We start from the raw sequence: 230,686 nt of genomic DNA, 5'->3' as shown, positions 1-230,686 counted from the left end.
GAGGACATCCGGTACCTGGTGGACCGCTACCACGTGGCGGCGGACTACCGGGAGGCCATCGCGATGGCCGTCAACGCCGGGGTGGACATGGCGATGGAGCCGTCCAACGCGGCGGAGTTCACCGCCGGGCTGTTGGCCGGTGTGCGCGGCGGCGCGATCAGCGGCAAGCGGATCGACCAGGCCGTGCGGCGCATCCTGAAGCTCAAGTTCGAGCTCGGGCTGTTCGAGAAGCCGTTCGTCGACCCGGAGCGGGCCGACGCGATCGTGAACGGCGCCGACCGCACGCTGGCCCGCCAGGCCGCGGCGGAGAGCGCGGTGCTGCTGCGCAACGACGGCGGTGTGCTGCCGCTGTCTTCGAGCGCGGGCAAGCTCGTCGTGACCGGTGACGCGGCCGACTCGGTGACCAGGCAGCTCGGCGGCTGGACGGTCGGCTGGCAGGGCGTGCCGGACGGGTCACCGTTGCCGCCGACGGTGACGGTGTTGCAGGGCATCCGGGCCGCCGCGCCGTCGACGAACGTGGTGAGCGCACCCACGCAGGCCGACGCCGTCGCGCAGGCCGGTGACGCCGACGCGGTGGTCGTGGTGCTCGGTGAGGACCCCGGCGCGGAGGGCGAGGCGGACACCGAGTCGCCCGCGTTGACCGCCGAACAGCAGGGTCTGGTGGACGCGGTGCGGGCGACCGGCAAGCCGGTCGTGGTGGTGCTGCTGACCGGCCGACCGCAGGTGCTCGGCACGGCGGCGAACGCTCCGGCGCTGGTCGCGGGCTGGTTGCCGGGTTCCGAGGGCGGTAGCGCGATCGCCGACGTGCTGTTCGGCACGGTGAACCCGAGCGGGAAGCTGCCGGTGTCGTGGCCGAAGGAGATCGGCGACCAGCCGTTCTCGTACGACCAGGTGCGCGGCGCGAACGCGGCTCCGGGCTCGGGGTACGACCCGGCGTTCGCGTTCGGGCACGGCCTCTCGTACACCACGTTCACCACGTCGGCGCCGACCGTGAAGTCGGCGGAGGTGCGGCGGGACGAGCAGGTGAAGGTGTCGGTGACCGTGGCCAACACCGGCACGCGGGACGGGACGCTCGTGGTGCCGGTGTACGTGCACCAGCCCGTGAGCCAGGTGCTGACGCCGCCGCAGCGCCTGGTCGGTTTCACCCGCGTCGCGTTGAAGGCGGGCGAGCAGCGGGCGGTCGAGGTGGCGTTCGACGTGAAGCGCCTGGCGGTGACCGCGGGTGACATGGACGGCTCGGGGAAGCCGGAGGTGGCGAAGGGCGCCTACGAGGTCGTGGTCGGCGACGGGAGGGCTCGATTCACAGTGCGGTGAGCTGCCCTGATATCCTTCTTTGCCGTACCCGCGCGGCATTCCGCTGTGGAGGAAAACCGCCCCTTCCGGGGGGCGGAGCCGGTGACAAGCGCGGTACGACTCCCAGACCGAGGAAAAGGTGGCTTTCGCGTGGCGAACATCAAGTCCCAGCTGAAGCGGATCAAGACCAACGAGAAGGCGCGCCTGCGCAACAAGGCCGTCAAGTCGTCGCTCAAGACCGCGATCCGCAAGTTCCGTGAGGCCGCCGAGGCCGGTGACAAGGAGAAGGCCACCTTGCTGGTGCAGGAGGCTTCCCGCAAGCTCGACAAGGCCGTCTCCAAGGGCGTCATCCACGCCAACCAGGCCGCCAACAAGAAGTCGGCGCTCGCCCGGCGCGCCAACCAGATCTGATCTGGTTCTCCGGCACGCGATCTTCAGCACGCAGAAGGGCCGCTCCCCCTCACGGGGTGAGCGGCCCTTTCGCGTGTCACCTCTGCTCAGCGCCACCCGAGCCAACGCCACCTGCGCTCAGCGCCGCCCGAGCCAACGCCGCCCGAGTCAGCGCCGCCCGTGCGCCGCGACGATCTTCAGCACCGCGCGCTCCAGGGCGTAGCCCGAGTCCGCCGCGACACCCTTCACGTCGGCGTTCAGATCGGCGACCACGGTCATCGCCGCCGCGAGCCCCCGATCGTCCCAGCCCCGCGTCTGCCCCTGGGCCTTCCTGATCTTCCACGGCGGCATGCCCAACTCGCCCGCCAGCCGGTTCGGGTCACCCCGGCCCACCGCGGACACCCGCGCGACCGTGCGCACCGCGTCGGCCAGCGCGTCGGCGACCAGCACGTGCGGCACGCCGAGCTGGATCGCCCACCGCAGCGCCTCCAGCGCACCGGCCCGGTCACCCATCACGGCCTTCTCCGCGACCACGAACCCGGTCACCTCGGCCCGGCCGCGGTGGTAGCGGTGGACCGCCGCGGCGTCGACCTTGCCGTCGGTGTCCGCGACGAGCTGCGACGCCGCCGCGGCCAACTCGCGCAGGTCCGACCCGACCGCCTCGATCAGCGCCGCCACGGCCTCCGGATCGGCCTTGCCGCCGCCCGCCGAGCGGATCTCGTTGCGGACGAACGCCTCGCGGTCCGCGGCCTTGGTGATCTTGGGGCACTCGGTCACCCGCGCACCGGCCTTGCGCAGCGCTCCGGGCAGGTCCTTGGCCACCTTGCTGCGCCCGCCACCGGTGTGCACGACCACCAGCGTCACGCCGTCGGCCGGGGCCTTGGCGTAGGCGACGACCGCGTCGGCGATCTCCTTGCCGATCTCCTGCGCCGCCTCCAGCGCGACCACCCGGCCCTCGGCGAACAGCGACGGGCTCACCAGTTCAGCCAGCTCAGGCACGGTGAGATCGGTCACGCGAACGCGGGTCAGGTCGGCCTGCGGATCGGCTTTCCGCGCCGCGTCCAGCGTGCCGCGCACCGCGCGCTCGACCAGCAACTCCTCCTCGCCGACGATCAGGTGCACTGCGTCGGGCGTGTCAGCGTGCGCACTCACGGCGCGATCCTCCCACGGGCGACAGACGTCCGTATGGTGGACGTCTGTGGCCGAGGGTCGGGATCGTGCCGTACTTTGAGGCGACAACAACTGAATACCGCTCATCCAGAGGGGCAGAGGGATCGGCCCGAAGAAGCCCCGGCAACCCGTCGTTCAGCGCGCGTCCACCGTGCGCCGGCGATCACGGTGCCAATTCCGACCCGCGACGCGTGGGAAAGATGAGGAGTTACCTCGCGATGACTGCTGTCAGTGCGCCCCCGGCCACCACCTCCTTCGACCTCGGTCCTGCCCGGGCGCTGTCCTGTCGTGAATGCGGGCACCAGACGCCGCTCGCCCCCGAATACGCCTGTATGGAGTGTTTCGGGCCGCTGGAAGTGGCCTACGACTTCGGCAAGATCCGCCGCGAGGACATCGAGGCCGGCCCCGGGTCGATCTGGCGCTACCGCGGCCTGCTGCCCGTGCCCTCGGACGTCCGGTCGCACCCCAACACCGACCCCGGCATGACCCGCCTGGTCCAGGCCGACAACCTGGCCAAGGCCCTGGGCCTGCGCAAGGTGTGGGTGAAGGACGACACCGGCAACCCCACCCACTCGTTCAAGGACCGCGTGGTCGCCGTCGCCCTGGCCGCCGCCCGCGAACTGGGCTTCAAGGTGCTGGCGTGTCCGTCCACCGGCAACCTGGCCAACGCCGTGGCCGCCGCGGCGGCCCGCGCGGGCTGGCAGTCGGTGGTGCTGGTGCCCTCCTCCCTGGAACAGGCCAAGATCCTCATGACCGCCGTCTACGGCGGCAACCTGATCACCGTCGACGGCAACTACGACGACGTGAACCGGCTGGCCCAGGAACTGGCCGCCGAACACGAGGACTGGGCGTTCGTCAACGTCAACGTCCGCCCCTACTACGCCGAGGGCTCCAAGACCCTGGGCTACGAGGTCGCCGAACAACTCGGCTGGCGCCTGCCCGACCAGATCGTCGTGCCCATCGCGTCGGGCTCCCAGCTGACCAAGGTCGACAAGGCCTTCCGCGAACTCGGCACCCTCGGCCTGGTCGAACAGACCCCCTACCGCGTCTTCGGCGCCCAGGCCACCGGCTGCTCCCCCGTCTCCGCCGCCTACAAGGCCGGCCTCGACGTGGTCACCCCGGTCCGCCCCGACACCATCGCCCGCTCCCTGGCCATCGGCGCCCCCGCCGACGGCCCCTACGTCCTCGACGCCGTCCGCCGCACCCACGGCGCCATCGAGGACGTCACCGACGACGAGGTCGTCGAGGGCATCCGCCTGCTCGCCCGGACCGAGGGCATCTTCGCCGAAACCGCCGGCGGCGTCACCGTCGCCACCGCCAAGAAACTCATCGACACCGGCCAACTCGACCCCGACGCCGAAACCGTCCTGCTCATCACCGGCGACGGCCTCAAAACCCTCGACGCCCTCGGCAACCGGGTCGGCCCGAAGGCCAACGTCCCACCCTCGGCAGACGCCGTGCTCACCGCCCTTTCGGACCTAAGGACAGCGCCATGAGCCAGATGCTCCTGCACAGCGATGCCCAGCACGCGTCCTCGCCCCTGTTCTCGACGACCCTGTCGTTGCCGGGCTGCGACGCGGAGGGGTGGGTCGTGGTCGACAGCATGGTCGACGGTCTGGCCATGGGCGGCACGCGGATGACCGCGACCGTGGACGAGGCCGAGCTAGCGGGGTTGGCCAGGGCCATGACGCACAAGCTCGCCCTTGTCGACCTGCCCATCGGCGGTGCGAAGGCGGGCATCCGCCCGAACGGCCCGGTCCGCGACCGCGCGGCGCTGATGCGCACCTTCGGCCAGGTGACCCGCCCGTTGCTGCACGGCGGCGTGTACCTCGGCTGCGACCAGGGCACGACCCACCCGGACCGGGACGTGTTCTTCGCCGCCGCGGACTACGACATCGCCTCCCGGCCCGGCGCCACCAGGCTCAGCGTCGACTGGGCCGAGTTCTGGCGCACGATGTCGGACATCACCGGGTTCGGCGTGGCCACCGCCGCGTTGAGCACCCTGAGCGCGGCGGGTGCGAAGGCGCCGCAACGCGTGGTGCTGCAAGGGTTCGGCACGGTCGGCCGAGGCGCCGCCCAGCACATGGTGGCGGCGGGCCACCGGCTCGTCGCCGTCGCCGACGTGCACGGCACGATCGAGGACCCGGCGGGCCTGCCGGTGGACAAGCTGATCGAGTGCACCAGCAGCGACGGCACGATCGACCGACGGCAGCTGCCGGCCTCGGTCCGCGTGCACGACGGCGACCGCGCGTGGCTCAAGGTCGACGCGGACGTGCTCGTGCTCGCGGCGGGCGCGGACGCGGTCGACGAGTCGGCCGCGTCGTCGGTCCGCGCGGGCATCGTGGTCGAGGGCGGCAACATGAGCTGCAGCCGGGCGGCGCGGGGCATGCTGCGCCTGGCCGGCCACACCGTGCTGCCCGACGTGGTGGTGAACGTCGGCGCGGCGGCGGTCACCGGCTCGATCATCGCGGGGGTCGTGCCCTCCGGGCTGACCGTGCCGCAGGTGTCGGCGTGGCTGCGCGAATGGATCTCGGCGAAGATCACCAAGAACTGCGAGCTGATCCAGGAGCTCAGCGCGGCAGGCAGTCCCGACCCGGTCGCCGAGCTGCTCGCGGGCCGGAACATCGCGCTGTGACGGCGTCCGCCTGGGAGCGCCCGACCGTGCTGGTCGCGCACTCCAAGATGGCGCCGAAGCTGATTCCCCGGATCGAGGACGAAGTCCCGGTGCTGCGCGCGGAGTCGATCGCCGACCTGCCCGAGGATGTGCGGGCCGGCGTGGACGTGCTGGTTGGCTACCAGTTCACGCCCGGTGTGCTGGCGCAGTTGCCCGCCTTGCGGTGGCTGCACCTCACCGGCACCGGCACCGACCACCTGCGTGCGGCGGGACTCGCGCCGGACGTGCTGGTGACCAACTCGGCGCGAGTGCCGGTGGAGTCCGTGGCCGAGTACGCGGTGTCCGCGTTGCTCATGCTGCTCAAGGACTTCCCGGCGCTGGCCGAGCGTCCGCAGCGCCGGCCGTGGTACTCGTCCACGGCGCTGATGCTGCACGGCGCCACGGTGCTGGTGCTGGGCGCCGGGCGGATCGGTCGGGCGGTCGTGCTGCGGCTCGACGCCCTCGGTGCACGGTGTGTCGCGGTGACCCGGACCGGCGCGACGCCGGTGCCGGGCGCCGAGCGGACGATCGGCGTCGATGGGCTGCTCGCCGCCGCCGCGACCGCCGACCACGTCGTGTGCTGCCTGCCGGGCACCGAGGACACCGCGAACCTGGTCGACAAGGACCTGCTGGGCCTGCTGAAACCGCACGCCGTCCTGGTCAACGTCGGCCGGGCGTCCACTGTGGACGACACCGCGCTGCGCGAGGCGCTGGTGGCCGGTGCGCTGCGCGGCGCTTTCCTCGACGTGCACCGCGTGGAGCCGCTGCCGGCGGACGACCCGGTGTGGGCGGTGCCGAACCTGGTGGTGTCACCGCATTGCGCCTTCGCCTTCCCCGGTGAACCTGCCGAGGTCGGCCGGGCGTTCCTGGACAACCTGTCCGACCTGCGTGCGGGCCGGACACCGCGCGACGCCGTCGTCGCCGATTTGGAGGAGCCGTGACCACAACGTCACCGCCGGACGTGCGGCCGGAGCCCGCGTTCGAGGTCGGCGAGGACCGTTTCCGCAAGGCACTGGCCGCCGAGGCACGGCTGCGCGCGGAGGACGAGCCCGTCGTGCTGGGCTCGGTCGAGGCGAGCCGGAAGGTCGTCTCGGACGTGATCGCGCTGCGCGCCGCCCAGCCGCCCGCCCCGGTCGACGCGCCCGTGGTCGTGATCGGGCTGTTGCGCACCGGGACGACGTTGCTGCACAACCTCCTGGCGCTGCACGAGCGGCTGCACGGCCCGAAGCTGTGGGAGTTGGCGGACCCGGTCGCGGCGGCGGGCGACCCGGTGAACTACGCCGAGGTCCGCGACCGGGCGCAACGGTACGTGGACGAGTACAACGCCAAGGCCCCCGAACTGCCCGGCATCCACCTGCTGCGGGCCGATCGGCCCGACGAGTGCCACCGGCTGCTCATCAACACCTTCCACAGCATGGTCCTGGAGATGCGTTACCGGGTGCCTTCCTACGGGGAGTGGCTGCACCAGCAGGACATGACGATGCCGTACCGGTGGCACCGGGCCCAGCTGGAAGTGCTGATGAGCAAGCGGTCGGCCGACGACGGGGTGCCGTTGACACCGGTGCTCAAGTGCCCGTTCCACACCTGGTTCCTGCCGGAGCTGGTGCGTGCCTACCCGAACGCGCGGTTCGTGCACCTGCACCGCGACCCGGCCGCGGCGATCTCGTCGACGGCGAGCCTGTGCCGGGCGGTGCGCGGCGCCCGCAGCGACGACCTGGACCTGCCGGAGATCGGCGCGTTCTGGCGGGAGCGGATCGTGCCGTTGACCGACCGGCTGGCACAGGCGCGCGACGAGTTGGTGGACCACCGGCCGGTGCTGGACCTGCGTTACGCCGAACTCGTCGGCGATACGGAGGGGACGTTGCGCCGCGTTCTGGGCTTCCTCGACCTGCCCGTCACCGACCGGTTCCTGGCGGAGGTCCGCGAGTACTTAGTCACCAACGGGCAGCGCAGTCACGGCGCGCACCGCTACTCGCCGGCAGAGTTCGGGCTCGACGCCGAGGCGCTGCGCACCGATACCGCCCAGTACCGCAAGCGATTCGACGTCTGAACCCGGGGGAAACGTGATGCTGAGCGAAAACGAGACCAGGGCCCGCGAGCTCGTCAAGGCCTACAACGCCACGGTCACCGGCGCGGCCGTGCCGGTCGGTGTCCTCACGCCGCTGAGCCTGCCCGGTGACCCCGTCGCCGGTGAGCTGGTGGTGCGCGGCGCGGTGCTGGGCGCCCGCTACGTGGCCGAGCACCCCGGTGACTTCTCCGGCCGGTCGGTGCGGCTGTTCCTGGAGAACGACCAGCGGACCGCGGACCAGGAGCACATGTCGCGTTCGGCGGCGGGCGGCATGGCGAAGCTGGTCATGCTGGACGAGGTGAGCGCGGTCGTCGGGCAGTGGCACCTGCGTACCAGCCCGGTGGTCGCGGACCTGGCCGAGCGGTGGGGCGTGCCGACGTTCATCGAGAACGGGCACAACACGATCACGTACGGACGCCGCAACCTGTTCCGCACCTACTTCTCCATCGCCGACCGGGCGCCGCTGATGGCGTCGTTCGCCGCGAAGCAGGGCTGGAAGCGGGTCGCGGTGGTCGCGGCCGACACGGTGTTCGGGCAGATGCTGGCCGACACCGTGTGCGACGCGCTGCGCGAGGCCATCCCGGACCTGGAGCTGTTCCGGGAGGACTTCGCCCAGGATGGCGTGCAGGACCTGAAGGAGCCGCTGCGCCGGGCCACCGAGTTCGGCCCGCAGCTGCTGGTGAACGCGGGTGTGGTGCGCACCAACTACATGATCGTCGAGGCGGCGGCGGAGACCGGTCTGCTGCCGAAGGTGCCGATGATGGCCTGCTTCCCGTTCCCGATGCGCGCGCAGGACTACTGGAAGTTCGCCGGGCCCGCCGGTGCGGGCGTGGTGTGGCCGGCGACCCGGTTCAGCCCGGAGTGGACCGGTCTCACGCCGAGCGGCCGCTGGTTCGTGGACACGTACTACGCCGAGTTCGGCAGCTACCCGCCGGACAACACGCTCAACTCGTTCACCGACGTGGTGATCCTCGCCCAGGCGGCGGCGCTGGCAGGTGCGCACGACCGGGCGTCGCTGCGCAACGCGTTGGAGTCGGGGAGCTTCCGCACATGGCGCGGGACGGTGCGGTTCGGCGACACCGACCACCACCAGCCGCCGGAGATCGTGCTCATGCACTACCAAGAGGTCGGCGACTCGGCGGACAAGGCCGTCGTGGTGTGGCCGGAGGAGTCGGTGACCGGCGAGTTCCGGCACCCGTCGGTCGAGCGCTGATGACGACGGTCGTCGAGCTGCTGTGCCGGTGGATGGCGGTGGACCTCGGTTCCGACGAGCTGTGCACCGTGCCCGGTGAGGCGTTCCTGCCGCTGCTCGCCACGGCGGAGGACTTCGGCATCCGCACGGTCACCACGCGGCACGAGAGTGGCGCCGGCTTCATGGCGATCGCGTCGGCGCGGCTGACCGGCAAGCCCGGCGTGGTCGCGGTGAACCGATCTCCCGGCAGCTGCAACGCCGCCATCGCGGTCGACGCGGCAGCTGCCGACCCGACCCCGCTGTTGGTGCTGGTGGGCGACATCCCGTCCACCGCCGATCGGGCCACCGCGTTCCAGGGCGCCGACCTGGCGGGCATGTTCGGCGCGTTGGCCGAGGTGATCACCCTGTCTGCGGCCGACCTGGCAGCGCAGCTGACCCGCGCGTCCGCCGTGCTGCACGGACCAGTACCGCAGCCGGTGGTGCTCCTGGTACCCGAGGACCTGTGGACCGCCTCCGTCCCCGGCGAGGTGCTGAGCACGGAGGCGAACTCGGTGCAGGCGGGCCGGGAGGAGGGGGACATGCTGGAGGCGGATGTCGCCGACCTGCGGGCCGCGTTGGCATCGGCGCACCGGCCCGTCCTGGTGGCTGGCAGGTTGTTGCGCACGCGGCACACCGACCGTTCGGCCGGTGAGGCGCTCGTGTCTCTGGCGACGGCGGCCGGGCTGCCGGTGCTGGTGGGCAACAAGTTGCAGGACCTGGTGGACAACCGGCACTCGCACTACGCGGGTCACCTGCACCTGGGCACGCCCCGCGAAGTGCGGGCACGGCTGGCCGAGGCCGATCTGGTCGTGCTGCTCGGCGAGGCGCCCGACGAGGTGCACCTGGCGGGCTGGAGCGGGCCGCGGGTCCACGTCGTGTACCCGGAGAAGCCGTCGGCGCACCCGAGGGCGGTGCTGGACGCGCTGGTCACCGCGCACTGGGCGGCACCGACACCGGAACGGCTCGACTGGGTGCGGGGGTGGCGGGAGCTGGCCGACCGGCTCGCCACGCCGAACCCCCGGCCCTTCGACGACGGGCTCGACCTGACCCACGTCGCCGCCGCGTTGGACGCCGAGCTGCCCGACGGCTCGGTGATCACCTTCGACGCGGGCAACTTCTCCAGCTGGGTGCACCGCTACGTGCACGTGGGCCCGGACCGGCTGATGCTCGCGCTGGGCAACGGCGCGATGGGGTTCGGCGTGCCGGCGGCCGTCGCGGCGGCCGACCGGTACCGGGATCGCACGGTGGTGTCCGTTGTCGGCGACGGCGGCCTGCTGATGACCGGCGACGAGCTGGCGACGGCCATGGCGCACGGCCGGTGCCCGATCGTCGTGGTCGCCGACAACGGCGGCTACGGCACCATCGACCAGCACGCCCGCCGCCAGTTCCCGGGCCGCTACTGCGGCACGAACCTCGTCACGCCCGACCTGGTCGCGTGGGCCGCCGCGTTCGGAATACCCGGTGAAACGGTCCGCGACCCGCACGAGGTGCGCGACGCCGTCCGCCGCGCGCTGGCGTCGGGCCGCACCGGATACCTGCTGCACGTGCACGCCAGCCTGCGGGCGGGCCACGCGAACATCGAGCACTAAGGACGAATCCGTGACCAGTGAAGTGATCCTGCGCCACCACGACGAGCTGGCGGCGATCGTCGGTGCGGCGAACGTGCTGACCGGGGACGCGGTGCCCGCCAAGCACGTGCAGGACCTGTGGGGCAGTGACCGCGTCGGCCAGGCGGAGATCGTGGTGCGGCCGCGCACCGCCGCCGAGGTGGCCCAGATCCTCAAGTACTGCCACGAGGACCGGCAGCCGGTGGTGGTGCAGGGCGGCATGACGGGACTGGTCTCCGGCGCCGTGCCGGACGCGGGCGAGATCGTGCTGTCCACCGAACTGCTCGGCGAGATCGAGCCGGTCGACCTCGCCGGCCGCACGGTCACCGCGGGCGCGGGTGCGACGCTCGCCGACGTGCAGGACGCCGCCGCGAGACACGGGCTGCTGCTGCCGATCGACCTGGCGTCCAAGGGCAGTGCCACGATCGGAGGCTGCGTGGCCACCAACGCGGGCGGCGTCAACGTCGTCGGCTTCGGCATGACCCGGCAGCACGTGCGGTCGCTGGAGGTGGCGTTGGCCGACGGGCAGGTGCTGACCCTGTCCACGTCCTTGGTGAAGGACAACGCGGGCATCGACCTCAAGCACCTCTTCATCGGCAGCGAGGGCATTCTCGGCGTGGTCACCCGCGCCACGTTCGGCCTCCAGCCGGGCGCGATCACGCGCAACGGCGCGTTCTGCGCGGTGGCGGACGTGGACTCGGCGCTGCGGCTGCTGGGCACGTTGCAGCGCAAGCTGCCCGGCGCCGTCACCGCGTTCGAGGTGATCTGGGACGACGCGTACCGGGTGCTGGAGCCGACCGGTATCCGGCTGCCGCTGCCCGTGGGCCACCCGATCTACGTGCTGGTGGAGTGCCGGGGCGCCGACCCGGAGGGCGACGCGGTCCGCCTGGCCGAGTGCGTGGCCGAGGTGGAGGACGACCTGCTGGCCGCGGCCGTGGCGTCCAACGCCAAGGAGTTGGCGGTCTTCTGGGCCGCGCGGGAGCGCATCCCCGGCGAGATCCTGCGGATGCAGCCGCTGTTCGGGTTCGACGTGAGCGTGCCCGCCGGGCAGCTCGCCGAGTGCCTGCACCGGATGCGGGCGGAGCTGACCGAGTTGTGGCCGGCGGTGAAGTTGCTGGTGTTCGGCCACCTGGGTGACGACAACGTGCACATCGCCGTCGTGACGGGGGAGACCACGAGGGACCGCAAACCCGAGGTCGAACACATTGTGTATCGTCTGGTCACTAACAGTGGCGGATCAATCTCGGCTGAGCACGGCGTCGGATTCGAGAAGCGGTCCTACCTCGGCTACACCAGATCCGAGGGCGAGATCGACCTGATGGCGCGACTCAAGGCGCTGCTCGACCCGCACGGCATCCTCAACCGGGATCGCATGATCCATTGGCGTGGGGAGCCCTACTAAATGACCGACAGGCAGGTCGACGCGGCCCGGACCGGGCTGAGCAGGCGACAGGCGATTCCGCTGGCGATCGGGTCGGTGGCCGGCTCCGGCATCCTGTTCCTGCCCTCGGCCGTCTACGCCGAGACCGGCAGCAACAGCTTGCTGGTGTGGCTGCTGTCCACCGTCGTGTGCTTACCGATGCTCCTGATGTTCGAGGACATGGTGCGCGCGAACCCGGACGGCGACGGTATCGAGGCGTTCATCCGCACGGGACTGGGCCGGGCGTTCGGGCGCTGCGTCCCGCTGATGTTCTTGTCGCTGGTCATCGTCGGCCTGCCGTCCGGCGCGATGGTCGCCGGGCGTTACGTGGCGCAGGCGGTGGGCGCGGGTGGCCTGGTCGCGGTGCTCGCCGCCGTGGCCGTCCTGGTGGCCGCCGTGGCGTCGAACCTCGCCGGGGTCAAGACCAGCACCAGGGTGCAGAACGCGGGCACCTGGGCGTTGGTGCTCATGGCGGCGGTGCTGATCGTCGCGGCGATCCCGGGCATGCGGACCGGGTTGCCCGCCGTCACGCCGGACCTGACCGAGCTCGGCGTGCTGCTGCCGGGCGTGGTGCTGGCGTTCTGGGCGTTCGCCGGGTTCGAGAACCTCACCTTCCTCAGCAAGGAGTTCCGCGATCCGCGCCGCGACTTCCTGCCGGTGAGCGCGACCGCGCTGGGCGTCTACGGCGTGTTCACCATCCTGCTCACCGTCGCCATCGCGGTGCGCATCCCCCGGTCTGAAGTGGACGAGGTCACCGGGCTGCTCCAGTTGGCGCAGACCATCCAGCCCCGCCAACTCGTCGTGCTCGTGGTGACCGTGATCGCGTTCGGCGCGATGGTGCTCAACGCGGTGGCGTGGGTGTGGGGCGTGTCCCGGCTGGTCCAGGGCGCCGCGACCAGCGGCATCCTCCCGCGCGGCCTGTCCGTCACCACCGCCAACGGCGTGCCGCGGCGGGCGATCTTCCTGCTGTCCGGCCTGTTCGCGCTCGTCGGTGTGGTGCTGGTGACGTGGCCCGACGTGATCGTGGACGCGGTGGCGACCGCCAGCGCGATCTTCATCGTCCTGTACCTGCTCAGCATCATCTCCTACGCGCGCGTGCGTGGATTCACCGTGCGTTCGGTGCTCAACCTGCTGCTGCTCGGCGTGCTCGGCGTGAGCCTGGTGCAGTCGGGGTGGCGCTCGATCTACGCCGTCGTGGTGCTCGCCGTCGCCCTGGTCGTGCAGGTCGTCCAGAGCCGCCGCACATCCGCCTGAAAGGGAGTGACCCGTGGTCTTGGTCGCGGAGTCGATGTTCGTCCGCATCCCGGCGCTCGCCGCCCGGCACGGGGCGGTGAACCTGGCGCAGGGGGTCTTCGACCACGGTCCACCCGCCGCGCTGCTGCGCGCCCTCGTCGCCGCGGGGCAGAACGAGGGCGCGCACCAGTACGCGCCCAGCGCCGGTCTGCCACGGTTGCGGCAGGCGGTCGCGCTCCGCACCGCGAACTCACCCGACCCGGACACCGAGGTCACGATCACGGCGGGCGCCACGGAAGCGTTGCACTGCGCGCTGTTCGCACTGCTCCAGCCCGGTGACGAGGCGATCGTCGTGGAACCGGCCTACGAGCAGTACGCGCCCGCGATCCGGTCGGCCGGCGGGACCGTCGTGCCGATCCGGCTCACCGACGTCGACGGGTCGTTCGCCGACCTGCTCGCGGCGGTGTGCACCGAGCGGACCAAGGTGGTCGTGGTCAACAGCCCGTGGAACCCGCTGGGGCGCGCGCTGACGTCCGACGAGTGGGCCGCGCTCGCGGAACTCGCGCGGCAGCGGGGGATCGTCGTGGTGTCCGACGAGACCTACGAGCACCTGGTCCCCGGAGAACACCGGGGTGTCCTGGACGCCATCCCGGAGCCGGAGCTGCGGGTCAAGGTGTCGTCGGTGTCCAAGTCGTTCGCCGTGACCGGGTGGCGGGTCGGGTGGGCCGTCGCCGGGCCCGAGCTGACCAAGCGGATCAGGGCGGTGCACCAGTACGTCACGTTCTGCCCGGCCGTGCCGCTCCAGCACGCCGTCGCCGACGTGCTGGCCGACGATTTCCAGGTCGTCGGCGAGGTCGCGGACGGCCTGCGGGAGCGCGCGACCTGGTTCGCCGAACGGCTCACTCAGGTCGGTTTGTCCACCAGTGTGGCGGCCTCCCCGTTCTACCTGGTGGCCGACGTCGGTATGGCGGCGGACGCGTGGTGCGACCGGATGGTGGTCGACGAGGGCGTGGCCGCGTTGCCCCTGTCGGTGTTCTACTCGGCCCCGGTGTCCACTGTGGACACGTTAGTGCGGTTCGCCGTGTGCAAGCGGCAGAGCACCCTCGAGACAGCGGCGCGGCGGCTCGCGGAGCGGCTGTCATGAGCCCCGTCGTCCTGGTCACCGGTGGGGGTGGCGGCATCGGGTCCGCGGTCGTGGACACGCTGGCGGCGGCGGGTGCGATCGCCGTGGCCGCCTCGCGCAAGCCCGCGCCGGACGGCATCGCGCTGGACGTGACGAAGGCCGAGGACTGGACCCGCGCGGTCGACGAGGTGCTGGAGCGGCACGGCCGGCTCGACGCGCTGGTGAACGCCGCGGGCGACCTCGGCGGCACCGAGCAGGGCGTGCTGACCGCCCGCCCTGAACAGTTCCTGTCCATCATGGAAACCCATGTCGTCGGCACGTGGCTGGGCTGCCGCGAGGTCGTCGGCCGCGGGTTCGGCCACCCGGTGTCGATCGTCAACCTCGCCTCCACGGCGGGACAGCTCGCCACCCCCGGCATGGTGGCCTACGGCGCGGCCAAGGCGGCCGTGCTGCACCTGACGAAATCCGTCGCCCTGCACTGCGCGCGGACCGGCGTGCCGGTGCGGTGCAACGCCGTCGCGCCGGCCCTCGTGGACGCGGGGCTGCGTGACGAGGTGCTGGCGACGGTGTCGTCCTCACCGGAGGACGCGCTGGCGGCCTACCGCTCCAGGGTGCCGCTGGGCCGGTTGGTCGGCGTGGATGAGGTGGCCGAGACGGTGGCGTTCCTCGTCCTGCGCGCGGGCGACTCGCTGACCGGCGAGGTGATCACCCTCAGCGGCGGCCTGGGCCTGGCCTGACCGAGCTACTGGGTCGGTGCGCCGGCGCGGATGACGGGGCGCACCGAGTCGCGCATGACGATGTGGGTGCCGAGCATGACGTGCTCGGCCATGTCCGACTTGTCCCGCACGCGTTCGAGGGCCATGCGCACCGCGGTGCGGCCCAGCTCCTCGTGCGGCACGTGGACGGTGGTGAGGTCGATGTCGGCGGCCGGGGGCAGGTCGTCGAAGCCGACCAGCGAGATGTCGTCGGGGACGCGCAGCCCGTGCTCCCGCAACGCCTGGCGGGCGCCTGCCGCGAGGAGGTCGTTGCCGGCGAAGACGGCGGTGAAGTCGGGTGGTCCGGCGGCGAGTCGTTCCCGGATCATCCGGTAGCCCTCGCGCCGCTCCATGCTGCCCTCGACCTCCAGACCGGGGTCGTGCGGCACGCGGTAGTCGGCCAGGGCCTTGCGGTAGCCCGCGATGCGGCTTTCCGGAGTGGTGTAGTTGTCGCGGCGGCCGAGGAACAGGATGCGCCGGTGGCCCGTCGACAGCAGGTGGCTGGTGATGGCGTAGGCGCCGCCGATGTTGTCGTACTCGACGACGAGGGCGGGCACGTCGGGGCCCAGCGCCGGGCGCCCGCACAGGACGAGCTGCGAGCCCGCCAGCGCCAGGGCGCGGGCGTAGTCGGCCATGCGTTGGCGGTAGGCGTCGTCCGCCACGACGTTGCCGACGAGGATCACGCACTCGGCGTGCTCCTCGCGCATGAGCTGGACCGTGGCGAACTCGCGCTCGGGGTCGCCGCCGGTGGTGCCGACGATGCAGAGCTTGCCCTCGATCGCGGCCTGGGTCTGCACGCCCTGGGCGACGTGGGCGTAGTGGGGTGAGATGACGGAGTTGACGATGATGGCCACGCTGCGGCTGCTCGCGCCGGCCAGCCCGCGCGCGTTGGCGTTGGCCACGTAGTCCAACTCGCGGACCGCTCGCATGACCTTGCTGCGGGTGGCGGGTGCGCTGGGGTAGGTGCCGGACAGGATGCGGGAGACGGTGGCGACGGACACGCCCGCGTGCGCGGCCACGTCACGGATCGTCGTCGGACGCCGCCCCTCGCTGTCGGACGCCGCACGCCGGACCATCCCACCTCCACCTGGCCGTGAAACCTGCTGGTAAACCGCTTACACGCGATGGTTCCGCCAGGCGAACACGGTGTCAAATCACCACGCTGCACCGGTTCGCCGCGGTCGGCACGCGCCGGCCTGGTGCCACCGAGTCCACGTGTAAACGTATACCACCTGAGACCTCCATGCTTGACAGGCACTGGGTCCCATGCTGCGATTCGACTGTAGTAAACGTTTAAACAACGCCATCTCGTCGGAGTTACGCCCACCTGAGTGGAGCCCCCCATGGCGATGATCTCGCGACGTGACCTGCTCCTCAGCGCGGCGGCGGTCGGCGCAGTCGGACAGCTCGGTCCGGGCAGCGGGTCGGCGCGTGCCGACCCGGCCGTGGTCGCGTTACAGGCGGGCGGCGTGCTCGAAGACGGCGTCCAGCTCAGGTGGCTGGAGGGCGGCACGCCCCGGCAGCAGGCGGCCGGGTGCACGTGGGGCGTCCCGTGGCCGAAGGGTGCGGTGCCCGAGGACCAGCCCTTCGCGTTGCGCACCACCGCAGGGCAGCAGGTGCCCGTGCAGACGTGGGCCACCGCGTACTGGCCGGACGGGTCGCTGAAGTGGACCGCGCACGCCATCGGCACCGAGGTGCCACCGGCCGAGCAGTACGTGCTCGCCGGGGGAGTGCCCGCCGCGCCGGCGGCGGCCGTGACGGTCAAGGACGGCCGCGACGAGATCGAGGTGAACACCGGCGTCATCAGGTGCGTGATCCCGAAGAAGGGAGACCGGCTGGTGCGCGCCATCCTCCGGGGCGACCGCGAGATCGCCCGGAACGGCGAGCTGATCTGCCTGCGCCAGGACGAACCGGGCGACGACGAGACCGGCTCGGCGAAGCCGGAGAGGTTCACCGGCCGCACGGAGAAGGTGACGGTCGAGTCGTCCGGCCCGGTCCGAGCGGTGGTCAAGATCGAGGGCGGGCACCGGCGCGACCGGCGGTCCTGGCTGCCGTTCACCGTGCGCCTGTACTTCTACGCGGGCAGCGACGGCATCCGCGCGGTGCACAGCTTCGTGTTCGACGGCAACGAGAAGAAGGACTTCGTCCGCGGCCTCGGCATCCGGTTCGAGGTGCCGATGCGCGACGAGCCGCACAACCGGCACGTGCGCTTCGCCGGGCCGGACGACGGCGTGCTGTCCGAGGCGGTGCGCGGCATCACCGGACTGCGCCGCGATCCCGGCGCGGCGGTCCGCCGGGCGCAGGTCGCCGGGCAGGCCACCCCACCGGTGGAAACCTGGGACACCCGCGTCAGCTCACGGCTGCACCTCATCCCCACCTTCGGCGACTACTCCCTGCGCCAGCTCACCGCCGACGGCTTCCAGATCCGCAAGCGCACCAAGGCGGGCCACGGCTGGATCCCGGTCGACGCCGGCGGCCGGGCGGGCGGGCTCGGGTACGTCGGCGGCCCCGGCGGGGGGTTCGCCTTCGGCATGCGCAACTTCTGGCAGCTGCACCCCACCCAGCTCGACATCCGCGGCGCGGCGGGCGACAAGGCCGAGGTGACGGTCTGGCTGTGGTCGCCCGACGCCGGGCCGATGGACCTGCGCTTCTACCACGACGGTCTCGGCCAGGACACCTACCCCGAGCAGCTCGAAGGCCTGGAGATCACCTACGAGGACTACGAGCCGGGTTTCGGCACCCCGTACGGGATCGCACGCACGACCGAGCTGATGTTCTGGGCGCTGGACTCGACCCCGGCCGCGGACCGGGTGGCCGAGCTGGCCCAAGCCGTGCGGACGCCGCCACTGATCGTCGCGCCGCCCGCGCACCTGCACGCGGCCGGCGTGTTCGGCGACTGGTCGCCGGTAGACCGCTCGACCCCGGCGAAGGCGCGCATCGAAGACCGGCTGGACTTCCTGTTCGACCACCACAGCGCGCAGGTCGAACAGCGGTCCTGGTACGGCTTCTGGGACTACGGCGACATCATGCACAGCTACGACCCCGACCGGCACGTCTGGCGCTACGACGTCGGCGGCTACGCGTGGGACAACTCCGAGCTGTCCACCGACCTGTGGCTCTGGTACCACTACCTGCGCACCGGCCAGGCCGAGGCGTTCCGCTTCGCCGAGGCGATGACCCGCCACACCGGCGAGGTCGACGTCTACCACCTGGGGAAGTGGCAGGACCTGGGCACGCGGCACGGCGTGCAGCACTGGGCCGACAGCGCCAAGCAGGTCCGCATCAGCAACGCCGGTTACCGGCGCTTCCTCTACTTCCTCACCGCCGACGAGCGCACCGGCGACCTGCTGCGCGATCTCGTGGACGCGGACCGGACGTTCCTGGTCCTGGACCCCATCCGCAAGATCCGCACGGGACCGTACGAGCCCGATCCGCACGCCCTCGGCGTCAGCACCGGCACCGACTGGAGCGGCCTCGCGCTGGCCTGGCTGACCGAGTGGGAGCGCGGCGGCGCGCCGACCGCCCGCGAGAAGCTGCTGAACAGCATGCGCACCATCGCCGCGATGCCCAACGGGTTCGCGCGCGGCAGCGGCCTGTACGACCTCGACGACGGCACGTTCAAGCCCACCGGACCGGCGGTCAGCGTCGGCTCGCTGGGCGCGGTGTTCGGCCTGGTCGAGCTGTGCAGCGAACTGGTCTCCCTGACCGGCGACGAGGCGTTCACCAGGGCGTGGCTCCAGTACTGCCGGCTGTACAACGGCACCGCTGCCGAGCAGCAGGCGGAGACGGGGCAGTCCTGGGGCAACCTCAACCTGCGTCAGGCCCACTCCAGGCTCACCGCCTACGCCGCCGCCAAGCTCGGCGACGCCACCCTGGCCGCGCGGGCGTGGAAGGAGTTCGACACCGGCCACGCGGGATACGCGCGGACCCTGGAGTTCAAGTCCGTGCGGCTGGACGGCCCGCAGGTGCTCAAGCCGGTCGACGAGGCCGTCTTCGCCTCCGCCAACGCATCCGCGCAATACGGCCTGGCCGCCATCCAGTGCCTCGCCCTGGTGGGGGACCGCATCCCCTCCTAGCCCTTGTAACGCCGCCGCCTGCCTCAAGAAGTCAAGGAGGACTTCATGGAAGTCAAGCGCGCCGTACGTCGCGGGGCTGTCATCGCCGCCGCCGTCCTGGCCGTCAGCACGACACCGTTGACCGGCTCCACGTCCGCGAGCACAGCGTCGTCCGACGAGCCGGCGATCGCGGCTTCACGGGTGATGGAGCGTCTGGGCCGCGGGGTTGTGGCCGTGCGCTCCGGCAGCAGCAGCGTCCTGGTCACCTGGCGCCTGCTCGGGCTCGACCCGGACGGCATCGGCTTCAACGTGTACCGGTCCACGGCAGGCGGTGCCGAGGTCAAGCTCAACCCGAACGTGCTGACCGGCGGGACCAACTTCGTGGACTCCACGGCCAACCTGTCGCAGTCCAACAGCTACCGGGTCCGACCGGTGGTCGGCGGCGTGGAGCAGGCGCCGAGCGGGGCGTTCACGTTGACCGCCAACCACGCCACCGAGCCGGTGGTCCGCCTGCCGCTGCGGGCCGGGGGTGCGGTGAAGTTCGTCTGGGTCGGCGACCTCGACGGCGACGGCGAGTACGACTACGTGCTGGACCGCCAGACCTCGCCCCAGAAGCTGGAGGCCTACCGGAGCAACGGGCAGTTCCTCTGGCAGGTCGACATGGGGCCGAACAGCACGAACCAGAACAACATCGAGGGCGGCTCGGCGACGATCAACGTCGGCCACAACGACGGTGTCACCGTCCAGGACCTCGACGGCGACGGCCGCGCCGAGGTCGCCGTGCGGATCGCCAACGGCGTCACCTTCGGCAACGGGACCAGGTACAACGGCCTGAGCGACAACACCCGTCAGGCGATCGCCATCCTCGACGGCATGACCGGCGCGGCCCGCGCCACGGCTCCGGTGCCGACCGACTACCTGTCCGACGGTCCGATGTACGCGCGCTTCGGCGTGGGCTACCTCGACGGCGCCACGCCGAGCCTCGTGGCGTTCATGAAGAACCGCATCGGCAACGGCGGCTTCAACCTCATGTTCGCCGCCTGGCGGTTCACCGGCAACGCGCTGACCATGCAGTGGAAGTTCCTGCGCGGCAACCAGAACCTGCCCGACGGGCACAACACCCGCATCATCGACGTCGACGGCGACGGCAAGGACGAGATCGCCGAGATCGGGTTCGTGCTCAACGGCAACGGCACCCTGCGCTACTCGCTCGCGCCCCAGGGCGTCATCCACGGCGACCGCTTCCACATCGCCGACATGGACCCCAGCCGTCCGGGGCTGGAGGGGTACGGCGTGCAACAGGACAACCCCAGCGGCCTGCGGGACTACTACTACGACGCCGCGACCGGCAGGATGATCTGGAAGCACACCCAGTCCGGCACCGCCGACGTGGGACGCGGCATGGTGGGCGACGTCGACCCGCGCCACCCCGGCATGGAGGCCTGGGCGTTCTCCGGCCTGTACAACGCGCCCACCAACCGGCTCACCCAGTCGAGCACCTCGCTGCAGCCCTGGCCCCAGCTCGGCATGTGGTGGGACGGCGACATCACCATGGAGCTGCTCAACGACGGCAAGATCGAGAAGTGGAACCCGACCAGCCCGACCACCACCAACAGCGTGCCGCGGCTGGTCACCACCTCGAACTACGGCGCGGTCGACGCGAGCCAGAACGTCCAACCCACGTTCTACGGTGACATCCTCGGCGACTGGCGCGAGGAGGCCGTGTACACCAACGCGAACTTCAACCAGCTGATCATCTTCACCACGAACCAGCCGTCCAGCACCAGGCTGTACACGTTGGCGCACAATCCCGCCTACCGCAACGCCATGACCCTCAAGGGGTACATGCAGTCCCACCACGTCGACTACTTCCTCGGCGCCGGCATGTCGACGCCTCCCCGGCCGAACATCACCTACGCGGGCGGCTGAACGCCTACCCGCCGACACCCGCCGTTCCGATAACCGACACGGTCCAGGAGCCGCTCCATGCCGCTGAGCCTGCCATCGCCCGATGAACGACTGTCCGGCCACACCGGCTGGACCCGGGCGCACTGGGAGGCCGTGGCGGATCACCTGCTGGCGTCCGTGGTGCCGTACGCGACGGACGACTTCGCCCAGTTCCGCCTGCCCGGCAGGACCGGTCGGGCGGGGCCGGTGAGCGACGGTCTGGAGGGCTTCGCCCGCACGTTCCTGTTGGCCTCCTTCAGGATCGCCGGCAGCAGGATCGCCGGTGCGGGCGAAGCCGTCCCGACCGCGTTGTTGGAGCGTTATGCGAGCGGCCTGGTCGCGGGGACGGACCCGGCGCACCCGTACGCCTGGCCGGCGCTGACCGACATGTCCCAGCAGCTCGTCGAGGCGGCCTCGGTGGCGCTGGCGCTGCACGAGACCCGGCCCTGGCTGTTCGACCGGCTGCCACCCGCCCAGCAGGAACGGGTGGTGACGTGGCTGGCCGGGTTCATCGGGCGGCGCACACCGGACAACAACTGGGTGCTGTTCCGGGTGGTCGTCGAGCAGTTCCTGGCCGAGGTGGGCGGGCCGCACGACCCCGGCGAGATCGCGGGCGGCCTGGAGCGGGTCGAGGACTGGTACGTCGGCGACGGCTGGTACTCCGACGGCAAGGGCAAGAACTTCGACTACTACTGCGGCTGGGCGATGCACCTGTACACGTCGCTGTGGGCGCGGATGGCCGGCGACACCGGACGTCGGGAGCTCTACGCGGCGCGGCTGAGCCGTTTCCTGGAGCAGTACCAGCACTTCTTCGCCGCCGACGGCGGGCCGGTGCACCAAGGCCGCTCACTGACCTACCGGTTCGCGTCGGTGGCGCCGCTGTGGCTGGGCGCGCTGACCGGTGCGTCACCCCTCCCGCCCGGCCGGACCCGGCGCATCGCGAGTGGCGTCCTGCGCCACTTCGCCGAACGGGGCGTGCCGGACGAGCGCGGGCTGCTCACCCTGGGCTGGTACGACGAGTTCCTGCCCACCACGCAGGACTACTCGGGCCCGGCGTCGCCGTACTGGGCCAGCAAGGCGTTCCTCGGCCTGCTGCTGCCGCCCGACCACCCGGTCTGGACCGACGCGGAGGAGGCGGCGCCGGTCGACCTGGCGGACCAGGTCGTGGCGATGCCCGCGCCCGGCTGGTTGCTGCACGCCACCCGCTCGGACGGCGTCGTGCGGCTGGTCAACCACGGCAGCGACCGCGACCGCGTCCAGGACCCGAACGGTGTGCCCGACCCGCACTACCTCAAGTTCGGCTACACCAGCCACACCGGACCCGAGGTGGGGACCGCGGGCGTGGACAACGACCTGGCCGTCATCGCGCCCGACGGGACGGCCTCCGCCAGGCGCCGCATCGAGCCCCTGAGCGTGTCCGACCGCTTCGCCGCCTCGGCCTACCGCGACGGCCCCGTCCGCGTGGTGACGGCCTCGGTGGTCCACGGCGCGGCGGAGATCAGAATCCACCAGGTCACCGCCCCGGCCGGGCACCAGGTCAGGGACGGAGGCCACGCCCTGGCCGCGCCGGTCCCGCTCGAACTACGTGAAGCGGACGGCGTGGCGCTGGCCCGGCGTGCGGACGGGCTGAGCACTGCCGTGCGCGCCCTGCACGGCTACACCAGCACGGGCCTGGTGACGGCGGAGGGCGCCAACGCTTTCGGCCCGCACTCGGCCACGCCGTACGTGATCGCCGACGCGCATCCCGGTGGCACCGCCGTCTACGTCAGCCTCGTACAACTCGCGGTGACGGGGCCGCCCGCGCCCGGCGTGAGCGTCGAGGACGACGTGGTCGTCCTGGACCTGCCGGGCGCGGAGACGGTGACCGTCTACCTGGGCGAAATCCCCACCTGCGAACGGCGAGATGCCGTCACGGGCTGATTCACTTGTTCGCCGCGTACTCCGTGGCGAGTTCCGTGGCGACCTTGTCACCGCCGGCCTGCTTCCACTGGGTGACGACGTCCTTCCACGCCGACGGCGGCTTGCGGCCGAACGTGATCGCCGCGATGCCGTCCCCGATGATCTGGTTGAGCTGGGCGCCCTTGCTCGCCTCCGTGGCCGAGCGAAGCCCGGTGGCGGGGTTGCGCACGCTCTTGGGCAGGGTCGCCTTCTGCCACTCGTGGACGGACTTGGCCACGTCGGCGTGGCCGGGCAGGTAGAGGACCGACGGGGCCGCGCCGATGAACCTGGTCGGCAGCAGCGAGTTGTTCTCCTGGCTGTACAGCTCGGTGGTCTTGATGCCGTCGGCGTCCTTGGTGAAGTGCTTGCCCTCCACGCCGTAGTTGGCCAGCTCGTACTCCTCGGTGCCGAACGGCGCGCTGAGGTAGTCGCAGATGCGCAGCAGCAGTTTGATCCGGGCGGACTCGGCCTTCTTCATGGCGACGTAGCCGAAGATGCCGAAGCTCTGCCAGGGCGTGGCCTGCGGCCCGTACGGCCGGCCGAGGTCGAGCGCGAACCGTCCGTTGATCTTGGTCAGGGTGGACAGGTTCACCGAGCCGAAGCCGTCGCTGATCGACGCGACCGTGCCGTTGTGGAAGTAGCTCTGCATGTCGGTGGAGCTGACGGTGAGGCTGTCGGGGTAGTGGTTCCCGGCCTCGACCAGTTTGCGCATGACCTCCAAGGCCTGCTCGAACTGCGGCGTGGCGATGGTGTGCGTGAACGTGCCGCCCTCCGCCGACCACGTGTTGGGCGCGCCCAACGAACCGGCGTGGAAGGTGGCGGCGGCCAGCCCGGTGAACAGCGTCTTGAACCAGCCCACGCCCCACTTGCGGTCGCCGGTCAGCCCTTTCATGGCCTCCAGGTACTGCTCGACCGTCCAGTCCTCGGGGATGCCGGCCGCGTCCATGGCCGAGCGGTTGACGAACAGGCTGTTGCCCGGCATCGGCCGTTCCAGCGGGACCCCGTAGATCTTGCCCCCGATCCGGCCCATGCCCTGCCAGGCGTAGGTCGGGATGTTGGCCAGGTTCGGGAACTCCTTGACCGCGTCCCCGCCGAGGAACTCCGACAGGTCGGCGCCGCGGGCCTGGATGAACTCGGCCCCGTGCGGCAGCGCCAGGTTGGTGAACATGATCATGTCCGGCAGGTCGTCGCCGGAGGCCATCAGCGTGGCCATCTTCTGCCCGTACTCCGGATCGGGCACGACGGTGACCTTCAGGTTGACGTTGAGCGCCTTGTTGATCGCCTGCCAGTACTGGTTCTCGCCGACCGGCTTCGGCGGCGCGCCGAACGACACGACCATCACCGTGACGTCCGAGCCGTCCCCCACGGGGTTGTTCACCGACCGCACGAGCTTCTCGGGGTACTTCAGGTAGAGCGGCTGCACGCCGGACGCGTCGCCGGGGGAGTCCGGGGTCGGCCCGCTGAACGGCACGTAGGCGGGCCAGGGGGTGAGGTTCTTGCCGGCGTTGGAGACGCCGTCGCCCGCCGGGCTCCCGCCTCCGCACGCCGTGAGGAGGGGCGCGGCGGCCAGGCCGAGCACGCCGGTACCCGCGAGCCGCAGCAGGGAACGGCGGTCGATGCGGTGGTCCATGAAGAGATTCCTCTCCCGGCGTGGCGCCGAAAGGAGTGGTTCCGGTGGGAGGACTCAGGCCTTCAAGGCCCCGGTGACGACACCCTTGACGAAGTACCGCTGCACGAACGGGTACACGCACACGATGGGCAGCGTCGCGAGCATGACGACGGCCATCTGCACGGATTGCGGCGAGGTCGTCGCCATCTCGCCCGAGGTCTCGGCGAGGGAGGCGCCGCCGGTGACGTACTGCCGCAGGACGGTGCCGATCGGCCACTTGGTCTGGTCGTTGAAGTAGATGATCGCCTCGAAGAAGCGGTTCCAGTACGCGACCGCGTAGAACAGGCCGATCACCGCGATGACCGCCTTGGACAGCGGCAGCACGATCTTGCGCAGGATCGCCGGCTCACCGGCGCCGTCGATCCGCGCGGCGTCGATCAGCTCCGACGGGATGGACTGGAAGAAGCCGCGCATCACGACCAGGTTGAACACGTTGACCAGGAACGGCAGGATCAGCGCGGCGTACTGGTCGAACAGCCCGGCGCTCTGCACCACCAGGAACAGCGGCACCATCCCCGGCGGGAACAGGAACGTGAACAGCACCAGCAGCAGGAGCGGTTTGCCGCCGTAGACCTTCGGCCTGCTCAGCGTGTAGGCCAGACCGATGGTGCAGGTCAGGCTCAGTGCCGTGCCGATGACCGTGACGCCCGCGCTGACCAGCAGCGCGCGGGTGATGATCCCGCCTTGCAGGATCTCGGTGTACGCGCCGAACGAGAAGTCCTCCGGCCAGATCACCCAGCCGCCGTTGGAGATGACGTTCTGCGGGCTGGCCAGGCTCGTCGCCAGGACAGTCCACAGTGGAAAGACCACCAGCAGGACCACCACGGTCAACGCCACCGCCTTGGCGGCGCGCACCGCGGGCGTGGGGCGGCCCATCCAGGCCGGCGTTCCTACCCTGCTCACTTTTGGTAAACCCCCTGCTCGCCGAGCCGGTGCGCGACCTTGTTGGCGGTGTAGATGAGCAGCACGCCGATCACGCCCTTGAACAGTCCGACCGCCGCGGCGTAACCGAAGTCGCCGCTGGCGAAGCCGGTGAAGTAGACGAACGTCTCCAGCACCTCACCGGTCTCCGGCCCCACCGACTGGCGCTGGAGGAAGAACTGCTCGAACCCGATCGACAGGAACTCGCCCAGCCTCAGCACCAGCAGCAACGCGATGACCGGCCTGATCGCGGGCAGCGTCACGTGCCACAGCCGCCGTCCCCAGCCCGCACCGTCCAGGGCCGCGGCCTCGTACTGCTGCTCGTCGACCTGCGACAACGCGGCCAGGAAGATGATCGTGGCCCACCCGCACTCCTTCCAGATCAGCTGCGCGATCACCAGCGGTCCGTACGCGTCGGGGTTGCCGATGATCGAGATGCCGCCCATGCCCAGGTCCGACAGCCACCCGTTCACGACCCCCGCGCCACCCAGCATCTGCTGGAACAGCGCGACGACGATCACCCACGACAGGAAGTGCGGCAGGTAGACCACGCTCTGCACGAACCGCCGGACGGTGTCGCCGACGATGCTGTTGAGCAGCAGTGCGAGGGCCAGCGGTGCGGGGAAGAAGAACACCAGCTGTAACGCGGCGATGAGCAGCGTGTTCTTGACCGCGTTCCAGAACTCCGGATCGCCGAACATGCGCTCGAAGTGCGCCAGGCCCACCCACTCGCTGCCCGAGATGCCGAGGAACGGGACGAAGTCCTGGAAGGCCAGCACGTTCCCGAACAGCGCGCCGTAGTGGAAGAACAGGAAGTACACCAGACCCGGCACCGCGATGATCAGCAGCACCCCGTCGGCCCGGATGCGGCGCAGGCGCCAGGTGCGCGGGCGCTCGTCCCCGGGCTGGGTGGGTGGCTTCTCGGCCGGAGGGCTGGTTCCACCAGCGCCGCCGCGGACCCGCGTCATGCTCACGTCGAACGCCTCTCTCGCGGTGCCGAGCCGAAACAGAATGTTCACCAAGCTAAAACGGTTACATGACGTTCGTCAACCGCTCGCTGGCGGACAACGGCGCTCTAGCGGCACGTCATCACGCTGGCAAGGCCGCGTGAGAACCGTTGTGGGTGTGGAGCGCTTCTGCGTAGAGTGGCCTTGTGTGGAAACGTTTACATCGTCACGGCGATCCGTAGCGGTCTTCGCGCTCGCCCCCTGGGCGTTCGGCGACGTCTTCCCGCCCGACCTCGTCACCCGGTTGCGGCAACTCGTCGACGTCGCCTCGGAGACGACGTTCACCTCGTTCGAAGGACCGGTTGCCGCCGCGGCCTTGGCGGAAGCGGACATCCTGCTCACCGGGTGGGGATGCCCGCGCATCGATGCGGACGTGCTGGCCGCCGCGCCGAGGTTGCGCGCTCTCGTCCACGCAGCCGGCACGGTCAAGGCCCGCCTCGACCCCGTCGTGTTCGAGCACGGTCTGGTCGTGTCCTCCGCCGCCGAGGTCAACGCGGTCCCGGTGGCCGACTACACCATGGCGATGCTCGTCCTGGGCGCGAAGCGGGCGTTCAGTCGCGCCAGGCGGTACGCGACCGCCGTCGAGGGCACGCCGAGGGATTGGTTGCCCGGGGATGACACCGGTCTGCACCGCTGCACGGTCGGGGTCGTCGGCGCCTCCCGGATCGGTCGCCTGGTGCTGCACCGGCTCCGGTCGTTCGACGTCGAGGTCCTGCTCTACGACCCGTACGTGACCGCCGCCGAAGCCGCGCGCCTCGGCGCCGAACCGGTGGGCATGGACGACCTCTGCCGGCGCAGCGATCTCGTCACCGTGCACGCCCCCGCCCTGCCCGAGACCCACCACCTGCTCGACGCCCGCAGGCTGGACCTCCTGCCGGAGGGTGCGGTCGTGGTCAACACCGCCCGCGGATCGCTGATCGACACCGAGGCGCTGACCCGGTTGTGCGTCACCGGTGCGATCTCCACCATCCTCGACGTGACCGACCCGGAGCCGCTGCCGTCCGGGCATCCGCTCTTCGCCTTGCCCAACGTCCTCATCACCCCGCACCTGGCGGGAGCCCAGGGTCGCGAACTGCGTCGTCTCGGCGAGTTCGCCGTGGCCGAAGTGGGTCGGTTCCTCAAGGGCGCGCCGTTGCTCGGACGGGTGGAGCCGGAGCACCTCCCGTACATCGCGTGACGCTCGGTCCGCCCACGGAGACCGGCATTACTGGTGAGTAGGGTGACTGTCCACCCGTCGAAGGTAGCGGGTCCATCCGGTGGACGCGGGAAAGTGGGACGGGTCAGCGACCGGGCCGCCGAACGGACTCATTCTCGGTTACGGTTTTTGTGTTTTGCGTGATAGTTCGATGTCGTCGTTGTGGCGCGTCAGTGTCGTAGCCCGAAGTGATTTCGCATGTGAGCGCGGAACTGCGCAGATGGGCGCGGTTGTGCGAAAAGCAACATCAAATACCCGACAGTCCGTTCACACGACCGGCGAGTCGGGTTCGGGGCGTTGACGCAACCGACCGCTAGCTCTTGACTACCCGATGTCATCGGCTGCTGATTCGTGCCGATTTGGGAGTGGCGGATGCGGATGGATCCCTCCGAACTGGTCGTCGCGGTCAACCCCGTGCACCACCCGGCGCCCCGGCTGACCGCCGCCGTGGCCCGCGCGGGCGCGCTGGGTGTGCTGGAGCTGCCCACAGGCGACGCGCGTGCCGCGGCCGACGTGCTGGACCGTGCCGCGCGGTGGACCACCGGGCGGTTCGGCGTACGGGTGCGGCCCGGCTGCGTGGTCCCCGACCTGCCCGACGCCGTCGACACCGTGCTGCTGGCCGACCCGGCGCGCAGCGCGGCCGAGTTCCCCGGCCGGCGGGTGCTGGTCGAGGTGGTCGACCTCGCCGAAGCCCGCGCGGCAGTGGCTGCCGGCGCGGCGGGCCTGGTCGTGCGCGGTCGGGAGGCGGGCGGCCGGGTCGGCGAGCTGAGCACGTTCGTGCTGCTGCAACAGGTTCTCGCCGCCGTGTCGGTGCCGGTGTGGGCGGCGGGCGGCATCGGCCCGCACACCGCGGCGGCGGCCGTCGCGGGCGGCGCGACGGGCGTCGTGCTGGACACCCAGCTCGCGCTGTTCCCCGACGCCGGGCTGCCGGTGGAGCTGACCGCCACGCTGGACGGCCTCGACGGCTCGGAAACCGTGCTGCACCAAGGGCACCGGGTGCTGCGGCGACGCGGGCGGGTGTGCTCGAACTGCCCGCCGACGGTGTCGCGGACCTCCTGGGCCCCGACTTGCGGACCCAGTTCGCCCCGGTCGGCCAGGACGTGGCGCTCGCCTCCGTGTTCGCCCGCCGTTGGCGCACGGCGGGCGCGGCGGTGCGCGGTGTGCGGGACGCCTTGATCGCTGCGGTGGCCGACGACGCGGCCGTGCGCGTGCTGGGGCCCGGTTCGACCGGCGCGCGGCACCTGGGCACGGCGTTACCGGTGGTGCAAGGGCCGATGACCCGCGTCAGCGACCGGCCCGAGTTCGCCGCGGCCGTTGCCGCCGACGGCGGCCTGCCGTTCCTGGCGCTGGCCCTGTCCGGCTGGGCCAACGTGCTGTCCGGGACCGACAGCGTCACCGAGGTCCCGGCGGAGCGGTGGGACGCGGAGTTGTACTACGACCCCGACGGCACCGGCGAGCGCACCCCGTCGCGCTGGGGCGGGTTCCTGCCGCGCATCCCGTTCGACCCGCTCGCCTACGGCATCCCGCCCGCGTCCCTGGGCGCGATCGAACCCGTGCAACTGCTGGCGTTGGAGACCGCCCGCCGGGCCCTGGAGGACGCGGGCTACCCGCACACGGCCGCCGACCACCGTCGCACGTCCGTGGTGTTCGGCGCGGAGTCCGGCAGCGATCTGTCCAACGCCACCACGCTGCGCACCGCCCTGCCCGCCTACACCGGTGCCCCCGGCGCTGGACGCGCAACTGCCCCGGCTCACCGAGGACTCGTTCCCCGGGATGCTGGCCAACGTCATCGCGGGCCGGGTGGCCAACCGGCTCGACCTCGGCGGCGCGAACTACACCGTGGACGCGGCGTGCGCGTCGTCGCTGACCGCGGTCGACGTGGCGTGCAAGGAGCTTGTCGCCGGCACCAGCGATCTGGTGCTGGCCGGCGGCGCGGACTTGCACAACGGCATCAACGACTACCTGCTGTTCTCGTCCGTGCACGCGCTTTCCCCGAGTGGGCGCTCGGCGACGTTCGACCGGTCCGCCGACGGCATCGCGCTCGGTGAGGGCGTGGCGTGCGTGGTGCTCAAGCGCCTCGACGACGCGGTCCGCGACGGTGACCGGGTGTACGCGGTGATCGACGGCGTCGGCAGTGCCAGCGACGGCCGGGCCCTCGGCCTGACCGCGCCGCGTCCCGAGGGACAGCGCGCTGCGCTCACCCGTGCGTACGGCATGGCCGGTGTGTCGCCCGCCCGCGTGGGGCTGGTCGAGGCGCACGGCACCGGCACGGTGGTCGGTGACCGGACCGAGCTGCGCACCCTGACCGAGGTGTTCACCGAGGCGGGCGCGGAGGTCGGGTCGTGTGCGCTGGGGTCGGTGAAGTCCCAGATCGGGCACACCAAGTGCGCGGCGGGGCTGGCCGGGCTGATCAAGGCGGCACTGGCCGTGCACCACGGGGTGCGGCCGCCGACGCTGCACCTGCGCTCGCCCAACGCGGCGTGGGAGGCCGAGCACAGCCCGTTCGCCTTCCACACCGCCGCCCGGCCTTGGGCCGCGCCGCCCGCTTCGCGGATCGCCGGGGTGAGCGCGTTCGGGTTCGGCGGCACGAACTTCCACGTGGTGCTGCGCACCCACGACCAGGCGCCTGCCGCGCACGCGCTGGACCTTTGGCCCGCCGAGCTGTTCCTGTTCCGCGGTGCGAGTCCGGACGCCGCCGTCCGTGCGGCCTCCGCGCTGCTCGACCAGATCGACGCCACGCCGGCGGCGCGGCTGCGCGACTTCGCCCGTGGTGCGGCGACCAAGGCGGACGTGGCGGCGTTGCGCGGGGACCGGGTGTGGCTTGCGGTGGTGGCCGCCGACGTGGCCCAGCTGCGGGACCGGTTGCGGCTCGCTCTTGCCGGTGGCACCGGCGAGGGCGTGTTCACCGCCGACGTGGAGGAAACCGGCTCGGTCGCGTTCCTCTACCCCGGCCAGGGCAGCCAGCGGCCGGGGATGCTGGCCGATCTGCTGGTGGCCTTCCCCGAGCTGCACCGGTACCTGGAGTTGGGTGCGAAGTGGGCCGACGCGCTCTACCCGCCCGCCGCGTTCGACTCATCTGCCGAGGCCGCGCAGAAGGCCCGGATCACCGACACGGCCGTTGCCCAGCCTGCGCTCGGCGTGGTGGAGCTGGCCGCCACGGACCTGCTCGCGTCGGTCGGCGTGCGGCCGGATGCGGTGGCCGGTCACAGCTACGGCGAGCTGGTGGCGTTGACCGCTGCCGGCGTGTTCGACCCGGCCGACCTGCTCGTGGCCAGCGCCGCCCGTGCGTCGGCGATCCTCGGCGAGGTCCGTGACGGCGACGCCGGCGCGATGGCCGCCGTGTCCGCACCGGCCGAGGAGGTCGAGGCGGTCCTGGCGGACGTGCCCGTGGTGGCGGCCAACCGGAACTCGCCTGCGCAGACCGTCGTGTCCGGGCCGACCGCCGCGGTGGTGTCGGCGGTGGAGGCGCTGCGGGCGGCCGGGTGGTCGGTCAAGCAACTGCCGGTGGCGTGCGCGTTCCACAGTCCGCTGGTGGCGGGCGCGGGCGAGGTGTTCCGGCAGGTGCTAGACGGGATGCCGCTGCGCGCGCCGACCCTGCCGGTCTGGGCCAACCGCACCGCCGGGACCTACCCCGGTTCGGCCGACGCGGTGCGCTTCGAGCTGGCCGCGCAGATCGGCGCACCGGTCCGCTTCGCCGAACAGATCGAGGCCATGCATGCAGCCGGTGTGCGCGTGTTCGTCGAGGTCGGACCCGGCCGCGTGCTCAGCGGCCTGGTGCCGGCGGTGCTGGGCGACAGGCCACACCGGGTGGTCCACCTCGGCGAGGGCCTGCCCGGTTTCCTCACCGCCCTGGCACGGCTGGCGGTCGCCGGCGTGGACGTCCGCACCGGGCCGCTGGTGCGTGGCCGGGACGCCGTGGACCCGTCTGCCGTGCCTGCCGTGCCCGGGTGGACCGTCGACGGCCACTTGGTGCGGCGAGCGGACGGCACCATCCAGCCCGGCGCACTGTGCCCCGCCCAACGGATCACGGAGCCGATCGTGCCCGAACACCAGCCCACACCCGTGTCGTCCGACGCGCTGGTAGCCGACTTCCTGCGCACCAGCCGGGAGATGATCGCCGCACAACGCGACGTGCTGATGACCTACTTCGGCGCCACCGGAGTGCCTTTGCCCGCACCGGCGGCCCCCATAGCGCCGTCCGCGCCCGTGATGCTGGAGGCAATCGCCAGACCGGCAGTAGTGCCCATCCCCACGACCGTTCACACCGCGCCGCCAGAGCCGGTCGCCGTGGACGTCCTGCGGACCGTGGTGGAGGTGGTGGCCGAACGCACCGGCTACCCGGTGGAGATGGTCGAGCCAGACCTGGACCTGGAGGCCGACCTCAGCGTCGACTCGATCAAACGAGCCGAGATCGCCGGCGAGATCGCCACCCGCCTGGGCCTCGACGCCGGCGCGGGCGCAGCCCTCGAAGCCCTCAGCGCCGCCCGAACCGCCGCCGCCATCGCCGACCTCATCGAAGAGCGGAGTGGGAAAGCTCCCGAACACACCTCACCCGAACCGATTGCGGCCACCCCGGAACCGGCCATGGCTACCTCCGAAGCGCCTGCGTCGGCGGGTACAGCGCTGCAACCGGTCGCTGCGTCTGCCGGCGCCGCGCCGCTCGTGATCGCGCCGGAGCGCCTGGTGTTCGAAGAGCATGAGCTCCCCGCGCCAAACCTGGACGCGCGTGGCATGCGGGTCGTGGTCGTTGGCGCGAGGGATGGCGTCGTGGCTGGGGCGTTGCGGGCGGCCGGGGTCGAGGTTGGCGGTGAGGTGACGGGTGCGGTCGTGGTGCATCTGGGTGCGCTTGAGGCCGATGAGTCGTTGCTGCCGGAGGAGTTTCCGCGTATCCAGTCGCTGCTCGCGGCGGGGCCGCGCGGGCTGCTGGCGGTGGATCGGCGTCAAGTCGGGGCCGTGACGGGGCTGCGCGGGTTCTTCCGCACTCTGGCCCGGGAGTCCCGGACTTGGCGGCCACGCTCGTCGAGGTTCCGGCAGACGCCGGGCCGGAGGTTGTGGCCGCTGCCCTGCTTGCCGAACTCGCCACCGCCGACCACGAGCCCGTGGTGCTCGCCGGTCCCGGCACGCGGCGCGGTCTGCGGTTGACCGTGACCGACCTCGGCCGGGTGGCTGCGGCGGGTGCCGGGCCGGCAGGTGACGGCGCGGCTGAGGCCGAGGCCGCGGGGCTGGATCGGGACGCTGTGGTGCTGCTCGTCGGCGGCGCTCGTGGCATCACCGCGCGGTTCGCGCGCACGCTGGCGGCGGCGGGTCGTTGCCGACTGGAACTGCTGGGCCGCACCCCTGCGCCGCTTGGCCCGGAGGACAGAGATCTTGCCGGCGCAGCTGACCGGAGCGCGCTGCGCGCGGCGTTCCTCGCCCGGGGTATGACGCGGCCCGCCGAGGTCGAGCGGGCGGTGTCTGCGGCGTTGGCCGAGCGTGAGGTCCGCACCACTCTCACCGACCTGGGCGACCTGGCCCGCTACCACGCGGTGGACGTGCTCGATGCCGAGGCGGTGCGTGCCACCGTGAAGCAGGTGCACGACGAGCACGGCCGGTTGGACGCGGTGGTGTACGCGGCGGGTGTGATCGAGGACAAGTTGGTCGCGGACAAGTCGGTCGAGTCGTTCCGGCGCGTGTTCGGCACCAAAGTGGACGGTGCGCGAACCCTGCTCGACGCGGTCGACGCGCTGCCCGATGGTCCCCGGTACGCGGTGCTGTTCGGCAGCATCGCGGCCGCCCTGGGGAACCGCGGCCAGTGCGACTACGCCGCGGCCAACGACGCGCTGGAGGAGTTGGGGCGGCGCTGGTCCCGGCCTGGCCGCCGCGGTCTGACCGTCCACTGGGGACCGTGGGCGGGCGGTGGCATGGTCTCGCCAGAGCTGGCCCGCTCCTACGCCGCACGTGGCGTTGCGCTGATCGATCCCGAGGAGGGTCCGCTGAGCCTGCTGCGGGAACTGGCCTGGGGCCCGGCCGACGTGCACGCCGTCGTCAGCTCCGCGTCCGGCTGGTGAACGCGGTGACGCCGGTCGCGATCGTCGGCATGGCGGTGCTGTTCCCCCGGGCGCGCCCGACCTGGGCGCGTTCTGGCGCAACATCGTCGGCGGCGTGGACGCCATCACCGACGTGCCCGCCGACCGCTGGGACGCCGGCTTCCACGACCCCGCCGAGCGCCGTGCGGACCGCGTCTACACCCGGCGCGGCGGGTTCGTCGAGGCGGCGGTGGACGTGACCGCGTTCGGCGTGATGCCCGCGTCCGTGCCCGGCACCGAACCCGACCAGCTGATCGCGTTGCAGGTGGCGGCGGACGCGGTGGCCGACGCGGGCGGTGACGCCGTGCTGCCCGGCGACGGGCCGGGGTGGTCCTCGGCCGGGGCGGCTACCTCACGCCCGGCCTGGTGCGGCTGGACCAGCGCGTCCGCACCGCCAACCAGGTCGTGCGCACGCTGCGCGATCTGGTGCCCGAGTTGGACGACGCCCGGCTGGAACGGGTGCGGACGGCGTTCGCCGAGCAGTTGGGGCCTGAGGCCCCCGAGTCGGCCATCGGCCTGGTGCCCAACCTCGCCGCGTCCCGCGTCGCCAACCGGCTCGACCTGCGCGGCCCCGCCTACACGGTGGACGCGGCGTGCGCCTCGTCGCTGGTGGCCGTGGACCACGCGGTACGCGAGTTGGACAGCGGCCGGTGCGACGTGGTGCTGGCCGGCGGCGTGCACCACTGCCACGACATCACGCTGTGGAGCGTGTTCAGCCAGCTCGGGGCGCTGTCCCGGAGCGGGCGCATCCGGCCGCACAGCCGAGTGATCGACGACGACCTGACCGCCCTCACCCGCCCGCTGCTGGCGATCTTCGGCGACGAGTCCGGCCTGTCCGAGCAGGCCCCCAGCCTGGAGGCCGCACTCGCCGACTGCCGCACGGTCATCCTGCCCAACCAAGGCCACTCGGTGCTGGTGGAACGACCGCACGAGACGCGCGAACTGCTACTGGACTGGGTACGCGCGCACCACGTCGTGGCGGGGTCGGTCCGGTGAGCCGTTTTCTGTTCGTGGCGCCGCCGTTGGTGGGGCACCTCAACCCGCTCGTGGCCGTAGCGACGGATCTGGCCGGGCGCGGTCACGAGGTTGCTTGGGCCGGGCACGCCGAACTGCTGCGCAGGCTGGTCGGGCCGGACGTGCGGGTGGTTGACTGCGCGCTGCCGGACCAGGTGCACCGGCCGCCTGAGTTGACCGGCCCGGCCGCGTTCCGGTTTCTGTGGCGGGACTTCTTCGTGCCGTTGGCCGATGCCATGGCTCCCGGCGTGGCCGCCGCGATCGGGCAGGTGCGGCCGGACCTGGTTGTGGCCGACCAGCACGCGGTGGCCGGGTCGCTGGTGGCGGAACGGCTGGGCGTCCCGTGCGTCACCTCGGCCAGCACGTCCGCCGAACTGGTCGACCCGTTGGCCGGGCTGCCCAAGGTGGCCGCCTGGGTGGCCGACCTGCTCACCGACCTGCGCGGCCGCATCGGTGACCCGACCGCCGTCCACGACCCGCGCTACCCGCCCGCCGGCGTGGTCGCGTTCACCACCAGGGACCTGGTCGGCGACGTGCCGCTGCCGGACGGGGTGCGGCTGGTCGGACCGGCCGTCTCACCCCGGCCCTCGACCGCCTTCCCTTGGGACCGCCTCGACCCGGACCGCCGCGCAGTGCTGGTCAGCCTCGGCACGGCCAACGTGGACGCGGGCGAGCGGTTCCTGCGCGTGACGGTGGAGGCACTGGCCACGCGCCCACAGTTGCAGGGCGTCGTGGTGGACCCCGGCGGTGTGCTGGGGGACGTGCAGGGAACGCTGGTCGTGCCGCACGTGCCGCAGTTGGAACTACTCGCCCGCTGTGCGGCGGTGGTGTGCCACTCCGGGCACAACACCGTGTGCGAATCCCTGTGGCACGGCGTGCCACTCGTCCTCGCGCCGATCCGGGACGACCAGCCAGTGGTAGCGGGCCAGGTCGTCGCGACGGGCGCGGGGGTGCGGGTGCGGTTCGGCCGGGTCACCGCCGAAGGGCTGGGCGCGGCCCTCGACGTGCTCCTCGACCCCGCCTCCGGCTACCGCGACGCGGCACGCGCTGTCGGCCGGTCCTTCCGCACGGCAGGCGGCGCACCCACCGCCGCCGACCACCTGGCCGCGCTGGCCTCGCGCACCCCCGCCACCACTCCCTGACCCCGCATGTGTTGTCCGACATGGGATTGATGCAAGGAGCGAGATCAAATTCGGTTCCGGGGGCTCAGTCGGTGCTGAGCCTCCGGAAGGCGGCCCGGTAGGTGTGCGGGTTGGTGCCGACGATTCGCTTGAAGCGGTCGCGGAAGGCGGTGGGTGAGCCGAATCCGACCTGGCCGGCGATGCGGTCGACCGGGTGGTCGGTGGCTTCGAGCAGGTACTGGGCCTGGCGGACGCCCACGCAGGACATCGACGGCGCCTACTTCGTGCGTGACCGGCCGGCTCCCGGATCGCCATTGCTCGACGACCACGATCTGAGCGGCCGGTTGTGGGATCTCTCCGAGCAGCTGACCACGACGTGAGCGCGCCGAGCGCATGTCAGGCCTCGGTAGCTGCCGACGCCAGGAGTCGGGCGAGTTCGGCCGGTTTGGTGACCATCGGCCAGTGGCCGGAGTCGATGTCGATGAACTCGACGTGCTTGGCCTTGGCGAGCTCGGGCACGTCACCGGCGCTGATCCACTGCTGAGCCTGGGCGGGGGAGAATTCGGGGCAGACGAGCGCGACCGGGACGTCGAACCGGCGTTCGTCCGTCAGCCGGACCACGGCCTTGGTCACCCCTTCGGGGACGGGGATGGCGGCGGCCTCGAAGCTGCGCCTGGCCGTTTCGTCGAGGTCGGCGGAGTCCGGTCCTTCGAACGGGTCCCAGCCGGGGAAGGGCATGACGCCGTTCTCCGGCTCGAAGAAGTCGGCGTAGGGGTGGCCGTCGGCGGCCGGGAAGCCGCCGATGAGGGCGACCTTGGCCACCTTCCCCGGTCGTGCGTCGGCGGCCAGCCAGGCCAGGCCGGCGGCGGCGGAATGGCCTACCACCATGGGTTTTCCGGGTGCCGAGTCCACTGCGGCGAGTACCGCCGCCACCTGGTCGGCAAGAGTGGCGGACGTGGATTCGTCGCCCTGACCGGGGAGTGTCAGCGGTACGGGGCGGTGGCCGAGCGCCTTGAGTTCGGGCACGACATCGTCCCAGGCGGACCCGTCGAGCCAGAGGCCGGCGATGAGCAGGATGTCCATGATCAGTTCTCTTTCTCCAGTGAGGTCAGATCGGGTTCCGGTGCACGGTAGAACCAGTTCCGGACGATCTCCTTCCGGTTCATTCTGATGACCGCCTAATCTGCTCCGGTGCCGACCGACCTCAGCCCCACCGCGCGGGCTCTGCGTGCCATGGAGATCCTCCAGAACCGTCCCGGCGCGACGGCCGGTGAACTCGCCGCCGGGTTGGGCGTCACGGAGCGGGCCGCGCGTCGGTACGTCGGCATCCTCCGGGAGGCGGGCATCCCCGTCGAGTCGGCACGGGGTCCCCACGGGGGCTACCGGCTCGGGCGCGGGACGCGGCTGCCCCCGGTCGTCTTCACCCAGTCCGAGGCACTGGGGCTGGTCATGGCGGTGCTCGACGGCCAGCCGGCCGCCACCGACGTCGACGACCTGGTCGGTTCCGCCCTCAACAAGGTCATCCGGGCACTGCCCGAGAGCGTCGGCAGGCAAGCGGCCGCGCTGCGCGAGCACGCGTCGACCGCGCCCGACCGGTACTCGGCCCGTCCGGATCCCGCCACCACCAGCGCACTCGTCGCTTCCATCGCGGCCCGACGGCGCGTGCTGATCACGTACCGGAGCGAGTCGGGCAACGAGTGGGCGGCCGAAGTGGACCCCTGGTCGGTCGTCGTCCGCTACGGGCGCTGGTACCTCCTGTGCCACTCCCATCGCGCGGCCGCGATCCGCACCTACCGGGTCGATCGAATCCGTGCGGTCCAGCAGACCGCGCACGACTTCGAGCTGCCCCAAGGGCTCGACCCGGTGGCCGCGCTGGAGGAAAACCTCGGCACCGGGTGGGAGTTCCCCACGCGCGTCGTGTTCCACGCGCCACCGGCCGACGTGGCCCCGTGGATCAGGCCTCCCATGGGACGGCTTGAACCATCGGCTGACGGGTGCGTGCTCGTCGGCAGCACGAGCAACCCGGCGATGTACGCCCAGGAGTGGTTGCCGAACGTGCCGTTCCCCTTCCGCGTCGAGGGCGGGCCGGAGCTCCGTGCCGCGATTGCCACGGTCTCGGCGCGTTTCGCCGCCGCCTTGGCGGACCAACCCTGATAGCCATCGGGTGGTCGCAACTGTGTCGGTGTCGCCGCACTCTTAACTACCGCGACATCGCGGCGTCACGACCATGCGCGAATCTCTCCCGAGAACGCGGGAACCAGGACACGGGGGAGGTGGCATGACGAGTCTCGTACGCGGCCGTCTCGCCGACCTCCGGTGCCGTGTCCACCAGTCGGCGTGGACTCGTGGCCGTGTCGCCCACGGTGCGCGATGCACCCGTGTGAGCGCTTGCGCCTGAGCATGTCGCGCGCTGCTCGTGGTCCTTCGACACTCATCCGTTAGTCCACTGTTCCTGAACCCGGCCGATATCCGCCGGTCGTGCATGCGCGCGACAAGGATTCGCCCCGCTGCCCCGCTGCCCCGCTGCCGCTCGCCCGTTCCCGTTCCCGCTCCGTTTCCGGAGGTCTCCGTGTCACAGGCCCTTGCCCAGCCCGAATCCGGCCGGCACCCGGTCGACCAGGTCCTGCCGCCCGGCCGGCTGGGCCTGCTCGGTCTTCAGCACGTGCTGGTCATGTACACCGGCTGCGTCGCCGTCCCCCTGGTGTTCGGGTCCGTCGCCAAACTGGACACCTCCACCATCGGCCTGCTGATCAACGCCGACCTGCTGGTGGCCGGTCTGGTCACGCTGCTCCAGGCGCTGGGCATCGGCAAGGTGCTCGGCGTGCGGTTGCCGGTCGTCGCGGGCGCGACCTTCACGGCCGTGACCCCGATGATCCTCATCGCGGGCGAGTACGGGATGCAGGCGGTCTACGGCTCCATGATCGCCGCCGGTGTCTTCGGGCTGCTGGTCGCGGTTCCCTTCGCGCGGGCGGTGCGGTTCTTCCCGCCGCTGGTCAGCGGCTCGGTCATCACCGTCATCGGGCTCTCGCTGATCGGTGTCGCCGCCGGCCTGATCGCGGGACTGGACCCCACGGCGGAGGACTACGCGGCGCCGAGCAATCTGGCGCTCGCGGGCGGCATCGTGCTGCTGATCGTCATCATCAGCCGTTTCACGAGCGGGTTCCTGTCCCAACTCGGGGTGCTGCTGGGACTGGCGGCTGGCACCCTGGTCGCCATCCCGATGGGGCTGACCGACTTCTCCTCGGTCGGGCAGGCCGACTGGGTGGGTCTGGCCGCGCCGTTCCACTTCGGCGCACCGCAGTTCCCGCTCGCGGCCGTGATCTCGATGTGCGTGGTGATGCTGGTGACGTTCACCGAGTCGACCGCCGACATGCTCGCCGTCGGCGATATGACCGGCCGCCCGCTGACCAAGGCCGATCTGGCGCGTGGCCTGGCCGGCGACGGCGTCTCCGGGATCTTCGGCGGGATCATGAACGGCTTCGTGGACACCGTCTTCGCGCAGAACGTCGGCCTGGTCGGCATGACCAAGGTGCGCAGCCGGTACGTCGCCGCCGTCGCCGGGGGCATCCTCGTCCTGCTCGGCCTCGTGCCCAAGCTCGGTGAAGTCGTCGCCGCGCTGCCCGGTCCGGTGGTCGGCGCGGCCGGCCTGGTCATGTTCGCCACCGTCACCGCCGTCGGCATCAACACCCTGCGCAAGGTCGAGTTCGAGGGCACCAACAACCTGCTGATCGTGGCCGTCTCGATCGGCGTCGGCATGCTGCCGGTCGCGGCGCCGACGATCTACCACGCCTTCCCGACGTGGGTGCAGATCATCGGCGGCAGCGCCATCACCAGCGCCACCCTCACCGCGTTCCTGCTGAACCTCCTGTTCAACCACACACCCGGTCGCCGGAAGCCCGCTGTCGCGGACGAGAGTCCCGCCACCCCGGCGGCGAACACGCCCTGACCAGGAAGGGCCGCGGCGTCCGGACCCGGCGCGGAACATCCTGTGGTCGTCGATCAGGAGCACTCGGATTCGCGGCGGGCTCATCCCGCAACGCGCGGCGATCCTCGCCGGTGCCGACCACCTCGCGGCGGCGAAGCTCTACCTGAACTGGCAGCTCCGCCGCCGTGCAGCAGTGGGTGAGGCCGCATCCGGGTCGACATCGCCGCGTTCCTGCTCGACACCGCCGTCAGCGGCTCGTGGTCCAGGCTCACCACGGTGATCACCACGAGCCGCAGGCCGCCGACGCCGACCGCCTGTCGCCGACCTGAGCGTCGGATTCGGGTGGCCCCGCAGGAGTCCCGGACGGTTCGAACTCGCGCTTGAAATCGGGGCACTCCACGAGCGGCTCGTGCCGGCACGTCGAGGCGTGGCGCAGGCTGTTCCGCATCCGGGTCAGGCGGGCGATGTCGAGCACTCGACCCCGAGCCGCAGCCGCATCCCGTGCTCGACATCGTGCAGACCCGCTCCGAAGTCCACCGCGACCTCCGGCTCGGCACCCAGGCCCGGCTCCGCGAACTCGTCCGCGACCACGGTGACGAGGTCGCCCTCTTCAGCGCCCACGACCCCTGGGAACTGGACCGCTACCGCTGACCCCGCGGGGTCGGCAGCGGTACGCCGCTGCCGACCCCGGAGGCGGTTACCAGAGGTGGTTACTGCCGGGCCGGTGACGTGACGGCGTACCGGACGGTGTCCTGCCCGGTGCCGGTGCGCGATCGCCGGAAACCGGCCTTTTCCAGGACCCGGACCGACGCCGGGTTCGACAGCTCCACGTCGGCGCAGACCGTGTGGACGCCCGGTGCGGTGAGCGCGAACTCGGTCAGGGCACGCGTGGCCTCGGAGGCATAGCCGCGCCCCCGTCGGGACGCCACGATCCCGTACCCGATTTCCAAGGTGCCATCGCTGGGCGGCCAGAACAGGCCGATCGAGCCGACCAGCAGGCCGCCGTCGCGCTCGACGATCAGACGGTGGCCATAACCGCCCAGCCACTGGGGGTGCTCGGCGAACAGGCCGGCGATGACGCGATCACCCTCGGCGGGGAAGTCCCCGGCCCAGTGCGGCAGCCGGGCGCCGTCCAGGACGGCGGTGACGTCGCCGGGGGTCCACGACCGCAGCACAAGCCGGTCGGTGGTCAGCTCATCACCGGTGGGAGAGAAAGATGAAGACACTCGGAACTCCTGGTCATCGGGGTGACCCGGACCGCGGGTTCAGACTCGCGCGGACCGGGCGAAGGCATGCTGATGACGGCTGGTGACAGCCATATTCATCAACCCCCGCGCCAGTGAGTGACCAGGCGATCTTCATCGCCACCGCGACGCTGGCAACCTCACCCGAGACCGGGCAAACCGCTTCCCGTCGCCACATCAGAAGTACGTGGGCAGGCGGGGGACGTAGGGGTCTTCGAGGGAGCGGATCTCGTCGTCGGTGAGGCGCAGGTCGAGCGCGTGCCAGGCCGCCCTGTACGGGGTACCGCTGTTCAGGGGTGCGAGAGGGCCTGTCACGCACCGGACCGGAGCGGCAGGCGCTGCTTGCCGAGCCGCCGCGTTACCCTCCGGCCCATGCCCACAGCCCTGGTCACCGGCGCGACCGCCGGAATCGGCGCGGAGTTCACCCGCCACCTCGCCGGTGACGGCTGCGACCTCGTTCTGGTGGCCCGTGACGAGGAACGACTCGCTCGGACCGCGGCGGCCCTCCGCACTGACCACGGAGTCGCCGTGGAGGTGCTCGTGGCGGACCTGGCGACCGACGACGGGATCGCGGCGGTCGAGCGGCGCGTGGCCCAGGGCGTCGACCTGGTCGTCAACAACGCGGGTTTCGGGCAGCGGGGCGACTTCCTCACCTCGGACGTCGCCGAGGAGTTGGCCATGCTGAAGGTGCATTGCGAAGCGGTGCTGCGGATCACCCGCGCGGCGCTGGGCCCCATGCTCGAACGCGGCAGCGGCGGCGTCATCAACGTCGCCTCGGTGGCCGCGTTCTTCTCTCGCGGCACCTACAGCGCGTCTAAGGGGTGGGTGGTCACTTTCAGCGACAGCGTCCGGCAACAGATCAACGGCAGCGGCGTGCACGTGATGGCGCTGTGCCCCGGCTGGGTGCGCACCGAGTTCCACCAACGTTCCGGTATGGACACCGCGGGCATCCCCGGGTTCCTGTGGCTCGACGCGACCCGACTCGTGACAGGGGCACTGCGCGATCTCCGGCGGGGCGTCGCGGTCAGCGTGCCCGGCCTGCCGTACCGAATCCTCATCGGCCTCGGCAGAGTCCTGCCTCGACGCGCCACGACCAGGCTGGCCGCCCGCGCCGGCAGCAGGCACGCCCACTGACCGTCCCGTGATGCCGCCGTTCGCCTCACGCGGCGTGGCGACCTGCGGCGAGACGGGTGGAGGTGGCCGGGCAGGCGGGTGGGCAAGTAGCGTCTGGATGTGTCGGAACGTGACGAGGTCATTGCCGGGCGGTATCGGCTTGTGGCGTTGGTCGGGAGCGGGGCTGCCGGGGTCGTCTGGCGGGCGCGGGACGAGCGGCTGGGGCGGGCCGTCGCGATCAAGCTCCTCAAGGCGGGCGACTCTCCCGGTGCGGTGGAGCGGATCGTGCGGGAGGGGCGGGTCGCCGCCCGGTTACGGCATCCGCACGCGGTGACCGTGCACGACGTCGTCGAGCACGGCGGAAAGCCGTGCCTGGTGATGGAGTACCTGCCTTCGCGGACGTTGGCCGAGTTGGTCGACGAGCGCGGGCCGCTGCCGGAGGAGCTGGTGGCGGGCGTCGGGTGGCAGGTGGCGTCGGCGTTGGCGGCGGCGCACGCGGCCGGGGTCGTGCACCGGGACGTCACCACGTTCAACATCCTGCTGGCCGACGACGGCACCGCGAAGATCGCCGATTTCGGTATCGCCCGGGCGATCGGCGAGGGCACGGTCACCGACCCGCGGGTCGTCGTCGGCACGCCCGCGTTCCTCGCGCCGGAGGTGGCGGCGGGGGAGGGGGCGGTGTTCGCGTCCGACGTGTACTCCCTCGGCGCGACGCTGTACGCGGCGCTCGAAGGCCACCCGCCGTTCGGGACGACCGACAACCCGTACGCGCTGTTGCGGCGCGTGTCGGAAGCGCAGGTCGCGCCGCTCCGGTTCCCCGGCCCGTTGGGGGAGGTGCTGCTGCGCGTTCTGCGGCGCGACCCGGCGGAACGGCCGACGATGGCCGAGCTGCACGCCCTGCTGGGCGCGGTCGTGGAGGGACGGCCGTTGCCGGGCACGCCGTCGACCGATGAGACCTCAGCGCCGTGTCGCGCGCCCTGGCGGAGCATCGCGCTGGTGGTCGGTGCCGCAGTGCTGGTGGCCGGTGGCGTGGTGATCGCCAACTCGCTGCGGGACGACGAACCGTCCGACACAGCCCTGCCTGCCCCGAACACCACCGCCACTACCACCGCCACTACCACCGCCACCGCCACGACGACGACCACCACCACCACCACCACGACCACCACCATCACCGCTACGCCGGCGACGTCCGATTGCAGCGCACGCTTCGAGATCACCAACTCCTGGCCGGGCGGCTACCAGGCCCAGGTGACCGTGCGCAACGCGGGCGACAGCGCGCTCAGCGCGTGGACCGTGACCTGGCTCCAACCGGCCGGTCACGCGATCAGCAACCTGTGGGACGGCACCCTCACCGTGGACACCGGCTCGGCGAGGGTCACCAACGTCGACTACAACGCCCCGCTCCCCGCGAACGGCTCCACCACCTTCGGTTTCACCGCCAACGGCCCCACGACCCCCCGACCGGACGTCACCTGCACGTCCGGCAGTTGATCAGCGGGCCGAGCCGGGGCCGGGCACGGTTTCGCGTAAATCGGTTTCGAGTAAATCGGTTCCGCGTCCGCACACGAGGCCCTACACTTCGGCCGGACTACGCGCGCTGACGTGATCTCCGCAGCGCGCCCGTGACGGATGAGGGGAGCCGGCCGTGCGCCACCGCACCGCTGTCGTCGTTCCCTCGTCGCGTTACGAGGTGATCCTGGTGTCTCCCGGAGTCCGGTGCCCGCTGCGCGCCCGGCTCCGGAGCCTCTGACGAACGCCTGACCTCCCCGCCTGCACGGCCGTGACTCGGCCGGTCGGTATCCCTTGTGCCGCAACGCGTTCCGCTGGGGATGGGGTTCGTCCCATCGCGCCGACCCGTTCCGCGATCACCTCGAAAGGCGCTGTGCCGTGCGCACCGACCTGCACCGTGACCACCTGCTCCCGCTGACCGGCGTCCGCAACCTCGGCATCCTGGCTCACGTCGACGCGGGCAAGACCACCCTCACCGAACGAATCCTCTACGCCACCGGCACCACCTACAAACGCGGCGAGGTCCACGACGGGACGACCGTCACCGACTTCGACCCCCAGGAACGCGACCGCGGCATCACCATCTTCTCCGCGGCCGTGAGCTGCACGTGGGACGACCACCGGATCAACCTGATCGACACCCCCGGCCACGTCGACTTCTCCGGCGAGGTCGAACGCTCGCTGCGGGTGCTCGACGGCGCGGTCGTGGTGTTCGACGGGGTCGCGGGGGTCGAGCCGCAGAGCGAATCGGTCTGGCGACAGGCAGACCGGCACGGGGTGCCGCGGATCGCGTTCGTCAACAAGCTGGACCGGGCCGGCGCCGACCTCGACACGGCCGTGGCGTCGATCCGCGAACGGCTGCACCCGGTTCCGCTCGTGGTCCAGCTTCCCATCGGCAAGGAGGACGGGTTCACCGGCGTCGTCGATCTGCTGCACATGCGGTCGGTGGTGTGGGCCGACGGTCGCGACGAGTTCGAGCAAGGGCCGGTGCCGGAAGCCTTGTGGGACGAGGCGCACCGGCGTCGCCGCCTGCTGGAGGAAGCGGTCGCGGAACTCCACCCGGCCGTGTTGGAGGAGTTCTGCGCGGAGTCCACGGTCTCCGCGCGGACGTTGATGTCCGCGTTGCGGGACGTGACCCGCACTGGCGACGGGGTGGTGGTGCTGTGCGGATCGGCTTACCGCAACCGCGGGGTCGAACTGCTGCTGGACGCGGTCGTGGCCTACCTGCCTTCGCCCCTGGACGTGCCGCCGGTGCGTGGCGTCCTGGGCGACGAGCGGCAGGCCGACCCGACCGGACCGCTCGCGGCGTTGGTGTTCAAGGTGAACTCGACCACGACGGGCCGGTTGACGTACCTCCGCGTGTACTCGGGGACGCTCAACCAGGGGGAGAAGGTGCTGGACGCCGGAGCCGGACGGGTCGAACGGATCGGCCGAATCCTGCTGGTCCAGGCCGATCGGCACGTGGCGACGCCGGTGGCGGTGGCCGGGGACATCGTCGCGGTGGTCGGGCTGAAGTCGGCCCGCGCCGGGGCGACGCTCTGCGCACCGTTGGCTCCGCTGGTCCTCGAACCACCGGTGGTGGCGGCTCCGGTCGTCTCCGTCGCGGTCGAGCCGCGCACGGGTGCGGAGACCGACCGGTTGACGTCGGCCTTGGCGCAGCTGGTGGAGGAAGACCCGACCCTGGCGGTCAGGACGGACCCCGAGACCGGTCAGACCGTGTTGTCGGGCATGGGAGAGCTGCACTTGGAGGTGGCGGTGGAGAAGGTGCGCCGTGACCACCGGCTCGACCTCGCCGTCGGGCGGCCGAAGGTGGCCTACCGCGAGACCGTCGCGCGCGGTGTCTCCGGATTCGTGTACCGGCATGTCAAACAGGAAGGGGGTGCGGGGCAGTTCGCTCACGTCGTGCTCGACACGGAGCCGATGGAGGTCGTCCCCGGTGCGGTCGAGTTCGTGTTCCGGTCGACCGTGACCGGTGGTCGGGTTCCGCAGGAGTACGTGCGAGCGGTGGAGGCGGGCTGTCGGGACGCGCTGGCCGAGGGACCTCTGGGCGGTCATCCCGTGACCGGAGTGCGGGTCACGCTGACCGATGGGGTCACCCACTCCAAGGACTCCTCGGAGATGGCGTTCCGCACCGCGGGCCGGTTCGCGCTCCGGGAAGCCCTGCGCGCCGGCACGATGGCGCTGCTGGAGCCGGTTGCCGAAGTCACGGTGACCGTCCCCGACGGCAGCGTGGGCGGCGTGCTCGGTGACCTCGCGGCACGACGCGGCCGCATCCTGGGCTCCGCGGGCCGCGCGGGCACGACGGTGATCACGGCGAGCGTGCCGCTGGCCGAACTGTTCGGCTACGCGACCCGACTGCGCAGCCGGACCCAGGGACGGGGAACGTTCACCACCCGTCTCACCGGCTACGCCCCGGCGCCGATGTAGTTCCGACGACGGCCTGCCGGTCCACGTGAGGTCCGCCCGGCCGTGATGCGGCCGGGCGGACCGCCGTGGCCGACAAGAAGCAACCCTTGACGAGAACAACCCTTATGGACAGCGCGGGTCCGCGCGTGCCACTCTCTTCGCTGCCAGACGGACACCGCCCGAGCCGCGACCACGACTACCAGGCGTTCAAGCCCTACGCCGACGGCAGCGCCGCCTACCCGGCCGCCGGACCCAACACCACGTCGATCCGGATCGCCCGCGTGCTTCCCGCTCGCCAACTGATCCACGCCGTTGCACGCGCCGCACACGGCGAACCGGACTGGTCCTCAGCGCCGTGGCCGAACGCGGACGTCGAGGGCGACCTCGTAGCCGCTCACTCAGCCCCTTCCCGCGCGGGCGAAGCTCGGTTCAGGCTCAGCCCGCCAGCCGGCGGTGGTGGAACCGTGCGATGGCCGCGATTCCGGCCAGCGAGACGACGGCGCTGGTCACCAGCGCGATCTCGGTGCCGAGGCCGGCGCCCTGGGTCTCGTCCAGCAGCACCATCCCGATCCACGCCGCGACGATCGGGTTCACCACCGTCTGACCGGCCACCACGAGGTCGGCCGGCCCGCTCGCGTACCCCAGTTGGATCAGCGACGCGCCGACCAGGAAAGCCAGGGCCAGCCCGATGAACGACGCCCACCGTATCTGCGGCAGCGAGGTCGTCATGTCCCGCACCAGCACCGCGACCAGCCCGTACGCGGCGCCCGCGCCGGCGGCGAGCGCGAGGGCACGTGCCGTTCCGGAACGGCACGCCGCGACGATCGCGAACACGCACACCACGCCGGCAACCACCTGACCGGCCTGCAACGCCGCCGCCGGAGGCACGTCCTTCGTCACCGCCGAGTTCGCGGCGATCGCGACGAACGTCGCCACCCCGGCCGTCGCCGCCACCACGGCCACCGTGAACCCGGGCGTGAAACGGGGGACGTCGATGGCCGCGATGATCGGCAGCGACATGACGGCCAGCGGCGCCACGACCGTCACGGGAGCCAGCGTGAGGGCGAGGATCTGCAGCACGGCGGCGACGAACAGCACCGAGAACCCGAGCAGCCACCGCCTGTTGCGCACCAGCCGGGTGAACCGGCGGACGGTGAGATCGCCGACGTCCCGGACGCCGACGTACTGCAACGCCGCACCCACCGCGCTGAACACCGCACCCGTCAGCGCGCACAGGATCGCGATCCCGACCATCCGCCCAGGTTAGGGGGAGTTCCGGCCTGCGGCCTAGGAACCGGTCCGCAGCCGCCCGGACAGTCCGATGTTCGCGCTCACATCAGCTGACCCGTGGCGGGGCGATCGTTCACCTCTCGCGCCCGGACCCGACCCAAGTGAGCGTTCACAAACGGCGCGTTGTCGATCATTGACGGAGCGTGATCGCCTCGCTACATTGACCGAAAGTTAAGTGCGCTTCAGCGAAAGTTAAGGCTCTCGGATCGAGTCGCATCCGATGTCCGCTGCGACTCAACCGTCAACGACGACGTTGGGATCCCCGATGCGCAGATACCTTCCACGCTGGTCTCACGCCCTCGCCACCGCGTTCCTGGCGGCGGCGGTCGTGGTGACCGGTGCACCCGTCATCACCGGCACCGCCCACGCCGAGTCCAACGGCGGGGTGCGCGTGATGCCACTCGGTGACTCCATCACCGAAGGAACCCAGATCCCGGGCGGATACCGGGTCGGGCTCTGGCAACGCTTGGCCAACGGCCGGTACGTGAACGATTTCGTCGGGTCGCAGTTCAACGGCCCGGCCAGCCTCTGGGACCACGACCACGAGGGACACCCCGGCTGGCGCATCGACCAGATCGACGCCAACATCGTCAACTGGCTGCGCGCCACGACACCCCGGACCGTGCTGCTGCACATCGGCACCAACGACGTGCTCCAGAACTACGACTTGAACAACGCGCCCGCCCGACTGTCCCGGCTGATCGACCGCATCACCGCGACGACACCCAACGCGGACGTGTTCGTCGCGACGATCATCCCGCTCTCGTCGTCCACCTCGCAGGCCCGAGCCCGCACCTTCAACGCCGCCATCCCCGGCATCGTCCAGAGCAAGGTCAACGCCGGCAAACGCGTGCGCCTGGTCGACATGCAGAACGCACTGACCACCGCCGACCTGATCGACGGCGTCCACCCCACCGCCGGCGGCTACGACAAGATGGCCGCCCGGTGGTACAGCGCCCTGCGTTCGGTGCCGGGCAGCATCGGAAACCCGCTCCCGTCCGCCGCGTGACCGTCCCTCGACGATGAGAAGAGGACGCTGACGATCAACCCGTGCAACCTGCAGTACGTCTACCAAGGCCTGGACCCCAACGCCGGTGGCGACTACGGCCGCCTCCCGTACCGGATGGGCCTGCTCACGCAAACGAACTCACAGTGCTGACTCCCTGACCCCGCACCAGGCCGACCGCCGTGCACCGGCGGTCGGCCTGGTGCGGGGGAGGGGAGTACGAGCACGTGCTCTCGAACACCACCAAGCGCGGTGGTTGGTCAGGCGGTGGAGCAGGCCATGCCGTTGAGGGTGAAGGAGGCGGGCTTGGCCGTGTTGCCGGTGTGGGTGGCCTGGAACCCGATGCCGACCGAGCCGTTCGGGGCGATGGCGGCGTTGTGGGTGGCATTGCGCGCCGTCACCTGGCCGGACGACGGCGAGTAGGTGGCGTTCCAGCCGGACGTGATGGTCTGGCCGCTGGGCAGGGTGAAGACCAGGGACCAGCCGTTGATCGCGGTGGTGCCCGTGTTCGCGATGGTGAGGTTCTCGGTCAGGCCGGTGTTCCACGCGTTCACCGTGGCCGTGACGCGGCACGAGCCGGACGGCGGCGTCGTGGTCGTGGTCGTGGTGGACGTGGGAGTTGTGGTGGTGGTCGGGTTGCCGGTGCCGTTCAGACCGAAGAACGCGACGGCCTGCGCGGCCATGCCACTGGACGGCAGGCTGTGCCCGGCGCCCTGGATGCTGTACGCCTCCACCTGGGTGGTGCCGGAGGAGTCGGCGTAGCGCCGGCGGTTCCAGTTGGTCTGCGGGGTGTCCGTGGACGTCGGCGTCTGGCTCAGCCCGAACACGTTGGTCCACTGCTCGATCGATTCCTGGAGCAGCGAGTACGGCACGAGTGTGTCACCGGTGCCGTGCCACAGCTGGACCCGCGGGCGGGTGCCGGTGTAGCCGGGGTACGCCTGCCGAACCGCGTCCCCCCACTGCTGCGGGGTCCGATTCATGTTCCCGCCGGTGCACTGGCTGCGGCCGGGCGGGTAGTCGGCAGCACCGGCGAAGCAGTTGAAGGGCACGCCCATGAACGCCGCGCCGGCCTTGAACACGTCCGGGTAGAGGGCGAGCATGTGCTGGGTCATCATCCCGCCGGACGACGATCCGGTGGCGTAGACCCGGTTCGCGTCGCCGCCGTGCCGCTGCTGGGCATACGTCACCATCGACACGATCGACACCGGGTCGCTGCCGCCGCCGCGGCGCTTGGCCGCGTCCGACCAGGTGTCGAAGCACTTGCCGAACCCGGCCTCCTGCTGGGCGCTCGGGTAGATGACGATGAACCCGTGCCGGTCCGCCTGTGCGGCGAACTCGCTGCCCGAGTAGAAGCCGGGACCCGAGCCACCGCAGCCGTGCATGGCCACCACGATCGCGGGGTTGGCCGGACGGGAATCCGGCACGTAGATGTGCATGCGCATCCCGCCCGGGTTGTTGCCGAAGCTGGTGACCTCGGTCAACGACGCCGCGGACGCGGGTGTGGACACCGGGAGGGCGATGCCCACCACGGCCAGTGACGCGGCCGCGGCGAGTAAGAGGTTCCGTCTGATCTTCATGCGCCTGACTCCTTTGCCCCCGTGTGGCCGGGCGACCGGCGCGCACGGGTCGGCTGCGGGCGTGCGTGAGCAGCCCGCGTTGCATCAGATGGGGGACGTACGTCTGCGGTGTGTCTGCCGGATGGCGGACCGGCAGCGCCAGTCGACGACTGTGCCCGCACCCGTCTTGCCTGGTCCGGGCCCACGGTCGTCGCGTGACACTTAGCTTGTCCCTCGGTCATGAAACTGTCAATCAGCCGTCTCGATTGACCGGAACGCACCGGGCGGCGGCGAAACTTTTTACAGTGGGGTGCCCAACGCACACCCGAATCCGGTCGGAGCCGTCGCCGTGACAAGCCCGTACGACATCGAGGAGATCTTCCCGGATGACGCGGCGGGACAGGTCCGACTGCCGCGGCGGCAAGCCGGCAACTCGCCGCAGGGCCTGGCCGTGACGTTGCTGGCCGACTACACCCTGCGCACCCGGGCCTGGCTGCCGTCGGCGGCCATCGTGGCCCTGCTCGCCGAGGCCGGGGTGAGCCAGGCCGGCGCCCGGACCGCCATCAGCCGACTCGCCCGCCGCGGTGTGCTGGAAGGCAGTCGGCAAGGCCGCAACAGCTCCTACCGGCTGACCCGGGCCGCCGCCTCGGACCTGTCCGCCGGTGGCCGGGCGATCCTCGCCGCCGCCGACACCTGGGACCAGCAGTGGACGCTGATCGCCTTCTCACTGCCGCAAGGCGAGGTCACCCAGCGGCGCGGGCTGCGCAACCACCTGCGGTGGCTCGGTTACGCACCCCTGTACGACGGCCTCTGGATCTCGCCGCACGACCTCACCGACAAGGCCAGAACGCAGTTGTCCCGGCTCACCTTCGGCGCCACGACCGTGTTCCGCGCCCGGCACGTCGAACTCGACGCGACAATTCGCCGCAACCCCCTCGACGCCTGGGACACGACGGCCATCACCCGCCACTACGAATCCTTCATCCGACACTGGAGCCCACTGCCACCCCGCATACAGACGTCCCGGATCACCGGCGCCGAGGCGGTACGCGCCCGCACCGAGATCATGGACACCTACCGCCGCCTACCCGTCCTCGACCCCCGGCTACCCCTCCAACTGCTCCCAACGGGATGGCTGCGAGAACCCGCCCGGAACCTGTTCACCGCCGTCTACGACGGCCTGGCCACACCCGCCCAGGACCACGTGTGGGCCGTCGCGAGCCGGTTCACCGCGGACTCACTCGCCGGCATCGAGGCTCACACCGTCGCCGACCTGCTCGGCGGGCTACAGGACACCGACGGGTCCGACGAGACCGTCAGCGAGCCGAACACTGTCTCTCGTGGAGCCGTGACGGCGTCGCCCGATCAAGGCCCGTGACCCGGCCGCACTGTGGGCGCCCTTCGTGCACGTGGGTGAGTGACCACCTGGCGTGACCGCAAGGCTCTCGACCGTCCGATTGACACGATCGGGTGGCAGCGGGTCACTCTTTGTGCTGCTGACGTTCCCGAGCGGGGCTGTCTGTTGTTTCGCCGTCCGGATGCGTGGCATCCGTGGCGTGCAGGAAGCGTCGGAAGCCCGTTGTCCGGCGGCGCAGGAGGAGGTAGGCAATGACCAACGGTGGTTGGGCTTTCGACGGCGAGCCGGTCACGTTGTCACCCGACACGGTGACGCTGGTTCACGGAACCTCGTTCTGCGTGTGCGCCGCCAACGGCGAAGTGGACGGTGCCGCCGCGCAGGGAACGTTCTTCCAGGACACCCGGATCGTGTCCGGTTGGTCACTGCGAGTGGACGGCACGGCCGTGGAACACATCATCACGGTCACGCCGGATCCGTTCCGGATGACGTTCGTCGGTCGTGGACGGTCCCGCAAGCGCGATGCCGAGAGCACCCTGCTCGTGCGGCGCGAGCGGTATGTCGGATCGGGTATGCGCGAGGACATCGTGCTGCGCAACTTCGGCCGGGAAACCGCCGAGCACGTGGTGACGGTCCACGTCGAGGCGGACTTCGCGGACCTCTTCGAGGTCAAGGAAGGCCGGATCCGCAGTCAACGGGGGCAGCACCGCTCGGAGGTCGCCCAGGACGAACTGCTGCTGAGCCGGTTGCTGGAAGGCCAGAGCCGGGGCGTCCGGGTGAGTGCGGACGGTGCCGAGTACTCACCGTCCACACTCACCTTCCGGGCGGTGATTCCCCCGAAGGGGAAGTGGTCGACCTGCGTGACGGTGCAACCGGTCGTGGACGGGCTCTCGACGGAGCCGATGTTCCCGCGCGAGCGCCCCATCGACGAGTCGGTCCCGGTCCTGCGCGCCCGGCGGTGGAGCGAGGAAGTGCCCGTCCTGAGGTACGCGGGCAAGCCGGCGCTGGCCGCGACGCTGCTACGCAGCAGGCAGGACCTGGGTGCGCTGAGGATCTTCGACCCGCAGCGCCCTTCGGACATCGCGGTCGCCGCCGGCGCGCCCTGGTTCATGACGCTGTTCGGCCGCGACTCGATCCTCGCTTCGCTGATGTCGCTGTCCATCGACCCCACCCTGGCCCTCGGGACGGTGCGGACCCTGGCCCACCACCAAGGCGCGCGGGTCGAGCCGAACAGCGAGGAGGAACCCGGGCGCATCCTGCACGAGATGCGCTTCGGCGCCGACATCTCGCTGGCGTTGGGCGGCAGCAACGTCTACTACGGAACCGCGGACGCCACCCCGTTGTTCGTGGTGCTGCTGGGCGAGCTGTCGCGGTGGGGCATCGACCGCGACCAGGTCGCGGCGATGATCCCGCACGTCGACCGCGCGCTGGAGTGGATCGAGCACTACGGCGACCGGGACGGCGACGGGTTCGTGGAGTACCACCGCGCGACCGAGCGCGGACTGGTCAACCAGGGGTGGAAGGACTCCTGGGACGGGGTGAACTTCGCCGACGGCCGGATCGCGCGCGCCCCGATCGCGCTGTGCGAGGTCCAGGGCTACGTCTACGCCGCCTACCTGGCCCGGGCCTGCCTGTGCGACGACTTCGACGACCCGGACGGCGCACGGCGGTGGCGGGAACGCGCGGTGCGGCTCAAGGAACAGTTCAACCAGCGCTTCTGGCTGCCCGATCTCGGCTACTACGCGGTCGCCCTGGACGGTGACAAGCAACCCGTGGACGCCCTCACCTCCAACATCGGCCACTGCCTGTGGAGCGGGATCGTCGACGACGACAAAGCCGATCAGGTCGCCCGGTCCCTGCTCTCGCCGGAGATGTTCACCGGATGGGGCGTGCGGACCCTCGCCGCCGACATGGGCGCGTACAACCCGATGAGCTACCACAACGGATCGGTGTGGCCGCACGACAACGCCCTCGTCGTGGACGGGCTCATGCGGTACGGCTTCGTGGACGAAGCGAAGCGGGTGGCCACCGCCGTCATGGAGGCGGCCGAGGCGTTCGGCGGCCGGCTGCCCGAACTGCTGTGCGGGTTCGACCGGGCCGAGTACCCGGAGCCGATCCCGTACCCGACTTCGTGCTCGCCCCAGGCGTGGGCATCGGCCACCCCCGTGCACCTGCTGCGCGTGCTGCTGCGGGTGCAGCCGTACGCGCCGCACCGCCGGGTGTGGTTGTCGCCGGTGTTGCCCGACTGGTTCGGGCCGCTCGCCCTCGACGGCGTGCCGATGTTGGGCGTGCGGGTCTCCGTGGAGATCAACGGCGACGACGTCCGGGTGAGCGGTCTGCCCGACGACGTCGAGTTGATCCTTGAACCGGCCGGGTTCAGCGCCGGCCCGGAAGGGTGGTGAGTCGGGGTGGATCCGTTGCGCATCGCGATGATCGCACCGCCGTGGTTCGAACTGCCGCCCTCCGCGTACGGCGGTATCGAGTCGATGTGCGCCGACCTTGTGGACCTGTTGGTCGCGCGCGGCCACTGTGTCTTCCTCGTCGGGGTCGGCCGCAACGGCACGAAGGCCCACCAGTTCATCAGGACGTCGGACCGCGCTCAGGCGGACCGGATGGGGCAGGCCCTGCCGGAGTTGGTGCACGCCGTGGCGCTGCCCGGCATCCTGTCCGATCTGGACGTGGACGTCGTGCACGACCACAGTCTCGCCGGACCACTGCTGGCGGCCGGGCGCCTGGAGCCCACCGTGGTCACCGCGCACGGGCCGGTGGTCGGCGAGATGGGCCGCTACTACCGGTGCCTGTCCGGCAGCGTGCACCTCGTGGCCGTCTCGGACTCGCAACGCCGGATCGCCGCGGACCTCGACTGGGCGGGCACCGTGCACAACGCGATTCCGGTCGACCGCTTCCCGTTCCGGCGCGACAAGGAGGACTTCGCGCTGTTCCTCGGGCGGGCCACACCCGACAAGGGAGTAGTCCAGGCGATCGCGGCCGCGGCCGAAGCGGGTATCCGCCTGCGCATCGCGGCCAAGTGCCGTGAGCCGGAGGAACGGGACTACTTCGAGCGCGAGATCGCGCCACTGCTCGGCCCGGGTGTGGAATGGCTCGGTGAGGTCGATCGCGACTGCAAGCTGGAACTGCTGAGCGCGGCACGGTGCCTGCTGTTCCCGATCCGCTGGGACGAGCCGTTCGGGATGGTGATGGTCGAGGCGATGGCGTGCGGCACCCCGGTGGTCGCCTGCCCTCGTGGTTCCGTTCCGGAAGTGGTCACGCACGGCGTGACCGGGTTCGTCTGCGACGACCACGAGTCCTTGGTCGCCGCGTTGCACCGCGTCGACGAGTTGTCCGCCGACCGGTGCCGCGCCGAAGCGGCCAGTCGGTTCGACATCGGCACGATGGCCGCACGCTACGAGCGCGTCTACCGGACGGCCGTCGCCAAGCTCCGGCTGGCGACCAAGTACGACCGCACGGCCGGTTCGACCGCCTGAACGTCGGCTGGCTGATCGTCAGCTGCCTGAACGTCGACTGCCCTGAAGATCCACTGGCCTGAAGATCGGCTGCCTGGACGTCGGCTGGCTGAAGGTCGACTGGCCGAACGTCGGCAAACGGCCTGACGGCCGATTGACAAAGATCGCGCCCATCCCCAGTCTGGGAGCGCTCCCAGTCATCAACGTCGATGAGGACACCGCCCATGAGATCGCGTCTTGTCGCGCTGCCCGCGCTCGTCGCATTAGTCGCCGTCCCGCTCACCATCCCCGCCGCACAGGCCGACCCCGCCGTCACGGTCACCGTCAACGCGCGGGCGGGGCTGGAGACCGTCGACCCGGCCGCGATCGGCGTCAACCACGCCATCTGGGACGCCCAGCTGGGCACCGACGCCGTCGCCGACCTGATGAAGGACGCGGGCGTGCGCGCCATGCGCTACCCCGGCGGCTCCTACTCCGACATCTACCACTGGCGCGACCACACCGCGCCCGGCGGTTACGTCGCGCCGAACACCGACTTCGACCACTTCATGGCCGGTGCGCGGCGGGCGGGCGCGCAGGCCGTCGTCACCGCGAACTACGGCACGGGCACGCCCGAAGAGGCCGCCGAGTGGGTGCGCTACGCCAACGTGGAGAAGGGCTACGGCGTCAAGTACTGGGAGATCGGCAACGAGCTGTACGGCAACGGCCACTACGGCTCCGCCTGGGAGGCCGACGACCACCCGGACAAGAGCCCTGCGGGTTACGCGAACCTGGTCCGGGACTACGCGATCGCGATGAAGGCCGTCGATCCGACGATCAAGATCGGCGCGGTGCTCACCACGCCGGGGGAGTGGCCCGACGGCATCACGGCCTCGGGTGACGCCGGGACGTGGAACCAGGTCGTGCTGTCCGTCGCCGGGCCGGTTGTGGACTACGGGATCGTGCACTGGTACCCCGGTGGCGACACGGCCGCGCAGGTGCTCACCAAGACCGATCGCGTGGCCGACGCGATCCGGCTCGTGCGCGAGCAGTCCCGCCGGCACGCGGGCAAGGACCTCGCCATCGCCATGACGGAGGTCAACACGTCGTTCGGCCGCAACACCCAGCCCGGGGCCCTGTTCGCCGCCGACGCGTACGCGACGCTCCTGGCCAACGGCGTGTTCACGGTGGACTGGTGGAACGTCCACAACGGAATCGGCCGGGTGTCCACAGTGGCCGGTCACACCGACTACGACGACTACGGGCTGCTGTCCAGCGCGAGCTGCACCGCCGACGGCACGACGTGCCAGCCCGCGCTCAACACGCCGTTCGCGCCCTACCACGCGATCTCGATGGTCTCGCGCTTCGCCCGCCCCGGTGACCAGCTCGTGGCGGCCTCGGCCACCGACCCGCTGGTCCGCGCCCACGCCGCGCGCCGTGCCGACGGCGGCTTGGCGGTCATGCTGGTGAACCAGGACCCCGACGCGGTCAAGACGGTGTCGCTGCGTTACGCCGGCTACGCACCGGCCGACGCCGCGCAGGTGCTGACCTTCGCCAACGGCGACACCGGCATCGCGACCGCCGCCGGAACCGCGTCGACCGCCACGCTGCCGCCGTACTCGATCACCACTCTCGTGCTGCGGCCGTCCGGTTCTACGGCCGGTCCGGCAGCGCCGCCGCGTCCCTCTGCGGGTTCCGTCACCGACACCACGGCCACCCTCACCTGGGCCGCTCCGCCCGCAGGCGTGAAGTACGAGGTCCACCGGCACACGGGCGTCGGCGCCGAGCAGTGGGGCGAGACGACCGGCACGTCGTTCACCGCGGCCAACCTCACGCCCGGCACGCGCTACACGGTGAACCTGGTGGCCCGCGACAACGCCGGCCGCGTCTCGTGGTCCTCCCCGCCGCTGACGTTCACCACGGGCACACCCACCACGTCCACGTGCGCGGTCACGTTCCGCGAGACCACCAACTGGGGCAGCGGTTACGTCGCCGACATCGAGATCGCCAACACCGGCACCGAAACCCAGGACGGCTGGACGTTGACCTACACGTGGCCGACCACGTGGCAGCAGGTCTCCAGCGGCTGGAACGCCACGTGGACCCAGACCGGCACCGAGGTGCGGGTGTCGAACACGACCCGTCTCGCGCCGGGCGCCACCACCACGGCCGGTTTCGTCGGCGCCTACCAGGGCCCCAACGTCCGACCGACGACCTACACCCTGAACGGCACCCTCTGCACCACGCGGTGACGTTGCCGGTTCGTGCGCGTCGATCCGTCCACCCATCCATCCGGATGACGACGCGCGCGGACCGCCGTCCTGCCGTGTGGGGCGGGTCGTCAGCGGTTGGTCAGGACGACCTCGTACTGGTCGGCGGTCGGCGGGAGGCCGGTGTCGAACTTGGCGTTCACCACGGCGAGCCGGTGGCCGAACAGGGCGGCGGTGGTCGGTACCTGGTAGTGGGGGCTGGTGATGGTCTTCTCCAGGGTGCCGGATGTCAGGTCGGAGCTCAGCCGCCAGCGGGTGACCTTGTTGTCGAGGTTCTGCACGACCCACAGGTGTCGTCCGGAGCGGATGATCCCGTCGACGTTCGGCACGTTGACGCCCGCCACCACGGCACTCTCGCCGGTCTTCGCGTTCACGGTGTAGATCGCCGCGTTGGCCGAGTGGGCCACGAGCAGCGTGCGGCCGTTGCGGACGGCCTCGATGCCGTTGAGGTTGAACTCGCCGGTGAGGTCGGCCGCCGGGCCGCTCAACGTCAGCGTCTGGGCGGTGCCGAGCTTCCCGCTCGGGTCAACGGGCACGAAGTACAGCTTCGGCTGGGTGGAGTCGGTGAACCACGCGCCGCCCGGCACGAGGATCACGTCGTTGACCACGCCGCCGAGCTGGTAGGTGGCGACGTCGGCGCCGCTGGTGCCGTGGTAGACGTGCGCCTGGCCGCTGAACCCGCCCGCCACGAACAGCAGCTTCGTGATCGGGTCGAACTTCATCCCCAACGCCATCCGGCCGGCGGGGGCGTCGATGAACAACTCGGCGGTGCCGCGCTGGTAGTTGCCCCGGAAGATGTCGCCCGCGAACAGATCGCCGGCGTAGAACGTCGCGCCGTACCCGGTCGCTATGCCCTCGGCGGACGTGGCGCCCGGCAGCACGATCACGTCGGTAGCCGGCACGGCCACCGCGGGCGTCGCCGTCACCGTCGCCGCGACGAACGCCGTGACGAGAGCAACCAGTCGAACGATAGAAGTCATGATCGTCCCCTCGTTGAGGCGTAACCGCCGCCCATCATGAGCGCCGGCCCGGAGCGCCGCGACAGGACAGACGCCTCGGAACCCGAACGGAAACCTGGACGGGGGACAACAAGTGGCCGAACCCCCGGTCGGGTCGCACACTGTGCGGGTGACCGACGGCGGTCCGATCGCGACCCGCAGGCTGGGTCGGACGGACGGCAGACGGGTGCGGAAGGAGGGGTGGCCTTCAAGCCTTCACGAATGAGGGCCACCTCCTCCGGCTGTCTACGGGGTCAGCCGACGACGTCTACGAAGATCGGGTTGGTGTAGCACCAGGTGTCCTGCCACGGGTCGCCGTTGCCTGGCTCGTGGGGGATGGGGCCGTGGGGGTCGATGGTGGCGCCCAGGAGGCCTGGGCCGTTGCGCTTGCCGTCGCTGCCGCGCACTCGGAGGTACAGCGACTCCTCGACGTCGGTGATCGGGATGCGGAGCACGAACGTGCCGGTGCGGTCGGAGACGTCTGTGGTGTGGGTGACGCGGGTGTCGGGGGCGCGCCACTGGTCTCGATCTGTTGCGGGGCCGCGTACGGCGCCGCGGATGACGTCGAGGTGGGCCAGGCGGGGGAGTTCGCCGTGGTCGTTGGGGCGGGACGTGGTGGTGACGGTGATGGTGAGAACAAGCCGTTCGCCGCGCCGGACGCGGAGTCGGCCGCCCAGAGTCACGCCGTGGCCGGTGCCGTTTTGCTTGGTCAGGCGGATGTCGATGCCGTCGACCAGGTGGCCGTGATCGACCCAGACGCGACCGGCTCGCAGGCCCGCCATGACGTCCCGGTAGCCGTACTTGGTGACACCCACGTGGGTGCGGCTGAACTGGCCGGGCCAGAAGTCGCCGCCTGGCTGGGGCTGGGTCGTGTTGACCGGGTCGGGGAGGCGGCCGGTGTTGTCGAAGTTCTGGCCCGGCAGCCAGTCGCCGTTGCGCCAGGTGTCGAACACGACCCGGTGGACGTCGGAGTTCGAGGTGATGGTGAACAGGCGTCCCTCGGCGAGCATGGCGTCCCACAGGCCGCCCACGGTCGCCGTCGCCCAGTCGAAGCCGCCGTGGGTCACGTACGCCTCGCGCGGGTAGCCGGGCCAGGAGTTGGCGGACGGGCTGTTCTCGTACTCGCCGCGGATGCTGGTCGGGCCACGCCAGCCGGGGATCGCCCCGCCCTGCGCGCCGGGGGCGCCCTCCATCCCGATCATGATCTGCGGTGCGGCGTCACGCCAGTTCCGGATCTCGTGCGGGGAGTCGATGCCCAGCCGCATCGGGTGGTTGGCCAGGACCAGGACGTCGTCGACGTAGCCGGTGCGGCGCTGCTCGGCGAGCCACCGGAGGGCCTTGACTGCGTGTGCCTCGTTGCGCGCGGTGTCCGGGTGGTCCGGGCCGCCTGCGGTGTAACCGAGCAGCTTGCCGTCGTAGGCCAGCTCGAACCGGGTGAGCAGGTCGACCTCGTGCCGGCCGGGCGGGGAGAAGACCGTGCAGTGCTCGGCACCGGGGATGTACCACTCCAGGCCCTGGAAGATCAGCATCCGCTCGTTCTCGGCCCGAGCCTTGAGGATCTCCCGGTGCTCGGCCTGGGCGCCGCCCGCGTTGGCGTGCCCGAAGTTGCTGTGCTCGGTGAAGACCAGCCAGTCCAGGCCGAACCGGGCCGCCGCCTGGGCGATCTGCGAGAACGTGTACTTCGCGTCGTGGCTGTAGACCGAGTGCGCGTGGTGATCACCGACCAGGTACACGAGGCGCGGGTCTCCGCCGCCGGGGGCCGACGACGCGGAGCCCTGCCCGAGCGCGGCCCCACCGGCGAACACCGCACCGAACAGGCCCGCACGGCGCAGCAGTCCGCGCCGGGAGATGGCCTGCGCGTCGAGCGACGCCGCGGGCACATCGGGGTCGGCCCACTGCGGCAGCGGCTGAATCACGGGTTGCCTCCATCACCAGGTCGTACGTCATCGGAACTGAACGGGCTGCTCGGTCTAACCGGCCGCGCCCCGGTCATCCAGCGGAAACGTACGGCGGGTCGTCATGGCGCGGGATGCTAGGCACGCTCACCCAACACACGACGAACCGGACGTTAACTCCGGCCACCGGCCACACGTCGACCTGCCGGAACCTGCCGGTCAATCCGCCCGTCGGATTCCGGTAAAGCCGGCGGTGTACGAGAGTGGGTTGTCATCGTTTTTGTTTCGTTACGATGACGATCGTCACCGGTCTGTTGTTTCTGGAATGTGCGCGATCCTGCTACGTTTCGCCGCTATGAGTGTGCTCAACAAGCAAGTGATCGTGGCCGCGCTTCTCGCGGCCGTCTGCGCCGTCCCGGTAGTCGCGCCAGTGGCTATTGCCGCCCCTGTCGCTCCTTCCGTGGTTTCGGCCACCCAAGAGGACGGTAAAGCCCGCTTCGACCCGAGGCTGCTGAGCCGAATCCTCCGGGCGAATGCCTATGCGGAAAGCCGTCCCGGTTTCGCCGGAATCGTGGTGCGGGACCGGAAGACCGGCGCGGTCTGGCGCAACACCGACTCGGACACGCTTGTCTGGGCCTGTTCCACACCGAAACTCGCCATGGTCGTGGACCTGCTGCTGCGCAACGACGCCGGTGTCATCACACTGACGGCCGAGGACCGCGACCTGATGCACCGGATGCTGAACTCCAGCGATGACAACGCGGCGCACGCACTGTGGACCCGCTATGGCGGCGAGCAGGAGTTCGCGGCCCGCTTCCCCTCCTACGGGATGACCGACATGCGGTTCACCGATGAGCACCCGCACCACTGGGGTTGGATTCTCACCACGGCCGACGACCTCGACCGGCTGATGAACTACGTGCTGACCAAACTCCCGGCCGCCCACCGGGACTACATCGTCAACGAGATGCGCTCGGTCGACGTCAACCAGCAATGGGGGGTGTGGGGAGCCGGCCCCGCCGCCCGACCGGGCAACAAGAACGGCTGGTCCGACGACAACGACGACGGTTCGTGGCTGATGAACTCGGTGGGTTTCGTCGGCCCCGACGAGCGCTACACCCTTGCCGTGATGAACAACACCCAGGTGGTCGAGAACGGTTACGACGTGGGCCTGGAAACCACGACCGGTATCAGCAGGATCATGTTCGACGGTTACTTCAGCTGATCGCTTCCCGAACTGGGGGTCGGCCCATCCGACCGTCGACCGGATGGGCCGCCACGTCGAAACGGTGACGACCTCGTCGGGACCGTTCAGGCACGCAGCAGCACGTAACCGGCGATGGCCGACCCGACCAGCGCGCCGCCGTAGCAGAGCAGGATGATCAGGCCGCTGAGCTTCTTGAGCCGCAGACCGTCGTAGAGCGTGTAGCGGAAGCGGTGCGCCCAGTGGAACAGCGCCAGCACGCACAGTCCGAACAGGACCACCTTGGTGATCGGACTGCGCAGCAACGACAGCAGGTGGGCGTGATCGGGGCTGGGCAGCCAGCCGAGCGGGAACGCGACGCCGAACAGGAACAGCAGCACCGGCACCGCCAGCGCCGCGGCCATCCCGCCCGCGCTGAACAGCAGCCACACCAGCGGTTCCGGCGATCGCCTCCTCATCGCAGCACCACCCACGCCACGGCAAGTGACAGTCCCAGCCACAGCAGGTAGTGCAGCACCAGCACCACGACCGGCGGGACGTGCGGCACGACCATCGCCCGCGGCGCCAGGTTGAACCACGTGACGGCGTGCAGCAGGACGAACAGCAGCGCGACCACGTTCAGCACGAGCACCCAGCCCGTGCTCCAGTCCAGGAACCGGTGGTACGCCTCGGGCCCGGACCCGATCGCGGAGACGAGCATCAGCAGGTAGACCACGAACCACGCGACGAAGACACTGCTCAGCTCACGCAGCACGAACCGGAAGTACGAACCGCGCCGCAGCCACCAGAACGTGGAGATCGGCTTCACGTAGGTCATCGCGCGCCTCGCGGCAGGAGGAAGTCCTTCACCGCGTGGGTCGCCGCGGTGAGCTTGTAACGCTGGATCGCCCCCGCCGGGTCGACGCCCTTCGGGCACGCGGTGCTGCACTCGCCGACGAACGTGCACGCCCACACGCCCTCGGCGGAGGACAGCACGTCCCTCCGGTCCTCGGCCCCCTCGTCGCGCGAGTCGAGGTTGTAGCGCTGGGCCAACGCGATCGCCGCCGGCCCGAGGAAAGCCGGATCGAGGGCGTAGACCGGGCACGCCGAGTAGCACAGCATGCAGTTGATGCACATGCTGAACTTCTTGTAGTCGTCCAGCTCTCCCGGGGTCTGCAGGTACTCGCCCTCGGGCTCGGGCTCGTCGTCACGGATCAACCACGGCTTCACCGACGGCAGCTTGGCCATGAAATCGGTGATGTCGACGACCAGGTCCCGCACCACCGGGAAGTTGCGCAGCGGCTCGACGCGCACGGGACCGGGCGCGTAATCGGTCAGGAACGTGGCGCACGACAGCACCGGTGAGCCGTTCACCGTCATCCCGCAGCTGCCGCAGATGCCCATCCGGCACGACCAGCGGTAGGACAGCGTCCCGTCCACGTGGTCCTTGACGTGGTTGAGCCCGTCGAGCACCGCCCACTCCTTGCGCAGCGGCACGTCGTAGGACTGGAAGACGGGCTCCGGCTCCTGCCCCGGCCGGTAGCGCGCCACTTGCAGGGTGATCGTGTCGGCCATGGCTGATACCTCCCTACCTCCCGTACACGCGCTCGCCCGGCGGCCACTGGGTGATCTTCACCGGCAGGTAGCCGACCCGACCGCCGCCGTCGGGCGTGCGGTGGACCAGTGAGTGCTCCAGGAACCGCAGGTCGTCCCGGGCGGGGAAGTCGGTGCGTTGGTGCGCGCCGCGCGATTCCCCGCGGTGCAGCGCGCACGCCACGATGCTCTGGGCGACGTCGAGCATGAAGGACAGTTCGAGCAGGGCGATCACCTCGGTGTTGAACGTCCTGCTGCGGTCGTCCACGGTCGCGTGGTCGAACCGTTCGCGCAGTTCCCGCAGCCGGTCGGCTGCCGTGGCCAGCGACTCGCCGTCGCGGTAGATGCCGGCGCCGTTCTCCATCACGGTCTGCATCTCGGTGCGGATGTCGGCGATGCGCTCGTGGCCCTCGGTGTGCCGGGTGAACTCCCGCTCCAGCAGCCGCTGTGCGTCCCGTGCCTGCGCGTAGACCGCGGCACCGGGCGCCGACCGGGTCGAGCCGACGAACTCGGCCGCCGCCTGCCCGGCCCGCGCCCCGAAGACCAGGCACTCGGGCAGCGAGTTCGAGCCCAGCCGGTTGGCGCCGTTGATGCTCACGCACGCGACCTCGCCCGCCGCGTAGAGCCCGGTCAACGGGGTCGCGCCGTGGATGTCGGTGTGGATGCCGCCCATCATGTAGTGGACCACCGGGCGGACCGGGATGAGTTCCTTGACCGGGTCGATGTGCTCGTACTTCGAGCACAGCTCGCGCACGAACGGCAGCTTGGCGTCGATCACCTCGGCCCCGAGGTGGCGCAGGTCGAGGTGGACGATCGGCCCGTAGGGCGTGTCGATCGTGCGGCCCTTGTCGTGCTCGTGCACGAACGCCTGCGACAGCCGGTCGCGCGGCCCCAGTTCCATGCTGCGCATCGCGGGGTGCGGTGTGGGCGTGCCCAGGTCGTAGTCCTGGAGGTAGCGGTAGCCGTCCTTGTTCAGCAGCCAACCGCCCTCGGCGCGGGCCGCCTCGGTGATCAGGATTCCGGTGAACGGCAACCCGGTCGGGTGATACTGGACGAACTCCATGTCCTTGAGCGGCGCGCCCGCGCGGTAGGCCAGCGCCATGCCGTCACCGGTCTTGATGTTGGCGTTGGTGGTGAACGGGAAGACCCGCCCGCACCCGCCGGTGCACACGATGACGGCGTTGGCGATGATCGTCTCGACCCGGCCGGTGGCCAGTTCGATCGCCACGACGCCGTAGACCTGGCCGTCGTCGACCAGCAGCGAGGTGACGAACCACTCGTCGTACCGGACCACGTCCGGGTGGGACAGGGTGGTCTGGAACAGCGTGTGCAGCATGTGGAAGCCGGTCTTGTCGGCGGCGAACCAGGTGCGCTTCTTCTTCATCCCGCCGAACGCGCGCACGGCGATGCGCCCGTCGGGCTGCCGGCTCCACGGGCAGCCCCAGTGCTCCAGCCGCAGCAGCTCGCTGGGCGCCTCGCGCACGAACGCCTCGGCGGCGTCCTGGTCCACCAGCCAGTCACCACCGGAGATGGTGTCGTAGAGGTGCTCCTCCAGGCTGTCGTCCGCGCCCGCGACCCCGGCGGCGCCACCCTCGGCGGAGACGGTGTGGCTGCGCATCGGGTACACCTTCGACACGATCGCCACGGTCAGCCGGGGATTGGCCTCCGCGATGGCGATGGCGGCACGCAAGCCCGCACCGCCACCACCGACCACCACGACATTGTGAAAGACGCTCATATATCACGCCTCGTGGTCGGCGCTGTGCTCGTCGCTCAGGACCTTCCCGTCGTGCCGGACCACCCTGATCCGGACGCTGCCGTCGTGGAACTCGTGCCGGGAACGACGGCAGCCGCAGGCGTAGTCGACGTGGTCGACGATGAAGCCGTCACCGTCGTCCTCGCGGTGGTGCTCACCATCCCTCAGTCGCCCGCAAGGCGCCTTTTCGCTGGTGAAGTGGGTACTGGTGGCTACCATGCCCACCCCTCTCAAAGTTGTGATTCAGCTCACAAAAAGGATACCTTTCATGGTGTTCCCTCGCGGGAGGAGCGAGCGATGAACGACTGGCTGTTCGGCACGCCTCGCACCCGGAGAGAGGTGCTCCGGGCCGCCGCGATGGCGGCCGTGGCCGCGTCGGTGAGCACAGCGTGTGCACGGGAGGAGAGCGGCGGGCCGGTCCAGCCGCCGTCCACCGAAGCACCCCTGGAGACGTTCAGCGAACCGCGGACCAAGCTGTCGGGCGAGCTGAAGATCCTGCTCTGGAGTCACTTCGTGCCCAGCCACGACGCGTGGTTCGACCAGTTCGCCAAGGACTGGGGCGGCAAGGTCGGCGTCGCGGTGACCGTCGACCACATCGACCAGGCGCAGATCCCGACCCGCATCGCCGCCGAGGTCCAGGCGGGCCAGGGCCACGACGTCATCCAGTACATCGCGACGTTGTCCCAGTACGAGCCCAGCGTGCTCGACCTGAAGGACCTCGTCGACGAGGCCGACAACCGCTGGGGCGCGCAGCTGGACCTGTGCCGCAAGTCCAGCTTCAACCCGGCGACCAACCGGTTCTACGCCTACTCGCCGGGCTGGGTGCCCGATCCGGGCAACTACCGCAAGTCGCTGTGGGAGCCCGTCGGGCTGCCCAACGGCCCCACGACGTGGGACGAACTGCTCGAAGGCGCGGCCCGGATCAAGTCGGACAAAGGCGTCCAGCTCGGACTCGGCATGTCGCAGGAGATCGACTCCAACATGGTGCTGCGCGCCCTGATGTGGTCCTACGGCGCCTCCGAGCAGGACGAGAACGAGAAGGTGGTGATCAACTCCCCGGAGACGGTGGCCGCCGTCGAGTACATGACCAGGCTCTACCAGCAGGCCATGACACCGGAGGTCTTCTCCTGGAACGCGGCCAGCAACAACCAGGGCCTGGTCTCCGGGAAGCTGTCCTACATCGTCAACTCGATCTCGGCGTGGCGCACCGCCCAGGGCTCCAACCCGGCCGTGGCCGACGACGTGTTCTTCGTGCCCGCGCTGCGCGGCCCGAAGACCGCGCTCGCCGCCCAGCACGTGCTCTACAACTGGATCATCCCCAAGCACGTCACGGCGGTCGACGCGGCCAAGGAGTTCCTGCTGCACTACACGGCGAACTTCGCCTCCGCGACCTACCACTCGAAGCTGTACGACTTCTGCGCCTGGGACGGCCTGACCCCGAACCGGAACGCGTGGTTGACCAGCGACCCGTTCGGCGCCCAGCCGGCCGACAAGCTGGCGTTCCTGTCCGACGCGATCCCGTGGAGCGCGAACATCGGGCACCCCGGACCGGCGAGCACCGCGATCGGCGAGGTGTTCAACACGTTCGTGATCCCCAACATGTTCGCCCGGGCGGTCAAGGGGGAGGCGACACCCGAGCAGTCCGTCGCCGACGCCGAGAAGCAGGTCACCGCGATCTTCGACAAGTGGCGGGCCGCCGGACTGGTCGGCGGCTGATGGCCGTCGTCGAGGTGCGCGGACTGGTCAAGCACTACCACGGTGGACGGGTGCACGCGATCGACGGCGTGGACCTGTCCGCCGGTGACGGTGAGTACCTGGTGCTGCTCGGGCCGTCGGGCTGCGGCAAGACCACGCTGTTGCGCACCGTCGCCGGTCTGGAAGAGCCGACGAGCGGCGACGTGCTGATCGGCGGCCGGGTGGTGACCCGACTGCCGCCGCGCGCCCGCCAGGTCGCCATGGTGTTCCAGAGCTACGCGCTCTACCCGCACAAGACGGTGTTCGCGAACATCGTCTTCCCGCTGAGGGCCCAGGGCGTGCCGCCCGAGGAGCGCCACCGCAAGGTGCGGTGGGCGGCCGAGCTGCTGGGCATCGGGCCGCTGCTGGGCCGCAAGCCCAGACAGCTCTCCGGCGGTGAGCGGCAGCGGGTGGCGCTGGCGCGGGCGCTGGTGCGCGAGCCTCAGGTGTTCCTGCTCGACGAACCACTGTCCAACCTGGACGCGAAGCTGCGCGCCAGCGCGCGGGACGAGCTCAAGCGGTTCCAGGGCGAGATCGGGACCACGACGATCTACGTGACCCACGACCAGGTCGAGGCGATGGGACTGGGTGATCGGATCGCCGTGCTGGCCGCCGGGAAGGTGCGCCAGGTCGGGCCGCCGGTGGAGGTCTACGACGACCCGGCCGACACGTTCGTCGCGACGTTCATCGGCTCGCCGCCGATGAACCTCGTGCCCCGGGAAGGCCGGCTCGTCGGGTTCCGGCCCGAACACCTGCTGCCCGTGGAGGACGTGCGCTCGCCGGACCGGGTGAGCGTGCCGCTGGCCGTGGACCGCGTCGAGTACCTGTCCGGTGACCGGCACGTGTACGGCGTGGTGTCCAGGATCGGCGCGCAGACCAGGGTCGTCGCCCGCCTGCCCTCCACAGTGGACACAGCGATCGCGGCGGGGGAGACGCACGACTTCGCGGTGGACGCCCGTCGGCTGCGGTTCTTCGACCGCGACACGGGCCTGCGCGCGGAACCCGTCCGGTTGGGGAGTTGACGTGACGACCCGGATCTCGGACCGGGCGGGGGTGCTCGCCTGGCTCTTCCTGCTGCCCAGCGTGCTCTACATCGTGGCGCTGGTCGCGTCGCCGTTCGTGCTGGCGATCGCGTTCGCGCTGTCCGACGTGAGCGCCGGCGACCCGTCCTACGACTACGTCGGCGGCCGCAACTTCGAACGGGTCTTCGACGACCCCGTGTTCTGGCGCTCGTTGGGCAACACGTTCGTCTTCACCGGGATCTCCATGGTGCTGATCGTGGTGCTGGGCAAGGTGCTGGCGAACATCCTGGTGGCCGACTTCCGCGGCAAGTGGCTGGTGCGGTTCCTGGTCCTGCTGCCGTGGACCACGCCGGTCGCGCTGTCGTCGATCTCCTGGCTGTGGCTGCTGGACTCCATCTACTCGCCGATCGACTGGGTGCTGCGCTTCTTCGGCTTCCTGGGACCCGGCGAGAACCTGTACTGGCTCGGCCAACCGGGGCTGGCGATGACCTCGGTGATCGCCGTGCACGTGTGGCGGCTGACGCCGTTGGCGGCGGTGATCATGATGGCGGGCCTGGTCGCGATCCCCCGTGACATCGAGGAGGCGGCCACGGTCGACGGCGCCGGGTACTGGCGGCGGATGTTCGAGATCAAGATTCCGTTGGTGCTGCCGGTCGCGGCCGTCGCCGCGTTGTTCGGAGCCGTCTTCACGTTCACCGATATGGCGGTGGTGCGGGTGCTGACCAGGGGCGGTCCCAACGACGCCACGCAGGTGCTGGCCAGTTGGGCGTTCTACCGGGGCATCGAGGGCGGCGACGTGGGGCAGGGCGCGGCCGTCGCCCTGTTCCTGTTCCCGCTGCTGTTGGCCGCCGCGATCGCGATCCTCCGCGTGGTGCGCCGAATCGAGGTGTGGTGATGAACAGGTACGCGGTCCGGCGCGTCTGCGCGCGGATCGGCGTGTACGTGGCCGCGATCGTCGCTGCCCTGCTGTGCGCGGGACCGTTCCTGTGGAGCCTGGTCACGGCGTTCAAGCAGAACCGGGACCTCTACGACCCGACGAACAACCCGTTCGTGTTCAACCGCCCGGCCACTCCCGACCACGTGACCTACCTGTTCACCGACACGGCGTTCCTCACCTTCACCTGGAACACGCTGTGGGTGGGCGTCCTGGTCGTGCTGATCACGCTGGTGCTCGCCCTGCCCGCCGCGTACGCGCTCGCGCGCCTGGACCGGCCGTGGTCCGGACCGCTGGCCGTGGCCATCTTCCTGGTGTACCTGGTGCCGCCGAGCCTGCTGTTCCTGTCGTTGTCGCGGATGGTCGTCGCGATCGGCTTGCAGGACTCGACCTGGTCGATGGTGCTGGTGTACCCGACGATCACCACCCCGGTGTCGGTCTGGCTGCTGATGGGGTTCCTCAAGGGGATTCCGCGCGATATCGAGGAGCAGGCGATGGTCGACGGGTACAGCCGCCTGGGCGCGTTCGTCCGAGCGGTGATCCCGCTGGTGTTCCCCGGCATCGTGGCGGTGGTGGTGTTCGCCTTCACGTTGACCGCCAGCGAGTTCATCTACGCGCTGGCGTTCGTGGCGCCGACCGACCAGATGCCGGTGAGCACGGGCGTGCCCACCCAGTTGGTGCGCGGCGACGTGTTCTTCTGGCAGTCGCTCCAGGCGGCCACCGTGGCGGTGGCAGTGCCCATCGCACTGGTGTTCAACCTCTTCCTGGACCGGTTCGTGGCCGGCTTCACCATGGGGTCGGTCAAGGGCTGATCGTCGGGTAACGGGCACGTGTTCGGGGCCGAGCCCGGTCGCCCACCGTGACACCCTGAGTGGTGCTGCCCTGCCATGGGATGACCGGTTGGGTGAAGGTCACTCCTCGGATGGCCCTGCGATATCGCGCAGTGAGGTGACGCATCGGCGCTGTTGTAACAATTCGAGTCAACTTGTGTTCGAACTCTGAACCGGTGCGGTCCATCCAGCCGTTTTTCCTACGACACCGTTTCGCCGCGGGGTCGAATCAGGACGACGAGGGAGGCCGTATGACAGTCGGCGCGCACGACGCCGTCACGATGGGCTGCTATGCCCTCGGAATCCTTGACGCCCACGAGAGACGTGCCGTCGAACAGCACCTGCGGGGTTGTGCGGGCTGCCGTGCCGAGGTCGCCGACGTCCACCGGCTCCGGTTGATCCTCGACGAGCTGCCGCGAGAGGACTTCGTGGCACCCGTCATCGACGAGGAGCTGCCCAGGCCGTCGGAACTCGTGCTGCAACGCGCGTTGCGGCAGATCCGCAGCGAACGCGCGGGTCCCTCGCTCGAAGAGGACTCCGAACTCGGCCCACGGGCCGTGCCGGGGCCGAGGACGGGGGAGCCGCAACCACAACCGCAGCACGCCGGCCGACGTCGGTGGCCGCGATTCGTGGCCGCGGCCGCCGTCGCAACCGTCGTGGCGTTCGGCGCGATGACGATGCTGGAGTCGGGACAGCAGGCGGAGACGGTCACGGCCGCCGGTCGAGCGGCGTCCGCGACCGAGACCGCCACGGGGATCGCGCTGGAGGCCGACGTGCTGCCGGACCAGAGCGCGTCCCTGGTCAAGGCCAAAGTTCGCGGCCTGCCGGTGGGACAGCGGTGCAACCTGGTGGTCGTGGGCGCCGACGGGGAGCGCCAGATCGCCTTCTCGTGGACGACGACGGAGAAGGGCAAGGTCGACGGCTCCGCGGTGCAGGGCCGCACGACGTTCTCCCCCCAGGACGTGAAGTCCGTCGTGGTGGAGACGGCTGCCGGCCAGTCGTTCGTGGTCGCCAACCTGTAGGGACGCTACAGCGGCCCGGCCGCACCCGACTGCGGGCCGGGCCGCACGGCAGGTGCCAGGACGATGTCGAAACGCGCCCGCGACCACGGGCGTGTGCCGAGATCACGCCCGTCCGGGGTGGGTGTTCCCGGTGGCTGGTGGGTGAAGTCCTTGACCAGGGACGGCCGCACGCCGAAAACGGTGTCGCTGTCCAGCAGTTCGTCGCCGCGGACGAAGATGTGCGTGACGAGCGGCCGTTGCCCTGGTGCGGTGACCATGAAGTGCAGGTGCGATGCCCGCATGGGCGAACGGCCGGTGGCCGCCAGGAGCTGTCCGACCGGGCCGTCGTGGGGGATCGGGTACGGCGTGGGCGTGAGGCACCAGAACCGGTACGCGCCGTCGTCGTCCGTGAACAGGTGTGCGCGGCCGGCCACGCGGTCGTCGCCGTACTGGACGTCGTAGAAGCCGTCCGCGTCGGCCTCCCACACCTCGATCCGAACTCCGGGCACGGGCACACGGTCGGCGTCGGTGACGGTGCCGTCGACCCAGCACGGTTCACCGCTCGCGTCACCGGCGATGTCACCGCCCAGCTCGACCCGGGGTGAGTCCTCGACGAAGAACGGCCCGAACACCGTCGCCTCGGTGGCGTCGCCGTAGGCCTCGTTGTTGACCGTGATGGTCTGCATCGACGCACCCAGCACGTCGGAGAGCAGGATGAACTCCTGCCGCTTGGCGTCGGTGATGTGCCCGACGTCGGTCAGGAACCCGATACCGGCGTTCCACTCGTCCTCGGTCAGCCGCACCTCGCGGATGAACGCGTGCAGGTGGGCGGTCAACGAGCTCATCACGGTCTTCAGCCGCTCGTCCGGGGCATTCCGGAAGCTGGCCAGCACGGTGGCGGTGAGCTCCTCCTCGCGCCGGACCTGCTCCTCCTGCCCTCGCGGGGTCGAGCCCGCCCAGGCCGACCGGAGGAGCTCGCGCAGGTCGCTTCGCGTCACCGGACGCGGGTTCGAGGGCGGGACGACCGCCAGGACGAGATCGGTCGCCTCGTCGAGGCTCTCCTCCTCCAGACCCAGGTCCTTCAGCGCGGTGGGTGCCCCGAGACGGGCGTAGAGCCGGTTGAGCGCCTCCGCGGCATCCGTGCCGCCCAAGGCCTGCGCCACGCGTGCGGTCACGTCGGGGACGGCGGCGGCGTTGAACGCCAGCACGTGCGGCAGGACCACGGCGTGGGTCGGGGCGTGCGGCAGGTTGTAGGCGCCGCCCAGGACGTGGCAGATCTTGTGGTGGAGCCCGGCGCCGGCCGAGGCGAACGCGACCGCCGACAGGTAGGCGCCGTAGAGCACCTGTTCCCGGGCCTCGACGTCACGCGGGTCGCCGACGACGGCGGGCAGGCCGGTGGCCAGGGTGCGGATGCCCTCGATGGCCATCGCCGCGTTGATCGGGTCCGCCCGCGGCGCCCACAGCGAGTCCACGCAGTGCGCCAGGGCGTTCAACCCTGACGCCACCGACAGGTCGACCGGCAGCGAGAGGGTGAGTTCGGCGTCGTAGACCACGGTGAACGGCAGCACGCGGTCGTCGGTCCCGGTGGTCTTGCGCGCGTTCTCGGTCAGCCCCCAGACCGCGGTGGCCTCCGATCCGGCGTACGTGGTGGGCACCGCGAGGATCGGCAGCCCGGTGGTCAGCGCGACCGCCTTGGCCAGACCGGTGGTGGACCCGCCGCCGACGCTGATGACGAGGTCGACGTCGTGTTCCGCGGCCACCTGACGGGCCTTGGCCGCCGTGTCCGCGGGGACGTGCTGGACGACGTCGTCGTAGTGGACCGCCACGTCGATACCGGCGGTGACCTGGTCGGCCTGCCCCCGCTCGGACGTCCCGGCGATGACCATGACCGAACGGGCGCCGACCCGGCGCACCTCGGCGGCGACGTGGGCCGCGGCCCGTCCGGTGCCGAACAGGACCCGCTGACCCAGGGTGTGGTGATCGAAGGCGAGAGGCATCGGTGGCTCAGTCCTTCCTGCTCAGGATCGCCGACACGGCGTCCGCCAGGACCGTATCCGGGTCGTCGGCGAGCCGCTGGGACCGCCAGCCGATGTGCTTGTCCGGCCGCACGAGCAGGGCGCCGTCCTCCTCGACCTCCCGCAGCGTGGCCCAGCACGTCGTTCTCCAGCCGCTGCCGGTCGTCCTCCGGACACCCGCGCAGCGCGGAGTGCATCAACTTGGCCAGCGCGTACCCGTGGCTGTTCGCGCCCGGCGCGCCCGCGAGGTCGAACACGCGCGGGACCGGCTGCGACGAGCTCTCGGCCAGACCGTCGAACACGGTCCGCGGCACCCTGCCGACGTCGTCTCCACAGGCCACCTCCGTGCAGCGCAGACCACGCATCCTAGCGAAGACCTGGGCAAACCTCGGAAGTCGAGTTCGGCGGCAGCGCCGTTGGACTGCCCGGTTCCGCGTGCTGCGGGTGGCGGTTGGTCGATTCGCGGAGGCCGTTCGGAGCGGGAACTGTTGCGGTGAACGGGTCATCCCGGCGCGGGTCCGCCGTGGCACTGTCTTGATCGAGAGTTCCACAGGCTGCTCGGGGAGGACGCACAAGCATGACACCCCAAGAGGACCTTTCCCGCCGCGAAGTACTGGCGCGTACCGGTCAGATCGCGGTCGTGTTGGGCGCCACGAGCGCGGCGGCCCCGGGTGTGGCGCACGGCGCGCAGGCGGACGGCGCGCAGGACGGCGAACCGGACGTCGCGTCCGGTGGCACGGTCGTGCTGCGTGAAGGCACCAATACCTCGGTCGCCCTGTCGCCCGACGGCCAGTGGCTCGCGATGGACCTGGTGACCGCGATCTGGGTGCTGCCAGTGGGCGGCGGCACGGCCCGCAGGCTGACCGGTGACCTCCAGGACGCGACGCTGCCGTCGTGGTCTGCGGACGGCCGGTCGATCGTGTTCCAGTCCTACCGCGACGGGAACTTCCACCTCTACGCCGTCGACGTCGCCGGCGGTGAGCCGCGGCAGCTCACCCGTGGCCGGTTCGACCACCGGGAACCGGCGTTCTCCCCGGACGGCAGGCGCATCGCGTTCACCAGCGACCGCGGCGGCTCCTACGGGGTCTGGCTCCTCGACGTCGCGTCCGGCGAGGTCACCGCGCTCACCGGACCGCCGGACGAGGCCGCCGCGCCGCGCTGGTCCCCGGACGGCCAGCGGATCGTCGTCACCGTCAACGAGAACGCCGTGGACGTCGTCACAGTCGCCACCGCCGAGCGCGTCCGCGTGGCGACAGCACCGACGGGCGGCCGCATCCACGGCGCCACCTTCGGACCGGACGGCCGCACCCCGAGCTACACCCTCGTGCGCGGTGGCCGCGCGGACCTCGTCCTCGGCGACCGGCAGCTCACCACCGGTGAGGACGTCTTCGGCTTCGCCGCCACGTGGATCGGCGAGTCCGTCCTCTACACCGCCGACGGCCGAATCCGCCGCCGCGAACCCGACGGCGCGGTCCGGGACATCCCGTTCCGGGCCACCGTGCCGATCGCCCGTCGAGCGCCGCGCCGTCCCGCCCGCGAGGTGGAGGGCGGCCCGGTGCGGGGCATCGCGAGTCCGGTCGTGTCGCCGGACGGGCGGCAGATCGCGTTCCGCGCCCTCAACGCCATCCACGTCGTCCCGATCACGGGCGGCAGGCCGCGCAAGCTCACCGACGGCGCGTTCTTCGACTCCGACCCCGACTTCGCGCCGGACGGCCGGTCCATTGTGTACTCCAGCGACCGGCAGGGCGTTCCCGCGCTGCGGTTGCGCAACCTGGCGACGGGCGAGGACACCGCGCTGAGCGCGTCCCCCGGCGCGCAGACGACACCGCGGTTCTCCCCCGACGGCAAGCAGATCGCTTACGTGGACCAGGACGGCGTGGTGTGGGTCCTCGACGTCGCCGCGGGAAGCCGCAAGCAGGTCACGCCCACCCTCTTCATGCCCGGCAGGCCCACCTGGTCGGCCGACGGCACCGTGCTCGCGCTCGCCGCGGTCAAGCCCTTCTCCCGCCGGTTCCGCGAGGGCACCAGCCAGATCCTCACCGTGCACCTGGCCGGCGGCGAACTCCGCTACACCGAGCCGATGCCGTTCCGCTCGATCGCGACCCGGGGTGACGACGGGCCGGTGTGGTCACCCGACGGGCGGCACCTGGCGTTCGTCGTGGAGAGCGTCGCGTGGGTCGTCGCGGTCGACGCGGCGGGCCGGTTCCTCGGCGACCCGCGCCAGGTGACCCACGAGGTGACCGACTCCTTGGCCTGGTGCGGGTCGGACGCCCTGGTCCACCTCCGCAACGGCGTGCTGCGCCGGGTGCCCCTCGACGGCGGGCCGCCCCGCACCATCCGCCTGGACTTCTCCTGGCGCACACCGAAACCGCCACCGCGCACCGTCATCCACGCCGGCGCGGTGTGGGACGGGGAGAGCGGCGGCCTCCGCCACGACGTCGACATCATCGTGGAACGCGGTCGCGTCCAGGAGATCCGGCCGCACCGCGCGGCGCCGGGGGAGAAGGTGGTGGACGCGCGCGACCTCGTCGCCATGCCCGGACTGGTCGACGCCCACAACCACTGGCACCTGCGCGGCCGCCAGTGGGGTGCGCGGCAGGGCAGGCTGTGGCTCGCCTACGGCATCACGACGACCCGTTCGCCGGGCGACCCGGTGTACCAGATGCTGGAGACCAAGGAGGCGTTGGCGTCGGGCGCCCTGGTGGGACCGCGGTTCGTCGGCACCGGTGAGGCGATCGACGGCTCGCGCGTCTACTACAACTTCATGCGGCCGACGCTGTCGCGCGCGCAGCTCGACCTGGAGCTGAAGCGGGCGCTCGAACTCGACTACGACATGGTGAAGACGTACGTGCGGCTGCCCGTGGAACTCCAGCGGGAGACCGTGCGGGCCGCGCACCGCGCCGGTGTCCCGCTGTCGTCCCACTACCTCTACCCCGCGGCGTCCGTCGGCATGGACGGCATGGAGCACGTCGGGGCCACGAACAGGCTCGGCTACTCGCACACGGTGAGCCGCACCGGCCGGGCGTACCAGGACGTGGTGGAGCTCTTCGTGCGCTCCGGCATGTCGGTGACCCCGACCCTGTTCCAGTCCCGCGCCCTCTACGCCGACGACAAATCCCTGGTGACCGACGAACGCACCCGCGTGCTGTTCCCGCCGTGGGAGTACGGGAGGTACCTCGCCGATGCCGAGGCCGCCGGCAAACCGGAATCCCCGTGGTCGCGCGACATCCTCGCGGGCTGGGTGGACATGGTGCTGCGGATTCACCGCGGCGGCGGCCTGGTGATCTGCGGCACGGACGCCCCGCTGGACGCCGTGGCCACCGCGACACACCAGAACCTGCGAGCGATGGTGACCTTCGGCTTCACCCCGCTGGAAGCACTGACCACGGCAACCCGCAACCCCGCGGCGTGGATGGGGCTGTCCGGCAAGGTGGGCACCCTCCGGCCGGGCGCCTACGCCGATATCGCGCTGGTCGCGGGCAACCCGCTGGCGGACATCCGAGCCGCCGCCGCGGTGCGCAAGGTCGTTGTCGGCGGGGTCGTGCACAACGTCGAGGACCTCCTCACCCCGTTCCGCGGCACACAACCCGTTGCCTTCGGGGCACCGCAGCCGCACGACCACTCCGTGGCGCACGACCCCCGGCACTGGTGGCACGAGCCGGAATGGGCCGCCCACGTGTGCTGCGGGGAGTTCTGACGCAGCCCCGCCCTAGCTCGTCGCTGCCCCGCGCAACTCGTGAAGGACCTGCGCGGCCTGCTCTCGCAGTTGCGCGGGGCAGCCCCAGTAGTCGTAGATCCCGCCTCGGTCGCTGTTCTGGCCGCAGACCACGAAGACGCCGGTCCCGAGCCGAAGCTTGAGCTCGGTGGCCAGCCAGCCGACGAACCCGCTGTTGTCCAGGTCGGCCGGGAAGTGGAAGGAGAACAGGGCGAACCGTTCGGTGGCGGTGCCGTTCGCGGGGGCGAGCCAGGACCAGCGGTCCTCGTCGCGCACGGCCGCCAGCGTGTCGGCGTCGAGGGTGGGCGGATCGGCGAGCGGCGCCTCGAAGAACGACCAGTCCCCGTCGAGCGCGCCGAGTCGGGCGGCCGCGATCACCCGCAGGAGACGCTGTTCGGTTTCTTCGGGTGACTCTTGGCTGATGCTGACCACGGGATCGATCCTGCCCGACGGGAGTCCGGCGCTTTGTCGGTGGTCGCCGGTAACTTGTCAGCCGTGAACGCTGAGGAACGCATCCGGGAACTCGCCGACCAGATCGTCGTGCTGCGCGACGCGTACTACCGCGGCTCGCCGCTGGTGGCAGACGCCGAGTACGACGCGATCGAGGACGAGCTGCGCGGTCTGATCGAGGCGAACCCGGAGCTGGCGCCCGACCCTAACCCGCTGGAGCAGGTGGGCGCGCCGGCGGTGCTGCACGCGCCGGTGCGGCACTCGCGTCCGATGTTGTCGCTGGAGAAGGCGACCCGGCCCGAGCAGGTCGCCGCGTTCTTCGACCGGTTCCCCGGCCAGCCGGTGGTGGTCATGCCGAAACTGGACGGGCTGTCGCTGGCACTGGTCTACGAGGACGGGCGGCTGGCCCGGGCGGTCACGCGCGGTGACGGCACGACCGGCGACGACGTGACCTTCCTGGTCCGTGCGCTGACCGATGGGGTGCCCGACCGGGTGGCCGCGCCGGGCCGGGTCGAGGTGCGCGGCGAGGCCGTGATGCTGCGCTCCACGTTCGCCGACTACAACACGGCCCACCCGGACAAACCGCTGATCAACCCGCGCAACGCCGCCGCCGGCACCCTGCGGGCCAAAGACCCGGCCGTCGTCGCCGAACGGCGCCTGCAGTTCTTCGCCTTCGACCTGGACACCTCCGATCCGCACGGAACCGCGGCCGACCTGGAGCAGGGACTGCGGACGCTCGGGTTCAGCGTCGCCGACATGCGGCACTGCGACGACGCGGACGCGGCACAGGCGGTGATCTCCGAGATCGAGGCGCGGCGCAACGACCTGGACTACGACCTGGACGGCGCCGTGCTGCGGCTGGCGGACCGGGGCGCATTTTCCGCTGCGGGCGTGCGGTCGAGTTCGCCTCGCGGTGCGCTGGCGTTCAAGTTCGCCGCCGAGGAGAAGACCACCGTGTTGTCCGATGTGGTGTGGGACGTCGGCAAGACGGGCAAGATCGCCCCGGTCGCCTGGCTGGAGCCGGTGTTCGTGGGCGGGACGACGGTCACCCGCGCGACGCTGGCCAACCAGGAGGTGATCCGCGCGCGCGGCATCAAAATCGGGGACACCGTGCTGGTGCGCAGAGCCGGGGACGTGATCCCGTTCGTCGCCGGTGTGCTGGACGAGTCCAAGCGGACGGGCGCGGAGCGCGAGATCGTGCCGCCCACCGTCTGCCCGTCGTGCGGGCACGGGTTGACCGAGCAGGGCAACAGCCGGGAGTTGTTCTGCACCAACGTCGCCTGCCCCGCGCAGACCGTGCGCCGGTTGATCCACTGGGCCTCACGCGCGGCGGCGGACATCGACGCCATCGGTCCGGTGTGGATCGAACGCCTCGCCGAGGCCGGCATCCTCGAACACCCGTCCGACTTCTACACCCTGACCAAGGAGCAGTTGCTGGAGTTCGACCGCATCGGCGAGACCTCCGCCACGCGCATGATCGAGTCGATCGCCGCCAGCCGTCAGGTCGGACTGCGCCGCGCGCTGATCGGCCTGGCGATCCCGATGGCGTCAGAGGGCACCGCCACCCGCCTGTGCCGCGCGGGGTTCGGCTCGCTGGAGGAGGTCGCCGACGCCGGCGAGGAACGGCTCGTCGCCGTCGAGGACATCGGCCCGAAGGTGGCGTCCTCGCTGATCGAGCACCTGACCCGGCTGCGGCCCGAGCTGGAACGGCTGCGCGAGCGCGGCGTCTCGTTGGACGTGCGCGAGGAGGACCTGCCGCCCGTCGTCGCCTCCGACGCGCCCCTGGCCGGCAAGACCGTGGTGATCACCGGCGCGATCAACGACCCGCGCTCCGGCGAGAAGGTCCCCCGCCCCACCTTCCAGCGGCTGTGCGAGAAGGCCGGCGCGACCACCGCGTCCTCCGTCTCGGCCAACACCGACTACCTGATCACCGGCGGCGACGTCGGCGCGAGCAAGCTCGCCAAGGCCGAGAAGCTCGGCGTCGAGGTCGTCGACCAAGGGGTGATCTGGCAACAGCTGATCGCCGCCGGCGTTGTCTGATGCTCTACAGCGGGCCGGGCGCAACACATGGCGTTGATCGTCTTCGGTAAGGAAACAAAGCGACAGCCCTCGCGTGCGGGGTTTACCGTCGGCCGCATGTACGAAGAATCGGCCTCCCTCACGTGGCGGCCGCTCACCAGCGGGGACGCCAAGGCGTCGGCCGACCTCCTCAACGTCATCGAGACCGTTGACAAGATCGGCGAGAACTACAACGAGGAGGACACTCTCCAGGAGCTGATCGACCCCTACGCGGACCTGGAGCGCGCGAGCCTCGCCGCTTTCGACGGCGACGTGATGGTCGGCTACATGAAGATCCGCTACAAGCCGTCCGCGGAGGAGGTCCACCGGGTCTTCATGGACGGCGGGGTCCACCCTGACTACCGCCGCCGGGGTGTCGGCACCGTGCTCGTGGAAGCCGGCGTGGCGGCGGCGAAGGTAGTGCACGCACTGCACCACCCGACGCTGAAGCTCGTGGTCGACGTCCACAAGGCCGAGCACATCGCCGGCGTGGCCGAACTCGTCCGCTCCCAGGGCTTCGCGCCGGTCCGCTACTACCAGCGCATGGAGCACCCGCTCGGCGACGCGATCCCCGACGCGGCGATCCCCGACGGGCTGCGGGTCGAGCCGTGGTCGGAGCAGAACGACGAGGATTTCCGGTTGATCCGGAATGAGTCGTTCAAGGACCACTGGGGTTCGGCGCCGATGCCCGTGGACTCCTGGAAGAACAAGATCACCAACCAGACGTTCCGGCCCGAGGTCAGCTTCCTGCTCCGGGATGTGGCGAACGGGGCTCCGGCGGGCATGTTGGTGACCATGTACTGGGAGGCCGATACGCCGGCCACCGGCGTCCGCGACGCGCACTTCATGCTCATCGGAACCCTCCGGGACTACCGGAAGCGGGGCGTCGCCGGCGCGCTGATCGGACACGCGCTGCGAGCCGCCGCCGACCAGGACTACGGCCGCGCCAGCTTGAGCGTGGACTCGGCGAACCCCTTCGGGGCGTTCGGGGTCTTCGAAAGGGCCGGCTTCACGCCGAAGATGCGATACGTGCGCTGGGCGCTCGACGTCTGACGCCCACGCGCTGAAAGGCAACGACCACTGAGGAACCGAGCAGCCGCTACGCTGATGCGTCGAAGACACGTCTTCGACGCATTGCAGTTCAGAGCACACTCAAGGCTTCTGGCCATTGGCTCTGGCGGCCTGAAATGGCCCCAGCTGGGCGTCTCGGGTTCGTGCGATCATCTCTCCATGAGATGGCTCAGGCGCCGGCGCTCTTGGTACGGCGACTGCCCGCAATGCGGACACGACTGGCGCGAGCACATCGCCCCCGATCCATGCTCGGAGTGCCAGTACGAGATCGAGCACGAGGAGCCGAACGCTCCTGGTGCGGCATGCACGGTTCCACCGCCCAAGCAAGTGCTCTTCCGCTTGGTGGGGTGAGACCGCCGTGTCGGATCCCATCCCGCCACGTTTGCACCGCTGCTCAGTCGACGGAGAACTCAACCCCGGCCGCCCTCAGTTCCAACCGGAGTGCCGCCAGCGTGATCTCGCAGTCCGAGCCGCCCTCGACCGGAACGTGGCTCAGATCGTGGAACAGCGCCGCGTCATCGGGGTGATGATCGAGTCGGGCCGCATGGAACCGGGAAACCCCGGTGAACACCAGTGCGAACGCACGCCCACCAGCCGTGTGCGAGAAGCGCAGGCGGACGGTGCGACCAGTGGTGATCACGACCTCCAAGACGTCGGCGTCGTTGTGCAGGTCGACCACGCCGAGAGCTGTTCCCGTGCACTCGATGATCCCCGCGTCCAATGCCCACGGTCGCATACCGTGGAAAACCGCACCTGACAACTCAACGCCTCCAATAAATCTTCTTCGCGGCCCGAGTCGCCGATCTTCAGCGCTCACCTCGGCGGTTTGCGCCAGGTCATGATGTCGGTCGCCGGGAGGTGCTCAGCGAAACGGTTGCCGGGGGACGCTTGCCGCAAGACCGCGCGCAGGTCCCGTTCGAAGTCCGCCAATCGGTCGCCGAACAGGTGCGGGGCGGAGCCGGAGTGGGAGAACACCCACGCCACGATGTCGTCGGGGGTGCGGTCGACCACCTGCCCGGCCGGCACGACATGTCGTTGGAAGTTCTCGAAGCCCGCCCTGGCGATGACGAGGTCCTCCCGGCCCGGCGTGCCGTTGGGGAGTGTTCCCTTGCCCGCGCGGCGCACCGGGCCGAGGTACCGCAGCACCAGTTCGCGGATCTGCGCGTAAGGGGGAGAGGGCAGCGGCAGCGGGGGCTCGGCGGGTGGGTCCTTGAGGCCGCTCATGTGGACGAAGGCGCCGCCCGGCTCCAGCATGTCCAGCACGGTCGCGGCGACTCGATCCCGGTCCGTCCAGTGGAACGACTGGGCGAACACCACGACCCGGAACTCACCCAGGCCGGCGGGCAGATCCTCGGCGCGGGCGGCCACCCAACGCGCGTTCGTCACCTCGCGGCGCACGGCCTGCCGCTCGGCCTCGGCCAGCATGTCCTCGTCCGGGTCGATGCCGACCACCTCGGTGAAGAACGGCGCCAGCGCGAGCGCCACGATCCCCGGGCCGCAGCCGACGTCGAGCAGCCGCCCGCCGCCGTCCAGGCCGAGGACCTTGGCCAGCGTCTCGACAAAGCCCGGCGCGTACGGGAGGCGCCCTCGCTCGTAGTAGGCGGAAGCTCCCTTGAACAGGGAGCTGTCCCACTGCCATCCATCGACCATGTCGGTTCACTCTAGGTGCTCGATCACGGAGTCCGCAGGGCACTGGTGCGGTAGCGACCTTGGGTCGGAGGGCGCACCCTGGTTGACCGAGAGGTGGTCCACTCCGGACGGGAGACGGTCATGAAGTTCATCCAGCTGATCGAGTACGAGACCCACAAGATCGAGGAGATCAACCGCCTGCTGGAACAGTGGCGTGAGGAGGGCGGCGGCGAGCCGACCGTGTTGAGAGCGGTGCAGGCGGCCGACCGCGACCGCCCGAACCACTACGTCGATATCGTCGAGTTCCCCTCCTACGAGGAGGCGATGCGCAACTCCGCCCGGCCCGAGACCGACAGGTTCGCCAAGGAGTTGGCCGCGCTCTGCGACGGCCCGGTGCGGTTCCGCAACCTGGACGTGAACCGGGAGGAAATGATCTAGGTGGTCGGTCCCGATCCGGTCAGGGTGTCGGGGCGACGCGTTTGGGCAGCCGGAAGCACTGACCACAACCCGGGCGGCCGCACACTCGCTCGCGTTAGGACGCTAACCGACGAAGTGTGAGAGAAGCCGGTATTTTCCAACTGTGAAGATCTTTAGAACGTTAGCCGCGGTGGCCGCCGTGGCGTCACTGTCCATGCTGACGTCGACCGTGCCGGCCGGTGCGACTCCCTCTCCCGAGGCCGAAGTCGCGCCGGACGTCACAGCCGCGTTCGCCGTGTTCGACCGCAAGACAGGTCGGACCACACTCAGCTACAACGAGCACAAGCAGTTCCGCTCGGCATCGATCGTCAAGATCCTCATCGCGCTGGACTACCTGGAGACGAGGGGGCCGGACGCCGAGATCCCCGAGGCCGACCTGGTCCGCCTGGTGCCCATGCTGCGTTCGAGCGACGACAACGCCGCGAGCGAGCTGTGGGTGCAGGAGGGCTGGGAGAAGATCGTCGAGCGGATGGTGGTGAAGCTCGGTCTGGACGACACCGAACCGCCGGTCAACGTCGGGTTCTGGGGCTACACGGCGTTGAGCGCGGCGGACGTCGTCAAGATCTACCGCTACGTGCTCGACGAGGCGCACCCGAAGTTCCGCGACTTCATCATGGGGAACCTGCACGAGGCCACGACCTGCGCGACCGACGGTTTCGACCAGTCGTTCGGCATCCCGAGCGCGGTGCCCGGCGAGGTGGCGTTCAAGCAGGGCTGGTCCCGGTTCGGTGACGTCCCGCCGCGGCCGTGCGTCGAGCCGCAGCGGCCGCGCACCGACATCGGGGCGGCCGAGGACGGTCCGGTGACCCGTGCGGAGGCGGCCGACCTCGACCTGACGAGCCCCGCGATGCACACCACCGGCACCTACGGCCCGAGGGACCGCAAGATCATGGTCGTGCTGACGCTGGAGCCCGAGGGCACCACGTGGGACGTCTCCGCGGACCGCATCACCCTGCTCACCAAGCTCGTCTACCTGGCCGACCGCCACATCCGGTCCTGATCCGTCCGGCACGGGGGAGAGCGCGGATGGTTCGGCGTTGAGCGAAACGCAAGCCGACCTCGCGATGGGTCGACCGTCCGCACTCGACCCGTGCCGATCAGGAGCCGTTCATCGCGTTGGCCGCCGCGCAGATCGTCACGCGGCTGCCGGGCTCTCCAGGATCACGCCGCTGTAGTCGTCCTTGCGGATCGCACGGCCGAGTCTGCGCACCGGCAGGCTCCACACGCTCTTGTCGGCGATCAGCTTGGCCAGCTGGGCGGACTCCCAGTCGAGCTTCTGGTGGACCAGGTTGAGCTCTTCCTCGTCCGTGGTGGTCAGGTACGAGACCGCCGACCACCACACCCGCTCCCGGTAGTGCTTCAGGCCGGTGCCGGTGAGCACGATGTCCAGGCCGTGCAGGGTGTTGCGCAGCAGGGTTATCCCGCCGCCGTAGTCGCGGGTGAGCGTCTCGGCGATCTGCGGGATCGAGCGGACCAGGATGTTGTTGACCTGGTCGTGGTCGAACTTGCGGCGGGGGAGCAGCAGGTGCCCGGCGTCGTCCCCGTGCTGCCTGAGGTTGAGGAACGTGCCGTAGGCGAGGTCGTAGTTGATGTGCGCGTTCAGTCCCAGCAGCAGGTCCTGCAGGACGGTGGAGGTCTTCTCCTCCGCCATCCGGTGGGCGAGCTTCCACGCCCGCTCCGACTCCGCGTCCCGCTCGAACGTGGTCAGCGACTTGAAGTACAGCGACGCGAAATGACCGGCCTGGACGCTCACCCAGTCGGCGTCGAAGAAGATGGGGTTCTTGTAGTCGCCGTACCGGTGGATCGCCGAATGCACGTTCAGCGTGATGATGTAGTACGCCCGCAGGAACACGGCCCGGTAGTCGTTGCGTTCGTGGAAATACCGGAGTGCGACCTGCATGCAGGGGATCGCCTCTTCGATGGTGGCGGGACGCTGTGCGGTGATGCTGTCGAAGTCGGTCAAGGGAACTCCCGGATGAGTGCGGCACACGCGGCCCCAGCCCTTGCCGGGTTCCGGTGGTACAGGAGACCCGGCAGGGCCCGCAGATACATCAACCGGTCCGTGATCTGCGACGAGGTTGTTGATCACCGGCGCCGACGCTCACCGATCGGTCGGTGCGGCTGCCCGGCGCCAGGCGATATCGCGCAGCAGGCGGAGTCCGTTGAGTCCGACGATCACCGTCGAGCCTTCGTGCCCGAGCACGCCCAGCGGTAGTGGCAGGGTGCCGATCAGGTCCCACAGGACCAGCCCGGAGATGAACACCCCGGCGATGACCAGGTTCTGCACCACCAGACGGCGGGCCGCGCGCGAGAGTGCGATGACGGTGGGAACGGTGGCGAGTTCGTCGCGGACGATCACCGCGTCGGCGGTCTCCAACGCGAGGTCGGAGCCGGCGCGGCCCATGGCGATGCCGGTGTGGGCGGCGGCCAGGGCGGGGGCGTCGTTGACGCCGTCGCCGATCACGAGCACCTTGCGCCCGGCCCGCTCCTGTTCCCGCACCGCGGCGACCTTGTCCTGGGGCAGCAAGCCGGCGCGGACGTCGGTGATGCCGACCTCGGCGGCGAGCCGGGCGGCGGCACGCGGGTTGTCGCCGGTCAGCAGCATCGGGGGACGACCGGTCAACGCGGTGAGTGCGGCGACGGTGGCTGCCGCGTCCGGGCGCAGCCGGTCGGCGATGCCGAGCACGCCCACCGGAGTTCCGTCGCGCTGGACGAGGACCGCGGTGCGGCCCCCGGTCTCCAGCTCCTCGGCCACCGCCGAGGCTGCGGCACAGAGGTCGTCGAGGCCGTCGAGGCCGTCGAGGCCGTCGAGCAGGCGGGCGGGTGCGCCGACGGCGACCGCGTGGCCGTTGACGGTGGCCGTGACCCCGATTCCGGGGGCAGAGGTGAAGTCCCGCACGTCGGGGACGGCGAGGCCACGGCTGCGAGCGGCATCGACGACGGCGCGGGCCAAGGGGTGTTCGCTGGGGCGTTCAGCGGCGGCGGCCAAGGCCAGCAGGTCGTTCTCGTTCAGATCGCTACCGGCCAGCGGGCGGATGTCGGTGACGCGGGGCGTGCCCTCGGTGAGGGTGCCCGTCTTGTCCAGAGCGACCGCGTCGACCTGTCCGAGGCGTTCCATGACCACGGCGGACTTCACCAGCACACCGTGCCGTCCGGCGTTGGCGATGGCCGACAGCAGCGGCGGCATGGTGGCCAGCACCACCGCGCACGGCGAGGCGACGATCATGAACGTCATCGCGCGCAGCAGCGCGCCGGTCAGGTCGTCCCCGAAGCCCAGCGGGATGAGGAACACGGCCAGGGTCGCGATGACCATCCCGACCGAGTACCGCTGCTCGACCTTCTCGATGAACAGCTGGGTCGGGGCCTTGGTCTCGGAGGCCTCCTCGACCATGGCCACGATCCGGGCGATCACCGAGTCCGACGCGTCGCGCTCCACCCGCACGCGCAGCGCACCGGTGCCGTTGAGGGTGCCGGCGAACACCTCGTCGCCCGGCTCCTTGGGCACGGGCAGGGGTTCGCCGGTGATGGTGGCCTGATCGACTTCACTGGCGCCGTCCAGCACGCGTCCGTCGGCGCCGACGCGTTCGCCGGGCCGGACCAGGATGGTGTCCCCGACCGCGAGTTCGGCGGTGGCGACGGTCTCCTCGTTCCCGTCGTCGGTCAGGCGGGTGGCGGTGGTGGGGGCGAGGTCGAGCAGCCCGCGGACCGCGTCCTGGGTCCGTGCGGTGGCCAGCGCCTCCAGGGCGCCGGAGGTGGCGAAGATGACGATCAGCAGCGCGCCGTCCATCACCTGCCCGATCGCCGCCGCACCGAGCGCGGCGACGATCATCAGCAGGTCCACGTCCAGGGTTTTCTCCCGCAGCGCCCGCAACCCCGCCCATGCCGGCTCCCAGCCGCCGGTGACGTAGGCGATCGCGTACAGCGGACCCCACAGCCAGGCCGAGGTGCCGGTGAGTTGCAGCGGCAACGCGATCAGGAACGCGATCGTGGCCGCGCCCGCCCAGCGGGCCTCGGCGAGCGCGAACACACGGGTCCGCCGTTTGGGCGGGACGGCCGCACGCGCGGCGCGGGCCGGGCGCTCGGTGAGGGTGGCAGACATGGCGACGGGTGATCCTCCGCGTAGACGACGGGACGACGTCGCCACGATACAGGAACACATGAACAGGTCTTCATTCGTTCACGGCCGTAGGATGGGGTCATGGGTCATGGAGCCGTCCCCACCAGCGACAACGCCGTACCGCGCACCCGTCTGGACGCGGCCGGTGCGGCGAAGGTGGCCACCACCCTCCAGGCCCTCGCCACGCCGTCGCGGTTGCTGATCCTGGCGCGGTTGCGGGAAGGGGCGCTGCCGGCCACCGAACTGGCGGCCGAGGTCGGTATGGAGCAGTCGGCCTGCTCCCACCAACTGCGCCTGCTGCGCAACCTCGGCCTGGTCGTGGGCGAACGCCGCGGACGTTCGGTGGTCTACAACCTTTACGACCACCACGTCGCCGAACTGCTCGACCAAGCCGTCTATCACGTCGAACACCTGCGCCTCGGCCTCAGTGACGCCCACCACGAGATTTCCACCGGCGACTGACGCAAAGGGGCGGGCCGAAATCGGAGAACCCGCCGAGCGAGATCACGAGGCTCAAGGGTCTGAAGTGGGGCGCTCGGCAGCGGCTGGATAACGCGCAATGCGAGTGGTTCTCGCAGGAACTGCTGAACGCCAAGTACGGCGACGACGTGTGCAGCAGCATGCAGCGGGCGGACAACGTGTGGCAGGTCAACGGTCGCACGATCAGCCAGTTCTGGGTCAAGTGACCCGTTCCCCACCTCGCAGCCGGGGACCGAGTGGCACCGCGAATCCACTTCCCGCCTGCGGCATCGGACCGTCCAGCTCCCCGTCCGGGAGCTGGACGGTCGGCGTTAGGTCGGGGACCTCACCGGAGCCACGGCACGTGCACGATCGACTCCGGCCGTAGCGGCCACTCCGCGGCGGTGAAGCTGAGTCGGTCGTCGTGGGGGAACCGGTCGTGCTCGTCGTGTGGCAGCGGGCCGCGGACGAAACAGCGGGGCAGCAACAGTTCTCGGCGCTGGTCCAGCGGGTCCTCCTCCTGGTCAAGCCGATCGGGCGGGGACACCGGGGGACCGTCGCCGATGTCCACTTCGCCGTCCCAGTTGAGGTGCAGGCCCTCCTCGTCGGAGTAGAACCGGTGGAAGCTCGTCCGCCACTGCGAGTTGGAACCCCAGCCGTGCGACAGATCACTGGTCGGCCGCGGCTCGCGACGGGAGGCGAAGTACAGCGTCGAGGTGGTGGCCACCGTGGCGTCGATCAGGTAGTCGCTGACCCGGCTGAGCCCGTACAGCTTCATGATCCGCCACGCCTGCTCGTCGTCCCCGGTGTACCCGCCAACGGGTACTCGCTCCCGCTTGCGCAGCGGCTCCAACTCGGCCAGGTGGTCGGCCACCGTCTGCTGCCGACCACTCAGGTACCGCCGGCGCCCACCGACGTCATCATGGTGGTCGTACAGACCCTCGTACACCTGACGGAAGTAACCCCAGTCGAGTTCCACGGCGCGATGATGGTCCAGCCGGCACCCACCGGCAACGACATTCCCGTTCGCGGTTGATCGTGTGCGTTGCGCAGCCGGTGGTAGACCGTCACTCCAGGGCGTTGTAGAGCGTGGCCAGTCGGTGGGTCAACGACGTGTCTGCTGGAGATCCGCAGTTGGCCTGCCACGCGGTGTCGCCGGCCCAGGGGTTGGCGTTGGACCACAACGCCGGAGGTTGCGGAGTTCCCGGCGGTTCGTTGGAGGTCGAGCATCCAGCGCGCATGCACGGCGGCAACGGGTCCGTCCGGTCGCTCGGGGCGGCCTTGGCGGAAACGCGCACGGCTGGCGGTGAGGTGCTGCCGCGGTGGTGCGGGCAGGGCCAGGGTCAACCGGCGCCGTAGCAGACGAAACCGATGGTGGCGACGCGGTTGGCGGGCGGGCCTTGGGTCGACAGGTCGCGTTGGGCTTCGGCCAGTGCCCGGGACGGGCTCAGACCATCGTCCAGCAGGCGGTGGAAGCGGAGCATCAAGGGGCGGCTGGCGTGGTCGGGTACCGGGACGGCGGTGGCGATCAGGGTTGTCGTGCCCAGCGCCAGCAGCACCGAGGCCAGGCCCAGCACCTCGTCTCCCGGGTGGACGGCCGATCGCCCCGAGTCGCACGCGGACAGCACGATCCGGCGTGGCGGTCTGGCGAGGCGTTCCAGGTCGTAGGCGGTCAGCGGGCCGTCGGCCAGGCGCAGTTCGGAGAACAGCGGGTTGTCGGCGCGGAATCGGCCGTGGGCCGCGATGTGGCCCAAGTCCGCGCCGTCCAGGGCGGTGATCACGTCGTCCACCCGCGCGGTCCGGCCGGTGAACCGTCGCGCCTCGGGGTAACGCCGGGCCAACGCCGCCACCTCGGCGGCCGCGTGGGGGAGGTCCGGTCCGGACACGACCACGCGCCTGCCGTCACCGGCGGGCTCGGCGGTCGCCGCGCGGTGCCACAGAGCGGCGGAGGGCGCCACCGACACGGGGCGGCCCAGGCAGCTCGGCAGGATCGGCCACGGCATCTCGTGCAACGGACCCGTCGGCACGATCACCAGCGGCCGATCGCCGACGAACTGCCGTAACGGCTCCAGCAGCTGCGCGTCGAGCCGGTGCGCGGCCCGGTCGACCAGGGCGGTGAACGACGCCGGGGAACCCAGCTCGTAGGCGAGGCGCCGCAGCCCGAACCGCAGCTCGCCCAGCCGGCGCTCGACCTCGGAGACCGCGGTCAGCTCGTGCAACCGGACCCGCCCGGCCACGACCACCACGGCGTACAGGCGGCCGGCCACATCCAGGTACTCCACCTGGCGTTCGCGGACGCCATCGACGCACTGCGCGCGGAGGGCGTCGAACTGATCAACCTGCCGTTCTCGGGCAGCACCTGGGAGGGCAGCCCGCCGAGGGCGATCGAGAACGCCCTGCTCAGGCTCGGCTCCAACGCGGTCGTCGTCTGCGCCGCGGGCAACCTGGGCACGTCAGCCGTGCTGCACCCGGCGGGGACCCGGCTGCGGAAGGAACGGGAGGACGACCCGGACCCGGCACTCGTCATCGCGGTCGGTGCCGTGCACGACACGATCGGGCAGGTCGCGCCCTTCAGCGGCTACGGGCCCTGGGTCACGGCCTGCGCCGGCGGCGTGGACGTGGTCGGTCCGTACTTCGAGGACGGGTACCCGAAGGGTTACCACGGCTGGGCGATCTGGAGCGGCACGTCGTTCTCCGCCGCGACCGTCACCGGGCGGATCGCCGCGCGCATGGCCGCGGACAAGAGCGCGCGTGCCGCCTGGGACGAGCTGCTCACCGATCCGCCGGCCGAGATCGAGGTCTGGGACGTCAACGGGCCCAGGACCCTGCCCTACATCAAGGGTCTCGGGCCTGCCTGACCACTACACCGACGTCCAGCGGGTCACGACCGCCGTCCCGTCGACGGCGGTCACCCGCACGCGGGTGGCGCCACGCGGCAACCCGGTCACGACGAACCAGCCCTCCTCGTCGATCGGCACCGCGTGGCGTTGCCCCGCCACTTCCACCACGGCCTCACCGGACGCCCCGGACACCAAGCCGCGCAAGGACACCAGGCCGCCCGCGTACTCGACCTGCAACTCCACCGACACCCCGGCCGCCTCGAACGACAGCAGCCGCGTGTCGTCGTCCGGCGCCCGGACCCGACCGGGGGCGAGCAGTTCCGAGTCCGCCACCAGCTCCGCCAACTCCTCGTCCACCCGCCGAGTGGACAGGGCGGCCTGCGCGTTCCGCGTGACGAGGTCCGGCACGGGGTCGATCGCGGCCGCGGCACGCCGCAGGCTCTCCATGATGTCGTCGTCGTTCACGACCGGTCCTCCGTCCAGTCGGCACCGAGCAGCTCGTCGTCCCGCACCAGTTCGCGCAACCGTTCCAGGCACCGTTGGCGCGTCGGGCCGATGCTGCCGACCGGCATGTCGAGCGCGTCGGCCACCTCGGCGTACGCCGGCGGCGGCGAGGCCATCAGCACGCGCAGCAGGCGTTGGCAGCGTTCGGACAGCGCCGCCAGCATCCGCCACAACGCGGCGTCCCGCTCCTCGACCAGCAGCGACTCGTCCAGCTCGGGTCCGGTATCGGGCAGCTGCTCCAGCGGCTCGCCGTCCGGGGCGCGTCGCTGCCGGACCGTGCGCCTGATCAGTTGGAGGCACTCCCGGCGGACCGTCGTGGCCAGCCACGAAGCGAGCCGCTCCGGATCCTCGATCCGGTCGATGTGCTCGACCAGCTTGACCCAGGCCGCCTGCACCACGTCCGCGGCGTCGTCCCCGGACAGCCGGTAGCCGCGGGCGATCGACCACACCAGGCCGTTGTACCGCTCGACCAGGGCGTTCCACGCCCGTTGGTCCCCGGCCGCGGCTGCCGCCAGCAATCCTGCCGTGCTGTCCACGTCACCTCCGCTCGACCGGCCCAGGCTAACCCCTTGGCTTGGTGACGACTGGTGAACGACGAGGTCGTCGCGGCCGGCGACAGCGCGCGGCCGGCGTCCGCCCGCGCCTGGTAGAACTCGTAGTCGGCCATGGCCCCGTCCTCCACAAAGGTTTTGACAACTCCGATACTCGATGCCGGACCGCGGACAGGTGATACGTGCGTCAGGCGCGGACGCCACGACCCGCGGGACCCGACGCCGGACCGGCCGTCCTCCGACGTCCGGACCGACGCGTGGTCGGTGGCGGGAGTTCACGTCCGGTTCGTCGCGTGTTGGATGGACGTGCCTAACATCCCGCGCCATGACGACCCGCCGTACGTTTCTGCTGGGTACCGGGGGCGCGGCCGCGGCCGGCCTGGTTTCCTCGCCCGCTGTCGCCGCGCCCGACGTCGAGCGCGGCGGCCGGCCGGACCCCGACAGCGACCGGTTCACCATCGCGGTGATCCCGGACACGCAGTACCTGTTCGACCAGGACCGCGGCGACTCCGAGCCGCTCGACGCGTCGCTGCGCTACCTGCTCGACCACGCGGGGCACGACAACATCGTGTTCATCTCGCACCTCGGCGACCTCACCGAGAACGGCCTCAAGAGCGAGATCGAGGACATCGGCCGGTCGTTCCGGGCGTTGGACCGGCGGCGGGTCGGCTACAGCGTCCTCGCTGGCAACCACGACCTCGACTCGCGCACCGACGACCAGCGCGGCCGCACGCCGTACCTGGACGAGTTCGGCCCGCACCGCTTCCGCGAGTCGCCGACGTTCAGGGGTGCGAGCGCGGACGGCTACAACAGCTTCCACGTGTTCAAGGCCGCGGGCCGGGAATGGCTCGCGCTCGCGCTGGACTGGCGGATGTCGGCGAAGGGCTTCGCGTGGGCGCGCGACGTGCTCGCCAAGCACTCGAAGCTGCCGGTCATCCTCACCACGCACGAACTGGTCTACGCGGACGACGCCGGGGAGGCCGCGTTCTCCGACTACGGCCGCCGCCTGTGGGATGAGCTGATCAAGGACAACGACCAGGTCTTCCTCACGATCAACGGCCACTTCTGGCCGCCCGGCCGCGCCGTCCTGCGCAACACGGCGGGCAACGACGTGCACGTCCACATCACCAACTACCAGGACCGCTACTACGGCGGCAGCGCGATGATCCGGCTGTACCACTTCGACCTGGCGCGCAACGTCATCGACGTGCGCACGTTCTCGCCGTGGCTCCAGGCCAAGAAGTCGCTGAACACGTTGGCGCGCAAGGAGATCGAGCTGACCGGCGACACCGACCGGTTCAGCGTGCCGATCGACTTCGCGCGGAGGTTCGCCGGGTTCGCCCCGGTGCCGGTCCGCCCGGCGCGCCCCGCCCACGAGGTCGTCATCCCCGGCACGGTCGCGTACTGGCGGTCCGACTCCCTCAAGGACCTGTCCGGCAACGGCAACGACCTGCGCCTGGTCGGCACGCTGACGGCCACCGACGACCACCACGCCGATTCGCCGAGCCACGGCAGCAGGGTCTTCGGCAAGAACGGCTACCTGTCCACTGTCGACAACGCCCCGCTGAACCGGATGAACTTCGAGCGCGGCTACACCATCGAGACGTTCGTCAAGCTGCCCAAGGGCTTCGACCACCCGTGGTGCGGCCTGCTGACGAAGCTGGCCCCGGGCGCCGCGGCGGGCAAGACGGGCGACGACCCCAAGGAACCGCTGTGCACGCTCAACCTGGCGGGCGGCGGATCGCTCCAGTGGGCGGTGTTCCCGCGCGACCGGGACGGCCTGTCCACCAACTGGGGGCACGAGATGGACGAGGAGACGTGGTGGCACATCGCCGTCGTCAACGACGGCACGCACACGACGCTGTTCGTCGACGGGTCGGAACTGCTGCGCAATCCCTCCACCCCGGCCACCGGCATCTCGACGGCGGGGGACCCCTGGCTGGTCGGCGCGTACGCCTACGACCGGATCGTCGAGAAGTCCTATCACGGACTGCTGGGCGATATGCGCATCGTGGGCCGGGCCCTGTCGAAGGACCAGTTCCTCACGGCCCGTTAGGCGCAGTACCGCGAATCGGACGAGCGCGGTCTCCTATCAGAAGGGCTTCACCCCGCACCAGACCTGATCGGAGGCCGTGCTCGGCCATTCGTCCTCAATACACGGACTGATTTCCGCAATGATGCACATCCACCGTAAAGCCGTTGTGGCCAACGGGGGTTGCTGCCTATCATCGCGCGGCAAGATCCATAAGTTCGTGCATCGACTTCCTGCTCAAGCCACCTGGTCGGCGTCCGCCCGCCACGTGTGCGGGTGACGGTGCGTTCTGGAGGGGGACGGGCGTGAGCTCATCGGCAAGACGAGTGCCGCCGTGGCGGGTGGTCGCCGCGCTGGGACTCAGCGGGGTCGTGGTCATCGGCCTCGGCTGGTCCACCGCCAACGCGGCGGACAACGTGCTGCGCAGCGACAAGGCCGTCGCGCGCTCGTGCTTCGAGAAGCCGCTGCCGAAGGGTGCCGCGGGGGTCGATCGCCGCGAGGTCACCTCGACGGTCGACGGCCTCGTGCAGGCCAGGCTCCGGCCGCAGGGCAGCGGCTCCGGTGACTGGGACGTCGCCGTGTTCGACAAGGCGACCGGCAAAGTCGTCGCCGCCTCGGCCGCGCTGCGCAGCTCCGAGCTGGCCGAGAGCTTCGTGACGAAGGGGCAGGAGCTCGTCGTCCAGGCCTGCCGTTACACCGGGTCGTCGCGCACGGTCGTGCTGGGCGTGGACTTCCTCGCCGTCGACACGCAGGACGCCGCCACCCAGCGCGCCGAGATCGTGCGCGTGGAGACTCCGACCAAGCAGCACAAGGACCGGCTCTTCGCGCTCGGCCTCGACGTCACCGAGAAGGCCGACGCCACCGGCGTCGAGGTCGTCCTGGCGGGCGACGCCGATCGTGCGACGCTGCGCGAGGCCGGCATGAAGTCGACCGTCGTGCAGGCCGACATCTCGGCGAAGTCGATCGAGAACACCAAGGCCGATCGGGAGTACGCGGACCGGACTGCGGCCTCCGCGCTGCCGTCCGGGCGGACCGCCTACCGCCACCTCTACGAGTACAACTTCGAGATGAAGGAACTGGCCCGGGCGAACCCCCGGCTGGTGAAGGCCTTCACCCTGCCCGAGGCGACTTGGGAAGGCCGCGACGTGGTCGGCGTGGAGATCGCGACCGACGTCGAGAACACCAAGGACGGCAAGCCCGTCGACTTCACCATGGGCGTGCACCACGCGCGTGAGTGGCCCGCGGGCGAGCACGCCATCGAGTGGGCGCACGAGCTGGTCAAGGGCTACCGGGCGGGCGGCGAGCTGAAGTCGCTGGTCGAGAAGACCCGCAACATCGTGGTGCCGATCGTCAACCCGGACGGCTTCAACGTCTCCCGTGAGGCCGAGCCCAAGGGCGACTTCTCCCGCTTCGACTACGAGATGAAGCGCAAGAACTGCAACGTCAACGACTCGCCGGAGGACCTGCGCGCCGGCGCCTGCGCCGCGAACCCGGCGGGCCGGGAGCGCGGCACCGACCCCAACCGCAACTACGCGGGCTTCTGGGGCGGCTCGGGCGCGTCCACGTACTGGGGCAGCGACACCTTCCGCGGTTCGGGCCCGTTCTCCGAGCCGGAGACCCGCAACGTCCGCTCGGTCATCGCCAACCGCCCGGTGACCAACCTGATCACCCTGCACACCTACTCGAACCTGGTGCTGCGGGTGCCCGGCGTCGCCGATGTCCGGCCGCCGCTCGACGAGCCCGCCTACAAGGCGCTCGGCGACAAGATGGCCTCCCGCAACGGTTACACCAGCCAGCCGTCCTGGGCCCTGTACGACACCACCGGGGGTACCGAAGACTGGTCGTACTTCGCCACCGGCGGTTGGGGCTTCACCTTCGAGGTCGGCCCGAACGAGTTCCACCCGCCGTTCGCCGAGGTCGTCGCCGAGTACGCGGGCCTGGCACCGGCCGCGGGCGCGGGCAAGGGCGGCAACCGGCAGGCGTTCATCGACATGCTGACCAACACCGCCGACCCGGCCGCGCACGCCACGCTGGTCGGCTCCGCGCCCAAGGGGTACCAGCTCCAGGTGCGCAAGGCATTCACCACGCCGACCTCGCCGGTGGTCCAGCCGGACGGCTCCACCAAGGAGCCGATCCAGTGGGCGGACGTGATCAAGTCCGACCTGGCGAGCAAGGGCGGCCGGTTCAGCTGGGCGGTCAACCCCTCGACCCGCCCGTACGTCGCGGGCCGCTACGGCCGTGACCCGCAGGGCCCGCCGCAGGCGGGGATCGCCCTGGCGAACCCGGACGGCATCCCCGCGGAGAACACGAACTTCCCCGGCGACGCGACCGCCGAGCGCATCCCGTTCCACGTGGACGGCATGCCCGCGGTGGACAACGGGAAGATGGAGGTGACCGTCGGTTGGGCAACCCCCGAGACCGACTGGGACCTCTACATCTTCGACTCGGCCGGCAACCTGGTCACGTCCTCGGCCAACGGCGGCACGAACACCGAGAAGGCCGTGCTCTTCGACCCGCCCGCGGGCGACTACACCGCCGTGATGGTCAACTACGAGCAGGCCGACCCGGCGACGCCGGACGACTGGTCGAACCTGAACGTCGGCTTCTCCTCGCCGTTGCCGACCACCTACGGCCCGAAGGAGCCGTACACCCTCACGTGCAGCGACCAGCGCGGCAACATCGTCGGCCTGGCGGAGATCTACGCCGACCGCGGCCAGACGGTGGACGTCGGCGACGTCTGCACCCGCTCGGCCCGCACCGCGAAGGAACGTGGCAAGTAGCAGGTATGTGAGTGACTGACGGCGGCCGGTGCTGGGAAGCACCGGCCGCCGTTGTGTGCGGGTAGGCGCACAGGTTTCTCACCAGCGACGGCCTGATCGACAACGGCTTCACGCTCAAGACGTTGACCACGACCGGCCTCGATTAGCTGCTCGGCACGACCAGCGGCGGCGAGCTGCTCTCGTACAAGATCCGCGGCGCCGGCGACTGGACGCGGTATGAGCTGAAGTCCTCGATGTGGCAGGTGTTCACCGACCTCTTCTCGCCTGGCAGCAGTGTCTACTTCGGACACAACGCGGACGGCGGGCGCTACCACTACATCGACGACAACCCCTGCGACGGCAGCGGCGCGGACCTGCGCGGCCCGGACACCGTGGACGCGCAGGGCTGGACCCAGGCCTGCTGTCCGCCCGCCCCCGGCACAGTCGGCTGACCGCTCCCTCAGGCTGCGGGTCGCACCCCCGCGGCCTGAAGGCGTCCGTCGTCACCGCGGTGATAGCGGACCTTTCCGGCGCCGCGACTGGATCTGAACGGCCCGGGCGCGGCAGGATGGGCGATGAAGGGGGTAGTTGACATGACTGAGCAGGACGGTCGTCGGGCGCCTGGGGTCGAGGCGTTGACGGACAAGATCAAGCAGCTCGTGCACGAGGGAAACACGCGCCGGGTGGTCGTGCGCAACGGCAAGGGCGAGCCGGTGCTCGACATCCCGGTAACGGCCGGCGTGGTAGCCGCCGTCGCCGCGCCGATGGTGACGGCCGTGGCCGCGTTCGCCGCGCTCGCAGGGCCGTGGTCGCTGAACGTGGAGCGCACCGAGGACGCCGCGCCGGTCGATGACGAGCCGCAGGACACTGCGGCGGCCGGCGACGAGCCGGAGGACGTCGTGCCGGCCGATGACGAGCCGCAGGACAGCACACCGACCGGCGACGAGCCGCAGGACACGCCGCCGGCGCAGGGGAAGCCGCAAGGCACACCGCCGGCCGGCACCGCGCCCACGGAAGGCTGACGGGGGCGACGACAGGCGGCGTGCGACGCCCGCGACCGGCGCTGAAGCGGGAGCGCCGGTCGGCCGGGGCCGGGCTTGTACTCCGCCTGCCGTCGCACGCCCCGCCACTCGCGTTCGCCTGATGGGTGCTCAGCAGAAATCCGAGGTCAGAACATCGTGTTGTCGTTGGCGGAGGTTGCCGGCACGTCCTGGACCACGTCCCAGTGCTCGACGATCTTTCCGTCCTTGCCGACCCGGAAGATGTCCACGACGGACTGGCCGCGGTCGGAGGGGGTGAGGCGGTAGTGGGCGTGGACGGCGACGAGGTCGCCCTCGGCGATGACGCGCTTGCGCTCCACGGTCAGCTGCGGGAACGCCTGGAAGAACGCGGTGAACTGCTCCCGCAGGCCCGCTGAGCCGCTGGGGATGGCGGGGTTGTGCTGGTGGTACTCCGGCGCCAGGTACTCGACCGCGCCGGGGTCCTTCCGGACCAGGAGCCGGTCGAAGTACTCGGTCGCCACCGCCTTGCTGGACTCCGTCTGGTGGCGCGGGCCCGGTCGGTTGGTCTGCGGTGAGCTGACGGTGGAGAACATGTCGTTGCCGCTGACGGTCGTGGCCGGCACGTCCTGGGCGGCGTCCCAGTGCTCGGCGATCATGTGGTTGCGGTCGAAGCGGAAGATGTCGACGACGGCCGATCCGCGTGCGCCGGGCGTGAAGACCACGTTGGAGTGCACCAGGACCAGGTCACCCTCGGCGACGACGCGCTTGATGTCGTACTTCAGGTCCGGGAACTGCGTGGCCAGGGGGCCGGCGAAGGCTTTGAGCGCCTCCGTTCCGTTGGGCGCCAGCGGGTTGTGCTGGATGTAGTCGGGGCGGATGTGCCGGTCCACGACCGAGAGGTCACTGTCCTCGAACAGGCGCTTGAGCACGTGAACGGTGATGGCCTTGTTCACTTCGAGGCCGAAGTCGAACGCGTACAGGCCCTTCTGCCAGGAGCCGGTAGCGGTCGAGTCCGGTGCGGACGCCGATGCGGCCAGCGGGGCGAGCCCGGTCACGGCGCCGATCGTCGAGGCGACCAGCAAGGCGGTGACGGCCTTCCTGGGCAGGGGAGTGGCCTTGCGCATGTGCGTCTTCTCCGATGCTGTCGGTGGTGCTGACAGCATACGCCCAACTTGTCAGCCGCTGACAAGTCAATCAGTCAGTGTCGTCTCTGACGGCAGCTACAGTGATCTGGTGAGTGCTGAGATGCCCGCGAGGTCGGACCTGCGGGAGCGGACCCGCCAGGCGGTGCGCGCCGAACTGGTGACCGTCGCGTGGGAACTCTTCGTCAGGCAGGGGTACGACGCGACGACGGTGGACGAGATCGCGGCCGCGGTCGGGATGTCGCAACGCAGCTTCTTCCGCTACTTCAGCTCCAAGGAAGACATCGTTCTGGGCAAGTTCCAGGCGTTCGGCGAGATCCTGGCCGACGCGCTGGCCAAGCGACCCGGCGAGGAGGACGCGTGGACGGCGCTGCGTCGCGCGTTGGACTGGTTCGTGGGCGGCAGCGAGCGTGACCCGCGATACGGCCTGGAACTGCTGCGCCTGACCGACCAGACCCCGGCCCTCAAGGCCCGCCGGTTGGAGCAGCAGACGCACTGGCAGGAACTGCTGGCCCCGCACGTCGCCACCCGCCTGGACCCACCGGCCACCGGTGCGAACGACCTGCGCCCGGCCGCTCTCGCCGGCGCCGCTCTAGCCTGCATGAACGTGGCCAACGCGGCCTGGGTGGCCGGCGACGGGAACCAATCCCTGGGCCGGCTCATCGACGAGGCCATGCGCGCGGTGCGCCCCAGCGCCTTCTGACCGCAGGAGCCCGAACGGAACCGCCGACGACTCCACCCGTTCGTGTGACATCGAGCGAGCCGCGACCGGGCTCACTTCCGCAGGTAGCCGCACGGCACGTCGATCAACCAGCCGGGCGGGTCCAAGAGGAACCGGCCGAACGGCTCACCGGCGGCGCATTGCTCGTGGGCCTGGATCACGGTCTGGTCCCACGAGACGCCGGTCAGCACGCCGGCGTCCACCCGGATGTGCTGCACGATGCTCACCAGCAGGACGGCGGCGATGACGATCCGCCCGGCCCACACCGCCGATCGCGCCCAGCGCCACCGGGGCAGCGCGTCCAGCCCCACGGCCACCGCGGTGAACATGAACAGGCACGACAGGAGGCTGTAGCGCTGCGCGGTCATGACCACGCCCGGGAAATCCACCGCCAGCACGTGAATCCAGTTGGACGTCAGCGCCGCCGTGATCACCACCGCGCCGCACCCCACGCTGAACACCACCAGCAGCCGACCCGCGAGGTTCCCCCACCACAGCGCGGCGAGGATCGGCAGGCCCGCCAACAGCAGTGCCACCAACAACGGTAGATGGCCGAACGCCGGGTAGTACCGCTGGACCTGCTCGGAGCCGGTGAACCCGGCCAGCGGCACCCGCAGCAGCGCGGCCAGCACCACCTGGAGCGGCTCGTAGCGGTCGTCCGAGTACCGGAGCCGCACCGTGTTCGCCATGGCCAGGCAGTGCAGCGCCACGCCGAGGAGGAAGACGATCGACACCACTCTGGCCCGGGGCAGCACCAGCCGCACGAGCGCGACCGGCACCAGCAGGAACCCCATCGAGCTGGTCAGGGCGGCCACCACCACGAAGATCGCCACCGGCACGCGGGGCGCCGACCGCCACAGCAGCGCCCAGAAGGCGCCGTAGAGCAGGAACCAGTGCAGGTTCGTGACGTTGTCCAGCGGCTCGCTGTTGCCCACGGGCAGCAGCACCACCAAGGCGGCGTGCGCGATGCGGACCGGCAGTGACCGCAGGTGGGCGCCGGAGGCGGCGAAGACCAGCAGCGCGACCAGGGTCCGCACCACTGCGGCCGACACCGCGAACACCACCGGTGCCCACCCCAGCGGCAGCACCGACGCCAGCTCCGCGACCAGTCGCGGGACGGTGTGCAGGTAGCCGCCGTAGGGCGTGATCAGGTTCGTCGTCAGCGGCTGCGTGATGGCGTCGTAGAGGAAGCGCCCGCCGTCCTCCGCCCAGAGGTGGTCCAGTCGGGACCAGCCCGCCGGGATGAGGAGTTGGAACCCCATGGCGGCGACGAACGCCCCGACGTACGCGCAAGCCAGCGGCCCGCGTGGTACTCGGCTCGGCGGGGCCTCGGGCAGCGCGCGGTCGGCGAACGCGCGCAACCGCGGCCCGCCAACCACCACCGGCGCCTCCACCACCACCGGGCTCTCGTGTACCACCGGGTTCGTGCCCATAACAAGATCTCCACCTGAAAGCAGCGACCGAACACACTGAGTGACAACGTGCGGCGGGCACGTTACATGCAGTGGCTTTATCGCGCACGGTGACCGTGCTATTCCACCTGGTAGCCGAATTTGCGCCCTCGTAGGCCCTGGGAAGAGCTCTTGTCGCTCAGCTGGCCATTCAGCAGGACTTGGTCCAGCTGCATTCCAAGTCGACGCGCAGGTTGCTGCCTTGCTGCGTCCGATCACCCGCCGACTCGGGGACGACGGCGTGCGCGGGCGGAGTCTGCCCGTTCCGGTTGCTCGCCAGCCGGACCACGACCGCGTCCTCGAACGGCTTCGCCGACGTGAGGGTGTTGTTGCTGATCATCGAGAACACCAACGGGGTGCCGTCCGCCGTGGTCACGTAGCCGGACAGGGCGCTGACGCCGGTCAGGCTGCCCGTCTTGGCCCGCGCGTTGCCCTCGGCCGGTGTGCCGCGCATCCGACTGCGCAGTGTGCCGCCGACCATCCGGTCGCTCACCCCGGCGATGGGCAGCGCGTCGTACCAGGCCTGGAACCACGGCTTGGTTTTCGCCGCGAGCAGCAGCGCGGCCATCTGGTCTGGCGTCGCGTTGTCCATTCTGGACAGACCGGAGCCGTCCCTCAGCGACAGCGCCGCCGGATCGATGCCCAGCCCGCCGAGCTTCGCCGAGATCGCCCGCAACCCGGCGCTCCAACTGCCCTCGCCGTACACGGCCCGGCCGGCGGTCTTCACCAGGATCTCGGCGTGCATGTTGTTGCTGAGCTTGAGGAACGGGGCCATCAGCCGTGACAGCGGCATCGACAGGTGTTCGCCGAGAAGCCGGGCGCCCGCCGGGGTCGCGCCGGTGCCCGTGCCGCCGAGCACGTGGACCCCGTGCCGGGCCAGGGCGCCGTGGAACAGGGAGGTGACCAGCCCGGTCGGTTCCCACACCGTGCTCCACCTGGCCTCGGTGGCACCACCTGCGGGGACCGTGCCCCGGACGTTGATCACATTGGTGCCGTGCTGTCGTTCCACGGACACGCTCGGCGCCGAGCCGGGTGGGCCGGTCACGGCCGTGTTGGCGATCGTGACGTAGCTCGTCGGCGGCTCGGTGGTGACCGTCGCCGGCTCACCCGCCGCACCGGGGGTGAGCCGCACGATGATCGATCCGGCGTCGTAGTCGGTGTCCGGTGAGACGGTCAGCGCCGAGATCTGCCCGTTGTAGTAGTACGGCTCGTCGTCCCAGGCCCAGCCGGTGCCCAGTCGCACGGAGTCGAACCAGGTGTCGTCGGCGACGAGTTTGCCGAGGACCAGCCTGATCCCGCTGGCCGCGACCTTGGCGGCCAGCGCGTCGTAGTCGGCGGCGAGCATGGTCGGGTCGCCGGTTCCCCGCAGGTGCACATCACCGGCCAGCACGCCGCCGCGCACGTTGCCCGCCGCGGACACGCTCGTGCTGAACCGGTGCTCGGGACCCAGGATGTCGAGCACCGCGGCGGAGCTGATCAGCTTGCCGTTGGACGCCGGTTGGCTGCGCTTGTCGCTCCTGCTGGTGAACAACACGACGCCGGTATCGGCGTGGCGGACCACGAGCCCGACATCCGCGCCGCTGAGGCCGGGGTTGGTGATGATCGCGCCGAGGTCCCGCCCGAGCGTGTTCTCGACCTGCGCGGACGCGGGGGCCACCAGATCGGGAGTCGGAACCGCGGCGAACACAACGGCGGCCAGCACGAGGGCGAGTGACCGTGGTCTGGGCATCGGAGCTCCTGAGGTGCTGGACGACTGATCGCCAAGGATTCTCCACATAACTGAATGGCATGTGAAGAGTTGACGGCGGCCAACGTCCCGCCGACGCCGGCTCGAAGCCACCCACTACCAGTAGCCGTTGACCACGTCCATCACCACCGATAGCCACGGTTTCGGTCCCCTGGGCGGAGGCTTCGACTGCGGTCAGGTGCCCGCGACGCCCATCGGGACGTCGCGGGCAGCCGATCACTTCACCGGGGGGGACGAGCCAGTCGGCCCGGTCGTTGACGAACGGGGGCGGGAGGTGGCGGACGAAGTCGGCTCCGCCGAGGTCCAGCGCCTCGGCGGCGGCTTGCAGCCTGGCCGGATCGGTGTGGTCGGTCCAGGTTCCGGTGCGGATGCGGGTTTGCAGTGCGAGCAGGCTCGTCACCTGTTCGGCCGGGGTGAAGGCGCAGTGCCCGGGCCGTGCGACGTAGGCCTGGCGCAGCAGGCCCGCGCGGCCGGCGCGGGCGACTTTTCCGGCGTACTCGCGCTGGAACTCGGCGGGCACCAGGTTGTCGGCGACGGTGTGCAGGTCGAGTTCGGGCATCGCCGGCCGACCGGTCGGGGTGGACGTGCGTGCCACCCACCCGACCGCTCCGAGGTCGGGTGTGATCGTCGCGCCCCTGGTCAGGACGCCGAGATCGGTGCCGAGGTCAAGGCCTGCCTGCCGGTACGGGGCGGCACGAGAGTGCCGTTCCAGTCGGCCGGCACGTCGGCGATCCACGTGGCACCGTCGGGCAGTGTCCCGGCGAGGTGACGTGCCGTGGGAGCACTCGCTGCCGAGGTGGCGGATGCGGCGGTGAGTAAGAGCGCCAGCAGGCAGGCCGGAATCGTCTTGAGTCGCATGGCGATCACCTTGCCATCGCGGTCGTGGCTTCGGTCTCCGCCGGGGGAGCCGATCGCCCCCCGGCGGAGCCGGTGGTTCAGCGTTTCGGCTGGCCCAGTGCCATGGGTGGGGTGTTGCCGGCCGTGGCGCCTTGCGCGTACTGGGGAGTGACGACGAAGACGAACTCGTGGACGTGGTCGTCGGCGAGTTCCTCGGTGACGTAGGACTCGCCGATCCGGATGCCGTTGCGCATGAGCAGGTCCTGGTGGACCGGGAACGCGGTGCCGTCGGAGTTGACGGGGTTGCCGAGCACCTCAAGAGCCCAGCTGTCGCTGCCGATCAGGGCCGGGCGGAACTGGGCCAGCCAGCGCGCTTCCCGGAGGTAGATGCCGGGCAGGCCCTTGGCGGCCTCCCAGCGCAGGATGTCGGCGGGGTCGCGACGCCGGAGCAGTTGCGTCCAGCCGGTGCGGAAGAGCACGGCGTCACCCGGACGGATGCTTCGGATTCCGCCGTAGTCCATCGCCTCCCGGATGTCCTCGACGGTGATCCGGTAGTTCTCCCGCAGCAGCGGCTTGCCGTTGGTGGCGGGCTCGGCGAGGTCGGCGGTGGCGCCCTTGGCCAGCTTGACGCCGAGGATGTCGAGCAGCACGCCGCGCGTGGCGACGGGGCCCATGTGCTCGGCGCCGAGGGCGGTCGTGCCGTGGCCTCGGGCGATGTCCGGGCCGCGCGTCCCGTTGTAGAAGAACTCCTGCGCGCCGATGTGGTTGAGGTTGTCCAGCTGTGAGCCGATCTGGTAGGTCATGGTGAGGGGTACGGGGTGCTTGGACGAGAACGACGCCTCGAACCGCTCCTCGTGGATGCTGATTTTGTTGTCGGCCAACGGGTCCAGCGAGATCAGCACACCGCCCTCGGCGGCGAAGCCGGGCGGGGGCTGGTAACCGGAGATGGTGAGTCTCTGCTGGTAGGTGCGGGGAGGATCGGTCTTGAAGGCCGGGAACCCGTTCCACATCAACTCGCCCAGGTTGTAGGTCTTCACCGGGCGGTGCGCCTTGAGCAGGCCGAGCGCGGCGGCCGTCTTGGCCGGTGTCACTTCGTTGAAGCTGCCCCGTTGGTCGCCGGGGCCGTACGGGCCCGGTGCCCAGTCGGACAGGTTGGCCGGGTCGGCGTAGTCGAAGGGCACGTCGTCGAAGCGATCGTGCGGCCCCGACTCCGGCGTGCGGTCGTCGGGCTCCGCGGTCGCGGCACCGGAGCCGAGGCCGCTGACGGCGGCAGCCGCGCCGGCCGCTCCGGCGAGGCGCAGGACGTCGCGCCGGCTGGGAAGGTGGTTGGCGAGGTAGTTGCGCAACAAGTCTGGATTCATCTACGAGGACCTTCCGTGGGCATCAGGACGTGTGTGGGGATGGTGTCAGCTCGCGACGGCGGACGCGTCGCGGTCACCGAACCCAGCCCGAAGCGCCCGGATCGGCATTGGGCTGACCGGCGAGCCGGCTCAGCGCGGCGTAGCGCAGGTGCGCGCTTTCAGCCACGAGAGCGTCCTGCACGGCTTCCCCGGCGTTGCCGAAAGGTGATCTATCGGGATGAACGGTGTAGGGGGTGCTTCCGTACGGCTAGGTACCGCCCCCGCGGCAACCGCTGTTCAACCCGATACAGGAGACTTCCATGGAGTTCGCACGGATCGCCCGCAGAGCACTCGGCCTGTCCGCGGTGACGGTCACCGCGGCAGTGGCCGTGCTGGCGATGACGGCACCGGCGTCAGCGCACGTGCCGGAGCTCAAGGCGGAGTGCAAGGACGACAAGGCCATCCTTTCCGTGAAACTCAGGGCGTACGCGGGCGGCAACTCGAACACGATCAAGATCAAGGACGGCGACGAGACCCTCAAGGACCAGAAGTTCGGCCAGTCCTACGAGGAGAAGTTCACCAGACCGGGCGACGTCGCCCACGTCTTCACCGTCACGGTGAAGGCGGGCGACGGTGACCAGTTCTCGTTCACCAAGAAGCTGAAGACCCCGCCGTGCGTCACGGGGACGACTACCACCACCACGTCCGCGACTACCACCACCACGTCGACCACCACGACCACCACCACCGTCGGCACGACGACCACGACTGAGCCGACGACGACCACCACGACCACCACGACGACGCCGATCGAGACCACGCCGACGACGACCACGACGACCACGACGTCGTCCCTGCCGACCACGACGACCACCGGCATCGTGCCGGTCAGCAACGAGTCGGACTTGGCGAACACCGGCGCCTCGACCGCCGTCCCGCTGGTGATCGGCCTGGTCCTGCTCGGCGCGGGTGGCCTGGCGCTGTTCATGCTGCGCCGCCGTCGCACCGCCGAATAAGCGGAACCCGCACGAAGAAGCCGGTCAGGCCAACGCCCGACCGGCTTCTCGTGTTGGAGTCCTGCGGTTCCCAGGGGTCAACTGTCAAGAACGTCCGCGATCATCGGATCGCCTTCCGGGTGCGGGCTCCCCTAACGTGCGCGACGGCTCTACCGATGCTCACCGCTGGGGGTTCCCGATGCGAGTTCGCCGTCTACTGGTCGCGGTCGGCTCCCTGATGCTGATCTCGCCCCTGCCCGCGCTCGCCGCCGACCCGCCCGGTACCGGGCAACCCGGCGAGTACCGCCCGGTCCGCGGGCCTTCGGCCCCCGCCGAACACCGGTTCCTGCAGAAGGCCCTCCGCGGCGAGACCATCCCGCGCCACGCACATGACCTCGCCGCCGCCCAAGCCGACAGTCTTCCCTCCACCAGCGCGCGGTGGCGTTCGATCGGTCCGACGAACATCGGCGGCCGGATCGTGAGCCTGGCGCTGGACCCGAAGCGGGCCGACACCGTCTACGCGGCCGCGGCGAGCGGCGGGCTGTGGCGGTCCACCGACGCCGGGCGCACCTTCGCGCCGGCCTGGCCGGACAACTCGACGCAGGCCATGGGCGCGGTGGCCGCCGCGGGTGACGGCACGCTGTACGTCGGGACCGGCGAGGCCAACCCGGGCGGCGGCAGCGTGACCTACGAAGGCACCGGCGTCTACCGCTCCACCGACGGCGGCACGACGTGGCGCAACACCGGCCTGCGGGACTCCGGCACCATCGGCGGGATCGCGATCGACAAGACCGACCCCAACCGGCTCTTCGTCGCCGCCAACGGGTCCCTGTACAGCCCGGGTGGCGAGCGGGGCGTGTACCTGTCCACCAACGGTGGCGGCAGCTGGCAGCGCGTGCTCGACGTCGCGAACGAGTTCACCGGCGCGGTCGACGTGCAGATCGACCCGACCGACCCCAAGCGCGTGTACGCCGTTATGTGGGACCACCGGCGGACTCCGGTCCAGCGGATCTACGGCGGCGTGGGCTCCGGCGTGTTCCGGTCCGTCGACGGCGGCCTGACCTGGCAGCGGCTCGCGGGTGGGCTGCCGTCCGCCGGGCCCGACGTCGGCCGGATCGGCATCGGCGTCTCGGCGTCCGAACCGGGCCGGCTGTACGTGATCGTCAACAGCACCGCGGGCCCGTTCGCCGGTTTCTACACCTCGGCTGACGCCGGTGACAGCTGGACGCGGCTGCCCGAGCCGGACGTGCTGAAGTCCTCGCAGTCGAGTTTCGGCTGGTGGTTCGGCAAGGTCTGGGTGGACCCGGACGACTCCGAGCGCGTGCACCTCGCCGGTGTGCCGCTGATGACGACAAAGGACGGTGGCGCGACCTGGACGGCGGACGACGTTTCCATCCACGTCGACCACCACGCCATGGTCTGGGACCCCCGTTACCCGGCGCGGGCCTACCTGGGCAACGACGGCGGCGTGTACCGGTCGGATGCCGACGGCGACGGCGGCTGGGTCAAGGCCGAACACGAACCGTGGACGCAGTTCTACAGCGTGGCGATCACCCCGCAGGACGTCACGCGGGTCTCCGGCGGCACCCAGGACAACGGGTCGCTGCGGTCGTGGGGCGGACCGGCGTTCAACGAGTACCTGGGCGGGGACGGTGAGGAGAACATCATCAACCCGCGGGACAAGGACAACGTCTTCGCCTGCTACCAGTACGGCAACTGCTTCCGGTCGACCGACGGCGGCACGACGATGGACTACTTCACCCCCGGCACCACCGCGGACCGGCGCAACTGGTTCACCCCGGTGCAGTTCGACCCGTCGCACCCGAAGGTCCTGTACTACGGCGGGAACCGGCTCAACCGGTCGGCCGACGGCGGCGTGACCTGGACGCCGATCAGCCCCGACCTGACCGGCGGGCCGGGCCAGGACGCCTACCCGTACGGCACGATCACCACGGTCGCCGCCGCACCGTCGGACCCGCGCACGATCTGGGTCGGCACCGACGACGGCCGGGTGTGGATCACCCGCGACCTGGGCGCCACCTGGACGAAGGTGCTCGACGGCCAGCCGTGGGTGACCCGGATCGCGGTGTCCGAACGTGACGCCGCGACGGCGTACGTGACGCTGTCCGGCTACCGGTCCGGTTCGTCGCAGCCCCACGTGCTGGCGACCCGTTCGGCGGGCGCCAGGTGGACCGACATCTCGGGCAACCTGCCGTCCGCTCCGGTCAACGACGTCGTTCTCGGCCGCGCGGGGCAGGTGTACGTGGCCACGGACCAGGGCGTGTTCGTCGGCGACACGGTCGCGGCCGGGCGCTGGCTCCGCCTGGGCCGGGGCATGCCCCGGGTCGCGGTCGACGACATCGAGTACGACGGCCGTAACCACCGACTCGTGGCGGCGACGTTCGGCCGGGGGATCTACGAGACTTCGGTCCCCTGATCGCCGCCTGACGGGAAACTCGTCGACAGGCGATTAACATCACCGGGTGCAGGAACTGCGGGTCATCAAGGGCGACGCGACGAGCCCTCAGGCGAAGGGGCCGAAGATCGTCGCGCACGTCTGCAACGATCTCGGCGGGTGGGGCAAGGGCTTCGTCCTGGCGGTCTCGAAGCGGTGGCCGGAACCGGAACGGGCCTACCGGGACTGGCATCGAGGGCGAGCCGGCAACGACTTCGGCCTCGGTGCCACCCAACTGGTCCAAGTCCGTGCTGACACGTGGGTCGCCAACATGGTCGCCCAACGGGGCATCCGCACCGGCAGCAACGGGCCACCGATCCGCTACGACGCTGTGGCGCACTGCCTGTCCGCCCTCGCCGACCACGCGCTGCGACTCGATGCCGGTGTGCACATGCCCCGCATCGGTTGCGGCCTCGCCGGCGGCAAGTGGGAGCGCATCGAACCGATCATCGCCGAAACGTTGTTGGCCCGCGACGTGCCCACCACGGTGTACGACTTCGACTGACCGCGCGCCTTCCATCCATAAGGACACCGCACCCGCTCTAAGGTGGGTCCATGGACGCGGATCGCGTGGCACGGGAGGTGGTGGACATGCGGTCCTACTCGCCGGACGGCACCGAGGACGTGCCGGTGCTGGAGCTGTTCCACCGGGTGGCCGCGACGGTGCCCGCGTACCGGAAGTTCCTCACGGAGCACGACATCCGGCCCGGCGACATCAGGACCGTGGACGCCTTCCGGGGCCTTCCGCTGACCGACAAGGAGAACTACCACCGCCGCTACCCGCTGCCCGAGCTGTGCCGCGACGGTCGACTCGACGGGTGCGACATCGTGGCCGTGTCGTCCGGGTCGAGCGGCCGGCCGACCGTGTGGCCGCGTTCCGTGCTCGACGAACGGCAGATCGCCCGCCGCTTCGAACAGGTCTTCCGCGACGCCTTCCGGGCGCACGAACGCAGCACCCTCGCCGTGGTCTGCTTCCCGTTGGGCACGTGGGTGGGCGGCCTGTACACGATGTCGTGCCTGCGCTTCCTCGGGCCGCTGGGCGCGGGCTACCCGATCACGGTGGTCGCGCCGGGCAACAACAAGGCGGAGATCCTGCGGGTGCTGCCGGACCTGGCCGGGCACTTCGAGCAGGTCGTGCTGCTGGGTTACCCGCCGTTCGTCAAGGACGTGGTGGACACCGGTCTGGCCGCCGGGTTCGACTGGTCGCGGCACGCGGTGAAACTGGTGCTGGCGGGCGAGGTCTTCAGCGAGCAGTGGCGTGACCTCGTCGCGCAGCGGCTCGGCATGGCCGATCCCGTGCGGGACACGGCGTCGCTGTACGGGACGGCGGACGGTGGCGTGCTCGGCAACGAAACCCCGCTGTCGGTGTCGATCCGGCGTTTCCTGGCCGCACGGCCGGAGCTCTCGCGTGAGCTGTTCGGCGAGTCACGCCTACCGACCCTGGTCCAGTACGACCCGACGAGCCGGTTCTTCGAGGAGCAGCGGGGAACCCTGCTGTTCTCCGGGGACAACGGCGTGCCCCTGATCCGCTACCACATCGCGGACGAGGGTGGCCTGGTGTCCCATGCGGACATGATGGACTTCTGCGTCAGCAACGGGTTCACGCCGGAGTTCGACAACGACGAGCCGTTCGTCTACGTCTTCGGTCGGTCGCTGTTCACGGTGTCGTTCTTCGGTGCCAACGTCTACCCGGAGAACGTGACGGTCGGCTTGGAGCAGCCGGGCGTGAGCGACTTCGTGACCGGGAAGTTCGTGCTGGAGACCGTTGCGGACGCCGACGAGAACACCTCGCTGCGGGTGACGGTCGAACTGGCTCCCGGGCGGACCGGTGACGCGGACCTGGTGGCGGCCTCGATCCGGGACCAGCTGGTCCGGCTCAACAGCGAGTTCGCGCACTACGTCCCGGCGGAACGCCAACTGCCGCAAGTGGTCCTGCACCCGACCGGAGACCCGGAGTACTTCCCGGTCGGCGTCAAGCACCGCTACACGCGACCGTCGTGACCCAGCCAAGATCACGAACTCTGGCTGGAGTACTAGGCAGAGGTGGTTGTCACAGTGGCGATTTCGTGGGCAACGCGGAAGTTGCTCGACAGGTACGTCAGTGATCCGACGATGGTGACCTGGCGGTTGGAAAAGCTCGTCGAATGGGGTGAGGGTGGTGCATCCACGGATTGCAACGGCGGGCTGATCCTGGGCATCGCATTGCATGGTGACGCGGCACGTGCTGAATTCACTCGACTGTTGTGGAACCCACGCTGGGAGGCATGCGGCGGCGGAGGCGGGTGATCGGCGAGCGCGGCGGCGAGCAGCTACTGCACGGCGAGCCGCACCCGGGCAACGTGCTCACCACGAAGACCGGGCTGCTGTTCATAGACTTCGAGACGTGCTGCCGTGGGCCTGTCGAATTCGACCTCGCCCATGCGCCCGAAGAAGTCGGCGAGCACTATCCGGGTGTCAATCAACGCTTGCTACGCGAGTGCCGGGTCCTCGTGCTGGCGATGATCACAACGTGGCGCTGGGATCGGGGTGACCAATTCCCGAACGGGCGCCGGCTGGGCACAGAGTGGCTCAGCCAGTCGGACGTCGGATGCTGCGGTCCGCCCGGACCGCGGCTGCCGCGTTCGCCCACGGGGGTGACGACCTGGTCATCGACGAGTTGCTGCTGACCCCGGATCTGCTGCCGGAATGGATGGACGCGTTGTCGGGTCTGGAAGTGCTGCTGGTGTGCGTCACGTGCCCGCTCGCGGTTGCTGAACAGCGCGAACGCGACCGGCGCAACCCGATCGGGCTCGCACGAGGCCACTACCGCATGGTTCACGACCACGGCACCACCTACGACATGACCGTCGACAGCACCATGGGAACGCCCGCCGAACTGGCCAGAGCCGTACTGCGCAGGCAACTCCTCCGGTAGGGCCCCGCGGATGGGCGGTAACCTCCGAGACTCCGCTGCGTCATTGCCGGACCGATCAACACCCCTCGGATGGAGCAGTGCTGTCTGTGTGATCCGCGCAACGTCAAGCCACTCCCAGGCGTCAGTAATCAGTGGGCACAAGCTTTCTACTGATGGGGGAGTGCGCGTGAAACGACGAATGCGGCTGCTCGCGGGTGTGGCGGCGTTAGCCGCCGCGATGGCGACGGCGCCGCCGGGAGCGGGCAGTGCGGCAGCGGTCCCGTTATCGCCGGGCGCTGCGACCGCGTCCGGCGGGCAGTGGGTCACCTTGGTCAGTGGGCACCGCGTGTTCGTCTCGCGCAACGCGCAGGGCCGGTGGTCGGTGCTCACCGAGCCCGAGGCAGGTGGCAGGTCCGCCGCGTTCATCCAGTACGCCAAGCGCAACGGCGCCGAGACCGACCTGTACGTGGTGCCGCAGGACGCGGCGGCGCTGGTGCGGTCCGGGACGCTGGACGAGGAGCTGTTCAACGTCTCCGGACTGGTCCGGCAGCGCTACGACGACGCACGCAGCGACACGATGCCGCTGCTGGTCGAGTACGCGGACGTGACGGCGTTCGCCGCACCGGAGGGCGCTCGGATCGAGCGGGAGTTGCCCGACCTGCGCTTGGCGGCCGTCGCGGAGAGCAAGACCGACGCACGCCGGTTCTGGTCGGCCGTCACCGGCGGCCAACAGGGCGCGGCCCAGCTGGCGGGCGGCCCCCGTCGGATCTGGCTGAACTCGCGCATCGAGGCGGCGCTGGACGTCAGCGTCCCGCAGACCGGCGCGCCCGTCGCCTGGGCCGACGGCCTGACCGGCCAGGACGTCACGGTGGCCGTGCTGGACACCGGCTACGACAGCACGCACCCCGACTTGGCGGACAAGGTCACGGTCAGCCAGGACTTCAGCGGCACGGGCAGTGCACGGGACGGCCACGGGCACGGCACGCACGTCGCCTCCACCATCGCGGGCTCCGGCGCGGCGTCGGGCGGCAAGTACAAGGGCGTCGCGCCGGGCGCCAAGCTGGCCATCGGCAAGGTGCTCGACGACGGCGGGTCGGGCCAGCTGGACGACGTCATCGCCGGGATGCGGTGGGCGGCGGCCGAAGCCGGGGCCAAGGTGGTGAACCTGAGCCTGGGCTCGGGCCCCACCGACGGCACCGACCCGGCGTCGCAGGCGGTCAACACCCTGAGCGCCCAGTACGGCACGCTGTTCGTGGTGGCGGCCGGGAACTTCGGCAGTGACGAAGCGGTCTCCAGCCCGGCGTCGGCCGACGCCGCGCTCGCGGTCGGCAGCGTCACCAAGTCCGGCGCGCTGTCGGACTTCTCCAGTCGCGGTCCGCGGCTGACCGACGCCGCGGTCAAGCCGGAGATCGCCGCGCCGGGCTCGGACATCGTCGCGGCCAAGGCCGTGGACGGGCAGATCGGCGAGCCGGTGGACCAGCACTACACCAAGCTGTCCGGCACGTCGATGGCCACGCCGCACACCGCGGGCGCGGCGGCGATCCTGGCCCAGCGGCACCCGGATTGGACCGGTGAACGCCTCAAGGCCGCACTGGTGGGCACGGCGGCGCCGGTGGCGGACGCGGGCGTGTACGCGGTCGGCGGCGGTCTGGTCGACGTGGCCCGGGCGACGAAGCAGGAGGTCCAGGTCGCGCCCGGCACGGTCAACTCCTACCTGAAGTGGCCCGGCACCCAGCCGGACGCGCGTGCGGTGACCTACACCAACCCCACCGCCGCGCCGATCACCCTGGCGCTGGACCTCAAGCTGGCCGACGGCCAGGGGCAGGCTCCGCCGGCCGGGTTGGCCGTGCTGTCCGCGTCCACGGTGACGATCCCGGCCGGGGGCAAGGCGGACGTCACGCTCACCTTGACGCCGCGATCGGGCAAGCCGGGCGTGTACGGCGGCGTGCTCACCGCGATCTCGGCGGACGGCGCGATCCGGCTGCGCACCCCGGTCGGCATCCACGACGAGCCGGAGATGCACGACCTGACCGTGACGGCGAAGAACCGCGACGGCGCCGCGCTGGGACCCCAGGACGGCGCCTTCACGATGGTGGTCAACCTCGACAACGGTGACGTGTGGTTCGGCTCCCCGGGCGAGACGCTCCGGGTGCCTGCGGGGAGGTACTCGGTGGTCGGTGCCGCGAGTACGCCCAGGCCGGGCGCAATGCCCCTGGAGAGCACCTTCGTCGACCCCGACGTGCGGGTGTCGCGCACCACGACGGTGAACTTCGACCTGCGCAAGGGCAAGCGGGTCTCGCACACCACCGACCAACCGGCGGCGCGCGGCGGCGTGTGGACCTCGCAGTTCAGGTTCTCGATCACCGACCGCCCGGAGTACCCGACGGGCTTCACCTACGGGGTCGACCCCCGGTTCACCGAGCTGTACACGCAGTCGGAGGAGCGGCGGTTCGTGCCCTGGTTCGGCTACGCCGACAACCTCCGGCTGGAGGAGCCCGAACTGGAGGTGTACGCCGAGGGGCCGCAGCGGTTCGAGCTGCCCGCGGGCTGGCTCCGCGGCTCGCCGACGCCCAGCGGGACCCAACGACTGGCGACCGTCCACGGTGGACAGGGCAGGCCCGAGGACCTGGCCGGCATCGACGCCAAGGACAAGCTCGTGGTGCTGGAACTGCCCGGTCAGATGACGTACGAGGAGGTCTACGCGCGCATCCGGGCGGTCAAGGACGCGGGCGGCAAGGTGGTGGCTGTCGGCGTCCTGGAGGAGACGGTGGCGGCGGACCGGCTGGACGACGAGTTCCCGGCCGTGCTGCCGACGTTGCGGCTGTACGAGGAGCCGGGCAGGCGGTTCGCCGAGCTGGCCCGGAAGGGCGGGCTGACGACGAGCTTCACCGCCCGGTCCAGCAGCGCCTACCGCTACGAACTGGCCTACCCGTCACCGGGCCAGCTGCCCCGGCAGCTGACCACGGTGGCCAAGACCGCCGACCTCGCCGCGGTGCGCATGGTCTACCACGGCGGCACCGAGCAGGAGCCGCCGACCACCAGCGCCTCGATGGAGGGGCTGAACGGCGAGATCAGCACCCAGTGGAGCATGGCAGCCGTGCCGCACGCCGAACGCGTCGAGTACTTCACGCCGGGTAAGTGGCGCATCGAGGTGGGCGGCTGGTGGGCCGCGTCGGGCAGAGCCTCCGAGCGGGCCACCCTGGAACGCGGTAAGTCCTACCGGATGCAGTGGCACGCGGCGGTGGCCGCGCCGGGGTTCGCCGGCACGACCACCAACGAACTGGGCGAGAACCACCCGTGGGCCTGGCGCACCGGCGACCTGCTGGACATCACGGTGCCGTTCTTCGCCGACGCGGCCGGGCACGCCAGGGCGGCCGAGCCGTTCTTCGGCTACGACACGGGTTCGACCACGTTGTACCGGGACGGCCGGGTCGTCGGCACGCAGGACCAGCCGGGACGCGGTGTGTTCGTGGTGCCCGGTGACGAGGGCACGTACCGGTTGACCGCCGACGTCAGCCGCGAGAACCTGCCGTGGTGGCCGCTGTCCACGAAGGTCAGCGGCAGCTGGACGTTCCGCTCCGGGTTCCGCCAGGGACCGGGTGGGGCACTCCCGCTGCTCTCGGTGGGCTTCGCACCCGCCGTCGACCTGCACAACGTCGCGCCGGGCGGGCGGTTCACCTTCCCGGTCACGGTGAACCGGCAGGACAAGGCGCCCGACGCGAAGTCGCTGGAGCTGGAGATCTCCTTCGACGACGGCACCACCTGGACACCCGTTCCGGTCAGTCGTGACGGCAAGCGGTGGACGGCGACCGTCACCAACCCGGCCGGCGGGTTCGCATCGCTGCGCGCCAAGGCGGCGGACGCGGACGGCAACGCCGTGGAGCAGACCGTGATCCGGGCGTACCGGATCGGCTAGCCGGCGGTCCAAGCGCAGGGCGGGTTGTCCGGACACACCCCGGACAACCCGCCTCGGGCGTTCCGACCTCGGAACAGTCGTGCTCACCGAGCTGGAAGCTCTGGTGGTGGACCGCGCCTTCCCCGGCCCGCAGCCGGGTCGGCTATGGGCCGTTGTTTACAACACTACGTTGTTCAGGTGGCGACGAAATCGTCTGCGTCGCTCTTTGCGGCGCCGAACCGTCCATAGCGGACAGGAAATTGGGAACCGGGTGACGGTGCCGGTCTCAGATGCGGTGACGCAGCATCGCCTCGGCGGTCCGCTCGTCGCCGTACCCCCGCAGGCCCTCCACCACACCGTCCACGTCCTCGGCCGAACGGTTCTGGCTCAGCTTGAACTTCGCCTCGACGCGGCTGATCGCGACCTCGACGCCGACGATCGCCCGCAGTTGACCGGTGATGAACCGCTCCGGAGCGTCGTCCACCGCCCACGGCCGGGGCATCGCGGCCTCGTGGTGGGCGCTCAGCCGCCGCACGAGATCGCCCACCCACTCCGGGTCGTCGTGCACGGTCAGGGTGCCGTAGACGTGCGCGGTGACGTAATTCCACGTCGGCACCACGCGCCCGTGCTCGGCCTTGGACGCGTACCAGGTCGGGCTGACGTAGGCGTCGGGGCCGCGCACGATCACCATCGCCTCGCCGATCACCGGCCGCCGCCACTGCTCGTTGTTGCGCGCCACGTGCCCCGCCAGCACGCGACGGTCCGCGTCGTACACCATCGGCAGGGGAGTGCACAGCAGCCCATCGGCGGTGGCCGTGACGAGATCGGCGACACCGTGGTGGGTCAGCAGGTCGTGGACGGCCTGCTCATCGCCGGCGAAGTGAGCGGGGATGTACATGCCGCCACGCTAACCAGCCCCGCAATGGTTATGTCAACAGTCCAGGTGTCACGGCCGTGTAAGTGTCGCAGTTCGCGAGGTCGAGCCGGCTTTCCTGTTCGGATTCACCGTGTTGTGAAGGTTTCGTCGAGCTTTCCTCCTTCTCCATCTGCACGCGCTGGCGCATCCTTGGTCGGCTCGCGGTACCGCTGATCTTGGAGCAGACGCGCTGAACAGCCGCCGAACGCGCGTTGAATCGCCTGCTCACAGCCGGTATGCATGAGCGGTGGACACGGGTCATCGTCAGGACGGACAGCCGGACGTCGTATTGCGCGTATTGGGCGAGGTGGAGGTCCGTCTGGACGGCAGACCGGTGCCGATAGGTCATGCCCGGCAGCGGTCGGTGTTGGCGGTGCTGCTGCTGGAGGCCAACCGGGTGGTGTCAGTGGATGGCCTGCTGGACCGGGTCTGGGGCGAGCGTCCGCCGAGCCAGGCCCGGTCGGTGTTGCGTACTTACGTGTCGCGCCTGCGTCGTGCCCTCGTGCCGATCGGGGTGACGATTACTCGGCGGGACAGCGGCTACGTGCTGGCCGCCGAACCTGGAACCGTCGACGTGCACCGCTTCCACCGGCTGCTCGCCCTGGCACGGGAGACGGGAGACCCACGACAAGCCCTCGCCCTGGTCGAGAACGCGATGGCGCTGTGGAGGGGCGAGCCATTGGCCGGATTGCAGACCTCATGGGCGCATGCGGTGCGGGAGCGACTACGGCATGAGCGCTTCGCCGCCGAAACCGATCAGATCGACTGGCGGTTACAGCACGGCCTGCACAGCGAACTGCTCCCGGAGCTGACAGTGCGGGCCGCCGTCCACCCGCTGGACGAGCGCGTCGCCGGGCAGTTCATGCTCGCGCTGTACCGCAGCGGACGCCAGGCTGACGCCTTGGAGCACTACCAGCGCGTCCGCACCCGACTGGTCGACGACCTCGGCACCGACCCCGGGCCGCGGCTACAGCGGCTCCACGAGCAGATCCTCCAGGCCGACCCGGAACTGACCGTCCCGGCGGACACGGAGACCGAGTCCGTGGCACCGTCACCCGTGCCACGGCAGTTGCCCATGGCACCACGGTCGTTCACCGGCCGAACGGACGAGCTCGCCGCGTTGACCGCCGCCCTGGACACCGCGCCGGCGGATCAGGGGGCGGCGGTGTTGGTCTCCGCGATCGGCGGAGCGGGCGGCATCGGCAAGACCTGGCTGGCGCTGCACTGGGCGCACCACAACGCCGACCGGTTCCCCGACGGGCAGTTGTTCGTCGACCTGCACGGCTTCAGCCCGACCAACCGTCCGGTGGAGCCGGACGACGCGGTGCGCGGGTTCCTCACGGCCCTGGGCGTCGCCCCCGACCGTATCGCGGACGACCTGGACGCCAAGGCGGCGCTGTACCGCAGCCTCGTCGCGGGGAAACGGATGCTGGTGGTGCTGGACAACGCCGCCACCACCGACCAGGTCGCCCCGCTGCTGCCCGGCACACCCACCTGCACCGTGCTGGTCACCGGCCGCACCAGGCTCGCCTCCCTGATCGACCGGTACGGCGCCCGCCACGTGCAACTGGACGTCCTCACCGCCGACGAGGCCCGCGTCCTGCTGACCGGACGCCTGGGCGCGGAACGGGTGGCCGCCGAACCCGACGCCACCGACGACCTGATCGACCTGTGCGGGCGCTACCCGCTCGCATTGTCGATCGTGACGCGCCACGCCCACACCCGCCCGCACGTACCGCTGGCCGAGTTCGCCGCCGAACTGCGTGAACTGGGCCTGGACATGCTGGACCACCACGACGACCCCGCCGCCAGCCTGCCCACGGTGCTGTCCTGGTCCCTGCACGGCCTGACCGCCGAACAGCGCACGATGTTCGCACTGCTGGGCATCACCCCCGGCTCCGACACGACCCTGCCCGCCGTGGTCTCCCTCACCTGCCTGCCCCCGGCCCGCGCACACAGGGCGTTGTCGGCGTTGGAGGAGGCGTCGCTGATCGAGCGGCGGCCGCACGGTCGCTACGCGATGCACGACCTGGTCCGCGACTACGCCGCCACCACCGCCCACACCACCCTGCCCGACGACGTGCGGGAGGCGGCCCTGGTGCGGGTGATGGACTTCTACCTGCACACCGCCCACACCGCTGACCGCCTCCTGAACTCCCACAGACCGCTCGTGCAACTCGACCCGCCCGCGCCCGGCGTCCACCCGCACCCGCTGCTCGACGCCGCGTCGGCGATGGCCTGGTTGGACGCCGAGCACGCCACCCTCCTGGTCACTCAGCGCGCCGCGGTCGCCCTCGGCCGCCACCACGTCGTCTGGCACCTCGCCTGGACACTGGACGCCTTCTACCGCCGGCGGGGGCACCGGCGCGACGCGCTCGCCGCGTGGCGGGCGGCGCTGGATGCCGCCGCCCACCTGCCCGACCCCACCACCCGCATCCACGCCCACCGAAACCTCGGCCACGCTTGCTCCCGGCTGGGCCTGCACGAGGACGCCACAGGGCACCTGGACCGGGCCCTCGCACTGGCCGTGCGTCACCGCGACGCCACCGAACAGGCATACACCCACCGGACGCTCGCGGCCGCCTGGGGAGAACGGGGGGATGACCGGCGGGCACTGGACCACGCCCGACACGCCCTCGACCTTCACCGCACCCTCGACCTGCCGGTGCGGGAAGCCGACGCGATCAACGCGGTGGGTTGGTTCGCCGCGCGCCTGGGCGAGTTCGACACCGCCCGTGACCACTGCCGCGCCGCCCTCACCATGCACCGACACCACCACAACCTTGACGGCGAGGCACATTCTCTGGGCAACCTGGGGTACATCGCCCACAACACCGGCCGGTATCACCAGGCTCTCGCGTACTACCGCCAGTCCATTGACCTCCTCCGGCGGAGCGGTGACACCTACTACGAGGCGCTGGCCCAGGATTGGACGGGGCAGACGCACGCCGCCCTCGGCCGGCACGCGCAGGCCCGCAAGGTGTGGCGGGAGGCGCTGAAGCTGTACCGGCAGCAGGGGCGCGACACCGATGCCGAACGTATGCAACGGCAGCTCGACGCCTTGGAGGACTCTTGAGCCACAACCTCGCCCGGCGTCCGGCTGGGACGCACTCCAGAAGAGGGTCACACCGCGTCCACAGTGGACAGCCGAAAGTGGGCGTCCCGCCGGACACCTCGACCGAGCCTGGCCCGGCACCGGCCGTACCGCCAGTCCGAAGTAGCCGACAAGCGGGTTTGGGCGCAGCCTTCGGATAGTCTGAAGTCGTGGGTACCGACCGTTTCAGCGTGAGGGCGACGGCCGCTGAGGGTGTGCGGGATGCGCTCGGGATAGAGCCGACAGTGGACGCCCTGCTGGACAGGCTCAGCCGGCAAGTGGGATCCCACGAGGTCGATGTGGTGGTCGCAGCTGTTCGCCGTTCTCCTCTCGACAGGCGGTGCTGTTCGCTGGCCGGGGTTGCGGCCGCGTCGCTGGCCATTGACTACCTCGGCGCCAGTTGGTGGCACGAACCCCGTAGGCGCACGATCACGAGTGGCGCGCCGGGCGATGACCGTTCACCCGCCGTGTTGCTCAGGTCCGAAATCGGCTCGACATCGGTCGGCTCCGGATCGTCATACCCTGGTGCGGAAGTGCTCGGCATGTGGGCGGCAGACGACGTCGCGGATCACCTGTGGGGCGCACCGGTTGCCTACGTGGACATGAATTCGTCGCAACCGGTGGATCGTGTGCCCGCTCCCCGGAACAGTCAGCCTGGTGACCGGCTCCTCTTGGCGTGGGATCCGGGATGCCGGGTCGAGGCCGTGGTCGAGGAGCGGGGCACCGGAACGTTGGGTACCAGGCTCGACGGTGACCTTCGTTACTCACCGACCGCGGACCTCCGGTGGAACTGGGCTACCGCCACGGAACCCGGTCCGCACCGACTACCTGGCGAACCACCGGGCGAGTCCACGGGGTAGGACGGCGTCAAGCACCCTCATCTGCCGCTGATCGGGAGCTATTCGTCCCGTGTGGCTTGCCGTGCCCGGCGGCTCGTGCGGCGGGGCAAGTCGTTGCCAGGGTGGCGAACCGCCGTTCACGCCCAGGGCGTCGTCGTTGTCTCAGTGGCCGGCGGCGAGCCGGAATTCGATCAGGCAGCGTTGATCGGTCAGGCCGGTCACCGTGTCGAGGACCAGGCCGTGCGACGAGGCGAGCGCGCGGAACTCGTCGATCCGGCGCTCGCGGCCGCCGAAGATCACGAGCATGGTGAGGTCGCTCTGGCTGTCGGCCCGCAGCCCTCCGACCCCTTCGATGACCAGAACGCGTCCGGTCGGGTGGGCGGCCTCGACGCAGCGGCTCAGGATGCGGTGGGCGTGCTCGTCATCCCAGTTGTGCAGGATGTCGAACAACAAATAGGCGCCCGCTCCGGCCGGGAGCGGGTCGAAGAAACTCCCCGCCGTCACCTGGGTCCGTTCGTCGAGACCGTGAGCGCTGAAGGTGCGGCGGGCTTCGACGGCGGTCGGTTCGAGATCGACCAAGTGGCCGTGCATCCCAGGATGAGCGGCCAGGATCGCGGCGAGCAAGGTGCCGTGGCCACCACCGACATCGACGATGGTGGAAAACCGGGACCAGTCGAAACCGGCGACGATCCGCGGGAGCTGCTCGTGGAACCGGTGCGTCATCTGCCGGTCGAACGACTCGCGGAGGTGGGGGTGCTCGGCCAGGTCGGCCCAGAAGTCCTGCCCGTAGCGGTGCGGGTAGGCCGCTTGACCGGTGGTGATGCTGTGGGCCAGTTCGACGAAAGCCAGCTCGGCGCGGCCGCCGGCGGTGTCCAGACTCAGGAGGTCGGTCAGGCCATTGCCGGCATCGACACAGAGGTTCGCGCCGAACGCGCTCGTCTTGTATCCGGTGGAGGTGCGTTCGACTACCCCGAGGGTCGCGAGGTGGCTCAGCAGGAGATCGAGCGCGACCGGAGCGACGTCGAGCTCGACCGCGAGTTCATCGGCGGAAGCGCCGTCGCCGAGTAGCCGATCCGGCAGCCCCAGGGTCACCGCGACCCGCAGCGTCATCGGCGTCGCCAGCCCGACCATGCGACGGATCGTGTCGTCGTCGTTGTCGTTGAGTGCCACGGAGATCCACGGTGCCACGGCTGTCAATCGAGAATCGATGGCCGACCTCGGGCCGCGCGGCTAGGTGTCGAGCCCGGTCGGCTGGGTGAGGACGACGATGTCGTCTTCGTGCAGGCTGCCGGCGACCACCGTGCCCTCGTGCTCGGCGACGCTGGTGACGAAGCCGTACGGGACGTCGTCGGCGCGCAGGTCGTGGACGACACGTCCGTCGAGGTCGAAGGCCATGACCCAGGCGACGGGGGTGGCCTTGGGCCGCACGGCCTCGGGCAGGTTCCACAGCAGGACGCGCAGGAACCCCGGCAGGGGCAGCAGCTTGTCCAGCAGCGCGTTGCGGGGCGCGGCGATCGCCACCCAGACCAGCCCGTCGCCGCCCAGGCTCATGTTGTCGGGCAGGCCGGCGAGGTTGTCCACGAACGGCTCGTCGGTGCCGGCCTTCGGGCCGGTGAGCCAGTGGCGGCTGATCCGGTACCCGGCGGTCTCGGCCACGAGCAGGTGGGAGGCGTCCGGGGCGAGGACGAGTCCGTTGGCGAACTTGAGGCCGTCGCGGAGCACGGTGACGGTGCCGTCGGGGTCACGGCGGACGAGCAGGCCGGTGCAGGAGTGCTCGATGATGTCGCCGAGGTAGTGCTCCAGGTCCCAGCGGCGGGTGGACACGGTGAACCAGATGGTGCCGTCCGGGCCTTCGACGACGTTGCTGGCGAAGGTGAGCGGCCGGCCCGCGACGGTGTCCACGAGTACCTCGACCGAGCCGGCGGCGGACATGCGCAGCAGGCCCCGGTGGTGGTCGCAGATCAGGATGCTGCCGTCGGCGGCCGGTTGGAGCCCGAGCGGACGGCCGCCGGTGCTGCCCACCACCGTGCGGGCGCCGGTGGCCGGGGCGATGCGCACGACGGTGCCGTCGGCGAGACCGGCGAGCAGGCCGCCCTGGCTGTCGAAGATCACGTGCTCGGGGCCGTGGCCGCCGGTGGGGATGCGGCGGTCGACGACGAAGCGGCTCGTGGCGGGTGTGCGCCCCTGGTCAGCGGGCGGGGTCCAGCGGCGGGGCGAGATGAGGCGGCGGTTCAGGGGCATGGCGGGCTCCCTACCTGGGGCGTCGGCGATGTCGGGGTGATCCGTCGGGCGGCTACGTCGAGTGTCACCCGGGTGGATCTTGGTCCATCGGTGACGGTCGTGCATCGCCGGCACGAGCAAGTGCCCTGGCCTAGCTGGCCGTCGACGTCAGCGGTTGCGTGGGGTTACCAGGCCGGATTCGTAGGCGAGGACGACGAGTTGGGCGCGGTCACGGGCGTGGAGCTTGGTCATGGCCCGGTTGATGTGGGTCTTGGCGGTCAGCGGGCTGATCACCATGCGGTCGGCGATCTCGTCGTTGGACAGGCCGTGGGCGACCAGGGCGACGGCCTCGCGTTCGCGGTTGGTCAGCCCTTTCAGATCGGCGTCGGCACCCATGTGGAGCGGTTCGGTGACGTACCGGTTGATCAGCTTGCGGGTGATCGACGGTGCGAGCAACGCGTCACCACGCGCGGCGACGCGTACGGCGTGGAGGAAGTCCTCCGGCTCGATGTCTTTGACGAGGAACCCGGCGGCGCCGGCGCGCAGCGCGTTGAACACGTGTTCGTCGAAGCCGTAGTTGGTCAGGATGACGACGTGCACCCCGGCCAGGGTCGGGTCGGCGGCGATGCGCCGGGTGGCCTCGATGCCGTCCATGACCGGCATCTGGATGTCGATGAGCGCGATGTCCGGCAGGTGTTGCCTGGCCAGCGCCAGACCCTCCTGCCCGTCGGCGGCCTCGGCCACCACCTCGATGTCCTCTTCGACGGCGAGGAGCGCGCGGAATCCGCTGCGGAGCAGCGGCTGGTCGTCGACCAGCAGGACGCGGATCACGACGTCCGGTCCACGGGGAGTTCGGCGTGGACGGTGAAGCCGCCCTCGCTGCGTGGTTCCGCGCGCAGGCGACCGCCGAGGGCGGTGACCCGTTCGCGCATCCCGAGCAGGCCGACGCCGGGTATCGCGGCGGTGTCCGGCGTGGCCTTGCCGTCGTCCTCGACCCGGATGGCGAGGGCGTCCGGGCGGTAGTCGATCCGGACCGACGCGGTGGCGGCGGAGGCGTGCCGGGCGATGTTGGTGAGCGACTCCTGAACGATCCGGTAGGCGGTCCGGTCCACCGCGACCGGCACGTCGTGTCGTTGCCCGTCGATCGTCAGCGTCGCGTCCAGGCCGGTCGTGCGGGCCCGTTGCACCAGTTCGGGGACGTGGGCGAGCCCGTGCGGCAGGGTCTTGCCGTCATCGCGCAGCGCTTCCAGGGTCGCGCGCAGTTCCCTGGAGGCTTCACGGCCGGCCTCCTGGATCGCCAGCAGGGCCTCCGGCACCTGTTCACCACGCTTGCGGGCCAGGTGGACGGCGACTCCGGCCTGCACCTTGATGACCGAGATCTGGTGGGTGAGGGAATCGTGCAGCTCCCGCGCGATGTGCAGCCGCTCCTCGTCGGCGCGGCGTCGTGCGGTCTCCTCCCGGGTGCGCTCGGCTTCGTCGGCCCGCCGTTCGGCCTGCCGCAGCGCTTCCCCAGCGGCACCCGCAGCGACCAGCCAAGCCAGTTCGAGGGCTCCCCGCGATTGGGCGAGCGCCTCGCCCACGGACATGTCCTGCGGCAGGGCGAGGGCCGCGAGTGGGAGCGCGGCCAGCATCAGCACGGCCGCCACAACCGTGGTGACGCGGTGGCCAGCCCGCACGGCGGCGTACACCGCGAACAGGAACGCGACGGCGGGCACGTCAAAACCGACCGCCTGGTAACCCACCGCGCACAGCCCGGTGACGGCCAGGACGGGAACCGGAGCCCGACGGCGCGCGGCCAGCGCCAGACCGCCGGCCACCAGCAGCACGTATCCGAGTAGGTCGAGATCCGTGGCGGAGTGGTTTCCGGACAGCCCGGCCACCAGCAGCGTCGCCGCCACGCAAACGGCGATCGCCCAACCCCTGACACCGGCCGGAACGCCGAACCGTCCTGTGCTCATGCGCGCACGTTAGCCCGATCGTGCCGCCGACGACTCCTCCCCGAGGACGACCGTCCGCCTACCGCACACGCAGTACTTTCCCGGCCTTTGCCACGTCCGCAGCAGCCGGATGCGGCCCAGGCGGCAGCGCGAATTGCATCCGCCTGCACAACGACCTGCGGTGCGCCCGGCGACAGGATCAGTGCCATCCGAACCTCGGAAACGAGACGCACGAAAGAGGTAGAGGGACATGAACTCATCACGAGCCCTGATGCCAATCCGACTTGTGCTCGCCGTGGCCGGAGCAGCCCTGATCGGAGGCTTCGGGCTCGCCGCACCCGTGACCGCATACGCCTCGGCCGCACCGACGGAGGTGATCCGGCACGGTGGCGCCCAGGTGGCCTTCCAGGTACCGGGCGAACGGGACAACGCCGACACCGTCCAGTTCGGCGTGCTGCCGGCGGACTCGCACGACAAGAAGATCTCCGAGGTGATCAGCAAGTTCACGTGGACCGCACAGTCGGCCAAGGCAGGCGTGAGTCCCGTGCACGCCGAGCAGTCGGCCGCCGCCGCTACCGGCATCGGCTCCGGACGATTCGTGCCCACCGCCGCCGGGGTAGTGGGTCTGATCGGCGTGGTCCTCGGTGGACTGGCCCTGGCCCGCTCCACTCGTCGTGTCGATGCCGGCAACGGGCGACGCGGAGCCATCGCGGCCGGTGTGGCGGGTCTGATCGGCGTGGTCGTCGGTGCGCTGCACCTGGCCAACTCCGCCGGTGGTTTCGGCACCGGCAACGGACGAGCCGGGGCCATCGTCGCCGTGGTGGTGGGACTGACCAGCATGGTCCTCGGCTGGCTCGCTCTGGCCCGCTCCCGCCGCACCGGCTGACCGGCTGACCGGGCTGATCAAGTGCCGCCGGTGAGTCCGGCCGTCCGGTAGCCGTCGTTGCCGGGGTGCCGGCGTCGGTGTGGTCAGCCCTCGGCGGTGAACCGCAGACCTTTGTCGCCCTTGGTGATGGTCAGCGTGTTGGTGTCGACGGCGTAGGTCGCTTCGCCGTCGAGCACGGCGAGCGTGGTCCGCTCCAAGGACATGATGTCCTCCGCGCACGCCTTGCGGGTCAGTTGGCCGGGTCGGAAGGTGATCGTGGAACCGGCGGTCCGGTACTCGGCCCGGTCGAGGTTGCACAGGCCGGAGATCGTCACCTGGTCGGGGCCGAACACGAGCGTGGCGTTGACTCCGGCAGGGGCCGAGCCCGCCGTCGTGCCCTCGATCACGGTGTCGGCCTTCCACACCGTGCCGACCAGGGGGAGTGCCCGCTCCTGGCTCAGCTCCAGCCCGGAGTCGGACGAGCCGAGCACGAGGGTGTCGCCGTCGAGCCGCCACTGGGGTTGGCCGGCGAACAGGTCGAGCAGGAGCTTGTCCTGTTCGTGTCGCGCCGGGTCGCAGCCCATCTCGGTGACGCTCATGTCGGCGACCTGGAGCGTGCCGCCGTCCACGGTGACCGGCCCGGAGAGGGTGTTGCACCCGGCGTTGACCACCACGCGGCCGTCGTCGGTGAACCGCACCTCGACCCGGGTGCCCGCGACGAGTGCCCGTGGCCGGCCCTGGTCGGTGATGGCCGACGCGGTGAACGTCCGACCGCGCAGGGCGCCCTGGTCCGCCGGGGGCGGGGTGGCGCCGCTGCCGGTGGAGGCCGCCTCACGCCCGCAGGCCGCCGTGAGCAGGACCGCCATCAACACCATGGTGTGCCTCATGACCAAACGACGGGACATCGACCCTCTTCGGTTGCACGGGTGCGGGCACGGGGGTGACCCCGTGCCCGCACCCTCGGACGTTACGGCTGTGAGATCCAGTGGTTGATGAACGACATCACGTCCGGCCGGAACCGGGTGCCGCTGTTGGTCGGGTTGCTGCCCGACACACCGTTGGTGTGGATGGCGGTCACGCACCAGCCGCCGCACAGGCCCGCCGTGGTGGAGTTGTTGTGGTAGACCGGCGAGCCGCTCTGGCCGCTCGCGGTGTCGATCCAGTACCAGAGCTTGTTGGCGGTCTGCGAGTAGGTGCTGTCGCCGTCCCACCACATGGTGCCGAAGGGCTTGTCCCCCGGGTAACCCTCGACGTAGAAGTACTGGTTCACCAGGTTCTCGCCGGTGTTGTACCACCAGCCGAACCAGCCGGTGTTGTTGCCGATGTCGCAGGTCAACTTGATCAGGCCGTAGTCGTGGTCGGACGGGTAGCCGTTGATCCAGTTGGACGTGGTCCAGACGTCGTTGATCCCGCCGCTGCACGTCCCGAACGGCGCGTTGTTCCCGGTGCGGCCGGGCGTGACGGTGTACGAGGTCACCCAGCTGCCGTTCCAGTGCACGCAGTGCCCGGCCGTGACCAGCACGTCACGGCTGAGCATGAAGCCGGTGCAGCCGCCCTGGTTGGTTTGCAGGTGCGCGATCGCGCCCCACGGGTACGCGGTGGGCGCGGATTCCTGCACCCGGCCGTCGGCGCCGATGACCGAGTTGGTGCCGACGGAGCCCGGCTCGTCCTTGGTCGCGGTCGCCTTGGCCGCGACCGTGTTGCCGGACCGCCCCGCCGTGGCGGAGCGGAGTGCCGTCGCCGCGTCCGCGGGTAACGTGACGGTCTTGCCCGCGCCGTTGACCATCGTGACGCCACCGGGCTTGACCTGCGGTGCCGCGACAGCCGTGCTCGTCGCCGACTGCGCCAACGCTGATACCGCGACCACGGCCAGCGCCAGCGTCATGATCTTTCTGGATCTCGTTTTACGTACGGTGGACAAGGTTTCCTCCCCTGATGCGTGGCGTTCGATCGCCGCCACGAAGAGGAGAGCCGGCCGAGCCGGGAGAAATACCTCGACCGGAGAACCGGGCCGTCGCACGGAAAGAATTGCCCCGGTTGGCCGAAGGCGTTACGGCACAAGGAGATCAACGCGCTCGACGCACGTACACAGAGTTTATCGCCTGCGCAAAGTATTCGACTGATCACTCCTTGTGAGTTACGTGGTGTCCGAGATGGTGTGCGACGAAGCCGGCACCGGCCCTGGCTCCAGGACCCGTCCGGCGTCGCGAACGCGCTCACCACGTTCGTCCGCGACCTCGCCGCCTCTGAGCGGACCGGTGGTCCCGGCGAACCCCGACGGGCGCGAAGCCGCGGTCGCTCAGCGCCCGTCGGCGGTGGCGCGCCGTTCCGTCACCCACCTCGCGACCTGCGTGCGCGAGGTGAACCCGAGCTTGGACAGGATGTGGTCCACGTGGGATTCGGCGGTGCGCTGGGCGATGACCAGCGTGGCGGCGATCTCACGGTTGGTCCGTCCTTCCGCGATGAGGCCCGCGATCTCGGCCTCGCGCGGGGTGAGCACGTCCGGGGCGGCCACGGCGGCCTGGCGGTGTCGTTGTTCCGGCATCGCCAGCGCCACCGCTTCCTCGGGTGAGCACCCGGCACCGGCCTCGTAGTGCCGGGCGAAGAGTTCGGGGCCGAGCTGCGCGCGGACCTGGGCCTCGACCTCGTCGTGGGCGAACCGGTGCATCGGGTCGTGCGCGATGGTGGCGCCGCTGCGCTCCACCACCGACATCGCCGCGCCCAGCAGCGTCGCCGCCCGCTCCCACCGGTGGTTGGCCGCCTCGCACCAGGCGATGACCTCGACGCAGAGGGCCAGCCCGGTCTGGTCGTCGACCGGCTGCCGCAACCGGATGCTCTCGTGCAGCAGCGGCAGGGCGCCGTCGGGGTCGCCGCGCCGCCAGAGGAGCACGCCCCGGAGCCACAGCGCGTAGGACTTGGACCAGTCGGCCCCGTGCTCTTCGCAGAACGCGAGGCACCGCCGCACGCGTTCCTCGGTGTGCTCGTCGTCGCGGTGCAGGCTGATCAGGGCCAGCTGGAACATGCAGTCGAACGCGCAGTGGAAATGACCGGGGCCCGCCCGCAGGTGCCATTCGAGTGCCTGCTCGAACAGCCGCTCGGACTCGTCGACGTCACCGTGCAGGAACGCGGCCAGGCCCTGGCACTGCCAGATCTTCGGGTAGAAGATGTTGGTCCGGTCCAGCTGTTCGGCCAGCGCGCGGCACTCGGCGAGCATGCGCTCCGGCGCGTCCTGTTCGCCGAGCAGGATCGCGAGGAAGCTGCGCACCCACAACGCCTTCGCGCGCACCGCGCTCGGCTCCTGGTCGGCCTCCAGCGCCCGGTCCAGCCAGGTCAGGCCCTCGCGCAGGTAGCCGGACGAGACCCAGTGGTAGGTCGGGCCCGCGACTTGCAGCGCGGTGCGGCCCTCGTCCGCGTTGAGGCAGAACTCGATGGCGGTCCGCAGGTTGGCGTGGTCGGCGCGCAACCGCAGCAGCCAGTCGACCTGCTGCGCGCCGAAGCACTCGGCCTCGTACCGCATCGACAGCCGCTGGTAGTGGTCGCGGTGACGGCGGCGGACCTCGTGCTCGCGCCCGGCCTCGGCCAGCTTCGCCAGGCCGTAGGACTGGATGGTCTCCAGCATCCGGAAGCGCGTCCGGGCGTCCGGCGGTTGCGCGAGGCGGGCGATGACCGACTTGTCCAGCAACGCGGCGACCAGGATGAGCACGTCCTCGCGCGGCACCTCGTCGTCGACGCACACGGCCTCCACCGCGTCGAGGTCGAAGCTCCCGGTGAACACGGACAGCCGCGTCCACAGCGCGCGCTCCTGCGGGGAGCACAGCGAGAAGCTCCAGTCGACGGCGGACTGGAGTGTCCGCTGGTTCGGGCGTGCGCCGCGCCGTCCCTCCTTCAGCAGCCGGAACCGGTCCGACAGCTGGTCGAGGATCTGCTCGGGCGTCAAGGCGGCCGTCCACACGGCGGCCAGCTCGATGGCGAGCGGCAGCCCGTCCAGCCGCCGGCAGATGGCCGTCACGGTGTCGCGGTTGGCGTCGGTCAGTTCGAAACGGGGTGCCGTGGCACGGGCCCGCTCGACGAACAGCCGCACGGCCCCCTGGCCGCCCCCGCCGTCGTCCGGTCCGACCGGGAGCGGGTCCACGTTCATGAGCTGCTCGCCGTTGACGCCGAGCCGCTGCCTGCTGGTGGTGAGGACCTTCAGCCCGGGGGCGAGCGGCAGGAGCGTGCCGAGCAGGGACGCGCACGCGTCGGGCAGGTGTTCGCAGTTGTCCAGCACGAGCAGGATCTGCTTGTCGGCCAGGTGCTCGGTCAGGCGCATCGTGGGGGAGGGGGACTCGTCACGCAGCCCGACGGCGCCGGCCACGATCCGCGGGAGCATCGTCGCGTCGGTGAGGGGAGCGAGTTCGACCAGCCACACGCCGTCGTGGAAGGCGCGGCGGACGGAGGCGGCGATCTGCAGCGCGAGCCGCGTCTTGCCCACACCCCCGGTGCCGGTCAGGGTGAGCACCCGGCTGGCGGACAACAGGCCCTTGGCCCCCGCGACTTCCCGGTGCCGATCGATGAAGCTGGTCAACGGCGCGGGCAGGTAGCCCAGCTGCCGTGTCCGATTGATGGTGGTCATGAGATGAACGAACCCTTCGGGAACCGCAAGATGGTTCCGCAAGGTTCAGTATGCGCCTCCGACTGCGCCCCTCGCCGCGCCCCTCAGCCCTGTTCGAACGCCATATCACGGGAGGTCGGCGTGCACGGCGCGGCGGGAGATCTGGCATTCCGACGGCGTTCTGACGGCGGTCGGGTCGGTCGAACGATTGTTCTGGTCATGCGGCTTTGCGCGACACTTCACGGTGCATTTCGTCGCCGCACATCACCCGGGCCCCTACGCTGATCGAGTACCTCGGCAAGAACCGGCCGGACGCGGGGGATTTCCCATGACGAAATCGACCATTCTGATCGCGGTGGAGAAAGCGGCGGTCGACAGCGCCGTGCCCGCGGCGAAGGTTGCCCAGGTGTGCGCGGAACTCCGTGAATGCGGGCACGAGGTGATGGTGGTGCATTCCGCCGTCGACGCGGTCTCGGCGATCACGTCGCAAGCCGACCTCGCCGCCGCCGTGGTCAGCTGGGAACTGGCCGGCGGCACGCTCCAGCCCGCCGACGCCGGCCGGCCGGTCGCCGGCGGGGTGTTGCGGATGCTGCTGGACCGGTTCTCCGCGCGGCTGCCCGTGTTCCTGCTGACCGACGGCGACTACAGCGAAGAGACGCCGCTGTGGGTCTCGGAGGTGATCAACGGCTGGATCTGGCTCCTGGAGGACACCCCGGACTTCATCGCGGGCCGGGTCGACTTCGCCGCGCGTCAGTACCTCGACCAAATCCTGCCGCCGTTCTTCCGCGAATTGCGCCGGTTCGACGACACCCACCCGTATTCCTGGCACACCCCGGCCCACGCGGGCGGTATCGCGTTCCTCAAATCACCGGTCGGCCGGGCGTTCTACGATTATTACGGTGAGCGCCTGTTCCGCACCGACATCTCCGTCTCGGTCGGCGAACTGGGTTCGCTGTTCGAGCACACCGGTCCGGTCGGCGACGCCGAGCGCAATGCCGCGCGGATCTTCGGCGCCGACGAGACGTACTTCGTCCTGCACGGCACGTCGACGTCGAACCGCATGATCATCCACAGCGCGGTGGCCAACGACGAGATCACCCTGCTCGACCGCAACTGCCACAAGGCGATCAACCACGGTGTCATCCTCGCCGGGGCCCGGCCCGTCTACCTGGTGCCCAGCCGCAACGGCTACGGCATCACCGGCCCCATCCCACCGCGGCGGCTGACGCCGGACGCGGTGCGCGCCCAGATCGAGCGGACCCCGCTCGCCGCGCGGGCGGTGAGCGCGGACCCGGTGTACGCCGTCATCACGAACTCGACCTACGACGGGCTGTGCTACGACACCGTCCGGGTCAAGGAACTGCTCGGCGCGTCCACCCGGATTCTGCACTTCGACGAGGCGTGGTTCGCCTACGGGCACTTCAACCCGCTGTACGCGCGGCGTTATGGGATGGCGGCCGACGGCTCCGCGCTACCCGACGCGCAGAGCCCGACCGTGTTCGCCACCCAGTCCTCGCACAAACTGCTGGCCGCGCTGTCCCAGGCGGCGATGATCCACGTGAAGTCGGGCGGCAAGGCGCCGTTCGACCGCGCCCGGTTCGACGAGACGTACATGATGCACGGCACCACGTCCCCGCTGTACCCGATGATCGCGTCGTGCGACGTCGCGGCGGGCATGATGGACGGCCCGGCCGGGCAGTGGCTGACCACCGAGGCGATCACCGAGGCGATCAGGTTCCGCCAGGCGATGATCCGGCTCGGCGGGCGGCTGGCCGACGCGGGGGACCGGCCGCCGTGGTTCTTCGGCGTCTGGCAGCCAGCCGAGGTCACCGACCCGGACACCGGCCGGCGGACCGCTTTCCACCAGGCACCGCTCGCCCTGCTGCGCACCGAGCCCGGTTGCTGGACGCTGGAACCGGACGCCGACTGGCACGGCTTCACCGACCTGGAGCCGGGCTTCTGCATGCTCGACCCGGTCAAGGTGACGATCACCTGTCCCGGTGTCGACGCGCGGGGCGATGTGTCGGGGTTCGGCATCCCCGCCCGCGTCGTGACCGCGTACCTGGAGACCCGGCGGATCGTCGTCGAGAAGACCGACGTCTACACGTTCCTCGTGCTGTTCTCCATGGGCATCACCAAGGGCAAGTGGGGCACGCTGCTCGATGCCCTCACCGACTTCAAGTACTTCTACGACAACGACACCGCGCTCGGCGACGTGCTCCCGGAGCTGGTGCGCGCGCACCCGGAGCGGTACGCCCGCCTGACGTTGCCGCAACTGTGCGCCGAGGTGCACGACTACCTGGCCGAGAGCAAGATCGTCCGACTGCTCAACGAGGCGTTCACCAGCCCGACGCCGCCGCCGGCCGTGATGACGCCCGGCGAGGCGTACCAACACTTCATCCGCGGCGAGACGGAACTCGTCGCGTTGGCCGACCTGGCCGATCGCGTGGTGGCCACCCAGGTCACCACCACCCCGCCCGGCATCCCGGTGTTGATGCCCGGCGAGCGGGTGGGCTCGCCGGAGAGTCCACTGCTGGAATACCTGCGCGTGCTGGAGGCCTTCGACCAGCGCTTCCCCGGATTCGCCAGCGAAACGCACGGCGTGCACCACGAAGACGGGAAGTACTGGATCAGGTGCGTCACCGAACAACGCTGATGACGAACCTGCGACGGCCGACCCGGTAGTCCCGCGCCACGGCCGCACCGGCGGCCGGTCATCCCGGAAGCAGTGGTCGCGGGTGCCTTCCGTCCGCACTGTGCGGAATCTTCTCCGGCCGACTCGGCATTCGCGGCGGTCTGCCGGGCATCCGGACTGCGGGGTGTCAGAATGCCGTGGCCACGCCGCTGCTTCCCTGAGTCGGAAGACGATGACACGACCCACCCGCCGACTGCGTCGCCGGTCCCGAGAGCGTCGAGCGAAGCGGGTCGACCAGGCCCGTCGCGGCGTCCTGTTCCTCAACCCACGCTCCGGCGGTGGCAGAGCCGAGCGTCTCGGTCTCGTCGACAAGGCCGTGGAGCTCGGGATCGGCACGGTCGTGCTCAGTCCCGGCGACGACCTGCGAGCGCTCGCCGAGGAGGCGGTGGCCCGGGGTGCCGACGTGCTCGGCGTCGCCGGTGGTGACGGCTCGCAGGCGCTGGTCGCCGATGTCGCACGGCTGCACGACGTCGCGTTCGTGTGCGTGCCCGCCGGCACCCGCAACCACTTCGCGCTCGACCTGGGCCTGGACCGCGACGACGTGACCGGCGCGCTCGACGCGTTCGGCGACGCGGTGGAGCGGCGCGTCGACCTGGCCATGGTCGGCGAGCGGGTGTTCGTGAACAACGCCTCGCTCGGCGTCTACGGCACGGTCATCCAGTCCGAGGGCTACCGCGACGCCAAGATGGCCACCGCCGCGCAACTGCTCCCGGAACTGCTCGGCCCGGGATCGGAATGGTTCGACCTGCGCTTCGCCCGTCCGGACGGAGCGATCGCGACGACCGCGGACGTTCTCATGGTGTCCAACAACGTCTACCGCCTCAACACCCTCGACGGCTTCGGGACGAGGACCCGCCTCGACGCGGGTGTGCTCGGCATCGTGACGGTGACGGTGAACCGCGTGCGAAGCCTGTCGGCGCTGCTCTCCGCCGACTCCGAGGGGCACGTGGAGCGGTACCCCGGCTACGGTGAGTGGGTGGTGCCGGAGTTCGAGGTCGACTCGGGGCGGAACTGCTCGACATCGGGATCGACGGCGAGGAGGACCAGGGCGCCTACAGCAAGTACGAGGTTCCGCCGGCGGACCGGAGCCCCAACGGCCTCTGCCGGTGGGCGGACTCCAACTACCCCAACGGTGTGAGGGCCTGACCCGAAGGGGCGTCCGGACTGACCGGGCACCCCTTCGACGCTCCAGTCCCTGCGACCTGTGTCCTATTTGGATAGATCTGCCGGCGGCCGGTGGTCCGGCAGTCGCCCGGTCGCGGTCGTCCGCGTCCAGGGAGCCGCCGCCGTCTCGATCACCCGACCGCCGGCCGCGACCTCCGTGCTCGCCCGGACGAACGCGGCCACCGGCCGCGACCGCGTCCGTTCGGGCCACGCCAACAGGATCGAGGTCCGCGGCGCGTCGAGCACCGGCACGCACACCACATCCGACCGCGCCTGGCGCCGCGCCGATTCCGGGATCACAGCGACCACCTGGCCCAGGGCGATCAGTTGCATCAGCTGCCCGCCGTCGCGCACCTCCGGGCCGCTCGCCTCTTCCGGACTCACTCCAGCAGCGCCGGTTCACTTCGAACACGGGTTTCATCACTCACACGAGTGGAATGCGGCACGACCGGTCGTCCCGATCGGACGGACGTCCGCCGTTGTGCTGCACTCAGGTGGAAGTTGTCAGTCGTGTGCTGGCGCTCCCGATTCGAGGAGGCTGTGATGTCTGTGCAGACTGCGGTTCGGTCGGTGGCGACACCGGAACAGCAAGTTGCGTTGGGCAGGTTGATGGCGGAGCCGGAGACTTCCGTCAGCGACGCGCCGCTGTACTCGCCGCAGGCGGCCGGTCTCGCTCTCCTGCTCGCACTCCTGTTGGTGTCCCCCAGTGTCCCCGAGGAGCCGAAGAAGAAGTGAAATTCGCGCCCACAGGCCGACGAACCGCTGCCACGGAGGGCTCCTGGTGACGACGGACGGCCGGATCGCGCAACTGTCCATCGCCGACGCGGCCGCCACGCTGGCCGGTCGCATCCTCGACGCCTTCCACGGTGACGAGTTCACCGGCCTTGCCGACCACGTGGACTCGTGTGCCGACCAGGTGGTCGCACTCGGGGCGGTCCGGCTGGTGGGTGCGGACGTCTTCGCGCCGCACCTGCTGCTGAGCCGCCCCTTGGCCGGGCGTGACGTCGCGGTGGTCGCCGACTCCTTCGCGTACTTCCCGGCGGTCGGCGAACCGGACACGCACGAGCGGCGGGTGACGGCCTGGCGCGACTGGGCGACGGCCACCGTGCTGACCCGCCTGGCCGGCACCGGCCCGGACGAGGCGGTCGTGTTCGCGCCACCGCCCGATACCGCCTCCGCGGTGCTCGGCCCGGCCGACGCCTGGCAGCAGTGGTCGGTGCACGTCGCACAACTGTCCCCGCTGGCGCTGCCCGAGGTCGGCGGCCCGGTCGTCGAGGCGGTCGGCCGTGAAGGGAAGGCGTTGGCGCGCGGCGCGGTCCGGGCCGTGCTGCGCCGGGACTACGTCAACGCCGCCCGGCTGGCCCGCTGGGTGGCACTGCTGAGCCACTCCGGCACCCGCCTGCCCCTGGATCCCGTGCTGTTGGTGGAGCAGATCCGGCTGCACGGCGGCACCGGGCCGCGGCTGCTGTTGGACCTCGCCGTCGCCCGGCACCAGCTGGGAATTGAGCCCGCATGAGCACGGCGGTCGCCCACGCGGCGCACGAGATCAGCAGTCGCGCGATCACGTGGCTGCACGCCAACAGGCACCTGGGCGGCTTCCCGTCCGAGACCACCGCCGACCTGGGCGATCCCGACAGCGTCTACAAACCGCTCAGCGAGACCGTCCTGCTGTCGTCGCTCGTGCTGCGCGAGGGCGTCGCCGGACCGGGTGAAGCGCAGCACGCCCGTGAACTGCTGGACTTCGCCTGGCAGCAGGTTCGCGAGGGCGACCTGCTCTACGAGCGCCAGCTCCGGCACTCCGTGCTGACCGACCCGCTGGAGACCTACGCGCACTTCGCCCGCAGCGGCAAGCGGCACGAGGGCCTGGAGGAACTCCTGGCGCACAGTGCGGCGCTCGGCGCACTGACCGAGGTGATGCCCAACCGGCGGCTGGCCGTGGCCAACGCGCGGCGGATCGTGGGCATCGGCGACGGCGAGGACTGGGCGGAGTTGACCCGGGTGACCTGGCTGGGCGCCACTCCGCAGCCGTGGGCCATCGACTGGATGACCGGCTACTGCCTGACCCACACGGTCTTCCACCTCACCGACTGGGGCGCGCGGCCGGAGGACATGCCCGAGGACCTGGCGGACTACGTCGCCACCTGGCTCCCGGTGTGGATCGACATCTGGTCGGAGGTGGAGCAGTGGGACCTGGTGGCAGAGCTGCTGATCGTCGGTGTCTGCCTGCCCGAGCCGCTGTTCCAGGAGGCGGACTGGAAGCGGCTGGCGGGCGTGCAGCACGCCGACGGATTGGTGCCGCGTGACGGTGCTCCCGTGGACGACGACCCCCTTCAGCGCTTCTCCGACCAGCAGCACCCGACCATCGTCGCGGCTATCGCCGGGACGCTCGCGCTCTCACGCCTGCTGAGCACGTGACGACATCGAACGTCCGGCGACACGTCGCCGAGATCGTCACCCCGCTGCTGTGGGCGGCGCCGGGCGCGAGCGGGGCCGCCGTCGCCGCCCGGTGCGGTGACCACGAACTGCTGCTGGCCTCCGGCGCCACCGCACGCGACGGCACGCGGCCGGTGCGGTCGGACACCCGGTTCGAGATCGGCTCGCTGACCAAGACCTTCACCGGGCTGCTGCTGGCCGAAATGGTCGCCCGCGGCGAGGTGCGCTACGACGACCCGATCGGCCGGTACCTGCCGCTGCGGTCCGACGGGCTCGACCGGATCACGCCGGCGCACCTCGCCACCCACACGTCCGGTCTGCCGCACCTGCCGCCAGGCCTGCTGCTCTCCGCCGTGCCCGCCTGGTTCAGCAACCCCTACCGCGCGTTCGGTCCGGACGAGGTGCTCGCGGCGTTGGGGCGTACCCGGCTGCGGTCGACGCCCGGCGCATGGGTCCGGTACTCGAACTACGGGGTCGGTGTGCTCGGCGTCGTGCTGGCCCGCGCCGGCGGCCGGCCGTTCGAGGAACTGCTCGCCGATCGCGTGCTGCGTCCCCTCGGCCTGGCGGACACCGGGTGTTCGGGGGTGGACCAGGCCACCGGGTACTGGCACGGCAGACCACGGCCACCGTGGCGGATGCCCGGCCTCCAGTCCACCGCCGCGTTGCGCTCGACGGCGGCGGACATGCTGCGCTACCTCACCGCCCACCTCGCCCCGCACACGACGCCGCTGTCCACGGCCCTCGCCGAGGTCGTCCGCCCGCGCGTCGCCGTGCCCGGCTCCGACTACCGCCTCTGCCTGGTGTGGAACCACCGCGCGCGACCCGGCCACGCGCTGCTGTTCCACTCCGGGGGCACCCGCGGGTTCACCTCGTTCGCGGGCTTCAGCCCACAGGCCGGCGTCGCCCTGGTGACGCTGACCAACGCGGGCCCGACCCTGCGCAGCACGTTCGTCCAGCGGTCCTACGAAGCGTTGCGCTCGCTGGCCGGGGAGTGAGGGCCGGGGGACTCAGGTGGTTCGTGCGCCGAGTGACCGGTCATCCCTTCGCTGATCCTTCGTCAGGGTGGTCGGCGTCCGGGCGGGCGACCAACGACCACAGGTAGCTCAACGCCTCGCCGTGCGGCTCGTCGCGCTCGATGAACTCGGCCAGCAACGCGGTCATGCGCTCCCTCAGCTCGGCCTGCGACTCCGCACCCAGCCTCAGCACGCCACGCCCGGTCTCGCGGTTGGCGTCGGGTCCCGCTTCCAGGAGTTCGGCGCGGTGCGCGGCGAGCAGGGCCAGGTCGACCTGGCGGGCCAGGTCCTCGCCGGACTCGTCGGCCAAGCCGAGCCGCCAGGTGCGACCGGTCGCGCGGTACGGGCGTTCCAGGGCTCCTCGCGTGCCGCTGCGGACCGGTTCGGCGGCCAGGAAGTCGGTCCTCACCAGCGCACGGACGTGCCGCAGCACGGTCGCCGGGGCCACGCCCAGCCTCTGCGACAGCTCCTTGTTGGTCAACGACCGGTCCCAGCACAGCCGCAGGATGCGCCAGCGCAACGGGTGTGCGAGCGCCTTCAGTTCGGCGACCGTCGCATCGCGAGGCGACTCGTCCGACACCGACGGCGTCGGCTCACGGGGTTCGGTGGGGCGATCGGGCAGGGCCGGCACCTGCGGAGGTTAACCCACCCGGTGTTGCCGCGCCCAGGAGTGATTTGCTTAACTGCTACCGATTGCAACAAGTGAAATCACTGGGGGAGTCATGGACGATCTCGCCGCACGGGTCGGCGCCCGGGTCCGCGAGTGGGATGCCGAACTGCCGGCCGAACTGGCGTGGGTCGCGCAGCCCAGCGTGAGCCGCACTGGTGCGGGCATGAGGGCGGCGGCGCACGGCGCGGTGCCGCGCGCGATCGCGGAGGTGGGGCGATGAGCTGGACCGACTTCGAGTGGCTGTCCGGCGCGGAACCGAGCCCGGACGGCACATCGGTCGTCTACGTGAGCGACCTGTCCGGCCGGCCCCAGCCGTGGGTGCTGCCCCTGGACGGCGGGTCGGCGCGGCTCGTCGAGGTGCCCGGCTCGGTCCGCCGCTGCCTGTGGCGGCCGGACGGCGCGCGGCTGCTGGTGGTCGTCGACCCGGACGGCGGCGAGGACCACCGGCTCGCCGAGGTCGACCCGGACACCGGCGCGGTGGAGTGGCTGGTGGCCGAGAACGGCGTGCGGTGCGAGGTCGGCCCCCCTTACGGGCACACCGGCCGGCCCTACAGCGCCGACGGCGCGCTCCTGGCCTACGCGAGCAACGCGCGTGATCGCGAGGTGTTCGACGTGTGGGTGCGAGACCTGCGCACGGGCGCCGAGCGGATCGTGCTGCACGGCGACGACCGGTACCTGCCGATGGGCTTCTCCCCAGACTCCCGGTTGCTGCTCGTGCTGCGCCTGCACCAGAACACCGAGCACGACCTGTTCGTGTGCGACCTGGTCGACGGCACGACCCGCCGGGTCACCCCCGACGGCGGCCCGGCGAAGCACCATCCGGTGGCCTGGCTGCCCGACTCGTCGGGCTTCTACCTGTGCACCACGTGGGACCGAGGCTTCCTCGGCTTGGCGGCGCTGAGCCTGGCCGGCGAGCTGACCTGGGTCGACGCGCCGGAGTCCGATGTGGAGGGCGCGGCGCTGTCGCCGGACGGCACGACCCTGGCGTGGGGCGTCAACGAGGACGGGTACACGCGGCTGCGGTGGGCCTCGGTCGGAGGCGTGGCGCGAGACGTCGAGGGGCTGCCGCCCGGTGTCGCGGTGACCGAGTTCGGGTTGGACGGGCACGTCCTGCGGTTCACCCCAGCGGGTGAACTGCTGGTGCAACTCGGCCGGCCGGACGCGGCGACCGACCTGTTCCTGGTCGACCTGCCGCGCGGCGCGGCCCGTCGGCTCACGGACGCGGGCGCGGGTCTTCCCGACGGGATGGTGGTGCCCGAGGTCCTTCGGGTGACGAGCGCGGATGGCGAGACGGTGCCGTTCCTGCTGTACCGGCCGCACGGTGCGAGCGGCGAGCGACCCGTGCCGCTGGTGGTGACCGTGCACGGTGGGCCGGAGGTCCAGTCGCAACCGACGTTCTTCCCCCTGGTGCAGGAGCTGCTGACCCGTGGCATCGCCGTGGCGGCCCCCAACATCCGCGGGTCGTCCGGGTACGGGATGCGCTACCAGCGGTTGATCTACCGCGACTGGGGCGGCGGCGACCTGGAGGACCTGGAGGCAGTCGTGCGGCGCCTCCGGGAACTCGACTGGGTGGCCGGGGACCGGCTCGGCGTGCACGGCGCGTCGTACGGCGGGTTCGCCGTGCTGGCGTGCCTGACGATGCTGCCCGGGCTGTGGCGCGCCGGGGTAAGCGAGTGCGGGTCGTCGGACCTGATCAGCGACATCCGGTCGTTCCCGCCGACCTGGCGCAAGCGGGCCAAGGACTGGATCGGCGACCCCGACGACCCGGCCGACGTCGCCGCGATGACCGCCCGCAGCCCGCTGGAGCACGCCGACCGGGTGGTCGCGCCGGTGCTGATCATGCACGGCGAGAACGACACGCGGGTGAACCCCGAGGAGTCGGAGCGGATGTACCGACGGCTGCGCGAGCTGGGCAAACCAGCCAAGCTGGTGATGCACCCCGGCGTCGGGCACGACATCGACCGGGCCGGGCTGGCTGCGACCGTGGACCTCGTCGCGTCCTGGTTCGCCGACCACCTCCGGTAGGGAGAACCGCTCCTGAGTACCGCAACGGCACTTGTGCGAGTGGGTAGCCGCGTCGTTCGTAGTGGCTGAGGCGGGCTTGGTGTCGGCGTCGTCGGCGCCAACACGACCAGGACCAGACGTGGCCGGCGTCCGACTGTGGCCGACCTGTCCGAAGTGGACCCGCGTCGGCCGGCCGCCACCGGCCTTGCGGCGCGGCGCGGGACAGCCCCTCCCGCGCCGGCAGAGGCGCGGGAGGGTCGTCGCGACGATCAGGCGGCTGCGGGGCCTTGGTAGGTGGCGCTGCCGAAGCCGAGGATCGGGTAGCCGACGATCCCGAACAGCCAGAGGCCGAAGAAGCCGAACGCGCCGCTCTTGCCGAACGACTTCGCCAGGTCGAGCGCGATGATCACCGAGATGACGATGTTGACCAGCGGGATGAGGAGCAGGATCAGCCACCAGCCCGGGCGGCCCACGATCTTGAGCTGCACGTAGATGTTGTAGAACGGGATGATCGCCGCCCAGCCGGGCTTGCCCGCCTTCGTGAAGATCTTCCACGTGGCCGCGATCAGGAAGATACCGATCGCGAGGCCGATGATGCCCGGGATGATGCCGACGGACGAGTCGTTCTGGTCCACTGGGGAGTTTCCTTCCGACAACCAGCGGAGGTGCGGGCGCTGTTCGCCCGCACCGGGGATTCCCACCGGTCACGGCGCGGGACTTTTTCAGCCGGCGGGCCTGGCCGTGGCATGTTGACCATTTCGTAAGCCGTTCGAGACCAGTCTAGTGCCTGGCGGGTGTGCGGCAACTCGCTCGTGCGTTGCCGGGTGACTACGTCGGCTCGCCTTGGAGGTGCGGGGCCGGGGTGACGGCGGCGATCCGGAGGCGGTTCTCGGACACCGCGGTCCACACGCCACCCGCGTGGCCGATCCAGACCCGTCCGCCGTCCCACGACGCCAGCGCCTCGTCGTCCGCGGCGGGCGGGCTGTTACTCCAGCTTCTCGAACAGGAACTCGTGCTTGAGGAACGAGGTGTCGTACTCGTGGCCGGGGTAGGGCGGGATGAGTTGGGAGGCTTGGAAGAGCCGCCAGCCGTCGCGCAGGGCGTCGGTCCCGGTCTCGTACGGCGGGTCGTCGCTGTCTCCGGTCGTCGGGCGGGTACGTCCGGTGCCGTCGTAGGACGACCAGCCGACGACCCGGTCGTCGAGTGACGACGTGGACAGGTAGAGCACCAGTACTCGTTGCTTCACGCGGTCCTCCCGGGACGGTTGCTCACACGGGTCGCCCAGTACTCGATGTCGAAGGTGTCGTCGTCGGTCAGGGCACGCCACAGCGCAACCCTGTTGTAGATCTCCAGGCGTCCGGTCGCCTGCTCGTACCAGGGGAAGGTGGTCGACAGTTCGGCCACGACGGCGGGGTCGTCCAGATCGCTGGTGTCCCAGAGCCGGATCTGGGGCGTGGTGGGGTTGAACCTGATCTTGAACATGTACCGGCGGTGTGCGGAGTCGTTGCGCCTGCCGCCGTGCCAGATGCCGTGGTGCAGCAGCAGTACCGTGCCGGGCGGGCAGGTCAGTCGGATCTGTCCGCGCAGGTTCTGATAGCGCCCGGTGTCGGTTTCGTTGGTGAGGCGCAGGTGGCTGCCGGGGACGAGGAGCGTGCCGCCCATGTCCCGGGTGACTTCGTGCGGGTAGTACATGAGCTGCACGTCGAACGCGTCGCGCCGGGTGTCGATGATCGCGTCGCCGTGGAGGGGTTGGGCGCTGCCTTCGTTCGGCTCGCGCACGTGGACGGCGATGTGGTCGACGGTGGGGTCCGGGCCGACGAGGCTGCGTAGCGCCCCGGCGACGGGTGGCAGATCGACGAGACGGCGGGCGAACGAACCGTCCGGGAACGCCTCTTTCACCGCGGTTCCGTACGGCACTCCGGGGATGCCGTTCTCCATGGCTTCCCTGGCCACGGTGTTGAGGTCGTCGGGCACGACCGAGTCCAGGCGGAGGAAGCCCTGTGCCGCGAACCGTGCCATCAGCACCGAGGAGAGCAGGTGGCTAGTGGTTTCCATGCGTCAGACGGTAGAAGCGGATGGCCTGCGATGTCGTGGGTTGTGCTCACCATTAGTGGTAATTTTTCACCATGGAGCAGGTGACGGTCCGGCTCGACGTGCCACCGGTGGTGGTGAACCTCGGGGTGGGTGTGCACGGCGTCGGCAACCGTCGTGACGAGTTCCTGTTGCCCGAACTGTGGCAGCTGCACCTGTACGGCTACACCGCCGAGCTGACCGTCGGCGGCACGACGCACCCCATCCGCCAGGGGCACGTGAGCCTCGTTCCGCCTGGGGCGCAGGTGTCTTACCGGTACCGGGGCCGGTCCGAGCACCTCTACGCACACCTGCGCCTGCCCGGGAAGGGCGAGGCGCTGACCGTGCCGGTCATGCAGGACGCCGGCGCCGACACACCGCTGCTCGCGGGCCTGTTGCGGCACGCCATCGCCGTCGCCCCCTCGGTGCCGGCCATGGCCGCGGCGGAGGTGTGGACCGTGCTGTGGCGGGTGGCCCGTCTGACGGCGTCCGGGAAACCGCACAGCGCGGTGGGCGCCGCGATCGCACACATCGAGGCGAACGTCTCCGAACCACTGGCCGTCCCCGACATCGCCGCAGCGGCAGGAGTGTCACACAACCACCTGACCCGCCTGTTCCGCGCCGAGACCGGGGACACCGTGGTCGCCTACATCCGACGTCGCCGCCTGGAACGGGCACGCCACCTCCTGCGCGAGTCGACGTTGCCCATCCCCGCTGTCGCGGCGGCGGTGGGCTTCACCGACCTCCAGTCCTTCAACAAAGCCTGCCGCCGCGAACTCGGCGCTCCACCACGCGCCGTACGAGCCGGAGTGCGTCACGTCACGACCGACACGCGGCCATCGCGGAGCCGGTGACCGCCGGCTCCGCGGCTCTCGGGCCATCGACACTGGCGACCTTCGTCACGGAGCGCATGGATCGGTACCACCTACTCCGCGAGTGCCTCCGGACGGGAGTTGCGGCACGTCGAACGTCCGAGTGTGCGCGCAGGCGGCCGGCCGAATCGGAAGAACGCCTGGTCTTGGTGTGGGTCAGCGCCAGCCGAGGGCGGGGGCGACGTGGGTGAGGATGTTGTCGAGCACGTGCGCGTTGTAGTCGACGCCGAGTTGGTTGGGCACTGTCAGCAGCAGCGTGTCGGCCTCGGCGATCGCCTCGTCCTCGGCCAGCTGTTCGGCCAGGGCGTCGGGTTCGGCGGCGTAGGTGCGGCCGAAGATCGCCTTGGTGTCGGCGTCGATGTAGCCGATCTTGTCGGTGCTGTCGCCGTCGTGGCCGAAGTAGGCGCGGTCGAGGTCGGAGGTGAGGGCGAAGATGCTGCGCGAGACGGAGACGCGTGGCTCGCGTTGCCACCCGGCTTCCGACCACGCTTTGCGGAAGGCCCGGATCTGCTCGGCCTGCTGCACGTGGAACGGTGCCCCGCCCTCGTCGTTCTTGAGCGTCGAGCTCATCAGGTGCATGCCCTGCTTGGCCGCCCAGACGGCGGTGGCGTTGGAGCCCGCACCCCACCAGATCCGCTCGCGCAGCCCCGGTGAGTGAGGCTCGACGCGCAGCAGGCCGGGCGGATTGGCGAACATCGGACGCGGGTTGGGCTGGGCGAAGCCCTCGCCCTCCAACACGGTCAGCAACACCTCGGTGTGCTTGCGGGCCATGTCGGCGTCCGTGTCGCCCTCGCCGGGCCGGTAGCCGAAGTAGCGCCACCCGTCGATCACCTGCTCCGGCGACCCCCGGGAGAGGCCGAGTTGGAGCCTGCCGCCGGCGATGAGGTCCGCGGCGCCGGCGTCCTCGGCCATATACATCGGGTTCTCGTAGCGCATGTCGATCACGCCGGTGCCGATCTCGATGCGTTCTGTCTTGGCGCCGATCGCGGCCAGCAAGGGGAACGGAGAGGCCAGCTGCCTCGCGAAGTGGTGCACCCGGAAGTAGGCGCCGTCGACGCCGAGTTCCTCCGCGGCCACGGCGAGGTCGAGGGCCTGCAACACCGCGTCCGATGCCGACCTCGTCCGCGAGTGCGGGCCGTCGGACCAGTGCCCGAAGGACAGGAAACCGATTTTCTTCACGCCCGTGCAACGCCCCCACCGCACTGATTGATTCCTCAACTACCCACCGGTCGACCCTGTGGGGGTCCAACCGGCATGACTGGCTCTGGCGCCCTGGTCGGCGGGGGCGCTGTTGGCGGCGGCGCGGTATTGCGCCTGCGGGACGCCCGGGGATACGTTGCGTAGTGGTGTCGATGCGGTATGGATATGCCTGGGGTTGACGATGGTCATGACGCGCCGCATGGCGGTTTTCGCGGCTCTCGCACTGACAGCGCCGCTCACACCCGCGCTGTCGGCCGTCGCCGATGCGAACGCGTCACCGAACGCGGTCGTCGTGTGGGACATCAACGCGCAGACCGCCATCTGGGACATCGCGCAGCAGGCGCCGCCGCAGGTCGCCGGACGCGGTTTCGCGATGGTCAGCGGCGCGGTCTACGACGCGGTGAACGCGATCGCCGGCACGCCGTACGAGCCCTACCTCGTCGCACCGCGAGCCAACGGACGCGAGTCGACGGACGCCGCCGTCGGCACGGCCGCCTACCGGGTGCTGGACGCCATTTTCCCGGCACAGCAGGAAAGACTGCGCACGCAGTACCACGAGTGGCTCGCCGGCATCCCGGACGGACCGGCGAAGCGCGGCGGCGTCCGGGTCGGCGCCCGGGCAGCCGCCGCGATGATCACGGCACGGCAGGACGACGGCGCCTTCGACCCCCGGCCCTGGACCGTCGGCACCGAGCCAGGTCAGTACCGCCCCACTCCGCCGGGCTTCGAGAACACGGGCGCCTGGGTTGGTTTCCTGAAGCCGTTCGCCATTCCGGACGCGACGATGTTCCGCACCCCCAGGCCGCCGGCGGTCACGAGCCACGCCTACACCCGCGATTTCAACGAGGTCAAGCGCCTGGGCTCGGCGACGAGCACCGTCCGCACCGCGGACCAGACCGATGCGGCGCTCTGGTGGCACGACCGGCGTTCCGTCAGCTGGGGGATGAAGCGCGACCTCGCCGTCACCCAGAGACTCAGCGTGCTGGAGACCGCGCGCTTCTACGCACTGGCGGACTTCACCGGCACGGACGGCGCGATCGCCTGCGCGAACGACAAGGAGTTCTGGCACTTCTGGCGGCCGATCACCGCCATCCGGTCCGCCGACACCGACGGGAACCCCGCCACCACGGCCGACCCCGAATGGACTCCACTGGTGGTCACCCCGCCGAATCCCGACTACCCCTCCGGCCACACCTGCCGCACCGCCGCGCAGATGACGGCGTACAGGCACTTCTTCGGCCGGGACAGTGTCTCCTTCAGCGCGTTCAGCGTCGACAGCGGCACCACGCGACACTTCGACAGCTTTTCTCAGGCGACCGCCGAAGTCGTCGGAGCACGCATCTGGGCCGGCATCCACTTCCGCTCCGCGGACGTCGACGGCACCACACTCGGCACGGCCGTCGGCAACCACATCACGAAGCGCTACTTCCAGCCGCGTCGATAACTTGCCGGACCTGAACTCGACGGCCCGTCGCTCGCGGGCGGCCCACGGACGCGTCCAGGGAGCCCTCGACGGGTCGCGCGGCGTCGGAAGAATTCGAACGCATTTCACGCGGTTATCACACGGGTGATGACTCCCGCACATTCAGAACCCGGAATCGGGATCAGCGGGCACCTGGTGTTAGTCCACCGCGCCGTCTCACTTCGAGCGCGGGAGTGGTCGATCGGCATATTCGCCCTCATCTGGCATGCAGCAAGTCACCCGTCGGCTGTTCCGTCAAGCCACTCGCTTGACCTGTGTGAACAGCGCAGCGTGACGGCCACGGCGGAATTGGTCTGGACGGGTGGTCTCCCGGTGGCGGGTGGAAGCCCGCCGGTCCGTCTGGCAGCATGGCGATTGCCGCAAGCAGGAAATTATCACGGGAAATCGGCTGGTGATGTGGCGCCGACACCCGTGTCGGGATGGGCGCACATAGGGTCGTGTGCGCGTTCGTCCGCGCAGCGGTTTCAAGGGACGCAGCGGTTTCAGGGGGATTTTTTGCGCCAGGAAAACCTGCCGACGGGGCTCATCCACGCGCTGATCGAGCGACAGGTCGGGATATCTCCGGATGCGGAGGCTTTTCACAGCGGAACGACCGCGGTGACGTACCGGGAACTGGAGGCGCGGGCCAACCGGTTGGCGCGTTTCCTGCTGGCGCGCGGTCTGCGTCGCGAGGACCGGGTGGGTGTCTTCCTCGACCGCGGACCCGATCTGGTGGTCACGCTGCTGGCCGTGCTCAAGGCGGGTGGCTGCTACGTCCCGCTCGACCCGGACTACCCCGCCGAACGCGTCGCCTACATGGCCGACGACTCCTCGGCGCGGCTGATCGTGACCGCCGAGCACCTGCGTGGACGGGTGCCGGAGACCGGGGCGGAGGTGGTCTGCCCCACGCCGGGCGACCTGGCCGGGCTCTCCGACGCGCCCCCGGAGGTGGGCGGGGAACCGGGTGACCTCGCCTACCTGATCTACACCTCCGGGTCCACCGGCCGCCCGAAGGGCACGGCCATCGAGCACAGGTCGGCGGTCGCCCTGCTGCACTGGGTGCGGGAAGCCTTCACCGCGCGCGAGTTGGACGGCGTCCTCGCGGCGACTTCCGTGTGCTTCGACCTGTCGGTCTTCGAGATCTTCGGTCCGCTGGCGTGGGGCGGCCGGTTCATCCTCGTCCGCAACGTGCTGGAGCTGGGCGCCACACGCGGTGTGCGGCTGGTGAACACGGTGCCGTCGGCGATGGAGGAGCTGATCGCCGCCGGCGAGGTGCCCGACGGGGTCGAGACCGTCTGCCTCGCCGGCGAGCCGCTGACCGAGGCGCTGGCGAAGCGGGTGTGGCAGCTGCCCTCGACGCGCAGGCTGCTCAACCTGTACGGCCCGTCGGAGGACACCACCTACTCGACGTGGGCCGAGGTGCCCGCGGACCACTCCGGTCCGCCGCCGATCGGCCGCCCGCTGCCGCACACGACCGCGTACGTGCTCGACGAGTCCCGGCGCCCGGTCCCCGAGGGCGAGGTCGGCGAGCTGTACCTGGCCGGGGCCGGGCTGGCGCGCGGCTACCTGGGCCGTCCCGAGGAGACCGAGGCCCGGTTCCTGCCCGATCCGTCCGTCCCCGGCGGGCGCGTGTACCGCACGGGCGACCGGGTGCGGCTGCGGCCCGACGGCCAGTTGGAGTTCCTGGGTCGGCTGGACGACCAGGTGAAGGTCCGCGGCTACCGGATCGAACTGGGCGAGGTCACCGCCGCGCTCGTGGCGTGCGACGGGGTGCGCAACGCGGCCGCTTCCGTCGTGCACGACCCGTCCGGGCACCCGCGGCTGGTCGGCTACGTCCTGGGCGACACCGTCGACGGCGTGCTGGACCGGCTGCGCGAACGGCTCCCCGCACACCTCGTGCCCTCGGTGCTGGTCCGGGTCGACCGGCTGCCCACGACACCGAGTGGCAAGGTCGACCGGGCCGCGCTGCCCCCGCCACCGTGGCACGCGGGTGAGGACGCCGACGCGGGCGGGGATTCCGTGGACGCCGCGGTGACCAGGGTCTGGCGCGAGGTGCTGGGCGACCCCGGCTCCGACTTCTTCACCCTCAACGGCGACTCGCTGCAGGCCACCCGGATCGTCACGCGGCTGCGCGCCGAGCTGGGCGTCACCCTGCCGCTGACCGCGGTGTTCGACCTGCCGAGCGTGGCGGAACTGGCCGCCGCGGTGCGCGGTGCTCCCACCGCCGGCGCGCGGGTCGCACCGGCTCCCGAGGCGGGACCGCACCCGTTGACCTCCGCGCAGCAGCGGCTGTGGTTCCTGCGCCGGCTGCGCCCCGACGACGCCTCCTACCTCGGCGTGTTCCGGATCGGGATCGACGGGCCGCTCGACGTGCCGCTCCTGGTCGAGGCGCTGGGCGACGTGGTCGCGCGGCACGACGCGTTGCGCACCAGCTACCACTTCGAGGACGACGAGCCGGTGCAGCGGGTCCACCACCGCGTGCCGATCTCGTTGCGACCGGCGGGCGCCGGCCCGATCGACCTGACCCTTCCTCCGCCGGCCAGGTTCTCCCTCGACGGTGACGTGCTGGTGGCGGAGGTCGAGCACATCGCCTTCGACGCCTGGTCGTTCGGCGTGTTCGTCCGCGAGCTCGGCCGGTGCTACGAGGCGCGGCTGGCCGGACGGCGGCCCACCGCCCGCCCGCTGCCCTCGTCGGTGGAGATCGCGTCGCGGCAGCGGAGGTGGCTGGACTCCCCGGACGGGCGGGCCGCCCTGGACGAGCTCGCCGGACGGGTCGCCGACGCGCCCCGCCTGCTGCGGTTGCCGACCGACCTGCCCCGCCCCGCCGAGGCGGGCACCGCGGGCGGTCACCTGTTGGAGACGCTCGACGACGACCTGGGTCGACAGGTCGCGGCCTTCGCACGGCAGCACCGGGTGAGCACCTACATGGTGGGGCTCGCCGCGTTCGCCGCGTTGGTGGCCTCGTGGTCGGGGCAGGAGGACCTGGTCATCGGTTCGGCCTTCTCCGGGCGCACCAGCACCGACTCGGAGGACGTGATCGGCTGCTTCGTCAACACGGTGCCGCTGCGCCTGACCGTCACCCCGGGCACGTCGTTCCGCGAGCTGCTGGCGGCGGTGCGGGAGGAGGCGCTGTTCGCCCTGGCCCACCAGGACGTGCCGTTCGAGCGGGTGGTCGAGCGGCTGCGCGTGCCGCGGACGCTGGCGCACAACCCGCTGGTCCAGGTCGCCTTCGGGGTGCAGAACGCGGGGCGGGCCGAGTACCGGGGGGACGTGGTCGCGCTCGACGGCGCGGAGGTCGAGTCCGGCCACGCCCGGCTCGACCTGACGCTGTGGCTGGAGGAGCGCCCCCACGGCCTCACCGCGTTGTGGACCTACCGCACCGACCTGTTCCACCACCACACGGCCACGAGCCTCCACCGGCGCTACGCGGCGCTGCTCCGGCGCGTGGTCACACAACCGGACCGACCGACATCCGATATCCACGGAGAGCTGATGCCTGAGGACAAGCCGACCGCACCGGTCATCCGCCGCAGGTCCGCGAGTCGATCGCTGGTGTCCGTGCGGCAGGACTGGCGGGACACCACCCTGCCCGCGCTGGTCATGGCGAACGCGCCCGGCGCGGACCTCGCCGCGTGGGTCAAGGACAACCGCGACCGCATCGACGAACTGGCGCACCACGGGGCCGCCGTGCTGTTCCGCGGCTTCGAGGTGCGCGAGCCCGCCGATTTCCGGGCCGTCATGAGCGCCCTGTCAGACGACGTGCTGGACTACGGCGAGCGCTCGTCGCCGCGCAGCCGGGTGTCCTCCGGTGTCTACACCTCGACCGAGCACCCGCCCGACCAGCCGATCGTCCTGCACAACGAGCAGTCGTACACGCTGAACTGGCCCGTCCGGATCGTGTTCTTCTGCCAGACGCCGCCGACCTCGGGCGGCCGCACACCGCTGGCGGACAGCCGCCGGGTGCTCGCCGCCCTCACACCGTCCACAGTGGACAAGTTCGAGCAGCTGGGCGTGAGCTACGTGCGCAACTACCTGCCGGGTATCAGCCTGCCCTGGCAGGAGGCGTTCCAGACCGAGCACCGCGAGGGCGTGGAGCGGCACTGCCTCGACAACGACATCGAGTTCGAGTGGATCGACGACGAGCACCTGCGGACCCGGCAGCGCCGTGACGCCGTGCACCGCCACCCGGTGACCGGTGAGCGGACCTGGTTCAACCACGCGTTGTTCTTCCACGTCAGCTCGCTGCCGGGGGAGGTGGCCGAGGGCCTGCGCGCGGCGCTGCCCGACGAGCACCTGCCTTACAACACCTACTACGGCGACGGCAGCCCCATCGAGGAGGACGTCCTCGCCGAGCTGCGCGCCGCCTACCAGGCCGAGACGACGTCGTTCGACTGGGAGCGGGGTGACGTGCTGCTGGTGGAGAACATGCTGGCCGCGCACGCACGCGAGGCGTTCGAAGGTCCGCGGCGCATCCTGGCCGCCATGTCGGACCCGATCAAGAAGGCGGTGCTCGACCGATGACCGGCCCCGGACCCCGCCGCCGCACCGGCGGCCCGTCCCGCACCACCGAACTGGTGAAGCGGCACCCCGTGCACGACGAGCCGTTCCTGCTCCAGATCGACGCCACCGCGCCGGGCATGGACCTCACGGCCTGGGTGAACGGCAACCGCGGGCAACTGCACGACGACCTGGACCGCTACGGCGCGCTGCGCCTGCACGGCTTCGCGGTGGACGACGCCGCCGACTTCAGCCGGGCCGCCCGCGCGTTCTCCGGTGACCTGCTCGGCTACCTCGAACGCGCCGCCCCGCGCACGGAGGTGGCGGAGGGGGTGTTCACCTCCACCGAGTTCAACGCCGAGCAGTGGATCCCCTTCCACCACGAGATGTCGTACTCGCACAACTGGCCCAGCAGGCTGTACTTCTACTGCGAGATCCCGTCCGGCGAGGGCGGCGCGACACCGGTCGCGAGCGAGCGGGCGGTGTTCCCGAAGATTCCCGCCGAGGTCCGGGAGCGGTTCGCCCGCGACGGGGTGCGCTATGTCCGCAACTACGGGCCGCACCTGGACCTGCCGTGGCAGGAGGTGTTCCAGACCTCCGACCGCGCGGAGGTCGAGGCGTACTGCAAGGCCTCGGGCACCGAGTTCACCTGGGTCGGCGAGGACGACCTGCGCACCACCGCCGTGCGCCAGGCCACCGCCGTGCACCCGCGGACCGGGGAGGTGGTGTGGTTCAACCACGCCCACCTGTTCCACGTGTCCAACATGCCCGCCGAGGTGTCCCGGGCGCTCATCGCCGAGTACGGCGTGGAAGGCCTGCCCCGCAACGCCTACTACGGCGACGGGACCCCCATCGAGGACGAGGTCGTCGAGTTGATCAGGAACCTCTACCAGGAGGCGTCGGTGTCGTTCGGCTGGGAGCGCGGCGACGTGCTGGTGGTGGACAACTTCCTCGCCACGCACGCACGTGAGCCCTTCGCCGGTGACCGCAGCATCCTCGTGGCCATGTCCGACCTGCACGTGCACGGGGAGGCGTCGTGACCGAGGTCGACGCGTTCCGCCTCTCTCCCGTCCAGCAGCAGGAGTGGGAACGCGGCCCGGCCGCGTCGACCCTGCGGATCACCCTGGACCACGACGTCGACCCCGGACGGCTCGACACCGCGCTGGCCGCGCTGGTCACCCGGCACGAGGCGCTGCGGTTGCGGCTCGTGGAACACCCGGGCCTGCGCGTTCCCCTGCAGGAGACCGGGGAACCGGGGGTGCCCGGCCCGGACACGTGGCCGATGGGCGTGACCGTGTCCGGGCCCGAGATCACCGTGACCCTGTCCACGCTGGCGGGCGACCACGCCAGCCTCGCCCTGCTGGCCGGGGAACTGGTCACGTCGTACCGGGGCGGCGCGCTGCCCGCGGACGACGAGCGCCTGCAGTTCCTCGACGTCTCCGAGTGGCAGCTGGAGGAAGCACCGGCGCCGCGCCCGGTGCCGGCGGCCGACCGGACCACCGCGACCCGGCTGGAGGTTCCGCTCACCGACAGCGCCCAGGCCGAGTCCACCGACCTGGCACCGCTCGCCGCCCGGCTCGGCTCCACACCGGAGTCGCTGGTGCTGGGCGCGTGGGCGCTGGTGCTGGCCCGGTACGCCGAACCGGCGGTTGAGCACCTCGACCTCGACTTCACCTGGCCGGGACGTGCGGCCGAGGGCACCGCCGAGGTCGTCGGGCCGCTGGCCTCCAGGACGCACCTCAGGCTGCCCGCGGCCGGTCCGCTGCCGGAGTTCTTCCGGTCGGTGCACGAGGCGGTGACCCGGGAACTGGACGCCGCCTGCCCAACCGCACAGGGGTTCGCCTCGGCGGCGTCGTTCACCTCGGTGCGCCTGCCCCGCCTCGGCGGCGTGGCGCGGCTCTCCGTCGACGGCACGCACCCCGACGGCACGCCGCACCTGCACTGCGAGGTGATCGGGGACCTGGTGCGGCTGACCGTCAACTCGGCCCCGCTGCTCGACAGCCTCCAGGCGGTGCTGACCAGCCTGCCGCGGGCGTTGGACGACGAGGCCGAGCTGCGCCTGAGCGGTCCGCTGGAACTGGCGGAGCTGTCCCGGTGGAGCGGCGACCGCGAGGCGGCCGCGCCGACGGGCACGCTCACCGCGCTGCTCGACCAGGGCATCAAGACCGCGTCCGGTGACGCGGTGGCGGTCGTCGCGCCGGACGGCAGCATCACGTTCGGGGAACTGGATCGCGCCGCGGACGCGGTGGCCGCTCACCTCGTCGGGCTCGGCATCGGCGCGGAGGACCGGGTCCTGATCCCCGCCCGCCGGTCGTGGCGCACGGTCGCCGCGTTCGTCGGCGTGCTGCGGGCCGGGGCCACCTACCTGCCGATCGACCCCGAGGAACGACGGGGCGAACTGGTCGAGGCCGCGTCGGCGAAGCTGCTGCTCGACGAGCTGCCGGAACCGGCCGAGGGCGCCTTCACGCCACCGCCGGTGCGGCCGGAGCAGGCCGCGTACGCGATCTTCACCTCCGGCTCGACCGGGAAACCCCGCCCCGTCGTGGTGGAGCAGCGCTCCGCGGCGCACCTGGTGCACGCGCTGGCCCAGCGGGTCTACCACGGCGAGGGCCCCGGCTTGCGCGTCTCGGTCAACGCCCCGCTCACCTTCGACGCCTCGATCAAGCAGCTCGTGCAGCTCGCCTCCGGACACAGCCTGGTGGTGGTCCCGGAGGAGGTCAGGCTCGACGCGCGCGGGTTGCCCGCGTTCCTGGCCGCGCAGCGCGTGGACGTGTTCGACTGCACGCCCTCGCACCTGGCCGCCCTGCTCGCCGACGAGCACGTCCGGCTGCCCCGACTGCTGCTGGTGGGCGGTGAGGCGATCGGCGACGCGTTGTGGAGCCGTGTCGCGGGCCTGCCCGGTACCAGGGCGGTCAACCTCTACGGGCCCACCGAGACCACCGTGGACGTCACCTCGGCGGAGGTCCGCTCCGACGCGGAGCCCTCCATCGGCCGTCCGCTGCCCGGCACGGGGGTGTGGGTGCTGGACGACCGGCTGCGGCCGCGGCCGTTCGGGGTGGCGGGGGAGCTGTGCGTGTCCGGCCCGCAGGTCGCGCGCGGCTACCTCGGCGATCCGGAGGCCACCGCGGAACGCTTCGTGGAGGCGGAGATCGGCGGTGTGCGGACCCGGCTGTACCGCACCGGCGACATCGTCCGCTTCGCCCCGGACGGCACGCTGCGCTACCTGGGGCGCGCGGACGACCAGGTCAAGGTCCGCGGGCACCGGGTGGAACCGGGCCAGGTCGAGCGGGTGCTCGGCGCGCACCCGGCGGTCCGCGACGCCGCGGTGGTGCCCCGGACGGACGCGGACGGCGACACCAGGCTCGTGGGGTACGTCGTCCCCGTCGGCGGCACGTTCGACCTGGGCTCGGTGGAGGGCGTCAACCCGCACGAGACCCGCTACCTGCACGACGAGATCTTCGTCCAGCGCACCTACCTGCGCCACGGGATCACGCTGCGCGAGGACGCGGTCGTGTTCGACGTGGGCGCGAACATCGGCATGTTCTCGCTGTTCGTGAACGCGCTGTGCCCCAGCGCCCGGATCTTCGCCTTCGAGCCGCTGCCGTCGGTGTTCGACAAGCTCAGCCGCAACACGGCCCGGATCGGGGTCGAGCTGTTCGACCACGGCCTGTCCGACGGTGAGCGCGACTCGGTGTTCACCTACTACCCCGGCTACTCGATGATGTCCGGGCAGGCCGAGTACGCCGAGCCCGCCGCCGAGGTCGAGGTGGTCAAGCGCTACCTGACCAACGCGCGCGAGGACGCGCTGCTCGACCGGGCCGACGAACTGCTGGCGGACCGCTTCCGGGAGCAGGCGGTGCCGGTGCGGCTGCGCCGGCTGTCGGACGTGGTCGCGGAGACCGGCGTGCCCCGGATCGACCTGCTCAAGATCGACGTGCAGCGGGCCGAACTGGACGTGCTGCGCGGGGTCGACGCCGAGCACTGGCCGCTGGTGCGTCAGGTCGCGATGGAGGTCCACGATGCCACCGGCACGGCGACCGAGGGCCGGTTGGACGAGATCGTGGACCTGCTGGAGAACCAGGGCTTCCAGGTCTTCGTCGAGCAGGACGACCTGCTCTCGGGCACCGACCGGTACTCGCTGCACGCGTTCCGGCCGGACTACGCCGACGACCCGCGACCGGTCGTGGCGTCGGCGGGCACGTCGGCGCTGGACGACCCCGACCCGGCTCGGCTGCGGGAGTGGCTGGCCCAGCGCCTGCCCGACCACCTCGTCCCCGCCTCGATCACCGTGCTGGACGAGTTCCCGCTGACGCCCAACGGGAAGCTGGACCGGTCGGCGCTGCCGGACGACGGGCCCCGTAGCGGCACGACGTCCGTCGAGCCCGAAGGACCGGTCGAACGGGCACTGCTCGACGCGTTCCGGGAGGTGCTCGGCCGGACCGAGGTGGGTGTAGAGGACAGCTTCTTCGAGTTCGGTGGTGACTCCATCCGCGCGATCCGGGTGCAGGTCGCCGCCGCCAAGCGCGGCCTGTCCTTCGCCCTGCGGGACGTCTTCGCCCACCAGACCGTGCGGGAGATGGTCCGCAGCGGACAGGTGGGGTTCGCCGCGACCGAGGAGCCCGCGGAATCCGTCGACGCGTTCACCGCGCTCTCCGAGGCCGACCGCCGCCTGGTGCCCGCCGGCGTCGAGGACGCCTACCCGATGTCGACCCTGCAACTGGGCATGGCCTACCACAGCACACTCGTGCCCGACAGCTACCACACCAACACCACCCACCCGATCAACGCGCCACTGGACACCGGGCGGCTGCGGACCGTGCTGCGCGAGGTCGTGCGGGCGCACCCGGTGCTGCGCACCTCGTTCGACCTGGGCACCTTCAGCGTGCCGATGCAGCTGGTGCACGAGGACGTCGAGATCCCGTTCGAGTCCGACGACGACTTCCTCACCCGCCCGTTCGCCCTGGACCAGGCGCCGCTGCTGGCGTTGCGGGTGGTCGAGACGGGCCCGGCGTCGTTCGTGGTCCTGCTGCGGCACCACCACGCGCTGCTCGACGGCTGGAGCTTCCGGCTGCTGGTCGGCGAACTGGTGAGCCGCTACCTGGGCCACGACGTCGAGGCCGGGCCCGCCATGCCCTACCGGCGGTTCGTCGAACTGGAACGACAGGCCCTCGCCTCGACCACCACCCGCCGGTTCTGGCTGGACCGGCTCACCGGCGTCACCCCGACGCCCCTGGTCGCGCGCGAGGGCCAGGCCCGGATCAGCGAGTTCCGCCGGACGAGCGTTCCTCGGGAGCTGGGCGCGCGGATGCTGGCTTTCGCGGCACAGCGGTCGGTGCCGTTGAAGAGCTTCCTGCTCGCGGTGCACCTGCGCGCACAGGCCGAGGAGCTGGGGCAGGACCGGGTGGTCACCGGACTCGTGGTCGGCACCCGACCGGGCGAGCCGGGCGCCGACCGCACGCTGGGCCTGTTCCTCAACACCCTGCCCGTGGTCGCCGACACCGGCGGCACCTCGTTGGACGAGCTCGCCGACCGGTTGTGGGCCGACGAGCGCGACCTCATGGGCCACCACCTGCTGCCGCTGGCGGAGATCCAACGCGCCCTGGGCACGGGCCCGCTGTTCGACGTGTTCTTCAACTTCACCCGGTTCCACCGGTTGGAGGCCGAGGAGGCGCTCGGCGTGGAGATCAACGAGGGCCCGGAGGGCGCGGTGGACGTGTCGTTCAGCCTGGCGGTGGACTTCGAGGTCGACCCGGCCGACGATGCCCTCGGGCTGACCTTCCAGTACGACGGCCGGACGTTGTCGCACGAGCGGATCGCGGGCCTGGAGCAGCGCTACCTGCGGCTGCTCGACGAGCTCGTCACCTCGCCCACCGAGGTGCGGCCACCGATCGGCCCGACGCCCCCACCGGCCGTCGACACCGCCGTCGATCGCCTGGTCGACGCCTGGCGCGACGTCCTGGGCGCACCGCCGCGCGACGACTCGGCGGACTTCTTCGCCGCGGGCGGGGATTCACTGCTGGCGCTGCGGCTCGTCGCGGTCCTGCGCCGGCGGCACGGCGTGGCGCTCCGGCTGGACGAGGTCGTCGAGGACGGCCGGTTCAGCACCCTCGTCGAGCGGTGCGGCGCCCATGGCTGACTCTCCCTGGCTGGTCGCCCGGTCACCACGTCCGGGCGCCGGCCTCCGGGTCGTCTGCCTGCCCTTCGCGGGTGGCAACGCGGGCGCGTTCGACGCCTGGGGACCGTTGTTCCCCGAGCACGTGGAGGTGTGCGCGGTCCGCTACCCCGGTCGCCGGGAACGCGTGCACGAGCCGTCGATCCGACGGATGAGCCTGCTCGTCGCGGCGCTGCGGGCCGGTCTGGAGGGGCACTTGGACCGGCCGTACGTGCTGTTCGGGCACAGCCTCGGCGCGAAGGTGGCGTTCGAGCTGGCCCGGCGCGTCAGCCCCGCACCGCGGCGGCTCGTGGTGTCGTCGTCGCCCGCGCCCCACCACGCGGAGCGCCTGCCCGACCTGCCGGCCATGACCGACCACGAGGTCGTGACCGAGCTGGTCGCGCGAGGCACCATGCCCGCGGAGGTCGCGCGGCACCCGGAACTGGTCGAGGTGGCGGTACCGGCGATCCGGGCCGACTACGAGCTGGCGCGCACCTACCGCTTCCGCGACAACGGCCCGGTGGGGGTGCCGATCGACGCGGTCGCCGGCGAGGACGACTCGTTCGTCACGCCCGAGGCGCTGCGCGCGTGGGGCGAGCTGACCACGGGCGCGTTCACCTCGACCTTCGTGCCGGGCGGCCACGACCTGCTGTCCCGACCCGGGCACGTGGTGGACGCGGTGCTGGCGGCGTGTGAGCGGGAGCCGGCATGAGCACATCGGCGACGTCGCGCCGGGAGTTCACCGAAGGGCTGCTCGGCTCGTTCAGCGCCGCGCTCGGCTACCTGCCGGTGGGCATCAGCTTCGGCGCGCTCGCCGCGCACGCGGGCTGGGACCTCGCCTCGTCGATGGCCATGTCGGTGGGCGTCTACGCGGCGGCCGCGCAGGGCGTGGCCGTCGACGGGCTCGGGCACCAGTCGGTGATCGTGGTCATCACGCTGATGCTGCTGATCAACCTGCGGCACTTCCCGATCAGCCTGGCGGCGGCCCGGATCTTCAACCGGTTCTCGTTGGGGCACCGGCTGTTGCTGGCCGCGGGCCTGACCGACGAGGTGTTCGCCCTCGACCACCGGCAACCCGACCGCACCGTCGGCTTCTACCACGGCGTGCACCTGTCGTGCCTGCTCTCGTTCCTGGTCGGCACCCTCCTCGGCGCGTTGGTCGGGCGGGTGCTGCCCACCCAGTGGGTCGTGTTCGCGCTGCCCGCCCTGTTCATCGCGCTGGCCGTGGACAACCTGCGCACCTACCCGCCGTCCAGGCTGCCGGTGCTGATCGGAGTGGGTGTGCTGGTCACGACGCTGTCGCGGATGGCGGGCGTGCTCGCCGCACCGGTCGCCATCGCGCTGCTCATCACGGCCTACGCGCTGCTGTCGCGCGAGAGGGGCACCGGATGACGGCCCTGGTGTGGCTGGCGGTCGTGGTCGTCACCGCGGGCACCTACCTGATGCGGATCGCCGGTTCGCTGCCCGGCTTCCGCCGGCTGGCCGAGGCGGGGTGGGTGCGCCACGTGCCGGCCGGGGTGTTCGTCGTGCTGGCGCTGTACGGCCTGGCACCGGGACCCGGTCTGCTGCCCGACCCGTCCGCGCTCGTGGCGGGTGCCCTGGTCGTGGTGCTGAGCCTGCTCAAGGCCTCGCTGGGGGTGCGGATCATCGCGGGCACCCTGGCCTACGGTGCGTTGAGCACACTGGTGTTCACGTGATCAGGGTCAGGGTCGTGATCAGGGTCAGGATCGGGATCGGATCGGAGGGGGCGGGATGGTGGACGGGCCGTTGACCCGGGCGGTGCACGGTGGTCGGGACGCGAAGGAGCCGGGTCCGCTCACAGCCCCGATCGTCCAGACGTCGACGTTCGCCGTCGAGTCGGAGGAAGCCCTCGCGGCCGGGGCGCTGGAGCCGCTCGGGTCCGCTTTCTACACCCGCTACGGCAACCCCACCCTGGCGCGCGCCGCGGCGGCCGTGGCGGACCTGGAGGGGGCGGAGGCGGGCATCGTGGTCGGGTCCGGCATGGCCGCCGCCACCACGATCGCGTTGGCGTTCCTCCGGGCGGGTGATCACGTGGTGGCGCAGCGCAGCTGCTACGGCGGCACGAGCGCCCTGCTGACCGACCTGTTGCCCCGGTTGGGCGTCACCGCGACCCAGGTCGAGCAGGAGTCGCCGGACGAGTGGCGCGCGGCGATCCGGCCGGAAACCCGGCTCCTGCTGGTCGAGACCCCCAGCAACCCCAAGCTGGAGATCACCGACCTGACCGCGGTGGTGGAACTGGCGGCCGAGCACGGCATCCTCACCGCCGCCGACAACACCTTCGCCTCACCGGTCAACCAGCGGCCGCACGAGTTCGGCATCGACCTGGTGTGGCACAGCGCCACGAAGTACCTGGGCGGCCACAGCGACCTGTCCGCGGGTGTGGTCACCGGGCGGGCGGAGCTGCTGGAACAGGTGTGGCGCACGCTGATCATCACCGGCCCGGTGCTCAGCCCCCACGACGCGTGGCTGCTGCTGCGCGGCATCCGCACCCTGCCGCTGCGGATCCGGCAGCACAACCGCAACGGCGAGGCGGTGGCGCGGATGCTCGCCGCCCACCCGGCGGTCGAGCGGGTGCACCACCCCAGCCTGCCGGGCAACGCGACGGCCGCCCGGCAGATGAGCGGCTACGGCGGCGTGGTCTCCTTCGTGCCGGAGGGCGGCCCCGAGGCGGCCGTCCGGATCATCGACCGCCTGCGCCTGTTCCGCCGGGCCGCGAGCCTGGGCAGCGTGGAAAGCCTCGTGGTCCGCCCGGCCGCGATGTGGGCGGGGATGCTGTCGGAGGAAGAACTCCGCCGGACCGGCATCGACCCCGCCCTGATCCGCTTGGCGATCGGCGTGGAGGACACCGAAGACCTCTTGGCGGACCTGGCACAGGCACTGGGGTGACAATGGAGCCCGCCCCACCGCCTCGGAGCGGCCTACCGCCGACGGCCGGCTCTTCTTCAGCGAACGGGCCGGCTCAGGACGATCGCCCGATCACCCGCGTAGGGCGTGAAGCCGGCTCAGCAGCAGGCCGGTCATGGCGCGGGCGCCGAGGCCGATCGCCCGTTCGTCTTGTCGGTGCTGGACTCAGCCGGTTCGGGAGCCGATGGTCAGGTCGCGGCCGTACTTCTCCAGCGCCTCGTAGGAGACCTCGGGCATGGCGGAGGTGACCCGCTGGTTGCCCCGGATCGCGGTCAACGCCTGGAGGAACCGGTCCCGGGTGAGGCCGTGTTCGTGCAGCACCCGGCCGGCCGCGGTGGTCTTCCCTTCCTCGATCAGGGCGATCACCAGGTGTTCGACGGAGACGTACTCGTCCTTGAGGCGCTTGGCCTCGCGTTCGGCGGTGTCCAGCAGGCGGGCCAGGCGTTGGGTGAGGAAGATCTGGCCGGGTGACGCACCGGGGCCGGAGACCCTCGGCCGACGGCCCAACTCCGCCTCCACCCCCGCGCGCAGCGCGTCCGGACCGACACCGGCCTGGTCGAGCAGCCGGGGCACCAGTCCTTCGGGATCGTCCAGCAGCGCGAGCAGCAGGTGCTCGCCGTCGACCTCGGTGTGCCCGAACCGCAACGCCTTGGTCTGCGCGTCGTGCAACGCCTGTTGGGACTTCTGGGTCAAACGCTCGGTGTCCACGATCAACCTCCGGGAAAGTCTCGGCTCATCTCCAAGGGCGCTGTCGCCCACGGCGCATCGCGCTCTCCAGGTCGGCCACCCGGTCGAGCAGGTCGAGGACCAGACCCAGGGCGGCGTAGTTGACCGAGAAGTCCGCGCGCAGCCGTTGGATGCGGGCCAACCGGACCAGGTGCGCCGGGCCGAACCACAACGCACCGGCCCGGTCGCGGTCCGGTTCGAGCAGGCCGAGGGCGACCAGGCGGGGGACCAGCTCCGGGTGGGCGCCGCCGGCGTGGGCGAACGACTCCAGGTCCAGCAACCCGTGCCGGTCGTGGTGGTAGCGGATCAGGGCGTAGGTCATCACCGACTCCTCGCCGAAGTGGTGGTGCGCGGGTCGAACGCGGAGGCGGCGGCCAGCTCGGCGAACAACCGCCGCTCGGCGTCGGTGAGCTGGGCGGGCACCACGATCCGCGCCTCGGCGTACAGGTCACCGGCCGTGCCGCGCGGGTCGGGCAGGCCCTGACCGCGCAGCCGCAGCCGTCGTCCGCTCGACGTCCCCGGCGGCACCTTGACCTTGGCCTGCCCGCCGGGCGTGTCCACCGCGACGGTGGTGCCCAGGGCCGCCTCCCACGGCGCCAGCGGCAGGTCCACCAGCAGGTCACGGCCCTCGACCCGGTACCGCTCGTGCGGTGCGAGCCGCACCACCAGGAACAGGTCGCCCGGTGCGGCGTTGCCGACACCGCGCCCGCCCTGGCGCGCCAGCCTGATCCGCTGCCCGTCCGTGACACCGCGCGGGATGTTGACCTGGAGCGTGCGCGGCCCGTCGGGCCCGGACAGGGTGAGCGAGCGTTGCCCCCCTCGGTAGGCGTCCTCGACGGTGAGCTCCAGTTCGGCCTCCTGGTCCGCGCCCCGCACCGGCTGCCTGCCGGCCCGGCCGGTGCCCTGGCCGAACATCCCGCCGAACAGGTCCTCGACGCCGCCGAAGCCGAACGGGGAGCCGAACCCCGTGTCGAAGCCCGTGTCGAACCCCGAGCCGAAGCCCGGTCCGGTGCTCACCCAGACCTGGTCGCCGACCGGTCCCGACCGGGCACGGCTCCGGGAGCCCGAGCGGGCCCGCCACGTCTCCGGGTCGATGCCCTCGGGGACCTGCCGGAAGTCCGGCCCGAACGCGTCGTAGCGCCGCCGCAGCTCAGGGTCGGACAGCACCTGGTAGGCCTCGGAGATCTCCCGGAACCGCTCCTCCGCGCCCGGATCGGAGTTCATGTCGGGGTGGTACTTGCGGGCGAGCTTGCGGTAGGCGCGCTGGATCTCGTCCTGGCTCGCCTCGCGGGACACCCCGAGCGCCTCGTAGAAGTCGCGACCGGCCACCGCGGATCACCCCCCGTGCTTCCCGTCGGACGCCTCACCGCCCGCGGCCTCGCCGTGCTCGGGTCGGGCCGCCACGACCACCGCCGCCGCGCGCAGCTGACGTTCGCCCTCGCCGTAGCCCGGCCGCAGCACGGCCACGACCGTGCCCGGTTCGGCCTCGACGTCCGCCGTGGTGGAGACGGCCTCGTGCCTGGCCGGGTCGAACTTCGCGCCCACGTCGTCCCGGCGCGGGAAACCCAGCCCGGCCAGCACCGTCAACGCCTGCTCCCGGACCGCGCGCACGCCCTGCACGACCGAGTCCGGGTCGGCGTCGGCGTGCCGCAACGCCAGATCCAGGTTGTCCACCACGGGCAACCAGGCCGCCGTGACCCGGCCGCGCTCGTCCCACCGCTGCCGTTCGGTATCGCGCGCCACCCGCTTGCGCAGGTTGTCCAGCTCGGCCGCGGTCCGCCGCCACCGGTCCTCCAGCCGCGCCACCCCGGCGGCGGCGGACGCGGTGTGGTCCAGCAGGTCCTCTTCGTACTCGCGATCGTCGTACCGGCGTTCTTCCGGGGACGTGGTGGGATCACCGCGACCGGGTGTCAAACCTCCCTGTTCGGCCATGGCCTCCTCCCGCAGCCACTGGTGAACTCGGCGTCGATGACGTCGTCGTCGGCTTTACCGGGCTGCCCGGCGCCGGCCGTGCCGCCACCGCCGGCCGTACCGCCGGTGGCCGTCCCACCGGCGCTGTCGAGGCCGTAGTAGAGCTGCTGGAGTTCCGACGTCAGCTCCCGCAGCCGGTCCAGTCCGACGCTGTCGTCCTTGACCGCCTGGCGGGCGTCGCCGATCAGCATCTCGGCCCGTGCCCGCTCGTGCGCCGGCGCGGCGTCACCGAGCTGACCGAGGCGCTTCTCGCCCAGGAACTTCGACGCGTCGTCCACCAGTTTGCGCAGCACCGCCGCCGAGATCTCCTCCGGCGCGTACTGCCGGTCCCGGACCTGGAACCGCGCCGCGCCCTGCGGCCCGGACACCACGTCGTAGGACACCGTGTCCTTCTCGCTGCTGACTTCCTCGAACCGGCGGCCGACGAACCGCTTGGCCGACGCGATCGTCGCCTTCGAGTTCAGGATCGCCTGGCGCCGCGCGAGTTGACCCACCAGCCGCTCACCCTGATCGGTGAACGCCACCACCGACGGGGTCGTGCGCGCGCCCTCGTTGTTGGGGATCACCGTCGGCTTACCGCCCTCGGTGGTGGCGATCACCGAGTTGGTCGTCCCCAGATCGATACCGACTGCCTTGGCCATCACAACCTCCCCTGTGCTCGATCGATCCCTTGCGCTCGTTCAGGGCTGGTTCTTCAGGGCTGGTTCACCGTCAACACTTCGCGGGCCCGCTCGTCGTGCGGCGGACCCGCGAAGGGCCGGTGGTCGTGCCCGGCAGGGAACCGGACACGACCACCGGCCCGAACCGGGAGCCCACCTCGCGCCGGTGCGTCCTCAAGACGCCGGGCGGCTCGAACCCGCCGCGGGCGCCGCTACGTGCGGCGCCACGGGCGTCGATGACCGCGCTGTCAGCGGACGCCGAGGTGAGCGCCGGTCATGTCCGCGCAAGCGGCCGGCGGTCAGACGTCGATCGCCTGGCGGTCCCTCGTGCCGGCGTTGACGGCGATCTTGCGCGGTTTGGCCTGCTCGGCGACCGGGATGCGCAGGGTCAGCACGCCGGCGTCGTACTCGGCCTTGATGTTGCCGGTGTCGAGGTTGTCACCCAGGAACAGTTGCCGGCTGAAGTTGCCGGTAGGGCGCTCGCTCGCCACCGTCTCGACGTTGTCGCCGAGGGCCGAGGTGCGCTCCGCCGTCACCGTGAGCACGTTGTTCTGCACGTCCACATCGATGGACTCGGTGCTCACGCCGGGCAGGTCGAACTGAACCACGAACTCGTCGCCCTGGCGGTAGGCGTCCATCGGCATCGCCGCTTGCCGCGTCAGGCCGCTGCCGAACCACTGCTGCGTCAGCCGGTCCAGCGCCTGGAACGGATCGGTGCCCATAAGCATGGCGGTTCTCCTCCTTCCCTCACGGAGTGACACCACCAGCAACGCTTCGTTCCCGCCGCCCTGTTCCGCCGTCACAAAACTTCACCCGAATAGAGTATTGCTAATCTGGATCAAGCCTGAAGCGATCCGGAATCGGGTGCGCCTGCTGGGGCGGAAAGGCACCGGAACGAGAAGGGCGGCGCGTGGGTGGCATGGGGGGATGTCACTCACGCGCCGCCTTCCCGTGGGGCCCGGTGCACTGCGACGTCCAGGCAAGGACGTCGCAGTCGGGGGAGCACCGGGTACGCAGAGGGTGACCGTCATGGGCACCCTGGCAATCGGTCACCGAGCGGGGGACGATCGGTGATCGAGGTCTGGGGCCGAACCGGTTCAGGCTGCGGCCAGTTCGTAGACCGGCGCGACGACGCGGTGGTCGGACAGCATCAAGCCGCCGTCGTCGAACAGGACCACGCCGTTGCACAGCAGGTACCAGCCCTGTTCGGGGTGGGATGCGACGATGCGCGCGTACTGGCCGTTCTCGTCCGTACCGGACGGGCATGCGGGCTGGTGCTGGCACATGATTGACGCTCCTGGCGGCCCATCGGTCGATCCTTCAACCAACCTGTGTGCGCTGGGTCGTATGCGAATAGCCTGCCCTCGCGGCGGCGCCCGTACATCCGGGGAACTACGTACGTGGGTGCGCAACTCCGTAATCCGTAGTCCGTCGTCGTCGTTTGTCCTGTTCACGGCGCAGCGCGCAGGTGGCGGGTGACGTCCACCCGTAGGGAGTCGGCGGCGGAGGTTCCGTGGTGGCGCCGGCCCACTGTAAGCCCGTACCCGCAGTTCACGGGCGACGGCGAGTCCGGCGAAGCCCGCGCCGACTACGCAGACCTCGGTGTCCGCCGTGTCGCGGGCAGCGGTCACCGCGGTGGTGTGGCCACCGCGTCGGGAGTTTCGAAGAACGAGCGGATGTCGCGGTAGTACTCGGTGAGCCGGCGGTACGCGATGGCGGTGTCGGCGAGCACACCGTCCCTGAACATGATCAGGCCTGCTTCCGGCCACACCCGCGGTGTTGGCTGGACGCGACCATTTGTCACTGAGGGTGAAGCAGAACGTACATCCAGGCCGCCGATACCGTAAATAGCATAGAGTAATCATTTCGGTGCAACCTGTGTACGGAGGGTGTTGTGCTCGACGTGGCCGTGGTGGGAGCCGGCGTAGGCGGTTGCTACTGCGCCTACCGACTCGTCGGAACCAGGCCGGGTACCGGGATCGCGCTGTTCGAACAGACCCACCGCGTCGGCGGCAGGCTGTGGTCCGAACCCGTCCGCGCTGCGCCGGACCTCATCGCCGACCTCGGTGCGATGCGACTGCACCACGGGCTGCGGTCGGTGCTCGCGCTGATCCGCCACCTCGGCCTCGCCCCCGAGCTGACCCCGTTCACGATCGGCCGCCGGGAGAACCTCGTGCACCTGCGCGGTGCCGCGACACGCCTACGGGACGTCCGGCGCACCCCCGACGACCTGATCGCCGAGGCGGCCGAGCGACTCGTCCCCGGGTTCGCCGAACTCCGCCGCCTCCAGCACGAAGCCCAAGCCCGCAGGGACCCGCACCGCGCCGACTCGCTGCTGGAGACCTTCCGCGACCGGCGGGACCGGACCCGGCTCGCGCGGCGCCCGTTGGGCGAACTGACCTGGTCACAGGCCCTGGAGTTCGCCCTGGGTGCGACCGCGGTCGCGTTCATCCACGACGCCGGGGGCTACGACGTCCACTACAGCGATGAGAACGCCGCCGCCCGGCTCGACCTGATCTTCCGCACCCCGCCCGATGCCGAGTACCTGACGCTGCGGCGCGGCATGCAAAGCCTGACCGATGCCCTGCACGCAGAGTTCACCGCCGCGGCGGGCGTCACCCACACCGGTCGTCGGCTCGTGCGCGTCGACAAGGAACCCGGTGAAGACCACTATCGGCTGACCTTCGCGGTGCACGTCGACGGGCGCCCCACGGGCGAGCACACCCGGACATGGGCCCGCTCGGTCGTCCTCGCCCTTCCGCCCGAGGCACTGCGCCGTCTCGATCCCGACGGGCTGCCGCTCACCCGCCGGCTGCGACCCGCACTGAACGCGATCGAGCCGGTTCCCGCCTTCAAACTCTTCCTCGTCTACCCGAAGCCGTGGTGGTGGCGCCTGGGCATCACGCAGGGGAGAAGCACCACCGACACCGCGCTACGGCAGCTCTGGTACGGCGGAACGTGCTCACCGACCCGGGCAAGCGGTCCCGCGCTCATCCTGGCCGCCTACCCCAGCGGCGATTCCGTCCGAGCCTGGGCCTCCCGGCAGGACGACCTCCCACACGCCGAAACCGCGTGGGCACCCAGCGAAGCGATGGTGGACCACGCGCACGGCCTCCTCGCCCGGATGCACGGCATGCCGGACCTCGAACGTCCGCTGAGCGCCTGCTGGGCGGACTGGAGCCGGCCACCCCACAGCGCCGCTTGGCACGTCCGGCGTCCCGGGCACGACCTCAGTGACCTCGGACCGCGCGCACGCCAACCCATCCCCGACGAACGGGTTCACGTCGTCAGCGACTGCTGGACCCCGGACCCCGGTTCGATCGAGGGAACGCTCGCCTCGGCGGAGGACGTCCTGTGCGAGTGCTTCGGGCTGCGCCCGCCGCCGTGGTATGCCGGATCACCATCGCCCACCTGAGCCGGGTGTTCCGCGACACCGTGGGGTTCTGCGGAGCGGAGATCATCCGCCGCGTCATCGGGTTCGCCCGCCCGGCCGACTTCACCACGGCGGCCCGGCAAGTCAGACTGCTGCCGAGTCCCGTGGAAATACTCATGCACCCGCGATACCCACGTCGATAACGTGACGGGCATGGTCCCCTTACGGCGTGTCGCAACGGCGGCTTGCGCGGGCTTGGTGCTCGCCTTGTGCGGTGTCCTGGTCAGCAAGTCGGCCACGGGTGACGCGGAGACGGATCGGCAGTCCGCGACCCTGGCCGACGCGATCGGTTACCCGCCGCAGTCGGACGCGATCGGCTTCGCCCGTGCCGCGCTGGACACCCCGCTCGGCAAGACCGGCACCTTCAGCGTGTTGCAGGCCGAGGATCTGGAGCACGAGGACCCCGACGACCCGATGGCGCGCCTGGTCTGGCGAATCCACCGCGACGCGTACGACTCGGGCTGGAAGTCGACCCCGGCGTTCGACGCCTGCTACAGCGTCGACTTCAACTACTACGGTGCCGTTTCGAAGCCGTCGCCGATGACCTGCCCGGACAACGCCACCCCGATCACGCCGCCGCCCCTGCCGAAGCGGAACATCCCGCCGGACTTCTCCCCGGCCCTGGAAGCCACCCTCGGCACGCTGCCCGAGACGCCCGGCGAAGCGGAGGTGCGCGCCGCCCTGGCCGCCGGTCTGCCCACCCCACCGGTGGACCCGGTGACCAACCTCGCGGGCATCCCGCCGCAGGTCCTCATCCGGGTCAGGGGCTCCGACGTCGGCGTGGCGCTGCTCGCGCACACCGGCGGGAGCAAGGACTGCGTGCTGGGCCGTCGTGTCGGCGGCGCGGTCCGGGTGTGGTCGCTCAACTGGCGCGACCTGGGGCCGTTGGAGAAGCCGTGCAGTCCCGAAGCCGCGCTCGGCTCTTGACGCCGGCAAGCTCTTGAGCCCCGGGCCGAACTGTGGCGCGGTACGGCCCGTGCGGCGCTGACCACCAGGGAACGGGAGTTCCTCGACGCGGGCGTGCGTGCCCGCAACGACGAGCAAGCGAAAGGCGTCGCCGCAGCCGACGCCTTCGGCAGTTGATGGCCGCGGTCGTAGTGTTCGCGCTCGCTACCGCTGCGGCAGCAGCGGTAGCCGTCCGAGAGCGGGCGAGGACGACACGATCCGGCTGTGGGATGTGCGGACCCCTGATCGGCCGGAACCGCTGAGCGTTCTGCCCGGCGATCAGCGAGGGTGGGTCAGCGCGGCTGTGTTCAGTCCTCGGGACCACGTGCTCGCCATTGCCGGTGAGTCCGGCGCGGTCCAGTCGTGGAACACGACCGACCCGGCGCACCCGGTCAAGCTGGGGCCCTCGTTGCCCGGAGGGTCTCTACCGGGCCGAGGAAGCCGCGTTCGACGTGCCGCAGCGGACCGAGATCTTCCCGGTGACCAGGCACCTGATCGCGCCCGCGATCGGGATCTGGGGCACGCGGGAACCGAAGCAGCGGTGGCTCAAGCCCATGCTGCGCGCCGACGAACTCGCCTGCCAGCTGTTCTCCGAGACCGAGGCGGGGGCCGACCTGGCGGCGGTGCGGACCCGGGCAGTGCGCCACGGGGACGGCTGGGTCCTCGACGGGCACAAGGTGTGGACGTCGGGCGCGCGGGTGTCGACTTGGGGCGTCGCGGTCTGCCGGACCGATCCGGACGTGCCCAAGCACGCGGGCATCACCGTGTTCCTGGTCCGGATGGACGCCCCCGGCGTCACCGTCCGCCCGATCCGGCAGATGACCGGCGGGGAGAGCTTCAACGAGGTGTACCTGGACGGCGTCGTCGTGCCGGACGCGGATCGTCTCGGTCCGGTCGGCCAGGGCTGGAAGGTAACGCTGTCCGTCCTAGCCGCCGAACGGCTCGACTCCGGCACGCTCGGCCTGGACAACGCCGACCGCGCGCTCGAACTGGCCCGGCGGTGCCCGGCGGGCGAGGTCCAGCGCGACCTGGCCGCCGACCTCTACATCCGCACCCTCGTGCAGCGGATCATCGGCCTGCGGATCACCGCGGCACTCGAAGCGGGCAGCGCACCGGGCGCCGAGGCTTCGGTGGGCAAGCTGTACGCCACCGAGACAATGGCGCGGGGCATGGCGAACGCGACGGTCCTGGAGCGGGTGTAGCCGCAGGCCCCGAAGTGGAACTGAGTTCAAATCAGGTCGACGACTGGACCGTCGATCGCCGAACGGGCCACTACCGGGGGTATGTCGTGACTGCGGCCAGGATTGTCGACCCGGACGAGGGGCCGCGGTCGAAGCGCGCGGCCATCCTGTCGCCAGATCGAGACCAGTTGGGCCGAACTGCTCGAACGCGGCATGGCCGAGGGGCTGTTCATCGAGCGGGACGCGCAGCTGTTGGCGCAGAACCTGCTGGGCATGATCGTGAGCGTCTGGCGCTGGTACCGGCCGACCGGGACGAAGAAGCTCGCCGACGTCGGCGAGCTGGTCGAGGAAACCGGCCTGCGGATGCTCGCGCGGTAACCCGCCGAACACCCTGCGCTGCCGGCACGACGGGGCATCGCCGGCCGCTCACGCTCGCAGGAGTGCTGCGCGCAGTGTCCGGTGGGGCGCCGGGACCGGGGTGAAGCCGGCTTCGCGCAGTTCCCGGGTGATGAGGGCGGGCGACGTCGGCCAGACGGTGAAGTCCTCGTGTTCTTCGCGGATGAGCTGCCCCGCCCGGTGAACGCGGTAGGTGAAGCGCAGCCGCTGCACCTCTTCGTGGGGCGTGCTGACGACCTGGGCGCTGTACTGGTCGGGGCCCACGTGCGCGGAGGGCAGACACCACTGTTCGCGTCGTCGGGTGGGGTGTTCGGGTGGTGGGTCGAACAGCAGCAGACCGCCCGGGACGAGCGCGTCGGCGAGCGCGTGCCAGGTGGCACGTCGGCGGTCCGGCGGCAGGCAGGGGATCATGTTGGCCGCGACGGCCAGGTCGACCGCCCGGTGCAGCGGGCAGTCCTGGACGGTGCACGGGTGGACGGTGACGCGGCCGCGCTCGGCGGTGTGCAGGCGGGCGATGCGCGCGATCAGGGGCGTCCGCATGGCGCGGGACGGCTCGACCGCGTGGACGGGCACGGCCGCGAACCGGACCAGCACCTCGGTGACGATCCCGGTGCCCGCCCCGACGTCGAGGACGCCCAGGACCGCCCGGCGGGCGGCGGCGGTGAAGCGCCGGCGGGCCCGTTCGCGATCCCGATCCCCTTGCAGGAGGTCGTAGAACTCGGCGGAGACGCCGTAGGCGGTGGCTTCTCCGGTGAGAGCCGGTTCCGTGATGTCCATGCGACTCGCCTGGCCGGGGTGGTGGTCGTGCGCGCGGTTGGTGATGGTGGTTCGCCTCGGGTGCCCTGATCACCGGCGGCGATCCGCACCACCCGCGATGTTCACCCCACAGGCGGTCGACCGCGACCCGAACCCGGTCGAGCCACCCGGTGCATCACTCGTCCGTGATGTACCGGGTAGCCGGCGGGTGAGTGGTCCGCAGCGCCACGACGCCGAGCACCGCCACGACGTCGGCGCGGCGGATCAGTCCACGTCCAGGGTCGGGACGCCTGCGGCGAACGAGTCGGCGGTGGCCAGGTCGAACTCGCCGTGGTCACTGCCGAGCCCCTGAGCCACCAGTGCCGCGGCCGCGCAGCCCAGCACGGCGGCATCCCGCAGCGGACGACCGAGGCCGACGCCGCGGAGGAACCCGGCCGAGAACGCGTCGCCGCAGCCGGTGCTGTCGACCACCTCGACGGCGAACGCGGGCACCGTGAGCACCTCGTCCGCCGTCACCACGAGCGCGCCCCGCGCCCCGCGGGTGACCGCGACACACCCGACGCCCCGCTCGACGAGCGCGCGAGCGCCGTCCTCCAGCGTGGCGGCACCGGTGAGTCCGAGGACCTGCTCGTCGTTGGGCAGCAGGTAGTCGAGAGAGGACAGAGCGGGTGCGATCCAGGGGAGTACGCCGGGATCGCCGGGCACGAGCAGGTCGGCCGAGGCCACCACGCCCGCCGCCCGCGCCGGGGCGAGGATCTTCGCCGCGTTCTCGCCGCCCATCAGCTCGGGCGCGCCCAGGTGGAGGTGGGTGGCCCGCGCGATATCGGTGTGCGGGGCGTCGTCCGGCCCGTAGGCGAGGTTCGCGCCGGGAAGGTGGAACGCCGGCCTGCTGCCGTCCGGGCGGATCGGCAGCACCGACGCCGAGGTCTGCACGCCGTCGCGGCGCACCACCAACGAGGTGTCGACCCCGTACCCGGCCAGCATCGACAGCAGCAGGTCGCCGATCGGGTCCGCGCCGACGGCACCCGCCGTGCGCACCGTCGCACCGAGTGAACCGGGGATCACAGTTCCAACCTGAACTGAACTCGGGTTGTAGGAGAGACACGTGCGCCTCCGCCCGACCGTCACAGTCATCGCCGCCACCACTGCCTTCGCGCTCATCGTGAGCGGATGTGGCGGTGGGAGCGCGGGGAGTCAGAACGACCAGGAAATCAAGATCGGCGCCTGGATGCCCTGACCGGCGCCGTCGCGGAGTCGATCTACCGGCAGGACCTGCGCGCCGAACGGGGCCTTGTGCACTGGGGCACCGCGCCTACCGTGCGTCGCCATCCTCAGGGTCGGCGGGAATCGGCGTGAAGTGCTGCGCCACGCTCGTGATGGCCGCGTCCACCGCCAGGTGGAAAAGGTGGCCCATGTCGGTCCCGGGTGCGGCGGGCAGGTCTTCGTCGAGCGCGGTGGGAGTGGGCGGCAGGCTGACCCACCGCTCCAGGGCGCCGTTCAGTTCGGCGAGCAGTAGTCCGTTGAAGACGGCGCAGAGCAGGGCTCGCACTTGCGGGAGGTCGCGCGGCGGCACTCTTGCCGCCTCCAGCGCCTCGGTGAGTCCGACCCAGAAGGGGTCTTCCGGGTGGATGAAGTCGGGCTGGCGGGAGGAATAGGCCATGAGGTTGGGGTGGCGGTGCGCCAGCGTGCGGAAGTCGGTCGCGAGTCGGCGCAGGCGGTCCCGCCAGGGGAGGTCTTCCGCCGTGGTGCGGAACTCGGCGGCGGCCAGTGTCGCCACGCCGTGCAGCAGGGCTTCCTTGTTCGGCACGTGGTGGTACAGCGACATCGGGTTGGCGTCCAGCGCGGCCGCGAGTTTGCGCATGGTCAGCGCATCGACTCCCTCGGCGTCGATGAGCCGGAGAGCCACGGCGCAGATGCCCTCCTTGGTGAGAGGTTGATCTCTCTTCCTCGTCTTCCTGGGAATCGCCCTCGAAGTTTCCATACGGCGTATGGTACCACTGCAGGAAGTTTCATACGTTGTATGGAAATGACCGAGGGGCAACCCAAGGACGACATCCGCCCCATCCCGCTCCCGCGCGGCGTCCCGCTCGTCGGGAACACGCTGCAGATCCCGTCCGGGAGTCCGGTCCGGTTCTTCGCCGAGCTGGGTCGCCGATACCCCGACGGCATCTACAGCCTGAGCATCGCCGGCGCGGAGGAGGTCTTCGTCTAGACCCCGACCTGGTCGCCGAGCTCTGCGACGAAACGCGGTTCGGCAAGCCGACCGGCCCGTCGACGTCGCCGACGACATGACCCGGCTGACCCTGGACACCATCGCCCTGTGCGGATTCGCCACCGGTTCCACTCCTTCCAGCGGGAGGACTTGGACCCTTTCCTCCAGGCGATGTTGCACGCGCTGACCGTGGCCATGGGCCGCGCCACGCAGTTGCCGTTCATCGCCAAGCTCAAGCGAGGAGAGGAAAGGTCCTATCAGGGCAGCATCCGGCAGATGCAGATGCAGATGCAGGCGCTGGTCGACGCCGCCGACGCGATCCGCCGGCTGGAGAACAAGATGGGCGACCCGATCCGTCTCATCCTGCGCATCCGATGGCTGGTTCGAAATGGACCTGAACGTCCCTGCCGGCCAGGCGTTCGTCATCCGCGCGGTCGAGACGTACCACATGGCGCAGCGCAAGACCTACGACGTCCTGATCGACGGCAAGCCCGTGCACCAGCGCCGATTCCAGCGCGGGGACGGCGGCACGGCGACCTACCAGTTCGTGGTGCAACCGTCGGCGGACACCGCGGACGGCAAGGTGCGGATCCGGTTCCAGGACGTCCCGGGCGATTTCGACCCGTCCATCGCGGACCTGTGGTCCGTGCAGTCGAACTGACGAAACCGGATGCGCGGTGGCCAGGGCACGCCCCTGGCCACCGCGCATCGGCCTGTCCGCCGCCGGCACACGAGACGCTTGAGCACCGCGCGATGGGTCAGCCCGTCTGTACCGGAGTGAAGGCGAAGGCGACGGCCAGGTCGGACTCGATGCGGGCGGCGCAGGCACGCGGCGCCGGGAGCACGGTGTTCCGGTGGCCAGCGCTCGGCGGGCAGCAGGTCGCCGACGCGGAAGCCCAGGGGGATCACCCGGCTGAGCGGGACGGCCTTATGATCACGCCGCTGGTCGCCCCGGCCCTCGTCGGCCTCGCCCACCGCGCCCTGCTCACCCGCCGGGCCGTCACCCCCTCGCCCACGTCCACGTCCGCCGGGGCCTGAAGCCCCACTTCCCACCCCCAGGAGCATCGTGTCCATCTCTCGAGGACTGATCATCAACGGCCAGGAGCTCCCGGCCTCCTCCGGCCGCACGACCTCCGACATCAACCCCTGGACCGGCGCCGTCTGCGCGGAGGTCGCCGCGGGTACCCCGGACGACGTGCGCCGTGCCGTGGACGCCGCCGACGCCGCGTTCGAGGCGTGGGCCGCGACCAAGCCGGCCGAACGCCGCCGGATCTTCCTGCGCGCCGCGCAGCTGATGGCCGAGCGCACCGAAGAGGTCGTACGGCTGATGGCCGCGGAGGTCGGCGGCGTCGCGCCCTGGGCCGGCTTCAACGCCAAGCTCGCCGCCGACATCCTGCTGGAGGCGGCGGCCGAGGTCACCCGCCCGACCGGCCAGACCCTCGCCACCAACGCCGACGGCGTCCACTCCACGCAGGTGCGGGTGCCCAAGGGGGTGATCGCCGCGATCTCGCCGTGGAACGCGCCGGTCATCCTCGGCGTCCGCGCGGTCGCGATGCCGATCGCGATGGGCAACACCGTGGTGCTCAAGCCCAGCGAGAACGCGCCGATCGCCTGCGGCCTGCTGATCTCGGACGTCCTGCACGAGGCCGGACTGCCCGCGGGCGTGCTCAACGTCGTCACCAACGACCACGCCGACGCCGCCGAGGTGGTCTCCGCACTGATCGCCGACCCCCGCGTGCGGATGGTCAACTTCACCGGTTCCACGGAGGTCGGCCGCACCATCGGCGTCCAAGCCGCCCAGCAACTCAAGCCCGCCGTGCTCGAACTCGGCGGCAAGAACGCCCTGCTGGTGCTGGAAGACGCGGACGTCGACTACGCGGTGGACGCCGCGGTCTTCGGCTCCTTCATGAACGCCGGGCAGATCTGCATGTGCGTGGACCGGGTCATCGTCCACCGCGCGGTCGCCGACGAATTCACGGCCAAGTTCGCCGCCCGCGTCCAGGCACTGCCGTACGGCGATCCGAGCGACCCGGGCACGGCGGTCGGCCCGGTCGTGAACGCGGCCGCCGCCCACCGGATCTCGGCACTCGTCGCGGACGCGGTCTCGCAGGGCGCCGAACTGGCCGCGGGCACCGGCGAGATCGAGGAGCCGGGCACGCTGATCCGCCCGATCGTCCTCACCGGCATCACCAAGGAGATGAAGATCTACTACGACGAGATCTTCGGCCCGGCGACCGCGGTCCACGTGGTCGACAGTGTCGAGGAGGCCGTCGCGCTCGCCAACGACACTCCGCACGGCCTGACCGCGGGCGTCATCACCGAGAACCTGGCGAAGGGCCTGGAGGTCGCGGGCCGTCTGCGTACCGGCATCGTCCACGTCAACGACCAGTCCATCGCGGACGAACCACAGGCCCCCTTCGGCGGCGTGAAGAGCTCCGGCTACGGCCGCTTCGGCGGGCAGGCGGGCGCCGAGGCCTTCACCGACACCCGCTGGGTCACCGTGCAAGCCGTGGGCCACGCGCACTACCCGATCTGAGGACCGGCGGTCGGCGGCGTAGGCGGACAGGGCGTACAGCGGGCCGCCGTTCCAGGCGTGGTTGTCGGTGCCGTCGGCCTTGATCCACAGCTCCCACAGCGTGTGGCAGGCGGGGTCGGCCACCTGCGCGGCGAAGCGGTTGCGCATCCGCTCCTCGGCGACGGTGGCGGCGCCCATGAGGTAGAGCGCTTCGAGGACGTAGAACTCCATGTACGGGCTGGCGTTGAGGTGGTTGCGCAGCACCTCGGTGACACCCCGGTAGCGGGAGGCGGGAGCCAGGCCGGCGACGACGGCGAGCGCGTTGGCCCGGTCGTCGCTGTCCTTGGTGTAGCCGGGTGAGCGGTACTCGTTCCGCGACGCGTTCCACAGCACACGGTCGAAGTTGGCCTTGATGCTGTCGCGCCGGCTCTGCCAGCCGATGGACTGGATGTCCGTATTTGCGGAAACTTCCCGTGCCGCCCTACTGCCGCCGCTGGGTCGAGGCGCGGACGACCAGTTCGGGTGTGAACAGGATCTGGCTGTGTTCGTGGTTGGGGTTGGTGGCCTCGTCCAGGAGGAGCTTCGCCGCGGTGCGGCCCAAGTCGAGGCGGGGTTGCCGGACCGAGGTCAGGGGCACCGCCGCCGCGGCGGCGAAGTCGATGTCGTCGTAGCCGACGATGGCCAGGTCGGCCGGGACGCGGATGCGCTGGCCGACGCACGTCTGGAGCAGGCCGAGCGCGAGCAGGTCGTTGGCGCAGAACGCCGCGGTCGGGCGGGTCGCGGCGGGAAGGCCGGCCAGGCGTTGGCCCGCGTTGCGGCCTTCCGCCACGCTGAGTGCCGATGTCCTCAGGTCGACCAGGGCTTCCGGGTCCATGCCCGCTTCGGTCATGGCCTTGAGGGCGCCGAGCCGCCGGTCGCGGACCTGGCCGAGGGTGTCCGGCCCGCCGATGTAGGCGATGCGCTCGTGGCCCGCCTCGATGAGGTGCTGGACGGCGAGTGCTCCGCCGAGCACGTCGTCGACCGCGACCGTGCAGTGGGTGTTCCCGCCGCGATTGCGATCGACGATGACCACCGGAGTCCCCCGCTGGGGCAGCTCGTCCAGGATGGCCGCCTCGGGATCGATGGGCGTGATCAGGATGCCCTGGACGCGCTGCTGTTCGAGCCGGTTGAGGTAGGTGACCTCGCGGGCGACCCGGTTGTCGCTGTTGCAGTTGAACAGCGACATGTCGGCCTCGTCGGCGGCCTCCTCGATGCCGCGCGCGACGTCGATGAAGAACGGGTTGGAGGCGTCGAGCATCACGTACGCGAGGGTGCTGCTGCGTCCGCTGCGGAGCTGGCGGGCGAACTCGTTGGGCACGAACCCGAGATCGGCCATCGCGGCCTGGACCCTGGCCTTCGTCCGGGGGTTCACGCGTTCCGGGTGGTTGAGCACGTTGGACACCGTGCCCACCGAGACCCCGGCGTGTTCCGCGACGTCCTTGACGCCCGCGGGCTTCGACTCGCCGCGCTGCCGCCGTGCTCCCGGAGGGTTCGACTTCGCCGTGGCCATGCGCCCGTCCTTGATTGAAACGTGTAACTGAGTGAGTTCAGAGCGTGTGCGAGTGTCCCGAGGTGGGAGCTCGCCGGTCTGCGTCCGGCCAGTGTAGACGGAAGTTGACCAGGCCTTTTTGTGTGACAGCCGTTGACGGTGAATGTTCCGTCGGCGTAACGTTCAGCCACCTGAACTTGAAACCTTTCAATTTGGAGGTTGCGCATGGCGCGGGACGACGCTGTTCCACTGCTGGCAGTACGCGACGTCACCAAGTCGTTCGGCGCCGTGGCCGCGGTCGATGGTGTGTCGTTCGCGCTGCACGGCGGCGAGGCTCACGCGCTGGTCGGTGAGAACGGGGCGGGCAAGTCGACCATCGTCAAGATGCTGGCCGGCGTGCACCGCCCGGACTCCGGTGTGATCGAGATGGACGGCACCCCACTGGCGCTGGGCAGCCCCGCCGACGCGCGTGCCGCGGGCATCGCGATCATCTACCAGGAGCCGACGCTGTTCCCGGACCTGTCGGTCGCGGAGAACATCTTCATGGGCCGTCAGCCGGTCGGGCGGCTGCGCCGGATCGACAAGGCCGTGATGAAGGCGGAGGCCGAGAAGCTGTTCGACCGCCTGGGCGTGCACCTCGATCCCGACCGTCCCGCGCGCGGCCTGTCGATCGCCGACCAGCAGTTGGTCGAGATCGCCAAGGCGCTGTCGGTCGACGCCCGGGTGCTCGTCATGGACGAACCCACCGCGGCGTTGTCGGGCGTCGAGGTCGAGCGGCTGTTCGCCGTCGCTCGCACCCTGTGTGCGCATGGCGCGGCGGTGCTGTTCATTTCGCACCGTTTCAACGAGGTGTTCTCGCTCTGCGAGCGGATCACCGTGATGCGGGACGGTCGCTGGGTCTCCACCGACCCGACCGCCGACCTGACCGTCGACCAGGTGGTGCGGCGGATGGTCGGGCGTGATGTCTCGGCGCTGTTCCCCAAGGAAGAGGTCGAACCGGGGGAGGTCGTGCTCGACGTCCGCGGCTTGACGCGCCACGGCGTGTTCTCCGACGTCACCTTCTCGGTGCGCCGCGGTGAGATCGTCGCGCTCGCCGGCCTCGTGGGCGCCGGGCGCAGCGAAGTGGTCAGGGCGGTCTTCGGCATCGATCGCCTCGACGCGGGCGAGGTGTACGTGGACGGCGTGCGGCTGCACGCCGGGTCGCCGGCCGCGGCGATGGCGGCCGGACTCGCGCTGGTGCCGGAGGACCGCCGCCAGCAGGGCCTGGTGATGGAGCTGTCCATCGAGCGCAACGCCACCCTCACCCGGCTGGGCGCGCTGGCCCGTGCCGGACTGCTGTCCGGGCGGGGCGAGCGGCGTGCCGCGCGCGAGTGGACCAGGAAGTTGCAGGTGAAGTACGGGCTCCTGGCCGATGCGGTCGGCACCCTGTCGGGCGGCAACCAGCAGAAGGTGGTGCTGGCCAAGTGGCTGGCGACCGAGCCGAAAGTGCTGATCGTCGACGAGCCGACCAGGGGCATCGACGTGGGCACGAAGGCGGAGGTGCACCGGCTGATGTCGCAGTTGGCGGGCCAGGGCATGGCCGTGGTGATGGTGTCGTCGGAGCTGCCCGAGGTGCTCGGCATGGCCGACCGCGTGCTGGTCATGCACGAGGGTCGGGTCACCGCCGAACTCGGCCGCGCCGAGGCCAACGAGGAGACGGTGATGTTCGCGGCGACCGGGCAGAACGGAACGGCGGCATGAAGACTTCCGAGAAACACGCCGGCGCGCAACGTGCCGCCGGGTCCGATGTGGACGGGCAACGGCCCAGCCGGCGCACCGGTTTCGGCCGGCGCGTCCTGGCGGCCAGGGAACTGGGCATCATCGTCGCGCTGACTCTGCTGGTCGCGGTGACCACGGTGGTCAACCCGGCGTTCCTGTCCGCGCAGAGCGTCCGCGACGTGTTGTTGGGCGCCTCGATCCTGGTCATCCTGGCGGTCGGGCAGACGGTCGTGATCGTCTCCCGCAACATCGACCTGTCGGTGGGCGCGGTGCTGGGACTCGTGGCGTTCGCGACCGGCAAGCTGTTCGGCGCGGCGCCCGGCACACCGATCATCGTCGCGGTGCTCGTGGGGATCGCGCTCGGCGCGGCGTGCGGTGTGATCAACGGTGTGCTCGTCGCGGCGGCCAGGGTGCCGGCGCTGGTGATCACCCTGGGCACCCTCTACATGTTCCGCGGCATCGACCACTCGTGGGCCAAGGGCGAGCAGATCAACGCCGCCGACATGCCGGCCGGATTCCTGCGCCTGGGCACGTCGACGCTGCTGGGCACCCCCCTGCTGGCGGTCATCGCACTGGCCGTGGTGCTCCTGGTCGGCGCGTACCTGCAGTCCTACCGCTCGGGACGGGAGCTGTACGCGATCGGCTCGGAGCCGAACGCGGCCCGCCTGTCGGGCATCCCGGTGGGGCGGCGGGTGTTCGTCGCCTTCGTGGTCAGCGGCGCGATGGCCGGGTTGGCGGGCGTGCTGTACGCGGCGCGGTTCGGCACCATCGACGCCACGGTCGGCACCGGGATCGAGTTGCAGGTCGTCGCGGCGGCCGTGGTCGGCGGCGTGGCGATCTTCGGGGGCAGCGGCAGCGTGTACGGCGCCGCGGTCGGCGCGGTGCTGCTGACCACGATCGGCAGCTCGCTGGCCGTGCTGCGGATCAACCCGTTCTGGCAGCAGGCCGTCGTGGGCGGTCTCATCCTCGCCGCCATCGGGCTGGAGCGGCTGCTGGCCGTACGAGCGGCGAACCGTTTGCGAGGGAGGACGTCCCATGGCGCATGACACGCTGTACGCACACCCGGAAGCACCCGCTCCGGAGCCTGGAGCACGCCGGGCCGGCGCGCTGGGGCGGGCCTTGTTCACCCGGTGGGACACCTGGGTCGTCATCGTCCTGGCGCTCGTCGTAGTGGGTGCCGGAGCGTCCGTGGACGGGTTCGCCGGTCCGCGCAACACCCAGTTCCTGTTGATGGACATCGTGGCGATCGCGCTGATCGCGCTGCCGATGACGCTCATCGTGATCACCGGCGAGATCGACCTGTCGGTCGCGAGCACGCTGGGCCTGTGCAGCGCCGTGATGGGCCAGCTGTGGGTGGCGGGACTGCCCTTGGAGCTCATCGTCGTGCTCGTGATCCTGCTGGGCGCGGTCCTGGGCATGGTGAACGGCCTGTTCGTGACGAAGTTCGGCCTGCCCTCGCTCGCCGTCACCATCGGCACGCTCGCCGCGTACCGGGGCCTGTCGTTCGTCGTGCTGGGGGACCAGGCGGTCGCCGACTTCCCCCGGCAGTGGACGGATGCCGCGTCGAGCACCATCGGCGGCAGCCCGGTGCCCTGGTCGGTGTTGATCGCCGTGGTGTTGGCCGTGGCCTTCGCCGTGGTGCTGCACTGGACGCCGTTCGGCCGGTCGCTGTTCGCCATGGGCAACAACGCCGAGGCGGCGACGTTCGCCGGTGTCTCGGTGAACAGGGCCAAGTTCTGGCTGTTCGTGGCCTCCGGTGCGGTCGCGGGACTGGCGGGCGTCTACTGGACGCTGCGCTACGCCAGCGCCCGTGCGGACAACGGTTCCGGGCTCGAACTGGCGGTCGTCGCCGCCGTCCTGCTCGGCGGTGTGTCCATCTTCGGTGGACGCGGGACGTTGCTCGGCGTACTCGCCGGTGTGCTGCTGCTGGGCAGCCTGCGCAACGCCCTGCAACTGGCCGACGTTCCGGCCGACACCCTGAACGTCGTGACCGGTGCTCTTCTGATCACCTCGGTGGTCGTGCCCAACGTCGTGGGAATGGCCCGCTCGTGGCTCCGTCAACGACGACATCAACGGGGATGACCAAGCCCCGCACATTCCACGCGTGCCGCACCTGTTCCAGGACGGCCGGTCAGGAAGGAAATCCCATGTCACTGCGCAATTCCCCGTTCCGGCGCAGCCTTCGCATCGGTGTCATCGCCACAGCGCTCACCGCGGTGCTGGCCACTGCCGCGTGCGGTGGCACCACTCGCGGCGGTGAGGACAGCGCCGGTGACGCGACCGGTCAGGCGACCGGCCAGGCGAACCCGAACGCTGCGATCAAGGAAGGCCTCAAGATCGCCTTCCTGCCCAAGCAGGTCAACAACCCGTACTTCACCGTCTCCGACAACGGCGGCAAGTCCGCAGTGGAGGAGCTCAAGGGCGAGTACAAGGAAGTCGGCCCGTCGGAGGCCAACGCCTCCTCGCAGGTGAGCTACATCAACACGCTGTCGCAGCAGGGCACCGACGTGATCGTGACGTCGGCCAACGACCCGAACGCCATCTGCGGTGCGCTCAACGACGCCCGCAAGGCGGGGGCGAAGGTGGTCACCTTCGACTCCGACACCAAGCCGGAGTGCCGCGACGCGTTCGTCAACCAGGCGACCGCCGAGGGCATCGCCGAGAACCAGGTCAAGCTGATCTCCGAGCAGATCGGTGGCGAGGGCAAGATCGCCGTCCTCTCCGCGACCCCCAACGCGACGAACCAGAACGCCTGGATCGAGCTGATGAAGAAGGAGCTGACCAAGCCCGAGTACAGCAAGATCGAGCTGGTGACCACCGCCTACGGCAACGACGACGACCAGAAGTCGTTCCAGGAGACCCAGGGCCTGCTGCGCTCCTACCCGGACCTGAAGGGCATCATCTCGCCCACCACGGTCGGTGTCGCCGCCGCCGCCCGGTACCTGTCCGGCTCGGAGTTCAAGGGCAAGGTCGCGCTGACCGGCCTCGGCACGCCGAACCAGATGCGGGCGTTCGTCAAGGACGGCACGGTCAAGGCGTTCGCGCTGTGGAACCCGGCCGACCTCGGCTACCTGGCGGCCCACGTGGGCGCGTCCCTGGCGTCGGGCCGGATCACCGGCGCCGAGGGTGAGAGGTTCACCGCGGGCAAGCTCGGCGACTACACCATCGGCAAGGACGGCGTGATCGTGCTCGGCCCGCCGACGGTGTTCGACTCGGGCAACATCGACCAGTTCGATTTCTGACCCGAGACCGGGTCGCCTGTCGTACCCCGGTGCCGTGCGCGTGACGCCGGCACCGGGGTGCCCGCCCCCGAAAAGGGCCAGCTGAGGAGATGTGATCGACGTGCCTGACGTGAAGGCCGTGAAGCAAGCTCTGCGCAACCAGCGGATCGAGACGCCTTCGTGGGGGTACGGCAACTCCGGTACCCGCTTCAAGGTGTTCGCCCAAGCCGGTGTTCCGCGCACCCCCGAGGAGAAGATCGCGGACGCCGCGACGGTCCACCGGTTCACCGGCGTGGCGCCGACGGTCTCGCTGCACATCCCGTGGGACAAGGTGGACGACTACGCCGCCCTGTCGCGCCACGCCGCCGACCTCGGGGTCGGGCTCGGCGCGATCAACACCAACGTCTTCCAGGACGACGACTACAAGCTCGGTTCGGTGACGAACCCGGACCCCGGCGTCCGCCGCAAGGCGACCGACCACCTGCTCGAAGCGATCGGCATCATGGACGCCACCGGGTCGCGCGACCTCAAGCTGTGGTTCGCCGACGGGCTCAACTACCCCGGCCAGGACGACCTGCGCGACCGGCAGGACCGGCTCGCCGAGGCGTTGCGCGAGACCTACGCGCGGTTGGGCGAGGGCCAGCGGATGCTGTTGGAGTACAAGCTGTTCGAACCGGCTTTCTACGCCACCGACGTCCCGGACTGGGGCACCGCCTACGCGCACTGCCTGGAACTGGGGCCGCGGGCGACCGTGGTCATCGACACCGGGCACCACGCCCCCGGCACCAACATCGAGTTCATCGTCGCGTTCCTGTTGCGGCAGGACAAGCTGGGCGCGTTCGACTTCAACTCCCGCTTCTACGCCGACGACGACCTGATGGCGGGCGCGGCCGACCCGTTCCAGCTGTTCCGGATCATGAACGAGATCGTCCGGGCGGACGCGTTGGACCCGGCGTACGGCATCAACTTCATGCTCGACCAGTGCCACAACATCGAGGCGAAGATCCCGGCGGTCATCCGCTCGGTGATGAACGTCCAGGAGGCCACCGCCAAGGCGCTCCTGGTGGACCGCGAGGCACTGCGGACCGCACAGCAGGAGGGTGACGTCCTGGGTGCCAACGCGGTGCTGATGGACGCCTTCAACACCGACGTGCGGCCGCTGCTGGCCGAGGTCCGGGAAGAGGCGGGGCTGGACCCCGACCCGGTCGCCGCGTACCGCCGCAGCGGGTACCAGAAGCAGATCGAGGCCGAGCGGGCACACGGGCCGCAGGCCGGCTGGGGCGCCTGAGCGTTGGCGCCGAAGAACGAACCGAGGGACACCACGGAGATGACCATCGATACCGTCGCCGACCTCATCGCGCGCAGCAACGCGCTCGGCGCGGACCCGCGCAACACCAACTACGCCGGGGGCAACACCTCCGCCAAGGCCGCCGCGCTGGACCCGGTGACGGGGGAGGAGACCGACCTGCTGTGGGTCAAGGGCTCCGGGGGAGACCTCGGCACCCTGACCGAGGCGGGCCTGGCCGTGCTGCGGCTGGACCGCCTCCGGGCGCTCGTCGACGTCTACCCCGGCGTGGACCGCGAGGACGAGATGGTGGCCGCGTTCGACTACTGCCTGCACGGCAGGGGCGGTGCGGCGCCGTCCATCGACACCGCCATGCACGGCCTGGTCGACGCCGCGCACGTCGACCACCTGCACCCCGACTCCGGTATCGCCCTGGCCACCGCCGCGGACGGCCAGGCGCTGACGAAGGAGTGCTTCGGCGACCGGGTGGCCTGGGTGGACTGGCGCCGGCCCGGCTTCCAGCTCGGCCTGGACATCGCCGCGGTGAAGCAGGCCAACCCGCAGGCCATCGGCGTGATCCTGGGCGGGCACGGCATCACCGCGTGGGGCGCGACGTCCGAGGAGTGCGAGCGCAACTCGCTCGACATCATCCGCACGGCCGAGCGGTTCATCGCCGAACGCGGCAAGGCCGACCCGTTCGGTGCGGTCGTGCCCGGTTACGAGCCGCTGCCGGTCGAGGAGCGGCGCGCCAGGGCCGCCGCGCTGGCACCGGTCGTCCGCGGCCTGGCGTCCACCGACCACCGGCAGGTCGGCCACTACACCGACACCGGCGTGGTGCTCGACTTCTGCGCGAGCGAGAAGCTGCTGCCGCTGGCGGCGCTGGGCACCTCGTGCCCGGACCACTTCCTGCGCACCAAGGTCCGCCCGCTCGTGGTGGACCTGCCCCCGTCGACGCCGATCGAGGAGGTCGTGGCCAGGCTCAAGGAACTGCACCAGGCCTACCGGACCGAGTACGCCGCCTACTACGAGCGGCACGCCACCCCGGACAGCCCGCCGATGCGCGGCGCCGACCCGGCGATCGTGCTGGTGCCGGGCGTGGGCATGTTCTCGTTCGGCAAGGACAAGCAGACCGCGCGGGTGGCGGGCGAGTTCTACGTCAACGCCATCAACGTGATGCGTGGCGCCGAAGCGGTCTCGACCTACGCGCCCATCGCGGAGAGCGAGAAGTTCCGCATCGAGTACTGGGCGCTGGAAGAGGCCAAGCTCCAGCGGATGCCCAAGCCCAAGCCGCTGGCCGGCCGCGTCGCGCTGGTCACCGGCGCCGGTTCGGGTATCGGCAAGGCCATCGCGGAGCGGTTGGGCGCGGAAGGCGCCTGCGTGGTGGTCGCGGACCTCGACACGACCGCCGCGACGGCGGTGGCCGAGGGGATCGGCGGCAGCGACCGGGCGATCGCGGTCACCTCCGACGTCACCGACGCCGACGCCGTCCAAGCCGCGGTGGACGCGGCGGCGCTCGCCTTCGGCGGGGTCGACCTGGTGGTGAACAACGCCGGCCTGTCGATCTCCAAGTCGCTGTTGGAGACGACCGAGCGCGACTGGGACCTGCAGCACGACGTGATGGCCAAGGGCTCCTTCCTGGTCTCGCGGGCCGCCGCGAAGGCGATGATCGACCAGGGCTTCGGCGGTGACATCGTCTACATCTCGTCGAAGAACTCGGTGTTCGCCGGGCCCAACAACGTCGCCTACGGCGCGGCCAAGGCCGACCAGGCGCACCAGGTGCGGTTGCTGGCCGCGGAACTCGGCGAGCACGGCATCCGGGTCAACGGCGTCAACCCCGACGGCGTGGTCCGCGGCTCCGGCATCTTCGCCAAGGGCTGGGGCGCGCAGCGGGCCGCCGTCTACGGCGTGCCGGAGTCCGAACTCGGCAAGTTCTACGCGCAGCGCACCCTGCTCAAGCGGGAGGTGCTGCCCGAGAACGTGGCCGCCGCGGTGTTCGTCCTCACCACGGACGAACTCAGCCACACGACCGGCGTGCACATCCCCGTCGACGCAGGCGTCGCCGCGGGATTCCTCCGGTGAGTGCCGACCTGCGTGTGGCCGCTGTCGACCTGGGTGCCACCAGCGGCCGGGTGATGGTCGGCACGGTGGGAGCCGGGCACCTCGCGCTGGACGAGGTGCACCGGTTTCCCAACGGTCCGGTCCGCGTCGCGCGCCCCGGCGGGTCGACGCTGCACTGGGACATCCTGGGCATCTACCGGGAAACCCTGGCCGGGATCGGGGCGGCCGACCGGGCCGCCCCGATCGCGGGGATCGGCATCGACTCCTGGGCCGTCGACTACGGATTGCTCGACGGGGACGGCGCGTTGCTGGGAAACCCCGTGCACTACCGCGACGCGCGCACGGCCGACGCGATCCAGCGGGTGCGCGCGATCGTGCCGGATGACGAGCTGTACAACGTGACCGGTCTCCAGCAGTTGCCGTTCAACACCCTGTACCAGCTCGCGACCGAGGTGGGTGGTCCCCGGCTGGGCTGCGCCGAGACCGCGCTGCTGATCCCCGACCTGATCGCCTACTGGCTCACCGGCGTCGTCGGCGCCGAGCACACCAACGCGTCCACCACCCAGCTCTACGACGTGTGCGCCCGCACGTGGGCCACCGACCTCGCCGGCAAGGTCGGCATCCCGGCCCGCCTGCTGCCGCCGCTGCGGTCGCCGGGACAGGTCATCGGCACGTTGGTGCCCGAAGTCGCGGACGACCTGTCGGTACCGCGGTTGCCGGTGGTCGCGGTCGGCTCGCACGACACCGCGTCGGCCGTCGTCGGCGTGCCTGCGGAGCCGGGGACCAACTTCGCCTACATCTCGTCGGGCACGTGGTCGCTCGTGGGGGTGGAGCTGGACGAGCCGGTGCTGTCCGCCGACGCGATGGCGGCCAACTTCACCAACGAAGGCGGTGTCGACGGCGGCATCCGCTTCCTCCGCAACGTGATGGGGCTGTGGGTGCTGTCGGAGACGCTGCGCACGTGGAAGGCCCGCGGGGCGCCGGCGGATCTGGCGAGCCTGCTCGCCCAGGCGGCCGCGATGCCTCGGCTGCGCGCCGTGGTGGACATCGACGCGCCGGTGTTCCTCCCGCCCGGAGACATGGTCGCCCGCATCGAGAACGCCTGCCGTGACACCGGGCAGCACCCTCCCGCCACACCGGCGGAGATCGTTCGCTGCATCCTGGACAGCCTCGCCCTGGCGTACCGCCGCACCGTCCGGCAGGCCGCGGTGCTGTCGGGACGACCGGTCGACGTGGTGCACGTCGTCGGCGGCGGCGCGCGCAACGACCTGCTGTGCCAGCTGACCGCCGACGCCTGCGGCGTCCCGGTCCTGGCCGGGCCGGTCGAGGCGGCCGCTCTCGGCAACGTGCTCGTCCAGGCCCGCACGCTGGGTGCGGACCTGCCCGACATCGCCGCCATGCGGGCACTGATCCACTCCACCCACGAGCCCCGCCGGTTCACGCCGTCGGGTGACGGCGGCGAATGGTCCGCAGCCGAGGCCCGCAGCATGTCCGGCTCAGCCGACTCCAGGGGGCGGTAGAACGACGAACCGGCGTTAACGCGGCCATCAGCGTGCGCGGTCGTAGACCAGGGCGATCTCGCCGAGCTTGCCGGTCTCCTGGTGCGTGAGCGTCCACTTCGTAGCCGGCAGGCCGTCGTCGAACAGCCGCTGCCCGCCCCCGGCGATCTCGGGGCAGCTCATGAGGTACAGCCGGTCGAGCAGGTCCGCCGACAGCAGCGCCTTGATGATGCCGGCGCTGCTGTTGACCAGGATGTCGCCCTCGCCGGTGGTCTTGAGGTCGGCGACGACGTCGGCGGCGGGGGCGTTCACCACGCGGGTGTGTTCCCACGGCGCCTCGGTCAAGGTGGTCGAGAGGACCACCTTTTCCGTGTCGATCAGCCACTTCGCGTAGCCGCGATCACGTGGATCGGCGTTCCCGGTCCGCGACCGCGGATTCCGCTTCGATGGCAGCGCGGTACCGCGCGATGACGTCTCGCTCGCCGTCGTGCGCCTCGGCGGTCTCGACCAGTTCCCGCAACCGGTCCACGAGAGCCGCCAGCGGCGCGGTTTCGACCGCGTAGACGCGACGTTGGCCGAGTGGGAAGACGGTGACGAGGCCGGCGCGGGCGAGGGCCTGGAGGTGTTTGGTGGTCTGCGGCTGCCGCAGCCCGGTCAGCTCGGCCAGTTCACCGACAGGCCGGGGCCGCTCGGCGAGGAGCTCCACGATGCGCCACCGTGCGGCGTCACCCAGTGCTGATGCGATCCGGTCCACGGATCGAAGTATTCACCCATCAGAATATTCGCGTCAAGGAATACCTTGCGGTGGTTCACCGGATGCCCGCGGCGTGGAGCCGCCGAGTGGCGTCGACGTCGATGCTGGTCCTGGCGGGCGAACCGCTCGGTGAACTCCCGACACCACCGAGCGCGCCTACCACCACCGCGATGAGCAGCAACGGGAGGAGCAGAGTTCTGACCAGCATGGCCCAGCACGCCTTGCCGCCGACTCGACCACCGTCCTTGATCCGTACGAGCCGCGTGCCGGTGAGGACCGCGCCGAGTGCGCGGCCGTTGCCGTAGCACAGGCCGTACAGCAACGGCACCGTGAACAACCACGAGAGCATCAGCAGGGTGAGGGTTCCGTCGGAGAATCCTGTTTGGACGTACACGACCGACATGACGACGAAACCCAGCCCGACACCCAGCATGAACACCACGAAGTCGACCAGCCACGTCAGGAACTGCGCTCCGTCACCGGCCTGGACGTACAGGGTCCCGTTGTCGAACGCCGCGAGCCGTTGGGCGGTTCGCCGTCCGAGCACGTGCTCCGCGTGCTCCTTGGCGATCTCCAGCCGGGTCGACGGTCGGTCCGTCCTGGGGACTGTCACAGCACTCTCCTGTTGTGTTGTCGGCATGGTCCAGCTCCGGCGCGTGGTCGGGCGACGGTCCTTCAGGGACACACTGTCAGGCTTTGGCCGACCGGCGGCGACGCACGATCACGACGGCGCCGGCGGCCAGGGCCAGGACCAGGAGGATCAGCGGCACCGCGGGCATCGGCCACGGCGAGCGGACGTACTCCTTGACGATCACGACCGCGCGGTGCGGCTCGTCGGTCGCGGAACGGGTGAAGCGGATGTCGTCGGTGATCTGCGCCGGCCTGAACTCCCCGTCGTAACGGGTCAGGAAACGCGGGCCGCTCAACGCCGCCGACAGCGTCGGGTATTGCGGGTCCGGCTTCACCTGGCCCGCGAACGTCAGGTCGGGCGCGCTGCCGTCGGGCGCCGGGTTGCTGATGTCCATCCGGTGGTCGGCCAGCACGTACAGGCGCAGCGGCTGCCTGCCCTCGGCCGTGGCCGACAGGCGCATGGGGTAGACCGGCGTGTCGGTCTCGAACGCCAGCCGCATCGGCGGCAGCCCGGCGGAGAGGCTGCCGGAGGTCGGGGCCAGGCGCACCGCGACGACGAGCCAGCCCTCCGCGAGGTACGGTCCGAGCGCGCCTTCGAGAGCGGTGGGCAGGGTGAAGTCGTTGTCGCCCAACCAGTGCGTCACGGCGGTGGCGTCGGTGCCGGCGAGTTGGGCGACCTCGTAGGGTCCGATCTCGACGTGGTCGACGACGGTGGCGCCGCGATCGGACTGCGGGGGAGCGCCCGCGCCGTCACCGTCCACCGTCACGCGCCGCACCTCGACGTCCGGGCGGCTGATCCGGTCCAGTTCGGTGAACAGTTCCCCCTCGGCCACCTCGAACCGGGCGCGCGCGGGAACCGGCATCAGGAACGCCGCCTGGGTCGCCTCGGAACGCGCCTGCACCGAGAGGGTGATCGACTCGGTGCGGCCGGTCAACTCCACCAGCGCGGTCTCCTGCTGCGCGCGCAGCTTGTCGTTGGCGACGAACGCCCCGCAGGCGCAGGCGCCGGACATCGCGGGATCGACCGCCACCACCGTGACGACGAGCGCGACCACGACCGCGATGCGGGTTGCCATACGACCGGTTGTCATGACCGGTCGGACGCGCTCGCCGGTGATCAGGTTCCGCGATCCGGCCCGGCCGTCGCGTCCGAGGGTTGGCAGGACGGGGGCGTGGACAGATGCCCCGCGATCGTCAGGCAGGGGATGGGTGAGCGACGTCGTGTCCGGGCGGCGCCACTGGCGTCCGCCGCCGGAACGGTTAGCCCGGTGGCAGTCGGTTGACGGCGGAGGTGGCCAGTTCGAGGGCGAGGGGGCAGCTCGACTCGTCCGGGGCGTCGGCGGTGACCTGCACCGATACTTCCTCGATCGTCTGCACGCCACCGGGGTCGTCCAGTGGCCGGTGCCGTTGGTCAGCCCGATGGTGGCGTCACAGGTGGTGAACTGGGTGCCCATGTCGATGGTGGCCCTGCCGTACTTCGCCAGTGCCTCGGTGTTCAGCAGCGCGCAGGGATCGCTGTCGCGCAGGTGGTCGGCTGTGATCGCGATGCCGTTGCTGCGCGGCGCGCCGGCGGTGGGAATCGACGGCGTGGGGGATGGCGGCTCGGCCGGTGCCGGTCCCGTCGAACAGGCAGACGCGGCCAGGAGCGTTGTGACGACAAGTGTTGCCGTGCGACGCGCCGTGCGACGAACGCTAGCCAGGCCGTCAGTCGTTGCCGGTCACGTGTCACCAACATGCCGGCGAAGCCAACCGCCCCCGCCCCGGGCGTGATCGTCTCGCGCTTGTCGGTCTGCCCGCCGTTGTGACGTTAAAGATCTGAATAACTTCAGTGTTGACCGAAATTCCCCAGAGGGGACCGTCGGCGTCCAGGCGTTCGCACAACGCGGCGACCAGTCGGGCGGCGTCGAACCGAGTCGATGTTTGCGCTCACAACACGACTCGGCTTGCCTGGCAGGCACGTTGGGCTGAACGGAGTAGGTTGCGTCTACAAGCGAAGTCAGCTGCGCAAGGCTGACGTTGTCGAACATTCTTCGACAAGATCAAGCCTGCGGCACCATCGAAGTTAGCGCTCACATTATGGCTTCACTGAGCGTTGACGGTTCGGTCGCGCGCCGGCTACATTGCCACGAAAGTATTGGTCGCTGAACCGAAAAGTTTCGCCCAGGTCGGTCGTCATGCCACCACCACGGCCGCCCGTCAACGATGACGATGGGGACTCCTATGCGACGAACGCATCGGCACGGCATGCAGGCACTGGTCTTCACGGTGGTAGCCATCGCGGGCCTGGTGGGCAGCGGGTTGGTGGCGAGCCCGCCGGCGGGCGCCGCGGCCGGCTGCGCGGTGACCTATACGAAGTCCTCGGAGTGGCAGGGCGGGTTCGGCGCCACCGTCGCCGTCACCAATCTCGGCGACCCGGTCAACGGCTGGGCGCTGGAGTGGTCGTTCGCCGCGGGTCAGCAGGTCGGCCAGCACTGGAACGCGGTGATCACCCAGAGCGGCGCCCAGGTCAGTGCCAGGAACGTCTCCCACAACGGCTCGATCGCCACGGGTGGCAAGGTCGAGTTCGGTTTCAACGGCACCTGGACCTCCGCCAACCCCAGCCCCACGTCGTTCCGCCTCAACGGGACCACCTGCACCGGGAGCGTGAGTCCCACGACGACGACCACGACCACGACCACCACCGCGACGCCCAGGCCGACGTCGTACACCAACCCGGTGCTGTGGCAGGACTTCGCGGACATCGACATCCTGCGTGTCGACGACACCTACTACTACTCGGCGTCCACCATGCACTACTCGCCCGGCGCGCCGATCCTGCGGTCCTACGACCTGGTGAACTGGGAGTTCGCGGGCCACTCCGTGCCGCGGCTGGACTTCGGCGCCAAGTACGACATGAGCGGCGGGCGCGGGTACGTGCGGGGGATCTGGGCGTCGTTCCTCAACTACCGCAAGAGCAACAAGACATTCTACTGGGGTGGCTGCGTCGACTTCGGTCAGACCCACATCTACACCGCCGCCGCGGTGGACGGTCAGTGGAGCAAGCACACGACGATCGACAAGTGCTACTACGACGCCGGAATGCTCGTGGACGACAACGACACCATGTACGTCGCCTACGGCAACACGAACATCAGCGTCGCGCAGCTGTCCGCCGACGGGAAGACCGAGGTCCGGTCGCAGCAGGTGTTCACCACGCCGTCGAACATCGGCACGCTGGAGGGCGCGCGGTTCTACAAGCGCAACGGCAACTACTACATCTTCCTCACCCGCCCGGCCAACGGCCAGTACATCCTCAAGGCCGGCAACCCGTTCGGCCCCTACACCGTGCAACAGCTCCTGCTGGACCTGCCTGGCCCCATCCCCGGAGGCGGTGTCCCGCACCAGGGCGGTCTGGTGCAGACGCAGAACGGCGACTGGCACTACCTGGCGTTCGTCGACTCCTACCCCGGTGGCCGGGTGCCGGTGCTCGCGCCGATCACCTGGACCTCGGACGGCTGGCCCCGGCTGCAAACCGTCAACAACGCCTGGGGCACCACCTACCCGATGCCGAACCTCCCCGCGCCGCCACGCCAGGTGAAACCGATGACCGGCGTGGACACGTTCAGCGGCACCACCCTCGGCCCGCAGTGGGAGTGGAACCACAATCCCGACACCGGTCGGTACTCCGTCAACAACGGCCTGCGCATGCAGACGGCCACCGTCACCAACGACTTGTACTCGGCGCGCAACACCCTGACCCACCGCATCCAAGGACCGACCTCCACGGCGACGATCACGCTCGACCTTGCCGGTATGCGTGACGGCGACCGCACCGGCCTGGCGATGCTGCGCGACTCGTCGGCGTGGATCGGCGTCAAGCGCGACAACGGCCGCAACCGCGTCGTCATGGTCAACGGCCTGACCATGGACGACAACTGGAACACCACCGGCACCGGGACCGAAGTCGCCGGAACGGACTTCACCGGCACCCGGATCTGGTTGCGCGCCAACGCCGACATCCGTCCCGGCTCCGGCCGTCAGGCACGCTTCTCCTACAGCACCGACGGCGTGAACTTCACGTCCCTGGGCGCCGCGTTCACCCTCAAGAACGACTGGCGGTTCTTCATGGGCTACCGATTCGGCATCTTCAACCACGCCACCACCTCCCTCGGCGGCGCGGTGACGTTGGAACGCTTCGCACTCACCACCCCCTGAGGTCCCCGGCATCGGCCGCCTCCCGTCGGAGGTGGCCGGTGTATGTCTCATGTGGACTGTCCTCGGCTACCGCTGCCTCGGATCGCCCCGGGGCGAGTGACTTCGCACTCAGATCAAGGAGACATTCGTGGATCGACAACGTCCGCAGCGGCCGGGTCGGCGGAGAACCGCCGTCCTCGTCACCGTCTTACTCGTCGGCGGCCTTGTGGCCACCCCGTCGGCGATGGCTGCCGGGCCGAACCTCATCACCAACCCGGGCTTCGAGGACGGCCTCTCGGCGTGGGCGGTCAACACGGGGAACCCGACTGACGGCGCCACCCTGTCGACGACCGGCGACGCCTATTCGGGCTCTGGCGCGGTGCAGGTGACGAATCGGAAGACGACCGGTTCGGGACCGGTGCAGGACCTGGCCGGGAAGGTCCTGGCCGGGAAGACCTACACGGTCGCCGCCCGGGTGAAGTACGAGAACCCGGAGAGCCCGGCCACCAAGCAGTTCTTCGTGACCATGCACTACGGCGGCTCGACCTACACCAACCTGGGCACCGGGACGGTGTCGCGCGGCCAGTGGGGACTGCTCCAGGGCACGTTCACCATCCCGGCAGGGCAGGCCGTCACCACGCCGCGGGTCTTCGTCGAGACCCCGTGGACGGCCGACCCGGCAGCCGCACCGGCGACCCACCTGATGGACTTCAAGGTCGACGACGTCGTGCTGAACGAGTTCACCCCGTCGACCACCATCGAGGTCCTCGGCAAGAACCCCGGCGAGGGCAACCCGCTGATCTCCCACAAGTTCGGTGCCGACGGCAACGCCTTCGTGCACGGCGGCCGGGTCTACGTCTACCTGACCAACGACACCCAGATGTACAACCCGGGCCCCGACGGGACCTCGCCGACCAACACCTACGGCGGGATCAACACGATCACCGTGATCTCGTCCGACGACCTGGTCAACTGGACCGACCACGGCGAGATCCCGGTGGCCGGACCGAACGGCCTGGCGAAGTACGCCTCGCAGTCCTGGGCGCCCGCGGTCGAGAGCCGGGTCGTCGACGGCAAGGAGCAGTTCTTCCTCTACTTCGCCAACAACGGCGCGGCGACCGGCGTCCTGGTCGGCGACTCGCCGCTGGGCCCGTGGCGTGACGAGCGGGGCAGCCTGCTCATCACCGGCCAGACCCCCGGCGCGTCGGACGGCCGCAACTGGCTGTTCGACCCGGGCGTGTTCATCGACGACGACGGCCAGGGCTACCTCTACTTCGGCGGTGGCGGCAACGACGGCTCCAACTCCTACGAGAACACCAACCACCCGAAGTCGACCCGCGTCATCAAGCTCGGCGACGACATGATCAGCACCGAGGGCGCGGCCGAGACCATCGACGCCCCGCTGATGTTCGAGGCGGGCCACGTCTTCAAGCGCGGGGACAAGTACTACTACTCCTACTCGTCCAACTTCGGCTTCGGCGGCCCGATCGACCCGAACGGCCCGCCGACCGGCGCCATCGCCTACCTCGTGGCCGACAACCCGATGGGCCCGTGGACGCCCGAGAAGTACGCGGGGGTCATCTTCAAGAACCCGGGCGTCTACTTCGGCGCCGGCGGCAACAACCACCAGTCGGTGTTCGAGCTGAACGGCGAGCACTACTTCACCTACCACGCGCAGACGCTGAACCGCCGCATCACCGGCGGCGCGACGCAGGGGTTCCGCAGCCCGCACATCGCGAAGCTGGAGTTCAACCCCGACGGCACCATCAAGGAGGTCCTCGGCACCTTCGACGGCGCCGAGCAGATCCGCCACCTCGACCCCTACCGGGTGATCGAGGCGGAGACCATCGCCTGGCAGCAGGGACTCGCCACCAAGCGGCTCACCGCGCCGAACGACGTGCCGAACCTGGCCCTGCACGACGTCGACGACGGCGACTGGACGTCACTCTCGTCGGTGGACTTCGGGACCGGCGCCACCGGTGTGGCGGCACGCGTCAAGCCACTCACGGCGGGCACGAGCGTCCAGGTGCGCCTGGACGACCGCGCGGGGCCGGTACTGGCCACCATCCCGGTCGCCGGGCCGACGGGGGAGTGGACCGAGGTCGGCGCGGAGCTCGACGGTGTCTCCGGCGTGCACGACGTGTACCTCACGTTCGTCGGACCCGATGGCCGTGACCTCCTCGAAGTCGACAGCTGGCGGTTCACCAAGCCGTCGCTGAAGGTCGCGGGCACCGCCGACACGCGGTGCGCCGGGCCGAACGTCAAGCTCACCGTGCACGTGACCAACAACGAGTCCGTGCCGGTCGACTTCGTTGTCGAAACGCCGTACGGCACCAAGTCGTTCGACGACGTCAAGGCGGGAAAGACCCGCTTCCACCCGTTCATGACGCGGCAGTCGAGCGTCACCGCCGGCACGGTGACGGTCACCGCCACAGCGACGGTCGACGGACACGAGGTGTCGACCCGGATCCCTGTTCCGCACGAGGCGCGCACCTGTCGTTGACCTCCGGGCCGGGGCGGCCCGGGACCTCCGGGCCGCCCCGACCTGCGACACATCGGCCGCCGTGCCCGCGCCTGAAGCCGCCCGTCCGCCGCCGGGTCCGTACCGAGAATGACTCCGACAACGCACAGGAGCACCTCATGTCCTCTCCATTGAGTCGGCGCAGACTGTTCCAGGCCGCCGGTGTCGCCGCTGTCGCGACCGGTGCGCCGTCGCTGTTCACCGGGTCGGCTTCGGCCGCGGCGGTGCCACCGGTCCGCGGTGACATCGGTGTGTCGGCCGCCGGGTTCGACCTCAGCGAGGTCCGCCTCACGTCGGGCCGTTGGCTGGACAACCAGAACCGCACGCTGTCCTACCTGCGGTTCGTCGATGTCGACCGGTTGCTGTACAACTTCCGCGCCAACCACCGCCTGTCCACGCAGGGTGCGGCGGCGTTGGGCGGCTGGGAGGCGCCGAACTTCCCGTTCCGCACCCACAGCCAGGGGCATTTCCTGAGCGCGTGGGCGCAGGCGTGGGCGGTGCTGGGTGACACGGCGTGCCGTGATCGGGCGAATTACATGGTCGCGGAGTTGGCCAGGTGTCAGGCGAACAACTCGGCGGCGGGGTTCAACTCCGGTTATCTGTCGGGGTTCCCGGAGTCGGACTTCGACGCGATGGAGGCGGGTTCGCCGAAGTCGGTGTCGTACTACTCGCTGCACAAGACGCTGGCGGGTCTGTTGGACGTGTGGCGGTACGTGGGCAGCACGCAGGCGCGTGACGTGCTGCTGCGGTTCGCGGGCTGGGTGGACTGGCGGACCGGCAGGCTGTCCTACAGCCAGATGCAGAACGTGCTGCGCACCGAGTTCGGCGGCATGAACGCGGTGCTGGCCGATCTGTACCAGCAGACCGGCGACCAGCGCTGGCTCACCACCGCCCAGCGGTTCGACCACGCCGCCGTGTTCGATCCGCTGGCCGCGGGCCAGGACCGGCTCAACGGGTTGCACGCCAACACGCAGGTGCCGAAGTGGATCGGGGCGGCCCGGGAGTACAAGGCCACCGGTACCACCCGCTACCGCGACATCGCGTCCAACGCGTGGGACATCACCGTGGGCGCGCACACCTACGTGATCGGCGGCAACAGCCAGGCCGAGCACTTCCGCGCGCCCAACGCCATCGCCGCCTACCTCAACACCGACACGGCCGAGGCGTGCAACACCTACAACATGCTCAAGCTGACCCGCGAGCTGTGGCTGCTGGACCCGAACCGGGCCTCCTACTTCGACTTCTACGAACGCGCGCTGCTCAACCACCTGATCGGGCAGCAGAACACGGCCGACCCGCGCGGCCACATCTGCTACTTCACCGGTCTCAACCCCGGGCACCGGCGCGGCAACACCGGACCGGCCTGGGGCGGCGGCAACTGGAGCACCGACTACGGCACGTTCTGGTGCTGCCAGGGCACCGCGCTGGAGGTCAACACCTCCCTGGCCGGCTCGATCTACTTCCGCAGCGGCACCACGCTGACGGTGAACCTCTACACCCCGTCGGTGCTGACCTGGGCGGAACGCAACATCACCGTCACCCAGACCACGACCTACCCCAGCAGCGACACCACCACGCTCACCGTCACCGGCAACGCGGGCGGGTCGTGGACCATGCGCCTGCGCATCCCGGCCTGGACCAGCGGCGCGACCGTCAGCGTCAACGGCGTCGCCCAGAACGTCACCGCGACGCCGGGCAGCTACGCGAGCCTCACCCGTTCGTGGACCTCCGGTGACGTGGTGACGCTGCGCGTGCCCATGCGCGTGATCGTGGAGCCCGCCAAGGACAACTCCGGCATCGCCGCCATCACCTACGGTCCGGCCGTCCTGGCCGGCAACTACGGCAACCGGACGCTGTCCGCGCTCCCGTCGCTCAACGTCGGCTCCATCACCCGCACGAGCACCTCGGCGTTGGCGTTCACCGCGACCGCGAACGGCGAGACGGTCAACCTCGGCCCGTTCCACGACGCCCACGGCTACAACTACACCGTCTACTGGAACACCGGCGGCAGCAACGGTTCGGGCAGTCACCGGCTGGTCAACGTCGGCACCGGCATGGTCCTGGGCGTCAAGGACATGTCCACTTCGGACGGCGGGCTGGCCGTGCAGTGGCACGACAACGGCACCGCCGACCACAACTGGCAGCTGGTCACCGACGGCGGCAACGTGAGGCTGCGCAACGTCCACAGCGGCAAGGTGCTCGGCGTGGAGAACATGTCCACCGCCGACAACGCCCGCGTCCTGCAGTGGTCCGACACCGGCACCGCGGACCACAAGTGGACCCTGGTCGACAACGGCGACGGCACGCACAAGATCCGCAACGTCAACAGCGGCAAGCTGCTCGGCATCCTCAACGGCTCCACCAGCGCGGGCGCCCAGGTCGTGCAGGACTCCGACAACGGCTCCGCCGACAACCGCTGGCGCCTGGTGCCCAACGGCGCGTAGAGCATTGCCGGTGCCCGTCGCCCCGCGCGGCACAGGCACCGGCAGCGTGTCAGCGGCTAATGATCCCCGGATCAGCACAAAGTGTGCGACGAAGGGCGGTTCCATGGAGCCCAACGGAGACGACTTACCCGACTTGGACAACATGCTCGCCGACATGGGGTGAAGCCGACTGCCACCGCGCGGGCGGGAGTCCGCCAACAGGCGCAGTCACTGCTCGACGCCATCGAGCACGGGGCGACGGCGGATCGGGGGTCCGCTGTGCCTGCCGAAAATCCCATCCCCGCAGGTGACGGGGAGCGCTCCCATATCGGACGGTGCTTTCAACGACGAAGGAGAATCATGCCCCTGCAGATCCATTCCGCCCGATGGTGACGCCGTCTGCTGCTCCGTTCGGCCGGTACTCCAGCGCCGTTGTGGCCGCCTTCAAGCTGGGCGATTCGAACGGCAGCGGAGCACAGAACTGGACCACCGGCACGAACGGTCCACTGGTCAACCCTCAGTCGAGCAAGTGCCTGGACGCCAACAGAGCGAGCACCGCCGACGGCACCAGCTGATCATCTGGACCTGCCACGGCAGCTCGACCAACGCTGGACCCTGCCCTGAACCCCAGCAGACAGGAGCACACCCATGAAACAAACGCACCACCTCGGCCGGTGGTGGACGCCGATCGCCGCCGTCGCACTGGTTTTCGCCAGTGTCGGTGTGGCCGACGCCCGGCCTGTACCCACCCCCACGGATACCGGCACGCTCGCCGCGTCCCCCGGCTGCGGCAAGACCCCGACACTGGCCAGCGGTACGCACACGATTCAGAGCAGCGGCCAGAACCGCTCTTTCATCCTGAGGATTCCCAACAACTACGACAACACCCGCCAGTACCGGTTGATCTTCGGGTTCCACTGGTATGGCGGCACCGCCAACGACGTCGACTCAGGCGGATCCGACGGCTACAACTGGTCCTACTACGGCCTGCGGCGACTGGCGGACAGCGCGAACAACAGCGCGATCTTCGTGGCGCCCCAGGGCAACGGCAACGGCTGGGCCAACCCCGGCGGCCAGGACGTAACCTTCGTCGACGACATGATCAGGCGGATCGAGAACGACCTGTGTGTCGACACGGCACAGCGCTTCGCACTGGGCTTCAGCTACGGAGGCGCCATGAGCTACGCACTCGCATGTGCCAGGGCCACGACCTTCCGTGCGGTCGCGGTCTACTCCGGCGCAGGTATCAGCGGTTGCAGCGGCGGCACTCAACCGGTCGCATACATGGGGATTCACGGCATCAGCGACAACATCGGAGGTGGACGGGGCCTTCGGGACACATTCGTCAGGAACAACGGCTGTACCCCGCAAAACGCGCCCGAGCCCGCGGCGGGCAGCCGCACCCACATCACCACCACCTATTCAGGGTGCCGCACCGGATATCCAGTGGTGTGGGCCGCCTTCGACGGAGGACACACCCCCGGCCCCATCGACGGCGGTGGCGATGGCTGGAGAAGCTGGACTTCGCCAGAGGTATGGTGGTTCTTCACCGGAGACACGACACCCACTCCACCACCGTTCCGGCTGCGCAGCGAATCCTCAAGCCGATGCCTGGACGTCAACGGCGCCAACTCGACCAACGGCACCCAAATGATCGTCTGGGACTGCCACGCCAACGCCAACCAGCAGTTCACCCAGAACAACAAAGCCCTGCAGGTGTTGGGCAAATGCCTGGAGGTGCCCGCCAACGCAGGCCCCGGCACCCGCACACGCATCTGGGACTGCAACGGCGGCGCCAGCCAACAGTGGAACGTCAACGACAACGGCACCATCACAAGCGTCCAAACCGGACTGTGCCTTGACGTCAACGGCACCGCCAACAGCTCAGCCGTCAACGTGGCGACCTGCAACAACGCCGTCAACCAACGCTGGGCCAAAGCCTGACCGGACCGGGTGAGGACAGCCGCCACCGCCGCGCGGCTGTCCTCACCCCTGTGCTTGCCGAAAATATCGTCTGTGCAGGTCAGGCGGCGTGGTGGTACTCGTTGAGGATGTCGCCCAGTCGTTGCCGTCGGCGGCGGCGCCGGTCATGACGATGACGTTGTCACTCACGGGTGAGGTCGGCGAGGTCGTCCGGGGTGAGGGTGATGGCACGGGCGGCCATGTTCTCCTCCAGGTGGGCGAGGGAGCCGGTGCCCGGGATGGCCAGCGCGACGGGGGAGAGGGCCAGCAACCAGGCCAGGGCGATCTGCGAGACGGTGGCCCCATGCCGGTCCGCGACCTTGACCAGGTGGTCGTCGGTGAGGTCGGTCCGGCCGCCGCCCAACGGGAAGAACGGGACGAACGCGGTGCCGTCGGCGGCGCAGGCGTCCAGGACGGCGGTCTCCTCCCGATGAGCGATGTGGAAGTTGTTCTGCACGGCCGCCACCGGGGCGATCGTGCGGGAGGCCCCGGCGGCGTTCGTCGCCTATGTCTCCGCCAAGGGCGCCATCAACGGCTTCACCCATGCGTTGGCGACGGACTTGGCCCCTTACGACGTCACGGTCAACGCCCTGGCCCCAAGCGTCGTCCCGCACTCCCACGACTCTGCGCGAACTCTCCGAGGAGGTTTTCGAGCACTACACCCAGACCCAGAACCTGAAGCGACAGCAGACCCCCGAGGACGTGGCCAACCTCGTGGCGTTCCTCGCCTCGGACGAGGCCTCGTTCATCACCGGCCAGGTCCACCTCGTCGACGGTGGCCTCCGACGGCGTTGACGCCGGATTCGGTCGCGCTGTTTGGCCGGGGGGCATCGCATGATCGGCGGGCGATAGCCCCTGTTGGTCGGCGACGGCGCCGGTCTCGAGAGCCGTGCTGTCCGTCGCCTGCCGAGCATTCGCGGTCACGAGTAGAAGGGCGCTTTCCCTGTCGTCAGTGAGCCCTACGCCTGCGACGAGACTTCGCGGGCGGTCGGAGTAGGCGGCGGCCATGTGGTGCACTCGGTGCCGTTGACCCTGCCGTTGGTCGGGCCGGGATCGTAGGTGCCGCCGGCCAGGTAGCCGAATGTCACGGTTTGCCCGTGTCGATGTGCGACGCCCACGAGGGGCCGACGGGACTTCACCCCAGGTGCGACGCAAGTTCTGCGCGTGGGTCAGCAGCAACGTGTCGGGGTGGTTGGAGACGGCATCGTCGATGGCAGTCCTGATGAAGTGGATCGAGTCCTCTCGCGTGAACTCGTAGTCGTGCTCGGTCAGTCGCAACCTTGGGTCCAGCAGTGCTGGCGCCAGGGGCTGCCAGCTGGTGGCGGGCGTGCGGATGAAGATGTGTCGACCGTCCGGGGTGGTGCGGACTGCGATGGGTACAGGGCGTCGTGGATGGTTTGCACTCCGCCGGCCGGGGCGCATCATCCAGATCGCCATGAGCGCAGGCGGGCGTGTCACCGTGCTGCGGACCGGGGCCGGCAGGGGTGTGGGTCGTAGTCCGAGTTGCCGCAGCAGGTCGTCGACCGCGTTGGAGAAGCGTGCGCGAGTGGCAGCACTGTCCTGGTCCTGGGTCGTGCGTGCCCACCAGCACGCCGCGGGTGCCCGTGAAAGGGGCTGACCCCGGAGGAATCGCGGGCAGCGCAGGGCCTGGGCCGGACGTGCCGCCGGGCGAGCACGTGTTGCGGCTGTCGTTCACCGAACCGGGGCTGCGGATCGGCGCGTGGGCCGTCGTCCTGGGCATCGCGGCGACGCTGGGGCACACCGCGGTGTGGTGGTGGCTGCGGCGCCGGCGCGGCGTCCGGGACGCCTGGTGATGCGGTCGTGACCACCAACGGCACCTGTGCGTCGTCGCCCACCCGGACGACGACCTGCTGTTCGTGAACCCCGACACCGCGCTGGCGATCCGGAGGGGCGCACCGACCCGCGTGGTGGTCGTGAGCGCGGGTGAGTTCAACGGCAACGGCGGTCGCCGGGAGGACTACGCCGAATCACGCCGCCTGGGCGCCTGCGCCGCCTACGCCCGCATCGCCGGCGTGCGCGACCGCTGGGACCACCGGTGGCTCGTGGTCGGGGCCGCCGGGTCGAGCGGGACGTGCTGGTGGACCGGCCGACCGTGGACCTGGTGCTGCTCGCCCTGCCCGACGGCGGCGACGACCTCCAGCCCAACGCCCTGATGCGCATGTGGACCGATCCGGACGCCGTCGCGCACACCCTGGTGTACCCCGGCTCACCGGTGCGGCGCGGCTACGAGTACCGCGCCGAGGACCTGCGCACTGCCCTGGCGACGCTGGCGCATGTCGCCGACCGTGGTCTGCACGCTGGACGGCGACCCCGACCCCCACCTGCGCGGCGACCACGACGATCACGTGGCCGTGGTCCGCTTCACCCGCCAGGCGCTGGAGGGCCGCGCGCACGCCCCACTGGTGGAGCACCGCTGCTACAACACCGCCGACTGCGCGGTGAACCTGTCCGTCCGCCGTCGTGCGGGACAAGGCCGAGGCGTTCGACACCTATGCTCGGTTCGATCTGGTGGCCGTCGGCCAACCCGGCTGGAGCAGTCGCACCTACCGCCGCTGGGACCCGGGCGACGCGTGGGCGGGCACCGACGGCGACGGGCGGTCGCACGCCTTCTGCGTCCGCGGCGGACCGGTGCTCGGGTGGCGGCAGCGTGCACCGGGCGGGTCGTGGCGTGCGCCGGTCGACATCGGGGGCGCTGCCCTCGCGGCCACCCTCGCGGTGGGCGCCAACGCCGACGGCAGGCTGGAGGTGTTCGCCAAGAACTCCGGCGGCGGGATCAGCACCGCGTACCAGACCGAGCCGAACGGGGCCTTCTCGCCGTGGGTGGACTTCGGCGGCGGCCCGGACGTCCAGGGCGTGCCGGCCGTGGTCACCCGGCCCGATGGCCGGATGGCCCTGTTCGCCACCACCAGTACCGGCGTGCTGTGGTGGTCGCAGGACGCCCTGAACGCGGGCTGGTCCGGCCCGGTCGCCCTGGTGGACGCGGCGGTGACCGGCCCACCCACCGCCGCGCTGAACGACGACGGTCGCGCCGAGGTCTTCTACCGCGCCGACGAGGGCGCGGCGAGCACTGTCTACGTCACCCGGTCGGGAACGTGGAGCGCACCGCCCACCGGGCTGGGCGGTGACGGCACCGGCCCGGTGGCCGCGCCGCTCGCCCGCGGGCTCATCCTCCTGCTCGGCCGCGACGCCGGTGGCCGCGTCACCGCCTGCCGGCAGCGGGCGCGCCCGATTCGGGGTTCACCGGCTGGACCGACACCGGGCTGTTCACCACGGGGACACCGGCGCTGACCACCGGCCCCGACGGCTGCCCGGTGGCGGTGGTGCACTGCCCGGACGGCCGCCTCCGCACGAGCACGGTCCTCGACGGACCGGAGGTCGCCTCGGCCCCTGGTGCACGCTCCCGATGACGCCCGACCGCTGACCCGAATTGCGCCTGACGGCTCCCGATAACGTTTTTCCGGGCCGGGCGGCGGGGCGGATCTCACGCGTTGGTAATCGTGTTCGGCAAATGCCGTTTCCCGGCGATGAGCAGACGGTGGAATGGTGTGGATAACGGCGCGGCGACTTGCGGACCGTATTCAGCCGAATTTACCGGGCCTGGTCCCGTCGAGGATTCGAGGAGATGACCTTATGGATGACCGTGGTGTGAACCGGGCCGTTGTGCTCGGCGGCAGCCTGGCCGGGCTGTTCGCCGCCCGCGTGCTGAGCGACGTCTACGACCAGGTCACCGTGGTCGATCGCGACCACCTGACCGGTCCCAACCTCCTGCGGCGCGGTCTGCCGCAGGGGCACCACCTGCACGGGCTGCTCTCGCGCGGCCAGCAGATCGTGGAGGAGCACTTCCCCGGCATCACCGAGGCGATGGTCGCGGAAGGCGCGCAGATCGGCGACGTCGCCGACGACGTCCGGTGGATCATCAACGGCAGGCGCCTCGCGCAGGTCGAGTCCGGGCTGGTCGCGCTGTGCGCCAGCCGGCCGTTCCTGGAGCGCCACGTGCGCGACCGGGTCCTGCTGCTGCCGAACGTCACGTTCGTGCAGCAGACGGACATCCTCCGGCTGGACCTGGCCGAGACCGGCAAGCGCGTGACCGGCGTGTGGATCATGCCCGACGGCGCCAACGAGACCCTGCTGCCCGCCGACCTGGTGATCGACACGTCCGGGCGCGGTTCGCGGACGCCGGTGTGGCTGGAGGAGTGGGGCTACGGCCGCGTCGAGGAGGAGAAGCACAAGATCGGGATGGGGTACACCACCCGGCACTGGCGCGTCCGGGACGAGGCGTTCGAGGGCAACATCTCCATCAACACGGTGGCGTCCGCCGGCGTGCCGCGCGGCGCGATCCTGCAGAAGATCGACGGCGACCGCGCGATCCTCACCGCCTACGGCATCCTGGGCGACCACCCCGGCATCGACCCGGACGGCGTGATGGCGTTCGTCAAGTCGCTGGCCGCGCCGGACATCCACGAAGTCCTGCAGACCGCCGAGCCGCTCGACGATCCGGTGGCCTACCGGTTCCCGACCAACCTGCGCCGGCACTACCAGCGGATGACAGACTTCCCGGCCGGCCTGCTGGTCATGGGCGACGCGGTGTGCAGCTTCAACCCCAGCTACGCGCAGGGCATGACGGTCTCGGCGATGGAGTCGCTGGTCCTCGGGCGGCACGTCGCCGTCGCCGGCGAGATCGACACCGCCGCCTACTTCGACGATCTAGCGACCGAGGCCGTCGACGGCTGCTGGGACATGGCCGTCGGCGCCGACCTCTCGTTCCCCGAGGTGGAGGGGGAGCGCACGCCGGAACTGGAGCACATCCACGAGTACGTCGCGCGGGTGCAGCACGCGGCCAGCTTCGACGACGAGGTCTCGCGCGTCTACGCGCGGGTCATCGGCGTGGTCGACCCGTTCGACGTGCTGCACGAGCCGGCCTTCGAAGCGCGCGTCCTCGAACTGACCGAGCAGGGGCGAGCGTGAAGATCAAGGCGAACGACCTGGTGTTCGACGTCGACGTGGCGGGCGCGGAGGACGGCGAGGCCGTGCTGCTGCTGCACGGTTTCCCGCACAACCGGCAGTCCTGGGCCGACGTCGTGCCGATCCTGCACGGGGCGGGGCTGCGCACGATCGCACCCGACCAGCGCGGCTACTCCGACGGCGCGCGGCCGACCGGGGTCGCCGCCTACGCGTTGCCGCACCTCGCCGCGGACGCCCTCGGCGTCCTCGACGCCCTGGGTGTGGCGAAGGCGCACGTCGTGGGGCACGACTGGGGCGCGGCGGTGGCTTGGTACCTGGGCGCCCGGCACCCCGACCGGGTGCACACGCTCACCGCGGTGGCCATCCCGCACCTGGACGCCTACCAGCACGCCTTCGAGGTGGACGAGGAGCAGCGGCACAGCTCGCAGTACGTCGACTTCCTGATGGCCGAGGACACCGCCGCGCACTTCCTGGCCGACGACGCCGCGGAGCTGTGGGCGTGGTTCCGGCAGGCGGGCGACGACGTGCTCACGCCCGAGCAGATCAGGCGTGACGTCGACACGCACCGCAGGCCGGGCGTGCTCCACGCCGCGCTGAACTGGTACCGGGCCAACAACCTGGTGGGCGAGCCGTTCCGCTTCGGCCCGGTGCCGGTGCCGACGACGCTGATCTGGAGCGTGCGGGACGTCGCCGTGAGCACCCTGGCCGCCGAGGACACCGCGAAGCACGTCACCGGGCCCTACAAGCTGGTGACGCTCCGGGAGACCTCGCACTGGCAACCGCAGCAGGCGCCGGACGTGGTCGCGGCGGAGATCATCGAACGCGTGGCCGGCCACCGCTACACCGTGACGGGAGTGTCATGACCGCCGAACGAGAACTGGCCGAGCCGTACCTGCTGGGCGTGCTCGCCACCGCGGGCCTCGACGTCGAGTACACCCGCGGCGAGGGCGACACCCTGTACTACGAACGGGACGGGCAGGAGGTCGCCGCGCTGGACTTCGTCGGCGGCTACGGGTCGACGTTGCTCGGGCACGGCAACACCGAGGTCGTCGAGCACGCCAGGGCGCTGCTCGCCGCGGGGACGCCGATCCACGCCCAGTTCTCCCGGCACTCCTACGCCAACGACGTGGCCGCCGAGCTGAACCGGATCGTCAAGCGCGAACTGGACGACGACGAGTCGTACTACGCGATCTTCGCCAACAGCGGCGCGGAGGCGATCGAGGCGGCCATGAAGCACGCCGAGTTCGAGCGGTTCGTCCGGGTGGGCACGCTGCGCGCCGAGGTCGAGGCGAACATCGCCGCGGCCACGGCGGCGGTGGACCGCGGCGAGGTCTCCGCGCCCGACCTCGCCGGGCAGGTCGCCGGCGTGGTCCGGCACAACGAGGAGCTGGCCGGCCGCTCGCCGGTGTACCTGGCGCCGATCGGCTCGTTCCACGGCAAGCTCGCGGGCAGCGTGCAGCTGACGTTCAACCCGGACTACCGCGCGGTGTTCCGGGCGATGGCCGCCCAGGCGCGGTTCGTGCCAGTGGACGTGCCGGGCGCGCTGCGCAAGGCGGTCGACGAGGAGCGGGTCGCCGCGCTGGACCTGGTCGTGGTCGACGGCGCGGTGCGGGTCGTCGAGCGGGACTTCCCGCTGTTCGTCGCCGCGGTCCTGGAGCCCATCCAGGGCGAGGGCGGCATCCACGAGCTGCCGCGCGAGTTCGTCGCCGACGTCCAGGCCGTCAGCGCCGAGCTGGGCATCCCGGTGATCGTCGACGAGATCCAGAGCGGCATGGGCCGGACCGGCAGGTTCCTGTCCAGCGCGCACCTGGGCCTGCGCGGCGACTACTTCGCCCTGGCCAAGAGCCTGGGCGGCGGTGTCGCCAAGGCCGCCGTGCTGCTCATCCGCGAGTCCCGCTACCTGCGGGACTTCGAGATGATGCACAGCTCGACGTTCGCCAAGGACAGCTTCTCCTGCCTGATCGCCAGGAAGACGCTGGAGATCCTGGAGCGCGACGACGGCGCGGTGTACCGGCTCGCCGCCGAGCGCGGCGGGAAGCTGCTGGACGTGCTGCGCGACGTGCGGGCGCGGTTCCCCGACGTGGTGAAGGACGTGCGCGGTCGGGGCCTCATGGCGGGCCTGGAGTTCCACGACCAGTCCGCGTCCGGGTCGCCCGAGCTGCGCGGCGTCGCGGGATCCGGGTTCTTCGGCTACTTCGTGGCCGGGTACCTGCTCCGCGAGCACGGCATCCGGCTGTTCCCGACCTCCAGCGCGGTCGACACGCTGCGATTCGAACCGTCGGTGTACGTGACCGACGAAGAACTGGAAAGGCTGCGGACCGCCCTGCTGGACACGTGCCGGTCCATTCACGAACTGGACGGCGCGAAGTTCGCTCCGATCGCCTGACACCGCAGGCCGCAGGGGGTGGGACCGCTTCGGCGGCCCACCCCCTGTTTTGTGCCGATGCGTGACTGATCGACTACGCTGCACGCGCGAGCCATCCTCGGTTAACACGCTGCGTGCCTTTCCGGTCACCGTCCACAACGGATTAGGGCGCAATTACCTGTCGATGATAATTGCCGTTGTAGCCTTCGGGTGCTCTCGGGTGAATCCTCTCCCCGAATTCGAATCCACGAAGGAAGAATGCCGCCATGACGGAGTTATCGCGTCGATTTTTCATGAAGGGTGTGGTGGCCGGTGGTGCGGCGCTCGCGGTTCCGGTGGTCGGCTGGGGCGCGGTCCCCGCGTCGGCCGCCGGCGACCTCGCCGCCAAGTCCGGCCTCGTCACCGTGCTGCCCGGCGACCCGCTGTACGCGAGCCTGACCGCGAGCGCGAACGGGCGCTGGGCGGGCACACCGGACTACGTGCTGCTCGCCGACCGCGCCGAGGAGGTGGTGCACGCGGTCAGCGAGGCCGTCGCGAGCGGCAAGAAGTTCGCCCCCCGCAGCGCCGGTCACTGCTACGAGGACTTCCACACCGCCGCCCCGGTCCGCGTCAACGTCAACACCTCGGCCATGAAGGCGATCCACCACGACTCGTCGATGCGCGCGATCGCGGTCGAGCCGGGCGTCACGGTGGGGGAGGTGTTCAAGGCGCTGTACGAGCGGTGGGGCACCACCATCCCGGCCGGCACCTGCCCGACGGTGACGATGGGCGGCCACATCGCCGGTGGCGGGTACGGCCCGCTGTCCCGCCTGCACGGCGCGACGGTCGACCACCTCTACGCCGTCGAGGTCGTCGTGGTCGACGCCGATGACACGGTGCGCAGGATCGTCGCCACCCGCGAGGCCCGCGACGCCAACCGCGACCTGTGGTGGGCGCACACCGGTGGCGGCGGCGGCAACTTCGGCGTGGTCACCAAGTACTGGTTCCGCTCGCCGAACGCGATCGGCAACGACCCCACCACCATGCTCCCGCGCGCACCCCGCGAACTGATCCTCTCCGAGGTCGCGTTCTCCTGGAACGGCATGACCGAGGCGGCGTTCTCCCTGCTGATCAAGAACTTCAGCCTGTGGCACGAGCAGCACTCGGCGGCGGGCACGCCGCACGCCAACCTGTTCGCGGCCATCAAGCCGCGGCACCGCTCGGCGGGCGAGTTCCTGCTGAGCAGCCAGGTCGTTGCGTCGGTCGCCGGCGCGGACCGGTTGCTGGACGACTTCCTCGCCGCGGTGGTCGCGGGCACCGGCCTGACCTACCGGGTCGACGTCCGCCGGCGGGTCGACTGGCTGCCGCACGTGCTCAGCTGGGCGGGCCTGGGCGGCTCCGGTTTCGAGGGCAAGGGGCGGTTCAAGGCCAAGTCGTCCTACGTCCGCCGGGCGCTCCCGGACGCCCAGCTCCAGGCGATGTGGCGCAACCTGACCGACCCGGCGTTCGACAACCCGGCCGGCATGGCCGAGATCGCCGGGTACGGCGGCGCGGCCAACCTGCCGAGCTCCGACGCGACGGCCCTGCCGCAGCGGGACTCCGTCATGAAGACGCTCTACCTCTCGCTCTGGGCCACGCCCCAAGAGGACGCGAAGAACCTCGCGTGGGTCCGGCGTTGGTACTCCGAGATGCACGCCTCGACGGGCGGTGTCCCCGGGCTGGGCGGCGTGAACGACGGCATGTTCATCAACTACCAGGACGCCGACCCGGTCGACCCGGCGCTGAACACGTCCGGTGTCGCCTGGCACAAGCTGTACTTCAAGGGCAACTACCCGCGGCTCCAGCAGGCCAAGAAGCGGTACGACCCGAACGACCACTTCACCCACCGGTTGGGCATCCGGCTGCCGTGACGCCGTGGCGGCGTGCCGCGGGCGATGTCAGGCCGCGGTGATCCGACGCCGCGGTGATCCGACGCCGGTGTGACCGGGACCTCGGGAGTGCCCAGGGCGACCCTGGCACTCCCGAGGTCCTCGTCACGCCGGTCGGTCCGTCCGTCAGAGGATGCTGAGGCCCGAGCCGCCGGAGGCGTCGATGTTCTGGCCGGTCACCCAGCGCGAGTCGTCCGAGGCGAGGAACGCGACCACTCCGGCCACGTCGTCCGGCTGGCCCACCCGGTTGAAGACCGAGTACGCAGCGGCGCCCTTCTTCAGCTCCGGGTCGGCGAGCCACGGGTGGATGTCGGTCTCGATGGTGCCGGGGGAGACCGTGTTGACCGTGATGCCGCGCGAACCGAGCGTCTGGGCCAGGGTCAGCGACAGCACCTCGATCGCGCCCTTGGACGCCGCGTACGCCGTCATCATCGGGAAGGCCACCTTGGTGACGCCCGAGGACATGAAGACGATGCGACCGCCGTCGCGCATCCGCTCCAGGCCGAGCTGGGTGACGAACAGCTGGGCCTTGACGTTGATGGCGAAGACCCGGTCGTACGCCTCCTCCGTCACCTCGTGGATGAGGCCGGCGCCCGCGATGCCCGCGCTGTTGACGATGATGTCCACGCCCGGCTCGCCGAACGCGGTCACCTGCTGGTCGAACGCCTCCCACAGGGCCGCCGCGTCACCGGGCTGCCCGAACTCGGCGCGGAAGGCGAACGCCCTGCCGCCGTCCCGCTCGATCGAGTCCACCGTCTCCTTCGCCGCGGCCTCGTTGCTGCCGTAGTGAACCGCGACCAGCGCTCCGTCCCTGCCGAACCGCTGGGCGATGGCCCGCCCGATGCCGCGGCTGCCTCCGGTCACCAGGGCCGTCTTACCGTTGAGCGCTCCCATGAAGGGATCTCCGATCTCTGATCTCGGGTGTTTCGACTACTCGCCAATAAATCTAGTCGCAGTTGTCGGGGGTCATACCATTCGATGGTAATCGGCTGCTAATCGGCTCGGGTAACCGAAACGCCCGGTGTCGGCCGGGCGGATGCCGGGGTCGGTATTCCCGGTTCGATCACCTGGGTTCCACCGCCGGGTAACGAACCGGAACGAGTAGTGGTGGATGCGGTTGTCGGCCGATGAGTGCGGACTGAGCCGGGTTCCGGTCCGGCACGGTTATGGTCGATTCATGTGGTCGCCCCAGGGGTGGCGGCCAGCGGTTTCCGGCAGCTTCCATATTGTGCAGAAAGGGTGACCGAACGCGATGACGACAAAGCGCGACAGGGTTGCGGACGAGCCGATCGCCGTCGTTGGACTATCCTGCCGACTCCCGTCGGCGGCAGATCCGGCAGCTTTGTGGCGGATGCTCTCCGGCGGTTCGAGCGCCATTGCGGACGCGCCCGGGGGCAGGTGGGACGAGAGTCGCGGCGACGGCGGACGCGGAATTCGGCGCGGCGCGTTCCTGGCCGAACCCGACGCGTTCGACGCGGATTTCTTCGGCATCTCGCCGCGCGAGGCCGCGGCGATGGACCCGCGGCAGCGGCTGGTGCTGGAGCTGGCCTGGGAGGCGCTGGAGGACGCGGGCATCCGCCCGGGAACGCTGCACGGCAGCCGCACGTCGGTGTTCGTCGGCACGCTCCGCGACGACTACGCCGGGCTCCTCGGCGACCGGGCGATCACGCAGCACACGATGACCGGCGTCAACCGCGGCGTCATCGCCAACCGGGTCTCCTACTTCCTCGGGCTGCGCGGCCCCAGTCTCACCGTCGACTCGGCGCAGTCGTCATCGCTGGTCGCGGTGCACCTCGCGGTCCAAAGCCTCCGGTCCGGCGAGTCCGACGCGGCCCTCGTCGCGGGCGTGCACCTCAACCTGTCCACCGAGGGCGCCCTCGCCACCGAGCGGTTCGGCGGGCTGTCCCCGGACGGCACCGCGTACGCCTTCGACGCCCGCGCCAACGGTTTCGTGCGCGGTGAGGGCGGCGGCGTGGTCCTGCTCAAGCCGCTGGCCGAGGCACTGGCGGCCGGCGATCGCGTGCACGGCGTCATCCTCGGCAGCGCGGTGAACAACGACGGCGCCACCGCCGGCCTCACCGTGCCCGGCCGGAACGGCCAGGAGCAGGTGTTGCGGGAGGCCCGCCTGCGGGCCGGCGTGAGCGTCGACGACGTCCAGTACGTGGAGGCGCACGGCACCGGCACCCCGGTCGGCGACCCCGTCGAGGCCGCCGCCCTGGGCGCGGCGCTCGGCGAGGGCCGGACCACGCCCCTGCGCATCGGGTCGGCCAAGACCAACGTCGGCCACCTGGAGGGCGCGGCCGGTCTGGTCGGCCTGCTCAAGGTGCTGCTCGCGCTGCGCCACCGGCGGTTGCCGCCGAGCCTGAACTTCGAGACGCCGAACCCGGCGATCGACTTCGCCGCGCTGAACCTCGCCGTGCAGCGGGACCTCACGCCGTGGCCGCACCCGGAGCGCCGGCTCGTCGCCGGCGTCAGCTCGTTCGGCATGGGCGGCACGAACGCGCACGTCGTGGTCGCCGAGGGCCCTATCACCGCCGAGCCCTCGCGCAAGCACCACAAGTCCGCGCTGCCGTGGGTCGTGTCGGCCAAGTCGGCGGAGGCGCTGCGCGCCCAGGCCGGACGACTGCGTGCCGCCGCCGCGGACCTCCACCCGCTCGACGTCGCCTACACGTTGGCCACCACCCGCACCGCGTTCGAGCACCGCGCGGTCGTGGTCGGAGAGGACCGTGCCGCGCTCCTGGCGGGCCTGGACAAGGTCGCCGCGGGACTGCCGTCCGCCGACGTGGTCACCGGGGAGGCCCGGAGCGGCCCCCTGGCCGTGGTCTTCACCGGCCAGGGCTCCCAACGCGCGGGCATGGGCCTGGAGCTGCACGCGGAGTTCCCGCGGTTCGCCGCCGCCTTCGACGAGGTCTGCTCGTACGTCGACCCGCTGCTGGACCGGCCGCTGCGCGAGGTGATCGCCACCGGCGACGGGCTGGACCGCACCGGGTACGCGCAGCCCGCCCTGTTCGCCGTCGAGGTCGCGCTCCACCGGCTGGTCGAGTCGTGGGGCGTGCGCCCCGACGTGGTCGCCGGCCACTCGATCGGCGAGGTGGCCGCCGCGCACGTCGCCGGGGTGCTGTCGCTGCCCGACGCGGCCACGCTCATCGCCACCCGCGGCCGGCTGATGCAGGCGCTGCCCGCGGGCTGCGCGATGGTGGCGATCCGCGCGACCGAGGCCGAGGTGCTGCCGGAGCTGGTCGACGACGCCTCCGTCGCCGCGGTCAACGGCCCGGACGCCGTCGTGATCGCGGGCGACGAGGACGCCGTGCTCGCCGTCGCCGCCGTGTTCGCCGCCCGGGGCAGGCCGACCAAGCGCTTGGCGGTCGGCCACGCGTTCCACACGTCGCGCATGGAGCCCGTGCTCGACGAGTTCCGCGCCGCGGTGTCCGGGCTGACCTTCCACGAACCCGCCGTCGACGCCGTCTCCACGGTCACCGGCGGCGTCACCACCGCCTGGGCCACCCCGGAGTACTGGGTGGAGCAGGTGCGCCGCCCGGTGCGGTTCCTCGAGGCCGCCCGGACGCTGGAGTCGCTCGGTGTGCGCACCGTGCTGGAGCTCGGGCCGGACGGCGTGTGCGCGACGATGGTCGCCGACTCGGTGCTCGACCCGGCCGCGGTGCGCGCGGTGCCCGCACTGCGCAAGGGCCGCCCCGAGGTGAAGTCGCTGCTGACCGCGCTCGCCGCCGTGCACGTGCGCGGCGGGCCGGTCGAGTGGGGCGCGGCGCACGTCGACGCCGGAGCCGAGCGGGTGGACCTGCCGACCTACGCGTTCCAGCGGGAGCGGTACCGGCCGTCCTCCGCCGAGCCGGCCACGCCGCCGTTCCGCGCGCCGCCGGTGCCTGCCGTGCCCGCGACGCCCGCGCCCCGGACGCCCGCCGACCGCGACCTCGCCGGACTCGTCGTCACGCACATCGCCACCGTCCTGGGCCACGACGACCACCGGAAGGTCGACCTGCGGCGCACGTTCGGCGACCTCGGGTTCGACTCGCTGATGGGCGTGGAGCTGCGGGACGCGCTGGCCGCCGCCACCGCCCGGCGGCTGCCCGGCGGCCTGCTGTTCGACCACCCGACCCCGGCGGCGTTGATCGGGTTCCTGGCCGGCTCCGACCCGGACGACGAGGACGACGTGGCGGTCGCCGCCGCCGACGAGCCGATCGCCGTCGTGGGCGTGGCCTGCCGCTACCCCGGCGGTGTGACCGGGCCCGACGACCTGTGGCGGCTCGTCGAGTCGGGCGGCGACGCGATCACCGGGTTCCCCACCGACCGCGCGTGGGACGAGGACCTGTTCGACGCCGACGCGAGCCGCAGCGGCCGGAGCTACGTCCGGCACGGCGGCTTCCTGCACGACGCGGCCGAGTTCGACGCCGCCTTCTTCGGCATTACGCCGCGCGAGGCGCTCGGCATGGACCCGCAGCAGCGACTGCTGCTGGAGACCGCCTGGGAGGGCCTGGAGCGCGCCGGGCTGGACCCGACGTCGTTGCGCGGCACCCGCACCGGCGTGTTCGTCGGCAGCACCGCGATGGACTACGGCCCCCGCATGCACGAGGCCGCCGAAGGCGTGGCCGGCTACCTGCTCACCGGCACCACGCCGAGCGTGATGTCCGGTCGCATCGCCTACCAGCTCGGTCTGGTCGGCCCGGCGCTCAGCGTGGACACCGCGTGCTCGTCGTCGCTGGTGGCGCTGCACCTGGCGGTGCGGTCGCTGCGCTCGGGCGAGTCGACGCTGGCGATCGCGGGCGGTGCGACGGTCATGGCGAACCCCGGCATGTTCGTGGAGTTCTCCCGGCAGCGCGGCCTGTCGACCGACGGCCGGTGCAAGTCCTTCGCCGCCGCCGCCGACGGCACGGCGTGGGCCGAGGGCGTCGGCCTGCTGGTCGTCGAACGGCTGTCCGACGCCCGCCGCAACGGGCACGAGGTGCTGGCCGTCGTCCGCGGCACGGCGGTCAACCAGGACGGCGCGTCCAACGGCCTCACCGCGCCGAACGGTCCGTCGCAGCGCCGGGTCATCAGGCAGGCGCTGGCCGACGCCGGCCTGCGTCCGGCCGACGTGGACGCCGTGGAGGCGCACGGGACCGGCACACCGCTCGGCGACCCGATCGAGGCGGAGGCGCTGCTGGCGACCTACGGCCAGGATCGCGGGTCGCCGCTGTACCTGGGTTCGCTGAAGTCCAACATCGGGCACGCGCAGGCCGCGGCCGGCGTCGGCGGGCTGATCAAGATGATCGAGGCGATGCGGCACGGCGTGCTGCCCAGGACGCTGCACGTGGACGAGCCGACGCCGCAGGTGGACTGGTTGGCGGGCGCGGTGGAACTGCTCACCGAGGCCCGCGCGTGGCCGGAGACGGGCCGTCCCCGCCGTGCCGCCGTGTCGGCGTTCGGCATCAGCGGCACGAACGCGCACGTGGTCATCGAGCAGGCGCCCGCCGGGACCGGACCGGCGACGCCGCACCGGCCGGTGGCCGAACCCGTGCCGTGGGTCGTGTCCGGTCGGGACGGCGTGGCGCTGCGCGCCCAGGCCGAGCGGCTGAGGTCGTTCGTCGTCGGGCGACCGGAGCTGTCCCCGGCCGAGGTCGGCCGTTCCCTGGCCGCCCGCACGGCCTTCCCCGCACGGGCCGTGGTGTTCGGCCGCGACGCGGCCGACTTCGCGACCGGGCTGGCCGCCGTGCGGGACGCCGCCGAGGCGCCCGGCGTCGCGGTGGCCACGGCGGCGGCACCGGGCAGGACGGCGTTCCTGTTCACCGGCCAGGGCGCGCAGCGCGTAGGCATGGGCCGCGAGCTGTACGAGACCTCGCCGGTGTTCGCCGCCGCGCTGGACGAGGTGTTCGGCGCGTTCGACGCGCACCTCGACCGACCGCTGCGCGACGTCGTCTTCGGCGAGGGCGACGCGCTCCACGAGACCCGCTTCACCCAGCCGGCCCTGTTCGCCGTCGAGGTGGCGCTGTACCGGCTGGCCGGGCACCACGGCCTCACCCCGGACCTGGTGGCGGGTCACTCGATCGGTGAACTGGTTGCCGCCCACGTCGCCGGTGTCCTCTCCCTGGCCGACGCCGCCACCCTGGTCGCCGCACGCGGGCGGCTGATGCAGCAGGCGCGGCCCGGCGGTGTGATGGTCGCCGTCGAGGCGACCGCCGAGGAGGCTTCGGAGTCGCTGGCCGGGCACGAGGACCGGGCCTCCGTCGCCGCGGTGAACGGCCCCACCTCCGTGGTGCTCGCCGGCGACGCCGACGTGGTCGGGGCGATCGCCGCCACCTGGGCGGAACGCGGCCGGCGCACGCGCGCGCTCCGCGTCAGCCACGCGTTCCACTCTCCGCACATGGACGGGGTGCTGGCCGAGTTCCGCGCGGTCGCCGAGACCGTCGAGTACCGCGAGCCGGTCGTCCCCATCGTCTCCACGCTCACCGGCGACCTCGCCAACGTGCGCTCGGCCGACCACTGGGGCCGCCACGTCCGCGGCACGGTGCGCTTCCTGGACGCCGTCCGCTTCCTGGAGGCCGAGGGCGCGACGGTGTTCGTCGAGATCGGCCCCGACCCGGTGCTGACCGCGATGGCACGCGATTCGCTGACCGACGCGGCGGTCGTCGTGCCGCTGCTGCGCTCGGGCCGACCCGAGGCCGCGACGTTCCACACGGGCCTGGCCACCGCGTTCGCGCACGGCTCCGCAGCGCACCTCCGGACCTTCTTCGGGACGGGGCCGCGGGTGGCGCTGCCGACCTACGCCTTCCAGCGCAGCCGCTTCTGGCTCGCCGCGCCCCCGCGCCGCGCCGACCCCGGTCACCCGCTGCTCACCGCGTCCGTGGCACTCGCCGACCGCGATGAGGTCGTGCTCACCGGCCGGATCTCGGCCCGCGAGCACCCGTGGCTAGCCAACCACCGCATCGGCGGGTCGGTGCTGCTGCCCGGCACCGCGTTCCTGGAGCTGGCGCTGGCCGCCGGCGAGCGGGTCGGCGCGGACCTGGTCGAGGAGTTGGTGCTGGAGTCACCGCTGGTGCTCGACGAACCGGTGACCGTCCAGGTCGCGCTGGGCGAGTCGACCGGCGCCGGCCGGCCGTTCGCGGTGCACTCGCGCGGCGACGCCGCGACCGGGTGGACGCGGCACGCGTCCGGTCACCTCGGCTCGGGCACGACGGCGGGGGAGGACCTCGTCGAGTGGCCGCCCGCCGGCGCCGTGGAGCAGCCGCTGGACGACGTCTACGACCGGCTCGCCGACCTGGGCTACGAGTACGGCCCGGCGTTCCAGGGCCTGACCGCGTGCTGGCGCGCCGGTGACGACCTGCTGGCCGAGGTGGTGCTGCCCGCCGAGGAGTCGGCGTTCGGCCTGCACCCGGCCCTGCTGGACGCCGTGCTGCACCCGCTGGTGCTCGCGGCGGCGGAGCACGGCGCGGCCGACGAGATCCGGCTGCCCTACTCGTGGAGCCGGGTCGCCCTGCACACCGGCGGCGCCACCGCGTTGCGGGCCAGGCTGTCGCCGACCGGTCCGGACACCGTCGCGATCACCCTCGCCGACCGGGACGGCGCGGCCGTCGCGACGATCGGCGAACTGACCCTGCGGCCGGTGGCCAGGGACCGGCTGGGAGCGGGAGACCCGCTGTTCACCCTGCGCTGGCCGAAGGTCGGGCATCCCGTGCCGGGGTCCCTCGACGACTTGGACGTCGTCGTCTTCCCCACGGTCGGCACCGACGCCGCCGCCGCGCACACCGCCACCCACCGCGCCGCCGAGGCCGTGCGGGAGTGGCTGGAGCGGGCCGACGCGCGCGACCGGCTGGTCCTGGTCACCCGCGGCGCGGTCGCGGTGCTGCCCGACGAGGGCGTCGCCGACCTGGCGAACGCCCCGGTGTGGGGCTTCGGCCGGGTCGCGCAGGCCGAGCACCCCGGCCGGGTCGTGCTGCTGGACGTCCCCACCGACGACCACCCCGACCGCTGGCTGCCGCTCGTGGCGGGCTCCACCGAACCGCAACTGGCCGTGCGCGGCGACGACCTGCACACCCCGCGCCTGACCAGGATCCCGCCCGGCCGGCCGGGCACCCTCGACCCGGCGGGCACCGTCCTGGTCACCGGCGGCACCAGCGGGCTCGGCGCGCTGTTCGCCCGGCACCTGGTGACCCGGCACGGCGCCCGCAGGCTCGTGCTCGCGGGCCGGCGGGGCCCGCGGACACCCGGCATCGCCACGCTCGTCGCCGAACTCACCGCGCTCGGCGCGAGCGTGCGCGTGGTGGCGGCCGACGCGGCGGACCCCGCCGCGCTCGGCGCGCTGCTGGCCGACATCCCACCGGCCCACCCGCTCACCGCCGTGGTGCACACCGCGGGCGTGCTGGCCGACGCCACCGTGCGGTCCCTCACCGCCGAGCAGATCGACCGGGTGCTCACGCCCAAGGTGGACGCCGCCCGGCTGCTGCACGAGCTGACGAAGGACCTGCCGCTCGCCGCGTTCGTGCTGTTCTCGTCCATCTCCGGTGTGATCGGCACGGCCGGTCAGGCGAACTACGCCGCGGCCAACACCTACCTCGACGCGCTCGCCGCGCACCGCCGCTCCCTCGGCCTGCCCGCCACCTCGCTGGCGTGGGGCCTGTGGGACGGCACGACCGGCATGGGCGGCGCGCTCACCGAGGCCGACGTGGCCCGGTGGGCCCGGCTGGGCGTCGTGCCGCTGACGCCCGCGCGGGGCACCGCCCTGTTCGACGCGGCGCTGGGCACCGACGAGGCACTGCTGGTGCCCGCCCGGCTCGACCTCGCCGCGCTGCGGGCCGACCCGCCCGCCGTCGCCCGCGACCTGGTGCCCGCCCGACCGGGGCGTGCGGCGCGGCCGGAGTCCTCCTGGGCGCGGCGGATCGCCGCGCTGCCCGAGGCCGAACGGCCGGACGTGGTGCTGGACCTGGTCCGCACCCTCGGCGCGGCGGCCGTCGGCCACTCCGACGCCGCCGGGATCGACCCGGCCAAGGCGTTCCGCGAGCAGGGCTTCGACTCGCTGGCCGGGGTGGAGCTGCGCAACCGGCTCATCGCCGCGACCGGGGTGCGGCTGTCCGCCACGGTGGTGTTCGACCACCCGTCGCCCGCCGCGCTGGCCGCGCACGTGCACCGGCAGGTGTCCGGCGCGGATCGGCCCACCGCCGGGGCGACCGCGGAGGTCCGCGCCGACGAACCGATCGCCGTCGTCGGCATGGCCTGCCGCTACCCCGGCGACGTCCGGTCGCCGGAAGACCTGTGGCGGCTGGTGGCGGACGGCGTCGACGGCATCACCGGTTTCCCGACCAACCGCGGCTGGGACCTCGACGGGCTCTACGACCCCGACCCCGGGCACACCGGCACCAGCTACGCCCGGCACGGCGGCTTCCTGCACGACGCGGACCTGTTCGACCGCGAGTTCTTCGGGATGTCGCCGCGCGACGCCACGGCCACCGACCCGCAGCAGCGAATGCTGCTGGAGACCGCCTGGGAGACCTTCGAGTCCGCCGCCATCGACCCGGCGACGCTGCGCGGCTCCCGCACCGGTGTGTTCGCCGGCGTGATGTACGACGACTACGCCTCACGGCTGTCCACCGTGCCCGCCGAGTACGAAGGCCTCCTGCTGGCCGGCAACCTGTCCAGCGTCGTGTCGGGCCGGCTGTCCTACTTCTACGGCCTGGAAGGGCCCGCCGTCACCGTGGACACCGCGTGCTCGTCGTCCCTGGTGGCGCTGCACCTGGCGGCACAGGCGCTGCGCCAGGGCGAGTGCGACCTGGCGCTGGCGGGCGGCGTCACCGTGATGGCCGGGCCGAACACGTTCGTCGAGTTCTCGCGGCAGCGCGGCCTGTCCGCCGACGGCCGGTGCAAGTCGTTCGCCGCCGACGCGGACGGCACCGGCTGGTCCGAGGGCGTGGGCCTGCTGCTGGTCGAACGGCTGTCCGACGCCCGCCGCAACGGCCACCGCGTGCTTGCCGTCGTGCGGGGGAGTGCGGTCAACCAGGACGGTGCGTCCAACGGTTTGACCGCGCCGAATGGTCCGTCGCAGGAGCGGGTGATCCGTGCGGCGTTGGCCGTCGCCGGTCTGCGTCCGTCGGAGGTGGACGCGGTGGAGGCACACGGCACGGGCACGGTGCTCGGTGATCCGATCGAGGCGCAGGCGTTGTTGGCGACCTACGGCCAAGACCGTGAGGTCCCGCTGTATCTGGGGTCGTTGAAGTCGAACATCGGTCATGCACAGGCTGCGGCCGGTGTGGGTGGCGTGATCAAGATGATCGAGGCCATGCGGCACGGCGTCCTGCCCATGACCCTCCACGCCGAGCAGCGCTCGCCGCACGTCGACTGGGCTTCCGGAGCCGTGGAGCTGCTGACGGAGTCGCGCGAGTGGCCGATGGCGGACCGCCCACGACGGGCGGGCGTGTCGTCGTTCGGCATCAGCGGCACCAACGCGCACGTCATCATCGAGCAGCCACCGGTCGAGCGCCCGCCCGACCGCGAGCCGGTCGACGCGCCGGTGGCGTGGCTGCTGTCGGCCAAGGACGGGGCGAGCCTGCGGGCGCAAGCCGCGCGGCTGCGCCGGATGGCCTCGGCCGATCCCGCACCGGAACCGGTGGACGTCGGTTTCTCGCTGGCCACCGGTCGGGCGGTGCTCGACCACCGGGCCGCGGTCGTCGGCGACCGGGACGGGCTGCTGCACGCCTTGGACGTGCTCGCCGAGGGCGGGTCGACGCCGGCGGTGCTGCGCGGCGACGGGCCGCGGCCGGGCAAGGTCGCGTTCCTGTTCACCGGCCAGGGCAGCCAGCGGCTCGGCATGGGCCGCGAGCTGTACGAGACCTCGCCGGTGTTCGCCGCCGCGCTGGACGAGGTGTGCGGGCACCTGGACCCGGTCCTGGACCGCCCGCTGAAGGACGTGCTGTTCGCGCCGCCGGGCTCGGCGGACTCGGCGCTGCTGGACCAGACGTCGTTCGCGCAGGCCGCGTTGTTCGCCGTGGAGACCGCGCTGTACCGGCTTGTCGAGTGGTACGGCGTGCGGCCGGACCACCTGCTCGGCCACTCGATCGGCGAGGTCGTCGCCGCACACGTGGCGGGCGTGTTCGACCTGGCGGACGCCGCCGGGCTCGTCGCGGCCCGCGGCCGGCTCATGCAGGCCGCCCGGGACGGCGGCGCGATGGCCGCGATCGAGGCCGACGAGGACGAGGTGACCGCCTCCCTGGCCGGACGTGGCGACACGGTCGTGATCTCGGGCGTGAACGGCCCGACGTCCACGGTCGTCTCCGGCGACGAGGACGCCGTCGAGGAGGTCTCGGCGGGCTGGCGGGCCGCGGGGCGCAAGGTCAAGCGCCTGGCGGTGAGCCACGCGTTCCACTCCCCGCACATGGACGGCGTGCTGGACGACTTCCGCGCCGCCCTCGCCGGGACGACCTTCCACGAGCCGCGAATCCCGGTCGTGTCCAACGTGACCGGCGAGCAGGCCAAACCCGAGCAGCTCATGTCACCCGACTACTGGGTCGGGCACGTGCGGGCGGCCGTGCGGTTCCTGGACGGCGTGCGGTTCCTGGAATCCCAGGGCGTCACCGACTACCTGGAGATCGGGCCGGACGGCGTGCTGTCCGCGCTGACCCGTCAGGCCGCCACCCGGCTGGTGGGCGCCGTCGCGCCCGTGCTGCGCTCGCGCCGCCCGGAGGCGTCGACCGTGTTGGCCGCGATCACCGCCTTGCACGTGCGCGGCCACCCGGCCGACCCGGTGCGGCTGTTCCCCGGCGGTCGACGGGTCGACCTGCCCAGCTACCCGTTCCGCGGCGAGCGCCACTGGCTGGACGCGCCCGCCACTCCGGCTGACGCGACCGGCCTCGGCCTGACCCGCGCCGAGCACCCGCTGCTCGGCGCGGTGATCGACCTGGTCGACCGGGACGAGCTGGTGTTCACCGCGCGGCTGTCCCAGCGCACCCACCCGTGGTTGGCGGACCACGCGGTGCGCGGCTCGGTCCTCCTACCCGGCACGGGGTTCGTGGAGATGGTGCTCCGGGCGGGCGAGCAGACCGGGTGCGCGGAGGTGGTGGAGTTGACCCTCACCGCGCCGCTGGTGCTGCCCGAACGCGGTGGCGTCCAGGTGCAGCTGACGGTCGGCGCGCCCGACGCCGCCGGTCGCCGGGAGGCCCGGGTCCACTCGCGGGTGGACGAGGACGAACCCTGGACCTCGCACGCGACCGCCGTGCTGGCGCCGACCGGCGGCCCGGCCGCCGAGGGCCTCGCGCAGTGGCCGCCCTCCGCGTCCGAAGTGGACATCGACGGCGCCTACGACCGACTGCGGGAGCACGGCTACGACTACGGCCCCGCGTTCCGGTGCCTGCGCCGGGTGTGGCGGGCTGCGGACGTGCTGTTCGCCGAGGTCGAGCTGCCCGAGGACCGCGGCGGTGACGCGTTCGTCCTGCACCCGGCCCTGCTGGACGGCGCGCTGCACGCCCTGCTGCCCGGTGTCGCGGTCGAGGGCGGACCCGCCTGGCTGCCGTTCGCCTGGAGCGGCGTGCGGGTGACCGCCCCCGGCGCCGCGGCGCTGCGGGTCCGGCTGTCGATCACCGCGTCGGACGAGGACTCGCAGACCGTGTCGCTAGTGGTGGCGGACGGGCTCGGCGCACCGGTCGCGGCTGTCGACTCGTTGGTGCTGCGCCCGGTCTCGGCGACCGCGCGGGCCTTGGACGGTCTCTTCGCGCCCGGCTGGGCGGCCCCGGCGGACCTGTCGGTGTCCGGTGCGGAGGTGACCGTCGAACGGGTCCCGTCGGGGACACCGGGCGAGGTCGTGCACGCCGTGCTCGGCACGCTCCGGCGGTGGCTGGCCGAGGAGTCCGGGCAACTCGCCGTGGTGCTGCGCTCCGCCGACCTCGCGCACGCCGGCGTGCGCGGCCTGGTGCGGACCGCGCAGACCGAGAACCCCGGCCGCTTCGTGCTGGCCGAGACCGACGACGACCCCCGCTCGGCGGCGCTGCTGGACGCGGCGCTGCGCCTCGGCGAGCCGCAGGTGGCCGTCCGCGGTGGGGAAGTGCTCGTGCCGCGACTGGCGCGCGCCGGCGGCGAGCCGGGCGAGGTGCCGGACTGGAACCGCGGCACGGTGCTGATCACCGGCGGCACCGGCGCGTTGGGCGCGGTGCTGGCCCGGCACCTCGTGGTGGAGCACGGCGCCACCGACCTGCTGCTCATCAGCAGGCGCGGCGCGGCTGCGCCGGGCGCGGCGGAACTCACCGCCGAGTTGACCGCGTTGGGCGCGGCGGTCGACGTGGTCGCCTGCGACGTCACCGACCGGGACGCGCTGAGCGCCGCGATCGGTGACCGCAGGCTCGGCGCGGTCGTGCACACCGCCGGCGTCACCGACGACGGCGTGTTCACCGCGCTGGACGCCGAGCAGGTCGACCGGGTGCTGCGGCCCAAGGTGGACGCTGCTTGGAACCTGCACGAGCTCACGGCGGACCTCGACCTGTCCGCGTTCGTCCTGTACTCGTCGGTCGCGGGTCTGCTCGGCACCGCCGGTCAGGCCAACTACGCCGCCGCCAACACCTGGCTGGACGGCCTGGCCGTGCACCGGCGGGCGCTGGGCCTGCCCGGCACGTCGTTGGCCTGGGGCCTGTGGGCGCAGGCGAGTGGGCTGAGCGGTCACCTGGCCGACGTGGACCTGCGCCGACTGGCCCGGTCCGGGCTCGAACCGCTGGCGACCGCGGAGGCGATGGCGCTGTTCGACGCGGCGCTCGCGCTGCCCGAGCCGGTGGTGGCGGTGACCAGGTTGGACCCGGCGGCGCTGCGCGCCCTGGGCGACGAGCAGCCGGTGCTGCTGCGCGGCCTGGTGCGGGTGCGGGCACCGGCGGCCGGCACGGAAGCCACCGGGACCGAACCCGCGCTGCGCCTGGCGGGCCTGGACCGGGGCGGGCGGCAGCGGGTGTTGACCGATCTGGTGCGCTCGGAGGTCGCCGCGGTGCTCGGGCACACCGCCGCGGGCGCGGTCGACACCGAGCGGGCGTTCCAGGAGCTGGGGTTCGACTCGCTGACCGCCGTGGAGCTGCGCAACCGGCTCGCTGCGGCGACCGGGCTGCGGCTGCCGACCACGTTGGTGTTCGACCACCCGTCGCCCGCCGCGCTGGCCGTGCACCTGCACGACCTGCTCGCCGTGGCCGACGAGCCCGACGTGCTGGCCGACCTGGACCGGCTGCGCACCACCATCCGCTCCACCACCGACGACGCGGAGCGCTCCGGCGCCATCGCCGACCGGCTGCGCGAACTGCTCGACCTCGTCACGGGCGACACCCGCGACGACGGGGACGACCTCGAACTGGCCAGCGACGACGACTTGTTCGCGCTGGTCGACGAGCTCGACTGATCGTGGCCCGACCGCACACTACTGGGGAGCGAGAGACAAGTGGCCGACGAAGCGAAGCTTCGCGATTACCTCAAGCGGGCGATCGCGGACGCCAGGGACGCGCGCCGGAAGTTGCGCGAGCTGGAGGACAAGGACAGCGAGCCCGTCGCCGTCGTGGGCATGGCCTGCCGGTATCCGGGCGGCGTGCGGTCGCCGGGGGACCTGTGGCGGCTCGTGGACGACGGCGTCGACGCCGTCGCCGGGTTCCCGGTCGACCGGGGCTGGGACCTGGACCGGCTGTTCGGCGCCGATCCGGACGCGGTCGGCACGTCACACACCCGGGAGGGCGGTTTCCTCTACGACGCGGACCTGTTCGACGCCGGGTTCTTCGGCATGTCGCCGCGGGAGGCGCTGGCGACGGACCCGCAGCAGCGACTGCTGCTGGAGACCGCGTGGGAGGCCGTGGAAACGGCGGGTGTGCGGCCGGCGTCGCTGCGCGGTTCGCGCACCGGCGTGTTCACCGGCGTGATGTACCACGACTACGGCTCTCGACCCGGACTGGCCACACCGGACATCGAGGGCTACCTGTACAGCGGCAGCGCGGGCAGCATCGCGGCGGGTCGGCTGGCCTACACGTTCGGTCTGGAGGGCCCGGCCGTCGCGATCGACACGGCGTGTTCGTCGTCGTTGGTGTCGCTGCACCTGGCCGCGCAGGCGTTGCGGGTGGGTGAGTGTGATCTGGCGTTGGCGGGCGGTGTGACGGTGATGTCGACGCCGACCGCGTTCGTCGAGTTCTCCCGGTTGCGCGGGCTGGCACCGGACGGGCGCTGCCGGTCGTTCGCCGCCGACGCGAGTGGCACCGGGTGGTCGGAGGGGATCGGCCTGCTGATGCTGGAGCGATTATCGGATGCTCAGCGCAACGGTCACCGTGTGCTCGCTGTCGTGCGGGGTAGTGCGGTCAATCAGGATGGTGCGTCGAATGGTTTGACCGCGCCGAATGGTCCGTCGCAGGAGCGGGTGATCCGTGCGGCGTTGGGGGCTGCGGGCCTGGGTCCGTCGGATGTGGATGTGGTGGAGGCGCACGGTACGGGCACGGTGTTGGGTGATCCGATCGAGGCGCAGGCGTTGTTGGCGACCTACGGTCAGGATCGTGAGACGCCGTTGTACCTGGGGTCGTTGAAGTCGAACATCGGTCATGCGCAGGCTGCGGCCGGTGTTGGTGGCGTGATCAAGATGATCGAGGCCATGCGGCACGGTGTCCTGCCCAAGACGCTCCACGCCGAGCACCCCACGTCGCACGTCGACTGGGCGTCCGGCTCGGTCGAACTGCTCGCCGAGGCCCGGCCCTGGCCGGAGACCGGTCGGCCGCGCCGTGCGGGGGTGTCGTCGTTCGGCTTCGGGGGCACCAACGCGCACGTGATCGTCGAGCAGGGCCCGGAACCCGGGCAGGGCGAAGCGGAGCCCGTGTCGGTCGTGCTGCCGGCGGTGCCGTTCCTGGCGTCGGGCAAGACGGAGCACGCCGCCCGCGCCCACGCCGCACAGCTGTCCACTGTGGATGGTACCGACCTGGACGTGGCGTACTCGCTGGCCACCGGCCGGTCGGCGTTCGGCTGGCGGACCGCTGGCACCGACCGCGTCCTCGGCGAACCGACGCCGGTCACCGAGGGCGGCACGGCGTTCCTGTTCACCGGGCAGGGTTCGCAGCGGACGGGGATGGGGCTGGAACTGGCCCGGACGTTCCCGGTGTTCGCCGCGGCACTGGACGAGGTGCTGGCGCGGTTCGACCTCCCGCTGCGTGAGGTGATCGCTTCGGGTGAGGGTTTGGAGCGGACGGGGTGGGCGCAGCCGGCGTTGTTCGCGGTCGAGGTGGCGTTGTTCCGGTTGGTGGAGTCGTGGGGTGTGCGGCCGGATTTCGTGGCGGGGCATTCGATCGGTGAGATCGTCGCGGCTCATGTCGCCGGGGTGTTGTCGTTGGAGGATGCGGCGACGTTGGTGGCGGCGCGTGGTCGGTTGATGCAGGACCTGCCCGGTGGTGGCGCGATGGTCGCCGTGCGGGCCACTGAGGACGAAGTCCGGCCGCTGTTGACGCCGGGCGTGGACATCGCGGCGGTCAACGGCCCCGAGTCGGTGGTGCTCTCCGGTGGCGAGGACGCCGTGCTGAGGGTCGTCGGGGTGCTCGGTGCCCGTTCCCGGCGGCTCGCCGTCGGTCACGCGTTCCACTCCGCGCGCATGGACCCCATGCTGGTCCCGTTCGCCGCCGTGGCCGAGTCGCTGACCTACCACGAGCCCGCCGTCCCGGTCGTCTCCACCCTGACCGGCGAAACCGACGGGAAGCTGACCAGCCCGGACCACTGGGTGGAGCAGGTGCGCCGCCCGGTCAGGTTCGGCGACGCGGTGCGCACCCTGGTGCGGCGAGGCGTCACGACGCTGGTCGAGCTCGGTCCGGACGCGGTGCTGTCGGCGATGGTGCCCGCCGTGACCGACGCGGCGGTCGCGGTGCCGTTGCTGCGCCGCGCCAGGCCGGAGGCCGAGACGGCCGCCGCGGCACTGGGCGTGCTGCACGGTCGCGGCGTGGCCGTGGACTGGCCGGCGTTCTTCCGCGGCGCGGGCGCACGGCGAGTGGACCTGCCGACCTACCCGTTCCAGCATGAGCGGTACTGGCTGGAGTCCGCGCCCGCCGCGGCGCGGGCGTCCGGACACCCTCTGCTCGGCCCGGCCACCGCCGTCGCCGGCTCGGGACGGGTGCTGTTCACCAGCACGATCGAGGCCCGGTCCTGGCTGGCCGACCACTTGGCCGTGCCGCCCGCTGCCTTCGTGGAGATGGCGATCCACGCCGGTGACCAGGTCGGCACGCCGGTGCTGGCGGAACTGGACACCGACCGTCCGCTGACCCTCCCGGCGCAGGTGCAGGTGTCGGTGGACGCGCCCGCCCCCGACGGCAGGCGGACCTTCACCGTCTACGCGCGGCCGGACGACGACGCGGCGTGGACCGCCCACGCCACCGGTGTGCTCGCCGCCCGCGGTGGCGACGAGCCAGTGATCACGGCTGACGGCACCCCGGTGCGCCTGCCCGAGGCGATCACGGGCGAAGCCGCCGCGTACGGCCTGCACCCGGCGCTCCTCGACCTGGCGGTGCCGACCACTGCCACCGGCGCGACGGTCCGGGTGCCCGGCAGCTGGCGCGGGGTGCGGCTGCACGCCGCGCACGCCGAGGCCGTCGAGGTGCGCGTGCGGCAGGTCGCCGACGACACCGTGACCCTCGTGCTCACCGACGCCGCCGGTCGGCCGGTGCTCACCGCCGAGGCGGTCGGGTTCCGCGACATCCCGGTCGAGCGGTTCGCCGCCGGGTCGCCGTTGCGGACTCTGACGTGGACCCACGTCCCGGCCGAACCGGCCACCGGGGGAGAGGTCGTCCACCTGGAGATCGGGACGGGTGACCCGGTGGCCGCCGCCCACGCCGCCGTGCTGCGGGCGTTGGAGCTGGTGCGGGAACGGTCCGAACCGCTGGTCGTGGTGACCGCGGGTGGTGTCGCGGTGGCCGACGAGGACGTGGACCTCGCCGCTGCCGCCGCGTGGGGCCTGTTGCGTTCGGCGCAGTCGGAGTTGCCCGAGGGCCGCCTGGTCCTCGTGGACACCGACGGCGACGTGGTCCTGTCCGGCGAGCCGCAGGTCGCGGTGCGCGGCGGGCGGGTGTTCGCACCCCGGTTGACCGCCGTCGAACCGGTCGAACCGGTCACGGGTGAGGTTGCCTGGGGCGGGACGGCGCTGGTCACGGGTGGCCTGGGCGTACTAGTCGCCCGCCACCTGGTCAGCGTGCACGGCGTGCGGAAGGTCGTGCTGGTCGACGTGGGCGCAGCGGACTCCGACACTTGGAACGCCGAGACCGTGCACGCCACCTGGGGCGAGCTGGCCGAGGTGGTGGCCGAGCACCGGCCGACCGCGGTCGTGCACACCGGGGGAGTGCCGGACGACGGCCCGCTGGCGGACATCACGCCCGAGCGGTTGGCCGCGGCGCTCAAGCCGAACGTGGACGACGCCTGGCGGCTGCACGAACTGCTGCCCGACGCCGGGCTGTTCGTGGTGTTCTCCTCGACGGCGGGCGTGCTCGGGGCTCCGGGCCGGGCCGGTTTCGCCGCCGCCGCCTCGTTCGCCGACGCGCTGGCCCGGCACCGCGCGGCCCGCGGGCTCCCAGCGGTCTCGATCGCGTTCGGCCCGCGGGAAGGCGCGGTGGGCTTCCCGCCGGTCGCCGACGGGGAACTGCTCGGCCTGCTCGACGCGGCGGTGGACGCCGGACACCCGGTGGTCGTGGCCGCGCCGGTCGACGTCGTCGCCCTGCGGGCGGCGGACCGTGCGCCGGTCCCGTTGCGCGGAGTCGTGGCGCCGCGGCGGCGCGAAGCGGGCGACGAGCGGGCCGGGACGCTGGCCGCGCGCCTGGCCGGGCTGGCCGGCGACGAGCGCCGTGCCGCCGTGCTGGACCTGGTCCGCCGCGAGGTGGCGGCCGTCCTCGGGCAGCAGGACCCGGCGGCGATCGGGGAGCACCGACCGTTCCGGGACCTGGGGTTCGACTCGCTCACCTCGGTCGAACTGCGCAACCGGCTGACCACCGCCACCGGCGTGGCGCTCCAGGCGACGCTGGTCTTCGACCACCCGACGCCCGCGGAGCTCACCGGGCACGTCCTCGGCGTCCTCGCACCGGAGGCGGCCGAGCCGGTGCTGTCCGGGCTGGACCGGCTGGAGGCGTTGCTCGACGGCGTCGCCAGGGAGGACGACCGGCGCGGGGAGATCACCCGGCGGCTGCGCACGATCCTGTCGCGCTGGACCTCCGAGTGGGGCCGGCCGCCGGCGGACGCTCCCTCGATCGAGCTCGAATCGGCCTCCGCCGGCGAGCTGTTCGACTTCATCGACAACGAGCTCGGTCGCGGCGCCGACCGGTCCGCCTGATCGGCACCTGGAGATAGCAGCGATGTCCAACGAAGAGAAGATGGTCGAGTACCTGAAGTGGGTGACGGCCGACCTGAAGAAGGCGCGTCAGCGGATCGCGGAGCTGGAGTCCGGCGGCACGGAGCCGATCGCGATCGTCGCGATGGCCTGCCGCTACCCCGGTGGCGTGTCCTCGCCCGAGGACCTGTGGCAGCTGGTGCTGGACGGTCGGGACGGGACCACCGACTGGCCGGAGGACCGCGGGTGGGACGTGGCCGGGCTCTACGACCCCGACCCGGCGCACCTCGGCACCTCGTACACCAGGCGGGGCGGCTTCATCGCCGACGCCACGGCGTTCGACGCGGGGTTCTTCGGCATCTCGCCCCGCGAGGCGCTGTCGATGGACCCGCAGCAGCGGGTGCTGCTGGAGACCGCGTGGGAGCTGTTCGAGCGGGCCGGCCTCGACCCGACGGCCCTGCGCGGCAGCTCCACCGGCGTGTTCGTCGGGATGGGCGAGCAGACCTATCTCGGCCTGGACGGCCCGCAGGAGCTGGAGGGCTACCTGATGACGGGCAAGCTTGGCAGCGTCGCGTCCGGTCGGCTGTCCTACACGTTCGGGTTCGAGGGACCGGCGATCACCGTGGACACGGCGTGCTCGTCGTCGCTGGTGGCGCTGCACCTGGCGGCGCAGTCCCTGCGGCGGGGCGAATCCGCCTTCGCGGTGGCCGGCGGCGCCACCGTCTACGGCCACCCCGGCGGCTACGTCGACTTCTCGCGCCAGCGCGGGCTGGCCGCGGACGGCCGCTGTCGGTCGTTCTCGGCCGATGCGAGTGGCACGGGGTGGTCCGAGGGCGTCGGTCTGCTGTTGCTGGAGCGGTTGTCGGATGCTCAGCGCAACGGCCATCGCGTGCTCGCCGTCGTGCGGGGTAGTGCGGTCAACCAGGACGGCGCGTCGAACGGCTTGACGGCACCGAACGGTCCGTCGCAGGAACGGGTGATCAACGCCGCCCTGGCCGACGCGCGACTGTCCACAGTGGACGTGGACTTGGTCGAGGCGCACGGCACGGCGACCCGACTGGGCGACCCGATCGAGGCCACCGCGCTGGTGAACACCTACGGCCGGGACCGGCCGACCCCGCTCTACCTGGGTTCGCTGAAGTCGAACATCGGCCACTCGGTGGCGGCGGCGGGCGTCGGCGGCGTGATCAAGGCGGTGATGGCCGTCCGCGACGCCACCCTGCCCAGGACCCTGCACGTCAGCGAGCCGACGCCGTTCGTGGACTGGTCCGCGGGGTCGGTCGAGTTGCTGACCGGGAACCGGCCGTGGCCGCCGACCGACCGCCCGCGCCGGGCGGGTGTGTCGGCGTTCGGTGTGAGCGGCACCAACGCGCACGTCATCGTCGAGCAGGCCCCGCCGACCGTCCCGGAGCCCGTCGTCGCGCGGGCCGGCCTCCCGGTGCTGCCGTGGGTGCTGTCGGCCCCCACGCCACCGGCGTTGCGCGCCCAGGCCGAACGGCTGCGCGACTTCGTCGTCGCCCGACCGGACCTGAGCCCGCTGGACGTGGCGTTCTCCCTGGCCACCACGCGCGCCGCGCAGGACAGCCGAGCTTCCGTCGTCGTTGCCGCCGGCCGGGACACCCCGCTCGCGGGCCTCGACGCGGTCACCCCGGCCACCCGCGTCACCGGCCGGACCGCGTTCGTGTTCACGGGTCAGGGTTCGCAGCGGGCGGGCATGGGTGTGGGGTTGGCTGAGGTGTTCCCGGTGTTCGGGGTTGCGTTGGACGAGGTGTGCGCGGTGTTGGACCCGTTGGTGGGTGGGTCGTTGCGTGAGGTGATTGCTTCGGGTGAGGGTTTGGAGCGGACGGGGTGGGCGCAGCCGGCGTTGTTCGCGGTCGAGGTGGCGTTGTTCCGGTTGGTGGAGTCGTGGGGTGTGCGGCCGGATTTCGTGGCGGGGCATTCGATCGGTGAGATCGTCGCGGCTCATGTCGCGGGGGTGTTGTCGTTGGAGGATGCGGCGACGTTGGTGGCGGCGCGTGGTCGGTTGATGCAGGACCTGCCCGGTGGTGGCGCGATGGTCGCCGTGCGGGCCACTGAGGACGAAGTCCGGCCGCTGCTGGGCGACCGGGTCTCCATCGCTGCGGTCAACGGCCCCGAAGCGGTCGTGCTCTCCGGTGACGAGGACGCCGTGCTCGCTGCCGTGGCGACGTTCGAGCAGCAGGGCCGTCGCACCAAGCGGCTCGCCGTCGGTCACGCGTTCCACTCCGCTCACATGGACCCGATGCTCGGGGAGTTCCGGCGGGTCGCGGAGGGCCTGACCTACCACCGGCCAGCGGTGCCGGTGGTCTCCACGGTCACCGGTGCGCTCGCCGACCGGCTGACCGAGCCCGGCTACTGGGTCGAGCAGGTCCGCCGCGAGGTCCGCTTCGCCGATGCCGTGGACACCCTGCGCGCGCGGGGCGTGACCACGTTGGTCGAGCTGGGGCCGGACGGCGTGCTGTCGGCGATGGCGGGGGACGGCGTGCCGCTGCTGCGCGCGGGCCGTCCCGAGGCGGAGACCGCCGTCGCGGCCGTCGGCGCGCTGCACGCCCGTGGCGTGGACGTCGACTGGGAGGCGTTCTTCGCGGGCACCGGTGCCAAGCGCGTGCCGCTGCCCACCTACCCGTTCCAGCGCGACAGCTACTGGCTGCGCCCCACCACCGGCGCCGGCGACGTCGCGGCGGCCGGTCTCGACGCGGCGGACCACCCGTTGCTCGGCGCGGTGGTCGAGGTCGTGGCCGGCGGCCCGGTCGTGCTCACCGGTCGGCTGACCACCGAAGGCTGGCTCGGCGAGCACCGGATCGCGGGCGCGGTCGTCGTGCCCGGCACGGCGTTGCTGGAACTGGCGCTGGCCGCCGCCGCCGAGGTCGACCTCGACCGGGTCGAGGAGCTGACCGTCACCGCGCCGCTCGTGCTGCCCGAGGGCGGCGGGGTGCAGGTCCAGGTGCTCGTGGGCGAGGCCGACGAGCAGGGCAGGCGCTCGCTGGACCTGCACGCGCGCCCGGCGGGCCACGCGTGGCGGCACCACGCGACCGGCGTGCTGGCCGCGGCCGACGCGCCCGTCACCGCGGACCTGGTGGTGTGGCCGCCCGAGGGAGCGGCCGAGGTCGACCTGCGTGACGTCTACGAACGCGTCGCCGAGGATGGCTACGAGTACGGGCCGGTGTTCCGCGGCCTGCGCCGGCTGTGGCGGCGCGACGACGAGCTGTTCGCCGAGGTGGCGCTGCCCGAGTCGGCCCGCGCCGAGGCCGCGCTGTTCGCGGTGCACCCGGCGCTGCTCGACGCCGCCGCCCACCCGTTGCTGCCCGGTGTGGCCGACCCGGACCGGCCCGCGCTGCTGCCGTTCTCGTGGTCGGGCGTGACCGTGGTGACGCCCGGTGCGACCGCCCTGCGGGCCAGGATCACCCCGACCGGACCGGAGTCGGTGGCGATGGTGTTCGCCGACGGACTCGGCACGCCGGTGGCGGCCGTGGAGTCGCTGGCGCTGCGACCGTTCGAGTCCGGTCGCGACACCCTGTTCGAGCTGGGCTGGACCCCGATCACCGGCGGCACGCCGACGGGCGCAGTGTTCGACGTCGTGCCGATCGGCCTGCCCACTACGGACGACGTCGTCGCGGCGACCCACACCGCCACCCGGGAGGCCCTGGCACTGGTGCGCGACCGGCTCGCCGAGGACCGTGACGGGCAGTTGGTCGTGGTGACCCGCGCGGACGTGTTGGCGCACGCGGCGGTGCACGGCCTGGTGCGCACGGCGCAGACCGAGCAGCCGGGCCGGGTCGTGGTCGTGGAGACCGACGACACCGCCGCGTCCCGGGACGTCCTGGAGTCGGCGCTCGCGTCCGGTGAGCCCCAGTTGTCGTTGCGCGACGGCCGGATCCGGGTGCCCCGGCTGAGTCGGCTACGGCCCGCCGGGCGGGCCGCGGGCACACCGTTCGCCGACGGCACGGTGCTGATCACCGGCGGCACCGGCGCGTTGGGCGCGGGGCTGGCGCGGCACCTGGTGGCCGAGCACGGCGCCACCGACCTGCTGCTGGTCGGCAGGCGTGGCGCGGCGGCGCCGGGAGCGGCCGGGCTGGAGAGCGAGCTGACCGGTCTCGGCTCGACCGTCACCTTCGCCGCCTGCGACGTCGCCGACCGCGCCGCGCTCGTCGCGCTCGTGGCGCGGCACCCGGTCAAGGCCGTCGTGCACACGGCGGGCGTGCTCGCGGACGGCGTGCTCGGGTCGCTGACCGACGAGCAGGTCGAGGCGGTGCTCCGGCCCAAGGTGGACGCGGCCTGGAACCTGCACGAGGCCACGGCGGACCTCGACCTGTCCGCGTTCGTGCTGTACTCCTCGCTCGCGGGCCAACTGGGGAACGCCGGGCAGGCCAACTACGCGGCGGCCAACACGTTCCTCGACGGGCTGGCCGTGCACCGGCGGGCACTGGGCCTGCCCGCCACCTCGCTGGCGTGGGGCCTGTGGGCGCAGACCAGCGACATCACCGACCAACTGGCCGACGTGGACGTCAAGCGGATCGGGAAGGCAGGCCTGCTCGCGCTGTCCACCGCGGACGCCCTGGCCTCGTTCGATGCCGCACTCGCCGTGGACGCGCCGGTGGTCACCATCACCGGCGTCGACCTGGCGACGGTGCGCGGGCTGGGTGAGGCCACCCCGGTCATCCTGCGCGGCCTGGCACCGGTGACCCGCCGTGCGCGTCGGACCGCGAGTTCCCTCGCCGACCGGCTAGCCGGGCTCGCGCCCGCCGAGCGCGACCGGGTCCTGGTGGACCTGGTCCGCGGCCAGGTGGCCGCCGTGCTCGGCCACGCCGACGCGGCCTCGGTCCCGGCCGGGCGGGCGTTCCAGGAGCTGGGGTTCGACTCGCTGACCGCCGTGGAGCTGCGCAACCAGCTCAACGCCGCCGCGGGCCTGCGGTTGCCGACCACCCTGGTGTTCGACCACCCGTCGCCCGCCGCGCTGGCCAGGCACCTGTCCGACGAGCTGTTCGGCGGTGCGCGCGAAGTGGTCGCCGGCTCCGTGGCCGCGAAGGACGACGACCCGGTCGTCATCGTCGGCATGGCGTGCCGCTATCCCGGCGGCGTGCGGTCGCCGCGTGGGCTGTGGGACCTCGTCGCAGGCGGTGTGGACGCGATCTCGCCGTTCCCGACCAACCGCGGCTGGCCCGACCTGTACGACCCGGACCCGGACCACGTCGGCACGTCCTACTCGCGCGAGGGCGGTTTCCTGCACGACGCGGACCTGTTCGACGCCGGGTTCTTCGGCATGTCGCCGCGGGAGGCGCTGGCGACGGACCCGCAGCAGCGACTGCTGCTGGAGACGGCCTGGGAGAGCCTGGAGAACGCGGGGGTGGACCCGGCCGGGCTGCGCGGTTCGCGCACCGGCGTGTTCGCCGGCGTGATGTACCACGACTACGGCTCCAACCTGGCCGGGATCCCCGAGGACCTGGAGGGGTACCTGGCGAGCGGCACGCTCGGCAGCGTCGCCTCCGGCCGGGTGTCCTACGCGTTCGGGTTCGAGGGACCGGCCGTCACGGTGGACACGGCGTGCTCGTCGTCGTTGGTGTCGCTGCACCTGGCCGCGCAGGCGTTGCGGGTGGGTGAGTGTGATCTGGCGTTGGCGGGCGGTGTGACGGTGATGTCGACGCCGACCGCGTTCGTCGAGTTCTCCCGGTTGCGCGGGCTGGCCGCGGACGGGCGCTGTCGGTCGTTCTCGGCCGATGCGAGTGGCACGGGGTGGTCCGAGGGCGTCGGTCTGTTGTTGTTGGAGCGTTTGTCGGATGCCCGGCGCAACGGCCATCGTGTGTTGGCGGTGTTGCGTGGCAGTGCGGTCAATCAGGATGGTGCGTCCAACGGTTTGACCGCGCCGAATGGTCCGTCGCAGGAGCGGGTGATCCGTGCGGCGTTGGCCGTCGCCGGTCTGCGTCCGTCGGAGGTGGACGCGGTGGAGGCACACGGCACGGGCACGGTGCTCGGTGATCCGATCGAGGCGCAGGCGTTGTTGGCGACCTACGGTCAGGATCGTGAGACGCCGTTGTACCTGGGGTCGTTGAAGTCGAACATCGGTCATGCCCAGGCGTCCGCGGGAGTGGGCGGCGTGATCAAGATGATCGAGGCCATGCGGCACGGTGTGCTCCCCAAGACCTTGCACCTGGACCGGCCGTCCGAGCACGTCGACTGGGACGCGGGCGCGGTGGAACTGCTCACCGAGGCCCGCGAGTGGCCGGCGGTGGACCGCCCGCGCCGAGCCGCCGTGTCGTCGTTCGGCATCAGCGGCACCAACGCGCACGTCATCATCGAGCAGTTCCCGGCCGAGCGGGAAGCGGCCGCCGAGGTCACGTTGCCGGTCGCGCCGTGGGTGCTGTCGGGCAAGACCCCGGAGGCCGTGCGGGAGCTGGCGGACCGGCTGGCCGAGGTGGACGAGTCCGATGTGGACGTCGCCTTCACCCTGGCCACCAAGCGGTCCGCTCTGCCCTACCGCGCCTCGGTGGTCCGGCGCGACGAACTGGCCGCGATCGAGCCCGCCCTCGCCCCGGACGGCCGGACCGGGTTCCTGTTCACGGGTCAGGGTTCGCAGCGGGCGGGCATGGGTGTGGGGTTGGCTGAGGTGTTCCCGGTGTTCGGGGTTGCGTTGGACGAGGTGTGCGCGGTGTTGGACCCGTTGGTGGGTGGGTCGTTGCGTGAGGTGATTGCTTCGGGTGAGGGTTTGGAGCGGACGGGGTGGGCGCAGCCGGCGTTGTTCGCGGTCGAGGTGGCGTTGTTCCGGTTGGTGGAGTCGTGGGGTGTGCGGCCGGATTTCGTGGCGGGGCATTCGATCGGTGAGATCGTCGCGGCTCATGTCGC

At 71.1% G+C, this 230,686-nt stretch carries 164 protein-coding genes, 8 pseudogenes and 1 riboswitch (1 of these 173 cut by a window edge); of the genes and pseudogenes, 106 read left to right on the top strand and 66 right to left on the bottom strand.

The window, feature by feature from the left end; all coding sequences use genetic code 11:
• Both ALI22I_RS21520 and rpsT read left to right on the top strand, forming a co-directional pair.
• Positions 1-1,314 carry the 3' portion of a glycoside hydrolase family 3 N-terminal domain-containing protein gene (locus ALI22I_RS21520; RefSeq protein WP_077007317.1) on the top strand. The gene continues 969 nt to the left of window position 1, outside the view, so the window shows 1,314 of its 2,283 coding nt (coding positions 970-2,283); the start codon falls outside the window, past its left edge; it ends in the stop codon at positions 1,312-1,314.
• A 129-nt stretch (positions 1,315-1,443) separates the two neighbouring features.
• Entirely contained in the window at positions 1,444-1,704 is a 261-nt protein-coding gene (gene rpsT, locus ALI22I_RS21515) for a 30S ribosomal protein S20 (protein WP_077007316.1), read from the top strand.
• A 147-nt stretch (positions 1,705-1,851) separates the two neighbouring features.
• On the opposite strand, the gene holA is transcribed toward rpsT, so the two are convergent.
• Positions 1,852-2,835, bottom strand: coding sequence for a DNA polymerase III subunit delta (gene holA / locus ALI22I_RS21510; protein ID WP_077007315.1), 984 nt, complete (start codon positions 2,833-2,835; stop codon positions 1,852-1,854).
• A gap of 98 nt (positions 2,836-2,933) precedes the next feature.
• Positions 2,934-3,060: riboswitch (SAM riboswitch) on the top strand.
• Positions 3,061-3,071: 11 nt separating this feature from the next.
• Between holA and thrC the strand changes: the two genes are divergently transcribed.
• Genes thrC through ALI22I_RS21460 form a run of 10 tightly spaced genes read left to right on the top strand, consistent with a single transcriptional unit; the run spans position 3,072 to position 14,925 of the window.
• The gene (gene thrC, locus ALI22I_RS21505; RefSeq protein ID WP_077007314.1) at positions 3,072-4,349 is read left to right on the top strand and encodes a threonine synthase; all 1,278 of its coding nucleotides are present in this window, start codon (positions 3,072-3,074) and stop codon (positions 4,347-4,349) included.
• A complete protein-coding gene (locus ALI22I_RS21500; RefSeq protein WP_077007313.1) occupies positions 4,346-5,488 on the top strand; it encodes a Glu/Leu/Phe/Val dehydrogenase dimerization domain-containing protein in 1,143 nt (380 codons plus the stop codon). The genes thrC and ALI22I_RS21500 overlap by 4 nt, the downstream gene beginning before the upstream one ends.
• Positions 5,485-6,447, top strand: coding sequence for a D-2-hydroxyacid dehydrogenase (locus ALI22I_RS21495; protein ID WP_077007312.1), 963 nt, complete (start codon positions 5,485-5,487; stop codon positions 6,445-6,447). Before ALI22I_RS21500 ends, ALI22I_RS21495 begins: the two co-directional genes overlap by 4 nt.
• Positions 6,444-7,556 carry a sulfotransferase family protein gene (locus ALI22I_RS21490; protein ID WP_077007311.1) on the top strand — a complete coding sequence of 371 codons (1,113 nt, stop codon included), beginning with the start codon at positions 6,444-6,446 and terminating at the stop codon, positions 7,554-7,556. Before ALI22I_RS21495 ends, ALI22I_RS21490 begins: the two co-directional genes overlap by 4 nt.
• A 16-nt stretch (positions 7,557-7,572) precedes the next feature.
• Positions 7,573-8,787 carry an ABC transporter substrate-binding protein gene (locus ALI22I_RS21485; RefSeq protein WP_077007310.1) on the top strand — a complete coding sequence of 405 codons (1,215 nt, stop codon included), beginning with the start codon at positions 7,573-7,575 and terminating at the stop codon, positions 8,785-8,787.
• Positions 8,787-10,394 (top strand): thiamine pyrophosphate-dependent enzyme, encoded by a 1,608-nt coding sequence (locus tag ALI22I_RS21480; RefSeq protein WP_077007309.1) that lies wholly within the window; start codon positions 8,787-8,789, stop codon positions 10,392-10,394. The genes ALI22I_RS21485 and ALI22I_RS21480 overlap by 1 nt, the downstream gene beginning before the upstream one ends.
• 10 nt (positions 10,395-10,404) lie before the next feature.
• Positions 10,405-11,814 (top strand): FAD-binding oxidoreductase, encoded by a 1,410-nt coding sequence (locus tag ALI22I_RS21475; RefSeq protein WP_077007308.1) that lies wholly within the window; start codon positions 10,405-10,407, stop codon positions 11,812-11,814.
• Positions 11,815-13,086 carry an APC family permease gene (locus ALI22I_RS21470; RefSeq protein WP_077007307.1) on the top strand — a complete coding sequence of 424 codons (1,272 nt, stop codon included), beginning with the start codon at positions 11,815-11,817 and terminating at the stop codon, positions 13,084-13,086.
• 13 nt (positions 13,087-13,099) lie between these two features.
• Positions 13,100-14,209 (top strand): aminotransferase class I/II-fold pyridoxal phosphate-dependent enzyme, encoded by a 1,110-nt coding sequence (locus tag ALI22I_RS21465; RefSeq protein WP_083751906.1) that lies wholly within the window; start codon positions 13,100-13,102, stop codon positions 14,207-14,209.
• Positions 14,206-14,925, top strand: a complete 720-nt coding sequence (locus ALI22I_RS21460; RefSeq protein WP_077007306.1) for an SDR family NAD(P)-dependent oxidoreductase — start codon at positions 14,206-14,208, stop codon at positions 14,923-14,925. Before ALI22I_RS21465 ends, ALI22I_RS21460 begins: the two co-directional genes overlap by 4 nt.
• Positions 14,926-14,930: 5 nt before the next feature.
• Here the strand turns inward: ALI22I_RS21460 and ALI22I_RS21455 are convergent, their stop codons facing one another.
• Entirely contained in the window at positions 14,931-16,019 is a 1,089-nt protein-coding gene (locus ALI22I_RS21455) for a LacI family DNA-binding transcriptional regulator (protein WP_077007305.1), read from the bottom strand.
• Between the two features lie 267 nt (positions 16,020-16,286).
• On the opposite strand from ALI22I_RS21455, the gene ALI22I_RS21450 reads away from it, so the two are divergent.
• Genes ALI22I_RS21450 through ALI22I_RS21440 form a run of 3 tightly spaced genes read left to right on the top strand, consistent with a single transcriptional unit; the run spans position 16,287 to position 22,865 of the window.
• Positions 16,287-19,019 (top strand): exo-rhamnogalacturonan lyase family protein, encoded by a 2,733-nt coding sequence (locus ALI22I_RS21450; protein ID WP_077007304.1) that lies wholly within the window; start codon positions 16,287-16,289, stop codon positions 19,017-19,019.
• A 45-nt stretch (positions 19,020-19,064) separates the two neighbouring features.
• The gene (locus tag ALI22I_RS21445; protein WP_077007303.1) at positions 19,065-20,927 is read left to right on the top strand and encodes a rhamnogalacturonan lyase family protein; all 1,863 of its coding nucleotides are present in this window, start codon (positions 19,065-19,067) and stop codon (positions 20,925-20,927) included.
• A 57-nt stretch (positions 20,928-20,984) separates the two neighbouring features.
• A complete protein-coding gene (locus tag ALI22I_RS21440; RefSeq protein WP_077007302.1) occupies positions 20,985-22,865 on the top strand; it encodes a DUF2264 domain-containing protein in 1,881 nt (626 codons plus the stop codon).
• 1 nt (position 22,866) lies between these two features.
• On the opposite strand, the gene ALI22I_RS21435 is transcribed toward ALI22I_RS21440, so the two are convergent.
• From ALI22I_RS21435 to ALI22I_RS21425, 3 genes are read right to left on the bottom strand one after another with little or no spacing between them, the layout of a single operon-like run.
• Complete coding sequence (locus ALI22I_RS21435; RefSeq protein WP_077007301.1) at positions 22,867-24,513, bottom strand: extracellular solute-binding protein; 1,647 nt, start codon at positions 24,511-24,513, stop codon at positions 22,867-22,869.
• A gap of 54 nt (positions 24,514-24,567) precedes the next feature.
• Positions 24,568-25,455, bottom strand: a complete 888-nt coding sequence (locus ALI22I_RS21430; protein ID WP_202971036.1) for a carbohydrate ABC transporter permease — start codon at positions 25,453-25,455, stop codon at positions 24,568-24,570.
• Positions 25,452-26,492, bottom strand: coding sequence for an ABC transporter permease (locus ALI22I_RS21425; protein ID WP_202971035.1), 1,041 nt, complete (start codon positions 26,490-26,492; stop codon positions 25,452-25,454). The genes ALI22I_RS21430 and ALI22I_RS21425 overlap by 4 nt, the downstream gene beginning before the upstream one ends.
• A gap of 136 nt (positions 26,493-26,628) precedes the next feature.
• Here ALI22I_RS21425 and ALI22I_RS21420 point away from each other — a divergent pair, with 136 nt between their 5' ends.
• From ALI22I_RS21420 to ALI22I_RS21405, 4 genes and pseudogenes are all read left to right on the top strand, one after another.
• The gene (locus ALI22I_RS21420; protein ID WP_202971034.1) at positions 26,629-27,657 is read left to right on the top strand and encodes a hydroxyacid dehydrogenase; all 1,029 of its coding nucleotides are present in this window, start codon (positions 26,629-26,631) and stop codon (positions 27,655-27,657) included.
• Positions 27,658-28,335: 678 nt separating this feature from the next.
• Positions 28,336-33,722, top strand: a pseudogene (locus ALI22I_RS55630) (SDR family NAD(P)-dependent oxidoreductase).
• A 29-nt stretch (positions 33,723-33,751) separates the two neighbouring features.
• Positions 33,752-34,514 (top strand): annotated as a pseudogene (locus ALI22I_RS21410) (beta-ketoacyl synthase N-terminal-like domain-containing protein); the annotation flags it as partial.
• Positions 34,515-34,732: 218 nt separating this feature from the next.
• The gene (locus ALI22I_RS21405; RefSeq protein WP_077007299.1) at positions 34,733-35,896 is read left to right on the top strand and encodes a glycosyltransferase; all 1,164 of its coding nucleotides are present in this window, start codon (positions 34,733-34,735) and stop codon (positions 35,894-35,896) included.
• Positions 35,897-35,960: 64 nt separating this feature from the next.
• On the opposite strand, the pseudogene ALI22I_RS21400 reads toward ALI22I_RS21405, so the two are convergent.
• Positions 35,961-36,128: pseudogene (locus tag ALI22I_RS21400) on the bottom strand (helix-turn-helix domain-containing protein); the annotation flags it as partial.
• Between the two features lie 143 nt (positions 36,129-36,271).
• Positions 36,272-36,958: an alpha/beta fold hydrolase gene (locus ALI22I_RS21395; RefSeq protein WP_077007298.1), complete on the bottom strand. Its 687-nt coding sequence runs from the start codon at positions 36,956-36,958 to the stop codon at positions 36,272-36,274.
• A gap of 108 nt (positions 36,959-37,066) precedes the next feature.
• Between ALI22I_RS21395 and ALI22I_RS21390 the strand changes: the two genes are divergently transcribed.
• Both ALI22I_RS21390 and ALI22I_RS21385 read left to right on the top strand, forming a co-directional pair.
• Positions 37,067-38,029, top strand: a complete 963-nt coding sequence (locus ALI22I_RS21390; RefSeq protein ID WP_077007297.1) for a helix-turn-helix transcriptional regulator — start codon at positions 37,067-37,069, stop codon at positions 38,027-38,029.
• Positions 38,030-38,444: 415 nt separating this feature from the next.
• Positions 38,445-39,821, top strand: coding sequence for a nucleobase:cation symporter-2 family protein (locus ALI22I_RS21385; protein ID WP_238598496.1), 1,377 nt, complete (start codon positions 38,445-38,447; stop codon positions 39,819-39,821).
• Positions 39,822-40,253: 432 nt separating this feature from the next.
• On the opposite strand, the gene ALI22I_RS51035 is transcribed toward ALI22I_RS21385, so the two are convergent.
• The 3 genes from ALI22I_RS51035 to ALI22I_RS51030 form a co-directional block, all read right to left on the bottom strand.
• Positions 40,254-40,421 carry a hypothetical protein gene (locus ALI22I_RS51035; protein ID WP_179118304.1) on the bottom strand — a complete coding sequence of 56 codons (168 nt, stop codon included), beginning with the start codon at positions 40,419-40,421 and terminating at the stop codon, positions 40,254-40,256.
• 89 nt (positions 40,422-40,510) lie between these two features.
• Positions 40,511-41,026 carry a GNAT family N-acetyltransferase gene (locus tag ALI22I_RS21370; protein WP_077007295.1) on the bottom strand — a complete coding sequence of 172 codons (516 nt, stop codon included), beginning with the start codon at positions 41,024-41,026 and terminating at the stop codon, positions 40,511-40,513.
• A gap of 195 nt (positions 41,027-41,221) precedes the next feature.
• On the bottom strand, positions 41,222-41,359 hold the full coding sequence (locus tag ALI22I_RS51030; protein ID WP_179118296.1) for a hypothetical protein: 138 nt from the start codon (positions 41,357-41,359) through the stop codon (positions 41,222-41,224).
• A gap of 57 nt (positions 41,360-41,416) precedes the next feature.
• On the opposite strand from ALI22I_RS51030, the gene ALI22I_RS21365 reads away from it, so the two are divergent.
• The 3 genes from ALI22I_RS21365 to fusA all read left to right on the top strand — a co-directional run bounded on the left by ALI22I_RS21365 (position 41,417) and on the right by fusA (position 46,096).
• Positions 41,417-42,178, top strand: coding sequence for an SDR family NAD(P)-dependent oxidoreductase (locus ALI22I_RS21365; RefSeq protein ID WP_077007294.1), 762 nt, complete (start codon positions 41,417-41,419; stop codon positions 42,176-42,178).
• Positions 42,179-42,277: 99 nt separating this feature from the next.
• Positions 42,278-43,651, top strand: coding sequence for a protein kinase domain-containing protein (locus tag ALI22I_RS21360; RefSeq protein WP_077007293.1), 1,374 nt, complete (start codon positions 42,278-42,280; stop codon positions 43,649-43,651).
• A gap of 408 nt (positions 43,652-44,059) precedes the next feature.
• On the top strand, positions 44,060-46,096 hold the full coding sequence (fusA, locus tag ALI22I_RS21355) for an elongation factor G (protein WP_443216954.1): 2,037 nt from the start codon (positions 44,060-44,062) through the stop codon (positions 46,094-46,096).
• Between the two features lie 414 nt (positions 46,097-46,510).
• Here fusA and ALI22I_RS21350 read toward each other — a convergent pair whose 3' ends face one another.
• Positions 46,511-47,329, bottom strand: a complete 819-nt coding sequence (locus ALI22I_RS21350; protein WP_077007291.1) for a DMT family transporter — start codon at positions 47,327-47,329, stop codon at positions 46,511-46,513.
• Between the two features lie 301 nt (positions 47,330-47,630).
• Between ALI22I_RS21350 and ALI22I_RS21345 the strand changes: the two genes are divergently transcribed.
• Positions 47,631-48,374 (top strand): SGNH/GDSL hydrolase family protein, encoded by a 744-nt coding sequence (locus tag ALI22I_RS21345; RefSeq protein ID WP_083751903.1) that lies wholly within the window; start codon positions 47,631-47,633, stop codon positions 48,372-48,374.
• A gap of 257 nt (positions 48,375-48,631) precedes the next feature.
• Here the strand turns inward: ALI22I_RS21345 and ALI22I_RS21340 are convergent, their stop codons facing one another.
• Complete coding sequence (locus ALI22I_RS21340; RefSeq protein ID WP_077007290.1) at positions 48,632-49,948, bottom strand: extracellular catalytic domain type 1 short-chain-length polyhydroxyalkanoate depolymerase; 1,317 nt, start codon at positions 49,946-49,948, stop codon at positions 48,632-48,634.
• 328 nt (positions 49,949-50,276) lie between these two features.
• Between ALI22I_RS21340 and ALI22I_RS21335 the strand changes: the two genes are divergently transcribed.
• From ALI22I_RS21335 to ALI22I_RS21320, 4 genes are all read left to right on the top strand, one after another.
• Positions 50,277-51,305: a PaaX family transcriptional regulator gene (locus ALI22I_RS21335; RefSeq protein ID WP_083751914.1), complete on the top strand. Its 1,029-nt coding sequence runs from the start codon at positions 50,277-50,279 to the stop codon at positions 51,303-51,305.
• A 230-nt stretch (positions 51,306-51,535) separates the two neighbouring features.
• Positions 51,536-53,683 carry an amylo-alpha-1,6-glucosidase gene (locus ALI22I_RS21330; RefSeq protein ID WP_077007289.1) on the top strand — a complete coding sequence of 716 codons (2,148 nt, stop codon included), beginning with the start codon at positions 51,536-51,538 and terminating at the stop codon, positions 53,681-53,683.
• A 6-nt stretch (positions 53,684-53,689) separates the two neighbouring features.
• Positions 53,690-54,766, top strand: coding sequence for a glycosyltransferase family 4 protein (locus ALI22I_RS21325; RefSeq protein ID WP_077007288.1), 1,077 nt, complete (start codon positions 53,690-53,692; stop codon positions 54,764-54,766).
• Between the two features lie 203 nt (positions 54,767-54,969).
• A complete protein-coding gene (locus tag ALI22I_RS21320; RefSeq protein WP_077007287.1) occupies positions 54,970-56,976 on the top strand; it encodes a cellulose binding domain-containing protein in 2,007 nt (668 codons plus the stop codon).
• Positions 56,977-57,065: 89 nt separating this feature from the next.
• On the opposite strand, the gene ALI22I_RS21315 is transcribed toward ALI22I_RS21320, so the two are convergent.
• Both ALI22I_RS21315 and ALI22I_RS21310 read right to left on the bottom strand, forming a co-directional pair.
• Entirely contained in the window at positions 57,066-57,974 is a 909-nt protein-coding gene (locus ALI22I_RS21315) for a hypothetical protein (RefSeq protein ID WP_077007286.1), read from the bottom strand.
• A 272-nt stretch (positions 57,975-58,246) separates the two neighbouring features.
• A complete protein-coding gene (locus ALI22I_RS21310) occupies positions 58,247-59,908 on the bottom strand; it encodes a PHP domain-containing protein (RefSeq protein ID WP_077007285.1) in 1,662 nt (553 codons plus the stop codon).
• 247 nt (positions 59,909-60,155) lie between these two features.
• On the opposite strand from ALI22I_RS21310, the gene ALI22I_RS21305 reads away from it, so the two are divergent.
• Positions 60,156-61,112, top strand: a complete 957-nt coding sequence (locus ALI22I_RS21305) for a serine hydrolase (RefSeq protein WP_238598495.1) — start codon at positions 60,156-60,158, stop codon at positions 61,110-61,112.
• A gap of 86 nt (positions 61,113-61,198) precedes the next feature.
• On the opposite strand, the gene frdD is transcribed toward ALI22I_RS21305, so the two are convergent.
• From frdD to ALI22I_RS21280, 5 genes are read right to left on the bottom strand one after another with little or no spacing between them, the layout of a single operon-like run.
• Positions 61,199-61,549: a fumarate reductase subunit FrdD gene (gene frdD / locus ALI22I_RS21300; RefSeq protein WP_077007284.1), complete on the bottom strand. Its 351-nt coding sequence runs from the start codon at positions 61,547-61,549 to the stop codon at positions 61,199-61,201.
• Entirely contained in the window at positions 61,546-61,908 is a 363-nt protein-coding gene (locus ALI22I_RS21295; RefSeq protein WP_077007283.1) for a fumarate reductase subunit C, read from the bottom strand. The genes frdD and ALI22I_RS21295 overlap by 4 nt, the downstream gene beginning before the upstream one ends.
• A complete protein-coding gene (gene sdhB, locus ALI22I_RS21290) occupies positions 61,905-62,645 on the bottom strand; it encodes a succinate dehydrogenase iron-sulfur subunit (RefSeq protein WP_077007282.1) in 741 nt (246 codons plus the stop codon). Before sdhB ends, ALI22I_RS21295 begins: the two co-directional genes overlap by 4 nt.
• A 13-nt stretch (positions 62,646-62,658) precedes the next feature.
• Entirely contained in the window at positions 62,659-64,401 is a 1,743-nt protein-coding gene (gene frdA, locus ALI22I_RS21285; protein ID WP_077007281.1) for a fumarate reductase (quinol) flavoprotein subunit, read from the bottom strand.
• A gap of 3 nt (positions 64,402-64,404) precedes the next feature.
• Positions 64,405-64,638 (bottom strand): hypothetical protein, encoded by a 234-nt coding sequence (locus ALI22I_RS21280; RefSeq protein ID WP_077007371.1) that lies wholly within the window; start codon positions 64,636-64,638, stop codon positions 64,405-64,407.
• Positions 64,639-64,716: 78 nt separating this feature from the next.
• Here ALI22I_RS21280 and ALI22I_RS21275 point away from each other — a divergent pair, with 78 nt between their 5' ends.
• The 5 genes from ALI22I_RS21275 (at position 64,717) to ALI22I_RS21255 (ending at position 69,961) form a co-directional block, all read left to right on the top strand.
• A complete protein-coding gene (locus ALI22I_RS21275) occupies positions 64,717-66,135 on the top strand; it encodes an ABC transporter substrate-binding protein (RefSeq protein WP_083751901.1) in 1,419 nt (472 codons plus the stop codon).
• Positions 66,135-67,175 (top strand): ABC transporter ATP-binding protein, encoded by a 1,041-nt coding sequence (locus ALI22I_RS21270; RefSeq protein WP_077007369.1) that lies wholly within the window; start codon positions 66,135-66,137, stop codon positions 67,173-67,175. The genes ALI22I_RS21275 and ALI22I_RS21270 overlap by 1 nt, the downstream gene beginning before the upstream one ends.
• Before the next feature lies 1 nt (position 67,176).
• Positions 67,177-68,070, top strand: coding sequence for a carbohydrate ABC transporter permease (locus tag ALI22I_RS21265; protein WP_077007280.1), 894 nt, complete (start codon positions 67,177-67,179; stop codon positions 68,068-68,070).
• Positions 68,070-68,921, top strand: coding sequence for a carbohydrate ABC transporter permease (locus ALI22I_RS21260; RefSeq protein ID WP_077007279.1), 852 nt, complete (start codon positions 68,070-68,072; stop codon positions 68,919-68,921). Before ALI22I_RS21265 ends, ALI22I_RS21260 begins: the two co-directional genes overlap by 1 nt.
• Positions 68,922-69,190: 269 nt before the next feature.
• Positions 69,191-69,961 carry an anti-sigma factor family protein gene (locus tag ALI22I_RS21255; RefSeq protein ID WP_077007278.1) on the top strand — a complete coding sequence of 257 codons (771 nt, stop codon included), beginning with the start codon at positions 69,191-69,193 and terminating at the stop codon, positions 69,959-69,961.
• Positions 69,962-69,966: 5 nt separating this feature from the next.
• Here the strand turns inward: ALI22I_RS21255 and ALI22I_RS53840 are convergent, their stop codons facing one another.
• Both ALI22I_RS53840 and ALI22I_RS55140 read right to left on the bottom strand, forming a co-directional pair.
• Positions 69,967-71,937 (bottom strand): maleylacetate reductase and hydroxyquinol 1,2-dioxygenase domain-containing protein, encoded by a 1,971-nt coding sequence (locus ALI22I_RS53840; protein WP_077007277.1) that lies wholly within the window; start codon positions 71,935-71,937, stop codon positions 69,967-69,969.
• Between the two features lie 7 nt (positions 71,938-71,944).
• A complete protein-coding gene (locus ALI22I_RS55140) occupies positions 71,945-72,082 on the bottom strand; it encodes an aromatic-ring hydroxylase C-terminal domain-containing protein (protein ID WP_338013507.1) in 138 nt (45 codons plus the stop codon).
• 450 nt (positions 72,083-72,532) lie between these two features.
• Between ALI22I_RS55140 and ALI22I_RS21245 the strand changes: the two genes are divergently transcribed.
• The gene (locus ALI22I_RS21245) at positions 72,533-75,652 is read left to right on the top strand and encodes an amidohydrolase family protein (RefSeq protein WP_083751900.1); all 3,120 of its coding nucleotides are present in this window, start codon (positions 72,533-72,535) and stop codon (positions 75,650-75,652) included.
• Positions 75,653-75,664: 12 nt separating this feature from the next.
• On the opposite strand, the gene ALI22I_RS21240 is transcribed toward ALI22I_RS21245, so the two are convergent.
• Positions 75,665-76,102 (bottom strand): DUF6196 family protein, encoded by a 438-nt coding sequence (locus ALI22I_RS21240; protein ID WP_077007276.1) that lies wholly within the window; start codon positions 76,100-76,102, stop codon positions 75,665-75,667.
• 63 nt (positions 76,103-76,165) lie between these two features.
• Here ALI22I_RS21240 and ligA point away from each other — a divergent pair, with 63 nt between their 5' ends.
• Positions 76,166-78,160, top strand: a complete 1,995-nt coding sequence (ligA, locus tag ALI22I_RS21235) for an NAD-dependent DNA ligase LigA (protein ID WP_077007367.1) — start codon at positions 76,166-76,168, stop codon at positions 78,158-78,160.
• Positions 78,161-78,256: 96 nt separating this feature from the next.
• A complete protein-coding gene (locus ALI22I_RS21230; RefSeq protein WP_077007275.1) occupies positions 78,257-79,231 on the top strand; it encodes a GNAT family N-acetyltransferase in 975 nt (324 codons plus the stop codon).
• A gap of 412 nt (positions 79,232-79,643) precedes the next feature.
• Here the strand turns inward: ALI22I_RS21230 and ALI22I_RS21225 are convergent, their stop codons facing one another.
• Positions 79,644-79,985 (bottom strand): hypothetical protein, encoded by a 342-nt coding sequence (locus ALI22I_RS21225; RefSeq protein WP_143532351.1) that lies wholly within the window; start codon positions 79,983-79,985, stop codon positions 79,644-79,646.
• A gap of 77 nt (positions 79,986-80,062) precedes the next feature.
• Positions 80,063-80,899 (bottom strand): class I SAM-dependent methyltransferase, encoded by an 837-nt coding sequence (locus tag ALI22I_RS21220; RefSeq protein WP_077007273.1) that lies wholly within the window; start codon positions 80,897-80,899, stop codon positions 80,063-80,065.
• 120 nt (positions 80,900-81,019) lie between these two features.
• Between ALI22I_RS21220 and ALI22I_RS21215 the strand changes: the two genes are divergently transcribed.
• Together ALI22I_RS21215 and ALI22I_RS21210 are read left to right on the top strand one after the other, a co-directional pair.
• Positions 81,020-81,316, top strand: coding sequence for a hypothetical protein (locus tag ALI22I_RS21215; RefSeq protein ID WP_077007366.1), 297 nt, complete (start codon positions 81,020-81,022; stop codon positions 81,314-81,316).
• 142 nt (positions 81,317-81,458) lie between these two features.
• Complete coding sequence (locus ALI22I_RS21210; RefSeq protein WP_238598494.1) at positions 81,459-82,355, top strand: class A beta-lactamase-related serine hydrolase; 897 nt, start codon at positions 81,459-81,461, stop codon at positions 82,353-82,355.
• Positions 82,356-82,490: 135 nt separating this feature from the next.
• Here ALI22I_RS21210 and ALI22I_RS21205 read toward each other — a convergent pair whose 3' ends face one another.
• Entirely contained in the window at positions 82,491-83,318 is an 828-nt protein-coding gene (locus ALI22I_RS21205; RefSeq protein WP_077007272.1) for a DUF5995 family protein, read from the bottom strand.
• Positions 83,319-83,456: 138 nt separating this feature from the next.
• Complete coding sequence (locus ALI22I_RS21200; protein ID WP_077007271.1) at positions 83,457-85,454, bottom strand: heavy metal translocating P-type ATPase; 1,998 nt, start codon at positions 85,452-85,454, stop codon at positions 83,457-83,459.
• Positions 85,455-85,553: 99 nt separating this feature from the next.
• Here ALI22I_RS21200 and ALI22I_RS21195 point away from each other — a divergent pair, with 99 nt between their 5' ends.
• The gene (locus ALI22I_RS21195; protein ID WP_077007270.1) at positions 85,554-85,934 is read left to right on the top strand and encodes an ArsR/SmtB family transcription factor; all 381 of its coding nucleotides are present in this window, start codon (positions 85,554-85,556) and stop codon (positions 85,932-85,934) included.
• A gap of 343 nt (positions 85,935-86,277) precedes the next feature.
• Here ALI22I_RS21195 and ALI22I_RS21190 read toward each other — a convergent pair whose 3' ends face one another.
• Together ALI22I_RS21190 and ALI22I_RS21185 are read right to left on the bottom strand one after the other, a co-directional pair.
• Positions 86,278-86,910, bottom strand: a complete 633-nt coding sequence (locus ALI22I_RS21190; RefSeq protein WP_077007269.1) for a hypothetical protein — start codon at positions 86,908-86,910, stop codon at positions 86,278-86,280.
• Between the two features lie 364 nt (positions 86,911-87,274).
• Positions 87,275-88,198, bottom strand: a complete 924-nt coding sequence (locus tag ALI22I_RS21185; RefSeq protein ID WP_238598493.1) for a CHAT domain-containing protein — start codon at positions 88,196-88,198, stop codon at positions 87,275-87,277.
• Here ALI22I_RS21185 and ALI22I_RS21180 point away from each other — a divergent pair.
• Positions 88,145-88,789, top strand: coding sequence for a S8/S53 family peptidase (locus tag ALI22I_RS21180; protein WP_077007267.1), 645 nt, complete (start codon positions 88,145-88,147; stop codon positions 88,787-88,789). The genes ALI22I_RS21185 and ALI22I_RS21180 overlap by 54 nt on opposite strands.
• 3 nt (positions 88,790-88,792) lie before the next feature.
• On the opposite strand, the gene ALI22I_RS21175 is transcribed toward ALI22I_RS21180, so the two are convergent.
• Positions 88,793-89,236 (bottom strand): hypothetical protein, encoded by a 444-nt coding sequence (locus tag ALI22I_RS21175; RefSeq protein WP_238598492.1) that lies wholly within the window; start codon positions 89,234-89,236, stop codon positions 88,793-88,795.
• On the bottom strand, positions 89,233-89,811 hold the full coding sequence (locus ALI22I_RS21170; protein ID WP_077007266.1) for an RNA polymerase sigma factor: 579 nt from the start codon (positions 89,809-89,811) through the stop codon (positions 89,233-89,235). Before ALI22I_RS21170 ends, ALI22I_RS21175 begins: the two co-directional genes overlap by 4 nt.
• Positions 89,812-90,151: 340 nt before the next feature.
• Here ALI22I_RS21170 and ALI22I_RS21165 point away from each other — a divergent pair, with 340 nt between their 5' ends.
• The 4 genes from ALI22I_RS21165 (at position 90,152) to ALI22I_RS49450 (ending at position 95,639) form a co-directional block, all read left to right on the top strand.
• Entirely contained in the window at positions 90,152-91,882 is a 1,731-nt protein-coding gene (locus ALI22I_RS21165; RefSeq protein WP_077007265.1) for a LamG-like jellyroll fold domain-containing protein, read from the top strand.
• Between the two features lie 317 nt (positions 91,883-92,199).
• Positions 92,200-94,638, top strand: a complete 2,439-nt coding sequence (locus ALI22I_RS21160; RefSeq protein WP_077007363.1) for a M14 family zinc carboxypeptidase — start codon at positions 92,200-92,202, stop codon at positions 94,636-94,638.
• A 242-nt stretch (positions 94,639-94,880) separates the two neighbouring features.
• Positions 94,881-95,069, top strand: coding sequence for a hypothetical protein (locus tag ALI22I_RS21155; RefSeq protein WP_077007264.1), 189 nt, complete (start codon positions 94,881-94,883; stop codon positions 95,067-95,069).
• 141 nt (positions 95,070-95,210) lie between these two features.
• On the top strand, positions 95,211-95,639 hold the full coding sequence (locus ALI22I_RS49450) for a DUF4342 domain-containing protein (RefSeq protein WP_077007263.1): 429 nt from the start codon (positions 95,211-95,213) through the stop codon (positions 95,637-95,639).
• Between the two features lie 146 nt (positions 95,640-95,785).
• Here the strand turns inward: ALI22I_RS49450 and ALI22I_RS21145 are convergent, their stop codons facing one another.
• The gene (locus ALI22I_RS21145; RefSeq protein WP_077007262.1) at positions 95,786-96,742 is read right to left on the bottom strand and encodes a nuclear transport factor 2 family protein; all 957 of its coding nucleotides are present in this window, start codon (positions 96,740-96,742) and stop codon (positions 95,786-95,788) included.
• Between the two features lie 109 nt (positions 96,743-96,851).
• Between ALI22I_RS21145 and ALI22I_RS21140 the strand changes: the two genes are divergently transcribed.
• Positions 96,852-97,463, top strand: a complete 612-nt coding sequence (locus ALI22I_RS21140; RefSeq protein WP_202971033.1) for a TetR/AcrR family transcriptional regulator — start codon at positions 96,852-96,854, stop codon at positions 97,461-97,463.
• A gap of 71 nt (positions 97,464-97,534) precedes the next feature.
• On the opposite strand, the gene ALI22I_RS21135 is transcribed toward ALI22I_RS21140, so the two are convergent.
• Together ALI22I_RS21135 and dacB are read right to left on the bottom strand one after the other, a co-directional pair.
• A complete protein-coding gene (locus ALI22I_RS21135; protein ID WP_077007260.1) occupies positions 97,535-98,914 on the bottom strand; it encodes a hypothetical protein in 1,380 nt (459 codons plus the stop codon).
• Between the two features lie 169 nt (positions 98,915-99,083).
• Positions 99,084-100,661 (bottom strand): D-alanyl-D-alanine carboxypeptidase/D-alanyl-D-alanine endopeptidase, encoded by a 1,578-nt coding sequence (gene dacB, locus ALI22I_RS21130; protein WP_077007259.1) that lies wholly within the window; start codon positions 100,659-100,661, stop codon positions 99,084-99,086.
• 292 nt (positions 100,662-100,953) lie between these two features.
• Here dacB and ALI22I_RS21125 point away from each other — a divergent pair, with 292 nt between their 5' ends.
• Positions 100,954-101,448 carry a hypothetical protein gene (locus tag ALI22I_RS21125; protein WP_143532350.1) on the top strand — a complete coding sequence of 165 codons (495 nt, stop codon included), beginning with the start codon at positions 100,954-100,956 and terminating at the stop codon, positions 101,446-101,448.
• A gap of 166 nt (positions 101,449-101,614) precedes the next feature.
• Here the strand turns inward: ALI22I_RS21125 and ALI22I_RS21120 are convergent, their stop codons facing one another.
• Positions 101,615-102,877, bottom strand: coding sequence for a cyclase family protein (locus tag ALI22I_RS21120; protein WP_077007257.1), 1,263 nt, complete (start codon positions 102,875-102,877; stop codon positions 101,615-101,617).
• A 299-nt stretch (positions 102,878-103,176) separates the two neighbouring features.
• Between ALI22I_RS21120 and ALI22I_RS47875 the strand changes: the two genes are divergently transcribed.
• The 7 genes from ALI22I_RS47875 to ALI22I_RS21085 all read left to right on the top strand — a co-directional run bounded on the left by ALI22I_RS47875 (position 103,177) and on the right by ALI22I_RS21085 (position 113,115).
• The gene (locus ALI22I_RS47875) at positions 103,177-103,872 is read left to right on the top strand and encodes an LPXTG cell wall anchor domain-containing protein (RefSeq protein ID WP_083751898.1); all 696 of its coding nucleotides are present in this window, start codon (positions 103,177-103,179) and stop codon (positions 103,870-103,872) included.
• A 178-nt stretch (positions 103,873-104,050) separates the two neighbouring features.
• The gene (locus ALI22I_RS21110; protein ID WP_077007256.1) at positions 104,051-106,288 is read left to right on the top strand and encodes a WD40/YVTN/BNR-like repeat-containing protein; all 2,238 of its coding nucleotides are present in this window, start codon (positions 104,051-104,053) and stop codon (positions 106,286-106,288) included.
• A 46-nt stretch (positions 106,289-106,334) separates the two neighbouring features.
• Positions 106,335-106,811: a macro domain-containing protein gene (locus tag ALI22I_RS21105; protein ID WP_077007255.1), complete on the top strand. Its 477-nt coding sequence runs from the start codon at positions 106,335-106,337 to the stop codon at positions 106,809-106,811.
• Positions 106,812-106,861: 50 nt separating this feature from the next.
• Entirely contained in the window at positions 106,862-108,307 is a 1,446-nt protein-coding gene (locus ALI22I_RS21100; protein ID WP_238598491.1) for a phenylacetate--CoA ligase family protein, read from the top strand.
• A gap of 263 nt (positions 108,308-108,570) precedes the next feature.
• Complete coding sequence (locus ALI22I_RS21095) at positions 108,571-108,972, top strand: phosphotransferase family protein (RefSeq protein WP_202971039.1); 402 nt, start codon at positions 108,571-108,573, stop codon at positions 108,970-108,972.
• The gene (locus ALI22I_RS21090) at positions 108,870-109,220 is read left to right on the top strand and encodes a phosphotransferase-like protein (RefSeq protein ID WP_274522988.1); all 351 of its coding nucleotides are present in this window, start codon (positions 108,870-108,872) and stop codon (positions 109,218-109,220) included. Before ALI22I_RS21095 ends, ALI22I_RS21090 begins: the two co-directional genes overlap by 103 nt.
• Before the next feature lie 166 nt (positions 109,221-109,386).
• A complete protein-coding gene (locus ALI22I_RS21085; protein ID WP_179118303.1) occupies positions 109,387-113,115 on the top strand; it encodes a S8 family peptidase in 3,729 nt (1,242 codons plus the stop codon).
• 265 nt (positions 113,116-113,380) lie between these two features.
• Here the strand turns inward: ALI22I_RS21085 and ALI22I_RS21080 are convergent, their stop codons facing one another.
• Positions 113,381-113,992 (bottom strand): FMN-binding negative transcriptional regulator, encoded by a 612-nt coding sequence (locus tag ALI22I_RS21080; RefSeq protein ID WP_077007253.1) that lies wholly within the window; start codon positions 113,990-113,992, stop codon positions 113,381-113,383.
• A 352-nt stretch (positions 113,993-114,344) separates the two neighbouring features.
• Here ALI22I_RS21080 and ALI22I_RS21075 point away from each other — a divergent pair, with 352 nt between their 5' ends.
• A complete protein-coding gene (locus tag ALI22I_RS21075; RefSeq protein WP_238598489.1) occupies positions 114,345-117,086 on the top strand; it encodes an AfsR/SARP family transcriptional regulator in 2,742 nt (913 codons plus the stop codon).
• Positions 117,087-118,105: 1,019 nt separating this feature from the next.
• Here ALI22I_RS21075 and ALI22I_RS21070 read toward each other — a convergent pair.
• The 4 genes from ALI22I_RS21070 to ALI22I_RS21055 all read right to left on the bottom strand — a co-directional run bounded on the left by ALI22I_RS21070 (position 118,106) and on the right by ALI22I_RS21055 (position 122,121).
• Entirely contained in the window at positions 118,106-119,113 is a 1,008-nt protein-coding gene (locus tag ALI22I_RS21070) for a methyltransferase (RefSeq protein ID WP_443216951.1), read from the bottom strand.
• Positions 119,114-119,173: 60 nt separating this feature from the next.
• Positions 119,174-120,184 (bottom strand): SMP-30/gluconolactonase/LRE family protein, encoded by a 1,011-nt coding sequence (locus ALI22I_RS21065; protein ID WP_077007251.1) that lies wholly within the window; start codon positions 120,182-120,184, stop codon positions 119,174-119,176.
• Between the two features lie 147 nt (positions 120,185-120,331).
• Positions 120,332-120,994 (bottom strand): response regulator, encoded by a 663-nt coding sequence (locus ALI22I_RS21060; RefSeq protein WP_077007250.1) that lies wholly within the window; start codon positions 120,992-120,994, stop codon positions 120,332-120,334.
• The gene (locus tag ALI22I_RS21055) at positions 120,991-122,121 is read right to left on the bottom strand and encodes a sensor histidine kinase (RefSeq protein WP_077007249.1); all 1,131 of its coding nucleotides are present in this window, start codon (positions 122,119-122,121) and stop codon (positions 120,991-120,993) included. The genes ALI22I_RS21060 and ALI22I_RS21055 overlap by 4 nt, the downstream gene beginning before the upstream one ends.
• A 250-nt stretch (positions 122,122-122,371) precedes the next feature.
• Between ALI22I_RS21055 and ALI22I_RS53835 the strand changes: the two genes are divergently transcribed.
• Positions 122,372-122,986, top strand: coding sequence for a DUF6223 family protein (locus ALI22I_RS53835; RefSeq protein ID WP_238598488.1), 615 nt, complete (start codon positions 122,372-122,374; stop codon positions 122,984-122,986).
• A gap of 83 nt (positions 122,987-123,069) precedes the next feature.
• Here the strand turns inward: ALI22I_RS53835 and ALI22I_RS21045 are convergent, their stop codons facing one another.
• From ALI22I_RS21045 to ALI22I_RS21035, 3 genes are all read right to left on the bottom strand, one after another.
• Positions 123,070-123,831 carry an META domain-containing protein gene (locus tag ALI22I_RS21045; protein ID WP_179118302.1) on the bottom strand — a complete coding sequence of 254 codons (762 nt, stop codon included), beginning with the start codon at positions 123,829-123,831 and terminating at the stop codon, positions 123,070-123,072.
• A 101-nt stretch (positions 123,832-123,932) separates the two neighbouring features.
• Positions 123,933-124,850: a trypsin-like serine peptidase gene (locus ALI22I_RS21040; protein WP_077007247.1), complete on the bottom strand. Its 918-nt coding sequence runs from the start codon at positions 124,848-124,850 to the stop codon at positions 123,933-123,935.
• A gap of 414 nt (positions 124,851-125,264) precedes the next feature.
• A complete protein-coding gene (locus ALI22I_RS21035; RefSeq protein WP_077007246.1) occupies positions 125,265-127,577 on the bottom strand; it encodes an ATP-binding protein in 2,313 nt (770 codons plus the stop codon).
• A 307-nt stretch (positions 127,578-127,884) separates the two neighbouring features.
• Here ALI22I_RS21035 and ALI22I_RS21030 point away from each other — a divergent pair, with 307 nt between their 5' ends.
• Both ALI22I_RS21030 and ALI22I_RS21025 read left to right on the top strand, forming a co-directional pair.
• Positions 127,885-130,212 (top strand): Orn/Lys/Arg decarboxylase N-terminal domain-containing protein, encoded by a 2,328-nt coding sequence (locus ALI22I_RS21030; protein ID WP_077007245.1) that lies wholly within the window; start codon positions 127,885-127,887, stop codon positions 130,210-130,212.
• Positions 130,213-130,423: 211 nt separating this feature from the next.
• Positions 130,424-131,389 (top strand): diacylglycerol/lipid kinase family protein, encoded by a 966-nt coding sequence (locus ALI22I_RS21025; protein ID WP_077007244.1) that lies wholly within the window; start codon positions 130,424-130,426, stop codon positions 131,387-131,389.
• A gap of 71 nt (positions 131,390-131,460) precedes the next feature.
• On the opposite strand, the gene ALI22I_RS21020 is transcribed toward ALI22I_RS21025, so the two are convergent.
• The gene (locus ALI22I_RS21020; RefSeq protein WP_077007243.1) at positions 131,461-131,799 is read right to left on the bottom strand and encodes a LysR substrate-binding domain-containing protein; all 339 of its coding nucleotides are present in this window, start codon (positions 131,797-131,799) and stop codon (positions 131,461-131,463) included.
• A 159-nt stretch (positions 131,800-131,958) separates the two neighbouring features.
• Between ALI22I_RS21020 and ALI22I_RS21015 the strand changes: the two genes are divergently transcribed.
• Genes ALI22I_RS21015 through ALI22I_RS21000 form a run of 4 tightly spaced genes read left to right on the top strand, consistent with a single transcriptional unit; the run spans position 131,959 to position 134,843 of the window.
• Positions 131,959-132,150 carry a hypothetical protein gene (locus tag ALI22I_RS21015; RefSeq protein ID WP_077007359.1) on the top strand — a complete coding sequence of 64 codons (192 nt, stop codon included), beginning with the start codon at positions 131,959-131,961 and terminating at the stop codon, positions 132,148-132,150.
• A 46-nt stretch (positions 132,151-132,196) separates the two neighbouring features.
• Entirely contained in the window at positions 132,197-132,931 is a 735-nt protein-coding gene (locus ALI22I_RS21010; RefSeq protein WP_179118301.1) for a hypothetical protein, read from the top strand.
• On the top strand, positions 132,928-133,830 hold the full coding sequence (locus ALI22I_RS21005) for a DUF6895 family protein (RefSeq protein ID WP_077007242.1): 903 nt from the start codon (positions 132,928-132,930) through the stop codon (positions 133,828-133,830). The genes ALI22I_RS21010 and ALI22I_RS21005 overlap by 4 nt, the downstream gene beginning before the upstream one ends.
• Positions 133,827-134,843, top strand: a complete 1,017-nt coding sequence (locus ALI22I_RS21000; protein ID WP_077007241.1) for a serine hydrolase domain-containing protein — start codon at positions 133,827-133,829, stop codon at positions 134,841-134,843. Before ALI22I_RS21005 ends, ALI22I_RS21000 begins: the two co-directional genes overlap by 4 nt.
• A 40-nt stretch (positions 134,844-134,883) precedes the next feature.
• Here the strand turns inward: ALI22I_RS21000 and ALI22I_RS20995 are convergent, their stop codons facing one another.
• Positions 134,884-135,492 (bottom strand): ArsR/SmtB family transcription factor, encoded by a 609-nt coding sequence (locus tag ALI22I_RS20995; protein ID WP_238598487.1) that lies wholly within the window; start codon positions 135,490-135,492, stop codon positions 134,884-134,886.
• A 91-nt stretch (positions 135,493-135,583) separates the two neighbouring features.
• Here ALI22I_RS20995 and ALI22I_RS51025 point away from each other — a divergent pair, with 91 nt between their 5' ends.
• Both ALI22I_RS51025 and ALI22I_RS20990 read left to right on the top strand, forming a co-directional pair.
• Entirely contained in the window at positions 135,584-135,751 is a 168-nt protein-coding gene (locus tag ALI22I_RS51025) for a hypothetical protein (protein ID WP_179118300.1), read from the top strand.
• Positions 135,748-137,556 carry a S9 family peptidase gene (locus ALI22I_RS20990; RefSeq protein ID WP_077007240.1) on the top strand — a complete coding sequence of 603 codons (1,809 nt, stop codon included), beginning with the start codon at positions 135,748-135,750 and terminating at the stop codon, positions 137,554-137,556. The genes ALI22I_RS51025 and ALI22I_RS20990 overlap by 4 nt, the downstream gene beginning before the upstream one ends.
• 248 nt (positions 137,557-137,804) lie before the next feature.
• Here the strand turns inward: ALI22I_RS20990 and ALI22I_RS20985 are convergent, their stop codons facing one another.
• The 3 genes from ALI22I_RS20985 to ALI22I_RS20975 form a co-directional block, all read right to left on the bottom strand.
• Positions 137,805-138,170 (bottom strand): DUF5684 domain-containing protein, encoded by a 366-nt coding sequence (locus tag ALI22I_RS20985; protein ID WP_077007239.1) that lies wholly within the window; start codon positions 138,168-138,170, stop codon positions 137,805-137,807.
• Positions 138,171-138,520: 350 nt separating this feature from the next.
• Positions 138,521-138,781, bottom strand: a complete 261-nt coding sequence (locus ALI22I_RS20980) for a hypothetical protein (protein ID WP_077007238.1) — start codon at positions 138,779-138,781, stop codon at positions 138,521-138,523.
• A complete protein-coding gene (locus ALI22I_RS20975; protein ID WP_179118299.1) occupies positions 138,778-139,590 on the bottom strand; it encodes a phytanoyl-CoA dioxygenase family protein in 813 nt (270 codons plus the stop codon). Before ALI22I_RS20975 ends, ALI22I_RS20980 begins: the two co-directional genes overlap by 4 nt.
• 71 nt (positions 139,591-139,661) lie before the next feature.
• Between ALI22I_RS20975 and ALI22I_RS20970 the strand changes: the two genes are divergently transcribed.
• Complete coding sequence (locus tag ALI22I_RS20970; protein WP_077007237.1) at positions 139,662-140,459, top strand: helix-turn-helix domain-containing protein; 798 nt, start codon at positions 139,662-139,664, stop codon at positions 140,457-140,459.
• Positions 140,460-140,633: 174 nt separating this feature from the next.
• On the opposite strand, the gene ALI22I_RS20965 is transcribed toward ALI22I_RS20970, so the two are convergent.
• Positions 140,634-141,656 (bottom strand): LLM class flavin-dependent oxidoreductase, encoded by a 1,023-nt coding sequence (locus ALI22I_RS20965; RefSeq protein ID WP_077007236.1) that lies wholly within the window; start codon positions 141,654-141,656, stop codon positions 140,634-140,636.
• 208 nt (positions 141,657-141,864) lie between these two features.
• Here ALI22I_RS20965 and ALI22I_RS20960 point away from each other — a divergent pair, with 208 nt between their 5' ends.
• From ALI22I_RS20960 to ALI22I_RS20925, 8 genes are all read left to right on the top strand, one after another.
• Positions 141,865-143,121, top strand: a complete 1,257-nt coding sequence (locus tag ALI22I_RS20960; protein ID WP_202971032.1) for a vanadium-dependent haloperoxidase — start codon at positions 141,865-141,867, stop codon at positions 143,119-143,121.
• 126 nt (positions 143,122-143,247) lie between these two features.
• Positions 143,248-147,660, top strand: a complete 4,413-nt coding sequence (locus ALI22I_RS20955) for a non-ribosomal peptide synthetase (RefSeq protein ID WP_083751895.1) — start codon at positions 143,248-143,250, stop codon at positions 147,658-147,660.
• Positions 147,657-148,676, top strand: a complete 1,020-nt coding sequence (locus tag ALI22I_RS20950) for a TauD/TfdA family dioxygenase (RefSeq protein ID WP_083751894.1) — start codon at positions 147,657-147,659, stop codon at positions 148,674-148,676. The genes ALI22I_RS20955 and ALI22I_RS20950 overlap by 4 nt, the downstream gene beginning before the upstream one ends.
• A complete protein-coding gene (locus tag ALI22I_RS20945; protein ID WP_077007233.1) occupies positions 148,673-153,772 on the top strand; it encodes a non-ribosomal peptide synthetase in 5,100 nt (1,699 codons plus the stop codon). Before ALI22I_RS20950 ends, ALI22I_RS20945 begins: the two co-directional genes overlap by 4 nt.
• Positions 153,765-154,499, top strand: coding sequence for a thioesterase II family protein (locus ALI22I_RS20940; protein WP_077007232.1), 735 nt, complete (start codon positions 153,765-153,767; stop codon positions 154,497-154,499). Before ALI22I_RS20945 ends, ALI22I_RS20940 begins: the two co-directional genes overlap by 8 nt.
• A complete protein-coding gene (locus tag ALI22I_RS20935; protein WP_077007231.1) occupies positions 154,496-155,179 on the top strand; it encodes an AzlC family ABC transporter permease in 684 nt (227 codons plus the stop codon). The genes ALI22I_RS20940 and ALI22I_RS20935 overlap by 4 nt, the downstream gene beginning before the upstream one ends.
• Positions 155,176-155,484 (top strand): AzlD domain-containing protein, encoded by a 309-nt coding sequence (locus ALI22I_RS20930; protein WP_077007230.1) that lies wholly within the window; start codon positions 155,176-155,178, stop codon positions 155,482-155,484. Before ALI22I_RS20935 ends, ALI22I_RS20930 begins: the two co-directional genes overlap by 4 nt.
• Positions 155,485-155,539: 55 nt before the next feature.
• Positions 155,540-156,694, top strand: coding sequence for a trans-sulfuration enzyme family protein (locus ALI22I_RS20925; protein ID WP_077007229.1), 1,155 nt, complete (start codon positions 155,540-155,542; stop codon positions 156,692-156,694).
• A gap of 183 nt (positions 156,695-156,877) precedes the next feature.
• Here the strand turns inward: ALI22I_RS20925 and ALI22I_RS20920 are convergent, their stop codons facing one another.
• The 7 genes from ALI22I_RS20920 to ALI22I_RS20890 all read right to left on the bottom strand — a co-directional run bounded on the left by ALI22I_RS20920 (position 156,878) and on the right by ALI22I_RS20890 (position 161,354).
• Positions 156,878-157,420: a Clp protease N-terminal domain-containing protein gene (locus ALI22I_RS20920; protein WP_083751912.1), complete on the bottom strand. Its 543-nt coding sequence runs from the start codon at positions 157,418-157,420 to the stop codon at positions 156,878-156,880.
• Positions 157,421-157,445: 25 nt separating this feature from the next.
• Complete coding sequence (locus ALI22I_RS20915) at positions 157,446-157,760, bottom strand: chaperone modulator CbpM (RefSeq protein WP_077007228.1); 315 nt, start codon at positions 157,758-157,760, stop codon at positions 157,446-157,448.
• Positions 157,760-158,767, bottom strand: coding sequence for a DnaJ C-terminal domain-containing protein (locus tag ALI22I_RS20910; protein WP_077007227.1), 1,008 nt, complete (start codon positions 158,765-158,767; stop codon positions 157,760-157,762). The genes ALI22I_RS20915 and ALI22I_RS20910 overlap by 1 nt, the downstream gene beginning before the upstream one ends.
• A 6-nt stretch (positions 158,768-158,773) precedes the next feature.
• On the bottom strand, positions 158,774-159,370 hold the full coding sequence (locus ALI22I_RS20905) for a nucleotide exchange factor GrpE (RefSeq protein WP_077007226.1): 597 nt from the start codon (positions 159,368-159,370) through the stop codon (positions 158,774-158,776).
• The gene (locus tag ALI22I_RS55625; protein ID WP_077007225.1) at positions 159,349-160,050 is read right to left on the bottom strand and encodes an Hsp70 family protein; all 702 of its coding nucleotides are present in this window, start codon (positions 160,048-160,050) and stop codon (positions 159,349-159,351) included. The genes ALI22I_RS20905 and ALI22I_RS55625 overlap by 22 nt, the downstream gene beginning before the upstream one ends.
• Positions 160,051-160,367: 317 nt before the next feature.
• Positions 160,368-160,796 (bottom strand): Hsp20/alpha crystallin family protein, encoded by a 429-nt coding sequence (locus ALI22I_RS20895; protein WP_077007224.1) that lies wholly within the window; start codon positions 160,794-160,796, stop codon positions 160,368-160,370.
• A 369-nt stretch (positions 160,797-161,165) separates the two neighbouring features.
• On the bottom strand, positions 161,166-161,354 hold the full coding sequence (locus ALI22I_RS20890) for a DUF5999 family protein (protein ID WP_077007223.1): 189 nt from the start codon (positions 161,352-161,354) through the stop codon (positions 161,166-161,168).
• A 608-nt stretch (positions 161,355-161,962) separates the two neighbouring features.
• Between ALI22I_RS20890 and ALI22I_RS20885 the strand changes: the two genes are divergently transcribed.
• The 4 genes from ALI22I_RS20885 to ALI22I_RS54735 all read left to right on the top strand — a co-directional run bounded on the left by ALI22I_RS20885 (position 161,963) and on the right by ALI22I_RS54735 (position 166,005).
• Positions 161,963-163,483 carry a flavin monoamine oxidase family protein gene (locus ALI22I_RS20885; protein ID WP_077007222.1) on the top strand — a complete coding sequence of 507 codons (1,521 nt, stop codon included), beginning with the start codon at positions 161,963-161,965 and terminating at the stop codon, positions 163,481-163,483.
• A gap of 171 nt (positions 163,484-163,654) precedes the next feature.
• Positions 163,655-164,428, top strand: coding sequence for a hypothetical protein (locus tag ALI22I_RS20880; RefSeq protein ID WP_077007354.1), 774 nt, complete (start codon positions 163,655-163,657; stop codon positions 164,426-164,428).
• Between the two features lie 470 nt (positions 164,429-164,898).
• Entirely contained in the window at positions 164,899-165,648 is a 750-nt protein-coding gene (locus ALI22I_RS20875; RefSeq protein ID WP_238598486.1) for an acyl-CoA dehydrogenase family protein, read from the top strand.
• A 102-nt stretch (positions 165,649-165,750) separates the two neighbouring features.
• Positions 165,751-166,005 carry a hypothetical protein gene (locus ALI22I_RS54735; protein WP_179118297.1) on the top strand — a complete coding sequence of 85 codons (255 nt, stop codon included), beginning with the start codon at positions 165,751-165,753 and terminating at the stop codon, positions 166,003-166,005.
• 48 nt (positions 166,006-166,053) lie between these two features.
• Here the strand turns inward: ALI22I_RS54735 and ALI22I_RS20870 are convergent, their stop codons facing one another.
• The 3 genes from ALI22I_RS20870 to ALI22I_RS20860 all read right to left on the bottom strand — a co-directional run bounded on the left by ALI22I_RS20870 (position 166,054) and on the right by ALI22I_RS20860 (position 168,685).
• Positions 166,054-166,800, bottom strand: a complete 747-nt coding sequence (locus tag ALI22I_RS20870) for a class I SAM-dependent methyltransferase (RefSeq protein ID WP_077007221.1) — start codon at positions 166,798-166,800, stop codon at positions 166,054-166,056.
• Between the two features lie 243 nt (positions 166,801-167,043).
• Complete coding sequence (locus ALI22I_RS20865) at positions 167,044-167,844, bottom strand: carbohydrate kinase family protein (protein WP_274522987.1); 801 nt, start codon at positions 167,842-167,844, stop codon at positions 167,044-167,046.
• A 247-nt stretch (positions 167,845-168,091) separates the two neighbouring features.
• Positions 168,092-168,685: a TetR/AcrR family transcriptional regulator gene (locus ALI22I_RS20860; protein ID WP_202971031.1), complete on the bottom strand. Its 594-nt coding sequence runs from the start codon at positions 168,683-168,685 to the stop codon at positions 168,092-168,094.
• A gap of 120 nt (positions 168,686-168,805) precedes the next feature.
• Between ALI22I_RS20860 and ALI22I_RS20855 the strand changes: the two genes are divergently transcribed.
• From ALI22I_RS20855 to ALI22I_RS20840, 4 genes are all read left to right on the top strand, one after another.
• The gene (locus tag ALI22I_RS20855) at positions 168,806-168,991 is read left to right on the top strand and encodes a hypothetical protein (RefSeq protein WP_077007219.1); all 186 of its coding nucleotides are present in this window, start codon (positions 168,806-168,808) and stop codon (positions 168,989-168,991) included.
• 388 nt (positions 168,992-169,379) lie between these two features.
• Positions 169,380-169,652 (top strand): hypothetical protein, encoded by a 273-nt coding sequence (locus ALI22I_RS20850; RefSeq protein WP_077007218.1) that lies wholly within the window; start codon positions 169,380-169,382, stop codon positions 169,650-169,652.
• A gap of 92 nt (positions 169,653-169,744) precedes the next feature.
• On the top strand, positions 169,745-170,029 hold the full coding sequence (locus ALI22I_RS20845; RefSeq protein WP_143532349.1) for a hypothetical protein: 285 nt from the start codon (positions 169,745-169,747) through the stop codon (positions 170,027-170,029).
• Between the two features lie 28 nt (positions 170,030-170,057).
• Complete coding sequence (locus ALI22I_RS20840; RefSeq protein ID WP_077007216.1) at positions 170,058-171,527, top strand: aldehyde dehydrogenase family protein; 1,470 nt, start codon at positions 170,058-170,060, stop codon at positions 171,525-171,527.
• 460 nt (positions 171,528-171,987) lie between these two features.
• On the opposite strand, the gene ALI22I_RS20830 is transcribed toward ALI22I_RS20840, so the two are convergent.
• Positions 171,988-173,055 carry a LacI family DNA-binding transcriptional regulator gene (locus ALI22I_RS20830; RefSeq protein WP_077007215.1) on the bottom strand — a complete coding sequence of 356 codons (1,068 nt, stop codon included), beginning with the start codon at positions 173,053-173,055 and terminating at the stop codon, positions 171,988-171,990.
• A gap of 204 nt (positions 173,056-173,259) precedes the next feature.
• Here ALI22I_RS20830 and ALI22I_RS20825 point away from each other — a divergent pair, with 204 nt between their 5' ends.
• The 7 genes from ALI22I_RS20825 (at position 173,260) to ALI22I_RS20795 (ending at position 182,876) form a co-directional block, all read left to right on the top strand.
• Positions 173,260-174,774: a sugar ABC transporter ATP-binding protein gene (locus ALI22I_RS20825; protein WP_077007214.1), complete on the top strand. Its 1,515-nt coding sequence runs from the start codon at positions 173,260-173,262 to the stop codon at positions 174,772-174,774.
• Positions 174,771-175,838, top strand: a complete 1,068-nt coding sequence (locus ALI22I_RS20820) for an ABC transporter permease (protein ID WP_083751889.1) — start codon at positions 174,771-174,773, stop codon at positions 175,836-175,838. The genes ALI22I_RS20825 and ALI22I_RS20820 overlap by 4 nt, the downstream gene beginning before the upstream one ends.
• Entirely contained in the window at positions 175,828-176,874 is a 1,047-nt protein-coding gene (locus tag ALI22I_RS20815; RefSeq protein WP_083751888.1) for an ABC transporter permease, read from the top strand. Before ALI22I_RS20820 ends, ALI22I_RS20815 begins: the two co-directional genes overlap by 11 nt.
• Before the next feature lie 65 nt (positions 176,875-176,939).
• Positions 176,940-178,034, top strand: coding sequence for a rhamnose ABC transporter substrate-binding protein (gene rhaS / locus ALI22I_RS20810; protein ID WP_077007213.1), 1,095 nt, complete (start codon positions 176,940-176,942; stop codon positions 178,032-178,034).
• Positions 178,035-178,125: 91 nt separating this feature from the next.
• Positions 178,126-179,301: an L-rhamnose isomerase gene (gene rhaI, locus ALI22I_RS20805; protein WP_077007212.1), complete on the top strand. Its 1,176-nt coding sequence runs from the start codon at positions 178,126-178,128 to the stop codon at positions 179,299-179,301.
• 39 nt (positions 179,302-179,340) lie between these two features.
• Complete coding sequence (locus ALI22I_RS20800; RefSeq protein WP_077007350.1) at positions 179,341-181,377, top strand: bifunctional rhamnulose-1-phosphate aldolase/short-chain dehydrogenase; 2,037 nt, start codon at positions 179,341-179,343, stop codon at positions 181,375-181,377.
• A 53-nt stretch (positions 181,378-181,430) separates the two neighbouring features.
• Positions 181,431-182,876: a rhamnulokinase gene (locus ALI22I_RS20795; RefSeq protein ID WP_238598499.1), complete on the top strand. Its 1,446-nt coding sequence runs from the start codon at positions 181,431-181,433 to the stop codon at positions 182,874-182,876.
• Positions 182,877-182,903: 27 nt separating this feature from the next.
• On the opposite strand, the pseudogene ALI22I_RS20790 reads toward ALI22I_RS20795, so the two are convergent.
• The 4 genes and pseudogenes from ALI22I_RS20790 to ALI22I_RS20775 form a co-directional block, all read right to left on the bottom strand.
• Positions 182,904-183,272 (bottom strand): annotated as a pseudogene (locus tag ALI22I_RS20790) (dihydrofolate reductase family protein); the annotation flags it as partial.
• A pseudogene (locus tag ALI22I_RS20785) lies at positions 183,268-183,609 on the bottom strand (ArsR/SmtB family transcription factor); the annotation flags it as partial. The pseudogenes ALI22I_RS20785 and ALI22I_RS20790, both read right to left, overlap by 5 nt.
• Before the next feature lie 55 nt (positions 183,610-183,664).
• Positions 183,665-184,222, bottom strand: a complete 558-nt coding sequence (locus tag ALI22I_RS20780) for a hypothetical protein (RefSeq protein ID WP_077007211.1) — start codon at positions 184,220-184,222, stop codon at positions 183,665-183,667.
• A gap of 76 nt (positions 184,223-184,298) precedes the next feature.
• Entirely contained in the window at positions 184,299-185,315 is a 1,017-nt protein-coding gene (locus ALI22I_RS20775) for a DUF2330 domain-containing protein (RefSeq protein ID WP_077007210.1), read from the bottom strand.
• A 1,144-nt stretch (positions 185,316-186,459) separates the two neighbouring features.
• On the opposite strand from ALI22I_RS20775, the gene ALI22I_RS20770 reads away from it, so the two are divergent.
• The 4 genes from ALI22I_RS20770 to ALI22I_RS20750 all read left to right on the top strand — a co-directional run bounded on the left by ALI22I_RS20770 (position 186,460) and on the right by ALI22I_RS20750 (position 195,300).
• Positions 186,460-188,433: a family 43 glycosylhydrolase gene (locus tag ALI22I_RS20770; RefSeq protein ID WP_238598484.1), complete on the top strand. Its 1,974-nt coding sequence runs from the start codon at positions 186,460-186,462 to the stop codon at positions 188,431-188,433.
• A 127-nt stretch (positions 188,434-188,560) separates the two neighbouring features.
• The gene (locus ALI22I_RS20765) at positions 188,561-190,915 is read left to right on the top strand and encodes a family 43 glycosylhydrolase (protein ID WP_077007208.1); all 2,355 of its coding nucleotides are present in this window, start codon (positions 188,561-188,563) and stop codon (positions 190,913-190,915) included.
• Between the two features lie 137 nt (positions 190,916-191,052).
• On the top strand, positions 191,053-193,377 hold the full coding sequence (locus ALI22I_RS20760; RefSeq protein ID WP_077007207.1) for a beta-L-arabinofuranosidase domain-containing protein: 2,325 nt from the start codon (positions 191,053-191,055) through the stop codon (positions 193,375-193,377).
• Positions 193,378-194,004: 627 nt separating this feature from the next.
• Complete coding sequence (locus ALI22I_RS20750; RefSeq protein ID WP_077007205.1) at positions 194,005-195,300, top strand: ricin-type beta-trefoil lectin domain protein; 1,296 nt, start codon at positions 194,005-194,007, stop codon at positions 195,298-195,300.
• Between the two features lie 160 nt (positions 195,301-195,460).
• Here ALI22I_RS20750 and ALI22I_RS20745 read toward each other — a convergent pair whose 3' ends face one another.
• A complete protein-coding gene (locus tag ALI22I_RS20745; protein WP_077007204.1) occupies positions 195,461-195,784 on the bottom strand; it encodes an aldo/keto reductase in 324 nt (107 codons plus the stop codon).
• On the opposite strand from ALI22I_RS20745, the pseudogene ALI22I_RS55620 reads away from it, so the two are divergent.
• Positions 195,756-195,920: pseudogene (locus tag ALI22I_RS55620) on the top strand (SDR family NAD(P)-dependent oxidoreductase); the annotation flags it as partial. The gene ALI22I_RS20745 and the pseudogene ALI22I_RS55620 sit on opposite strands and share 29 nt — an antisense overlap.
• A complete protein-coding gene (locus ALI22I_RS20735) occupies positions 195,862-196,113 on the top strand; it encodes an SDR family oxidoreductase (protein ID WP_077007203.1) in 252 nt (83 codons plus the stop codon). The pseudogene ALI22I_RS55620 and the gene ALI22I_RS20735, both read left to right, overlap by 59 nt.
• Before the next feature lie 336 nt (positions 196,114-196,449).
• Here the strand turns inward: ALI22I_RS20735 and ALI22I_RS55615 are convergent.
• Positions 196,450-196,743: pseudogene (locus tag ALI22I_RS55615) on the bottom strand (RNaseH domain-containing protein); the annotation flags it as partial.
• A gap of 179 nt (positions 196,744-196,922) precedes the next feature.
• Between ALI22I_RS55615 and ALI22I_RS49435 the strand changes: the two are divergent.
• The 7 genes from ALI22I_RS49435 (at position 196,923) to ALI22I_RS20705 (ending at position 204,555) form a co-directional block, all read left to right on the top strand.
• A complete protein-coding gene (locus ALI22I_RS49435) occupies positions 196,923-197,132 on the top strand; it encodes a YfhO family protein (protein WP_143532348.1) in 210 nt (69 codons plus the stop codon).
• 24 nt (positions 197,133-197,156) lie between these two features.
• Positions 197,157-197,492 (top strand): PIG-L family deacetylase, encoded by a 336-nt coding sequence (locus ALI22I_RS20730; protein ID WP_083751884.1) that lies wholly within the window; start codon positions 197,157-197,159, stop codon positions 197,490-197,492.
• A gap of 307 nt (positions 197,493-197,799) precedes the next feature.
• The gene (locus ALI22I_RS20725; protein ID WP_077007201.1) at positions 197,800-198,627 is read left to right on the top strand and encodes a hypothetical protein; all 828 of its coding nucleotides are present in this window, start codon (positions 197,800-197,802) and stop codon (positions 198,625-198,627) included.
• A gap of 342 nt (positions 198,628-198,969) precedes the next feature.
• Complete coding sequence (locus tag ALI22I_RS20720) at positions 198,970-200,304, top strand: FAD-dependent oxidoreductase (RefSeq protein ID WP_077007200.1); 1,335 nt, start codon at positions 198,970-198,972, stop codon at positions 200,302-200,304.
• Positions 200,301-201,164, top strand: a complete 864-nt coding sequence (locus tag ALI22I_RS20715; protein ID WP_077007199.1) for an alpha/beta fold hydrolase — start codon at positions 200,301-200,303, stop codon at positions 201,162-201,164. Before ALI22I_RS20720 ends, ALI22I_RS20715 begins: the two co-directional genes overlap by 4 nt.
• A complete protein-coding gene (locus tag ALI22I_RS20710) occupies positions 201,161-202,687 on the top strand; it encodes an aspartate aminotransferase family protein (RefSeq protein WP_077007198.1) in 1,527 nt (508 codons plus the stop codon). The genes ALI22I_RS20715 and ALI22I_RS20710 overlap by 4 nt, the downstream gene beginning before the upstream one ends.
• Positions 202,688-202,932: 245 nt before the next feature.
• A complete protein-coding gene (locus ALI22I_RS20705; RefSeq protein ID WP_077007197.1) occupies positions 202,933-204,555 on the top strand; it encodes an FAD-binding protein in 1,623 nt (540 codons plus the stop codon).
• Between the two features lie 144 nt (positions 204,556-204,699).
• Here ALI22I_RS20705 and ALI22I_RS20700 read toward each other — a convergent pair whose 3' ends face one another.
• Positions 204,700-205,467, bottom strand: a complete 768-nt coding sequence (locus ALI22I_RS20700) for an SDR family oxidoreductase (protein ID WP_077007196.1) — start codon at positions 205,465-205,467, stop codon at positions 204,700-204,702.
• 358 nt (positions 205,468-205,825) lie between these two features.
• Here ALI22I_RS20700 and ALI22I_RS20695 point away from each other — a divergent pair, with 358 nt between their 5' ends.
• The 4 genes and pseudogenes from ALI22I_RS20695 to ALI22I_RS20685 form a co-directional block, all read left to right on the top strand.
• Positions 205,826-218,914 (top strand): type I polyketide synthase, encoded by a 13,089-nt coding sequence (locus ALI22I_RS20695; RefSeq protein WP_077007195.1) that lies wholly within the window; start codon positions 205,826-205,828, stop codon positions 218,912-218,914.
• Positions 218,915-218,953: 39 nt separating this feature from the next.
• Complete coding sequence (locus ALI22I_RS20690) at positions 218,954-223,834, top strand: type I polyketide synthase (RefSeq protein ID WP_238598483.1); 4,881 nt, start codon at positions 218,954-218,956, stop codon at positions 223,832-223,834.
• A 22-nt stretch (positions 223,835-223,856) separates the two neighbouring features.
• A pseudogene (locus ALI22I_RS55610) lies at positions 223,857-223,907 on the top strand (polyketide synthase docking domain-containing protein); the annotation flags it as partial.
• On the top strand, positions 223,908-230,686 hold a 6,779-nt coding region (locus ALI22I_RS20685; protein WP_443216953.1), incomplete at its 3' end, for an SDR family NAD(P)-dependent oxidoreductase.

Source organism: Saccharothrix sp. ALI-22-I, assembly GCF_001984175.1.
Taxonomy (GTDB): domain Bacteria; phylum Actinomycetota; class Actinomycetes; order Mycobacteriales; family Pseudonocardiaceae; genus Actinosynnema.
Note: the sequence above shows the minus strand (reverse complement) of the source record. Positions and strands in the feature narration are given on the sequence as shown.

Coding starts and splice junctions, on each gene's coding strand:
- ALI22I_RS21345 (WP_083751903.1), top strand. CDS start 47,631: ATGCGCAGATACCTTCCACGCTGGTCTCACGCCCTCGCCACCGCGTTC.
- ALI22I_RS49450 (WP_077007263.1), top strand. CDS start 95,211: ATGACTGAGCAGGACGGTCGTCGGGCGCCTGGGGTCGAGGCGTTGACG.
- frdA (WP_077007281.1), bottom strand. CDS start 64,401: ATGAGCGTCTTTCACAATGTCGTGGTGGTCGGTGGTGGCGGTGCGGGC.
- ALI22I_RS20775 (WP_077007210.1), bottom strand. CDS start 185,315: ATGGCAACCCGCATCGCGGTCGTGGTCGCGCTCGTCGTCACGGTGGTG.
- ALI22I_RS20955 (WP_083751895.1), top strand. CDS start 143,248: ATGACTCCCGCACATTCAGAACCCGGAATCGGGATCAGCGGGCACCTG.
- ALI22I_RS21315 (WP_077007286.1), bottom strand. CDS start 57,974: ATGACTTCTATCGTTCGACTGGTTGCTCTCGTCACGGCGTTCGTCGCG.
- ALI22I_RS21245 (WP_083751900.1), top strand. CDS start 72,533: ATGACACCCCAAGAGGACCTTTCCCGCCGCGAAGTACTGGCGCGTACC.
- ALI22I_RS21480 (WP_077007309.1), top strand. CDS start 8,787: ATGACGACGGTCGTCGAGCTGCTGTGCCGGTGGATGGCGGTGGACCTC.
- ALI22I_RS21255 (WP_077007278.1), top strand. CDS start 69,191: ATGACAGTCGGCGCGCACGACGCCGTCACGATGGGCTGCTATGCCCTC.
- ALI22I_RS21045 (WP_179118302.1), bottom strand. CDS start 123,831: ATGGCGGTCCTGCTCACGGCGGCCTGCGGGCGTGAGGCGGCCTCCACC.
- ALI22I_RS21035 (WP_077007246.1), bottom strand. CDS start 127,577: ATGACCACCATCAATCGGACACGGCAGCTGGGCTACCTGCCCGCGCCG.
- ALI22I_RS20770 (WP_238598484.1), top strand. CDS start 186,460: ATGCGACGAACGCATCGGCACGGCATGCAGGCACTGGTCTTCACGGTG.
- ALI22I_RS21470 (WP_077007307.1), top strand. CDS start 11,815: ATGACCGACAGGCAGGTCGACGCGGCCCGGACCGGGCTGAGCAGGCGA.
- ALI22I_RS21460 (WP_077007306.1), top strand. CDS start 14,206: ATGAGCCCCGTCGTCCTGGTCACCGGTGGGGGTGGCGGCATCGGGTCC.
- ALI22I_RS21435 (WP_077007301.1), bottom strand. CDS start 24,513: ATGGACCACCGCATCGACCGCCGTTCCCTGCTGCGGCTCGCGGGTACC.
- ALI22I_RS55625 (WP_077007225.1), bottom strand. CDS start 160,050: ATGGCCAAGGCAGTCGGTATCGATCTGGGGACGACCAACTCGGTGATC.
- ALI22I_RS20890 (WP_077007223.1), bottom strand. CDS start 161,354: ATGTGCCAGCACCAGCCCGCATGCCCGTCCGGTACGGACGAGAACGGC.
- frdD (WP_077007284.1), bottom strand. CDS start 61,549: ATGAGGAGGCGATCGCCGGAACCGCTGGTGTGGCTGCTGTTCAGCGCG.
- ALI22I_RS21200 (WP_077007271.1), bottom strand. CDS start 85,454: ATGTCTGCCACCCTCACCGAGCGCCCGGCCCGCGCCGCGCGTGCGGCC.
- ALI22I_RS21445 (WP_077007303.1), top strand. CDS start 19,065: ATGGAAGTCAAGCGCGCCGTACGTCGCGGGGCTGTCATCGCCGCCGCC.
- ALI22I_RS21215 (WP_077007366.1), top strand. CDS start 81,020: ATGAAGTTCATCCAGCTGATCGAGTACGAGACCCACAAGATCGAGGAG.
- ALI22I_RS53840 (WP_077007277.1), bottom strand. CDS start 71,937: ATGCCTCTCGCCTTCGATCACCACACCCTGGGTCAGCGGGTCCTGTTC.
- ALI22I_RS21230 (WP_077007275.1), top strand. CDS start 78,257: ATGTACGAAGAATCGGCCTCCCTCACGTGGCGGCCGCTCACCAGCGGG.
- ALI22I_RS21260 (WP_077007279.1), top strand. CDS start 68,070: ATGAACAGGTACGCGGTCCGGCGCGTCTGCGCGCGGATCGGCGTGTAC.
- ALI22I_RS20830 (WP_077007215.1), bottom strand. CDS start 173,055: ATGGCCACGGCGAAGTCGAACCCTCCGGGAGCACGGCGGCAGCGCGGC.
- ALI22I_RS21220 (WP_077007273.1), bottom strand. CDS start 80,899: ATGGTCGATGGATGGCAGTGGGACAGCTCCCTGTTCAAGGGAGCTTCC.
- ALI22I_RS20940 (WP_077007232.1), top strand. CDS start 153,765: ATGGCTGACTCTCCCTGGCTGGTCGCCCGGTCACCACGTCCGGGCGCC.
- ALI22I_RS20950 (WP_083751894.1), top strand. CDS start 147,657: ATGACCGGCCCCGGACCCCGCCGCCGCACCGGCGGCCCGTCCCGCACC.
- ALI22I_RS20925 (WP_077007229.1), top strand. CDS start 155,540: ATGGTGGACGGGCCGTTGACCCGGGCGGTGCACGGTGGTCGGGACGCG.
- ALI22I_RS21440 (WP_077007302.1), top strand. CDS start 20,985: ATGCCGCTGAGCCTGCCATCGCCCGATGAACGACTGTCCGGCCACACC.
- ALI22I_RS20760 (WP_077007207.1), top strand. CDS start 191,053: ATGTCCTCTCCATTGAGTCGGCGCAGACTGTTCCAGGCCGCCGGTGTC.
- ALI22I_RS20990 (WP_077007240.1), top strand. CDS start 135,748: ATGAGCTGGACCGACTTCGAGTGGCTGTCCGGCGCGGAACCGAGCCCG.
- ALI22I_RS21030 (WP_077007245.1), top strand. CDS start 127,885: ATGACGAAATCGACCATTCTGATCGCGGTGGAGAAAGCGGCGGTCGAC.
- ALI22I_RS21040 (WP_077007247.1), bottom strand. CDS start 124,850: ATGACGCTGGCGCTGGCCGTGGTCGCGGTATCAGCGTTGGCGCAGTCG.
- ALI22I_RS20870 (WP_077007221.1), bottom strand. CDS start 166,800: ATGGACATCACGGAACCGGCTCTCACCGGAGAAGCCACCGCCTACGGC.
- ALI22I_RS51025 (WP_179118300.1), top strand. CDS start 135,584: ATGGACGATCTCGCCGCACGGGTCGGCGCCCGGGTCCGCGAGTGGGAT.
- ALI22I_RS21450 (WP_077007304.1), top strand. CDS start 16,287: ATGGCGATGATCTCGCGACGTGACCTGCTCCTCAGCGCGGCGGCGGTC.
- ALI22I_RS20930 (WP_077007230.1), top strand. CDS start 155,176: ATGACGGCCCTGGTGTGGCTGGCGGTCGTGGTCGTCACCGCGGGCACC.
- ALI22I_RS21280 (WP_077007371.1), bottom strand. CDS start 64,638: ATGGTAGCCACCAGTACCCACTTCACCAGCGAAAAGGCGCCTTGCGGG.
- ALI22I_RS20750 (WP_077007205.1), top strand. CDS start 194,005: ATGAAACAAACGCACCACCTCGGCCGGTGGTGGACGCCGATCGCCGCC.
- thrC (WP_077007314.1), top strand. CDS start 3,072: ATGACTGCTGTCAGTGCGCCCCCGGCCACCACCTCCTTCGACCTCGGT.
- ALI22I_RS20815 (WP_083751888.1), top strand. CDS start 175,828: ATGGCGCATGACACGCTGTACGCACACCCGGAAGCACCCGCTCCGGAG.
- ALI22I_RS21110 (WP_077007256.1), top strand. CDS start 104,051: ATGCGAGTTCGCCGTCTACTGGTCGCGGTCGGCTCCCTGATGCTGATC.
- ALI22I_RS20935 (WP_077007231.1), top strand. CDS start 154,496: ATGAGCACATCGGCGACGTCGCGCCGGGAGTTCACCGAAGGGCTGCTC.
- ALI22I_RS21095 (WP_202971039.1), top strand. CDS start 108,571: ATGCGGCGGCGGAGGCGGGTGATCGGCGAGCGCGGCGGCGAGCAGCTA.
- ALI22I_RS21275 (WP_083751901.1), top strand. CDS start 64,717: ATGAACGACTGGCTGTTCGGCACGCCTCGCACCCGGAGAGAGGTGCTC.
- ALI22I_RS20975 (WP_179118299.1), bottom strand. CDS start 139,590: ATGGAAACCACTAGCCACCTGCTCTCCTCGGTGCTGATGGCACGGTTC.
- ALI22I_RS21145 (WP_077007262.1), bottom strand. CDS start 96,742: ATGCGCAAGGCCACTCCCCTGCCCAGGAAGGCCGTCACCGCCTTGCTG.
- sdhB (WP_077007282.1), bottom strand. CDS start 62,645: ATGGCCGACACGATCACCCTGCAAGTGGCGCGCTACCGGCCGGGGCAG.
- ALI22I_RS20705 (WP_077007197.1), top strand. CDS start 202,933: ATGACGGAGTTATCGCGTCGATTTTTCATGAAGGGTGTGGTGGCCGGT.
- rhaS (WP_077007213.1), top strand. CDS start 176,940: ATGTCACTGCGCAATTCCCCGTTCCGGCGCAGCCTTCGCATCGGTGTC.
- ALI22I_RS21455 (WP_077007305.1), bottom strand. CDS start 16,019: ATGGTCCGGCGTGCGGCGTCCGACAGCGAGGGGCGGCGTCCGACGACG.
- ALI22I_RS21225 (WP_143532351.1), bottom strand. CDS start 79,985: ATGCGACCGTGGGCATTGGACGCGGGGATCATCGAGTGCACGGGAACA.
- ALI22I_RS20710 (WP_077007198.1), top strand. CDS start 201,161: ATGACCGCCGAACGAGAACTGGCCGAGCCGTACCTGCTGGGCGTGCTC.
- ALI22I_RS21500 (WP_077007313.1), top strand. CDS start 4,346: ATGAGCCAGATGCTCCTGCACAGCGATGCCCAGCACGCGTCCTCGCCC.
- ALI22I_RS20855 (WP_077007219.1), top strand. CDS start 168,806: ATGACCGAGGGGCAACCCAAGGACGACATCCGCCCCATCCCGCTCCCG.
- ALI22I_RS21005 (WP_077007242.1), top strand. CDS start 132,928: ATGAGCACGGCGGTCGCCCACGCGGCGCACGAGATCAGCAGTCGCGCG.
- ALI22I_RS20915 (WP_077007228.1), bottom strand. CDS start 157,760: ATGACCTACGCCCTGATCCGCTACCACCACGACCGGCACGGGTTGCTG.
- ALI22I_RS21320 (WP_077007287.1), top strand. CDS start 54,970: ATGAGATCGCGTCTTGTCGCGCTGCCCGCGCTCGTCGCATTAGTCGCC.
- ALI22I_RS20845 (WP_143532349.1), top strand. CDS start 169,745: ATGGGTCAGCCCGTCTGTACCGGAGTGAAGGCGAAGGCGACGGCCAGG.
- ALI22I_RS20735 (WP_077007203.1), top strand. CDS start 195,862: ATGCGTTGGCGACGGACTTGGCCCCTTACGACGTCACGGTCAACGCCC.
- ALI22I_RS21065 (WP_077007251.1), bottom strand. CDS start 120,184: ATGCCCCTGAACCGCCGCCTCATCTCGCCCCGCCGCTGGACCCCGCCC.
- ALI22I_RS21055 (WP_077007249.1), bottom strand. CDS start 122,121: ATGAGCACAGGACGGTTCGGCGTTCCGGCCGGTGTCAGGGGTTGGGCG.
- ALI22I_RS20695 (WP_077007195.1), top strand. CDS start 205,826: ATGACGACAAAGCGCGACAGGGTTGCGGACGAGCCGATCGCCGTCGTT.
- ALI22I_RS20850 (WP_077007218.1), top strand. CDS start 169,380: ATGGACCTGAACGTCCCTGCCGGCCAGGCGTTCGTCATCCGCGCGGTC.
- ALI22I_RS21195 (WP_077007270.1), top strand. CDS start 85,554: ATGGGTCATGGAGCCGTCCCCACCAGCGACAACGCCGTACCGCGCACC.
- ALI22I_RS47875 (WP_083751898.1), top strand. CDS start 103,177: ATGGAGTTCGCACGGATCGCCCGCAGAGCACTCGGCCTGTCCGCGGTG.
- ALI22I_RS20795 (WP_238598499.1), top strand. CDS start 181,431: ATGGTCGGCACGGTGGGAGCCGGGCACCTCGCGCTGGACGAGGTGCAC.
- ALI22I_RS21135 (WP_077007260.1), bottom strand. CDS start 98,914: ATGGGCACGAACCCGGTGGTACACGAGAGCCCGGTGGTGGTGGAGGCG.
- ALI22I_RS21365 (WP_077007294.1), top strand. CDS start 41,417: ATGCCCACAGCCCTGGTCACCGGCGCGACCGCCGGAATCGGCGCGGAG.
- ALI22I_RS21350 (WP_077007291.1), bottom strand. CDS start 47,329: ATGGTCGGGATCGCGATCCTGTGCGCGCTGACGGGTGCGGTGTTCAGC.
- ALI22I_RS21120 (WP_077007257.1), bottom strand. CDS start 102,877: ATGAATCCAGACTTGTTGCGCAACTACCTCGCCAACCACCTTCCCAGC.
- ALI22I_RS21165 (WP_077007265.1), top strand. CDS start 90,152: ATGACGACCCGCCGTACGTTTCTGCTGGGTACCGGGGGCGCGGCCGCG.
- ALI22I_RS53835 (WP_238598488.1), top strand. CDS start 122,372: ATGCCAATCCGACTTGTGCTCGCCGTGGCCGGAGCAGCCCTGATCGGA.
- ALI22I_RS20960 (WP_202971032.1), top strand. CDS start 141,865: ATGACGCGCCGCATGGCGGTTTTCGCGGCTCTCGCACTGACAGCGCCG.
- ALI22I_RS20825 (WP_077007214.1), top strand. CDS start 173,260: ATGGCGCGGGACGACGCTGTTCCACTGCTGGCAGTACGCGACGTCACC.
- dacB (WP_077007259.1), bottom strand. CDS start 100,661: ATGCCCAGACCACGGTCACTCGCCCTCGTGCTGGCCGCCGTTGTGTTC.
- ALI22I_RS20880 (WP_077007354.1), top strand. CDS start 163,655: ATGGTCCCCTTACGGCGTGTCGCAACGGCGGCTTGCGCGGGCTTGGTG.
- ALI22I_RS21295 (WP_077007283.1), bottom strand. CDS start 61,908: ATGACCTACGTGAAGCCGATCTCCACGTTCTGGTGGCTGCGGCGCGGT.
- ALI22I_RS21100 (WP_238598491.1), top strand. CDS start 106,862: ATGGACGCGGATCGCGTGGCACGGGAGGTGGTGGACATGCGGTCCTAC.
- ALI22I_RS21485 (WP_077007310.1), top strand. CDS start 7,573: ATGCTGAGCGAAAACGAGACCAGGGCCCGCGAGCTCGTCAAGGCCTAC.
- ALI22I_RS20905 (WP_077007226.1), bottom strand. CDS start 159,370: ATGGCCGAACAGGGAGGTTTGACACCCGGTCGCGGTGATCCCACCACG.
- ALI22I_RS20820 (WP_083751889.1), top strand. CDS start 174,771: ATGAAGACTTCCGAGAAACACGCCGGCGCGCAACGTGCCGCCGGGTCC.
- ALI22I_RS21340 (WP_077007290.1), bottom strand. CDS start 49,948: ATGAAGATCAGACGGAACCTCTTACTCGCCGCGGCCGCGTCACTGGCC.
- ALI22I_RS20800 (WP_077007350.1), top strand. CDS start 179,341: ATGACCATCGATACCGTCGCCGACCTCATCGCGCGCAGCAACGCGCTC.
- ALI22I_RS20700 (WP_077007196.1), bottom strand. CDS start 205,467: ATGGGAGCGCTCAACGGTAAGACGGCCCTGGTGACCGGAGGCAGCCGC.
- ALI22I_RS21025 (WP_077007244.1), top strand. CDS start 130,424: ATGACACGACCCACCCGCCGACTGCGTCGCCGGTCCCGAGAGCGTCGA.
- ALI22I_RS20720 (WP_077007200.1), top strand. CDS start 198,970: ATGGATGACCGTGGTGTGAACCGGGCCGTTGTGCTCGGCGGCAGCCTG.
- ALI22I_RS20895 (WP_077007224.1), bottom strand. CDS start 160,796: ATGCTTATGGGCACCGATCCGTTCCAGGCGCTGGACCGGCTGACGCAG.
- ALI22I_RS21270 (WP_077007369.1), top strand. CDS start 66,135: ATGGCCGTCGTCGAGGTGCGCGGACTGGTCAAGCACTACCACGGTGGA.
- ALI22I_RS21395 (WP_077007298.1), bottom strand. CDS start 36,958: ATGGACATCCTGCTCATCGCCGGCCTCTGGCTCGACGGGTCCGCCTGG.
- ALI22I_RS20970 (WP_077007237.1), top strand. CDS start 139,662: ATGGAGCAGGTGACGGTCCGGCTCGACGTGCCACCGGTGGTGGTGAAC.
- ALI22I_RS21080 (WP_077007253.1), bottom strand. CDS start 113,992: ATGTACATCCCCGCTCACTTCGCCGGCGATGAGCAGGCCGTCCACGAC.
- ALI22I_RS21330 (WP_077007289.1), top strand. CDS start 51,536: ATGACCAACGGTGGTTGGGCTTTCGACGGCGAGCCGGTCACGTTGTCA.
- ALI22I_RS21015 (WP_077007359.1), top strand. CDS start 131,959: ATGTCTGTGCAGACTGCGGTTCGGTCGGTGGCGACACCGGAACAGCAA.